The sequence below is a fragment of the Pedobacter vanadiisoli genome, from assembly GCF_042684385.1.
Taxonomy (GTDB): Bacteria; Bacteroidota; Bacteroidia; order Sphingobacteriales; family Sphingobacteriaceae; genus Pedobacter; species Pedobacter vanadiisoli.
This window is the reverse complement of record NZ_JBHULL010000002.1, coordinates 1-199,612: the sequence shown is the minus strand read 5'-3', so window position 1 is coordinate 199,612 and position 199,612 is coordinate 1. Positions and strand designations below refer to the sequence as shown.

General features: G+C 39.0%; 150 protein-coding genes and 3 tRNA genes. 93 read left to right on the top strand and 60 right to left on the bottom strand.

Annotated features, from left to right (window positions below):
- Positions 1–353: 353 nt before the first annotated feature.
- Positions 354–1,142: an SDR family NAD(P)-dependent oxidoreductase gene (locus ACFSR6_RS01165; RefSeq protein WP_379073909.1), complete on the bottom strand. Its 789-nt coding sequence runs from the start codon at positions 1,140–1,142 to the stop codon at positions 354–356.
- 162 nt (positions 1,143–1,304) lie between these two features.
- Here ACFSR6_RS01165 and ACFSR6_RS01160 point away from each other — a divergent pair, with 162 nt between their 5' ends.
- The gene (locus tag ACFSR6_RS01160) at positions 1,305–3,656 is read left to right on the top strand and encodes a TonB-dependent receptor (protein WP_379073907.1); all 2,352 of its coding nucleotides are present in this window, start codon (positions 1,305–1,307) and stop codon (positions 3,654–3,656) included.
- A 3-nt stretch (positions 3,657–3,659) separates the two neighbouring features.
- Positions 3,660–4,751, top strand: coding sequence for a PepSY-associated TM helix domain-containing protein (locus ACFSR6_RS01155; RefSeq protein WP_379073906.1), 1,092 nt, complete (start codon positions 3,660–3,662; stop codon positions 4,749–4,751).
- Between the two features lie 4 nt (positions 4,752–4,755).
- On the opposite strand, the gene ACFSR6_RS01150 is transcribed toward ACFSR6_RS01155, so the two are convergent.
- Positions 4,756–5,172: an SRPBCC domain-containing protein gene (locus ACFSR6_RS01150; RefSeq protein ID WP_379073904.1), complete on the bottom strand. Its 417-nt coding sequence runs from the start codon at positions 5,170–5,172 to the stop codon at positions 4,756–4,758.
- Between the two features lie 425 nt (positions 5,173–5,597).
- On the opposite strand from ACFSR6_RS01150, the gene ACFSR6_RS01145 reads away from it, so the two are divergent.
- From ACFSR6_RS01145 to ACFSR6_RS01015, 27 genes are all read left to right on the top strand, one after another.
- Entirely contained in the window at positions 5,598–5,879 is a 282-nt protein-coding gene (locus tag ACFSR6_RS01145; RefSeq protein WP_379073902.1) for a SelT/SelW/SelH family protein, read from the top strand.
- Positions 5,880–6,178: 299 nt separating this feature from the next.
- On the top strand, positions 6,179–6,574 hold the full coding sequence (locus ACFSR6_RS01140) for a hypothetical protein (RefSeq protein WP_379073900.1): 396 nt from the start codon (positions 6,179–6,181) through the stop codon (positions 6,572–6,574).
- A gap of 471 nt (positions 6,575–7,045) precedes the next feature.
- Positions 7,046–7,627, top strand: coding sequence for a hypothetical protein (locus ACFSR6_RS01135; protein ID WP_379073898.1), 582 nt, complete (start codon positions 7,046–7,048; stop codon positions 7,625–7,627).
- Between the two features lie 17 nt (positions 7,628–7,644).
- The gene (locus ACFSR6_RS01130; RefSeq protein ID WP_379073896.1) at positions 7,645–8,415 is read left to right on the top strand and encodes a metallophosphoesterase; all 771 of its coding nucleotides are present in this window, start codon (positions 7,645–7,647) and stop codon (positions 8,413–8,415) included.
- A gap of 24 nt (positions 8,416–8,439) precedes the next feature.
- Positions 8,440–8,685 carry a hypothetical protein gene (locus tag ACFSR6_RS01125; RefSeq protein ID WP_379073895.1) on the top strand — a complete coding sequence of 82 codons (246 nt, stop codon included), beginning with the start codon at positions 8,440–8,442 and terminating at the stop codon, positions 8,683–8,685.
- Positions 8,686–9,086: 401 nt separating this feature from the next.
- On the top strand, positions 9,087–9,617 hold the full coding sequence (locus ACFSR6_RS01120) for a transposase (protein ID WP_379073893.1): 531 nt from the start codon (positions 9,087–9,089) through the stop codon (positions 9,615–9,617).
- A gap of 277 nt (positions 9,618–9,894) precedes the next feature.
- A complete protein-coding gene (locus tag ACFSR6_RS01115) occupies positions 9,895–10,503 on the top strand; it encodes a hypothetical protein (RefSeq protein ID WP_379073891.1) in 609 nt (202 codons plus the stop codon).
- A gap of 8 nt (positions 10,504–10,511) precedes the next feature.
- A complete protein-coding gene (locus tag ACFSR6_RS01110; RefSeq protein ID WP_379073889.1) occupies positions 10,512–11,156 on the top strand; it encodes a hypothetical protein in 645 nt (214 codons plus the stop codon).
- A gap of 3 nt (positions 11,157–11,159) precedes the next feature.
- Positions 11,160–11,708 carry an exonuclease domain-containing protein gene (locus ACFSR6_RS01105; protein ID WP_379073887.1) on the top strand — a complete coding sequence of 183 codons (549 nt, stop codon included), beginning with the start codon at positions 11,160–11,162 and terminating at the stop codon, positions 11,706–11,708.
- Positions 11,709–11,839: 131 nt separating this feature from the next.
- The gene (locus ACFSR6_RS01100) at positions 11,840–12,328 is read left to right on the top strand and encodes an SMI1/KNR4 family protein (protein WP_379073885.1); all 489 of its coding nucleotides are present in this window, start codon (positions 11,840–11,842) and stop codon (positions 12,326–12,328) included.
- 268 nt (positions 12,329–12,596) lie between these two features.
- Positions 12,597–12,782: a SelT/SelW/SelH family protein gene (locus ACFSR6_RS01095; protein ID WP_379073883.1), complete on the top strand. Its 186-nt coding sequence runs from the start codon at positions 12,597–12,599 to the stop codon at positions 12,780–12,782.
- Between the two features lie 337 nt (positions 12,783–13,119).
- Positions 13,120–17,166 carry a hybrid sensor histidine kinase/response regulator transcription factor gene (locus tag ACFSR6_RS01090; protein WP_379073882.1) on the top strand — a complete coding sequence of 1,349 codons (4,047 nt, stop codon included), beginning with the start codon at positions 13,120–13,122 and terminating at the stop codon, positions 17,164–17,166.
- A gap of 139 nt (positions 17,167–17,305) precedes the next feature.
- The gene (locus ACFSR6_RS01085; protein WP_379073880.1) at positions 17,306–18,628 is read left to right on the top strand and encodes a BNR repeat-containing protein; all 1,323 of its coding nucleotides are present in this window, start codon (positions 17,306–17,308) and stop codon (positions 18,626–18,628) included.
- 19 nt (positions 18,629–18,647) lie between these two features.
- Positions 18,648–20,819, top strand: coding sequence for a family 43 glycosylhydrolase (locus ACFSR6_RS01080; protein WP_379073878.1), 2,172 nt, complete (start codon positions 18,648–18,650; stop codon positions 20,817–20,819).
- Positions 20,819–21,952: a glycoside hydrolase family 88/105 protein gene (locus tag ACFSR6_RS01075; RefSeq protein ID WP_379073876.1), complete on the top strand. Its 1,134-nt coding sequence runs from the start codon at positions 20,819–20,821 to the stop codon at positions 21,950–21,952. The genes ACFSR6_RS01080 and ACFSR6_RS01075 overlap by 1 nt, the downstream gene beginning before the upstream one ends.
- 15 nt (positions 21,953–21,967) lie before the next feature.
- Positions 21,968–23,215, top strand: coding sequence for a DUF2264 domain-containing protein (locus ACFSR6_RS01070; protein WP_379073874.1), 1,248 nt, complete (start codon positions 21,968–21,970; stop codon positions 23,213–23,215).
- Between the two features lie 74 nt (positions 23,216–23,289).
- Positions 23,290–24,411, top strand: a complete 1,122-nt coding sequence (locus ACFSR6_RS01065) for a glycoside hydrolase family 43 protein (RefSeq protein WP_379073872.1) — start codon at positions 23,290–23,292, stop codon at positions 24,409–24,411.
- A gap of 110 nt (positions 24,412–24,521) precedes the next feature.
- The gene (locus ACFSR6_RS01060; RefSeq protein ID WP_379073871.1) at positions 24,522–26,351 is read left to right on the top strand and encodes a glycoside hydrolase family 35 protein; all 1,830 of its coding nucleotides are present in this window, start codon (positions 24,522–24,524) and stop codon (positions 26,349–26,351) included.
- A 620-nt stretch (positions 26,352–26,971) separates the two neighbouring features.
- Complete coding sequence (locus ACFSR6_RS01055) at positions 26,972–29,851, top strand: SusC/RagA family TonB-linked outer membrane protein (protein WP_379073870.1); 2,880 nt, start codon at positions 26,972–26,974, stop codon at positions 29,849–29,851.
- 11 nt (positions 29,852–29,862) lie between these two features.
- Entirely contained in the window at positions 29,863–31,569 is a 1,707-nt protein-coding gene (locus tag ACFSR6_RS01050) for a RagB/SusD family nutrient uptake outer membrane protein (protein WP_379073868.1), read from the top strand.
- A gap of 32 nt (positions 31,570–31,601) precedes the next feature.
- Positions 31,602–34,682: a SusC/RagA family TonB-linked outer membrane protein gene (locus tag ACFSR6_RS01045; protein WP_379073867.1), complete on the top strand. Its 3,081-nt coding sequence runs from the start codon at positions 31,602–31,604 to the stop codon at positions 34,680–34,682.
- A 10-nt stretch (positions 34,683–34,692) separates the two neighbouring features.
- Positions 34,693–36,435, top strand: a complete 1,743-nt coding sequence (locus tag ACFSR6_RS01040) for a RagB/SusD family nutrient uptake outer membrane protein (protein WP_379073865.1) — start codon at positions 34,693–34,695, stop codon at positions 36,433–36,435.
- A 981-nt stretch (positions 36,436–37,416) separates the two neighbouring features.
- On the top strand, positions 37,417–40,638 hold the full coding sequence (locus ACFSR6_RS01035; RefSeq protein ID WP_379073863.1) for a SusC/RagA family TonB-linked outer membrane protein: 3,222 nt from the start codon (positions 37,417–37,419) through the stop codon (positions 40,636–40,638).
- A gap of 32 nt (positions 40,639–40,670) precedes the next feature.
- Positions 40,671–42,638, top strand: coding sequence for a RagB/SusD family nutrient uptake outer membrane protein (locus tag ACFSR6_RS01030; protein WP_379073862.1), 1,968 nt, complete (start codon positions 40,671–40,673; stop codon positions 42,636–42,638).
- 36 nt (positions 42,639–42,674) lie between these two features.
- The gene (locus ACFSR6_RS01025) at positions 42,675–43,862 is read left to right on the top strand and encodes a DUF5000 domain-containing lipoprotein (RefSeq protein ID WP_379073860.1); all 1,188 of its coding nucleotides are present in this window, start codon (positions 42,675–42,677) and stop codon (positions 43,860–43,862) included.
- Positions 43,863–43,887: 25 nt separating this feature from the next.
- Complete coding sequence (locus tag ACFSR6_RS01020) at positions 43,888–45,120, top strand: DUF4998 domain-containing protein (RefSeq protein ID WP_379073859.1); 1,233 nt, start codon at positions 43,888–43,890, stop codon at positions 45,118–45,120.
- A gap of 130 nt (positions 45,121–45,250) precedes the next feature.
- Positions 45,251–46,108 (top strand): glycoside hydrolase family 16 protein, encoded by an 858-nt coding sequence (locus tag ACFSR6_RS01015; RefSeq protein WP_379073857.1) that lies wholly within the window; start codon positions 45,251–45,253, stop codon positions 46,106–46,108.
- 54 nt (positions 46,109–46,162) lie between these two features.
- Here ACFSR6_RS01015 and ACFSR6_RS01010 read toward each other — a convergent pair whose 3' ends face one another.
- A complete protein-coding gene (locus ACFSR6_RS01010) occupies positions 46,163–46,693 on the bottom strand; it encodes an OmpA family protein (protein ID WP_379073855.1) in 531 nt (176 codons plus the stop codon).
- A 138-nt stretch (positions 46,694–46,831) separates the two neighbouring features.
- Positions 46,832–47,530 (bottom strand): NUDIX hydrolase, encoded by a 699-nt coding sequence (locus tag ACFSR6_RS01005; RefSeq protein ID WP_379073853.1) that lies wholly within the window; start codon positions 47,528–47,530, stop codon positions 46,832–46,834.
- Positions 47,531–47,691: 161 nt separating this feature from the next.
- On the opposite strand from ACFSR6_RS01005, the gene ACFSR6_RS01000 reads away from it, so the two are divergent.
- Positions 47,692–48,753 carry a UDP-glucose--hexose-1-phosphate uridylyltransferase gene (locus ACFSR6_RS01000; protein ID WP_379073851.1) on the top strand — a complete coding sequence of 354 codons (1,062 nt, stop codon included), beginning with the start codon at positions 47,692–47,694 and terminating at the stop codon, positions 48,751–48,753.
- Between the two features lie 14 nt (positions 48,754–48,767).
- The gene (locus tag ACFSR6_RS00995) at positions 48,768–49,919 is read left to right on the top strand and encodes a galactokinase (RefSeq protein WP_379073849.1); all 1,152 of its coding nucleotides are present in this window, start codon (positions 48,768–48,770) and stop codon (positions 49,917–49,919) included.
- A 514-nt stretch (positions 49,920–50,433) separates the two neighbouring features.
- Here the strand turns inward: ACFSR6_RS00995 and ACFSR6_RS00990 are convergent.
- The gene (locus ACFSR6_RS00990) at positions 50,434–50,748 is read right to left on the bottom strand and encodes an RNA recognition motif domain-containing protein (protein WP_379073848.1); all 315 of its coding nucleotides are present in this window, start codon (positions 50,746–50,748) and stop codon (positions 50,434–50,436) included.
- A 216-nt stretch (positions 50,749–50,964) separates the two neighbouring features.
- On the opposite strand from ACFSR6_RS00990, the gene ACFSR6_RS00985 reads away from it, so the two are divergent.
- Both ACFSR6_RS00985 and ACFSR6_RS00980 read left to right on the top strand, forming a co-directional pair.
- A complete protein-coding gene (locus tag ACFSR6_RS00985; RefSeq protein WP_379073846.1) occupies positions 50,965–52,950 on the top strand; it encodes a sialate O-acetylesterase in 1,986 nt (661 codons plus the stop codon).
- Between the two features lie 228 nt (positions 52,951–53,178).
- Positions 53,179–54,042: an OmpA family protein gene (locus ACFSR6_RS00980; RefSeq protein ID WP_379073845.1), complete on the top strand. Its 864-nt coding sequence runs from the start codon at positions 53,179–53,181 to the stop codon at positions 54,040–54,042.
- 367 nt (positions 54,043–54,409) lie between these two features.
- Here the strand turns inward: ACFSR6_RS00980 and ACFSR6_RS00975 are convergent, their stop codons facing one another.
- The gene (locus tag ACFSR6_RS00975; protein WP_379073843.1) at positions 54,410–54,610 is read right to left on the bottom strand and encodes a DUF3606 domain-containing protein; all 201 of its coding nucleotides are present in this window, start codon (positions 54,608–54,610) and stop codon (positions 54,410–54,412) included.
- A gap of 291 nt (positions 54,611–54,901) precedes the next feature.
- Here ACFSR6_RS00975 and ACFSR6_RS00970 point away from each other — a divergent pair, with 291 nt between their 5' ends.
- Positions 54,902–55,117, top strand: a complete 216-nt coding sequence (locus ACFSR6_RS00970) for a hypothetical protein (RefSeq protein WP_379073841.1) — start codon at positions 54,902–54,904, stop codon at positions 55,115–55,117.
- 29 nt (positions 55,118–55,146) lie between these two features.
- On the opposite strand, the gene ACFSR6_RS00965 is transcribed toward ACFSR6_RS00970, so the two are convergent.
- Positions 55,147–56,997 carry a PAS domain-containing sensor histidine kinase gene (locus ACFSR6_RS00965; protein ID WP_379073840.1) on the bottom strand — a complete coding sequence of 617 codons (1,851 nt, stop codon included), beginning with the start codon at positions 56,995–56,997 and terminating at the stop codon, positions 55,147–55,149.
- A 722-nt stretch (positions 56,998–57,719) separates the two neighbouring features.
- Here ACFSR6_RS00965 and ACFSR6_RS00960 point away from each other — a divergent pair.
- The 4 genes from ACFSR6_RS00960 (at position 57,720) to ACFSR6_RS00945 (ending at position 62,071) form a co-directional block, all read left to right on the top strand.
- Positions 57,720–58,289, top strand: coding sequence for a UbiX family flavin prenyltransferase (locus ACFSR6_RS00960; RefSeq protein WP_379073838.1), 570 nt, complete (start codon positions 57,720–57,722; stop codon positions 58,287–58,289).
- A gap of 156 nt (positions 58,290–58,445) precedes the next feature.
- Entirely contained in the window at positions 58,446–59,768 is a 1,323-nt protein-coding gene (gene mtaB, locus ACFSR6_RS00955) for a tRNA (N(6)-L-threonylcarbamoyladenosine(37)-C(2))-methylthiotransferase MtaB (protein WP_379073837.1), read from the top strand.
- A 303-nt stretch (positions 59,769–60,071) separates the two neighbouring features.
- Positions 60,072–61,220: a prolipoprotein diacylglyceryl transferase gene (locus ACFSR6_RS00950; protein WP_379073835.1), complete on the top strand. Its 1,149-nt coding sequence runs from the start codon at positions 60,072–60,074 to the stop codon at positions 61,218–61,220.
- Between the two features lie 59 nt (positions 61,221–61,279).
- Positions 61,280–62,071 carry an inositol monophosphatase family protein gene (locus ACFSR6_RS00945; protein ID WP_379073833.1) on the top strand — a complete coding sequence of 264 codons (792 nt, stop codon included), beginning with the start codon at positions 61,280–61,282 and terminating at the stop codon, positions 62,069–62,071.
- A gap of 191 nt (positions 62,072–62,262) precedes the next feature.
- On the opposite strand, the gene ACFSR6_RS00940 is transcribed toward ACFSR6_RS00945, so the two are convergent.
- The 6 genes from ACFSR6_RS00940 to ACFSR6_RS00915 form a co-directional block, all read right to left on the bottom strand.
- Positions 62,263–62,814 (bottom strand): NifU family protein, encoded by a 552-nt coding sequence (locus tag ACFSR6_RS00940; RefSeq protein WP_183764580.1) that lies wholly within the window; start codon positions 62,812–62,814, stop codon positions 62,263–62,265.
- An 87-nt stretch (positions 62,815–62,901) separates the two neighbouring features.
- On the bottom strand, positions 62,902–64,248 hold the full coding sequence (purB, locus tag ACFSR6_RS00935; protein WP_379073831.1) for an adenylosuccinate lyase: 1,347 nt from the start codon (positions 64,246–64,248) through the stop codon (positions 62,902–62,904).
- A gap of 116 nt (positions 64,249–64,364) precedes the next feature.
- Positions 64,365–64,571 carry a hypothetical protein gene (locus ACFSR6_RS00930; protein WP_379073829.1) on the bottom strand — a complete coding sequence of 69 codons (207 nt, stop codon included), beginning with the start codon at positions 64,569–64,571 and terminating at the stop codon, positions 64,365–64,367.
- 140 nt (positions 64,572–64,711) lie between these two features.
- Complete coding sequence (locus ACFSR6_RS00925) at positions 64,712–64,933, bottom strand: hypothetical protein (protein ID WP_379073827.1); 222 nt, start codon at positions 64,931–64,933, stop codon at positions 64,712–64,714.
- 130 nt (positions 64,934–65,063) lie between these two features.
- Positions 65,064–65,282, bottom strand: coding sequence for a hypothetical protein (locus ACFSR6_RS00920; RefSeq protein ID WP_183764592.1), 219 nt, complete (start codon positions 65,280–65,282; stop codon positions 65,064–65,066).
- A gap of 146 nt (positions 65,283–65,428) precedes the next feature.
- On the bottom strand, positions 65,429–65,650 hold the full coding sequence (locus ACFSR6_RS00915) for a hypothetical protein (protein WP_379073825.1): 222 nt from the start codon (positions 65,648–65,650) through the stop codon (positions 65,429–65,431).
- 201 nt (positions 65,651–65,851) lie between these two features.
- Between ACFSR6_RS00915 and ACFSR6_RS00910 the strand changes: the two genes are divergently transcribed.
- The 4 genes from ACFSR6_RS00910 (at position 65,852) to ACFSR6_RS00895 (ending at position 68,731) form a co-directional block, all read left to right on the top strand.
- Positions 65,852–66,418, top strand: a complete 567-nt coding sequence (locus ACFSR6_RS00910; protein ID WP_379073823.1) for an RNA polymerase sigma factor — start codon at positions 65,852–65,854, stop codon at positions 66,416–66,418.
- An 8-nt stretch (positions 66,419–66,426) separates the two neighbouring features.
- Complete coding sequence (locus ACFSR6_RS00905; RefSeq protein ID WP_379073821.1) at positions 66,427–67,530, top strand: trypsin-like peptidase domain-containing protein; 1,104 nt, start codon at positions 66,427–66,429, stop codon at positions 67,528–67,530.
- Positions 67,531–67,687: 157 nt separating this feature from the next.
- Positions 67,688–68,323 (top strand): peroxiredoxin, encoded by a 636-nt coding sequence (locus tag ACFSR6_RS00900; RefSeq protein WP_379073819.1) that lies wholly within the window; start codon positions 67,688–67,690, stop codon positions 68,321–68,323.
- A 210-nt stretch (positions 68,324–68,533) separates the two neighbouring features.
- Positions 68,534–68,731: a cold-shock protein gene (locus ACFSR6_RS00895; protein WP_379073817.1), complete on the top strand. Its 198-nt coding sequence runs from the start codon at positions 68,534–68,536 to the stop codon at positions 68,729–68,731.
- A gap of 213 nt (positions 68,732–68,944) precedes the next feature.
- Here the strand turns inward: ACFSR6_RS00895 and ACFSR6_RS00890 are convergent, their stop codons facing one another.
- From ACFSR6_RS00890 to ACFSR6_RS00875, 4 genes are all read right to left on the bottom strand, one after another.
- Positions 68,945–70,132, bottom strand: a complete 1,188-nt coding sequence (locus ACFSR6_RS00890) for a class I SAM-dependent methyltransferase (RefSeq protein ID WP_379073815.1) — start codon at positions 70,130–70,132, stop codon at positions 68,945–68,947.
- A gap of 130 nt (positions 70,133–70,262) precedes the next feature.
- Positions 70,263–71,531, bottom strand: a complete 1,269-nt coding sequence (locus ACFSR6_RS00885) for an aspartate kinase (RefSeq protein WP_379073813.1) — start codon at positions 71,529–71,531, stop codon at positions 70,263–70,265.
- A 5-nt stretch (positions 71,532–71,536) separates the two neighbouring features.
- On the bottom strand, positions 71,537–72,004 hold the full coding sequence (locus ACFSR6_RS00880) for a GNAT family N-acetyltransferase (RefSeq protein ID WP_379073811.1): 468 nt from the start codon (positions 72,002–72,004) through the stop codon (positions 71,537–71,539).
- A gap of 1 nt (position 72,005) precedes the next feature.
- Complete coding sequence (locus ACFSR6_RS00875) at positions 72,006–72,707, bottom strand: YggS family pyridoxal phosphate-dependent enzyme (RefSeq protein WP_379073809.1); 702 nt, start codon at positions 72,705–72,707, stop codon at positions 72,006–72,008.
- Positions 72,708–72,777: 70 nt separating this feature from the next.
- Between ACFSR6_RS00875 and ACFSR6_RS00870 the strand changes: the two genes are divergently transcribed.
- From ACFSR6_RS00870 to ACFSR6_RS00850, 5 genes are all read left to right on the top strand, one after another.
- Positions 72,778–73,341, top strand: a complete 564-nt coding sequence (locus ACFSR6_RS00870) for a DUF4296 domain-containing protein (protein ID WP_379073807.1) — start codon at positions 72,778–72,780, stop codon at positions 73,339–73,341.
- 6 nt (positions 73,342–73,347) lie between these two features.
- Positions 73,348–75,726: an endonuclease MutS2 gene (locus ACFSR6_RS00865; protein ID WP_379073806.1), complete on the top strand. Its 2,379-nt coding sequence runs from the start codon at positions 73,348–73,350 to the stop codon at positions 75,724–75,726.
- A gap of 235 nt (positions 75,727–75,961) precedes the next feature.
- Positions 75,962–77,050, top strand: coding sequence for a PQQ-dependent sugar dehydrogenase (locus tag ACFSR6_RS00860; RefSeq protein ID WP_379073804.1), 1,089 nt, complete (start codon positions 75,962–75,964; stop codon positions 77,048–77,050).
- Between the two features lie 298 nt (positions 77,051–77,348).
- Positions 77,349–78,053: a CoA transferase subunit A gene (locus ACFSR6_RS00855; RefSeq protein ID WP_379073802.1), complete on the top strand. Its 705-nt coding sequence runs from the start codon at positions 77,349–77,351 to the stop codon at positions 78,051–78,053.
- Positions 78,054–78,110: 57 nt separating this feature from the next.
- Positions 78,111–78,770 (top strand): CoA transferase subunit B, encoded by a 660-nt coding sequence (locus ACFSR6_RS00850; RefSeq protein WP_379073800.1) that lies wholly within the window; start codon positions 78,111–78,113, stop codon positions 78,768–78,770.
- Between the two features lie 125 nt (positions 78,771–78,895).
- On the opposite strand, the gene ACFSR6_RS00845 is transcribed toward ACFSR6_RS00850, so the two are convergent.
- Together ACFSR6_RS00845 and ACFSR6_RS00840 are read right to left on the bottom strand one after the other, a co-directional pair.
- On the bottom strand, positions 78,896–79,546 hold the full coding sequence (locus tag ACFSR6_RS00845) for a uridine kinase family protein (protein ID WP_379073798.1): 651 nt from the start codon (positions 79,544–79,546) through the stop codon (positions 78,896–78,898).
- Positions 79,543–81,063, bottom strand: a complete 1,521-nt coding sequence (locus ACFSR6_RS00840; RefSeq protein WP_379073796.1) for a muramidase family protein — start codon at positions 81,061–81,063, stop codon at positions 79,543–79,545. The genes ACFSR6_RS00845 and ACFSR6_RS00840 overlap by 4 nt, the downstream gene beginning before the upstream one ends.
- Before the next feature lie 285 nt (positions 81,064–81,348).
- Here ACFSR6_RS00840 and ACFSR6_RS00835 point away from each other — a divergent pair, with 285 nt between their 5' ends.
- Positions 81,349–81,828: a Dps family protein gene (locus ACFSR6_RS00835; protein ID WP_379073794.1), complete on the top strand. Its 480-nt coding sequence runs from the start codon at positions 81,349–81,351 to the stop codon at positions 81,826–81,828.
- Positions 81,829–81,933: 105 nt separating this feature from the next.
- Complete coding sequence (locus tag ACFSR6_RS00830; protein ID WP_379073792.1) at positions 81,934–83,769, top strand: UbiD family decarboxylase; 1,836 nt, start codon at positions 81,934–81,936, stop codon at positions 83,767–83,769.
- A gap of 95 nt (positions 83,770–83,864) precedes the next feature.
- On the opposite strand, the gene ACFSR6_RS00825 is transcribed toward ACFSR6_RS00830, so the two are convergent.
- Entirely contained in the window at positions 83,865–85,394 is a 1,530-nt protein-coding gene (locus ACFSR6_RS00825; protein WP_379073790.1) for an OmpP1/FadL family transporter, read from the bottom strand.
- 21 nt (positions 85,395–85,415) lie between these two features.
- Positions 85,416–86,414: a hypothetical protein gene (locus ACFSR6_RS00820; RefSeq protein ID WP_379073789.1), complete on the bottom strand. Its 999-nt coding sequence runs from the start codon at positions 86,412–86,414 to the stop codon at positions 85,416–85,418.
- 198 nt (positions 86,415–86,612) lie between these two features.
- Here ACFSR6_RS00820 and proS point away from each other — a divergent pair, with 198 nt between their 5' ends.
- From proS to ACFSR6_RS00795, 5 genes are all read left to right on the top strand, one after another.
- Positions 86,613–88,085: a proline--tRNA ligase gene (gene proS / locus ACFSR6_RS00815; RefSeq protein WP_379073787.1), complete on the top strand. Its 1,473-nt coding sequence runs from the start codon at positions 86,613–86,615 to the stop codon at positions 88,083–88,085.
- Positions 88,086–88,280: 195 nt separating this feature from the next.
- Positions 88,281–89,420, top strand: coding sequence for a cystathionine gamma-synthase (locus ACFSR6_RS00810; protein WP_379073785.1), 1,140 nt, complete (start codon positions 88,281–88,283; stop codon positions 89,418–89,420).
- 242 nt (positions 89,421–89,662) lie between these two features.
- Positions 89,663–90,514, top strand: a complete 852-nt coding sequence (locus ACFSR6_RS00805) for a TIGR02757 family protein (RefSeq protein WP_379073783.1) — start codon at positions 89,663–89,665, stop codon at positions 90,512–90,514.
- Between the two features lie 108 nt (positions 90,515–90,622).
- Positions 90,623–91,237, top strand: coding sequence for a Crp/Fnr family transcriptional regulator (locus tag ACFSR6_RS00800; protein ID WP_379073781.1), 615 nt, complete (start codon positions 90,623–90,625; stop codon positions 91,235–91,237).
- A gap of 285 nt (positions 91,238–91,522) precedes the next feature.
- Entirely contained in the window at positions 91,523–92,170 is a 648-nt protein-coding gene (locus tag ACFSR6_RS00795) for a response regulator (protein WP_379073780.1), read from the top strand.
- Positions 92,171–92,197: 27 nt separating this feature from the next.
- Here the strand turns inward: ACFSR6_RS00795 and ACFSR6_RS00790 are convergent, their stop codons facing one another.
- On the bottom strand, positions 92,198–92,383 hold the full coding sequence (locus ACFSR6_RS00790; RefSeq protein ID WP_379073779.1) for a hypothetical protein: 186 nt from the start codon (positions 92,381–92,383) through the stop codon (positions 92,198–92,200).
- Between the two features lie 627 nt (positions 92,384–93,010).
- Between ACFSR6_RS00790 and ACFSR6_RS00785 the strand changes: the two genes are divergently transcribed.
- The 8 genes from ACFSR6_RS00785 (at position 93,011) to ACFSR6_RS00750 (ending at position 119,414) form a co-directional block, all read left to right on the top strand.
- Positions 93,011–107,659, top strand: coding sequence for a DUF7927 domain-containing protein (locus tag ACFSR6_RS00785; RefSeq protein ID WP_379073777.1), 14,649 nt, complete (start codon positions 93,011–93,013; stop codon positions 107,657–107,659).
- Positions 107,601–110,489, top strand: a complete 2,889-nt coding sequence (locus tag ACFSR6_RS00780; protein WP_379073776.1) for a DUF7507 domain-containing protein — start codon at positions 107,601–107,603, stop codon at positions 110,487–110,489. Before ACFSR6_RS00785 ends, ACFSR6_RS00780 begins: the two co-directional genes overlap by 59 nt.
- A 53-nt stretch (positions 110,490–110,542) precedes the next feature.
- Positions 110,543–111,517 (top strand): PorP/SprF family type IX secretion system membrane protein, encoded by a 975-nt coding sequence (locus tag ACFSR6_RS00775; RefSeq protein ID WP_379073775.1) that lies wholly within the window; start codon positions 110,543–110,545, stop codon positions 111,515–111,517.
- A 44-nt stretch (positions 111,518–111,561) separates the two neighbouring features.
- Positions 111,562–113,523, top strand: coding sequence for an OmpA family protein (locus tag ACFSR6_RS00770; protein ID WP_379073773.1), 1,962 nt, complete (start codon positions 111,562–111,564; stop codon positions 113,521–113,523).
- A 301-nt stretch (positions 113,524–113,824) separates the two neighbouring features.
- Positions 113,825–115,135 (top strand): DNA polymerase IV, encoded by a 1,311-nt coding sequence (gene dinB / locus ACFSR6_RS00765; RefSeq protein WP_379073771.1) that lies wholly within the window; start codon positions 113,825–113,827, stop codon positions 115,133–115,135.
- The gene (gene dnaE, locus ACFSR6_RS00760) at positions 115,135–118,149 is read left to right on the top strand and encodes a DNA polymerase III subunit alpha (RefSeq protein ID WP_379073769.1); all 3,015 of its coding nucleotides are present in this window, start codon (positions 115,135–115,137) and stop codon (positions 118,147–118,149) included. The genes dinB and dnaE overlap by 1 nt, the downstream gene beginning before the upstream one ends.
- A 9-nt stretch (positions 118,150–118,158) precedes the next feature.
- Positions 118,159–118,737, top strand: coding sequence for a 2'-5' RNA ligase family protein (locus ACFSR6_RS00755; protein WP_379073767.1), 579 nt, complete (start codon positions 118,159–118,161; stop codon positions 118,735–118,737).
- A gap of 167 nt (positions 118,738–118,904) precedes the next feature.
- Positions 118,905–119,414, top strand: coding sequence for a YdeI/OmpD-associated family protein (locus ACFSR6_RS00750; RefSeq protein WP_379073766.1), 510 nt, complete (start codon positions 118,905–118,907; stop codon positions 119,412–119,414).
- Between the two features lie 89 nt (positions 119,415–119,503).
- Here the strand turns inward: ACFSR6_RS00750 and ACFSR6_RS00745 are convergent, their stop codons facing one another.
- The 8 genes from ACFSR6_RS00745 to ACFSR6_RS00710 all read right to left on the bottom strand — a co-directional run bounded on the left by ACFSR6_RS00745 (position 119,504) and on the right by ACFSR6_RS00710 (position 128,011).
- The gene (locus ACFSR6_RS00745) at positions 119,504–120,232 is read right to left on the bottom strand and encodes a polyprenol monophosphomannose synthase (protein ID WP_379073764.1); all 729 of its coding nucleotides are present in this window, start codon (positions 120,230–120,232) and stop codon (positions 119,504–119,506) included.
- Between the two features lie 513 nt (positions 120,233–120,745).
- On the bottom strand, positions 120,746–122,227 hold the full coding sequence (locus tag ACFSR6_RS00740; protein ID WP_379073762.1) for a peptide MFS transporter: 1,482 nt from the start codon (positions 122,225–122,227) through the stop codon (positions 120,746–120,748).
- A 67-nt stretch (positions 122,228–122,294) separates the two neighbouring features.
- Positions 122,295–123,890 (bottom strand): peptide MFS transporter, encoded by a 1,596-nt coding sequence (locus ACFSR6_RS00735; RefSeq protein WP_183761126.1) that lies wholly within the window; start codon positions 123,888–123,890, stop codon positions 122,295–122,297.
- A gap of 147 nt (positions 123,891–124,037) precedes the next feature.
- Positions 124,038–124,934: a hypothetical protein gene (locus ACFSR6_RS00730; protein WP_379073760.1), complete on the bottom strand. Its 897-nt coding sequence runs from the start codon at positions 124,932–124,934 to the stop codon at positions 124,038–124,040.
- 39 nt (positions 124,935–124,973) lie between these two features.
- Positions 124,974–126,152, bottom strand: coding sequence for an acetyl-CoA C-acyltransferase (locus tag ACFSR6_RS00725; RefSeq protein WP_379073758.1), 1,179 nt, complete (start codon positions 126,150–126,152; stop codon positions 124,974–124,976).
- A 304-nt stretch (positions 126,153–126,456) separates the two neighbouring features.
- Positions 126,457–126,624 (bottom strand): Arc family DNA binding domain-containing protein, encoded by a 168-nt coding sequence (locus ACFSR6_RS00720; protein WP_086545783.1) that lies wholly within the window; start codon positions 126,622–126,624, stop codon positions 126,457–126,459.
- A gap of 2 nt (positions 126,625–126,626) precedes the next feature.
- On the bottom strand, positions 126,627–127,148 hold the full coding sequence (locus ACFSR6_RS00715; RefSeq protein ID WP_379073756.1) for a hypothetical protein: 522 nt from the start codon (positions 127,146–127,148) through the stop codon (positions 126,627–126,629).
- Positions 127,149–127,153: 5 nt separating this feature from the next.
- Entirely contained in the window at positions 127,154–128,011 is an 858-nt protein-coding gene (locus ACFSR6_RS00710; RefSeq protein WP_379073754.1) for an SPFH domain-containing protein, read from the bottom strand.
- Positions 128,012–128,202: 191 nt separating this feature from the next.
- On the opposite strand from ACFSR6_RS00710, the gene ACFSR6_RS00705 reads away from it, so the two are divergent.
- From ACFSR6_RS00705 to ACFSR6_RS00690, 4 genes are all read left to right on the top strand, one after another.
- On the top strand, positions 128,203–130,209 hold the full coding sequence (locus ACFSR6_RS00705; RefSeq protein ID WP_379073910.1) for an HD family phosphohydrolase: 2,007 nt from the start codon (positions 128,203–128,205) through the stop codon (positions 130,207–130,209).
- Between the two features lie 81 nt (positions 130,210–130,290).
- Positions 130,291–130,377, top strand: a tRNA-Ser gene (locus tag ACFSR6_RS00700).
- Positions 130,378–130,475: 98 nt separating this feature from the next.
- Positions 130,476–130,549 (top strand) — tRNA-Pro (locus ACFSR6_RS00695).
- A 52-nt stretch (positions 130,550–130,601) separates the two neighbouring features.
- Positions 130,602–130,675: transfer RNA gene (locus ACFSR6_RS00690), tRNA-Pro, on the top strand.
- 267 nt (positions 130,676–130,942) lie between these two features.
- Here the strand turns inward: ACFSR6_RS00690 and ACFSR6_RS00685 are convergent.
- The 12 genes from ACFSR6_RS00685 to ACFSR6_RS00630 form a co-directional block, all read right to left on the bottom strand.
- Positions 130,943–132,829, bottom strand: coding sequence for a hypothetical protein (locus ACFSR6_RS00685; RefSeq protein WP_379073752.1), 1,887 nt, complete (start codon positions 132,827–132,829; stop codon positions 130,943–130,945).
- A 459-nt stretch (positions 132,830–133,288) separates the two neighbouring features.
- Positions 133,289–133,591, bottom strand: a complete 303-nt coding sequence (locus ACFSR6_RS00680; protein WP_379073750.1) for a hypothetical protein — start codon at positions 133,589–133,591, stop codon at positions 133,289–133,291.
- A 79-nt stretch (positions 133,592–133,670) separates the two neighbouring features.
- Positions 133,671–134,111, bottom strand: coding sequence for an Hsp20/alpha crystallin family protein (locus ACFSR6_RS00675; RefSeq protein ID WP_379073748.1), 441 nt, complete (start codon positions 134,109–134,111; stop codon positions 133,671–133,673).
- 360 nt (positions 134,112–134,471) lie between these two features.
- Entirely contained in the window at positions 134,472–135,023 is a 552-nt protein-coding gene (locus ACFSR6_RS00670) for a hypothetical protein (RefSeq protein ID WP_379073747.1), read from the bottom strand.
- 46 nt (positions 135,024–135,069) lie between these two features.
- On the bottom strand, positions 135,070–135,339 hold the full coding sequence (locus ACFSR6_RS00665) for a hypothetical protein (protein ID WP_379073745.1): 270 nt from the start codon (positions 135,337–135,339) through the stop codon (positions 135,070–135,072).
- 511 nt (positions 135,340–135,850) lie between these two features.
- A complete protein-coding gene (locus ACFSR6_RS00660; RefSeq protein WP_379073743.1) occupies positions 135,851–138,148 on the bottom strand; it encodes a GH92 family glycosyl hydrolase in 2,298 nt (765 codons plus the stop codon).
- A gap of 51 nt (positions 138,149–138,199) precedes the next feature.
- A complete protein-coding gene (locus ACFSR6_RS00655; RefSeq protein WP_379073741.1) occupies positions 138,200–140,407 on the bottom strand; it encodes an alpha-N-acetylglucosaminidase in 2,208 nt (735 codons plus the stop codon).
- Between the two features lies 1 nt (position 140,408).
- On the bottom strand, positions 140,409–141,641 hold the full coding sequence (locus ACFSR6_RS00650) for an acyltransferase family protein (RefSeq protein WP_379073739.1): 1,233 nt from the start codon (positions 141,639–141,641) through the stop codon (positions 140,409–140,411).
- A gap of 25 nt (positions 141,642–141,666) precedes the next feature.
- Positions 141,667–142,644, bottom strand: coding sequence for a metallophosphoesterase (locus ACFSR6_RS00645; RefSeq protein ID WP_379073738.1), 978 nt, complete (start codon positions 142,642–142,644; stop codon positions 141,667–141,669).
- Between the two features lie 185 nt (positions 142,645–142,829).
- Complete coding sequence (locus ACFSR6_RS00640; RefSeq protein ID WP_379073737.1) at positions 142,830–144,428, bottom strand: RagB/SusD family nutrient uptake outer membrane protein; 1,599 nt, start codon at positions 144,426–144,428, stop codon at positions 142,830–142,832.
- Between the two features lie 11 nt (positions 144,429–144,439).
- The gene (locus ACFSR6_RS00635) at positions 144,440–147,481 is read right to left on the bottom strand and encodes a SusC/RagA family TonB-linked outer membrane protein (protein WP_379073735.1); all 3,042 of its coding nucleotides are present in this window, start codon (positions 147,479–147,481) and stop codon (positions 144,440–144,442) included.
- 61 nt (positions 147,482–147,542) lie between these two features.
- A complete protein-coding gene (locus ACFSR6_RS00630; RefSeq protein ID WP_379073733.1) occupies positions 147,543–148,430 on the bottom strand; it encodes an inositol oxygenase family protein in 888 nt (295 codons plus the stop codon).
- A 478-nt stretch (positions 148,431–148,908) separates the two neighbouring features.
- On the opposite strand from ACFSR6_RS00630, the gene ACFSR6_RS00625 reads away from it, so the two are divergent.
- The 4 genes from ACFSR6_RS00625 (at position 148,909) to ACFSR6_RS00610 (ending at position 153,728) form a co-directional block, all read left to right on the top strand.
- The gene (locus ACFSR6_RS00625) at positions 148,909–149,916 is read left to right on the top strand and encodes a LacI family DNA-binding transcriptional regulator (protein ID WP_379073732.1); all 1,008 of its coding nucleotides are present in this window, start codon (positions 148,909–148,911) and stop codon (positions 149,914–149,916) included.
- A gap of 125 nt (positions 149,917–150,041) precedes the next feature.
- On the top strand, positions 150,042–151,670 hold the full coding sequence (locus tag ACFSR6_RS00620) for a sodium/sugar symporter (RefSeq protein ID WP_379073730.1): 1,629 nt from the start codon (positions 150,042–150,044) through the stop codon (positions 151,668–151,670).
- 51 nt (positions 151,671–151,721) lie between these two features.
- Positions 151,722–153,140 carry a glycoside hydrolase family 28 protein gene (locus tag ACFSR6_RS00615; RefSeq protein ID WP_379073728.1) on the top strand — a complete coding sequence of 473 codons (1,419 nt, stop codon included), beginning with the start codon at positions 151,722–151,724 and terminating at the stop codon, positions 153,138–153,140.
- 267 nt (positions 153,141–153,407) lie between these two features.
- The gene (locus tag ACFSR6_RS00610; RefSeq protein ID WP_379073726.1) at positions 153,408–153,728 is read left to right on the top strand and encodes a hypothetical protein; all 321 of its coding nucleotides are present in this window, start codon (positions 153,408–153,410) and stop codon (positions 153,726–153,728) included.
- 26 nt (positions 153,729–153,754) lie between these two features.
- Here ACFSR6_RS00610 and ACFSR6_RS00605 read toward each other — a convergent pair whose 3' ends face one another.
- Complete coding sequence (locus ACFSR6_RS00605) at positions 153,755–154,042, bottom strand: hypothetical protein (RefSeq protein ID WP_379073724.1); 288 nt, start codon at positions 154,040–154,042, stop codon at positions 153,755–153,757.
- A gap of 272 nt (positions 154,043–154,314) precedes the next feature.
- Here ACFSR6_RS00605 and ACFSR6_RS00600 point away from each other — a divergent pair, with 272 nt between their 5' ends.
- Positions 154,315–156,195: a gamma-glutamyltransferase family protein gene (locus tag ACFSR6_RS00600; RefSeq protein WP_379073723.1), complete on the top strand. Its 1,881-nt coding sequence runs from the start codon at positions 154,315–154,317 to the stop codon at positions 156,193–156,195.
- Between the two features lie 16 nt (positions 156,196–156,211).
- Here the strand turns inward: ACFSR6_RS00600 and ACFSR6_RS00595 are convergent, their stop codons facing one another.
- The 7 genes from ACFSR6_RS00595 to ACFSR6_RS00565 all read right to left on the bottom strand — a co-directional run bounded on the left by ACFSR6_RS00595 (position 156,212) and on the right by ACFSR6_RS00565 (position 164,657).
- Positions 156,212–157,192: a PorP/SprF family type IX secretion system membrane protein gene (locus ACFSR6_RS00595; protein ID WP_379073721.1), complete on the bottom strand. Its 981-nt coding sequence runs from the start codon at positions 157,190–157,192 to the stop codon at positions 156,212–156,214.
- Between the two features lie 18 nt (positions 157,193–157,210).
- A complete protein-coding gene (locus ACFSR6_RS00590) occupies positions 157,211–158,155 on the bottom strand; it encodes a T9SS type B sorting domain-containing protein (protein ID WP_379073719.1) in 945 nt (314 codons plus the stop codon).
- 33 nt (positions 158,156–158,188) lie between these two features.
- Positions 158,189–158,881, bottom strand: a complete 693-nt coding sequence (locus ACFSR6_RS00585) for a hypothetical protein (RefSeq protein ID WP_379073717.1) — start codon at positions 158,879–158,881, stop codon at positions 158,189–158,191.
- Positions 158,882–158,902: 21 nt separating this feature from the next.
- Positions 158,903–161,821: a hypothetical protein gene (locus ACFSR6_RS00580; protein WP_379073716.1), complete on the bottom strand. Its 2,919-nt coding sequence runs from the start codon at positions 161,819–161,821 to the stop codon at positions 158,903–158,905.
- 964 nt (positions 161,822–162,785) lie between these two features.
- Positions 162,786–162,980, bottom strand: a complete 195-nt coding sequence (locus tag ACFSR6_RS00575) for a hypothetical protein (protein ID WP_379073714.1) — start codon at positions 162,978–162,980, stop codon at positions 162,786–162,788.
- A gap of 11 nt (positions 162,981–162,991) precedes the next feature.
- A complete protein-coding gene (locus ACFSR6_RS00570; RefSeq protein WP_379073712.1) occupies positions 162,992–163,720 on the bottom strand; it encodes a hypothetical protein in 729 nt (242 codons plus the stop codon).
- The gene (locus tag ACFSR6_RS00565; protein WP_379073711.1) at positions 163,704–164,657 is read right to left on the bottom strand and encodes a hypothetical protein; all 954 of its coding nucleotides are present in this window, start codon (positions 164,655–164,657) and stop codon (positions 163,704–163,706) included. The genes ACFSR6_RS00570 and ACFSR6_RS00565 overlap by 17 nt, the downstream gene beginning before the upstream one ends.
- A 377-nt stretch (positions 164,658–165,034) precedes the next feature.
- Between ACFSR6_RS00565 and ACFSR6_RS00560 the strand changes: the two genes are divergently transcribed.
- The 9 genes from ACFSR6_RS00560 to ACFSR6_RS00520 all read left to right on the top strand — a co-directional run bounded on the left by ACFSR6_RS00560 (position 165,035) and on the right by ACFSR6_RS00520 (position 177,212).
- Entirely contained in the window at positions 165,035–166,453 is a 1,419-nt protein-coding gene (locus ACFSR6_RS00560) for a hypothetical protein (RefSeq protein WP_379073709.1), read from the top strand.
- A 34-nt stretch (positions 166,454–166,487) separates the two neighbouring features.
- A complete protein-coding gene (locus ACFSR6_RS00555) occupies positions 166,488–167,705 on the top strand; it encodes a hypothetical protein (RefSeq protein WP_379073707.1) in 1,218 nt (405 codons plus the stop codon).
- Positions 167,702–168,208 (top strand): hypothetical protein, encoded by a 507-nt coding sequence (locus ACFSR6_RS00550; RefSeq protein WP_379073705.1) that lies wholly within the window; start codon positions 167,702–167,704, stop codon positions 168,206–168,208. Before ACFSR6_RS00555 ends, ACFSR6_RS00550 begins: the two co-directional genes overlap by 4 nt.
- Positions 168,209–168,439: 231 nt before the next feature.
- Positions 168,440–169,522 (top strand): efflux RND transporter periplasmic adaptor subunit, encoded by a 1,083-nt coding sequence (locus ACFSR6_RS00545; RefSeq protein ID WP_343524808.1) that lies wholly within the window; start codon positions 168,440–168,442, stop codon positions 169,520–169,522.
- Positions 169,523–169,545: 23 nt separating this feature from the next.
- Entirely contained in the window at positions 169,546–172,716 is a 3,171-nt protein-coding gene (locus tag ACFSR6_RS00540; protein ID WP_379073703.1) for an efflux RND transporter permease subunit, read from the top strand.
- Positions 172,709–174,142, top strand: coding sequence for a TolC family protein (locus ACFSR6_RS00535; RefSeq protein ID WP_379073702.1), 1,434 nt, complete (start codon positions 172,709–172,711; stop codon positions 174,140–174,142). Before ACFSR6_RS00540 ends, ACFSR6_RS00535 begins: the two co-directional genes overlap by 8 nt.
- Positions 174,143–174,422: 280 nt before the next feature.
- Positions 174,423–175,253 carry an aldo/keto reductase gene (locus ACFSR6_RS00530; protein ID WP_379073700.1) on the top strand — a complete coding sequence of 277 codons (831 nt, stop codon included), beginning with the start codon at positions 174,423–174,425 and terminating at the stop codon, positions 175,251–175,253.
- A gap of 289 nt (positions 175,254–175,542) precedes the next feature.
- Complete coding sequence (locus ACFSR6_RS00525; protein WP_379073698.1) at positions 175,543–176,004, top strand: VOC family protein; 462 nt, start codon at positions 175,543–175,545, stop codon at positions 176,002–176,004.
- A gap of 65 nt (positions 176,005–176,069) precedes the next feature.
- Entirely contained in the window at positions 176,070–177,212 is a 1,143-nt protein-coding gene (locus ACFSR6_RS00520) for a serine hydrolase domain-containing protein (RefSeq protein WP_379073696.1), read from the top strand.
- Between the two features lie 5 nt (positions 177,213–177,217).
- On the opposite strand, the gene ACFSR6_RS00515 is transcribed toward ACFSR6_RS00520, so the two are convergent.
- Both ACFSR6_RS00515 and ACFSR6_RS00510 read right to left on the bottom strand, forming a co-directional pair.
- Positions 177,218–177,415, bottom strand: a complete 198-nt coding sequence (locus ACFSR6_RS00515; protein ID WP_379073694.1) for a hypothetical protein — start codon at positions 177,413–177,415, stop codon at positions 177,218–177,220.
- Between the two features lie 7 nt (positions 177,416–177,422).
- Positions 177,423–177,644, bottom strand: a complete 222-nt coding sequence (locus ACFSR6_RS00510; RefSeq protein WP_379073692.1) for a hypothetical protein — start codon at positions 177,642–177,644, stop codon at positions 177,423–177,425.
- 292 nt (positions 177,645–177,936) lie between these two features.
- Between ACFSR6_RS00510 and ACFSR6_RS00505 the strand changes: the two genes are divergently transcribed.
- From ACFSR6_RS00505 to ACFSR6_RS00485, 5 genes are all read left to right on the top strand, one after another.
- A complete protein-coding gene (locus tag ACFSR6_RS00505; RefSeq protein ID WP_379073690.1) occupies positions 177,937–179,148 on the top strand; it encodes a glycosyltransferase family 87 protein in 1,212 nt (403 codons plus the stop codon).
- A 106-nt stretch (positions 179,149–179,254) separates the two neighbouring features.
- Positions 179,255–179,428 (top strand): DUF3606 domain-containing protein, encoded by a 174-nt coding sequence (locus ACFSR6_RS00500; protein ID WP_379073689.1) that lies wholly within the window; start codon positions 179,255–179,257, stop codon positions 179,426–179,428.
- A gap of 10 nt (positions 179,429–179,438) precedes the next feature.
- Positions 179,439–182,129 (top strand): DNA ligase D, encoded by a 2,691-nt coding sequence (gene ligD, locus ACFSR6_RS00495; protein ID WP_379073687.1) that lies wholly within the window; start codon positions 179,439–179,441, stop codon positions 182,127–182,129.
- Positions 182,130–182,177: 48 nt separating this feature from the next.
- Positions 182,178–182,474 carry a Dabb family protein gene (locus ACFSR6_RS00490; RefSeq protein WP_379073685.1) on the top strand — a complete coding sequence of 99 codons (297 nt, stop codon included), beginning with the start codon at positions 182,178–182,180 and terminating at the stop codon, positions 182,472–182,474.
- A gap of 505 nt (positions 182,475–182,979) precedes the next feature.
- Complete coding sequence (locus ACFSR6_RS00485; RefSeq protein WP_379073683.1) at positions 182,980–183,177, top strand: hypothetical protein; 198 nt, start codon at positions 182,980–182,982, stop codon at positions 183,175–183,177.
- A 174-nt stretch (positions 183,178–183,351) separates the two neighbouring features.
- Here the strand turns inward: ACFSR6_RS00485 and ACFSR6_RS00480 are convergent, their stop codons facing one another.
- From ACFSR6_RS00480 to ACFSR6_RS00465, 4 genes are all read right to left on the bottom strand, one after another.
- Positions 183,352–185,763: a TonB-dependent siderophore receptor gene (locus tag ACFSR6_RS00480; RefSeq protein WP_379073681.1), complete on the bottom strand. Its 2,412-nt coding sequence runs from the start codon at positions 185,761–185,763 to the stop codon at positions 183,352–183,354.
- Between the two features lie 321 nt (positions 185,764–186,084).
- A complete protein-coding gene (gene mgrA / locus ACFSR6_RS00475) occupies positions 186,085–187,074 on the bottom strand; it encodes an L-glyceraldehyde 3-phosphate reductase (RefSeq protein ID WP_379073679.1) in 990 nt (329 codons plus the stop codon).
- Positions 187,075–187,138: 64 nt separating this feature from the next.
- Positions 187,139–187,804 carry an HAD family hydrolase gene (locus tag ACFSR6_RS00470; RefSeq protein WP_379073678.1) on the bottom strand — a complete coding sequence of 222 codons (666 nt, stop codon included), beginning with the start codon at positions 187,802–187,804 and terminating at the stop codon, positions 187,139–187,141.
- 100 nt (positions 187,805–187,904) lie between these two features.
- Entirely contained in the window at positions 187,905–188,549 is a 645-nt protein-coding gene (locus tag ACFSR6_RS00465) for a phosphatase PAP2 family protein (protein WP_379073676.1), read from the bottom strand.
- A gap of 316 nt (positions 188,550–188,865) precedes the next feature.
- Between ACFSR6_RS00465 and ACFSR6_RS00460 the strand changes: the two genes are divergently transcribed.
- Both ACFSR6_RS00460 and ACFSR6_RS00455 read left to right on the top strand, forming a co-directional pair.
- Positions 188,866–189,909 carry a tetratricopeptide repeat protein gene (locus ACFSR6_RS00460; RefSeq protein ID WP_379073674.1) on the top strand — a complete coding sequence of 348 codons (1,044 nt, stop codon included), beginning with the start codon at positions 188,866–188,868 and terminating at the stop codon, positions 189,907–189,909.
- Positions 189,910–189,924: 15 nt separating this feature from the next.
- A complete protein-coding gene (locus ACFSR6_RS00455) occupies positions 189,925–190,455 on the top strand; it encodes a metalloprotease family protein (RefSeq protein WP_379073672.1) in 531 nt (176 codons plus the stop codon).
- A gap of 502 nt (positions 190,456–190,957) precedes the next feature.
- On the opposite strand, the gene ACFSR6_RS00450 is transcribed toward ACFSR6_RS00455, so the two are convergent.
- Positions 190,958–191,308 (bottom strand): hypothetical protein, encoded by a 351-nt coding sequence (locus ACFSR6_RS00450; protein WP_379073670.1) that lies wholly within the window; start codon positions 191,306–191,308, stop codon positions 190,958–190,960.
- Positions 191,309–191,627: 319 nt separating this feature from the next.
- On the opposite strand from ACFSR6_RS00450, the gene ACFSR6_RS00445 reads away from it, so the two are divergent.
- From ACFSR6_RS00445 to ACFSR6_RS00430, 4 genes are all read left to right on the top strand, one after another.
- The gene (locus tag ACFSR6_RS00445; RefSeq protein WP_379073668.1) at positions 191,628–192,320 is read left to right on the top strand and encodes a lysoplasmalogenase; all 693 of its coding nucleotides are present in this window, start codon (positions 191,628–191,630) and stop codon (positions 192,318–192,320) included.
- A 256-nt stretch (positions 192,321–192,576) separates the two neighbouring features.
- Positions 192,577–194,487, top strand: coding sequence for a beta-N-acetylhexosaminidase (locus ACFSR6_RS00440; RefSeq protein ID WP_379073666.1), 1,911 nt, complete (start codon positions 192,577–192,579; stop codon positions 194,485–194,487).
- Positions 194,488–194,549: 62 nt separating this feature from the next.
- The gene (locus tag ACFSR6_RS00435; protein WP_379073665.1) at positions 194,550–195,161 is read left to right on the top strand and encodes a hypothetical protein; all 612 of its coding nucleotides are present in this window, start codon (positions 194,550–194,552) and stop codon (positions 195,159–195,161) included.
- A 104-nt stretch (positions 195,162–195,265) separates the two neighbouring features.
- Positions 195,266–195,637, top strand: coding sequence for a diacylglycerol kinase family protein (locus ACFSR6_RS00430; protein ID WP_379073663.1), 372 nt, complete (start codon positions 195,266–195,268; stop codon positions 195,635–195,637).
- Here ACFSR6_RS00430 and ACFSR6_RS00425 read toward each other — a convergent pair.
- The 3 genes from ACFSR6_RS00425 to ACFSR6_RS00415 are packed head-to-tail and all read right to left on the bottom strand — an operon-like array spanning position 195,626 to position 197,312.
- Positions 195,626–196,192 (bottom strand): DUF922 domain-containing protein, encoded by a 567-nt coding sequence (locus ACFSR6_RS00425; RefSeq protein ID WP_379073661.1) that lies wholly within the window; start codon positions 196,190–196,192, stop codon positions 195,626–195,628. The two genes, ACFSR6_RS00430 and ACFSR6_RS00425, sit on opposite strands and share 12 nt — an antisense overlap.
- A gap of 36 nt (positions 196,193–196,228) precedes the next feature.
- The gene (locus ACFSR6_RS00420) at positions 196,229–196,828 is read right to left on the bottom strand and encodes a hypothetical protein (protein WP_379073659.1); all 600 of its coding nucleotides are present in this window, start codon (positions 196,826–196,828) and stop codon (positions 196,229–196,231) included.
- The gene (locus tag ACFSR6_RS00415; protein WP_086546642.1) at positions 196,815–197,312 is read right to left on the bottom strand and encodes an RNA polymerase sigma factor; all 498 of its coding nucleotides are present in this window, start codon (positions 197,310–197,312) and stop codon (positions 196,815–196,817) included. Before ACFSR6_RS00415 ends, ACFSR6_RS00420 begins: the two co-directional genes overlap by 14 nt.
- Before the next feature lie 308 nt (positions 197,313–197,620).
- On the opposite strand from ACFSR6_RS00415, the gene ACFSR6_RS00410 reads away from it, so the two are divergent.
- Together ACFSR6_RS00410 and ACFSR6_RS00405 are read left to right on the top strand one after the other, a co-directional pair.
- Entirely contained in the window at positions 197,621–198,997 is a 1,377-nt protein-coding gene (locus ACFSR6_RS00410) for a dicarboxylate/amino acid:cation symporter (RefSeq protein WP_379073657.1), read from the top strand.
- A gap of 59 nt (positions 198,998–199,056) precedes the next feature.
- Positions 199,057–199,557 (top strand): hypothetical protein, encoded by a 501-nt coding sequence (locus ACFSR6_RS00405; RefSeq protein WP_379073655.1) that lies wholly within the window; start codon positions 199,057–199,059, stop codon positions 199,555–199,557.
- Positions 199,558–199,612 lie beyond the last annotated feature (55 nt).

The window sequence follows — 199,612 nt, the reverse complement described above, 5'->3', positions numbered from 1 at the left end:
AAACGGCAGTGCTCTGTTACGGGTTTTAGGTCTTTAACCTAGATCGCGAAGCAAAGTGCAGCACTGCCGTTAAGGTTTTAATGTAAATCTTAAATATTTTTAAGAATATTCAAACCTAAGGGATTGCAGCGAACACGAAGTGCAACGGAGTAAAGCGTAAAGCGGGACTACACACCACCAAGAACTACTGCATGCTCATTTCCTGATTCTATTTCGACCGGTAAGACACCAATGGAATAAATAAGGATGTACGGGACGAAAAGACACAAAACAAGGCAATGGTATTAAATTATAAACCTAACTATATACAGTTGATTTAATGAAAAATAACTAGCTATAGCTGAACTATAAGATTAAGTTTTGTAAATACCTGCGGCCATTTTTTCGATAAATCCTTTTGGTAAAATCCTGTTGGCATATACACTGATGATATTGGTAAAACCCGGAATAATTTCAGCTTTCCCGGCGAATAGGCCCTTAATGGCAATTTCGGCTACTTTGTCTGGCTGCATGTTAAACTTTTCAGCCATTTTGCTAAAAGCATCCAAACCTGCACGTTGTGCAAAACCCGTATCAACAGGACCAGGGCTCAGGCAGCTCACCGAAACGGGGCCATCCTTTAATTCGAACCTTAGCGCTCTTGTAAATGATAGAATAAAGGCTTTTGTAGCAGAATAGATGGCTAAGGTTGGTACCGCCTGGTAGGCCGCGGTACTGCAAACGTTAAGTATATATGCTTTTTTTTCTGTAGACAGTAGCGGAAGCAATAAATGACACAATGCCGTTACAGTAGTCATATTTAATTGACACATCTCTAGCTGAGTAGCTAAATCCAGTTCTCCAAATTTTCCCCACAAGCCATATCCCGCGTTATTAATCAGAATATGAGTGGCATAATTGTTTTCCATTACCCAGTTTAACACGGCCTTAGGGGCTTCAATTTGGCTAAGGTCTATCGCTAAGCTATGTACTTCAATCCCATATTGGTTTTTAAGAGCGGTTTGTAAAACATTCAGCTCATCAACAGAGCGTGAAATAAGCAACAGGTTGATTTTTCTTTTGGCCAGTGCAATGGCCATAGATTTGCCAATACCTTTACTGGCTCCGGTTATCAATGCATATTTCATCTTTGTTTCCAACATGTTTTTAATCAAAATGGTTTAACGCAAATATCAAATAAAATAAATCTTATGCCTTATTTATTTTAAAATGATGAATGATTAAACACCAATGGCAATCTTTTTTGAGTTATTATTTTTAACAAGTCTAAATAATGTTAGCTTTGCCGAAATTTTATAATTTTAATGAAACATCCGTACGTACAATTTTTTGCCACAGTTTTTATGATGCTATCCGCCGTTTCACTCTTCGCCCAAACAGGGAAGGGAATAATTAGTGGAAAAGTTGTAGATTCTTTAGGAAATAGTATACCTTTTGCCAATATAGAGGTTAAAAAACAGCATCTTAAAACCACTTCCGACAAAACAGGTGCATTTAAATTACATGCTGTTCCTGCCGGGAACCAACAGGTTAAAGTTTCGGTTACAGGTTACAACCAATTTGAACAGGAGGTATCTGTTGTTGCAAATGATACAACAAGGATAACATTTGTTTTAAAAGAACAGGCTGAAGGATTAAATGATGTAATTGTTTCGGCAAGCAGGAGGCCTGAGTCGTTATCGCAAACACCATCGTCGGTCACGGTGCTTACTGCTAAGGAATTGAATACTCAATCGGCCATTAGTCCGAATTTGGCGAACATACTTTCTTACAGTGTACCGGGATTAGGTTTTTCTACCAATCAAACGGGTAACTCCGGTCAGACTTTACGGGGTAGAAACGTTTTGGTATTAATTGATGGTATTCCGCAGTCTACTCCACTAAGGGCAGGAGGAAGGGATATCCGCAGTATAGATCCTTTAGTTATCGGGCGTGTTGAAGTAATTAAGGGTGCCACCGCAATTTACGGTAATGGAGCAGAAGGTGGTTTAATTAATTACATTACCAAAAAAGCCGACGATGGAAAATCATTCGGAGGGTATTCTCAGGCCGGAATTACTGGAAACTTAAAAGGCGATAGCACCATTGGCTACCGTTTTTCGCAACAGCTTTATGGTAAAACAGGTAAATTTGATTACCTGGTAAGTGGGATGTTCGAAAAAACCGGCGTTTATCGCGATGCGGAGGGGCTGGTGATCTCGCCTGAATACGGTTTGGGTGAAACCAGGTCTTATAACGGTTTTGTAAAGCTTGGGTACAACTTTAACCCAAAACAGCGTTTGCAGGTGATGTATAATTATTTCAGCTCCAGACAACATTCTAAATACATCACCAAAGAGGGTGTTTATGGTCAATCGCCAGCCATTGGTATCTATGGGACAAGATTGGGGGAAGATGAAGGGACAAGATTTAACCATAATGCCAATTTACAATATACCCATCAGCAGGTTTTCGGTAGAACCGATTTAACGGCCAATGTATATTACCAGGACTTTTATACCATTTATTCGAACTCGGCATCATTTTTCGGAGGGGGGCAATCGGCCATTACCTCTACCAAAAAGGGGGCTAGGGTAAACCTGAATACACCTCTTAGCATTACAGATCGGGTACCTCTGCAATTGAACTATGGTTTGGATTTAATGAACGATAAAACTGCTCAAAGTTTAACCGATGGTCGTTTATGGGTGCCTAATATGAATATGGTGAACTTTGCACCCTATTTGCAGGCTTCTGCGACATTAATCAATGATTTAACGATAAAAGGAGGCCTGAGGATCGAAAATATTAACATTGATGTAGATGATTTTAACACCCTGGCTACCGGTGCAAACGGTGCAGGAAGCATAGCCGTACAGGGCGGTAAATTAAATTACAATGCTTTGGTGTTTAATGCCGGAGCACGTTATTCGAAATTCAGGTTTTTTAATCCTTTTATCAGTTATGCGCAATCGTTCTCCGTATTTGAGTTAGGCAGGGTATTAAGGGCGGCAAAAAGCAATACCTTATCGCAATTAGAAACCAAACCAATTATTGTAAATAATTATGAAGCTGGTTTTAGCAGCAGTATAGGTCGGCTGAATTTCAGTGCAGCTTATTATTACAGCACTTCTAAGCTGGGAGCCAACCTGTTAGAGGTAAATGGTACTTATATTTCTCAACGTATCCCCGAGCGTGTATATGGATTTGAAATCCAGGCAGATTATCAGGTTTTACAGAAGCTGAGTATCGGAGGTAACTATGCACAAGTAGAGGGTAAAGGCGATGTAGATAACGATGGCAATTTTAACGGGGAGAAAGATGTGTACTTAAACACTACCCGTATTCCGCCATCAAAAACTACGGTTTACCTGAAGTATTCGGGCATTAAAAACTTGAGTTTAGACGTAAACTGGATGCGTGTAGGAAATCGCGACCGTTTTAAAACCAATGCTGCCGGTAAATATTTAATTGGCGAAGGTCCGGTAAAAGCCTTCAATTTATTTAATGTGGCGGCAGCATACCAGGTTACAAAACCGTTAAAACTAACGCTAGGAATAGAAAATTTATTGAATAAAGTTTATTATCCTGCTATTTCGCAGTTTTATGGTAGCAATGTAAATTATGTTAGGGGTAATGGACGCAGATTTAACCTGTCGCTGGGTTATGCTTTTTAAATAATGAAGAACAGGAAGTTTAAAAATGCCATCAGGAACATCCACCTATGGTTAGGCCTGGCAACCGGACTGGTTGTCATCATCATCAGTATTACCGGAGCACTTTATGTTTTTGAAGAAGAAATCAGGGATTTAACGCAAAAAGATTACCGCTATGTAAGTCTCCAACAGAAGCCTTTTATAGGTTTAGATAAAGTTATTTCGGGATTCGAAAAACTTTCGCCTAAAGATGAATTAAGGCTGATCAGAATTGAAGATGCACTGCCAAATGCAACAGTCGAACTTACCAGTAAAAAGGGAAAAGTTTACTATTTTAACCCCTATGATGCCACGTTAATAAAAAGAGGAGGAGAAGATTGGCTCCAGGTTGTAGAACATATCCATACCTCGCTATTGTTAGGTAAAACCGGTAAGTTTATCGTACAATGGTCGGTGGTGATTTTTGTGCTGATGCTCATCACCGGACTGATTCTCTGGTTTCCCGGACAGATGCGCTTATTAAAACAATCCTTAACCATTAAAAGAAAAGCATCATTTAAACGCCTTAATTACGATTTACACAATGTTTTAGGCTTTTATGCATCAGTTGTGTTATTGATTACTGCTTTGAGCGGTTTGTACTTTGCTTTTAAGGAAGTGAAAAATGCAGCCAGCTTTTTTACCGGAAGTAAATTGGGGCAGGGCAAAACCATTGTTTCAGCTAAGCCTGCTCATATCGATCCGTTATTTATACGCTACAATAAAATTTATACCGAAGCCAAAACGAAATATCCCGGAGCTATTTCCACCAGTTTTTCGCTGCGCGGTAAGGGTGAGCTGCGGTTAAGAATGATTTACCCGTACCGTTGGGCACGCAGGCAGAATACCTTTTTTTACGAGGAAGCTACAGGCACCATGATCAGGGCCAAACTGTATAAAGATTTTAACGGCGCCGATTTGATTGAAGCTACCAATTACGATCTGCACACAGGCAGGCTATTGGGGCTTCCGGGTAAAATTCTTTCTTTTTTAGCGGCTTTGGTGGCAGCAAGTTTGCCGGTTACCGGTTTTATCATCTGGTTGAAAAAAGGGAAAAAGCGCAAAAAGAAAGCGTAAAAATCTATAGGGCTGATTCCGCATACGCTTTAAGCTGGTTCAGCCCCGATTGGCAAAACGCCTGTTGCATAGCGAAATCAAGATCTGCAACAGGCTCAAAGATTTCGGTAAGTATAACAGGGTTATTTCCTGTAAAGGTGATCAGGCTTTGCCGGCCATCATCTAATGTATAAGCAATTCGTTCGTGCTCAATAATTTCGGTATACGTTCCGCTAAAATCAAAACTTTCGGTTCCGTCTTTTCTGGCCATAGCATATAAAAAACCACCACCTAATACCAGGTTATTTTCAATTTTTTTGTTGATCCATTCATCTGACGGAGCATTCCACTTCATGATGTGTTGGGGTTCATTCCAGATTTCCCATACCAGCTCAACCGGTTGGTTTATCTCAATTGCAGCTGTTAAAGCATTCTTGTTCATACAGGCTAAATTAATGGTTCACTTCTACTTTCAGGAGGTCATTAGCGACAAATTAAAGGGCGATTTGAGCGCAACATAAAAGGATCTTATTTTAAATAAGACCGTAATCTGCCATCTGTTTTCAGATTAAATGTGTATGATTATATAGCTAAAGCAAACAAAAAATGCTTTATTGATGTACTTATAGTTCCTTTAACACGGGAAAATTGAAAAAGGGTAAACATGGATGTGGTTACCCTTTTTTCTTTTAGATAACCTTTAATGGAATATACTTGTTTGGTTCATTTTGTTCAGGGTTGAATAACAGCATCCGAGATAATAAGAAGATAGTTGCTAACAAATGCAAATGAATCCTGATGCTTACTCAGGCGTAAGACCATTTTCTCTCCATCCAGATTTTTTTGTACCCTTGTAAAAAAGTTAAAATGGAAAAACCACTTGTTAATATCACCTACTGCCCAAAATGTGGCTGGATGTTACGCTCTGCTTACCTGGCACAAGAAATTTTAACCACTTTTGTCGAGGATATAAAGGGGGTAACATTAATCCCCAGTGAAACATCGGGCGTTTTTACTGTTCATGTAGGCGAAAAACTAATTTTCGATAGAAAGCAGATGCAACGCTTTCCAGAAATTAAAGAATTAAAACAGCTCGTTCGAGATGAGGTGAATCCAAGCATGAATCTTGGACACTCTGATATAAAATAATCAATTGATGATAATAAGCTAATAGAATTATGGAGTACAGCTGTTATTGAGCAAAAAGCAGATTATTTGCATGATAATTCAGTAATAACAGGCTTTGTTAACGAGTCTTGACATTGTAAATACAGCAGTTCAATAGATTATAGTGGGGGCAAAGGATTGATAGAATTAGAAGAGCTGGGGTAAAAATGGCATACGCGGCACGCGTGCGCCAGCGAGGGGAAATTATCATAGGTATAATCTTCAGAATGCATTTAATGATCATTACAGTTATTTCGAATTTGTGTTGTAAAGAAAAATATATGAAAAAAGCGAAACAATATCATCTAAATTTTAGAGTGATACCGAATGATGATGGAACAAAAATCCCTAATGTTTATTCTGATTTCAAATCGAATGATTCAACCATCTATGCAATTGTGGCTAATTTCATGGACTCCCTTGGTCCAAGGGGCGTTGATTGGGTTATAGATGAAATAATAAGCCTCAATGCTTTTAACTCTAACACTAATGGCTATACCATTATTGGTAGTTATGAGGAAATAGTCGAAATATATTCTCCACCAGCTAGGGCTATTTTTAATTTGGGAGGAGGTGATGACGTGGTGCTACCTTTACAGGATTTTCTAGATATTTTAGAAGAGTGGAAACTTTTTTTAAACTCACTTCCTTATAAACATTATCTATCGAATAAATAGACGCCTATGAAGTCTACACTCAATAATAATTCGTTACTATATCTTTCCTCCCCTCGCTGGTGCACTCGTGCCGCGTGTGAGAATAAAAGTTACAACATTTTAAAAGACCGCCATTGCCACGGTTTCTTTGATTTTTAAGATATTTATATTATGGATACTAAGTGGCTAAATATCATATTAAAAAACATTCTATTTCCTATATTTAATCGAAGATATTATTGAATATAGCTAAAATCTATCTTTGTATGTTGAATTGTATCTGGCAACGAGTAAATATGACATAAAGAAATAAGTTTTTATTGTTGAACCATATTCCATAGAATAAATGAGCCGTAAATATAAGTTTCATGATAAAAAAGGATTATACTTTGTAAATTTCACAACAGTTAATTGTGTCGATGCATTCTGGAAAGGTATACGCGGCACGCGCGCTAGCATGCAACAAGGATTTGATACATTACCATATTTAAAATGAGCAATAAACATATATATACTAATAATCTTGGTAATGAAATATCAATTAAACAAGCAAGTCAACTTGAAAACTATCAAGTCAAAGTTTATGAAAATGACATTTTACTTTGGATAGAAAGCTATTCAAAAGATGTTTTGCTGGGAACGTCTTATAATCTTTCTTCAAAAAATGAAATTAGTTCAATATTAAATTTAGATTCAAATGCTTCTTTTCAAATAACAACACAACTAGGTAATTATGTCTCATATGAATGTTTAGCTTACCAAAATAGTAATTTAATTGACAAGCAGATATTCTTAGAACACCATACTTCTAAAGAAATAATTTGTAGACATTTCTATAATGCTGAAACAAATACAATTATTCATTCTAATACAATTAAAAGATATTATGACCAGAATGGAATAGAGATTTATTCTTTTGATTATAATGAAGATGGTACATGCTTTTTTATAAATAAAACCCAAGAATATCAAACTGATTTCTATGCCAAAAATATCGGTGTAGATCCTGATTTGGACTTTACTTGGCAGGGTTTTAAATATTATCAATTTTCAGAGCCTTTAATTCCTGCGTAAATTTTTGTAATGTTTAAATGAATAGAATATTTGTTATAGGTGATATTCATGGATGCTATGATGAGTTATTAGAACTTATAGACAAAATTGCATTTGATGAGCATGATTTGTTAATATCAGTTGGTGACATTGTGGATAGGGGTAATAAATCTTTAGAGGTATACCATTTTTTTAGAGATTTACCCAATGCCAAAATTCTTATGGGAAATCACGAAAGAAAACATCTAAATGGAGTTCTTTCTTATGCTCAAGAAATTGTTAAGCTTCAGTTTAAAAACGAATATCCAGAATTTATAGAATGGTTAAAGAACAAAAGATATTATTTTGAATTTGACGATTTAATTGTTGTTCATGCTGCGTTGGAATATGATAAAAAATTAGAGGATCAAAATGATAGTGTTTTGTCTGGCTCAACTGCTGGCGAGAAGTATATGCAATCAAAACTCAAACCCAATACTTTTTGGAATGATTTTTATTTTGGGGAAAAGACTATTGTTTACGGGCATACCGTAATTGGCAACTATCCCAAAATATACAATAATACAATTGGAATAGATACGGGCGCATGTCATGGTGGATTATTAACTGCTGTAGAGTTTCCCGGACAAATAATTCATCAAGTCCATTCAAAGAATGATTATTGGAGAGAAGAACAACAGAAATGGCAATTACCTATTCTAAAGGAAAAAAAGTGGAGTCTGTTGGAATTTAAAAAATTCGAGAAACTAAAGAACAAATTATCATATGTTGAAGATGCTGAAGTCAAAAAATACCTAAATGAATTGTAAGATGGTTTTTTATATTTCAAAAAAATGTACCCCATAATTATTTCAGAAATAGAAAAATTAACAAAATCAATTAACGATGAAGATGTAAATTTTTTCAATGAAATTGCCAATAGATATAGTTTTTCAAGTCTTATTTTTCAAAGTAAAAGAGGAAAGTTAACTCTAATGAGGGTTGAGAGAAACTTTGATACTCCTTTAAAAATTTTATGCATAATGAAAGAATTAAATTTGAAAATAGACAAAAAATGGGAAAATCTCTTTTTTGAATAATGTTTATTATGCCCTTGGCAATGTTGCTTGCGTACCCCCTACTAGCGCAAGTCTTAGTGTCGAGGCTAGCGGGGCCGGATGACTTGTGCTTTCATTATTGATCTTAATATACTGCCAAAGCGCAGGTAAGGACAATACTTAAATCAATGGATACTAAGAGAATGAAGAGATTCTTGTACAATCTCCAATTGACTCTTCTTTCTCAATCCGAAAATAATCAACACTACTGCAGGCTCTGAACTACCAACTGCAAGTATAAAGTTGTGAACTGCAAGCATAGAACCCCTTACTAGCGCAAGTCTTAGCGGGCAAGGCGGTGCGCTGTATGACTTGTGCTTTTAAATGCTTTATTATCTCTTGTAATCATTTATCTTTAATCATGAGTATAAAATATAAGTTTCATGATTCAACAGCAATATACTTTGTTTCTTTTGCAGTTGTGGGCTGGATTGATGTTTTTACACGTACGGTTTACAGACCTCCTACTGGAAAGTTTAACTTATTGTAGAAAAGAAAAAGGCCTTAATCTGCATGCCTGGGTAATTATGAGCAACCATGTACATTTAATTGTGAGTAGCAGAGAGGGATATTTATTGGCTAATATTATGCGCGATTTAAAGAAGTATTCAGCAGTTAGGATCTTAAAGGAAATAAAAGACTGTTCGATTGAAAGCAGAAAAGAATGGATGCTTTACTTGTTTGCTAAAGCCGGGCAACAAAACAGCAATAATAAAAACTTTCAGTTTTGGCGGCAGGATGGTCATCCCATCGAATTAGATCCTTATTCGAATATGTTCGAAGAACGGATTAATTATCTGCATAATAATCCAGTTGAGGCTGGGTTGGTGGCAAATGCCTCAGACTATTTATACTGTAGTGCTATAGATTACGAAGGAGGGAAAGGATTGATTGGAATTGATCTATTGGTTTAACCACGGCACAAGTCAGGCCGCTGCTTAGGGCCGGGACGCTAAGACTTGCGCCAGAATTGGGCATTCAAAACATCATTTAGTGAAGGTAAAATTAGACCTGAATGCATGCTCAGGATAGAAAATAATAGATTGTATATTTTGAAACAGGAGTTAAAGGCAATTCCTCAAAATTTACAACCTGTAACTACAAATAGAAAATTCGATTTTAACATTTACAGTTCGGATGATTTGATTAGAAGTCTTCCTCCGGAAAAGAAAATTAATTTAAATTAAAAAGATGAATTTGAAATATCAATATTTAGGAGAAGAAATTAGCCCTCAACAAGCAATCCAACTTAATAAGTTTGAAAAAATTTATATTTTACCAAATGGAGAAAAGAAAAAAGTTGAAATTTTTAAAGACAAGGAAATAAGAAAGATAAACTATTATCGTGATGAGAATGAAACGGAAGAGGATGCTATTGGGATATTATCGTCATCTGGAGTGGGATACAATATAATTACAAGACAAAATTATAACACTTATTTAATTGAAAATACAAATGTATATTTAGGAAATATTAAGATAGGTGAGTTTAAAATTCTGATCGATCAAGATAATGAAATAATATGTTTTCAAGGAATTGATATTGTTTCAAATCAGCCAATTTTCGAAGAAACTACAAAACATCTAGGACACTACGAAGACGAAAGAAGTACACATTACTGTACATTTCATTATAATGCAGATGGAAGCTTATTTTATTGTGAATTTAATTATATGAGTGATTATGATACCGAGGAGTTTCATCAAGACAACATACATTTGATCAGGGAAAAATTTGTTTTAACAGACCAAATGTATAATTATTACCTTACCGCTCAATTTCTACCACCTTTGGTATAATATTTAAAATGCAGATTAAATACAAAAATAGTATCGGCAGTTTTATAACTGATCAGCAAGTAAAAGAACTAAATGAGTACAATAAAATAACTTACCAAGACAATGAAATAAAAACTATAGAAAGTTTTATTAGTAGTAAAACAAAGAATCAAACGGTCATCAGTTATTTTTTAGATGATGGAGAAGATAAACAAGTTATTGTTGAACAAAATACAAGTGTTATAGAAAATAAAAGCTGTTTAATATATCTTAATAAAGAAAGTAAAAATGGTTTTAATTTATGGGATATAGAAGAGTATAATAAAGAAGGGGTTTTACGATTTAAAAGTAAAGAGGTTTATGACAACAAACATCGGCTTATATTTTTAGGTGGGATTAATCCTATAACCAATTCTCTTGAAGATAGGTCTATTAAATTTTATTACTTGAATGAATTTGAGGATGAATATAAAGATAGGCTACTTAGAATAGTTTATGAACAAAACGGAGATGTCAATACGATTGTAGATATCAACAATTATTTTGATTATTATAAGGCACCTAGTTTAGCAGAGTTTTTATTGGATACCCAGGGACAGCAACTGTTCCCATGGGATGATCACCCCTATTATCATTCTGCCTATCCTTTCTTGCCAGAGTCCCCAAATATTTAAACCATGCCAAACCTGTTGGATAAAATCATCATCATTGATGTAGAAGCTACCTGTTGGAAAGGAGCACCCCGTGCGGGCATGGAAAGCGATATCATCGAAATTGGTATCTGTTTAGTGGATGTACAAACTGGAGAGATAACAGATAACGGGGGGATCTTGATCAAACCAGAACGATCTGTTATTAGTCCATTTTGTACCGGACTTACCACCATTACACCAGAAATGGTTGCTAAAGATGGAATATCATTTAGAGAGGCCTGTTCCGTATTAAGAAAAGAATATGTATCTCAAAAAAGGGTATGGGCAAGTTTTGGCGCTTACGATTTAAAACAATTTCAACGTCAATGTGCTGCTATGGGTGTTGGCTTTCCTTTTGGTCCATCGCACATTAATGTTAAAACTTTGTTTGCCTTAAAAAATAAATTGGGCCATGAGGAAGGAATGGCAGGTGCACTTAAAATGTTGGATATCCCATTAAAAGGCATCCACCACCGCGGAGTGGATGATGCATTTAACATTGCTAAAATATTAAACCAGATTTTAAGTAATTAATTTTCTTGTCTTACACCCACGTTTGTATATGTGTGATGTTTATGAAAAATAGTTTGTTATCAATATTCAGCTTTTAAAATACGATTTAACAGGTCATTGCTTTCAGCTATGGCCTGTTCTATTTTAACGATATGGAAATTCAATATTTAGGTTATTTAAGAGATAATCCGGACGCTAATCCAAATGAATCAGAATACAAGTTCACTATCGAGCCTATTGCTTTAGAAGAAATTGCGGCATTAGAACAACTATATAATAACGGTAATGCTTTTCCTAAAGTATTAAAAGAATTGTTGTTTTTAGCAGGTGCTTTTTGTTATGTTTTAGATTATGGAACATTCGATACTAAACAAGAATTGCAGGAAGACGTAAGGCGAATTATGTCGATACAAGGTAGAATTATTTCAAGACCATTTTACGCAGTTGATGTTTATAATCAAGGTGATCAATTTCTTTTTATTTATTTAGATGAAGGCGAAGATCCCCTTGTTTACGAAGGACTTTATTCTGGAGGAGGCGTTAATTTTCCGGATTGGATCCATTCTGTTTCTGTGAAATCACTTTCCGAATTAATTAATCATAGAATTGATAGGCAAAAAGAGGGTAGAAATCCATTTTAGTCATTAGGTATAAATATTGTATTATATATTTGATTCAATAGCCCCCCTCGCTGGCGCACGCGTGCCATGTGTGAAATAAAAGCTACAACATTTTAAAAGACATATTAACTATATGGAGTATAGCTGTTATTGAGCAAAAAGTAGATTATTTGTATAATAATCCGGTAGCGACAGGTTTTGTTAACGAGGCCTGGCATTGGAAATATAGCAGCGCAATAGATTATAGTGGGGGCAAAGGGTTGATAGAATTAGAAGAGTTGGGGTAAAAATGGCACACGCGACACGCGTGCGCCAGCGAGGGGAAACATCAGGCGTTTTTACTGTTTATGTTAACAATAAACTAATTTTCGATAGAAAGCAGATGCAACGCTTTCCAGAAATTAAAGAATTAAAACAGCTCGTTCGTGATGAAGTAAATCCCTCAAAACAGCTCGGACATTCTGATGTTAAGTGATTTTTGTTCTTAATATTTCATTCAACCAGCTTATTCTGCATTCTAACACTTAGATTTCGTTCTAAATCACTGCAAACCAATAAGTCGCTATGGCAGAGTCCACTCGAATGGTTTTTTCATTAATCGAAAGTATGATAATCAGATCTAAATTAGCCCCTGGTTATTACACTCATCACTTTTTGGCATACAGTAACGTATTTATTTTTTGAACAGGCACTAAGCGTATGAGAAGTTATACTGTTTTCACTATATAATCCTAAGCTATAACAGCCAATGGAGTTTTAATAAAATATGTATATTCGTTTCTTACCAAGTATAGTCCGGTACGGTTTTTTCTATGCTCAATTTTCAGAAAATTTCTGCTTGCTTCGTACTCTTTTTGTGTATAGGCACAGGTATTTGTTTAGCTCAGCCCACAGCTGTTCCCATCAAATATTTAGGGGTAGAAAGCGGTTTATCCAATAATGTGGTAAATTCCTTGTATTTAGATCATTATGGCTTTATGTGGATGGGTACCTATGATGGGTTGAACCGTTACGATGGCTATCACTTTAAAGTTTTCAGAAATGGGTGGGGAGATGAACACTCATTGATAAATAATCATATTACAGTCCTGAACGGGGATGAAAATAACAGGGTTTGGGTAGGCACACAAAAGGGAATTTCCTACTATGATTATGCCGATTCCAAGTTTCATCAATTGATTTATCTGGATAAAGGTGTAAAAAATAAAGTAAGTTATGCCATTAATTCGATAGCCATAAGTCAGGCTTTGGCCGTTTATGTGGCTACTGAAGAAAAAGGCCTGTTCGTGCTCAAAAAGAATAGTGATGTTGCAGAACGGATACCGTTTGGTAAAAATTTCGATTTTACCGTAAAAGCTTTATATATCGACGAAGACCAAAACCTTTGGCTTTTTATTAAGGATGTAGGACTTTGCAGGTATGATCGCGACAGAAAGACCCTCCGTTTAGTAACCACTGCCGTACGTTCGGCAACCTGCATTACCAAAGGTGCCGGACAGATACTTTGGATAGGGACAGAAAGGGGGCTTTTTCAGTTTGATAAAGCCAAAAACAGCCTTACCAGGTTTAACCAGCATTTGAGTAATGAGAACATTATGGGGTTATTGTTTGACCGGCAACAAAAACTCTGGATTTCTACTGATGGCGGCGGAATTGCGGTATACAATACGAAAAAACAACAAACGGATTACCTGTCTTCAGGAAAAGAAAAGGGTTTACTGAGCAGTAACTCTGTGGCCCAGGTTTATGAAGACCGGGAATCGAGAAAATGGATTGCCACCTTACGTGGTGGGGTTAACATTATTGATCCTGAAAACGAGCAGTTTACCACTATTAAGCATGATCCGTTAAAAAGTAATTCCTTAATTAACAATTTTGTACTCTCCTTTAGTGAAGATGAAAACAAAAACATTTGGATCGGGACTGATGGTGGAGGCTTAAGTGTCTGGAACCGAAAACAGAATACTTTTACCAATTATGCCAAAACCGGCGATCCGAACTCTTTAACCAGTAATTTTGTGACCAGTATTTTAAGCGATGCAGATCACAATGTGTGGGTAGCCAGTTTTAACGGGGGAATAGATCGTTTTAATAAAACAACCGGTAAATTTGTTCATTATAACTGTTATAATACTTTTAAAGGTGTTTACGACATCAATATTTGGAAGCTTTATCAAGACAAACAGCAAAATATTTGGGTAGGTACCACTAAAGGCGGTGCATTGTACCGTTATAATAAAAATGCCGATAAATTTGAACTTTTTGACCACAATTTAAAAGATATCCATAGCCTGTTTCAGGATTCGAAAGGCAGGCTCTGGGCAGGGAACTATACCGAACTGATCCAGATCGATCCAATAAATAAAAAACACCGGTATACGAAGATCAACTTTGCCATTAGGGCTATTCAGGAGGGGGTTAACCATCAAATATGGATTGGTACCGAAGGGGGAGGTCTATTACTTTTTAATCCGCAAACCCAAAAAATAAAGCGATATATCCAAAGTGATGGCTTGCCCAGTAATTCTGTGTTGAATATCCTGCAGGATTTGCAAGGTAATTTATGGTGCAGTACCTACAATGGCCTGTCAAAATTCGATGTTACACACCAGAGCTTTAAAAATTATTATGCCACAGATGGTTTACAGAGCAATCAGTTTAATTACAATGCTGCATTAAAACTATCGAACGGTAACTTTTTATTCGGTGGTATTGGCGGCTTCAGCATGTTTTCGCCTGATAGCATTAAGAAAAATAAACGCGTACCAAAAATCGTGTTAACCGATTTTAGGATCAATAATGTTCCACTCGATCAGGATTCAAGTTACCACAATATTTCAGTTGTAGATTTAGCAAAAATAGACATCCCATTTAGCGTTGCAGTGATTTCTATCGATTATGCAGCAATAGAATTCTCTTTTCAGGATCAGATTTCTTATGCCTACTATCTCGAAGGTTGGGATAGAGACTGGAATTATGTAAATAAACTAAGTACGGCCTACTATTCCAGACTGAATGAGGGCCAATATAAATTGCACATTAAAAGTACAGATACTGAAGGTGCCTGGAGTAATAACGAAAAGATTGTAATCATTACTGTTTTGCCACCCTGGTACCGTACCTGGTGGGCTTATACCATTTACCTGATTTTAGGCTCATCTTTATTTTATCTTTTTCAAACTTACCGCAACCGGCAAAGAAGACTCAAGCACGAGGTCGAACTTACCAACCTTAAAATGGAACGTGAAAAAGACCTGAATGAGAAGAAACTAAATTTCTTTACCAACATTTCGCATGAGCTTAGAACCCCTTTAACCTTAATCGTTAATCCGATTAAAGATATCATCAACAAAAAAGAAGCCGGAACAGAGAAAAATGATTTAAATGTAGTGTACCGCAACTCGAGAAGGTTATTAAGCCTGGTAGATCAATTATTGCTGTTCAGAAAGACAGAAAGCGAAAACGACGCGCTAAAAATTGTTAGGATCAACCTGTATAAATTTACAAAAGAGATTTTTCTTTGTTTTAATTACCTGGCGAAACAGAATCATATCGAATACACTTTTGAATGTGAAGAAGAAGAGCTGGATATTTATGCAGATAAAGACAAACTCGAAATCGTTTTTTTTAACCTGCTGTCGAATGCACTTAAGTTTACCCCTAAAGGCGGTTTTGTGAAATTTAGTGTTAAAACACTTGGCAGGCGCGTGCAGATTGAAGTGAGTGATAGCGGTCCCGGCATTCCGGCACATGTGGGCGAAAAATTATTCGATAAATTTTATAAGGTGATGTCGAACGAATCGCTAAAAATGGGCTTCGGTATCGGACTTTATTTAGCTAAAAACTTTGTGGAATTGCATAAGGGTAAAATTTCGTTCCGTTCCAATCAGGGGAAGGGAACCATATTTTTGATCGATATTCCGGTAGGGGAACCAAACTTGCAGCATAATGGCGTTTTCCAGAACGAACTAACCTATGTAAATGAACTGATTGCGCAGGAAGAAGAAGCTGAAGAAAATAATGATGCCGAGCAAATGGGTAATCTCGAATTGCTCATCTCAGATTTACACTCGATTTTGGTTATTGATGATAACCTGGATATTATTGATTACATAAAACACATTTTTCAGGATAATTTCAAAATTTACAAGGCCGAGAATGGGGTAGAGGGATTGAAACTTTGTAAGGAATACCTGCCTGATATTGTCATATCGGATGTAAACATGGATGGCCTAAACGGCATCGAACTCTGTAAGGCGATTAAAGAAGATTCTGCCCTGAGCCATATTCCGGTAATCCTGCTTACCGGCGATCCTAGTCCGGAGGTAAAACTTAAAGGAATTGAAGTTGGTGCTTATGATTTTATCAGCAAACCTTTCGATAAAGAGCTTTTTACGGCCAAAATTAATGGTATCATTAAAAACAGGACCAATCTCCAGTCTTATTTCTACAACGAAATAACTTTGAAGAGTGATGCACACAAAGTATCGCAGGAGGATAAAGGCTTTCTTCAAAAATGCATTACCATTATCGAAGAAAATCTGATGGAAGACAGCTTTAATGTAAAAACACTGGCATCTGATCTTGGAATGAGCCACTCTAACCTCTATAAAAAGATTAAAGCTACCTCAGGGCAGTCTATAAATGGTTTTATCCGTTTTATCAGGTTAAGAAAGGCAGCTGAGCTGTTAATTAATACCAATTTAAATATTAATGAAGCCGCCTTCAGGGTGGGGATAAATGACAGCAAATACTTTAGAGAGCAGTTTCAAAAGCTGTTTAAGTTAACCCCGTCTGAGTTTATAAAAAAACACCGGAGAAGCTTCCATAAATACTATAATATTAATGCCACCACATAAAAGTTACGCTATTTTGGCCTTTAAAGGGTGTTTATCTTAAAACGCCCCCTGCAAAGTATGATTTAGCCCCCCGTGTAAAGCTTAAAAATTTCGGTACTTCGGCTTTACCAAATGAAAAAAGAGTAGCCTGAACTATTTAATGTATCAATCTTTAATTAAAAGTATATTTTTAATCTGTACACTTATCGGTATCAACCTGGTGGGTGTTGCTCAAGAAGCAAAATTGAGTACCATTGCCCCTAACGGTTGGGCAGACAACTCTGTAAACACGGTTGTTTTTCGTAAAAATTCTTTGGTTAGCTTTAACAATAGCCAATATGCTGCTTATTACGATCAAGAACAAAATGTGGTATTGGCCAAACGCAAAATCGGCGCTACCCACTGGACATTGGTTACCACACCCTATAAAGGCGATGCAACCGACGCCCATAAGTCAATCAGTATTATGGTAGATGGAGATGGTTTCCTGCATATTGCCTGGGGCCAGCATAATAACCACTTAAACTATGCAAAATCGATTTCAGCTGGTTCATTAACTTTAGGCAACAAAGAGGTTATGCTCTCTGTAAAAGAAAATAAAGTCAGTTATCCCGAATTTTATAAACTGGCCAATGGCGACCTTTTGTTTTTTTATCGTGATGGCGGTTCTGGCAACGGAAACCTGATGATAAACCGTTATAGCCTGAAAACCAAAAAATGGACAAGGGTACAGGATGGGATGATTGATGGCGAAGGCCAGCGGAATGCCTATTGGCAGGTAGCAGTAGACCAGGCTGGAATCATTCATTTATCTTGGGTGTGGCGCGAAAGTCCTGATGTAGCCAGTAACCATGATTTATGTTATGCCAAATCGACTGACGGAGGTATAAGCTGGTTAAAATCTACCAACGAAAAGTATAAGCTTCCTATTACGGCGGCCAATGCTGAGTACGCAATTAGAATTCCGCAGAAAAGTGAACTCATCAACCAAACCTCTATGTTTGCCGATGCCAGTGGCAAGGTATTTATTGCCGGTTATTGGCGCGGAGTAAACGAAAGCGGACCTCAGTACCACCTTGTTTTTAAAACCGATAGCAACTGGAAAGTAAGTAACTTGAATTTTAGAAAAACAACCTTTAGTTTAAGTGGTACCGGTACCAAGCGAATTCCAATTTCACGACCGCAGATTATCGTTTGGCCAAATGGAACACATTATGCAGCCGGATTATTGTTTAGGGATGCTGAGCGTGGAAACAGGGCATCTATTGCTTTAAACGATCATCTCGGAACAGATAACTGGGTGATTAAAGACCTTACCAAAATCAGCCTGGGCGATTGGGAGCCTACTTATGATACCGAACTTTGGAAAACTAAAAAAATGCTGAGCCTATTTATACAAAATGTTACTCAAATAGATGGCGAAGGAAAAGCCAACCAGGTACCTACCCCGGTGCAGGTATTGGATTGGAAGCCTGAAAAATAAAACATTAACTACCCGACAAATGAAATATCCATTAACAAAATACATCCTTCTTTTCGTGCTGATTTTTTTATCAGGCACAATTGTGGCGCAACCTAAAAAATCTATTGGTCGCAAAGCCGAATCAAAGGAAAATGTAGCTTACCTGTTTACCTATTTCACCGGAAATTCGAAAGCAGAAGAAGCCATTCGTTTTGCAGTAAGTACCGATGGTTATCATTACAAAGCTTTAAACCACAATAATCCGGTTGTTTCATCCGAAAAGATCAGCAGTACCGGCGGCGTTCGCGATCCTCATATTTTGCGTGGTGAAGATGGCAAAACCTTTTACATGGTGGCTACCGATATGGTTTCTGATAAGGGTTGGAATTCTAACAGGGCAATGGTATTCCTTAAATCTAATGATCTGATCCATTGGACATCGGCAGTTGTTAATATTCAGCAGCGTTTTCCAAATAACGAAAATCTGCTTCGTGTTTGGGCACCGCAGACCATTTACGATAAAACAGCTAAAAAATATATGGTTTATTGGTCTATGAAACATGGCGATGACCCTGATAAAATTTATTATGCTTATGCAAATGCTGATTTTACAGACCTGGAAACCGCTCCGAAGCAATTATTTTTTAGTCCAACCAATAGCGCTTGCATTGATGGCGACATTATTTACGATAAAGGGAAATATAACTTATTCTTTAAAACAGAAGGTAATGGCAATGGTATTAAAAAAGCAGTTTCCGATAAATTAACCGGAGGTTATGTATTACAGGACAAATACCTGCAGCAAACCAAAGAAGCGGTAGAAGGAGCCGGTGTTTTTAAGCTAAACCAGGGTGATGAGTATATCCTGATGTATGATGTATATATGAAAGGCCGTTACCAGTTTACCAAAAGTAAGGATTTGGCAAACTTTAGTGTAGTTGATCAGGATATTACAATGGATTTTCACCCGAGGCATGGAACTATTTTGCCGATTAACCAGCAAGAGTTAAACCGGTTGCTCCATCAGTGGTATACCGTTGAGTCGGTTTTACTGACCGCTCAAAACAAGTCGATCAATCAGAATAACATCGTTTTGGATAGCGTAAATCAGAAACTTTATTTACCAGTAAACTATGGGACTGATTTAAAGGCTTTTGATCCGCAGTTTAATACATTCAAACAAATCAGCATCACGCCTAAAGGAAAAGTAGATTTTTCTAAAGGCCCCGTAAAAATCAAGGTAAGCATTCCTGGTCAGCAAGTAAAAACCTACGAGGTAAGCGTTGCAGTAGCCAATAACCCTGTGCTGAAAGGCTATTATGCCGATCCTGAGATTTTATATTCCAATAAAACTTCCAGATATTATATCTATCCAACCAGCGATGGCTTTGATAACTGGAGTGGTACTTATTTTAAAAGTTTTTCATCAACTGACCTGGTTAACTGGAAAGATGAGGGCAAGATATTAGACCTCGAAAAAGACGTCTCATGGGCAAAAAGGAATGCCTGGGCACCTACCATTATCGAAAAGAAAGTTGATGGTGCGTATAAATATTACTATTATTTCACCGCAGCACAGAAAATTGGCGTTGCAATTGCCGATGATCCGGCCGGGCCGTTTAAGGATAGTGGAAAGGCTTTGATTGGCAGTAAACCAAAGGGAATAAAAGGTGGCCAGGAGATTGATCCAGATGTATTTAACGATCCTAAAACCAACAGAAGTTATTTGTACTGGGGAAATGGCTACATGGCCGTTGCACCGCTAAATGACGATATGGTTTCGATTGATACCAGCGCAATTAAGATTATTACCCCGGATAAGAGCTTTAGAGAAGGCACTGAAGTGTTTTACCGGAATGGGAAATATTACTTCTTGTGGTCGGAAGATGATACACGAAGCGAGAATTATAGGGTAAGATATGGTTTCTCTGATTCGCCTACAGGAAAAATGACTATTCCGGAAAACAACCTGATTTTGGCAAAAGTTGCTGCTCAGGGGATTTATGGTACAGGACATAACAGCGTGATTAAAGTTAACGGAAAAGACGAGTGGTATATGGTTTACCATCGTTTTACCCGGCCAAAAGGAATTTCAATGGGAAGGGCTGCGGGCTATAACCGAGAAGTTTGTATTGATAAAATGGAATTTAATCCCGACGGAACCATTAAACCTGTTATACCAACTGTTAATGGCATTAAACCGATAAACTAATGAATTTAAAACTATATAAAGCGTTTTTCTTACTTTTTTTCTCAGCAACTGTGGCTGTAAATGCCCAAAAGCTGCAATCAAAAGAGGAAGTGCTTGAAATGATCAACCGGGCAAATATTTTTTGGCAAAGCAATAACAAACCCGAAGTACGTGCTTTTTGGGACCATGCAGCTTACCATACCGGAAATATGGAAGCTTATGAAATTACCAAAAATGAAGCCTACCGTAAATATTCAGAAGATTGGGCCGAACACAACAAATGGATGGGCGCAAAATCGACCGATAAATCAAATTGGAAATATAAATACGGCGAAACAGATGAACATGTATTATTTGGCGATTGGCAGATCTGCTTTCAAACCTATATCGATCTATATCACTTAAAGCCAGAGGAATATAAAATTGCAAGGGCAAAAGAGGTCATGCAATACGAAATGAGTACTCCTAATAATGATTACTGGTGGTGGGCCGATGGTTTGTACATGGTAATGCCTGTAATGACCAAGCTTTATAAAGTAACAGGCGACCAGAAATATCTGGATAAGCTGTACGAATATTTTATGTATGCCAACAGCATTATGTACGATAAAGGGGAAAAACTCTATTACCGCGATGCCAAATATGTTTATCCAAAACATAAAAGTGCCAATGGTAAAAAAGATTTTTGGGCAAGGGGAGATGGTTGGGTGTTTGCAGGTCTGGCGAAAGTGCTTAAAGATCTGCCAATTACAGATCCGCACCGGAACGAATACCTGACCAAATATCGCAATATGGCTAAAGCAATCGTTAAAAGCCAACAGGAAGAAGGTTATTGGACAAGAAGCATCCTCGATCCGCAACACGCTCCGGGACCTGAAACCAGTGGAACTGCTTTCTTTGCTTATGGTTTGTTATGGGGCATAAACAATGGTTATTTAAAAGAAAAAACCTATTGGCCGGCAGCACAAAAAGCCTGGGCATATTTAACTAAAACCGCCTTACAGCCAAATGGTAAACTGGGCTACGTACAGCCCATTGGAGAAAAAGCCATTCCGGGCCAGGTAGTTGACGTAAACTCTACTGCGAATTTCGGTGTAGGTGCATTTTTATTGGCAGGAAGTGAAATGTACCGCTATTTATCGAGCAAAAACTAAATTTTTATGGAGAAAATGAGACTTAAACATATTTTAATTACAACTTTATTGATCATCTTAACTGGCGGATCTCTTTATGCACAAAAGAAAGCCAAAAACACCAAAGGAGCCGTTCTAACTGACAGGCAGTTTTGGTTGCAGCAAATGGATAAGATGGTGAAACCTGTTTTATACAATTTAGCTAATGATAGTTTAAGAATAGCTATGCCTAAAGTTACCTCTATCCATATCGATAATAGGGAACATCGTATTAAAGTACAGTATGTTGAGGTTTTGGGCAGGGTTTTAAGTGGCATTGCACCATGGCTGCAGTTAGAAGGAGGTTCGGCAGAAGAGGTGGCTTTAAGGAAACAATACCGCGAGTGGGCCATTAAGGGGATAAAAAATGCATTGGATTCTAATGCCAAAGATTTTATGACTTTCGATATTGGTGGCCAACAGCTGGTAGATGCTTCCTATATAGCCCTTGCTTTGATCCGTGCACCATGGCTTTGGGAAAACCTGGATAAGAAAAACCAGGAACTGATGATGCAATCTATTGTGACAACCAGAAGATTTAAACCTGTTTTTTCTAACTGGTTACTCTTCTCGGCAATGAACGAGGCTTTTTTAGCCAGGTTTGGCTATAACTGGGATCCCATGCGTGTCGATTATGCCCTCCAGCAAATGGAACAATGGTATACAGGTGATGGAATGTACACCGATGGAACATCATACGCCTTCGATTATTACAATAGTTATGTTATCCATCCTTACCTCGCTACTTTGGCGAATATCATGGGGCCTAAAACAAACAGCTATAAGGAGATGTTCGAGAAGATTAAAAAACGTAATGAACGGTACGCCGTCATCCAGGAAAGATTGATCAATGCCGATGGTACTTATCCTGCAACCGGCCGTTCGATTATTTACCGTGGTGCAGCATTTCATCATTTGGCCGATATGGCCTGGAGGAAAGCTTTGCCCAAACAGTTAAGTGCAGCACAGGTACGTTGCGCTTTAACAGCAGTCATCAGAAAAACTTTAGAAAGCCCTTCAACTTATAAAAATGGCTGGTTAACAATAGGTTTATACGGAGATCAACCCAATCTTGGCGATTTCTATAACAACCAGGGCAGCCCATACATTGCATCAAATATCTTTTTGCCCCTGGGTTTACCAGAATCAGACCCTTTTTGGGCTAACCCGGCCGAAAAATGGAGTGCACAAAAAATCTGGAGCGGCGAGAATTTTGAGAACGACCATAGTGCCAGTTTAAAATAAATAAGCGGTTAATATACAATCGGAAAGGTATAGGTAAATTACCTTCTTTATAACATTAAAATTATTTGATTAAAATGATGAATAAGAGAATCAGTTTTATTTTAGGATTTATAGCCCTTGGTTTGGGCTTAAGCAGTTACGTTTCTGCGCAGCAAACCTATACTTCTTTTACCCCCGGTAAAATTTGGAAAGATGATAAAGGAGTTCATATCAATGCCCATGGCGGAGGTATTGTGGAACATAAAGGCGTTTATTATTGGTTTGGAGAACATAAAATTGAAGGAGAAAAAGGAAATTCGGCACAGGTAGGCGTACATTGCTATTCATCTAAAGATTTATACAATTGGAAAGATGAAGGCATTGCTCTACCGGTTTCTGACGATTTGACCAGCGATATTGCCAAAGGCTGTATCCTCGAAAGGCCAAAAGTGGTGTACAACAAGAAAACCAAAAAGTTTGTAATGTGGTTTCATTTAGAACTTTTGGGCAAAGGTTATGCAGCGGCCAGATCGGGTGTCGCTGTTGCCGATCGCCCGACAGGGCCATACACTTTTATCAAGAGTTATCGCCCAAATCCAGGTAAAATGCCTTTTTATGCAACAGGTACAGCAGAAAACGATAAGGTAAACTGCCAGCAGCCAGCCAATAAAAGTGACGGTTTTTTCTGTCGTGATTTTCCTGGCGGACAAATGGCCAGGGATATGACCGTTTTCGTAGATGATGACGGGAAGGCCTATCATGTATTTTCTTCAGAAGAGAATTTTACCCTGCATTTAGCTGAACTAACTCCTGATTATTTAGGACATACCGGGAAATTTATCAGGATTTATGTAGGGCAGCAAACCGAAGCGCCTGCTTTGTTTAAGAAAAATGGAGTTTATTATATGATAGGCTCGGGCTGTACAGGTTGGGCACCAAATCCGGCCAGGTGGTTTAAAGCAAATACGATCTGGGGCCCCTGGACTTATATGGGAAATCCTTGCCAGGGTGAAGGAGCTAAGCTAACCTATGGTGGGCAGAGCACCCATGTGTTGCCGGTACCGGGCAAAAAGGGCGAATTTATTTTTATGGCTGATAAATGGACACCAAAAAATGCAATTGATGGTCGTTATTTATGGTTGCCCATCAAATTTGAACAAGATAAAATTTCAATAAACTGGGCAGACGAATGGGATCTGAGCGTGTTTAAAAAGTAGGGAAAAAAGCATAATTTTTATATAAACCTGGATGATGGATTGCGTAAAAATACGCAAAATGGGATTTTTTTGCCCAAAATTCCGATCGTCTTCAAAACAACTTTTAAAAGATGAAAGTAAAATTACTATGGTTAGTGGCAATATGTTTCTCCTTATCGGCTTTTGGCCAGCAAGCTAAACATACGTTTAAACTAGGAGAAACAAACTTTTTATTGGATGATAAACCTTTTCAGATTATCTCTGGTGAGTTGCATTATCCACGTGTACCAAAAGAGGCCTGGCGGGCGCGTATGAAGATGGCTAAAGCAATGGGCTTAAACACCATTGGTACCTACGTATTCTGGAACCTGCACGAACCGCAAAAAGGAAAGTTCGATTTTTCGGGAAATAATAACATTGCCGAGTTTGTAAAAATTGCCCAACAAGAAGGCCTGTGGGTTATTTTAAGACCAAGTCCGTACGTTTGTGCCGAATGGGAATTTGGTGGTTACCCTTATTGGCTGCAGAACGAAAAAGGCCTGGTGGTAAGAAGTACAGAAAAACAATACTTAGATGAATATAAAAAGTATATCATTGAAGTAGGCAAACAATTGGCACCCTTGCAGATCAATCATGGTGGTAACATCATCATGGTGCAGGTAGAAAACGAATACGGTTCTTATGCTGCTGATAAAAACTATTTAGATATCAACCGGAAGATGTTTATAGAAGCTGGTTTTGATGGCTTGCTTTATACCTGCGACCCGGCAGCAGATGTAAAGGATGGACATTTAGATGGATTATTACCAGCACTAAACGGAATTGATAATCCGGCAAAAATTAAGGCTTTGGTAAACGAGAACCATAAGGGTAAAGGTCCGTATTTTATAGCAGAATGGTACCCTGCATGGTTCGATTGGTGGGGAACAGCACACCACACTGTTCCGGCAGAACAATATACGAACAGGTTGGATTCGGTTTTGGCGGCAGGTATTTCAATTAATATGTACATGTTTCATGGAGGTACCACCCGCGGTTTTATGAATGGAGCCAACTACAAGGATATTTCGCCTTACGAGCCGCAAACCAGTAGCTATGATTATGATGCACCTTTAAATGAAGCCGGAAACGTAACGGAAAAATTCAGGGCTTTCAGAAGTGTGATAGAAAAACACCTGCCGGCGGGGCAAAGTTTGCCACCAATTCCGGCTGTTAAATCAAGTATTGCCATAGCGCCGTTTAAATTGAGCAGTAAAGTAGCCCTGTTTAATACCCTGCCAAAGGCAGTAAAAAGTACCACCCCATTAACTTTCGAAGCGCTGGGGCAGGATTATGGTTATGTTCTTTATCGTACAACCATTAAGGGAGGAAAAAAGGGAGAACTGCAAATTAAGCAACTCCGCGATTATGCACTTGTTTTTGTCAATCAAAAAAGGGTGGGGGTTTTAGACCGTCGGTTAAACCAGAACACGCTGCCGTTAAACCTCCCTGAGGGCGATGTGCAGCTCGACATTTTTGTAGAAAATATGGGCCGGATAAACTTTGGAAAATACCTGTTGGAAAACAAGAAAGGAATTACTGAAGCGGTAACTTTTGCAGGTGCCGAAGTTAAAAACTGGTCAATGTATAGCTTCCCATTTAGCAATATTGGTAATTATAATACCAAGTCTGCATCACTTAAAGATGCAGGAAACGGGCCTGCTCTTCAAAAAGGATCTTTCTATATTTCAACTGTTGCGGATACCTATTTAGATATGACCGATTGGGGAAAAGGGGTGGTTTGGGTTAATGGCCACAACTTAGGGAAGTACTGGGCAATTGGTCCGCAACAAACGCTTTATATTCCACAGGAATGGTTAAAAAAAGGCAAAAACGATATTGCCGTTTTAGAGCTGATTAAGCCTGATCAAACTATTTTAAGAGCAATTGACCAGCCCATTTTAAATATACTTAAGAAATAAACGTTTGTTGAACGCTTAAAAAATCGAAATTAGGGGTTAATGGCTTAATTTTTAACAAAAAGTAACAATTTAACCCCTAATTATTACTGAATTGCCCCTCACTCAACCGGCATAATAAATGGTTACTTTGTTTAAACCAAACGTTATCCCATGAATAGTTTTTATAGCAGATCAGACTAATGGCCCAGGGCACATTTTTTTAATCGAATCTAAAATACCCTTCTCTATTCAATATTTAAACTACTAACAACAAACAAACTAACTAACATATGAAAAAATATTTACTGCTCACCTAGTTCGATTGTATCTTATTGAACCTCCAAGCCTAAATAATCTAAGGCAATACAAAAGCGTAGTTTAACGAAAACGTGTATGCCCATGGCTTTGCCGTATCCTTAATTTATAAACCAACATCATATTGTCTGATGGCCACACGCTAAAAAATAGTGTGTGCATTGTGCAATACAACTAACTAACATAAAATCATGAGTGGAAAAAAAACACTTAAAAATCTAGGCTTCATATTGATATCATGGGCCTTCCTGAGTTTCGGTAATCAGAGTTACGCAAACCCGGTAAATTTGATAAACCGGCAGGATACCACCCAACTTAAGAGCGTTATGTTTACTATCCTCGATGGGAATGATTTTCCATTGCCAGGTGCTGATGTTTCGAACATCAGCCTGAAAAACAACGCTAAAACAGATAGTTCTGGAACAGCAAAACTAAATTCGAGGAAGAATGACATTATACGCGTTGAGTACAACGGTAAATTACTGAAAGAGTATGTTGCCAATGGAAATCTAAATCAGATTATCCGTATTGATGGTAATAATATCATGGTAATGCAGCAAAAAAAAGTGGTACTAACCAATGATATTAAAATATCGCCAAACTTAACAACAGGATCTACGCAGGCAGTATACAATAACGATCTTGTTAAATCAACCGTAACAAGTGTTAAAAATGCCTTAACCGGTAGGTTGGCAGGTTTATATACAAATCAAACCAGTGGTCGTCCGGGGCTCGAAGAGGTAACGGTGTCTTTAAGGGGCCAAAATCCAATTGTTCTGGTAGACGGGATACCAAGAGACCTTACCATGATCGACCTTGAAGAAATAGAATCTGTTACTGTACTTAAAGATGCGGTTTCTACGGCTATGCTTGGGCTGAGATCATCAGGTGGTGCAATTGCAATAACTACAAAAAGAGGTTTTATTGGTGCACAACAAATTTCATTAACCGCTCAAACTGGTTTTCAGAGCCCTCTAAAAATGCCAAAAACCTTAAATGCCTTTGATTATGCAACTTTATACAATGAGGCAAGGGTAAATAGTGGCGATTTGCCTGTTTACACACAATCCGATCTTGATGCATTTAGAACAGGATCAGATCCTATTGGTCATCCGGATGTGAACTGGCAAGACCAGGTATTGAAAAACAGGTCAGCATTCAGTCGTTATGATCTTAATTTCCGTGGAGGAGGAAATACGGCAAGATATTATGTTGGTTTAGAATATCAGAATCAAAAAGGCCAGTTTAAAGAGAGCGATCTGAATGAGTATTCTACCAACGCCAGCTTTAGTAATTATACGGTACGTTCTAATGTAGACATTAACCTTACCTCAAAAATGACTTTGGGTCTGCATCTTTTTGGCCGGATTGGGAATTATACTCAACCTGGAAGTTCTGCAGCCAATATTTTTAGTGCTATACTCAATACACCAAACAATGCTTATCCTGTATTCAATAGCGATGGCAGCTATGGAGGCAATACACAGTTCCAGAATAATATTTATGCCCAAACTGTTAGCTCCGGTTACCGCTTAAATTACAGAAGGGATATTATTACGGATTTAACTTTAAGAAGAAGTTTGGATGATGTGATACCTGGCTTATGGGCACAGGCATTGGTTTCATTTTATTCGGGTATATCAGAAAATACAGACAGAAGTAAATCTTTTGCAGTTTCGAAGCAAACGGGAACAGGTTCGACAGCAACTTACCAGATTTTCGGTACAAATGGTACACAGAATAATGGTACCTCAATAGATTATCAAAACAGACAGTCATATCTGGAAGCGGCAATAGGTTACAAGAGGAATTTTGGTTTGCACCAAATTGATGCACAGATTAGAGCAACCAGCGATAATGTAAACAGTGGTCCAGATCTTGGCTTGAATTATTACGGAGGTTCTGGTCGGGCAGCCTACAGTTTCGATGAGCGTTATACAGCAGAAGTAGCATTTGGTCTTAACCGTACCAATAGATATCCGAAAGGTTCGCCAATGGGATTTTTTCCGGCTGCAGGTTTGAGTTGGAACATTACCAAAGAAAAATTCATGCCTAAGTTATCCTGGCTAAACGACCTTAAGTTATTTACCAGCTACGGTCGTACAGGTAACGATGCCGCAGGTTATTTTGTTTTCCAACAATTTTACGTAGGTAGCCCGAGTTCGTATTACTTTGGTACAAGTGCTTCAAGTAGTTCTGCTTTGCGCCAGGATGTATTGGCTAATCCAAATGTAACCTGGGAAAAAGGAGATAAATTAAATTTAGGGCTAAAAAGTACTTTATTTAACAACCATTTGTTTTTACAGGCCGAATATTTCAATAACAAATATTCAGACCTGCTTACTTCACCTAATCTGTCAACCATTGTTGGTACAGCCGTTAGGAACTTAAATATTGGTATAAACCGGTATAGTGGTTTTGAACTTCAGTTAAACTGGCAGCAATCTTTAGGCAAATTCAGTTATTTCGTTTCTGGTAATGCCAGTACTTTAAAATCAAAAGTAATTTATCAGAACGAAGTATTTAGGGAATACAGTTATCAAAGCCGTACCGGTCAGCCTGTTGGACAGCCGTTTGGCTACATTGCCGATGGGCTTTTTCAATCACAGGCAGAAATTAACGCTTCAGCCAAAATTGCAGGTTATAACCCGGTTCCGGGAGATATTAAATATAAGGATTTAAATAACGATGGGGTAATCGATCAGTTCGACCAGGCAAAAATCGGTACAGATAAGCCGCTAATTTATTATGGGGCAAATATAGGTTTCTCTTACTCGGGTTTCGATTTAAGTGTATTGCTGCAAGGTGTTGCCAACAGAAACCTATTGCTAACAGGTAATAGTGAATGGGAATTTCAGAATGGCGGCTTTGGTCAGGCGTATGAGCATAATTTGGATCGCTGGACCCCGGCCACTGCAGCAACAGCAACTTATCCAAGGGTTACGGTTGGTAACAACTTTAACAACAACATCGTGTCTTCTTTCTGGATGCATAGCGGTAATTACCTGCGATTAAAAAATATTGAACTGGGTTATACCATTTCATCCCGCTTTGCCAATAAAGTAAAAGTTTCGGGCATCAGGTTATTTGTAAATGGTACAAACCTGTTTACAAGCGCTTCATTTGATCGGGTAGATCCGGAAACTAATGGGGGCGTATACCCAATCCAAAGGGTTATTAATGGTGGCTTAAGTGTTAAATTTTAATCTTTAAATAGATGAATACTAAAATAATGGTTTTGATGGTGATCCTGATAGGGATGGCATCATGCAAAAAATATGAAGAAACTCCTTTGCAGGGAATTAAAAGGGATAATGTTTACGATCCGCTTGATAAAAATGGCGATTTTGCCAGACAAGTGCTTTCAGATTTATATACTTCATTACCTGATGGTTTTAATAGGGTAAGGGCAGATGGAGACAATACGGTAGGCGATTTCCTTGATGCCGGAAGTGACGATGCGGTTCCATCGGCACAAAATAAGGTGGTAGAAAATTACAAAAACGGAAGATTAAATTCGACCAATAACCCGGATGATAACTGGGCAGCCGCATACCGGGCAATTCGTGCTGCCAATGATTTCCTGGCCAATGTAGGTGTGGTTCCTGTTGATGCCACTGCGCCTAATACAATTCAGTACTGGAAAGCTGAAGCACGGTTTATCAGGGCGATGAATTATTTTGAGATGATCAAAAGGTATGGAGGCGTGCCATTAATAGGCGATAAGGTATTAACACCTGATGATAATTTGCAAATTCCAAGGAATACTTTCGAGCAATGTATCAACTACCTGGTAAGCGAATGCGATGCCATTAAAGGTTTATTGCGTGTTGAACCTGTTGTCGATTCAGACCTGGGCAGAATTACAAGAGGTGCAGCGTATGCCCTAAAAGCAAGAGTATTGCTGTATGCTGCCAGCCCACTTTTTAATGGCGGCGGAACCGCTGGCGATCCGGTAAAGAAAGCTTTAGCAGGATACCCAACATTTGATGCCGGAAGATGGACATTGGCATTGAATGCGGTACAAGATCTCATCAATTTAAATGCATACCAGCTTACCACAACATTTAATGCTGCTTTTATTGGCAGAAAAAATACAGAGGTAATATTGGCAAAACAAAGGGCAAAAACTTTCGATATAGAAACAAACAATGCTCCGATGGGCTTTACCACACCTTTAAGCAATGGTTTAACCAGCCCTACACAGGAACTGGTAGATGCTTTTCCGATGTTGAATGGATTAAGTATCACAGATCCTGCTTCTGGTTATGTGGCAAGCAACCCTTATGCAGGTAGAGATAAAAGATTAGACAATACCGTTTTCTATAATGGCATAAAATGGCTGAGCCGCAATGTAGAAACATTTGAGGGGGGCAAAGATAAGCCAGGTGGTGTAGCGGTACAAACCAGAACCGGGTACTACTTAAAAAAATACATGGCCGATTTTTCTAATGCAACAGCCTATGGCACTCAAGATCATAACTATATTATTTTCCGCTATGGAGGAGTATTGCTTGATTATGCAGAATGTTTAAATGAAGTGGGAAGAACTGCCGATGCTTATGCTCCTTTAAGGGCCCTCCGTTTAAGGGCAGGTATTACTGCTGGCACCGGTGCAAATGCCTATGGTGTTAAAGATGGGATGTCTCAGGCTGATATGCGCGCTTTCATTCAAAATGAAAGAAGGATTGAAATGGCTTTTGAAGAACAACGTTTCTGGGATATCAGGCGCTGGAAAATAGCAGGCCAGGTTTTAAACGGGTCGCTTCATGGTACTATAATTACCAAGTCAACCACAGGTGCCTTAACCTATTCAACATCAACAGTAAGCAATACAACATTTAATCAGCGGTTTTACCTTATGCCTATTCCTTATTCAGAAGTGATCAGGAATAGAAGCCTGATACAGAATGAAGGTTGGTAACGATTAAAAATAAGTTAGAAATGAAAGTATTTATGAGAAAATATATATTCCTTTTAGCCTTCACCGTTTTGTCGAAATTACTCTTTGCACAAAATGTTAATGTACAGGGCCAGGTTAATGACAAAGATGGGGGCATTCCGGGGGCAACTATTATTGAGAAAGATGTTCCTGGTAATGGGGCATCTACCGGTATTGATGGTAAATTTCGGATTACCTTGAGAGGTAAAAGTCACGTTTTGGTGATTAAAGCCATTGGTTACTTATCCAAAGAAGTTACAGTTGGCCAGTCGACCACCATCAATGTAAGCTTAGAAGCTGATGTTAAGGGCTTGGAAGAAGTGGTGGTTGTAGGTTATGGTACCACTAAAAAAGCTACCTTAACTGGTGCATTAAGCTCAGTATCAGGTCAGGAAATCAGAAGAAACCCTTCGGCCAGTTTACAGAACACTTTGGCTGGTAGATTGCCTGGTTTTAGCTCGCAGCAAACCAGTGGCCAGCCCGGATCTGATGGTGCAACATTTTTTATCCGCGGAATAGGTTCCTATACCGGATCTAACCAACCCCTTATTATCGTAGATGATATTGAGTTTACCTATGCACAATTTGCCCGTTTAGATGCGAATGAGATTGAAAGCTTAAGTATCCTTAAAGATGCATCTACAACTGCCGTATATGGTATAAAAGGTGCTAACGGGGTAGTTTTGGTTACCACCAGACGAGGTGCTGTGGGTCCTCCGAGTATTACTTTCCGTAGCGAATATGCCCTCTCGCAACCGACAAGATTACCCAAATTTCTTGATGCTTACGAATCGGCCAAGCTCGTAAACCAGGCTAGAATAAATGATGGGTTACCTATTCTATACACTGATGCCGATCTGGAACATTGGAGAACTGGCGATGACCCTTACGGGCACCCAAATGTAAATTGGAAAGATGTTTTATTCCGTAAGTTTAGCTACCAATGGCGTAACAACTTTGACATTAGTGGTGGTAACGATATTGTGAAATATTTTGCTTCAGTGGGCATGATTAATCAGAATGGTCTCTTAAATGATTTTAGTTCGGGTGAAGATGTAAACAATAACTTTTACTACAAAAGATACAATTACCGTTCTAATATTGATATCAAAGCCACAAAAACCTTAAATGTTAAACTTGATTTATTTGGAAACATTGGAGAGAGAAATAGTCCGGTAATTCCAAACATTAACGGAATCCAGAATATATTTTATTTCTATAACAGTTACCTAACACTGGCACCTTTTGCTTATCCTATTTACAATCCTGATGGAAGTTATGGTTACAGTTATGCGCAACCGGGTCGTTACTCTTCACCAAATATTGTACAGGCATTAACGCTTGGCGGGTACAGCAGAGATTTCGAAAACAATATGAATATTAATGCGGCTGCCACGCAAAAGCTCGATTTTATTACTAAGGGACTTTCTCTGAGGGGAGCAATTGCTTATGGCAGTACTTACTCTTACTCTAGAGGGTTATCAAGAGGAACTTATCCTGCTTTTATTTACAATCCAGCCGATGGAAGTTATACCCCTAAAGATCCAAATGTATTTAGGGTAGGTTTTTATTCATTAAACTATAGCCCAGGTTCTACTACACGTACCATTAATCCGCAGGCTTCGTTAAACTACGATCGTACTTTTGGTTCGCATCACCTGTCAGGTTTGGTATTATATAACAACAGAACTTATTTTGGATATAATGATGCTAATAACTCAAGCCGGGTACTAAATTTTATACCGGTTCCAACCAGTGGTTTTTCTGGTCGGGCAGGGTACGACTATAAAGGGAAATACCTGGCCGAATTTAACGTAGGTTACAATAAAACAGAAGTTTTTGCCTCTGGTAAAAAATATGGCTTTTTCCCTGCCGGATCAATTGGATATAACATTTCAGAAGAAGAATTCTTTAAAGAAAACATTAAGTTTATTGACCGTTTAAAATTCAGGGCATCTTATGGCCTTGTTGGGACAGACGATATCGGTAACTATGCCTACGCTTATTTACAAACTTATAACAATAGTGGCAGCGTATCATTCGGAACATCTCATAATGCTTATACTGCCATATTTGAAGGCCGCCTGGCCAATGCTGATGTAACCTGGGAAAAGGTGAAGAAACTCAATATTGGTATGGATTTAAGTATGTTTAAAGGTCATATTACATCCACACTTGATGTATTTAATGATGATCGGTACGATATCTTAACCAACAGGGGAACTGTTTCTTATGTATTCGGTCAGGCATTACCACCAGTTAACCTTGGGAAAACGAATAATAGGGGCTTTGAGCTGGAGCTTGCCTATAACGATAAAATCGGTAAAGATTTTAATTATCGTGTTGGCGGTAACATATCTGTAGCTAAAAATAAAATTGTTTTCCAGGATGAAGCTTTGCCGCTTTTCCCTTACCAACGGTATACCGGTAATCCGATTAATACGCCAAAACAGTTTAAATTTTTAGGTTTTTACCAGGATGCTGCCGATGTGGCAAATAGTGCCAAGCCACTTACAGGTGCAAAACCCGGCGACCTTAAATATGCCGATTTAAATGGCGATGGTGTGATTACTGATGCAGATCAATCTTATTTTGGTTACTCCAATACACCTAATACCATTGTGGGTTTTAATTTAAGTGCAAATTATAAAACGTTAAGCTTAAATGTGTTGTTCCAGGGTGCATTGAATTTTAATGTGGCAGGCGTTAGGGAGTCTATCCAGGCTTTTGGATCAAACTTTCAGGCTATACACCAACAAAGCTGGACTCCGGAACTTGGTCAGAATGCTAAATATCCTATATTATCAACCTCGCCAAATTCGATTTCCATTCCTACCGCACCATCCGATTTTTGGAATGTTAGGGGAGATTATTTGCGGTTAAAATCCATAGAACTTAGCTATGGACTTCCACAGAACTGGGTAAATAAAGTGCATTTAAAAGGAGCAAGAGTATACGTAAACGGTACCAATTTAATTACGTGGACCAAACTTGGCTCGTTGTACGAATACGATCCTGAAATATCAAGTTACAATACAAACACCAACTATCCGCCACAAAGGCTTTATAATATGGGTTTATCGGTAACATTTTAAGTTTAAAGTTATGAAAAGATATATTTTAATTGTTTTAATTCTAGTGGGGTTAATGTCCTGCAAAAAAGCAACCAGTTACCTCGATCAGCAAAATGTCGGACAGGACGCAACGGTAGTGTTTAGCGATAGTGTAAGAACATTGGGCTTTTTAAATGGGATTTATCAGGGGCGTGGTTTTTCATTTAATAAAGGCCGTTGGGATAGTCATGGAAACCTGGAAGAAGCTACTGATGATGCAGAGTATCGCTATAGCGGATCTGGGCAGTATGCCGTAATTCTATATTCAGGTAATGTAAACCCATTAAATGTGGTAAAAGGTACAACCACCGATTTTTATGTTCAGCCCTATTTACAGATCCGGGCGGTAAACCTGTTTTTGTCGAAATTGCCAACAACACCACTGGCGCCAGTAACACAAAAGCGCGTTGCTGCCGAAGCCAGGTTTTTACGTGCCTGGTATTACCATTATTTAGTAAAGTCTTTTGGGGGTATAGCACTTCTTGGCGATAAGTTATTTGATAAAGATGATATCATCGATATCCCAAGGAATAATTTTGAAGACTGTATCAATTATATCGTAAGCGAGTGCGATGCCGCTGCGGCAAACCTTCCTTTAGATCAGCTTGATCAGGACTACGGAAGAATTACCAAAGGGATGTGCCTTGCATTAAAATCGAGGGTATTGCTTACTGCTGCAAGTCCGCTGTTTAATGGAGGTGGTATTGTAAAAACGGGTGCAATTGCGAGTATAATTGCTTATCCTACTTATGATGCTAACCGTTGGGCAAAAGCTGCGCAAGCCGCTAAAGATGTAATTGATATGAATAAATATGACCTCGTACTAGACAATACCACCGCTCCGGGTTATGGCTTTTATAAAGCCTTCATTAGCAGGGCAAACAGCGAGTTGATATTTACTTATACACAAGCACCAAACAAAGATTTTGAAGGTCATTTTCTTCCGCCTTCCAGGAACGGGGGGTATTATTCAACACCAACTCAAAACCTGGTCGATCAGTTCGATATGCGTAACGGCAAGCAGATTACAGATCCAACTTCAGGGTATAATGCGGCTAATCCATATGTTAACCGCGATCCAAGGTTTGGTTACACCGTAATCTACAATGGTTCTTCATATGCAAATAATAGCGGGGCTCAGACACCGGTTTTTACCTACGTAAATGCACCTAGCGATGGTACAGGCATTGGAACAACCTCTGGTTACTATGGCCGTAAAATGTGCGATGTAAACGTATCATGGGGTGGAAGTGCAACTGCTGATAGGGGATATCCCTTAATTAGGTACGCAGAAATATTGTTAAATTATGCTGAAGCATTGAACGAATTGGGACAAGTGAATGATGCACTTACCTATATTTTCAAGATCAGGGAACGTGCAGGTATACTGCCTGGTACCGATGCCAGGTTTGGTATAAAAGCAGGAATTAGTCAGGCTGAACTTAGAGACGTAATTATTAAAGAACGCCGTACCGAAATGGCTTTTGAAGATATGCGTTTTTACGATGAAAGAAGATGGAAAATTGCTGAAGTAACAGAAAATGCCTTCAATAAAGTAATGATGATTACACCTAAAACTGGTACAACGTCTACTTCTACTGATGGTAACTCGTATAATTATCAGATTACGAATTCCATTAGGAGACATAATTTTCGTCCGGCAAATTACCTGTTGCCAATTCCACAGAGTGAAATTTTAAAACTCCCATCGTTTTTGCAAAACCCTGGTTATTAATCCAGGTTATCGTTTTAATTTATTCTTACAGCTCCTCTTTTGCCACATGGCAAGGGAGGAGCTTTTTTATTATTTATAACAATAGGAAATGCCAGGCTCGTAAATTCCCTATTGCTCAAAGTAAATCGCGTTTATATTTTAACTGTAGTATCAAAAAGAATATGGAGGCCTTATCGTATATGTCGGGCCTGCTCACCATTGGTAACTGCTGTTATGGCTATCGTTAAATTATAAGTTTGGCTATTAAGAAATGGTGCAATTTTTCACTTTGTTTAACTCCAAAATGTATCGTTTTAATCTTGATTTATAAATGTGTAATTAACGGTTATAAAATTGAATTTTAAACCTAAAAATCCCAAAACAGTCGAAAAACAGCGAAAAATAACAATTTGACCCCTTTTAATTACAGGATTACCCCTCACTAGCAGCGTGTTTTTTATGGTTAATTTGCTAAAACCGTGATAAGGGAAAGCCGATTTAAAATTATTGGAAGATTAACTACCTGCGATAATTGTAACGATTAAAAAAAGCTGCACCCGGTTTTTTCGGAAGCCGAAACCAAACCAAAACTAATTAATCATGAAAACAAAAAAACAAAGCAAACCAATATTCCCCGATTATTGATTTTTCCGTGCAACAGCGCTGTTATTTCTGAATCTCCCTTACTTATAGCTAACCATTAATCTCACCAACTAAAATGTATGAAGAAAGTTAAATCTACTCCAAAATCCATTTTACAGCTCAGTTAAAATAATAATGTACTGATGCGCTTGTAAAAGCAATCCATTGAATTACGAATTGACGTGGAACTTGTGGGCTTAAGCTCAGGTTTCAAATCATAACTGACGAAAAATATTTTCGATCGGACGAATCGCTTTTTGCCTTTGCAATTTCAGGGTGATGGCAATCCGGTTAAAAATAACTAACCAATTAAACCATTTTATGAAGAAAAAAATACGAAATAAAATACCTATATATCTTATGGAGAAAGAGAATGCCTTCAGATCAATTCTGAAATTTTTAATCTGTCTGGTAACTACTGTTTCTTGCTTAACAGCGGCGGCGCAAACCGAAGTAACTGTAACAGGTATAGTTAAAGATGAATCTGGTGGCATACCAGGAGTAAACGTTAAGGTATCTGGAACACTAAAAGGAATTTCTACAGACGGCGAAGGTAAGTATAGCATTAAAATGGCCAGGTCGGGCAAATTGCTTTTTACAGGAGTTAGCTATAAGCCTAAAACAATTATAGTAGCAGATTATTTGCCGAACAAAGATGGAGTTTACATCATTAATGTAACCTTGGTGAGCGACATTGGCGCTTTGGATGAAGTAGCAGTAGTTGGCTTTGGTACCCAGAAGAAAGCCAGTATGGTTAGTTCTATTACAACAATTAGCCCAAAAGAATTAAAGGGCCCTACCAGCAACTTAACTACTATGATGCAAGGTCGTGTGGCAGGTATGATCGCATATCAACGTAGCGGAGAACCTGGCGCCGATAATGCACAGTTTTTCATCCGTGGCTTAGGTACTTTTGGGGCAGGTAAACAAGATCCATTAATTTTAATTGATGGAATTGAATCTACGCAAAACGATATGGCCCGTTTGCAGGCAGATGATATTGCATCATTCAGTGTGTTAAAAGATGCCACAGCATCAGCAGTATATGGTGCGCGTGGTGCAAATGGGGTAGTATTAATTACAACAAAGTCTGGAGAAGCCGGAAATACCAATTTTACTGTAAGGTCAGAGACGGCAGTTTCATCTAATACCAAAAACTTTCAGTTTGCTGATAATATTACTTACATGAAATTAGCAAATGAGGCGGCACTTACTAGAAACCCTCAGGCCGCTCTACCGTATCTCCAAACTAAAATAGACGGAACCGCCAGAGGCGATAACCCACTATTGTATCCAAGCAATAATTGGATCAATCAGTTAATTAAGGATTACACGATAAATACGCGCAATAACATTAGTTTACAAGGTGGGGGTGAAAAGGCCAAATTTTATGTTGCGGGCACATATAATATCGATAACGGGGTACTAAAAGTGGAAGGGTTGAATAATTTTAACAATAACGTGAAGTTAAAAAACTATTCGGTTCGTTCTAATGTAGATCTTGATTTAACCAAAACTACCAAAGCAGCAATCAGGGTTTATGGGCAATTTGATGATTATTCAGGACCACTGTTAGGAGCTAACGGCCAAAATGGAGGAGAAAGAATTTTCAATCAAACCATTTGGTCCAATCCTGTCCTCTTTCCGGCAGTTTACCCGGCAAGTCTATCTCCATTTGCTACACATGCACTGTTTGGTAACGCCATTACTCCAAACAACGGACTATACGTAAATCCTTATGCCGAAATGGTAAAGGGGTACTCTGAATACAATGCATCAACATTACAGACCCAGATTGAATTAAAACAAGATTTAAAGGCATTTACCCAAGGTTTAAACGCCCGCTTAATGACTTATGCAAGAAGGTATTCTTATTTCGATGTATCCCGAAGCTACAATCCCTTTTATTATTCCGCCAGTGAACAACCAAACGGAACAGTTGGTTTACAGGTTTTAAACCCTGGAGGACAGGGTTCTATAGGAGCAACAGGTACGGAGTATTTGGGCTATTCGGAAGGGAGAAAAGTTTTAAACTCAACTTTTTATGCAGAACTGGCTTTAAATTATGCCAGAACATTTGGGGGTAAACACGCAGTGAGCGGAATGCTCATCACCACCATGCGTAACTATTTGTCGGGTAATGCCGGAAGTTTACAGTTATCGCTGCCTGCCCGTAACCAGGGCCTATCTGGTAGGGCAACGTATGGTTACGACGATAAATATCTGGCTGAGTTCAATTTCGGATATAATGGGTCAGAACGTTTTGCAGATAATAACCGTTTCGGTTTCTTTCCATCATTTGGTTTAGGGTATGTAATCTCTAATGAAAGTTTTTTCAAGCCACTAACTAAGGTAATCAACAATATGAAATTAAGGGCTACTTATGGTTTTGTTGGAAATGATCAGATTGGAAATAATGATGACCGATTTTTCTACATGTCTGAAGTTAACATGAACAATGGTACTTTTGGCGCTACTTTTGGCGAACAATATGGCTATTATAAAGATGGTATATTGGTTAGCAGATATGCTAATCCTTTAATTACCTGGGAAAGATCTGAACAGCTCAATCTTGGAGTAGATTTCAGGTTTTTCAATGCGTTGGATATTAATATTGATGTTTACAGAAATACACGTTCTAATATTTTAACCGCACGTACTTATATTCCTACCACAATGGGTTTACAGGCTGCTGTTAGAGCAAATACCAATAAAGCCCAGAATGAAGGAGTAGATTTTGCAGCAGCTTTTAATAAATCTTTTGGTAACGGATGGTCAGTTCAGATGAGAGGTAATTTTACATATGCCAAAAGCAGAATATTGATTAATGATGAACCATCATATCCAGCTAATGAATATTATAGAACAAGCGTAGGCCTTCCTACAACTCAAAGATTCGGGTATATAGCAGAACGTTTATTTATTGATGATAATGAAGCCAAAAACTCTCCTTTGCAATTTGATGGAACTCCTGGCTTAAACTACGGAGGTGGCGATATCAAATACCGCGATGTAAATGGTGATGGATTAATTAATGACCAGGACCAAGTGCCGATAGGCCTTCCAACCTCACCCGAGATCATTTACGGTTTTGGCGGTACAATAGGCTATAAAAGCTTCGATTTCAGTTTCTTCTTCCAGGGGTCTGCGCGTTCCTCATTCTTTATCAATTCAGAAAATATTGCCCCATTTGTGTTAAACGGAGGCAGTCAGAATGGATTATTATCTGCTATTTCTGATAGCTATTGGTCAGAAGAAAATAGAAATATTTACGCCATGTGGCCGCGTTTGAGCCCCAACTTTGTAAGAAATAACAGCCGGGAAGGCAACAATCTTAACCAAACCTCAACCTGGTGGATGAGAAGTGGTGACTTTTTAAGGTTAAGAAGTGTTGAGATCGCATACAATGCCAATAAAAGGTTAACGCAAAGGATTGGTTTAACAGCACTCCGGTTATACGTAAGTGCAACCAATTTAGGATATATCAGCAGCTTTAAAACCTGGGATCCGGAAATGGGAGGCAGAGGATTGGGATATCCAATTCAGGGTACTTATAATTTAGGAGTTAGAGCCTCATTTTAATTAGAAACACGTGGTTTTAAATGTTAATAAAAATGAAAAATATAATAACAATAAACAAAATAAAAGATTGTGCTAAAAATATAGTGATAACCTTATGTTTTGCAAGTGCGGTATGTACAATGTCTGCGTGTAAAAAATATTTGGATATAGTGCCTGATAATGTAGCAACTATCGACAACGCTTTCACAATGAGGACTGAAGCAGAGAAATACCTGTTTACCTGTTACTCTTTTTTGCCGAAAGATGGCGATCCATTTTATAATGTAGGCTTACTTTCTGGCGACGAACTTTGGGTTCCAACCCAGGAGTGGGATTTCGTATCCTATGCCTGGCGCGGTGCAAGGGGTGGACAAAATGTTGCCAATCCCTATATGAACGCATGGAATGGTAATTATCAAGGCGGAGGGCCAGGCGATAATTATGGCTTATGGAAAGGAATAAGGAATTGTAATATCTTTTTAGAAAATGTAAAAGATGAAAGCAAAGTAAGAGATCTACGCCCTGACGAACGTGCCCGTTGGATTGCTGAGGTTACTTTCTTAAAAGCATACTATCATTATTACCTGTTGCGCATGTATGGGCCAATTCCACTGGTTGATCAGAATATTGATATCAGTGCACCAGAAGAAGAGGTGCGGATTAAACGTAAACCATTTGATGAATGTGTGGCTTATATTTCTGGGTTATTGGATGAATCAGCAATAAACCTCCCATCAATTATTACAGATAGAACTACAGAACTGGGAAGAATTACCCGGCCTATAGCCTTGGCAGTAAAGGCTAAATTATTATTGCTTGCGGCTAGCCCGTTATTTAATGGTAATCAGGATTATACAAGCTTTAAAGACCGTGACGGTGTAAACCTGATTTCAACGGCCTACAGCGCAACGAAATGGAAAAACGCAGCTGATGCGGCCAAAGTAGCTATTGATGCCGCAGAACAGGCTGGTGCTGCCTTATACAAATTCCCAGGATCAACTTTTAAGCTTTCCGATTCAACAAACCTGCAATTAACATTAAGAAGTTCAATTACAGAAAGATGGAACATTGAGCACATTTGGGCAAACCCTAACAGCAGAGCAGATATGTTACAACGGGTAGCTATGCCTAAACTAGCCTCCGGAGGAGCAAGTGGAGACGCAAGAATGCAGCTGGCCGCACCGCTTAAAATTGCAGAAATGTTTTATTCGAGCAATGGAGTTCCTATTAATGAAGATAAAATTTTAAATTTTTCAAATAAATATAGCTTGAGAACGGCTGTTGATAAAGAACGCTTTTATATAAAAGTTGGTTATGAAACAGCACGTGTGAATTTTGATCGCGAACCCCGTTTTTATGCAGCCCTTGGTTTCGATGGCGGTGTTTGGTATAAATACGATAGCCCTTCTAATTCTGATGAAAATACCTGGGTGGTAGAAGGAAAATATACTCAATTGGCAGGTGCTACGCATGTTGGCTTTTACAATGAAACTGGTTATTATATTAAAAAACTGGTAGACTGGAATATGACGAATAGTAGTAACGGGGTTTCTTATCGCGATTACCCTTGGCCGCAGATACGATTGGCAGATTTATATCTCATGTACGCCGAGGCATTGAACGAAAGTCAGGGCCCTGTTAATGATGTTTTTGAATATTTAGACAGAATTCGGAAACGGGCTGGCTTGGCAGGCGTAGTACAATCATGGAATAGCTTTTCCAATAATCCCAGTAAGCCAACAACAAAAGATGGGTTAAGAGAGATTATTCACCAGGAAAGAGGGATCGAACTCGCTTTCGAAGGTAGCCGCTATTGGGATATGAAGAGGTGGAAGAAAGCAGGCGAAGCATTCAATCAGGCTATAACGGGTTGGAGTGTATTCCAGGCCAATACATTAGATTATTACCGGGTAAGAACAATCTACACTCAAAATTTTGTTGCTCCGCGAGATTATTTGGCACCGATTAGAAACTATGATATTACTGTAAATCCCAAACTGGTTCAAAATCCAGGATGGTAATTTGTAAACCAAATAGCATTTTCAAATATGAACAGAATGAAATTAAATTTTGCACTACTGCTATCAACACTGATAATTTTAGTTGCAGGTTGTAAGGTTGATGAACTTGAACCTCTTGAAAAAAACACAGATGTACCAGGTCCCGTTTCTAATGTGAAATGGGTTGCAGGACCAGGAAACGCAACTCTAACTTATGCCGTACCGAACAACAGTAATTTGTTATACGTTAAAGCTGTTTATACGCTTGCTTCAGGGCGTGTTATGGAAGTAAAGGCTTCTTATTATGGAAATACCTTAAAAGTTGAGGGTTTTGGCGATACCGATGAGCACGAGGTAAAACTTTATGCGGTTACCAGAAGTGAAATAGAGTCTGCACCGGTAATTATAAAGGTTAAGCCTCTTGAAAATCCAATTTGGGGAGTATTTAGGAGTATTAAGGCACAGGCAGATTTCGGAGGGTTAAGATTTACGGCAAAAAATGTTGCTAAAGCAGACCTTGCGATAGAAATCTTAACAGAAGATAGTAAAGGTAAACTCGTACCCACTTCAAAAAATATCTATACCTCACTTGTTGACATTGATCAGGCTATTAGAGGGTATGATCCTGTTGAACGCAAATTCGCCATTACCATTAGGGATAGATGGCTAAATTACAGCGATACCTTATATACTAAATTAACACCGCTTTACGAAGCTGTGATTCCGAAATCGGGTTACAAGGCCGTTACACTGCCTGGCGATGTAGCACTTAATACCTCAACTTCAATAGCTGGTATGTGGGATGGGGATACCAATGGCTGGCCTCGGGTTTTAATGACCAGTTCTTCTGTTTTAACTCCCCAGTGGATAACATTTGACATAGGAAAGCTCTCTTCATTAAGCAGGATTGTAATATGGGATTATCCTGAGTATTTAAATGGCCGTACCTATTATTATGGTGGTAATCTATTAGATTTCGAAATTTGGGGAACAGATAATCCGCCATCAGACGGTAGTTTTACCAACTGGACCAAACTAGGCACGTTTAAGTCTGTAAAGCCATCTGGCAGTGCTTACGGGGTAAATACCGCAGAAGATAATTCTATAGGTGCCGCCGGATTAAACTATACTTTTAGTCCGGGCATACCTAAAGTAAGGTACATCCGTATTAAGAGCTTAAAAAATTGGCAGGGAACAACATTTATGGCTATAGGAGAAATTCAGCTTTATGGCGATCCTAGGTAATATGATAATGCTAAATAAAATTAAGATGAAAAAGATTTCTAAAAAAAATAACACCCCGTTATGTCAATTGGTATTAGCACTTTTATTAATGGTAAATATACTGGGCTGTACTAAAAAAGACGATTACAAAAAGTTTATAAAGGGAGGCGAGATATCTTACACAGGAAAATTAGATTCTGTTAAAATCAATTCTGGTAAATATCGTGTACTGGTAAATGGTTTATTTATTGCCGATCCTAAAGTAAAAAAGTGTGTAGTGTATTGGAATAATAAAGCCGATTCGGTAGTTATTCCGGTAACAAGAACACCAAATGTAGATACGCTTAAGTTTTTTATCAACAACATGAAAGAAGGGGTTCAGAACTTCACCATATACACTTACGATGGTGCAGGTAATAAATCCATACCGGTGTATAAAACAGGAAGGGTATACGGCGACCGGTATCAGGTAACCTTATCCAATAGAGCAATAAATTCGGCATTTACAAATGAAAATGGTGTAACAGCACTTGAATTTGGAGGAATGGATAGGGTGAGCGGAGTATTTGCAACAGAAGTGATTTATACAGACAATGCTAATGTCGATAAAACGGTAAGGGTACCTATTAATACGAATAATTTGATCTTGGCAAATTTTAAAGAAAAAGGAACAATTAAATACCGTACCTTATTCTTACCAGACTCTTTAAGCGTAGATACATTTTATACCGAGTATGCCAATTTATACGTTCCTAAGTTTATTAAAGCAGATGTAACTTCAACTTATTTGAAAAATGTCGGACCCAATGTAAGTTATTCATCTATCAATAGCAGTAACAGGTGGGGTATTTTAAGTGATTGGGTTACAAGTGCCTCTGTAAAAAATGCAAGTGGTTTTGGTGGTTACGAAAAGAAAAGTAATGTAGGTTACATATCCCTTGAAGCAGGGTGGGGGCTTGCCAATGTTACTGATGGTAAAATATATCAAACCATTAACCTCCCTGCAGGCAATTATCGGTTCGAAATTGTAATGACTGATTTTAATGCCGGCGGATCGAGATACCTTTCTGTTGCCGAAGGAACTACCTTACCCAATATAGCGAATATTACCAGTTCTAGTATTGCTTTTTCTAATCTGGAGAGTAAGGTGCTTAATTTTGAACTTACTCAGGCCAAACAGGTGTCTTTAGGTTTTGCCGCATCATTAACAGGTACAGGTAGTACAGGCCAGTATGCGAAAATAACTTCCGTTAAATTATATAAGATCAATTATCTATAATATAGTACCACATTAGCAATCTTAAAAAATAAGTTTTTAAGATTGCTAATGTAAATTTTTGAAGTAACCCACAGTTACTTTGTTTATATTGTCGCAATCAAGCATTTTTTCAGCATACCCCTTATAATTTATGCAAAAGCAAATTCAAGCCTGCTTCATTTTATTATTAGCGATAACCATACAGTCTTGTGCGGTAAAGAAAATGTACAACATTGCCAATCAATATGCATCCGAAGGTTATAAACTGGTTTGGCATGATGAATTTGAAAAGGATGGAATACCCAATCCGGCAAACTGGACCTACGAAAAAGGTTTTGTGCGGAATGAAGAGCTACAGTGGTACCAGGCCGAAAATGCTTTTTGTAAAGATGGGAAACTGATCATCGAAGCGCGCAAAGAACAGAAACCTAATCCATTATATGTTGCAGGTAGTAATGATTGGCGTAAAAAGCCTCAAAACATAGCATATACTTCGGCCTGTATCATCACTAAAGATCTGCAAAGCTGGCAATACGGCCGTTTCGAAATGAGTGCCAGGATCGATATTTCAGCTGGTTTGTGGCCGGCATTCTGGACTTTAGGCCTTAATGGCCGCTGGCCTGCCAATGGCGAAATTGATATTATGGAATACTATCGGGGCAAATTACTGGCTAATATTGCCAGTATGGGCAAAAATGGTAAACCCAAATGGTTTAGCAATACCAAATCAACTGACTCCCTTGGGGGTAAAAAATGGGCCTCCCAATTTCATACCTGGCGAATGGACTGGGACGAAGAAGCCATCAGTCTTTTTGTTGATGATGTTCTGTTGAATAAAACTTTACTGAGTCAGCTGGAGAATGAAGACGGAACAACATTCCATCCCTTTAAACAAAAGCATTATATCTTGTTCGATTTAGCTTTAGGTGGCATGAATGGTGGTGACCTGAAAGATACCCGCTTCCCGAACCGGATGGAAGTAGAATATGTGCGGGTTTATCAGAAATAAATATAAAAGATAAGACCTCACAGTTTTTTAACACCTGCGAGGCCTAAATAAGCTTTAATTCTGAACCTTAATCTCGGTTCTTCTGTTTAATATTCTGCCTTCTTCGCTGTTATTGCTGCTAATAGGGTTTTTCTCTCCATGGCCAACAACAGTAAAATTGCTGCCATTTAAACCGGCATTTACGAAATAAGATTTTACCGCATTGGCACGGTCAACAGATAGTTGCATGTTGTGCTCTGGCGTTCCCTCTGCCGATGAATAACCATTAAGCACAAACTTGGTCTCAGGCGATTTTTTCATTTCGTTAACAGCTTTATCCAAAATCGGGAACGATGCGGTTTTCAATACAAACGAGTTAAACTCAAACTGGATATTGTCGAGGTTAAAATCGGGTTTTTCAACAGGTGCTGGTTTTTCTGGTTCTTTTTCAGGAGCCGGTGCTGGTTTTTTCTCTTCAACCGGAGCCGGTTTTTCAACAGGTGCCGGGGCAGGTTTAGCTACCAGTTTTTTTGTTTTACAAGAGTAGAGGCTTAGGGTAAATGATGCAATGAGCGCTGAAAACAAAAGTTTCTTGGTAATGTTCATGTTCTTGGATTAATTTAAGTTTATTATGTGTTTTGTCTCAAACATACTAATAAAATGATTATAGCTATAACGACGATTTTTAAAAGAAGTTATATTACAGGGCATAAATGCATAAAACCAGCTAATTTCTAGCTGGTTTTATATCTTTAAATTGGGGATTAAATTTAAGAAAGCCTGCGAGTTTGCCGTGTATTTCTTTTTGTCGAGTTTAAAATAAAATGCTCCTTTTTTCGAGCCCGTCTTATCTTTTTCAGCGAGCTTAATCAGTAAACCGGTTGAGCTAATTTTGCGACTGAAATTGCGCGTATCAATTTTAGTATCGTTCACTTCTTCAAAAAGGATATGTAGCTGCGGTATAGTGAATTTTTTTGGCAGCATTTCGAACAAGATAGGATGGAGGGCTGCCTTGTATCTTAATTTTTTCCGGGCATCGGCCACCATTTGGTTATGATCGAAAATCAATTTTGGCCGATCGTTGATCAAAAACCATTCAGCTTCATAATCATCATTTAACTGCGTCTGGTATTTATGGATATCGATAAGGGCAAAATAGCCAACAGAAAATGTTCGCTCAATCGGGTCGCGGCCAGGATCTCCATAAATCTGCATCTGCTCCAGATAAACGCCTTCCAAACCCGTCATTTTTTTGAGTACCCGGTTTGCGGCATCATCCGGACTTTCATCTGCACCCACAAAGCCGCCTATTAAACTCCATTTGTTTATTTCAGGTTCTAAACCCCGTTTAACCAACAAAATTTTAAGGTGCTCACCGTCAAACCCAAATACGATACAATCAACAGCAACAAGGTAATGTGGCTGCCTGGAATATTCAATCATTTTTTATCCGATATTTTAATGGGCTTAATATGTTTAAATTTTCACGGAAATAAAAATTATTATTAATTGTCGTTTTGACAATTAATAATAATTTTATAATTTGCCGACCTAGATAGATAAAGCCAAATGCTTTCTTTTCTAACCAATTTGAAAAATATAAAATGAACCAAACATTCGAACTCGATAGCAATCCACATACCAGGTTAAATGTATTAACTGGCGAATGGGTTTTAGTTTCTCCACACCGTACCAAAAGGCCTTGGCAGGGTAAGGTTGAAGATGTAACGCCAGATAACCGTCCGGAATATGATGCAAAATGTTATTTATGCCCTGGTAATGGCAGGGCAGATGGCGATAGTAATCCTAATTATACCGAAAGCTTTGTCTTTAACAACGATTTTGCTGCGCTGCTGGAAGATACACCAGCTGGCAAAATGAATGAAGATGACTTATTGGTAGCCAATAATCAGAGAGGGCTCTGCAGGGTAATCAGTTTTAGTCCTAAACACAACCTCACACTTCCCGAAATGAGTGTCGAGGCCATCACCGCAGTGGTAAATGTCTGGCAGGATGAATTTAATAACCTCGCTGAAAACAATTGGATCAAATACATCCAGATTTTCGAGAACAAAGGCGAAATAATGGGCTGTAGCAATCCGCATCCCCACGGACAGATCTGGTCGCAGAGCGATATTCCTTTAGAAATTGTCAAGGAAACAGAGCGTCAGAAAACTTACTATGCCATCCACAGAAGAAGTCTGCTCGGCGATTACTTAAAACTGGAGCAAAAGAAAAACGAACGCATTATATTTGAAAATGATCATTTTGCAGTATTGGTGCCTTTTTGGGCAGTTTGGCCATACGAAACCATGATTATCAGTAAGCGACATGTAAATAGCATAAAATTGTTTACAGAAGCGGAAAAGAAATCGTTGGCAGAAGCCATTAAGATACTCACAACCAAATACGATAACCTTTTCGAAACCTCTTTCCCTTACTCAGCAGGTATGCACCAGGCACCTGTAAACAATGGTTATTATCCTGAATGGCATTGGCACATGCATTTTTATCCGCCATTGCTACGCTCGGCATCTGTTAAAAAATTTATGGTAGGTTACGAGATGCTGGCCAACCCTCAGCGCGATATTACTCCTGAATTTGCAGCGAACCGCCTGAAAGAAATGTCTACTATACACTATAAAACCAGCAAGGCTGAAGACTAGATTATTAATTTATAATGAACGCACAACACTTAAAAAGTACCTTTAAAAGACTGTTCAATACCGAACCCATTTTGGTCCGTTCGCCGGGAAGAATCAATATTATTGGCGAACATACCGATTATAATGGTGGTTTTGTAATGCCTGCTGCTATCGATAAAGCCATTTATGTAGCCATATCAAAGAGAGAAGACGATGAAATTCATTTATTTTCGGAGAGTTATCAGCAGTTTGATATTTCGTCGGTAAAAAACTTAAAGAAATCAGAAAATGGCTGGGCAAACTACATTTTAGGTGTGGCCGATCAGTTAAAAGAAAGGGGTTTTCAATTAGGAGGCTTTAATTTTTATATAGACGGTGATGTGCCTTTAGGTGCTGGCCTGTCTTCATCTGCTGCTGTTGAATGTGCTACCGGATTTGCACTCGATCAACTTTTTTCCCTTTCCATTTCTAAAACAGATCTGGCATTAATTGCACAAAAAGCAGAACAGACTTTTGCTGGTGTTAACTGCGGAATCATGGACCAGTTTGCATCTGTATTTGGTAAAAAAGATCAGGCCATTATGCTCGATTGCAGATCGATGAAACATATTTACATTCCTTTAAAGCTCGATGGTTATAAACTTTTGCTTTTAAATACGAATGTAAAACATGCACTTACCGATTCGGCTTACAACAAAAGAAGAGCACAATGTGAGCAGGGGGTGGCTTGGGTAAAAGAACATTATCCCAACGTAAGTACATTACGAGATGTAGACCTAAGTATGTTAGAAGCTTATGTTAAGCCAAAAGATGAAGAAGTATTCGTAAAGTGCAGTTATGTGGTGAAAGAAATCGGACGTTTATTAACCGCTGCAGAACAACTTCAAAATGGTAATCTGCAGGGTTTGGGAAATCTGATGTTCGAAACACACGAAGGTTTAAGCAAAGATTATGAGGTGAGCTGTAAGGAGTTGGATTTTTTGGTCGAAGCTGTTAAACCTTTAGATTACGTATTGGGTGCCAGGATGATGGGCGGGGGATTTGGTGGTTGTACCATTAACATTGTTAAAGAAGAAAAAATTGCCGATTTAATTGAAGAGCTGTCTTCTAAATATTTATTGCAATTTGGCCTTAAGCTTGATTCTTATGTCGTCCAAACCGATAATGGAAGCAGTTTGTTCAATTAAATTTAGGCAACTCAAGCTACAGTAGCCAGGATAAGTCAATGAAAATCAGTTTTTTAGATTCAAAGAATTACATTGTTTTTGCAATTTATTTAACGCGATTTTGGAGGGGTTGTAATTGATTATGAGGTTATTATAATGTATTTCGTCATTGCGAGGCAGGATATGAGCGAGCCGAAGCAATCTATTCTGTAATTTATTTCAAAAAAGATTGCTTCACTCCTAAGCATTCAGTTCGCAATGACGAAATTAAGACCCAAAATACACTATTTATAGTGTAAAAAGCACGATCGTCAAGCTGAATTTATTTTACAGGTAGAAATAGTGTTTTCAGTAGCCATGTAGCTACTTCGTGGTCAGCATCTTTTCCGGCCTTCTGAAGGGGGTAGGAATAACACTTTATTTGTCATACAACCTCTTTTTGTATAAAAAACGCTCCAGGAAGGATTCTGAGCGGATTCAGTAAGATGATACCGGTAGTAATCAATTAGATATAAAAGCTTTTGATTAAGCAGAATTAGCGCTGTAATCGTGGCCTTTTACTTTTAAAAACTTGATTGCTTTTTGGTTTTGCTGTTTTAACAGTATTTTGCTCTTCAGAAACTTTAACCGTAATCACATTGCCTTTAAAGCTCTCCCCATTTAAGGTAGATACTATATTCTTAGCATCTGGCAAACTATATATTTCTAAAAAAGCATAGCCTTTACACCTGCCAGTAGCCCTGTCTCGAACAATTTTAATTGTTTCTACCCTGCCATGAAGGCTAACCAATATTGCCAAATCCATTTCTTGGATATTGTCAGGAAGGCCGCCAATAAAAATCTTAACCATTAATTTAGTAGTTTGAGAGAACACCCGGTTAATTAACTTGGTGCCAGGGTTCTTCTTATTAGACCTGCAAAATAAGCAAAATGATATTCTTACCCAAACTAATTAAATGAAATTTTGCTCCATTTTTATTATAAATTTGTGAGAGCAGATATATATTGATGCTAACAGGCAGAAAATGTACATTCGCTTTTTAATAACTAAATAACAGATCAAAATATGAGCATTCCTAAGTTAATTTCTGTACCCTTTATTGTATTGTTTCTCTTCAGTTCGCAACTTGTACAGTCAAAAATTTTATTGCCGTCGGTATTTAGTGATAATATGGTTTTACAGCAAAAAACCAATGCTGCCATTTGGGGTAAAGCTACAGCAGGTAAAGCGGTTAAGATAACGGTTTCGTGGAATAAAATTAATTACGGGGCCATTGCCGATGCCAGTGGAAACTGGAAAATTAAGGTAGCAACACCAGCTTATGGCGGGCCATATTCCATTACCATTTCAGACGGCGAATTACTGGTGCTGAATAATGTATTAATTGGCGATGTTTGGATTTGCTCGGGTCAGTCTAATATGGAAATGCCTTTAGCAGGGTGGGGGAAAATCCTCAATAGTGAAAAAGAAATCGCAAATGCGAAGTTTCCGGAAATCCGTTTGTTGCAGGCAGAACATGTGACCAGTAATTCCCCGCTTAATGATGCTAAAGTAGCCAATGGCGGATGGCAGGAATGTAACCCTAAATATATTGCTGAATTTTCCTCCACGGCCTATTTTTTTGCACGAGAAGTATATGAAAAAACGAAAATTCCAATCGGCCTGATCCATACCTCCTGGGGAGGAACAATTGCCGAAGCCTGGACAAGTGCCGAAACATTAAAAAAAATGGCCGATTTTTCGGCTGCTGTTGATAAAGTTCAAAAATCAGTCACCAACCCTTCAACAGTTTCTTATGAGGAGAAATTGCAGAATTGGATTAAAATAACAACTGAGAAAGATTCGGGATATCAATCTGGTGAAGCGAAATGGGCTTTGACAGAAACTGCAGGTTGGAAAAGCATGACTTTGCCAACATTGTGGGAAAATGCCGGACTTGCGAATTTTGATGGTATAGTATGGTTTACGAAAAAATTCAATATCCCCGAAAACTGGAAAACAAGCGGTGTTAAACTTAATTTAGGTACGGTTGATGATAATGATATCACCTTTGTAAATGGAGTGAAAGTAGGAGAAACCATCGGGTATAACGTTGGCAGAACATACCAGGTACCTGCAAACCTGCTCAAAGCAGGTGAGAATACCATTACCGTAAGGGTTTTTGACAGTGGCGGGGGCGGTGGTCTATATGGCGACGCCAAAGAGATGAGCTTAATCAATAACACCACCGATAAAATTTCGTTAGCAGGCGATTGGAAATATAAAATAGGTCTGGATTTTAAAAATATTGAGGCTATGCCTTACGAAGAAAATGGCCCTAACAGGCCTACTGTTTTATACAATGCTATGATTCACCCATACCAGCAGTTTTCAATTAAAGGAGCTATATGGTATCAGGGAGAAGCTAATGCCGATAGGGCTTACCAATACCGCGAGTTATTTCCGGCGATGATTAAAGATTGGCGTCAGAAATGGGCACAGGGCGATTTTCCTTTCTATTTTGTGCAATTGGCTAATTTTATGCAGATCGATAATGAGCCAGCAGAATCTGCATGGGCAGAACTTAGGGAGGCACAGCAAAAAACGCTTGCTTTGCCAAATACAGGCATGGCTACCATTATTGATGTTGGCGATGCAAAAGATATCCATCCCAAAAATAAACAGGAGGTAGGTAGAAGATTGGCATTAATTGCACTTGCTAAAACTTATGGTCTGAAAATAAACTATTCTGGCCCTGTTTATCAATCAAGTAAAATTGAAGGAAAACAGATTTTATTAACCTTTGGCAATAGCCAAAATGGATTAAAAGCGGCAGATGGCGGAGCGCTGACGGGTTTTGCCATTGCCGGAGCAGATAAGAAATTTTACTGGGCCAAAGCAAGCATCAAGGGTAATCAGGTTATCGTAAGCAGCGATCAGGTGCCAAATCCTGTTGCCGTTCGTTATGCATGGGGAAATAACCCGGTTTGTAATCTTGTTGGTAACGATGGCCTGCCGGCATCACCGTTCCGGACAGATACCTGGCAAGGGCTTACTTTTGCAAAGAAATAGTTAATCAAAAATTGCACTTTTTGCACCTAAATTGGTGTAATAGAGGTAATATTATTAGCAATATCTTTCTGCGTCATATAATCAATCCTGCATATGGGGGAAGGATGTATAGGAGCCCGGCATGTTTCGTGTGATAAAGATTAACGCTTTTTAACATTGGTTAAAGCTGGTATTAAACTTTACGGCAAGGAATTTGTTGAGGTATTATCAACAAATAAAAGTAAGATTATGAAATTATACAAATCAATTCCCATAATGCTCTTTTCCTTAACCCTTGTTGCTGGTTGTGTAAGCAATAAGAAATATGCAGAACTTCAGGATACTTATGCAAAGTTGAGAGAAAGGAATCAGGAGCTAAGTAATAAATACCAGGATAGTCAACGCGAGCTTAGCGGCAGCATGAGCAGGGTAAAAAGTTTAGAAGAACAGATTGCTTCAGAAAGAGCCAATGTTACCGCATTGCAAGATGCATTAAACAAATGTTTAAACTCCAGCAGCCAGGGAAATGTTAATATTTCAAAACTGGTTGATGAGATTAACAGTTCAAATAAATACATCAAACAACTGGTTAATGCGAAGAACAAAAGCGATTCGCTTAATATGGTGCTAACCAATAACCTAACCCGGTCATTAAGTAGAGAAGAGCTTGGCGATGTTGATGTACAGGTACTTAAAGGCGTGGTGTATATCTCTTTGGCCGATAACATGTTATATAAATCTGGTAGCTACGAAGTTTCGGATAAAGCAGGAGCAACATTAAGTAAAATTGCTAAAATCATTAAAGATTACGATACTTATGATGTACTGATTGAAGGTAATACCGATAATGTGCCCATTAACCAAACTAATATCCGGAACAACTGGGATTTAAGTGCCTTGCGGGCTTCATCGGTAGTTCAGGTGTTGCAGAACAAGTACGCTGTTGATCCTAAGCGGTTAACAGCAGGTGGCCGAGGGGAGTATAATCCAATTGCTGATAATACAACTGTAGCCGGAAAAGCTAAAAACAGGCGTACACAAATTATAATTACTCCTAAGTTAGATCAGTTTATGGATCTTATCGGAAAAGCTCCTGAACAATCCCAAAAGTAAAAACGTAATTACTGCATAAAAAGAGGGTGGAATTAATTTTTCACCCTTTTTTATTGAAGCGTGCTGCTTTCTAAACACATATTCTAATCTTCGAACGTGCCATCGAACACCAAAATAGATGACCTGCAAAGAATTTTATTTGCTTTCAAAAAGATGTTTGAATATTTATTGAAGTGGTGTTTAGATACCGGAATGATTAAGTTGTTATGCGCTAAATTCTTTACAATCAATAATATATGGTTTGTTATTGGTTTGTTTAAGCCTCATTGGTTCTCATCTGATGGGCTTTTTAATAAACTGCATGCACACTTGAGCATTTAGCTGGTTGGCATATGCAGATTATGGTTCAATTCAAATCCCTGATTAATTAGGAAATGCCAATTGGTTTTTTTCGTTGACTTAGATAAGCTGTTATCTGATTCAAGGTAATACATCTTGTAGCCCTTACTGCAGACTTCAAAACTTCAGAACTTACACCTAGTCGGTTAGCCCAGTAATTCCGGTCTGTTTCCTCAGACAATAGGATAATTTCTTCTTTAATGCTCGGGGTTTGATTGAGATTTTCCATAATTGGGATGATTATTTCAGTAATAACACGCACAAGCTCGATTAGCCTTATAAAAATAGATTTTTTTATCTGTAATAACAAGTTGTAAAACAGTTGTTTAAAAATAAAATATAATATTATTCACGATAAAGTAATGTTAAAATGGCTTGTTTTCATGTGTTAATTCGTTTTAGTAATAATAAAAGATAGATATAGCGTTTTATAGTTATTCAAAAAAAATGTTATATGTATTTTTAATTATACATTAATTAACTATAATTGCTTATTATTTATAAAAAACAATACTCTGTAATGGGCGATAAGAGGAAGGGAGAAGTTACTCAGATTGACTTTGAATCTGGACATGGAATCATTATTGACGAAAATGACCAAGATATTCACTTTCAATTAGATAATGTATCTAAATTAATTGGTATAAATTCGAAAGTAATTTTTGAAATAGAATTACACAAAGACGGTTTAGTTGCGGTTAATGTTCAACTGGAAATGGAAGAAATAAAAGTTTAATGCCGCAAACGCAGGGCAAATGAATATTATTAATCTTTTGATGTGGGTAAGCTGAAATAAAAAGTAGATCCCTCGCCGAATTTGCTTTCTGCCCATATTTTTCCTTGATGTCTTTCAATGATCTCGGCACAAATGTACAGACCAACTCCAAATCCTGCAATTGTTTTAGTATCAGGGCTTTCTACGCGGTAAAAACGTTCAAAAAGCTTGGGTATGTCATTCTCCTTGATGCCAATACCTTCATCTTCTACGCTTACAACTACGTAACCTTCCTTTATTTCACACTTTATTGCAATTAAGGAGTGTTTTTTTGAGTATTTTGCCGCATTTCCGATCAGGTTATTGATTACGTTTCCGATTTTATCAATATCGGCATTTACAATCATTTCTTTTGAACTGATTACCTGGATAAAATGGCTGGTCAAAACAATCCTGTTTTCTTCGGCTACAGTATTAATTAAATCAACAAGGTTAAAATTTGTTTTGTTCAACGAAATTTTACCGGATTCAAATAACGATACATTTAAAAAGCCATCGATCATTAACGACATTCTTTTTAATTGAACATTGATCTTATCAAGTATCTGAATCGTAAAATCGTTATCAGTTTCTTTAAATTTACGTTGTAAGAGTTGCACATAAGCACTTAATGATGTTAATGGGGTTTTAAGCTCATGACTCACCATGCCGATAAAATCGTTTTTTCTGATCTCGTCCTGTTTATGTTCTGTAATGTCCAGAACAGCTCCGGCAATGTAAATGGCTTTTCCTTGTTCGTTATAATATGCTTTGCCGGCTGTTCTTAACCATTTGCTTTTAGCGCCTATGCCATTCAGATTAATTTGGTATTCGATATTGAAAGCATTCCGGTGGTGTAATGCGCGTCTGATACCACTGGTAAGGTGTTTGATATCTTCCTCACTTACCAGCGATTTGGCTTCTTCTATGCCCAATCTGTTACTTTCCAATTCGTAAATCTGTTGTGATCTTTCCGATAAAAGTACCTGTTTGCTTTCCAGGTCAATATTCCATGAGCCCATCTCTGATGCATCCATGGCTATTTTTAGAATATCTTTAGCTTTAAGAAGCTCTTTTTTAAAATTTACCTGTTCTGTAATGTCTTTAATAATCACTAAAATCCTGGTAACTTCATTTTTATCGTTTTTTAACGGCTCATAAAAAGCTATAAAATAACCATCCGCAACCGGTGTTGTGATTTTTAATTCATTAACTGTCAATGGTTGTCCATTCTTGAAAATATCTTTTACACGGTCTACAAGCGCCTGTTGTTTTTTGAGTTCTGGTCGTGCCTCTTCTTGTGGGATCCCGATTACTTCTTTTCTGGTTTTTGCCCAAAGTTTCAAGATGTTGTCGTTTGCATATTCTGTAATAAGCTCCGGACCTTTTAATACACACATACCCAAAGGGGCCTGCTCAAAAAAACCTCTAAACCGTGTTTCACTTTCTGAAAGTTCAAATAAAATATGCTCAAGGTCATTTTCATCCAAAGGGATTTCTTTGAGCGAACAGATAATGTATCCAACCGGTTTATCACTTTGCAGTACGGGTGAAAATTCCAATTCCCACTTTACATTTGGCGAGTTAGAATAGACTGGGTGAATTGCCAGCACGCCTTTTGTTTTAAGTTCACTTACTTGCTGAACTGTTTTAACCAGAAGTGCCTTTTCGGCATCAGTTAAAAGATTTGGGATAATGTTAATATCATAGAATTTTAATCCTCCTCCAACACGCTCTATTAAAGCTTGATATGCATCATTATATTCTACAACCACCAATACCGGTTTTAATTTAAAAATAATTACGGGGCTTTTAGAATGTTTTAACAGTGCTTTTAAGAATGGAGAGGCTAAATCTATCATAAATGTAAGTTGACACTTTCTCAAATATAATCGTTAAGTAGTTAATCACCAACCAAATTGTGCTGATATTATAATATTTATCATACAAAATGGTATAAATTATAAGGGTGCCGTATTTTTAAGCTTTGTTTTTTAATCTCGTTTGGTATTTAAAAGCCCTTCTTGTTAAAATATTCAGTTAAATGGAAGCCATAAAAACTTTCAGCTAATGTTCCGTTTATCTTTTACGGAAAGCTTAATAAGGTAACAAGATAGGGTTACATTTAAAAATTATTGCCTGCAGTCTCGAGAATATCAAGGACTTCAAAATCGAAAGTATTTTAATATCCGAATGTTATGTCACCATTAAAAAACTGTAAATTTTAAAGTGAGAAATGGGTAAATTAAGTTTGAAGTAAGTTTTTGTTTAATTATTTTGACTTATTTATAATACTTTATTGAGTTTTTGTATACTTAAAATTCTGTATTTTTTAGTATAAAAAAAGTTTTTGTGAATTTTTTTTGAAAATTATTTGATTGATAATCAGTTGTTTGTGATCAATTTGTGAGTTAGATGTTTGATTTGTACGATTTAACATTTCTCACTTATATTTTTTTAAAAATTTATATATATTTGTTCTTACCCTTTCGAGGGTATGTTTTTCATAGGTAGATGTAGGGTCAGAACAATGTTCTGGCCCTTTTTTATTTTTAATCACTTACAGAAAGCCTACTTTTGTTTTATGATAAAAAAGAAAGTGATAATTGCGGTTACAGGTGCCAGTGGGGCCATATATGCCAAGGTTTTATTCGATCGGTTATTGGCATTGAAAGATCAGATTGAAGCCGTTGGTGTGGTAATGAGCGATAATGCAAAAGAGGTTTGGCAGTTCGAGCTGGGCAATCAGAATTATAATAATTTCAACGATTTTACATTTTATAATAAAAACGATTTTAATGCACCATTTGCCTCAGGTTCGGCAAAATACGATACCATGATTATTGTTCCATGCTCTATGGGTACACTGGGACGTATTGCACATGGAATATCAAACGATCTGATTTCCAGGGCAGCAGATGTCGTATTAAAAGAGCGGAGAAAACTGATTGCTGTAGTACGTGATACGCCTTTTAGTCTGATTCATATCAACAACATGAAAACCGTTACCGAAGCAGGAGGCGTTATCTGTCCGGCCAACCCATCATTTTATAGTTTACCTAAAAGCATTGAAGAAGTGGCCGGAACAGTAATCAGCAGGGTGTTGGACTTAGCAGGCTTTGAGCAGGAAAGTTATAGATGGCAGGAAGAATAGTTTGCAATTTTCAGTCCGCAGTTTTCAGCTGATCGTTTATAAATAGACTGAAAATCGTAAAACTATAATTTGTATTGTTAATTAACTGTAATTTACCTTTAATCTCTTATCACATATCTCAATACTCAAATCTATTTTTCTATCTTTGCAGGCTCAATGAAAAAGGTCGCATTTTATACATTAGGTTGTAAACTGAATTTCTCTGAAACATCAACCATCGGTCGTTTATTTACCGATGCAGGTTATGCCGTGGTAGAATTTCAGGATCAAGCCGATGTATATGTTATCAATACCTGCTCAGTTACCGATCATGCGGATAAAAAATGCCGCAAAGTTGTTAAGGAAGCTTTAAAATATTCTCCAAATGCATTTGTAACCATTGTAGGTTGCTACGCGCAATTAAAACCACAGGAAATTGCCGAAATTGAAGGTGTTGATATGGTTTTAGGCGCGGCAGAAAAATTCAGGATTGTAGAATATATTACCGATTTAACAAAACAGCCAAAAACTGTTGTTCACCAGCAGAATATTGAAAAAGTAAACCATAATTTTATTGCCTCTTATTCCATTGGCGATAGAACAAGAACTTTTTTAAAAGTGCAGGATGGTTGCGATTATCCATGCACCTATTGTACCATTCCTTTGGCCCGTGGCGCAAGCCGTAGCGATACCATCGAGAATGTGGTTAACCGTGCAAAAATGATTGCTGAAAGCGGTGTGAAAGAAATTGTGTTAACTGGGGTAAACTTAGGCGATTTCGGTATCCGTAACGGGCAAAGAGAAGATAAATTTTTCGATCTGGTTAAAGCGCTGGATGAAGTTGAAGGCATCGAAAGAATCCGTATATCATCAATTGAGCCTAATCTTTTGAGTAACGAAATAATCGAATTTGTGGCTACATCAAAAAGGTTTGTACCACATTTTCATATTCCTTTGCAATCTGGCTCTGATAAAATATTGGGTTTGATGCGCCGTCGTTACCGCAGTGATCTTTATGTAGAGCGCGTAGCCAAAATAAAAGAGGTAATGCCGCACTGTTGTATCGGCGTTGACGTAATTGTTGGTTTTCCGGGCGAAACTAAAGAAGATTTCCTGGATACTTACCAGTTCTTAAACCAGCTTGATATTTCTTACCTGCACGTATTTACCTACTCAGAACGCGAATTAACAGTTGCTGCCGAAATGAAAGGTGTTGTGGCTGGAAGTGAGCGTAATGAACGGAGTAAAATGCTTCACATTTTATCTGATAAGAAACGCAGGGCTTTTTACGAATCGCAGATTGGAAGCGAAGGTGAAGTGCTTTTCGAAGCAGATCAAAAATCAGGTTATATGCACGGTTTTACCAAAAACTACGTAAAAGTACGTGCAAAGTATGATCCGTTAATGGTTAACGAACTAAAAGCGGTTAAATTGATTGAAATTACAGCTGATGGTGAAGTAGAAGTTGCTGAACTGGAAACAACCTACGCACATCATTAGTTTAGCCCACAGTCATTAGTCTTCAGTCAGAAGTCCTGATCCCATATATCGTGCTGTCATTCTGAACTTAGCGAAGAATCTTTTATATTATGAAAGGTTAAGCAGCTGAGTACCGCTGTAATAAGTTAATTAAACTTGATAGGAGTGCGTCACGAATCTCAGTTTTTTCAATCAGGAGAGTAAAACGTAGCGCAGGAGCGAAATAACCGATGAACTATCGGACTGCATTTTTCCAACTTTCAATATCTGCTTTGGTCTTTCACCTTTAGTCTTTCTTTACTATCTTCGCTTCAAATTATTTGTATGTTTCCTACCGTTTCACATTTTTTAGAATACCTTTTCGGCATTAATTTACCGCTTCCGTTTAATACTTTTGGTGTTTTTGTAGCGCTGGCTTTCGTGGCCGGTTACTGGGCTTTTACTAAAGAACTTAAGCGTAAAGAAGCACTGGGTATACTCCATCCAATAAAAAAAACGGTAGTAATTGGTAAACCTGCTACTGCATCAGAACTGATTATGAATGGCCTTTTTGGCTTTGTAATCGGTTATAAATTGGTTTATGCCCTGTTAAATTACAGGCTTTTTGTAAACGATGCACAAGGCATACTGATGTCTGCTAAAGGAAATATAATTGGTGGTCTGCTTTTCGCAGGTTTATTCGCTTATTGGGATTATACCGAAAAAAATAAACATAAACTCGATAAACCAAAAGAAACACTGGTTACCGTTCATCCATATCAAATGATGAGCAACCTGGTTGTTTGGGCTGCAATTTGGGGGTTCTTAGGCGCTAAATTTTTTGATAATTTAGAATATTGGGATGATTTTGTTCAACACCCTATAGAAAGGTTATTATCTTTTAGTGGCTTAACTTTTTATGGTGGCCTAATCTGTGGTGGGGCAGCGGTATTAATCATTGCCAAAAGAAATGGCATTAAACCCCTGCATATGCTTGATGTGGGTGGCCCGGGAATGATGCTGGCTTATGCCGTTGGCCGTATTGGCTGTCACCTGGCTGGCGATGGCGACTGGGGGATCCCGAATTTAAACCCCAAACCCTTTTCGTGGCTGCCTGATTGGTTATGGTCATACAAATATCCAAATAATGTGGTAGGAGAAGGAATTCCCATCCCGGGCTGTAACGGTAAATTCTGTAATGAACTGGCTCAGGGTGTTTATCCAACGCCAATTTACGAAGTTGTGATCTGTCTGATCCTTTTTGCCTTCCTGTGGAAAATCAGGGATAAAATAAAAGCACCTGGCTTAATGTTCGGTATTTACATGATTTTAAATGGAATAGAACGTTTCTGTATCGAGTTAATTCGTGTAAATTCAAAATACCATGTTTTTGGCCTTTCATTTACCCAGGCCGAAATGATTTCTACATTTCTGGTGATTGGTGGCATTGCCTTAAGTGCTTATGCCTTAAGGAATAAGAATCAACTCGCTTAATTACATTTTATAAATCCATTTAAAATCCAACAAGCTCCTGCTTTGGTTGTTAAATAACTATGAATTACGAATTACTATGCAATAAAGTGATCTCAGTTGTAAAGCTTACCGGAAATTTTATCCGTAAAGAAGCCTTGCAGTTTGATGCACAAAAAATCGAATACAAAGGATTGAACGATATGGTTTCTTATGTTGATAAAACAGCAGAACAAAAACTTGTTCAAAACCTTGAAAAGTTGATTCCTGATGCCGGTTTCATTACTGAAGAGAAAACCATCAACAGGGAAGGTAAAACCTATACCTGGATCATCGATCCCCTGGATGGAACAACCAACTTTATCCATGGCATACCCGCTTATGGCATCAGTGTAGCCCTATATGAAGAAGGTTTACCTGTTATAGGTGTCGTTTATGAGCTAAATAGAGGAGAAATGTTTTATTCTTACAAAGGCGGTCTGGCTTTTATGAATAAGAAAGAAATTAAGGTTTCTGTTAATCCCGATTTGAAATCGAGCTTATTGGCTACGGGATTCCCATATTACCAGTTTGATAAACAGCCTCAGTATCTGAAATTATTGGCCGAAATGATGCAAAAAAGTCATGGTGTACGAAGAATTGGTGCTGCTGCTGTAGACCTGGTTTATACCGCCTGCGGACGTTTTGATGCTTTTTTCGAATTTAACCTTCAACAGTGGGATTTTGCAGCCGGATGTTTTATTGTGCAGCAGGCAGGAGGAGAGGTGTACGATTTTGCTGGAGGTAATGATTATTTTGAGAAAAGGGAAATATTGGCCACCAATGCGAAACTTACTGCCGAGATGTTGGAAGCGATTAAAAAGTATTTTTATTAGAAGTATCGTAACCCTGAATTTATTTCAGCATCCTTTCTGCAATTAAGACCCTGACCACAAAGTAGCTACAGGGCAAATGAAAATATAATTTCTGCTTGTAAAATAAATTCAGGGTGAAGACTCTTTGCAATAAAAAAAGTCCCGATTTACACCGGGACCTTTCACTATATATGTACTATGAAAAATGCAATTTAAAGCGCTTCAGAAACCACTTCTGTAACTTCTGGTACCATTCGTTGTAATAAGTTCTGGATACCTGATTTAAGCGTAATCGTAGATGAAGGGCAGCCACTGCAAGATCCCCTTAATTCTACCGTTACCACACCTTCATCAAAAGATTTATAGGTAATGGCACCGCCATCCTGTTCTACAGCCGGACGAACGTAATCGTGCAGAATCTGCTGGATTTTAATTTCGGTTTCCGAACCTTCGAAAGTAGGGGCTTCTTCAGCTGTTGCTTCCTTAATTTTTAATTCAGATTCTACCGCTCCCTTAACAAATTCCTTTAAAATGGCTTCAATATCAGCCCATTCAGCATCATCCGTTTTAGTGATGGTAACAAAGTTACTGGCGAAAAACACGCCGGAAACAAAGTTGAACTTAAATAACTCTTTAGCAAATGGAGAATGTTCTGCACTTTCTTTAGTAGCAAAATCTTCGCTGCCATTAATTAACAGCTTGTTAACCATGAATTTCATGGTAGCTGGGTTTGGAGTCTGTTCTGTATATACGTTAATCGTCATGTCTTAATCAATTTGAATAAACAAAATTAACAATAACTCATTAATAAAACCTTTAACTGCTGTCTGCTTAACGTCAATTTAATTTGCTTAAAAAACGCCGGTATAATTGAAAGGGGTAATTGTTCTTAATTGTGCTTTTATTTCTTCTGCAACAGCCAGTCCTTCAATAAATTCTGCAATACTTGCTGCATTTATTTTTGAATTTGTACGGGTCAGCTCTTTTAAAGCTTCATAAGGATTTGGATAGTTTTCCCTTCTTAATACCGTTTGAATCGCCTCGGCAACTACAGCCCAGTTTTCATCTAAATCGGCATGTAAAGCGGCTTCATTCAATAAAATTTTATTTAATCCACGTAAGGTTGAGTTAATGGCAATTAGTGTGTGGCCGAAAGGAACACCAATGTTTCTTAAAACGGTAGAATCGGTTAAATCCCTTTGTAAACGCGAAATAGGTAATTTAGCAGCGAAAAATTCGAATAAGGCATTTGCAATGCCCGCATTTCCTTCAGCATTTTCGAAATCAATCGGGTTAACTTTATGTGGCATCGCTGAAGAACCGATTTCTCCGGCCTTGATTTTCTGTTTAAAATAGTTTTTAGAAATATAGGTCCAGATATCCCTGTCTAAATCGATAATAATGTTGTTGATGCGTTTTAGGGCATCGCATTGTGCGGCAAACTGATCGTAGTGCTCAATCTGAGTGGTGTGTTGTGCGCGGCTTAAACCCAAAGTCTGGTTTACAAACCGGTTAGAGAAATCAACCCAGTTTACCTGGGGATAAGCAATATGGTGTGCATTGAAGTTTCCGGTTGCGCCGCCAAATTTTGCGCTGTTGGGGATCGCTTTTAAACTTTCTATCTGAATGCTTAAACGCTCGGCAAAAACCAAAAATTCTTTTCCCAGTTTAGTAGGAGAGGCCGGCTGACCATGGGTATGGGCCAGCATCGGAACATCCTTCCATTCGGTTGCCAGTGCATTTATTTTTTCGGTCAAAGCATCCATTGCCGGATAATAACTTTCATTTAAAGCCAGCTTAATCGAATAAGGAATAGCTGTATTGTTAATGTCCTGAGAAGTTAAACCAAAATGGATAAACTCTTTATAGTTTTGGAGTGAAAGGGCATCGAATTTACTTTTGATGAAATATTCAACCGCTTTAACATCATGATTGGTTACTTTTTCCGTTTCTTTAATTTCCAGTGCATCAGCTTCTGAAAAATTTTCATGGATTTTACGTAATTCCGCGTACAGGTTTTTGTCAAAACTTTCCAAGCCAGGCAAGTTGATCTCACAAAGTGCAATAAAATATTCGACTTCTACAAAAACACGGTATTTAATTAATGCTTCTTCGGAAAAGTAAGCAGCTAAACTTTCGGTTGTTTTTCTGTAACGGCCATCAACAGGTGAAATAGCTTGTAGTGATGTTAAATTCATTATGCGGATTATATTTTGCCGCAAATTTACTATAATTGATGGATTTTAAGGTCTAGATGCCTAAAATAAAAAAAGCCTTAGTTAAACTAAGGCTTTTTAAAATGGCTTTGATAAAACTATTTTTTAACTTTAGTAGTATCAGTTTTAACTGTAGTATCTTTAACTGTAGTGTCTTTAACTGTAGTATCTTTCACTGTAGTATCAACTACTGTCGAGTCAACTTTAGATGAATCAGCTCCACCTTCTTTTTTCTCTGATTTACAAGCAACAACTGATAAAGATAAAGCTAGAGCCAAGAAGCCCATTTTGAATGCATTTTTCATTTTTTTTTAATTTGTTTGGTTTTAAAAATTAATTACTTGCTAATTTATACAAAAAACTTAAAAAAGTAACCCAATATTTAAAATAAAAAAGGTCTAAATATAAAAATACCGACCTTTTTTATGATTTTCTGTTAAAATAATTAGTGTTTAACTTCAGTTTTTTCTGTAGTAGCCTTAACTGTAGTGTCTTTTACAGTAGAATCTTTAACTGTAGTGTCAACTGAAGTTGTATCGGTCACAATTGTAGAAGAATCTGTAATTGTTGTATCAGTTCCATCAGCTTTTTTACCCGATCCGCCACAAGCAGCAATTGTTAAAGATAAAGCGAAGGCTAAAAAGCCTAATTTGAATGCATTTTTCATGTTAATATTGTTTTAAGGTTACCGTTTTATTATTAATACCCTATGTGGTAAAAGGTAACCCGTTTTCGGCTGACAATAAAAAAGCCTCCTGATTTTTACATCGGGAGGCTTTTCTTATAATAAAGTTAGACTAGTGTTTAACTTCAGTTTTTTCTGTAGTAGTTTTTACAGTAGTATCTTTTACTGTAGAATCTTTAACGATTGTGTCTTTTTTAGTAGTATCAGTAACTACAGTTGAAGAATCAGTAGCTGTAGTATCAGCACCTTCTGCTTTTTTCTCTGAGTTACAAGCAACAACTGATAAAGATAAAGCTAAAGCTAAGAAGCCTAATTTGAATGCATTTTTCATTTTAAATATTTTTAAGTAATTAATTAATTTACCTCTTAATACTGGTTATTTAAAAAGGTAACCCAAAAAAATAAAAAAAAGTGAAAATATATAAAAAAGGCTTCTGACGTATAATCAGAAGCCTTTTTTATATGGGTAAAGTTAGACTAGTGTTTAACTTCAGTTTTTTCTGTAGTAGTTTTTACAGTAGTATCTTTTACTGTAGAATCTTTAACTGTAGTATCTTTTGCAGTAGTATCAGTAACTACAGTAGAAGAATCAGTTAAAGTAGTATCGGCACCACCTTCTGCTTTTTTCTCTGAGTTACAAGCAACAACTGATAAAGATAAAGCTAAAGCTAAGAAGCCTAATTTGAATGCATTTTTCATTTTGAATTTTTTTAGTAATTAATTTCTTGTTAATGCCGCAAAGGTAGAAAGGTAACCCGATAATCAGAAAAAAAGTTAAAATATTTTTTATCCTGCTTATGGGTTACCGATGGCGATAAGTTTGTATTAAGCAATTATAGCAGCTATAAATATTTTTTTGTCTAATATTGGGTTACTATTTACCGAAAAATGTATTAACTAGTGAATAACAGTTTAAAGAGTTCAGTTCCAACAGATAGGGAGGTTATTTTAGGTGTTCTAAATAACTCCAAAGATGCACTTAACAAGTTATACAAGGCTTATTATGCAATGGTTTTGCAGTTTATCCTGAACAATAATGGTGATGAGGATGATGCAAAAGATGTTTACCAGGAGGCTATTATTGTTCTATATAACAAAATTAAGGAAGGTAATTTTGAGCTGAGCAGCAAGCTTAAAACCTACATTTATTCGGTTTGCCGGAGAATATGGTTGAAAAAACTCAACCTGAACAGCAAAAAGACAGGTAATATTACCGATTACGAAGATGTACTGATTGTAGAAGAGGATGTTGTGGAACATGAGGAAAAAGATGCTGCTTTTGTGAAAATGCAATCGGCACTCGATCACCTCGGCGAACCCTGTAAAACCATTATTCAGGATTTTTATATCCATGATTTATCCATGCAGGATATCTGCGAAAAGTTTGGCTATACCAATACCGATAATGCCAAAACGCAGAAATATAAATGCCTGCAAAGGTTAAAGAAAATATTTTTTCAACCATAATAATTGAAATGAGAAACGATTTGGAGTTAGATGCAATTATTGAAGATTATCTTTTAGGTAAACTTAATGCACAGGAAACAGAAGCTTTTGAGCAGTTACGCCGTAGTGATGCTACGGTAGATCATAAGGTAGTTTCGCATAAATTCTTTTTAGAATCTATGGGTGCATTTGCTGCGCATTTACATTTGAAAGAACAATTAAACCAGATCCATGCCGAAATTGATGTAGAAAGCCTGGCTGATGCGCTTAGGCCACATCCATCGCGGGTGGTACAATTATGGCGCAAACACCGGTCTGCAATTGCTATTGCTGCATCATTTATTTTACTTTCTCTTGTTTCTATATATTCTATTCAGCATAACACCAAGCAGGATATCCGGTATAACCAAATGAGTAGGGAGTTATCAAGAGTTAAAACTTCTACAAAAGATTTAATCAGGACTATTCAATCTACAACATCGGGTGATGCACAGAACAAAAACGCAAATCCGGGAAATTTTGGCGGTACTGGTTTTGCCATTTCTGCAAATGGTTACATTTTAACCAATTTTCACGTAATTAAGGGGGCAGATTCTTTATTCGTTCAAAACAGTAAAGGCGAGTCGTTTAAAGTTAAGGCAACTTACACTGACCCACAAAATGATATTGCGATTTTAAAAATAAGTGATAAAAGCTTTAGCAGCCTTTCTGCTATTCCGTATACCATTAAGAGGAATACCAGCAGTATAGGTGAGGTTGTATATACATTGGGATATCCTAAAGATGATGCAGTATTGGGAGAAGGTTATGTGAGTTCTAAAAACGGCTTTATAGGCGATACCACCCAGTACCAGGTATCTATTCCGGTAAATCCTGGAAATAGCGGCGGACCACTGCTTGATAATAATGGAAATTTAGTTGGTATTATTAGCGGTAAACCCGATCAGACAGAAGGCGCAGCTTTTGCGATTAAATCAAAATACATATTAGAGGCAATGAGGGCCATCCCGCAGGATTCTTTGGGTAAAAATAAGCTTTCAGCCAATAAGAAAAGTGCTTTATCAGGTCTGAAACGTACCAAGCAGATAGAAAAACTACAGGATTATGTGTTCATGATCAAAGCTTACAACTAAAAACCCCAAACAAATTAATATTCTTAAACCCTGAAGATTTTTGATCTTCAGGGTTTTTTATTTAATTGTAATTTAGACGTCTTAAATTATATTATGTCTATGTATTTACTATAGTATTGTTTAAATTTGCTTTAATCAACTTAAAATTAACAATATTATGAGCATAAGACTAGGCGATACCGCACCGAATTTTCAAGCCAATACATCCATTGGAGAAATAGATTTTTATGAATATTTAGGTGATAGCTGGGGAGTACTGTTTTCTCACCCTGCAGATTATACACCCGTTTGCACTACAGAATTGGGAAGAACGGCAGCATTAAAAGGGGAGTTTGAAAAGAGAAATGTTAAAGTTTTGGCGTTAAGCGTTGATTCTGCCGAATCGCACAAAGGCTGGATTAACGACATCAATGAAACGCAAAATACTTCAGTCGAATTTCCGATTATTGCCGATCCGGATAAAACTGTAGCCAACCTTTATGATATGATCCACCCAAATGCTTCAGAAACACTAACGGTTCGGTCATTGTTTATCATTAGTCCCGATAAAAAGGTAAAATTAATTATCACTTATCCTGCTTCGACCGGCCGGAACTTTAATGAGGTATTGCGTGTAATCGATTCATTACAGCTTACAGCCAATTATAGTGTAGCTACTCCTGCCGATTGGAAGGATGGGGAAGATGTAATTGTAGTAAACAGTATTAAAACGGAAGATATTCCAGCTAAATTTCCAAAAGGACATCGGGTAATCAAGCCATATTTACGTACTACGCCGCAACCGAATAAATAATTAGGACCAATCTAATTTTTTATCGCAACATTCTTGTTGAATGGTTAAAAAGGGGTTGCATTATAGGTGTAAATTGTTATATTTGATAGTTTTGTTTCAATATTAATGCTCTAACTGATTGTTTAATCCATTTTTATAGTCAATTGGTTGAATGAAATGCTGATCAAGGCGTAAAAGGTTTATTTATTTTATACAATTTTTTATTTTTTTATGGCAACCGGAAAAGTTAAGTGGTTTAACACTCAAAAAGGCTTTGGATTTATTGTGCAAGAAGACAATAAAGACTTATTTGTACATTTTAAAGATGTTTTAGGTGGAATCGAAAGCTTGAAAGAAAACGACAGAGTAGAATTTGAAGTAGCTGAAGGCAGAAAAGGTTTACAAGCTGTAAACGTTAAGAAAGTTTAAGCAACCATATAAAGATTATTTTCATCCCTGCAAAAGGCCTTTCGAAAGAAGGGCTTTTTGTATTTAGTACTGCCTTGTTTGGCGATTCTTCATTACATTCGGCATTACAACTTGGTAAAATAACCTGAGTTCGATAATTGATATTTTTTGATTTAGTTTTTTAGAAAGATTTTTCACTGCGATCAGAATGGCGGTATTAATTCTGAATGACAATTAGTAATACTGTATAATCGAAGCCTTCAAAATTATATTTTCTCCATTTGCAATCCTGGTAAAAATCAAAAACTGTTCCTGATCAGCTTTGATTTTATACTTTTTTACTAAATCTACAGGCTTTGCGGGGTAATTGCGGACAATTACGTTGCCTTTTAAATTTGGTTCCTTTTTCAACTCGCCTGTGCTTAATATGGCTTCAATTTTAAATATACGTCCTGGGAAATCTGTTTTTATAAAATCAGCAGTAAATAGCTGCGTTTGTGCATGCAACTTGATAAGGTTATATGTTAGGCCTATTAAGTTAAAAGCGCCTGATTTTAATAAGGCTGCATCAGGTTCGTATAAATACTCGCCTGCGCCCAGGCTTTTAGCAAACTGTATGCTTCCATTAGCCTCCGATCTGTAAAATGAAAACTCTTTTTCAATCCCATTATTTAGCGTAACGGCTGTTATTTTAGTGTCTTTATCGAATTCTTTATCAATTATCCATAAAAGTTCTTTACACTCATTTTTAACGCTTATGATCTGTATTTCACTCACCTGGGTCAATTCTGTCAATCCTGCCGAAATATCCAGTAATGGAGCTGTTTTAATAATAATCCTCGATGTTTTTTTTAATAAGGCATTTAAATTAGTCACTACATCAGGGCTGCAGTCTTTCAGCATAAAAACCTTGCCTTTTTCTGATCTGCGGGCTGGATCTACATAAACGGTATCGAAAAGGGAACCGTGATTTTGAATGTAAGCGATTCCGTCTCCCACTTTAAATTTGATGTTTTTTGCTTCCAATACCTGAGCATTATTTTGTGTTATTGCTGATAGTTCGGGATTGATTTCGCAATGGATAACTTCTTTTACCTTTTTGGCAAAGTAATAGGTATCTATACCAAAACCACCAGTAATATCGATTAAGGCATTTCCTTTGGCCAGTTTTGATTTATACCTGGCAGTAACTTCTGAAGAAGTTTGTTCGATGGATAAAACAGGGGGGTAATAGATGTTTTCTGTATGAAACCAGGTGGGTAGTTTCTTTTCTGCTTTCTTTTTTGCACTAATCTGCGTGGCCAATTCTGCCGGAGTAATGCCATCAAAAGGACTTTTGGCTAAAGCAATTTGATTAACATCGGTATTTAAGTTAGCGTTGATGTAATCTTGTACGGCTTTGGCCAAAAGTTTATCGTTCATTTTTTTGCTATTTCATTTCAAAAGAGTTCGCCTTTTCTACTGGGGTGCAACGAAATGGAGAAACTGTTCAGATAGGTTTATCCACTGCGGCCGAAATGGCGAACCTGGTTAATCTTCGGAATAACCAGGTTTATGCGGTTCTATTCTTCATCACCATCTGGCAGGTATGACGGCTTTTCACTTCAAGTAAAATATCTTTTTCAACCGTTACACGATCAATAGTTTGCTGGTTATAATAACGGATGGTTACCAGTTCCAGTCCTTTATTATATTTTACCGTAAACTCCTGAGACAGGTCTTTAATCAATTTTTCAATCTGAACGGGATGATCATCAACACTTACCGAAAAGCTGATGGCAGAGTTAAGCATGGTATTGATTTTGATTTTATGCCTATGAAAAAGATCAAAAATATTGCTCAGGTTCTCTTCAATAATAAAGGAATAATCTTTAGGGAAGATCGAAATCAACGCTTGGTTTACCTTGAAAATAAAAGAAGGAATAGGCAAGGGGTTATTCTCTTTGGTAATGGCAGTTCCTGACCCCTCTGGCTGTATAAATGAACGTACAAAAAGCGGAATACCTTTGTTTTGAAGTGGTTTTATGGTTTTGGGATGAATTACCGTTGCGCCATAATAAGTAAGCTCGATGGCATCATGGTAGGAAAGCTGAGCAATTTTTTCAGTTTCATCAAACCATTTGGGATCTGCATTTAATACACCAGGAACGTCTTTCCAGATGGTTAGGGCTGCTGCATCCAAACAAGAGGCAAATATGGCAGCCGAATAGTCAGAACCTTCCCGACCCAGGGTTGTTGTGTAGTTTTCGCTTGTTCCACCAATAAAACCTTGTGTTACAATGATATTGTCGGTTAGGAGCGGTGCTAAATCTTTCTGTATAATCTGATTGGTCTTCACCCAGTCTACTTTACCTTCACGGTAAGTATTATCGGTCTGGATATAATTACGTGCATCTACCCAAAGTGATTTATTCTCCGTTTCATTCAGCCAGGCGGCTACAATTTTAGTAGAAACTACCTCACCGATGGATACAATCTGATCATAGATATAGTCGGGATTATTATCGGGCTCATCCTCAATCAACCAATCGATTTCGACAAAGGTATTGGCTACATCATCATAAACGGGATGGTGTTTACCCTGAAAAAGTTCATCTATAATGCTGAAATGAAAATGTTTGATTTCTTCAAAAATTGTATGTGCTTCGTCGTTTTGAGTGAGAAATGCCTGAGTAAGATCTTCCAATCTGTTGGTGATTTTGCCCATGGCAGAAACGACGATCAACAGTTTCCCCTTTTTGTAATCGCGTACAATATTGGCCAGATTTTTTACACCTGCGGCATCTTTTACTGAGGCACCTCCAAACTTAAATATATCCATATTAATTAAAATGCCTTGATCTGTTCTTTAGAAAGAGCAGCGTTAAGCCACCCGCTTTCTAAATGTGCGTTATATTTATTATAGAAGTTAATTGCTGGTTCGTTCCAGTCTAATACCTGCCAAACCATGCCACTATAGTTACCGTTTTTAGCCTCTTCTATTACTTTTTCGAATAATATTTTACCCAAACCTTTTCCCCTGAATTCTTCTGTTACAATAAAATCTTCGAGGTATAACCTGCAGCCTTTCCAGGTGGAATAGCGGGTGTAATATAGGGCAAAACCAACAATTTTACCTTCTACTTCGGCAACAAAGGCTTTCCAAACGGGTTGCTGGCCAAAACCGGCTTCTATAAAGTGTTCTAAAGTAACGGTTACTTCTTCGGGAGCACGTTCGTAAACGGCAAGTTCATTGATCAGTTCTAATATTCTTGGGCAATCCTCAGCGGTTGCAAACCTGATGTTAAAGTTCATATTAATTGGCAGAAATGTTGTTTTTGAAATGCTTGATTATTCTTTTTCCGAAAATACTGCTGCCAATACGCACCATGGTACTGCCTTCTTTGATTGCAATTTTATAATCGGCACTCATTCCGGTTGATATTTCTTTAAAAGAATCTTCTTTACGGAAGAAGCTTACTTTTATGCCTTCAAAAAACACTTTTAGTTCATTAAATTCAAAAGTAATCTGTTTTTCGTTCTTGGTATTAGTAGCAATGCCCATTAAACCTACGATGCGGATATTTTTTAAAGCTGCGTATTCATCGGCGCGTAATAATTCGACCACTTCATCAAATCCGAGTCCAAATTTAGTGTCTTCGTCAGCAATGTAAACCTGTAATAGACAATCAATTACTCTTTTGTTTTTTGCAGCCTGTTTATCAATTTCCTGCAAAAGTTTTAAACTGTCTACTCCATGTATCAGTTTCACAAAAGGTGCAATGTATTTTACTTTATTGGTTTGCAGGTGGCCAATCAGGTGCCATTCGATATCTTTAGGAAGCTGCGCTTCTTTATCAACCATTTCCTGTACATGGTTTTCCCCAAAAATGCGCTGCCCGGCATGGTACGCTTCTAAAATAGATTCTATCGGCTGGGTTTTTGAAACCGCAATCAGTTTTACCCCATCAGATTCAACTTCGCTTTTATATTGTTTAAGATTATCAGCTATGCTCATTTATGACTATTTTTGGTAAAATTAACAACCTTACCACAATTTGGGGCAAAAAATAATATTTTAATTAAGGATGAAGCGATTACTATGGGGTTTAATGACAGTCATATTATGGTGTGGTTGTAAACCAAGCATACCTGATGACATTATCAAACCTGATAAGATGGAAAAGATTTTATATGACATACACATTGTTGATGGCTATGTTGCAAATATCTACATGGTAGATTCTGCAAAGAAAGTTGCAGCAGCTTATTACAAAGGTATTTATAAAAAATTTGGGATAGATTCTGCACAATACAATAAAAGTCTTTTATGGTATAATACCAATCCAAAAGAACTTGAGACAATTTATAAAAACATACAGAAATCTTTAACCAAACAGAAAAAAGCTGTAGAGATTGCCGATAAAATGATTCAAAAAAAGAAATTTAAAGCGGATTCATTGGCGATTGCGAAGAAGTTTAAGGCCGATTCTCTTGCCATCAGGAAGAAAATGAAACCAGATTCTTTATCGAAAGTTAAAGCTACAGCAGAAATTGCAAAAAAGAAAAAACTGGCCGATTCGCTCATTAATATCAAGAAAAGCCAGTCATTACAAGTGGTTTCGGCTACTACGCCGGTACCAGTACAATAAAATAATATGTTATATCCCGATAATTGTTTAGAACGTTTAGGTTTTGTAGAGATCAGGCAGCTGATCAGCAAACATTGTTTGAGCCCTATGGGACAAGCGATGGTGGGCAAGATGCAGGTGATGAACCGTTTTGATCAGATAGATAAATTTTTACGGCAAACGAACGAATTTAAGAATATCCTGCAAAATCAGGAGCCGTTACAGATCAATACTTTTTTTGATATTAAATCGCTGGTTGAAAAAATCAGGGTAGAAGGTACTTACCTTTTAGAAGAGGAATGGTTCCAGGTATATACGTCCTTACAGACCGTTTTTTCAGTACTGCGCTTTTTTGAAGAAAGGGCAGAAGTTTATCCTACACTCGAAGCATTATTTGAGCATTTGCCAATCGAAAAAGCAATTCTCCGTAAAATAGAGACGGTAATTGATGCAAAAGGCAAGATTAAGCCTAATGCATCGAAAGAATTGCAGGAGATTACCACGGCGATCTCAAAAGCAGAGCAGGATGTACGTAAGCGCATGGATGCTATATACAAACAGGCCATTGCCAATAATTGGGTTGCCGATGGCAGTTTAACCATCCGTGATGGCAGGATGTGTATCCCGGTTTTGGCCGAAAATAAGCGAAAAGTAAAAGGCTTTGTGCACGATGAGTCTGCTACAGGACAGACCGTCTATATCGAGCCGGAAGAGGTTTTTGCCTTAAATAATAAGCTGCGCGATTTAGAATTTGATAAACGCCGTGAGATCATCAAGATTTTAATTGCGTTAACAGACGATCTCCGTCCGTATTCACCTTTGCTGCTTTCTTATCATGGTTTCCTTACTAAATTGGATTTTGTACGGGCCAAAGCCCTGTTTGCTTTAGATATCGAAGCCGAAATGCCCGGCTTATTAAAGGAGCCGAAAACGAAACTGATCAATGCAAGGCATCCTTTGTTATCGATCTCTTTCGCAGCCGAAAAGAAAACCGTAACGCCTTTAAATATTCATATTGATTCAGAAACACGTGTGGTTTTGGTATCAGGACCTAATGCGGGTGGTAAATCTGTTTGTATGAAAACCGTTGGTTTACTGCAGATTATGTTGCAGAGCGGTTTGTTGATTCCTGCTGATGCGAACAGCGAAGTGGGTATATTTGAGAATATTTTTGCCGATATCGGCGACGATCAATCAATAGAAAGCGATTTGAGTACCTACAGTGCGCACCTGAAAAAGATGCGTTATTTTGTAGAGCACGCCTCGCCAAAAACAATGGTATTGATTGATGAGTTTGGTACAGGCACCGATCCGCAGTTTGGTGGGCCTATGGCAGAGGCTGTTTTAGAAGTGTTGAACAATAAAAAAGTTAGAGGGGTAATTACTACCCATTATTCTAATTTAAAACTTTTTGCAGGAAATACGCCTGGGTTGGAAAATGCATCGATGCTCTTTGATAATGCAAAGATGAAGCCTCTTTACATTTTAGAAATGGGCAAACCCGGTAGTTCTTATGCTTTCGAAATCGCACAGAATATCGGCTTGCCAAAAGAGGTGATCCAATTGGCCAAAGAAAAAACGGGCTCCAATCAAAACCGGGTAGATACGATGCTTGTGGACCTTGAACGCGAAAAGAAAAATGTTTACGATGCGAAAGTAAGCTTGGCCAATCAGCAGAATAAGGCAAAAAACCTGGTTGCTGAAAATGAAAAGTTAAAAACATTTTTAGAAGAGAATAAAAAGATCCTGATTAGGGAGGCGAAGCAGGAGGCACAGAATATTATTAAAAATGCCAATAAGTTAGTAGAGAATACTATTGCCGAAATTAAGGAAAAACAGGCCGATAAGGAAGTAACTAAAGCACTGCGCCAGAATCTGCAACGGGAGTTGGTTAAGAATTCTGTACCTAAAGAGAGACCAAAGCCGGCGCCGGTGGTTGTGGCAGGCGAAATAGAAGTAGGCGATCTCGTTAAATTTATAGACAGTGAAACCATTGGTCAGGTTTTGGAAATTAACCGGAATGAACTGGTTTTGGCCATTGGCGATCTGCGGTCGACGGTTAAAAAGAACCGTGTACAAAAGGTAAGTAACCGGGAAGCTAAAAAAGTGATCCAGAGCAGTGCAAATTCCTTCGCCGGACGTATGAACGACGCGGTATCAGACTTTAGGGCTGAACTGGACCTGCGTGGAAAACGCACGGAAGATGCTTTGTTCGAGGTTGAAAAATACCTGGATAAAGCAATTATGCTTGGTTTTCCGTCGATTAAACTGATACATGGAAAAGGAGATGGGATATTGCGCAAAATGATCAGGGAGTACTTACGGAAATATAGCCAGGTAAACAGGATGGAAGATGAACATGCTGATAGGGGTGGAGATGGGATTACCTATGTTTATTTGAACTAGATGGAGTTTTAGATGCAAGATATGAGACATGAGATGTGAGATGCAAGATTGATACATGGGGTTATAGTAGAGATCCTTTGACTCTGCTCAGGATGACAAAGTAGTGGGGTTAGCTGTTACCTTCTGATAATCAATCAAATTTTTAGGAAAACTACCGGATGGTAACATCTAACAGCAGCCAAGAAAATTAAAACTTTTATAGCTGTAACTGTGTTATTTTTAAAACGTTACGGTGATGAAAAAAATCTTACTCTGTATTTTTGTGGTATTATTTATCACAACGTGTAAAAAGAGCGGTGATGGTGGCCAAGACCCAGGTAATCTGCCTGATGTGGAATTAAAAGCAAAAGTAATTGCTTCCGGATTAAGTCTTCCATGGGAAATAATATATGGACCTGATCATTTTATCTGGTTTACAGAAAAGGCAGGCAAAATCAGTCGTTTGAATCCTTCAACAGGTCAGGTTACACCATTACTTACCATCTCTGAAGTACGTATCAATGGCGAGGGAGGTTTGTTAGGTATGGCCTTACATCCTGATTTCGCCGTTAATCCTTTTGTTTACCTAATTTATGGATATGGGAACACTTACAAAGCCAAAGTTGTCCGTTATACCTATGCAGGAGGAAATTTAACCAGTCCATTGGTTTTACTCGATCAGATTCCTGCTGCCTCGATACACAATGGTTCACGTTTGTTGATCAGCGATGGTAAATTGTTTATCAGTACCGGTGATGCATCTGATACCGCTAATCCCCAGAATGTAAATTCATTGGCAGGCAAGATTTTAAGGATCAATTTGGATGGGACTATTCCTGCAGATAATCCTTATCCGAATAATCCGGTTTGGAGTTTGGGGCATCGCAATGCACAGGGATTGATACAGGTGGGTAACAAGATATTTTCTTCAGAGCATGGCCCCGATTCGGATGATGAAATCAACATCATCGAAAAAGGGCGCAATTACGGGTGGCCAAACATTAAAGGTTTTTGTAATGAAAGTGGCGAACAATCGTTTTGCAGCGCTAATAATGTGGCAGAACCCTTAATTAACTGGACTCCTACCATTGCACCAAGTGGCCTGGCTTATTACAACAATGACTATATTCCCCAGTTTAAAAACTCTTTGTTATTGGCGGTATTGAAAGGAACTAAACTGATGCAGTTGAAATTAGATGATACGCAGACCAAGATTACAGCAACAAAAGATTTCTATGTGAATACTTATGGGAGGATCAGGGCTGTTTGCCAATCGCCTGAAGGTAAAATTTACATCTGTACCAGTAATGGAAGTGACGATAAGATTGTAGAAATTGCTAAATAGTGTAACTATTTTTTGCGCCCAGGGCACTTTTTACAACGTTTACCCTTCTTAAATTTCTCGCAACACTTTTTGTGCTCAGCAGTACAGCTGAAAATAAAACCCATGCCTTTCTGAAATTCAGGATCGGTGGGTAATATGAATAGACTTTCTTCTCTCTCGTAAATCATTGCAGCACAAAGGTAGTAGTTATTTAGATTAATTCCAATTAATTAATATTCCGCAAAGATTTAAAAAATTATAAATGCTGCATTTTTGATGGCAATTTGTAATTTAGCGAACTAACCAAAAAATTCATAAGATGATAAATAAAGTGGTATCTGGTGCCGAAGAGGCCATCAAAGATATATCAGATGGTGCTACCCTAATGCTGGGTGGTTTCGGGCTTTGTGGCATTCCTGAAAATTGTATAAATGCTTTGGTAAACAAACAGGTTAAAAATTTAACCTGCATTTCCAATAATGCCGGTGTTGATGATTTTGGTATAGGTTTAATGCTAAAACAACGCCAGGTAAAAAAAATGATTTCTTCTTACGTGGGCGAAAATGCTGAGTTTGAAAGGCAGTTGTTAAGTGGTGAACTGGAAGTAGACCTTATACCCCAGGGTACTTTAGCTACCCGTTGTCTTGCTGCAGGATATGGCATGCCAGCAATTTTTACCCCTGCAGGTGTTGGAACTGAAATAGCAGAAGGTAAAGAAGTGCGTAATTTTGATGGGAAGGATTATTTGATGGAGTATGCATTTGATGCCGATTACGCTATTGTTAAAGCATGGAAGGGTGATACTGCAGGGAATTTAATCTTTAGGTCTACAAGCCGCAATTTTAATCCGATAATGGCTATGGCAGGTAAAATTACCATTGCTGAAGTTGAAGAACTGGTAGAAGCAGGAGAGCTGGAACCTGATTATATCCATACTCCGGGTATTTATGTGCACCGGATTTTTCAGGGCAAAGATTACGAGAAAAGAATAGAACATCGAACGGTGAGGAAGTCAGAAGTCTGATGGCAGATTGGAACATTCACTCATTTAATCATTCAAAACTCATTCATTTACAATTTTATGTTTTCAAAAGAAGAGATCGCACAGCGCATCGCTAAAGAAATAAAAGACGGATACTATGTTAACCTGGGTATTGGCATACCTACGCTGGTGGCCAACTATATTCCAAAGGGAATTAATGTAGTATTGCAATCAGAAAACGGCTTACTGGGCATGGGGCCATTTCCTTTTGAAGGAGAAGAGGATGCAGATTTAATTAATGCAGGTAAACAGACCATTACCACCTTACCAGGATCGTCAATTTTTGATTCGGCGATGAGTTTTGGGATGATCCGTGCACAAAAAGTAGATTTAACTATTCTTGGCGCCATGGAAGTTTCAGAAAATGGCGATATCGCCAATTGGAAAATTCCGGGCAAAATGGTTAAAGGGATGGGAGGGGCGATGGATCTGGTTGCCTCAGCAAAAAACATCATTGTAGCCATGCAACATATCAACAAGGCTGGTGAAAGTAAATTATTGCCTAAATGTACCTTGCCTTTAACGGGTGTAAAATGCATTAAAAAAATTGTCACCGAACTGGCGGTTTTAGATGTTTTACCTGAAGGTGGTTTTAAACTTTTGGAGCGTGCACCGGGCGTTAGTATCGAATTTATACAGCAATCTACAGCCGGTAAATTGATTGTGGAGGGCGAAATTCCGGAGATGAGGTTGGATTAGATTTGTGTTTTGTGGGGACACAAACCACGGCGATTAAGGCTTCGACTACGCTCAGTCTGACAAAGTGTATGATCAAAAAGAAGTCAAGCTTTTTAAAAGCTTGACTTCTTCAACTTCTTTGAAGTTTACTGCAGATCAACCAAGACACTATTCCTCAAATCATTCGAAATTTCTTCTGTGATGGCGATAATTTCGTCGGGTTCGTTAGTATTATTTATCACCACCTTATTGCATTGTTCACGGTAAGGTAGCAGGTATTCTTTATAAGCCGGTACTACATGGTTATGCCATTTGTACAATACGTCATCTTCAGGATAACCGCGTTCTAAACCATCACGTTTAATCCGGCGATCTAAAGCAACCTGTTCATCTGCATCAACAAAAATGGTATGATCCAATAAAGCCGCAATTTCTTTAAAATGGAGGATAAAAAGACCCTCTACAATAATAATAGGTGCCGATTTGATCTCCAGTATTTTAACTACAGCCAGCGGATTATTAAAGTTGTATTCTTTTTTATAAACCACTTCGCCACTTATTAATTGCTTAATGTCTTTTAAAAACTGTTCACTATCAATCGTTGAAGGGAGGTCGAAGTTGTATAACTTGTTTTCTTCCTGTGTCATGTCACCTGCAGGGATGTAATAATCATCCTGCGATACGAGGGTTACCTCATCCTGTTTAAAATGATGGAGAAAGCAGTTTAGGAAAAATGTTTTGCCAGATCCGCTACCACCGGCAATACCAATTATAAAAGGCTTTTTGTTTGAACTCATTGAGCACTGTATGTTAAATTGCAGAAAAAACGTTTGTCTAAAGCGCCTAATGAATCGGCAACAGCTTTAGTCATTACAATAATAACATCTTTTGTAGATTCGTTCTCTGTAAATTTACCAACAACTTTGGCAAAAGTAGTACGGTTGGTCATTGGGTTGGTAATCTTAATTACCCTGCCTACAGGTGCCGTACGGTGTAAAACCAACATTTTTGTACCATCAAGGTCTTGATCAGCAATCCAAACTGCCGTACCTTTTTCTTCGATCTGGCTTAAACCATATACACTCGGATCACGGCGCAGTTTAGGATCTTTAACCATGGTACTGTCAGGCTCATTTTCCTGCTCTTCTTTCGAAGCATCATTTACCGATTTAGGTTGTGGTGGTTTAGGGATGATCAGTTTTTGCTCAACTTTAATGTTATTATCATCAAGTTTATTTGCTGTTCTGATCTGATATGCTGTTAAATTATATTTTTTAGCGATAGAAAAAATATTTTCGCCAGCAGCTACGGTATGGATAAAACTTTCTTCTTTAGGGGCTGCCGGTACTTCTTTTGTTTTGGTTTCGGCCTGTTTTTCTTTTGGTACCTGAACATCTGTAATAATGCCACCTGGAACTTTTAAAACCTGTCCGATGGTAATCGCATTATCAGGAAGATCGTTCATTTTTCGGATCTGATAAGCGGTAACGCCATATTGTTTGGCAATGGTGAAAATGGTTTCGTTTCTTAAAACGGTATGTGTACCTGCCTTGTCGCTAGATGTATTCTCTTGTGCTGGTTTTTCTTCAACAGCCGAAACTACTTTGTTATCGTCGATATTTTTGGTTGCTGGAATTTTAAGCTTCTGTCCAATCCGGAGGTTATTGCCAGAAAGGTTGTTGGCTTTTTTTACTTCTTCAATTGTGGTGCCGTATTTTTCGGCAATTTTTCCTAAAAACTCTTTTGGCTGTACCGTATGTTCGATCATGGTCTGATCAGACGGTGGAGTATCGTTTACCGGTGATTTCGCATTATTTTTTACAGTTGGTGTGATCGGCTCAATCGTTTCGGTTTGCGATTGATTTTTTGCGGGTATTTTTAAAACCTGTCCGATGCTTAAATTACTTCCTGTTAAATTATTTAAGGCTTTAATTTCATTTATCGTTGTGCCATATTTTTCGGCCAGCATGTTTAGATTCTCTTTTGGCTTAACGGTATGCTCAATCACATTGGCTGCTGACGAAGTTGTTTCTGTTCTTGATGGTCCGCTAGCTGTAAAAGGAATATTGGTTGGGACTTTAATGATTACCCCAACCTGCAGATACTTATTATCGTTAAAAGCCATAATCTCTTTTGGAGGTACATTGTATCTTCTCCCGATCGAATAGTAAGTGTCTTTTGCAACAGTTTGGTGAATGATGAGTTTTTTGCCTTTATTATTTTCTACACCGATAGAGTCTCTTGCTGTGTTGGCTTTGGCTGTTGCCATATTCAGTGCCAATAACATTACAGCAGATAAATATATTTTATGCATTTATTTTTTATGTGATTTTTTAAGTCAGAGGGAGCAATAATACGAATAATATTGTTAACCATCTTATGTTATTCTTGCCGTTATTGAAGTAAGAATAAGAAGAATTTAACCTTATTGTCCGATATGCTATTCATTAACAAATATTTAAAAGAATGTAATTTATAATGGTCATAAATATTAAACGGTTTAATAAATAACGTATTGTTCAGGAGACAAATTTGAACAAAACTTTTCAGAATCTGAATTGTTAAAAACACATTAAAACATATTATAAATTATAACAGAATGGACGCTAAAGAAATAAACTTAAACGAAAAAGAAGTTAAACCGGTTGTTGATTTGCTGAACGATTATTTAGCCAACTATCATATCCATTATCAAAAGCTAAGGGGCTGCCATTGGAATATTAAGGGGCAGAACTTTTTTACACTTCATGTGAAGTTCGAAGAGTTATATACCAACGCACAGTTAACGATCGATGAAATTGCTGAACGTGTTTTAACTTTGGGCAAAGCTCCGCATAGCCGCTTTGCCGATTATATAAAACAATCGAAAATCAAAGAGATTGACACCATTGGTTTAAAAGATCTCGATATGGTTGATGCCATTTTAGATGATATGGCTATTTTGATCGAGTTGGAAAGGGAGCTTTTGGAGGCTACTGGTGGTGCTGGCGATGATGGAACTAACGATATGGTGAACCGTTTTATGCAGTTTAAAGAAAAAAATACCTGGATGTTACGCTCTTTTGCCGGGAAAAAGTAACCCGATTTTGGTAGGTTAACGGCCTCATATAAGTAGCTTTATTGTAAAATCTGCTTATATGAGGCTTTTTTGTTTCATTGGAAATCTAAATATTTATCTTTGGGCATGGCGTATAAAAGTTTGGCAGAATGTGTATCAGACCTGGAAAAACATGGTCATTTAATCAGAATAAAAGAAGAAGTAGATCCCTATTTAGAAATGGCTGCCATCCATTTAAGGGTATACGAAAAGCAGGGACCGGCACTGTTGTTCGAAAAAGTTAAAGGAAGCCCTTTTCCTGCGGTTTCTAATCTTTTTGGGACATTGGAAAGATCAAAATTTATTTTTAGGGATACTTTGCCTAAGGTACAGCAATTGGTTTCGTTAAGAAACGACCCTATAAAAGCTTTAAAAAATCCTTTTAAATATGCGGGTTCTGCCCTGTCAGCATTATCTGCACTGCCGCTTAGAACACCATCTGCTAAGCGTAAATTTTTAAAAACAAGTATTAGTCAACTACCCCAGATTGTAAACTGGCCTATGGATGGTGGTCCATTTGTTACCATGCCACAGGTATATACCGAAGATGTCGATAAACCAGGAGTGTTGAATGCCAATTTAGGAATGTACCGCATTCAGTTGGCCGGGAACGATTATATACAGGATAAAGAAATTGGTTTGCACTACCAGATCCATAGGGGGATAGGGGTGCACCAATCTAAAGCGAACGCTATTGGACAACCTTTAAAAGTGAGCATTTTTGTTGGAGGTCCACCTTCGCATCCTTTAGCTGCAGTAATGCCATTACCTGAAGGCTTGTCCGAAATGACTTTTGCCGGTGCTCTTGGCAACAGGCGCTTCCGTTATTTTTATGATGATGAGGGTTTCTGTATTTCTGCAGATGCCGATTTCGTGATCACAGGTACTGTTTATCCGAACGAAAATAAGCCTGAAGGACCTTTTGGCGATCATTTAGGCTATTACAGTTTAACACATCCTTTTCCATTAATGAAAGTGCATAATGTCTATCATAAAAAAGATGCCATTTGGTCCTTCACAGTAGTTGGCCGCCCGCCGCAGGAAGATACTAGTTTTGGAGCTTTAATTCACGAGATAACCGGCTCTGCCATTCCCCAGGAAATACATGGTTTGAAGGAAGTTCATGCCGTAGATGCAGCGGGTGTCCATCCCTTGCTTTTTGCCATTGGCAGCGAACGTTATACGCCATACCTGAAAGAAAGAAGGCCACAGGAAATTTTAACTATTGCCAACCACATTCTGGGTAAAAACCAGTTGAGTTTGGCCAAATACCTTTTTATAGCCGCTAAAGAAGATAATGAAAAGCTAGATACACATCATATCGAAGATTTTATCAGGCACATATTAGAACGGATTGATTTAACAAGAGATATTCATTTTTATACCAACACCACCATAGATACACTGGATTATAGTGGCGACGGTTTGAACAGCGGTTCTAAAGTCGTTATTGCTGCTGCCGGTAACCAGAAACGCGAACTGTGGAACTACGTTCCCGATGGCCTGCAATTGGCCAATGGATTTTCCAAAGCATTCATAGCCACGCCAGGTATATTGGTGTTGCAAGCAGAAGCTTATTTAAGTGCTGAGAAAACTGCAGCCGAAATAGCCCTGCTCAATATGGCCTTAATGGATCAGGACTTAAGCGGGCTGCCGTTAATTGTACTGGCTGATGATGCCGGGTTTACCGCTGCAACGATTGATAACTTTGTTTGGGTAGCTTTTACAAGGAGTAACCCGGCTGCCGATATTTATGGCATAAACGATTTTACCATCAATAAACACTGGGGATGTAAAGGCTCTTTGATTATCGATGCGAGAAAAAAGCCCCACCACGCACCTGAGTTAGTTAAAGATGAGGAAATTGAAAACAAAGTAAATTTATTGGCTCAAAAGGGTGGAAGCCTATATGGAATAATTTAACTGAATAAACAGATTTTCGGGTTTAAAGCTTTATAATAACAGAAAAGGCTTCAGTAAACAACTGAAGCCTTTTTGATATCATTAAATGTTAATCTTTAAAATCTAACTCCAAACGTCAAAAATACATTGTTTCTTTTGCTTTTAATATCGGCAACTGGCTCACTATAATCATTTAATAAGTATGGACTTGAGTTAAAGTTGGTTTGATAGTTTTGATAAGCTACATCGAAATAATAGTTGTCTATGCGGTACCCAATTCCTCCAGTATAATACTCTCCCTGGTAAAATTTATTATCACCGCCTTTGATGCCGTTTCCATTTACACCATAACCTGCACGCAAGCTAAGTTCGTTGGTTACTTTAACCTCTGCACCAACCCTGTAGTTAACAGTTTCTTTGTAATTGTTTTTGATAAAAGCATTATTGTCGTTAATGATTGAACGATCAGATCCGTTAGAATCAGAAAAACGCATCGAAGAATAATCTACATAGTCTACGTCAGCTGATATTAATGCGGTACCTGCAATTACATAACTGATCCCCGCCGAAGCTTTTAAAGGTGTACGCAGATTATAAGTAAATGAGTAATACTGGGTAGGATTATTTGATTTGGTTGGGCTCGTTGTTGCATTTCCGGAAGTAGTAGCCTGTAAGGTTTCATTGGTATTATCTTCAATATTCATCCAGGTTGGCGTTTGGAAATTCAAACCGATCCTTAATTCACTTACTGGTCTGAAAATCGCACCTAACTTTAAATTGAAACCACCGCCTTTAGTTTCCTGATTTCTAAAGTGCGTAAGGTTATAATTTTCATTTCCATTATATTTTGGTATGGCAGCACCATCGTCGTACGAGTTAACAATACCTGATTCGGTGAAAGTAGCATCGCTGGTATATTTTACATTAACGAAACTTGCTGTTGCACCTATATATACTTTATTGCCAAAATTCAATGCGCCTGCTACGTTAAATTCTGAAGTGGAACCTAAGCGCGACTCATCCCAATTTTGTTTAAAATTGGCATTGTTATAAGGCTCGGCAGAAAACTGATTCGGATAAGTAGGTGTATTTTTATTGATCAGATAGCTATTGTAAGCGTCGCCTGCTATGCTGTTACTGGTGCCATAATTGTTGGCCTGATCTACATAAGAATCTCTGATGGAACTGTTTGTATTGGTTCCGCTATAACTGAAATTATTTAAAAAATCATTATTACGGGTATAACTTAAACCAAATACGCTACTTACCAATCCTTTATCTACATTAGTGCCTTTAATTTTGGTAGCAGGGCTATAAAATACCACACCAACATTATTCAGGTTCAATTGATTTTTATTTGTTGAGGTATTGTTACCTAAGTAAGCACTACCATTTGATACTGAATTAAATTCTGGCGTAATGCTAAATTCCGATTTGGTAAACAAACCTAAGCCGGCAGGGTTGGCATTAATTGAACCGATATCGCCACCTACACCAATTTGGGCACCGCCCATTCCTCTGAACCTTGCAGAGCTTCCATAATTGGTTTGGGAGAACCGGAATGCGTCAGGCGCATAACTTTGGGCGTATGTTGTTCCCATAGCAGCTACTGTAGCTACTAGAGAAGCTAAAATGATTTTTTTCATTTGTGTGTTTAAATTTTAAAATTAACCTCTTCCTGCTCTTGATGGTCTTGAACCGCCACCACCGCCGCCGCCCATAGAGCCGCCACCGCCGCCATTTGATGGTGGAGGAGAATAACTTGGCCTGCTTTCAGTCCTGGTGGGCTGTTGAGGGGTATAGTTTTCGTTTCTGGTAGGTCTGCTGCCTTGTGTACCTTGAGGTGCATAACCGTCATTTCTGGTAGGTCTTCCGCTTTGGTTACCTTGGTTTTGAGTATATCCACCTTGGTTTCTTACCGGTCTGCCTGCATTATTATTTGGTACATAAGATACACCGTTTGGATTATTTACGCCAGATCTGCTTGGTCTGCCCCCATTTCCTGGTGCACTGCCATATCTAGGTATGCCTCTGTCATCACTACCTGGTCTTGGTCTATAATTTCTATTGGTATAAACACCGCCACCATAGTAGCCACCGCCAATACCCCAGCCACCGCCGTAGTATCCGCCTCCCCAGCCGTAACGGTCGTAATAAGAGTAAGGCCCCCAGGCATTCCATCCCCATGGGTTATTCCAACCATAACCAAAGTTGCCGTAATAGAATGGGTTGTTCCAGATACTGCCGTAACCCCAGCCAAATCCGCTGCCCCAGCCTAAACCATAACCATTGTTCCAGCCCAATCCGATACCCAAATAGTTGGATGGTCCGTAGCTGCTACCATAGTAATAATTATCGAAATAAGGATCATAGTAACCCTGGAAGCTGTAACCATTGTAAAAACGGTTTATTCTTGAGGCATAATCCATATCGTAGTAAGGATTACTGGTACCATAATATTCATCATATTCATCCTGGCCCTGGGCCTGGTATTGCTGACCTTGCCGGTTTTGAGGTTGAGGTGCGATTTCCACCTCCCTGGCTTTCGCCACAGAATTATAAACATCATCAGCCTGTTTGGTTTGAGCCAATTTTGATGTTGTGCATGAAGCCACCAACCCAGCAGCAGCAATCATAACAATGGGTAAAAATTTAATTGGTTTCATTGTGTTTATATTAGTTGTGTGTGTTCACGGATATTGATAAACAGCTTTCAAAAGTAATTAATTCTTAACTATTTAGTTGGCCTAAAAATGTTAAATTATAATTGATGTCAATTCTTAACCTTTTGTAGGCATAAATTTATAAATTTGCCATCTAATTTTACATTTTTTAACGTACAAATTACGTTCCAAATACATAATATGAGCAAAGAAATTACAAGCAGAGAAGCAGATTATTCCCAGTGGTATAATGATATCGTGATCAAAGCAGACTTAGCAGAGCATTCTGCGGTACGTGGTTGTATGGTTATTAAGCCCAATGGTTATGCTATTTGGGAAAAAATGCAGGCCGTTTTAGATAAAATGTTTAAGGATACAGGCCATCAAAATGCCTATTTTCCTTTATTCATCCCAAAGTCATTTTTCTCTAAGGAAGCTTCTCACGTTGAGGGTTTTGCAACAGAATGTGCTGTGGTTACACACTATCGCTTAAAAAATGACGGTAACGGGAATATTGTAGTGGATGAAAATGCCAAACTCGAGGAAGAGTTGATTGTACGCCCGACTTCTGAAACCATCATCTGGAATACTTATAAGGGTTGGATTCAGTCGTACCGTGATCTTCCCATATTGGTGAATCAATGGGCTAATGTAGTGAGATGGGAAATGCGTACGAGGCTATTTTTACGTACCGCCGAATTCTTGTGGCAAGAAGGGCATACCGCCCATGCCACTGCCGAAGAAGCTATCGAAGAAACTGAACGCATGCTGCATGTTTATGCCGATTTTGCAGAAAACTGGTTGGCAGTGCCTGTGGTAAGGGGGCGTAAATCTCCTAATGAAAGATTTGCAGGTGCCCTTGATACGTATTGCATTGAAGCATTGATGCAGGATGGTAAGGCTTTGCAGGCCGGTACTTCGCACTTTTTAGGACAGAATTTTGCAAAAGCTTTTGATGTTAAATTTACTGGTAAAGATGGTAAGCTAGATCACGTTTGGGCTACTTCGTGGGGTGTTTCTACCCGGTTAATGGGCGCTTTGATCATGGCACACAGTGATGACTCGGGATTGATTATCCCACCAAAACTTGCACCGGTACAAGTAGTAATTGTTCCGATTTATAAAGGTGAGGAAGATTTGTCGAGAATTTCTTCATACGTTAATGAATTAACCATGCGTTTAAAAGGTTTAGGCGTTTCTGTGAAATATGACGACAGGGATACGCAACGCCCGGGATTTAAATTTGCTGACTATGAGTTAAAAGGTGTGCCGGTTCGTATTGCTATTGGTGGCCGCGACCTTGAAAATAAGACGGTAGAAGTTGCCCGCAGGGATACCAAAGTAAAGCAGACCGTGCCCCAGGAAGGATTAGACATTTATATTGTTAAACTACTGGAAGACATTCAGCAGAGCATGTTTAACAAAGCATTGGCTTACCGCGATGAACACATTACAAAAGCAGATTCTTACGAGGAATTTAAGGAACTGTTGGATACAAAGGCTGGTTTTATATCTGCACATTGGGATGGAACTCCAGAAACAGAGCAAAAAATTAAGGAAGAAACAAAAGCAACAATCCGTTGTATTCCTTTGGATAATCAACTGGAAGATGGTGTTTGTATTTATTCAGGTAAACCATCTATTCAAAGAGTACTGTTTGCAAGAGCGTATTAGTTCAGCCCTGAGTTCAGAGTTCTGAATCGTGAGTCTTCGTACAGGCGTTTTAAAAATAAGTTTAGAATCGTAAAAGTTTGAAGTTTTGAATCTTCTAATAAACGGTTTTCATATATTAATCAGATGTGAGATCTGAGACATGGGATTTAGATCTCATCTAATGCCTCAGGTCTCACATTGCAAATCTCAAAAACAATGAAATTCGCAACTAAAGCCATACATGCTGGTCAAGAGCCAGATCCAACCACTGGTGCTGTAATGACACCGATATATCAAACCTCAACCTATTGGCAAAAATCACCTGGAGACAATAAGGGGTACGAATATTCGAGGGGGACAAATCCAACGCGTAAAGCTCTGGAAGATTGTTTGGCTGCATTGGAAAATGCCAAGTACGGCCTAGCTTTTTCGAGTGGCATGGGTGCTACAGATGCTGTATTAAAATTATTGCAACCTGGAGACGAAGTCATTACCGGGAATGATCTTTATGGTGGTTCTTACCGTATTTTTACTAAAATCTACACCAAATACGGAATCAAATTTCATTTTTTGGATCTTTCCAAGCCAGAGAATATCCTGCCCTATATTAACGACAAGACAAAGCTGGTATGGATAGAAACGCCTACTAACCCAACCATGCAGATCATCGATATTGAGGGGGTAGCAAAAATCACAAAAGAGAAAAATTTAATCCTGACTGTTGATAATACGTTTGCTTCGCCTTACCTGCAAAACCCGATTGATCTTGGTGCCGATATTGTGATGCACTCCGTAACCAAATATATTGGCGGACACTCTGATGTGGTGATGGGGGCTTTGGTAACCAATAATGAACAGTTGTACAAAGACCTTTGGTTTATTTACAATGCCTGTGGTGCGACGCCGGGCCCGCAAGATGCTTTCCTGGTGCTGAGGGGGATTAAAACCCTTCATTTAAGGATGAAAGCGCATTGCGAAAATGGGGAGCGTATTGCCCATTACTTAAAAAAACATCCAAAAGTTGATAAAATTTACTGGCCTGGTTTTGAAGACCATCCGAATCATGATGTGGCCAAAAAACAGATGCGTGGCTTTGGCGGTATGATTTCGATTACCTTAAAAGGCGCAGATTTACAGGAAACGTTCAGGATTTCGTCGAGCTTTAAAGTATTTACCCTTGCCGAATCTTTAGGTGGGGTAGAATCATTGATTAATCACCCGGCTACAATGACACATGGCTCAATACCTAAGGAAGAACGTGAAAAGGTAGGGGTAACCGATAACCTGTTGCGTTTAAGCGTTGGTGTAGAGGATATCGATGATCTTTTGGAAGATCTAGAAAGGGCTTTGGCTTAAGCTGGTTAGAAATAAAGTGCCGTCATTTCGAGTGAAGTGTAACGAAGCCGAGAACCACGGAGTGCTCAGCGAAGCTAAATCTGTCATGAGGCAGATCTCTCCGCTCAATGCGTTTCGCTCGAGATGACGAGGCTTTTTATTAAACCCTGTAAATGATAATGAATTACAGCATATTATGGAGATCTGCATTTAGTTCCAGATAACTATCATTTTTACTTCTTTCGTTTTAACCAAAATACCTCATGCAATTCCTGGAGCTAAAGAATTTTCTTGATTATAAAGTTGAACAATACAACCAGCCTAATTTTATAGCAAACGACCCTGTCTGTATTCCGCATCTTTTTGAGAAAAAACAGGACATTGAAATTTCGGGTTTCTTTGCGGCGGTGTTGGCTTGGGGGCAGCGTAAAACCATTATTAACAAATGCCGGGAGTTACTTAACCGGATGGATAATGCGCCGTACGATTTTGTGCTCAACCATAACGATAACGACTTAAAACGTTTACTGAATTTTAAGCACCGTACTTTTAACGATACCGACCTGCTTTATTTTATTGCTTTTTTTAAAATGCATTACAGTCGTTTTGATAGTTTAGAGCAAGCTTTTATCCCCAAACAGGAGGTTTTTCTTGATGCATACCTGGAAATATCTGATATAAAAGGAGAGACATTTAATGCTTCTGGTGTTTGCCTGGCCGATCAGTTACAGGTTTCTATTGAACAATGCCTCAATTATTTCAGGCGGTATTTTTTTTCGCTGGATGATTTTCCACACCGTACCAGAAAACACATCTCTTCACCACAACAAAAATCAACCTGCAAGCGCCTGAACATGTTTTTAAGGTGGATGGTTAGGGCCGATGACAAGGGCGTTGATTTTGGGATCTGGAATACACTAAGGCCTAAGGATCTGATTTGCCCTTGCGATGTACATGTAGATAGGGTAGGGCGTTTGCTTGGACTCATTAACCGGAAGCAAACAGATTGGTTAACAGCTGTAGAATTAACTACTAATTTAAAGGAGTTTGACCCCTCAGACCCGGTTAAATATGACTTTGCTTTGTTTGGACTGGGTGTTGAGAAAGAGTTTTAGCTTAAATTATGTGTAAATAAAACTTCTTTTTTAAGATCAATGTTCTTATTATTACATGGTAATTCTCTCATTTAGGCGAGAATATTGTCTGTCTAAACAGTAATTTCTATGATCGCGGTTAATTTATCTGATGGTAACAAGTGGAAGCAATACAATAATTTTTCTCCCTTGGTCTCAATTTTTAAGAAATTTCACCCACTTAATGATGAAATAGAAAAGCGGATTAATCTGCATACCTTTCCGGTCAGCTTTAAAAAAAATAAATACCTCATTTCACCTGTAGATCGCAACAAATACCTTTTTTTAATTGTTAAGGGAATAGTAAGGGGCTTTACGAAGGATGGGGATAATGAAATTACCACATGGATTGCCAAAGAGGATGAAGTTGTTGGTACTATACGTAATTTATATATGGAGAGTAATTCGGATGAGTATTTACAGGCATTGGAGGATGTAGACTTGGTTGCGATACCTCATGTATTATTAGAATACCTGTATGAAAACTTTACTGAAGCCAATGTTGTTGGCAGAAAAATAATCGAAATATATTACCGTTCTGCGGAGGAACGTGCCTATCTCTGCAGGATCTCTTCTGCCGAAAAAAGATATAAGCGGTTCCTGCTTTCTTTTCCCGATCTGGTAAACCGTGTTTCTTTAAAATATATTGCCTCATTTTTAGCCATCAGAATGGAAACACTTAGCCGTATAAGGTCTAAAATCTAAGTTGCTTAGCTGGTCTGTAATAATAGAAAAGAAAGGGAATAACTGGCTGTAATTCATAGCCGTTCTGTATTTTATGTTTAAAATTTGGGGCCAAGCAGCGGTGTAGGTGAGATTTTTATCACTTACGCCTTTGCATAATCAGGCACCTGGCTGGCACTCTCAAGGTGTTGTTAACATTTTTTTTTAATTGTGTATAATAATATTTACATTTTTAGACGAAAAATTTACTACTATTACGTACAAAAAAATAACTTTTTATTAACTTGCAGCATATTCTTTAAAATAATGAAAACAAAAAATACCGTAAGTACTTTTACAGTGCTCATCGCTGATGATCATGAAATCATTCGTAGAGGTTTAAAAGGTTTAATATCAGACTTTTGGCCTGGTGTTGAAATCATTCATGCATCCACATTAGAGCAAGCACTTGTGGAAGTAGAAAAATCACCGAGTTTAATTATCATTGATGTAAACCTGCCTGGGGGTAACAACCTTAAGGTAATCGATCAAATTAAATTGGTTCAGCCTAATGCTAAAATCCTGGTGTTTTCTTCTTTAAATGAGAATATTTATGCTGTACCTTATTTAAAATCGGGAGCTTCAGGTTACCTGACCAAAAATGCGGAAGAATCGGAAATTGTAACTGCTATTACTACAATTTTAGCTGGCAGCCGGTATTCGAGCAGAAATGTTAAGGAAAACATGTTTAATAGCATATTGGGTAACGATGCCGATAATCCATTTACCAAACTATCAGGCAGAGAGCTTGAAGTAGCAGAACTTTTAACCAAGGGCATAGGGGTATTAGAAATCTCTAACCAGTTAAAACTTCAGATGGGTACCGTAAGTACATACAAATTAAGGCTTTTCCAGAAACTGAAAATAAAGAGCATTATAGAACTGGCTGAAAAGATGAGTATCTACGAAAGATAAAAAGAGTATTTTACTCTTTTTATCTTTTTAAGCTTTTTTGTTTTTATCTGCAGTGCCAAGTCCACTTGCTCCTGATTCGTTAGGAGTTGAGCCCGCCTGACCAAATTTATCTGAAGAACCCTTTCCGTTCTGGTCGAAAGAGGCCTTTCCTTTTGAGCTTCCTTTACTTTTATGCTCTTTCTCTTTTGTATTTTTATTGTCTTTAGCTTTCATAAGATAAATGTTTATTGCTTACTCAACATTTTAAAATAGCTAAAGTTTTTATTTAATACTCTTGGCTGAATACTACTTTCTAAGTAAAGTGATATTTCTTTGAGCCTGTTAAATCTGATTTGAGTGTTATTCTTCATTTTGATACTTTTTCTGTCGCGCTGAACTTACAGGGATGCTTTTCAATAACTGTGGTTGCCATAGGCTATGCCAACTTTGTGACTGATTTTTACTCGATTTAAAACAGGTGATTAATATATAACTATTTGATATAGCTATAAGTTGTATTTATTTATTTGATCAAGATCAACATATTCAAATCCTGGCTTTATGTAAAACATGGAAATACATGCTTTAAACAGTTATTTCATTTAACCGTATGTTAAATGGATGTTCGTAAGTATTATTATTTATACATATTTAAAATTATTGTAAAAATATTGAGATTAAATACTATACCTTTGTGTTGATAAATGAATAAAATGAATAAAATTAATGAGTCACATCATTAGTTTTTTCACCTTAAAAACCAAAGGTTTTAAGATTACGTATATCCCTAATCCGATAATAGCTATTTATAATACAGTGGTATCATTTCTTTAATGATACTCAATACATCATCATCTGCGTATGAATAAAAATTTACCCTCTCCATCTAGTTTTTCGTGCAATTTTTTTGGTAACAAAGTTGAATCAGCTAAACAATCCGCCTGTTGTTTAGGAAGGCTGATGCTTTTTTCCTTGTTATTTATTCTTGCCAATTTCGGAACTGCACTTGCACAAACTTACCGCACACATTATATCGCGCCTGCCCCTTGGCAGTATTGGAGTAATGCCAATGAACTTATTATATATACGAGTACAACAGGTACCTCGGTTAAGGTAAAAAAGAGTGACGGTACACTGATTACTACCTTAACACCTACTCCAACTACGCCCGCTGTGTATAGGTTTACAGGAAGTCCTACTTCTCTTGCACGTAATCCATTGAACACTGTGGTTAATGATCGAGGGATAATTCTGGAAGGCAATAACCCAATTTCAGTCAATGTACGTAACGTCGCTTCTGACGCAATTGGGGGGGCAGGAGATGCTAATATCAAGGGTAATGCGGCCTTATTTAGTTTTGGTGATGCCGCCATAGGTACATCTTTCAGAGTGGGGTATTACAGGGATGGGGATTTGGGTGGCCCTACTGCAAACAGTACTTCTACACCGGTTTATAGCATCATGGCTATAGAAAATAATACCACTGTTAAAATTAACGGTGTTGCAACCACCACGTTAAATGCCGGACAAAGCTATCTTTTTCAGGCAACATTGGGAAGTCTGGTAGAATCATCGGGACCGGCCGTAATGAACTCTGGGGTGAATGTGGATGCGCCAGCCGGTTGTGGAGATGGTGTATATAATCCTGTGCCTCCGGTTTCCTCGCTAAGTAATGAGTATGTGGTTGTTAGGGGTGCCGGAAATAATACCGCTGAGCAAACCACCGTTGTAGCATCTGAAGCAAATACAACTGTTACTGTTTCGAATTTTAATGTTAACGGAACTTTGGCCAGCACCAATACGTATAATTTAATTGCAGCCGGAAGTTTTATTACATTTCCTAATGGTGTATCGCCTAATCAGTATTCCGGTTCCCGTATTGTGTCAAATAAAAATATTGTGGCTTATTCTGGAACAGCAAATAACTGTGAAGTTGATATGGCTACTTTGGCTCCAACAAGTGCTTGCGGTGGAGGGTTACGGGCGCAGACCTACAAATTTAAAGGATACACAGGTAATGATCTGCCTTATTTTGGTTATATCATTACAAAAAGCGCTACAGATAAGGTTTACATTACAACAACGGGTAGTGCTACCACTAATTATACGAGCACAGATATAGAAACTATCCCAGGTGTTTCAGTAAGAAAACAGCTTGGTAGTTCCGGAAGTTATTTAATTACATTCAGTGATACAAATGTAAGTTCTCCTGAATTTATTACCCTAAACAGTGCCTCGAGAGTAACCATTGCCATCGTCCAAACAGGTGGTGGTTTTTCGATGTCTAATTTTATATCGCCTTTTCCTGAAAAAGCATTAAAGCCTCTCTTCTCACAGGTAGATTGTGCATCGGCCACATTAACTGCTGATCCGCTTGGTAAAGCACCTTTTCAGTGGTACCTGGGAGGCAATCCGATAGCAGGGGCAACAAATAGTACATACACCGCTGTTCAATCCGGAACTTATACAATGACATCTACTTTAGATTGCGGTGTTAGCGCACAGTCACTTCCTGTGTCTATTGCAATCTGCAATATTGATAGATCTATTGTTAAAACAGTGGACAATGCCTCTCCGGCTGTTGGTTCTACCGTAAAATTTACACTTACAGCATCTAATTTGGGTGTTGGTGATGCGGTTGGTGTTTCAGTAACTGATCAGTTGCCTTCGGGTTATACTTATTTGAGCAATACAGCATCATCCGGTACTCTTTATAACAGCAGTACAGGATTATGGTCGGTTGGAACTTTGGGACCAAATGCTACAGCAACGCTTGTCATTTCGGCAAGGGTAAATGCTACGGGTAGCTACACCAATACTGCTACTATTACCGGTACACAGAGTGATGCCAACACGGCCAACGATGTGAGTTCGGTAACACCTACACCAATTTCTACTATTAGTTTAACCTCTGCACCTTCAACTGATGCGCAGGTAAAGTGCTTAAATCCAAGCTCTGCAATTACACCGATAACTTATTCTATTGGTGGGTCAGCCACCGGAGCAGTTGTTACAGCTTTGCCAGCGGGCTTATCTGGTACATATGATGGAACAAACAAGGTATTTACCATTTCAGGCACGCCTACTGCGGCCACAAACGGACCTTTAGAATATACGGTTACTACAACCGGAGGATCTCCCAATGTTTCTGCAAAAGGAACCATTCAAATACTTGGGGTAGTTGCTACTCCTGTGTTTTCGGCTTCAAACGTTAATTTGCGTTGCCAGGGAGCCGGTACAAATACTTATGTTGCTACGGCTACTAACGCCACAACAATTACGTATTCGTTATCGCCTTCAACGGCCGGGGTAATTAATTCTAATACAGGAGAAGTAACTTGGTCTTCTTTATTTAATGGTACAGCTACAGTTACTGCTTCAGCAACAAATGGATGTAATACTACAACTGCAAATTATGCAGTTACAGTTACTTCGACCGGAACAATAACCGGAACCTCTACCGTATGTTCTGGCTCAAATGGTACGTTAACCTTAACTAATGGACCGGGTACCGTAGTGCGTTGGGAGTTTTCGCTAGATAATAATACGTGGACACCGATTAACAATCAAACCAACAGCCTAAACTATACCAATATTTCTCAAACAACCATTTACCGTGCAATTGTAAGTGGAGGAGCTTGTTCGAATGCTATTTCTGCACCATTTACCGTTAATGTTACGCCTAGGCCCGTTGTTGCAGATCAAAATTATAATTTCTGTGCAAGCGGCAGTTTTGTTTTTGCGCCGGTTGATCAGGCATCTGGTACAACCTACACCTGGCCTGCTCCGGTTCTTACAGGTGGTACGATTACTGGTCAGTCGGCAAGTGCTGGCAGTCAAAGTTCGGTTACCCAAAATAATTTAACCAATACAGGTACAACAACAGCCACATTGGTATATACAGTTACACCTACTTACTCGGGATGTTCTGGCAATACCTTTAAAATTACTGTTGTAATTACGCCAACAATAACAGTTTCAGCCGCAAATCCAGCCCCAATATGTGGATCGGGAACATTTAGTGTAACGCCAACCAGCAATGTAAGCGGAACGCAGTATACCTGGACGGCCGCCTTGATATCAGGAACAAATACTACCGGATTTAGCAATCAGAATGTGCCGGTATCTGCGCCAATCAGTCAAACTTTAATTAATAATTCTGCGACAGGTGCAACAGTTCGTTATACGGTAACTCCAACTTTAAATGGTTGTTCAGGTAATACGTTTACCTTTGATGTATTTGTTCAAAGCGCAACTACAGCTGGATCAATAGGTACTAACCAAACCATTTGTACCGGCACTGTACCTGCGCAATTAACTTCGGTATCTGCTGGTACAGGTGGGGGCACAATAACTTATCGTTGGGAAAGCTCAGCTAACGGATCAACATGGACAACCATAAGCGGACAGACAGGACCTAGCTACCAGCCACCTGCTTTAACTGCAACAACTTCTTACAGGAGAATTACGATTTCTACGGTTGCTAGCCCATCTTCTACTTGCGAATCAGCACCTACAACACCTGTCACCATAACAGTGAATGCGGTACCTACAACATCAAACGCTGGTAGCAATCAGGTGCAATATAATTCAGGTGTATTCACTTTGCAAGGTAATGCGCCGACATCTGGAACTGGCATTTGGACGGTAGTGTCCGGTACAGCAACCTTTGCCGATGCTTCAAACAGAAATACAACGGTAACCATACCAAAAAACTCAACTGCTACTTTAGCCTGGACGATAAGTAATGCGCCTTGTGCATCATCTTCATCCCAGGTGACTGTAACCTACACGGAAAGCACCGATTTACAGATTGCTAAAACCGTAAATAAAACAAATCCAACAGTTGGAGAAAATGTAACCTTTACTATTACTGCAACCAATAACGGGCCTAGTAATGCAACAGGTGTACAGGTAAACGACCTATTAAAAGCAGGCTATACCTTTGTAAGTGCCACTCCTGGAACAGGAACTTACAGTGCAGCTACAGGTGTTTGGACCATTGGGGCACTAAATAGTGGCTCTTCACAAACATTAAGTATTGTGGCTACGGTTAATGCTAATGCTACGGCGGCCAACTATGGTAACGATGCAAATATTACTGGCGCAGAAACAGATCCTACACCTGCAAATAATTCGACTTCTATTACCAATATCGTTCCGGTTCCTTCAATTGATTTATCATTAACTAAAACAGCGTCGCCAAAACCAGCTGTTGCAGGCAATGCTTTAACCTATACCATCACATTAACGAATAACGGTCCAAGCACCTTAAAGTCAACAGATGTTGTAAAGATTACCGATAATCTTCCAGCCGGCTTTACTGCAAATACTTTTACAGCATCAACAGGTACTTTTACCAGTGCAAATGGCAATTGGACAGGTTTAACTCTAGCAACCGGACAATCGGCAACTTTAACTATTGCAGGTACGCTTGCAGCAACTGCATCGGGTACCATAAGTAATACGGCGAGCGTGGCCGCACCAACGGGTACAGTTGATCCGAATTTGACCAACAACAGCCAAACAGATAATACAACCATTAACAGGCAGGTTGATTTAGCCCTAGCAAAAACAGCATCACCAAAACCGGTTGTAGCAGGGGGGACATTAACCTATACCATTACTTTAACCAATAACGGAAGCAGTGCGCTACTCTCAACTGATGTTGTAAATGTGGTGGATAACCTTCCGGCAGGATTTACTGCAACAACTTTTACTGCCGCTGCGGGTACTTATAACCAAACTAACGGAAATTGGACAGGCTTAACCTTAAGCAACGGGCAATCTACTACATTAACCATTGCCGGAACTGTTGCTGCCAATGCAAGCGGAACCTTAAATAACTCGGCAACAGTTACTGCACCATCGGGAACAACGGATACCAACACTGGTAATAACACAGCTACAGATGCAACAACAGTAAACCGTTCGATAGACTTTGCTATCGCAAAAACCTCAACACCAAATCCGGTAATTGCAGGCGAAGCATTAACTTATACCATTACGCTTACCAACAATGGCACAAGCCAGCTATTAAACACCGATATTGTTAAAGTTGTAGATGTTTTACCTGCTGGTTTTACCGCAACTGGTTACAACACTTCATCAGGTAGCTATAACAGCACAAATGGGAACTGGACCGGCCTAACTTTAAGCAACGGGCAATCGGCAACTTTAACTATAACCGGAACAGTAGCTGCTGCTGCAACAGGAAGTTTAAGCAATACGGTAACTTTAACTCCTCCGGCCGGAATAACCGACCCAAATACCACAAATAATACAGCTACCAATAGTACCACTATAAACGCCAAGCCAGTACTGGCCATTACCAAAACAGGATCTTCGGGCTTAACTGCTGGTTCGGCAGTAACATATACTTTAAGGATTGTAAATAATGGAAGCAGTAATGCTATAAATGCTGATATTACCGATGTGGTACCAACAGCCATACAAGGGGTAACCTGGACCAGTACCGCTGAAGGTACGGCTGCTGTTACCACAGGAGCATCTGGTAGCGGAAATAATGTTAATTTAAAAGTTAATATTCCGGCAGGAAGTGCAAATGCCATAAATGTGACCATTCAGGGAACAGTAAATCCGGGTGCAACCGGAAGCATTACCAATACGGCAACAACAACTCCTTCAGAACCACAGGGAACGGGAAGTACATCAAGTGTAAATTCCAATATTACGAGTACCTCTGGTGTTACCATTTCAAAAACTGCCGCATCATCAGAAACTGCAGGGAATACACTTAGTTATCAGATTCAGATTGCTAATAATGGTCCAAGTAATGCAACAGGTGTACAATTAGCTGATGTTGTACCGGCTTCTTTAACAAATGTAAGCTATACAAGCCAGGTATTGGGAGCAGCTACTGTAACAGCAGGTGCAACCGGCACAGGAAATAATATCAATCTTACCGGTAATATTCCGGCAGGAGCATCTAATAAAATCATTATCAATGTTACCGGTACTATTAAACCAGATTTTGAAGGTACCATTACCAATACTGCTACCGCCACACCGCAGGAAAGCGGTAGTACACCTGTAAATGCACAGGCCATAACCTCGGTAAGCAGAAAACCTGTATTTACCATTACTAAGAGTGGACCAAGTACCGCAATTGCAGGAAACAACATTGTTTATTCGATAATCGTAAAAAACACTGGGCCATCGAATAGCTTAAATACGGTAATTACTGATGTCATACCGTCATCAATAACGAATACGAGTTGGACCAGTGCTGTAACAGCAGGAACAGCAACAATTTCTGCCGGGGCAACAGGTACAGGTAATAACCTGAGTTTAACCGGAAGTTTCCAGGCCAACAGTACGGTTCAGATTACTGTATCCGGAAAAATAGCGAGCAATGCATCGGGTAGTATTACCAATACCGCAACGGTTACTCCGGCAGAAAGCGGTGTACCGCCAACTACCTCGAGCCCTGTTAACACTTCGTTAACCACTCAATCGGGTTTAACGGTATTAAAAAGTGCGCCTTCTACTCTGATCTCCGGAGCAAATATCAGCTATACAATAGAGATAGGAAATAACGGGCCAAGCGATGCCATCAACGCAACTCTAAGTGATGCCATTTCTGCCCAGGTTTTAAATCCAACCTGGACATCAACTGTTCAGGGGGCGGCAGTAATTAATGCTGGCGCAACAGGTAGCGGCAATAACCTGCAAACAGGGGTAACCATTCCGGCAGGTGCAGCAAATAAAGTAATTGTGACGGTTACCGGAAAGGTAAATCCGGCATTTAACGGTACCTTGAGCAATACCGCAACTGTAACCGCGACAGAGACAGGAAGTCCTTCTCCATCATCAACAACTAGTACAACGGTTAATAGAACACCAACTGTAGCGATTACTAAAAATGGTCCTACGGCATTAACAGCGGGAGAGAATATTACTTACACCCTGGATGTATTTAATACCGGTACCGCTGATGCTCAAAATCTAAGCATAGCCGATGCCGTTTCCAACCAGGTGAGCAATGTAACGTGGACAGCTACTGCCACAGGTAATGCACAAGTATTAACAGGCGCAAGCGGAACCGGAAATACCGTAGCAATTACGGGTAACCTACCTGCCGGAAATGCAAACCACATTACCGTGACCATTACAGGTAAGGTAAGTGCGGCATTAAATGGTAGTTTAGCGAATACGGCAACTGCAACGCCATCAGAAAGTGGAACAACGCCTGCAACATCAACCGTTAACACTAATGTTAGTAAAATACCAGTTTTAGCTATACAGAAAACAGGACCGTCATCTATCAATGCCGGAGAACAGATCAGTTATACCATTACGGTTACCAACCAAGGTACGGCCAATGCAAATGCATCGGTAATTACTGATGCCATTCCGGCAAGTATTTTAAACCCATCATGGACAACTTCCGTAACCGGAACTGCTGTTGTTACAGCAGGTCCCACTGGAAGTACAAATGCGGTTAGTGTAACAGGTGATATCCCTGCAGGAGCAGCAAATAAAATTGTAATCACCGTAACCGGAACTGTAGATGCGGGTACTGCGGCAACCAGTATTGCAAATAGCGCTACAGTTACACCTGCAGAGAGTGGTGCTACAGCTAAAACGTCTAATACGGTAACCACTTCGGTAGGTAAATTACCATCAATCAGCTTAACTAAAACCGGACCGGCAACGGCTAAAGCTGGCGAAACGGTTACTTATATTATTGAAGCGGTTAATAACGGACCTTCAAATGCCAGCAACTTAAGTATTACTGATGCCATACCAACACAATTAACAGGTGTAACCTGGACAGCGGTGGCTGCGGGAACATCTACCGTGAGTGCAGCGTCGGGTACCGGAAATGTAAGTTTAACCAGCAACTTAAAGGTAGGTACTGCAAATAAAGTAACGATAACGGCAACAGGAACTATTTCTGCTGCTCAAAGTAACGTAACGATTACGAATCAGGCGGTGGCCACACCAACTGAAGCAGGTATATCTCCTGTTAATTCAAATGCGGTAAACACTGCTATTTCTAATAAAAGTGGACTTTCTATAGTTAAAACGGGTCCTTCGTCAATAAATGCAGGGGAGAACGTAGCCTATACTTTAACCATTAAAAATGCGGGGCCTAGTAATGCGGTAGGAGCGGTAATTGCAGATAATATTCCAGCTGGTATTACCAATGTAAGCTGGTCGGCTACAAGTGCGGGTTCAGCAACTATAACATCTGGGGCTACTGGTACGGGTAACAATTTAAGCGTTACCGCAAATATACCATCAGGGGCTTCAAATATTATTAACATCAATATCACGGGTAAATTAAGTGCTGGCTTTACAGGTACTTCTATCAGTAATACAGCAATTGTTACACCTTCTGAAGCTGGTAATCCACCAGTTAGTTCAAATACGCTTACCAGTACAGTTGGTAAACAGGCAGACTTAAGGATAACAAAAGCTGGTCCGGCTACTGCCATTGCAGGTGAGCAAATTACTTACACACTTACGGTTACCAATGCAGGGCCAAGTGACGTAACTGCGGCACAGATTGTAGATAACTTTAGCGCAGATTTACTGAATCCAACCTGGACTGTTGCCACGCAGGGAACAGCTACTGCAAGTGTGGCAAATGGAACCGGAAATGTTAATATTACCGGAAACTTAAAGGCTTCCAATACAGATCAGATTGTTATAACCGTAACAGGAAGAGTTAATCCATCATTTCTTGGAACACTTTCTAATACGGCTACAGCGACTCCGCCAGCCGGTACAACAGATCCAAGTTTGGCCACAAGTACAGTAAACACTTCAGTTACTAAAAAGGCCAATGTAAGGATTATAAAATCAGGTCCGGCGAATGTTGGGGCAGGCGAAACAATTCAGTATACTTTAAGGATTTATAACAGTGGGCCGAGCGCGGCTGTAAATACAGTTATTAAAGATAATATCCCTACAGAAATAATAAGCAATATAACGTGGACTGTTGCGACAACCGGAGCTGCCAGCGCATCGGTAAGCAGTGGTACCGATCGAAATATCAATTTTGTAGCAACCATTCCACCAACACTTACAGATTATGTTGAAGTAACGATAAGGGGTAAAGTAGATCCTGCAATCTTCAATGGGTCTAGTTTGATCAATACTGCAACAGCAACGGTTGCTAATGACACTACTGATCCTGATTTATCTGATAATACCTCTACCAAGGTTACTACGGTAGATAATGACCCGGTATTCAGGGTTTCGAAATCAGGACCAGCAAATGCCAACATTGGCGATCCTATTTTTTACACCATTGTAGTAAATAATACCGGTCCAGGAAACATTACAAATGCGTTTATTGTGGATAATGTGCCTAGTGATATACAGGTGACAAAATGGACGGCCACAACTACAACCGGAGCGACCATTACCGGATCGAATTCAGGTACTACAAACTCTATTTCAACTACCGGTGATATCAACAGCGGACCAGGAACAATAACAATTAATGTTGAAGGTGTTATTCTTCAAACTGCCAGATCTTCTTTTACTAATACCGTAAACGTAACTTCAGGAAATGTTAAAGAGAGCTCAGTAACAACTACTATCAATAAATCAACCGATATTGCGATCAGTAAAACAGGTCCTCAGACCGTTTCGGCAGGAGAAAATGTTTCCTATTCGATTAAAGTAGTTAATAATGGGCCGGTTAACGTAGCTGGCTTAACCATTACCGATTTAGTGCCAACTACACTTACCAATGTAAGCTGGACAGCAACGACTAGTGGAACAGCAACAATTTCAGGTAACACCAACGGAACAGGCAATTCTATTTCAATACTTGGAAATATCGATGCTGGCTCAGCAAATTTTATTACTGTTGTAGTTAATGGAAAAATTCCTTCAAATAGTACGGCAACTTCACTATCTAATGTGGCCTCTGTTTCTCTACCTGACGGTATTACAGATTTTAACACTGCAAATAATAGTGCTACTGCAAATACAACAGTATTAAATACGCCAAGCTTGGTCGTACAGAAAAGCGGACCAAGCACCGCTGCTTCTGGTACTCAAATAAATTATACCATTACCGTAAGCAACAATGGACCAAGTGATGCAACGGCAGTAAATATTGCAGATGCGATCCCAACAGATATTACCAATGTAAGCTGGACAGCTTTAGCAAATGGTACAGCTTCAATTACTTCAGGTGCAAGCGGTAGCGGAAACAATGTAGCGGTTGTTGGAAATATTCCTTTTGCATCAGGCAATACCATTACCGTCAATGTTGTTGGGACCATAAATCCTGCTTTTGCCGGAAATATATCAAATACGGCATCGGCAAAAATTGGTGCTGGCGGAACGCCGGTAAATTCACCTACTGTTACAACGGTAGTGGCTAAACAAACCAATTTAAGCGTAATTAAATCAGGACCTGCAACATTAAGTGCTGGTTTACCGATCAGTTACACTATAGAAGTAACCAATGCTGGCCCAAGCAATGCCAATGGGACGGTAATTACCGATGCGATTCCGGCAGCGATACAAAATGTAACGTGGAGTACTACTGTTACTAATGGGGCATCAGTAAGTGCGGGAGCTACCGGAAGCGGAAATACACTATCTGTAACCGGAAATATTCTGGCAGGTGGTAATTCAAAAATATTGATTACCATAAATGGTGTTGTGGCCTCTAATGCAACTGCAAACCTTGTAAATAGTGCTACAGCTACTCCTGCAGAACCCGGCAACCCGGCTGTGGTTTCTACACCTGTAACAACAGTGCTGCAGAGAACTCCAGGTTTAGCGCTTTCTAAATCGGCACCTGGTACGGCATCTAGCGGACAACAGATTACGTACACTTTAAAATTAACCAATACAGGACCATCTGATGCTGTTAACACTACCATTGCCGATGTGGTTCCATCTGATATCAGTAATGTACAATGGACAGCAACGGCCAGCAATGGAGCTGTAATTAATGGAACGGCTTCGGGTACAACCAATAATGTTTCAGCTTCAGTAAATGTTCCGGTAAATGGCGTAATCAATATCGTTATAACCGGTACAATTAATCCAACTTATGTTGGCACCCTTGTAAATAATGCTTCAGCAACTCCGTCAGAACCTGGTGTTGCTGCCAAAACAGCCAGTGCTACAACAACGGTCTCGGCTATGGTTAGCCCGGTAATAACTAAAAGCGGTCCAACAACAGCTTTAGCCGGTGAGGAAATCAATTACCAGATCCGTGTTCGGAATAACGGACCAAGTACAGCTTTGAATGCTGTGATTACAGATGCGGTTTCGAATAATTTAACCAATGTTCAATGGACCGCCACGGCTTCGGGTAATGCGGTTATCAATGCCGGGAATTCGGGAAGTACCAATTCGATCAGCGTAAATGCCAACCTCCCTGCCGGTACAAATGATGTGATCATCATCAATATTAAGGGAATAATAAGCAGTTCGTTCTCCGGTACAATTTCGAACTCTGCTACAATTACTCCATCAGAAGCTGGAAGCACACCAGTTACTTCGGCAGCTGTGGTCACTACGGTGAGCCGAAAACCGATACTAAAAATCAGTAAAGTAGGTCCTGCAACTTTAACAGCAGGTAATACCATTAATTACCTGATTAATGTAAGCAACGATGGAACGGGTAATGCAGTGAACTTAAGTGTGGCAGATATTGTACCTGCTGCAATTACTAATGTTGCTATTACAGCAAGCAGCACCGGAAATGCTACCATTACCAGCAGCAACGTTACAGGAAATAATATTTCGGTAACAGGAGATATCAGTGCCGGAAACGGTAATGGTTTTACCATTTTGGTGAGTGGAAAAGTTCCATCAAATTATAGCGGTACATTGACGAATACAGCAACGGCTACACCTTCTGAGGCTGGAGCTGCGGCTTCATCTGCAACTGCCAGTACAGTAGTAAGCAGGGTACCGGTGCTCGAAATTATTAAAACCGGACCAGCTACTGCAAATGCTGGTGCTGTAATAGAGTACATTGTTACTGTAAGGAATACCAGCACAAGCGATGCCCTTGCATCGGTAATTACAGATGCTGTACCGTCAGGACTCCAAAATGTAAGCTGGACTACAAGTGTTGCCGGAACTGCAACGGTTACTTCAGGAAGTACAGGAACAGGCAATTCGGTTTCATTAACAGCTAATATTCCTGCCGGCTCAACCAATGTGGTAAGCATCTCTATAAAAGGACTTATTCCTTCGGGTGCGACTGGAAGTTTGTCCAATACGGCGGTAGCGACTCCTGCTGAAGCGGGAACAAACGCTGCTACATCGGCTACTGTAACAACAACAATCCAAACCAGTACCGACCTGTATGTAACCAATACGGTTGCCAATGCCTTCTTAAAAGTTGGCCAAAATGCAGTATTTACCGTAACAGCTGGTAATAATGGTCCTAGTGATGCAACAGGAGTAAGTGTTTCGGATTTATTACCTGCAGGATATCAGTTCGTATCCGCTTCAGCCACACAAGGTACCTATAATCAATCTACAGGGGTATGGACAGTTGGTAACTTAAACAGTGGTGCAAGTCGTGTGTTAACCATTACTGCAACATTAAAATTAGGAACCGATTATAATACGACTGCCACCATTTCCGGTGCACAAAATGACCCTGTTACCAGTAACAATAAAGCATCTGCCGGAATAACTGCTGTAAACAGTGATCCGGTTTTAACTGCTGATGCCAAATCGACTAACGAAGATGTAACATTAACCGTTAATGCTGCAAATGGTGTATTGAGCAATGATAGCGATATAGACAATAATACTTTAACCATAACGAAATACAGCGTTGCAGGGGTAGATTATGCTCCGGGTTCTTCAAACCTGATTACTGGTGTTGGTACCATTACACTTAACGCCGACGGCAGTTATGTTTTTGTACCTGTAGCCAATTATAATGGTACAGTTCCGGCCATTACCTATACCGTAAGTGATGGTAATGGCGGTACGGCGAGCAGCACGCTGAGTATAACCGTTAATCCGGTAAATGATGCACCTTCTTTTGCAAAAGGTGCCGATCAACTTGTAAATGCAAATGCTGGTGCGCAAACAGTAAACAATTGGGCTACAGCTATTTTAGCTGGCCCACCTGATGAAGTTGCAAACCAGACCGTTAATTTTGTAGTAAGCAATAACAGTAACACATCATTTACGGTACAACCTGCTATTGATGCTTCAGGAAACTTAACTTACACTCCTTCAGGGAATTTTGCAGGCAAGGTTACAGTAACTGTGGTGTTAAATGATAATGGAGGTACGGCAAATGGTGGTGTAGACCAAAGTGCAGCACAAACTTTTATCATTTCCATTAAGCCTGTAGGGGTAACTGATAACATCAATACTTTGGTGAATACCCCGGTAACGACCGATGTTAGGGCCAATGATGGAGTAACAGCCAGCAATACAACTGTTTTAGCGGGTAATGGTGCACATGGTACTACCACCGTTGATGCGAGCGGAAAAGTTACCTATACACCAAATGCAGGTTATACCGGAACGGATAGTTATACTTATACCTTAACAACAGCCGATGGGGTAGTAAGCGATCCGATTACGGTTAATGTGAACATCTATCCAACTGTTGTATTGTCTGGACCAACATCAGTTAATGAAAATGTGGGTACAGTTAATTATACCGTTACCCTTACAGGAACAGCTGGAACAACTTTGGCATCGCCAGTAACTGTGGTGACCGGAATAACACCGAATACCGCAAGTGCTGCAGATTACAACTTTAACAGTTCAACTATTACCTTCCCGGCAGGATCGGTTGTTGGAACGGCAAGTGGTACCATCACTTTCTCTGTAACCATAGTTGATGATAATATTCTTGAGAATACAGAAGATTACACAGTTTCTATTGGATCGATTACTGGCCCGGCATCTCTAGGTAATGCCACTGTAACCACTTCTATTGTGGATAACGATACCTCGGTAGCTACGATTACTGCTGGTACTTCAGGCAGCGAAAACGGTCCTGTAAACGGAACCTTTACGGTAACGCTGAGCAACCTTTCGTCAACTGATACCCAGATTACCTATACTTTGGGTGGAACGGCCACAGAGGGCAGTGATTACTCGGCCATTGTGACCAAGACCATTACCATCCCGGCAGGGCAGACTACGGGAACAATTACCATCCCGGTATTGACCGACAATATTGTTGAAGGCACTGAGACGGTTGTGGCTACTTTAACGGCATCAAGCAACCCGAATGTGACGGTAAGCAATAGCCCTGCAACGATCAACATTACTGACAATACCACCGCCACGGTAACCGTTGCAGCCACTAAAGATGGTGCAGAACCAGGCACAGCTGGTGAGTTCACCTTTACCTTAAGTAATGCATCGACCACCGATACGCAGATTACCTACAGTGTTGGTGGCACGGCTACCAGCGGATCGGATTATACTTCGNACAGAAACAGTGATCTTAACGATGGCAGCTGCTACCAGCAACCCATCGATTACGGCAAGTACGGTACCGGCTACGGTTAATATTACTGATAACGATACCTCGGTAGCTACGATTACTGCTGGTAGTTCAGGCAGCGAAAACGGTCCTGTAAACGGAACCTTTACGGTAACGCTGAGCAACCCTTCGTCAACTGATACCCAGATTACCTATACTTTGGGTGGAACGGCAACAGAGGGCAGCGATTACTCGGCCATTGTGACCAAGACCATTACCATTCCAGCAGGGCAGACTACGGGAACAATCACCATCCCGGTATTGACCGATAACATTGTTGAAGGCACTGAAACCGTTGTAGCTACCTTAAGCATATCAAGTAACCCGAATGTGACGGTAAGCAATAGCCCTGCAACGATCAACATTACTGACAATACCACCGCCACGGTAACCGTTGCAGCCACTAAAGATGGTGCAGAACCAGGCACAGCTGGCGAGTTCACCTTTACCTTAAGTAATGCATCGACCACCGATACGCAGATTACCTACAGTGTTGGTGGTACAGCTACCAGCGGACTGGATTATACCTCTATCGGTACAACGGTAACCATCCCTGCCGGACAGACTTCTGTAAGGGTAAGTGTGCCTGTACTGGATGATAACATTGCTGAAGGAACAGAAACAGTGATCTTAACGATGGCAGCTGCTACCAGCAACCCATCGATTACGGCAAGTACGGTACCGGCTACGGTTAATATTACTGATAATCGTGCCCCTGTTGCAACAGCACCAGCTATTACCACTAACGAAGATACCCCGGTTAATGGAATCATTACCGCTAGTGATCCTGATGGCAACCCACTTACCTACACGATAACCACGCCACCTGTTCATGGAACGGTAACTGTAAACCCTGATGGTACTTATACCTATACACCTGCTCCAAATTACAATGGTACTGATACCTTTACGGTAACCGTAAGTGATGGTAAAGGTGGTACGGTAACTGTAACCGTTCCGGTAACCATTAACCCTGTGAATGATGCGCCTGTTGCAACTGCACCAGCCATTACCACACCGCAAAATACAACGGCCAGCGGAACAATAACCGCAAGCGATGTAGATGGCGATCCACTTACCTTTACCCTAACTACACCTCCTGCTCATGGTACAGTAGTGGTAAATGCCGATGGCACTTATACCTATACTCCAACTCCGGGTTATGTGGGTAATGATACTTTCACTGTAACTGTAAGCGATGGTAAGGGTGGTACCACAACCGTAACTATTCCGGTAACGGTAACTTTGGTACCGGCACCAGCAATGAGTTTAACCAAAGTAGCAACCAACACAGTAAGCAAAGCCGGTGATGTAATTAATTACAACATCGTAGTAACCAATACGGGTAATGTAGCTTTAACAAATGTTGTAATTACTGATGCAGGCGCCGATCCGGGATCGATCTTACCAGCCGGTATTGCAAGTTTATTACCAGGTGCAAGCGTAACAGTTACAGCGAAACATACCGTAACTTTAACTGAAGTAAATACAGGTTCGTTTGCCAACCAGGCTTCGGCAACTGCCCAAACACCAAATGGCGGTACTTTAAATAAACCAAAATCTGATGATCCGAATACACCGGCCGTTGATGATGCTACAGTAACGGTAATTGCTCCGGCATCAACCATTACTTTGGTTAAAACCGGTACTTTGAGTAGCGACGGTAATAGTATTACTTATAACTTCAGTGTAAAAAACACCGGAAATGTAACTTTACATATCATTACCTTAACAGATGCCAAATTAGGCTTAAACAGAGTGATTCCTGGAACACTCGCGCCTGGAGCAACTGTAACTGATAGCTATGTGTATCAACTAACTCAAGCTGATAAGGATGCGGGCAATGTTACCAATACAGCTAGCGTTGCAGCTCAAACACCAGCTAATGTTACGGTAAAAGATGTATCCGGAACGGCCGAGAATAACGATACGCCAACTGTTACAGTAATTCCGAATACCGCTGCAATAGCACTGGTTAAAACTGCCACATTTAGCGGTAACAAGGTTACTTATACCTTTACCATTAAAAATACAGGTTCGGTTACCTTGAATAACATTACTTTAACAGATGCTAAACTGGGCTTAAACAATAAGGTGATTACTGTAGCCGGCGGACTTGCCCCTGGAGCAACTACCACTGATGTTGAAGTATACACCTTAACACAGGCCGATAAAGATTTGGGTACGGTAACCAATACGGCAAGCGTAAATGCCAGAACAGCCGATGGTGCTAATGTTTCTGATATTTCCGGAACATCTGAAAGCAATAATTCCGCTACGGTTATTACGGTCCCTAAATCGCCAAGAGCAATTGATGATGAGGGTGGTACCGTAACCAATAAACCGGTTACCATTAATGTACTGGCTAATGACGATCCTGGAAATTCTACTCTTGATCAGTTAACGGTCGAAATTATGATTCAGCCTAAACATGGTAAAGTGACGGTAAATGCTGATGGTACCATCACCTACACACCTGATCCGGGTTATACCGGCAATGATACCTTTAGCTACCGCGTAAGAGATGCTTTTGGTTATTATACAAACGTAGCTGCAGTAAACTTAAATACTACTTTTACCGGTCTTACCATACCAAACCTGTTTACACCAAACGGCGACGGTATAAATGATACCTTCGAGATTTTGGGTATTAATCAGTACCAAACCAACGAACTCACCATTGTTAACAGATGGGGTAACGAGGTGTTCCGTGCTAAAGGTTATCAAAATAACTGGACAGGTGAAGGTTTGAATGAAGGTACTTACTACTACTTACTGCGTGTTAAAAAAGCAGGAAGTGACCAGTACGAAGTGTTTAAAGGTTACATTACATTAATCAGAGCGTTTAAAAAATAAGATATGAGGCTTGTACAGCCTGGTTAAACCAGGCTGTACTTTAAGATATTAAGATGATGAATAAATTAATATGGTTAATAGCAGGCTGGTTCATGTTGCTTTCTCAGGGGGTATCTGCCCAGCAGGATGCCCAATATAGCCAGTACATGTTTAATGGCATTTATATCAATCCGGCTTATGCAGGCTATAAAGAAGTGTTAAATGTACACAGCTTTTACCGTAGCCAGTGGACAGGCATTACGGGTGCACCAAGGAGCATGTCACTTGCGGTTGATGCCATTGCCAATAGTGGTAATGTAGGTTTGGCGCTCCAGGTGGCCAGCGATAAGCTTGGCGCTCAAAACAACCTGAGTATTTATGGTAATTATGCTTACCGCATCAGGATGAATGATGATGGCAGCTCGCGTCTTGCTTTAGGCCTTGGCGTTGGTATGGTACAGCTGGGCATTGATGGTTCGTTGTTAAACCCCAACAATCCCGAACCCAATCAGCCTGTGGGTATGCAGAGCACCATCGTACCCGATGCCAGGGCAGGGGTATACTTTGCCAACGATAAATATTATGCGGGTTTTTCGGCCGATAACCTGATTGCTACTTACATCAATATCGACCGCTATGCTTTTATCCCTCAGCCCAAACCCCATTATTATTTAACTGCCGGTGCACTTTTTCCGCTTTCGGAAGATTTTCAGCTTAAGCCTTCTTTTTTATTAAAAGATGACCGTGGAGGCCCCACAAGTTTGGATTTAAATGCCTTTTTAATGATCAAGGATTTTATCTGGATTGGTGGTTCATACCGTACAGGAGTAAAACTGTATGATAAAAGTTATTTGCAACGCGATCTTACCCCTCGAAACTCTGCGGTAGCCGCGATACAGATTTTCCCTTCCGAAAAAATCAGAATCGGTTATGGTTACGATTTCTCAATCGGTCCGTTGCAGGGTTATAGCAGTGGTACACATGAGATTTCTATCGCTTATTCTTTTATCAGACAGAACATCAGGTTGGCAACCCCAAGGGTGTTTTAAACAAACTATATTCAGTATTTTTGACTAACTATCTAAACAGCATAATGAAGAAGATTCTAATAGGCACCTCCCTTTCTGCATATTGTTTATTCGTGTTCAGTTTTTCGGCAAGCGCTCAGTATGTATTAAAAGATGCCGATAAACAATACGAGCTGTTTAATTACAGCAAAGCAATAGATTTATACGAACAAGCCTATAAAAAGAAAGAAACCCTGCATACTGCCGAACGTTTGGCCAGTGCCTATGCCTTGGTTTACAACTATAAACAGGCCGAAAGCTGGTATGCTATTGCGGCTAAAATGCCAGGTAGTAGTCCTGAAAATGTTTTGGCTTATGCCCAGGCCTTACAACGCAATTCGAAATATAGCGAAGCAAAAGTGCAGTACCTCGATTATATTGATAAAAATAAAAACGTATCAGAAAAGCAGCGGGCAGTTTGGCTTGCCTCCTGCGATTCGGCTTTGAAATGGATCAGGAATCCGAAAAAAATCGAACTGATCAACCAAAAAACGCTAAATAGCACACAGTCTGATTGGGGAGCCGTTAACTATCAGGGAGGTGTTGTATTTACTTCCGATAGATCAAATACCGGACTAAATACCCAGGAGAGTAAACCGTTTTTAAGATTCGACGGCACAAAAGAACCCGATAAAAAAGTATACGGCTGGACAGGTAACGGATACCTGAAACTATATATCAAACCCTCGCCAAACGATAGCCTTCAGCTGTTCCCTATAAAAACAGGTACCAGGTATCATGTGGGGTCGGCAAGTTTTACCGCCGATGGAAAAACCATGTATTTTACACTTACCCGTATCACTGATGAACTCGAACGCTTGAAAAAACAACCAACAACCGTTAATGTAGAAATCTTTAGCAGTACAAAAGATGCCAATGGTGTTTGGAGTGAGCCAGTTTCATTTGCTTATAACAATGTGAACAAATATTCTGTAGGAGATCCTTTTATCAGTGCCGATGGAAGTAGCCTTTATTTTGCTTCGAATATGCCGGGGGGGCAAGGCGGTACCGATATTTATGTTTGCCTTAAAACGGATGGCGGTGCATGGGGCAAGCCCATTAACCTGGAAGAAGTAAATACCGAAGGTAATGAACGCAGTCCGGTTTTTGATGAAAAGGATAATTTTTACTTCTCCAGTGATGGTAGAGTTGGAATGGGTGGGTTAGATGTTTACCGGGCTTTAAAAGAAAAAGGCAAAATAGGTTATATCGAAAACATGGGTTATCCCTTTAACTCTCCACACGATGATTTTGGCTTTAGTTTAAATGAAAAAGGTGGTATTGTATACCTTTCTTCTAATCGCGAAGGGGGCTTAGGCAGCGATGATATTTATACCATTGATCAGAAAATGATTCTTGCTTTCAGATTAGAAGGCAGGGTGTCTGATAAAGACAGCAACCAACCCGTTGCAGGTGCGTTAGTAACGTTAGAAAGAGTAAACGGTACTGTCTTAAAAACCGAAACCGATGAGAATGGTCATTATAACTTTAATTTAGCTAAAGAATCTGAATACCATGTTTCGGCAGAGAAAACAAACTACAGATCGGATGTGAAAAGCCTTACAACTATTGGTTTAACCACTTCAAGTGTACTTACCCAAAACCTGCAATTGGAAGCTATTGTAATCAATAAAGCAATTAAACTCGAAAACATCTATTACGATTTCGATAAATGGAACATCCGTCCTGATGCAGCAATAGAGCTGGATAAATTGGTTAAAATCATGATCGATAACCCAACCATCTGGATCGAGTTAGGTTCGCATACCGATAGCAGGGGCAAGGATAGCTATAACCTGAAACTATCGCAAAAAAGAGCCGAATCTGCTGTAGAATATATTATTTCGAGAGGTGTTGATAAAAACCGTATCGCCGCAAAAGGGTATGGCGAAACACAGCTGTTAAATAAATGTGCCAGCGGGGTAAACTGTACCGAAGAAGAACACCAGCTCAACAGAAGAACCGAGTTCAAAATTGTAAAGCAATAAATAGAACTAAAAGTTAACTGTATTTTATTAATGCTCCTGCTGTACAGCAGGAGCATTTTTTATGTTATGCCGTAGCGCTTATCGCCATGGTTTGTTCCGTTGTGGCCTGTGTCTCCACAGGGCCATCCTTTCCAATTAGCCCCGCCCAGGTTTAGCAGACTTTCGTAATCTTGGTTTAAAGTGTAGGATTTTTTTAAAAAAAAACTAAAAATGTTAGTATTTTGTGTAAAATAAATGTCTAATGATTTTTATTTAAACTAAAAATATTAGTATTTTTGATCTGTTCATACCATTAAATAGCATGGAAAAAGAAAGGCAGATTATTCATATGGATCAAGATGCATTTTTTGTGTCGGTTGAAATCAGAAAAAATCCAAAACTATTGGGTAAACCCGTCATTATTGGTGGTGGTGGCGATAGGGGTGTAGTGGCCTCGTGCAGTTATGAAGCCCGGAAATACGGTATCCATTCGGCAATGCCCGGCCGAACGGCAAAACTGCTTTGTCCGCAGGCCATTTTTTTAAGGGGCGATATGGAAGAATATTCGCAGGCCTCGCACGAGGTTACTGAAATTATTGCCGATAAAGTACCTCTTTTCGAAAAAGCAAGTATCGATGAGCATTATATCGATATGACGGGGATGGATCGTTTTTTTGGCTGCATGAAATTTGCTTCCGAACTCAGGAAAACCATTATTAAGGAAATGCGCCTGCCCATTTCTTTCGGTTTATCCGTCAATAAAACGGTGGCCAAAATTGCTACCAATGAATCAAAGCCAGCTGGTGAGCGGCAGGTTACTTATCCCGAATTACGCCCTTTTCTCGATCCCTTGGCTATCCATAAAATTCCGGGTATTGGTCATGCCACCTATAAAAAACTGAGCGAGATGGGCGTAAGGCAAATCCTAACCCTTACACAAATCCCACAACAGCTAATGTTTAAGATACTGGGGCAACATGGACTGAGTTTATGGCAAAAGGCAAACGGCATCGATCTGGCTCCTGTAGTACCTTACCGCGAAAGAAAATCAATCGGTACACAGGCCACTTTTGAAAGTGATACCATGGATATGGCCAAATTAAAAGCCATCATCACAGGTATGGTAACCGGTTTAACCTTTCAGTTGCGCAACCAGAAAAAACTAACGGCCTGCATTACTGTGACCGTGCGCTATACCAATTTCGAAACCGTTACCCAGCAGGAGCGGATTCCTTACACCTCGCTCGATTCCTTTCTGATCAGCAAAGCCCATAGCCTTTTCGAAAAAGTTTATGCCAAAAGGATGCTGCTGCGTTTGGTAGGCGTAAAGCTGTCGCATTTGGTGAGCGGCTATGAACAAATGGGCCTGTATAATATTGCCGAAGAAGAATATAGCCTCTACCAGGCCATGGATAAAGTGCGTAACAGTTATGGAGCTGAGGCGGTAGTAAAGGCCTGCATTGTAACCCAGCCACCCCGCGATGAAAAAGGGAAAATAATTAAATACGATCCGCGCAAAAAGAAAATGCTGATCGAAAATGCTGCTGAAGAAGAACCGGAAATAAGAAAACGTTCAAAAATCAGAAGTTTTATGAGTGAAAAGGGAACCATTGGAATTAAATCTTACGACTGATGTTTTTGAATGTGCATTCTTCTTACAGCTTAAAATACGGCACGCAGAGCATTAATCAGCTGATTGCTACTGCACGGCATCTGGGTGTCCATCAAATGGTACTTACCGATATCAACAATTCAACGGGGGCAGTAGAATTTATCCGAGAGTGTTACAAACAGGGAATTGCCAAAGAAGCCGATGAGATACACAAAGGCAATATTCCGTATCAGATTAAACCGGTTGCAGGTATCGAATTCAGGATCGATAACAGGCTATTGTATGTAGGCATTGCTAAAAACAGGGAAGGTATGCGCGAGCTCAATGAGTTTTTAAGTTACCATAACATTTACAACATTCCACTGCCCGAGCTTCCACCCGAAATGAAAAATGTGTATATTGTTTACCCCTTTCAAAAAACTTTCAGCCAAGAATTAAAAGCAAACGAATATGTAGGCATCCGTGCCAAGCAGCTTAACTTTTTGTATAAACATTCGCTTTTAAAGCAGAAAGAAAAACTGTTGGTCTGGCATCCCGTTACTGTAAGCAATAAAATTACGTACCGCCTGCACGAATATTTTAGAGCCATTGAGCTGAATACATTGCTCAGTAAAGTACCTGATGAGCAGAAATGCGATCTCGATGAATTCCTGATCTCCGAAAGCGAACTCATCCGGCAGTTTGATCAGTATCCCTTTATTGTTCAAAATACACAGCAATTATTAGATAGTTGTGATCTGAGCATATATTTCGAAAATAGCCCGGTGCCTTCATCTAAAAATAAATTTTATTATACGGGCACTTTAGATGGCGACAAACAAATGTTGCGCGAGCTGGCCGCAAGCGGACTGAAATACCGTTATGGCGAAAATAATCCCGAAGCCGTTGCCCGCCTGGAAAAAGAACTGCGTATTATTGAGCTCAAAAATTTCTGTGCCTATTTTCTCATTACTTATGATATTGTAGATTATGCTATAAACAACTGTGGTTTTTATCATGTGGGGCGTGGTTCGGGAGCAAACAGTATGGTGGCGTACTGCCTGCGCATTACCGATGTAGATCCTATCGATCTCGATTTATATTTTGAAAGATTTTTGCACGAGAAACGAACCAGTCCGCCTGATTTTGATATCGATTTTTCATGGGATGAGCGCGAAACCATCCAGCGCTATATTTTTGGGCGTTACCCCGAATGGCATGTGGCTTTTCTGGGTACTATGAGCACTTTTAAAGACCGTGCCATTATCCGCGAAATTGGTAAGGTAATGGGCTTGCCTAAAGAGGAAATCGACAGTTTTACCGACCCGACCAAAGAAAAAGAAAACCTGGGGAATAAAACTTACCAAAAGTTGCTGGCCGTGCACCATTACATGAAAAACATGCCTAATCAGCGTTCTATCCATGCCGGGGGGATTTTAATTTCAGAAGAGCCCATCACTTATTATACTGCATTGGATATGCCGCCAAAAGGTTTTCCTACGGTACAGTGGGATATGTACGAAGCCGAAGCCATTGGGTATGAAAAATTCGATATTTTGAGTCAGCGGGGCATTGGCCACATTCGGGAAGCCGTACAGCTGATTCAAAAAAACAAAGGGAAGTCAATCGATATACATGACTTTCCAACTTTTAAGAATGATGCCAAATTGAACAGGATCTTAAAAGAGGGTCAACCCATAGGTTGTTTTTATATCGAATCGCCTGCCATGCGGCAACTGCTTAAAAAATTGAAATGTGATAATTACCTCACCCTGGTGGCCGCCAGTTCCATCATCCGCCCAGGAGTAGCCAGTTCGGGGATGATGAAATCGTACATCGAGCGTTATCACGCACCCGATAAGGTAGTGTATCTCTGCGATGTAATGAAGCAGCAATTGGCTGAAACCTATGGTGTAATGGTTTATCAGGAAGATGTGATCAAAGTATGCCATTATTTTGCAGGGCTCGATCTGGCTGATGCCGATATTTTGCGCAAAGCCATGAGTGGCAAATACCGGTCTAAACTCGCTTTTGACGAACTGGTGAATAAATTTTTCGCTTCAGCACGAATGGAAGGGCATTCTGAAGAGCTGATTACTGAAGTATGGCGACAAATTTCATCTTTTGCAGGTTACAGTTTCTCGAAAGCACACTCCGCTTCATTTGCTGTAGAAAGCTACCAGAGTCTGTACCTTAAAACCTATTATCCCATGGAGTTTATGGTTGCTGTACTTAACAATTACGGTGGTTTTTACAGCAGGTGGGTGTATGTTAATGAATTACAGAAAACCGGGGCAAAGGTGCATTTACCATGTGTTAACCATAGTGATGAAGTGGTGAATATACAGGGCAAAGAGGTTTACCTGGGCTTTATTGGTATTCAGGGTCTGGAAGAAAAAAATATTAAGATCATTCCCACCGAGCGGAGGAGCAACGGGCCTTACCTCGACCTGGAAGATTTTGTAAAACGGACCGGTATTTCATTAGAACAGGCTATTATTTTAATTCGCCTGGGTTGCCTGCGCTTTACCGGTAAAGACCGCAAAACCCTGCTTTGGGATGTGCACAATTACCTGGGCTTTAAACAAAAAAAGATAAATGGAGCCGAACTTTTTAAACTCAGTTATAAAACTTACCAGTTGCCCGAGCTGGTAGATTCGGCGTTGGAAAACGCCTATACCGAATTAGAATTGCTGGGTTATCCGCTGAATCATAAAATGTTCGATTTTCTGAAAACCCGTTACCGTGGTGATGTAATGGCTGCCGATCTGCATAAGCATTTAGGTAAAACCATCAGGATGGTAGGAAATTACGTATGCGAAAAAACAGTACATACCATTAAAAATACCAAAATGTGGTTCGGTACATTTTTAGATGCCAATGGCGATTTTTTTGATACCACACATTTTCCCAATGCAACGCCCATTTACCCTTTTAAAGGTAAGGGCTGTTACCTGATTTTAGGTAAGGTGGTCGAAGATTTTGGTTTTCAGAGCATCGAGGTGCTGAAATTTGCCAAACTTGATATTCAGTTGAACCCCGTAGCGATTAATTGAGAAAATGATATGAATTTAAAACTTAACAGAGACTGGTATTCAGTAGTTGTTTACCCTCATCCTGAAGTTATTAATGAAGTAGCTGTAATAAAAGATAAGTTTGCTGCTAAAATTGGATGGTATGCAAGCAGAAATTCAAAAGCGCATATTACGGTTATTGCATTTATAGCAGATCAATATGAGCTTGCTTTTTATATCAGACAAATTGAGAAATTTTGTTACTCGCAAAAACAGCAAGAAGTAGTTTTTGACCAACTGAGTTTATCGAAATTTAGTCGTGCAGCAGTTATGCTCCCAAATGATTCATCCAAACCTTATTTAAATGATCTTTTAAAGAGGCTTAGAAAACAGCTTAAAACAAGCCAAACCATAAACGGTAGCAATGCACATATTTCTATTGGCCGTAAGTTAAGTTCAAGCCAGATTGATCTGGCCGAAAGTTTATATAGCCATGTTAGCTTAAAGTTTAATTGTGATACGGTTGCCATACGAAAGTTTATTGAAACAAAAGGGCAGTTTGAAGTAATTAGAACTTTTAGATTTTTGGAAAAACCTTTCAATGATGCCCAACATTTACTGTTTAATTAATACCATTTAAAATCATGAGCCGAATAACTTTGCTAATCGGCTCATGATTTGGCTTTTTTTTGAGCCGAATAATATTTTGTATAAGCTTGTGTGTTTCCGTACATAATCAGCCTGACGATTCTATCGTTTATCAGCCTTTTCAGCAACATAATTTCTATATTTAAACCATGATTCATTTCAAAGCAGAAATAGAACGTTTCGACACCATGGGCGAAAAAACCGGCTGGAGCTACGTATTTATTCCCGAAGCTTTAGCTAACGAAATTAAAGCCGGGTGTAAAAAAAGCTTCAGGGTTAAAGGTAAGATAGATGAGCTCGAAGTTTCTGGACTGGCAACCATACCGATGGGTGCAGGTGATTTTATTATTGCTTTAAACGGCACTTTACGCAAAAAACTCAGAAAAGAAGCCGGTGCAGTAATCGAGTTGTTTTTAACAGAAGATAAAGATTTTAAAATTGAAATGCCCGAGGATCTCGAAATCTGCTTATCAGAAGAAGAACACCTGATGCAAAATTTCTTAAAACAGCCCAAATCGCACCAAAACTATTACATTAACTGGATCAATCAGGCCAAAACAGAAGCCACCCGAACCAAAAGACTTGTTATGACCGTTAAAGCGATGGATAAAGGACAGGACTTTGGTGCGATGATCCGTGAATCACAGGGTAAAACCTGAGTGAGGAAAAGTTTTGGTTAATAGTTGATGGTTTGATAACCCAGATATAGCCTTCTAAGAATTATTGCCCCTAAACCATTAACTTTAAACTATCGGCTATAATTCCTGAACCAGCTGTTCACCTTCATTTGGATAACCCCTAAAAAAGCTTCCCTGAAAATACGGGTACTCATTTTTGAAGTGCCTTCAGTACGGTCGGTAAAGATAATAGGTACCTCAACCACTTTAAAACCGAATTTTATTGCGGTAAATTTCATTTCAATCTGAAAAGCATAGCCCACAAATTTAATTTTGTTTAGCGGAATGGTTTCCAGCACGATTTTACGATAGCACTTAAAACCTGCAGTGGCATCCTGGATATTAATCCGGGTAACGAAGCGAACATACATCGAAGCAAAGTACGACATTAAAACCCTGCCCATGGGCCAGTTTACCACATTTACGCCTTTAACATACCTGGAGCCTATTGCTACATCAGCACCGTTTACACAAGCCTCGCGCAGGCGGGCCAAATCATCCGGATTGTGCGAAAAATCGGCATCCATTTCAAAAATGTAATCGTAATTTTTTTGCAGTGCCCAGTTAAAACCATAAATATATGCGGTGCCCAGACCTTGTTTGCCTGATCGTTCCTCGATAAACAAATGTCCTTCATATTCGGCTTGTAACGATTTTACAATTTCAGCAGTTCCATCAGGAGAACCGTCATCAATAATTAAAACGTGAAAAGGCTGTGCTAAAGAAAAAACCTTTCTAATGATTTTTTCGATATTTTCTTTCTCGTTGTAAGTGGGAATGATGACTAGACTATCTGACACGTTTGTTGTGGTTTAAGTAATTATAAGCTTTTGCGGCCTGTATGCGTATGTTATGCACTTTGCTTTTACTTTGCGAAAGTAAATATTTAATATGAAACCTTTATGAATTTTCATTAATTCAACTCGTTTTATTGCCTCATTCTGTTTTGTTCAAGGGGGTTGGTCTGGATTTATAATCCGGATCATTGTTCTACAGATTTGTAATCTGTTTATGCTGTTTAAAAGCATTACAAATCCTAAATACTGTTTCTAAACCCGATCGACGTGTAAAGCCCACAGACCGAAAGCATGAGGGGAAGGACTTGGAACAAAGAGCGGGAGAGCAGACCGCCAGGAACTTCAGTACTTTCTTCTCCAACACTTAGTGATTATCTCTCTCTTTAAAACACATGATATATACCTAAAGCATTGCCAGTCTGAACCTGCTGAAGCCTTACATTTTTACGTCTTTACAGAGGATTAGCTTCGCAGAGCCTGCGGATGCTGCATTGGCATTCAGAACGATAAAGAAATTTATCTTACCTCCTGCATTAATCTTTTAATCAGCTGCGAAAAAATAATCAATGCCAAACCTGCAATTAAAGAGTATAAGGCCAATGCTTTATAACCTTCGGTATAAGCTAGTAATTTGGCGGTGAGCGAAACATTTTCGATGCTCGACATTTCTGCACCAAGTTTGCCGGCAGCCAATTGACCAAAGGCACTCGATAAAAACCAGAGTCCCATCATCATCCCAAACATTTTTTTGGGCGAAAGCTTGGTAATAATAGACATTCCAATCGGGCCTAAGCAAAGTTCGCCCAGTGTAAACAGCAAATAAGCGAAAGTAAATACATTTAAAGAGCTAATGCCTTGCGCGTTGGCGAAGAAACGGGTAGCATAAAATACATAAAAACTGAAGGCCAGTAAAAGAAAACCAATACCAAACTTAACCACGGTATTAGGCTCAATTTTCCGTTTGTAAAGACCTAACCACAAGACACCCACTATCGGACTAAAAACAATAACAAAGAAAGAGTTTACACTATTGTTTACTACATTGGGGTCGATATTGAAAAAAAGGATTTTATTATCGAGGTTATCTTTGGCGAACAACGATAGCGAACCACCGCTCTGCTCAGAAATTGCCATAAAAATAAAATAACAGAAGATAAATACAAATGCCGCAAGCAGTTTATACTGCGCCTTTTTATCTTTTATCTTAAAGGTTTCGTACAAAAAATAAATCATGGCGATTACCCCAATGGTATACATAAAATAGTCGGTAAAATCGGTGTTTTTTACCATAATGTAAATTAGGGGTATGCATAAGATAGAGCCAGCGTAAACCGAAATTTCGGCCACTTTTTGCCGGTTTTTTTTAAGGTGCAGTAAAGGTGAAATGCCAATCGGTCCTAAATGTTTTTTGGTAAAAATAAATGTACTCAAACCGAACATCATAACCAGGGCAGCTGATAAAAAGCACAGGTGCCAGTTGTAATATTTTCCCAAATAGATGCACATGGCACCGCCCAGTAAACCACCTACGTTGATACTTGCATAAAATAGACCATAACCGGCATCTCGCCTGTTATCTTTCTCATGGTAGAGTTCGCCAACCATCGATGAGATATTGGGTTTAAAGAAACCGGTGCCTATAATGGAAAGCGTAATGCCAATATAAAATAAATCGTGTGGCGAGAAAGCCAGGATCAGGTTACCGATAATCATTAAAGAACCGCCCCAGAAAAGTGATTTACGGAAGCCCAAAATCCTGTCGGCAAAAATGCCACCAATAAAGGTAAATGCGTACACAAAGGCTTGAATAGCACCATATTGTAAGTTTGACCGCTGATCGCTAAGACCAAGCTGGTCGACCATAAAAAATGCCAGTACACCCCGCATGCCGTAAAAACAAAAACGTTCCCACATTTCTACCAGCGAGAGGTGCCAGAGCTGCTTAGGATATTTGCCTTCAAAGTTCTGGATATCTTCTATTGAAACTGTTTTTTCCATGAAATTGGATTAAAAAATTAAAAGCCCGATCAGGAACCGGGCTTTATTTAAATTTATTTTTTTGCTATTAGTGAACACCATGCATCCATTTGCGTAATAACGGGCTTAATGCAAACATAATTAAACCTGCCACAATTGGGATAATGGTAAATATTAAGAAAAATGTTGAGATAGAATAAGCGGAACTGATTTTATCGATCAGCGATCCGGTAGCACCTGCAAGGTAATTTCCGATGGCAGTACAGGTGAAAAACACACCAAACATTAAACCTACCAAATTAGCTGGTGCAAGCTTACTTACATAAGATAAACCTACCGGAGAAATACATAACTCACCAACGGTATGGAAGAAGTAAGCAAAAACAAGCCAGAACAGGCTTACTTCTGCCGAAGTTGCACCTTGTGGAATCGCCGAACCACCATAGGCCAAACCAGCGAAGCCAATGCCTACGAATATCAGACCAAATCCGAATTTTACTGGGCCGCTGGGATTAAACCTGGTTTCCCAGATTTTTGAAACGATAGGCGCTAAAGATACAATAAAGAAAGAGTTAAGTACACTGAACCACGATGCAGGTACTTCAGTGCTTACAGAAGCCAGCTCACGGTCTACTTTCCAGATAGCCAGCACCCAAATAATGGCAAAGCTCAATAAAGTAAATAAAATAGTTGCTGGGTACTTTTTAAAGATTTTTTTCGCTAAAGAGAAGAGTACGAAGGTTACTGCTACCAAGGGGAATATGGTAAGGATACTATCTACCCATTTAAAAGTTGTAGCTGCTCCGCCGGTTAAATTCCTTAAGGTATAATCTTTGGCAAAAATAGTCATCGAACCACCTGCCTGTTCAAATACCATCCAAAAGAAAATGGTGAAAATAGATAAGATGGCAATAACCCATAAACGCTGGCTTCTTACTTTTGCCGGAATTTCTTCTACCGTTGGATCAGCTTTTTCAACCGCTTTGGTTTTATCTACAGATGCACCAATTACCCCAAATATTTTTTGGCCGAAATAGAATTGTAGCATACCGAAGAGCATAAAAACACCTGCAAGACCGAAACCGTAGTGCCAGCCTACTTTTTCGCCAATGTAACCGCACATTAACATACCAATAAAGGCACCCGAGTTAATACCCATGTAGAAAATGGCGTATGCACTGTCTTTTTTATCGCTGATAGGAGGGTAAAGTTTACCTACAATTGAAGAGATATTTGGCTTAAAAAATCCGTTACCCACAATCAGTAGCAGTAAACCCAGATAGAAAAAATTATTACTAAAGCCTTCAAGTGCCATAGCTGCATGGCCAAGGGTCATAATAAAAGCGCCGATGATAACAGCTTTTCTATAACCTGTAAATCTATCGGCAATTAAACCACCTAATATTGGTGTAAAATATACTAAACCTGTGTAAATAGCATAAAGCTGTAAGGCCTCAGGCCGTGGCCATCCCCAGCCATTTTTACTTAAATCGCTAACCAGGAACAGTACCAATATGGCACGCATTCCGTAATAGCTAAATCTTTCCCACATTTCGGTAAAAAAGAGCACAAAAAGGCCCACCGGGTGGCTAAATAATTTTTCTTTGGATACACCTTGACTTTCTAAATGGAGGTCTAGCTCTTTATCATGGTCAATACTAATGGTCTCATTAGATTTTTGCATAAAATAATTGTTGGTTTTAGTTTATGAATTCAGAATTTGTGTGTTGTTTAAGTTAGTTTAGCAGAGCGCAATATAGTCAGCGGATGGCAAACTCACAAATTTTTAAATGATGTATCAGGTAATGAAGTTGTTAAGTTTTGTTAAATCCTAAAACTTCCTGACCGGTTTAACGTTTTTCTTTGGATCTGCATAAAGCTCATCGTTCGAATTAGGATCGTTGTTAAGTGTAAGTTCTTCCTGTAATTTTAATCTGCCACCAATAATTTTGAAACCATCAAAAGTACCGTCCGATCCATAAAATTCAAATTTGCCTTTTACTTCAGGATCAAAAGAGGCCAGGTGATCGAACACAATCATACCGGCTTTAACATCGGTTTTAAGCATCATGGCATTCGATTTGGCATATTCAAATATAACCCTGTTTTTTCCTTTCAGTTCTTTTCCGTCAAAAACAGGTGCACCAAGAGTTACATTATCCTTATCAAATGAAAGGATTTCGATTACTTTTTTGGTGGTGGCCTGCGTATTTCCTTTCCAGCCTAACAATACATAATAAGGCAGACGGTTTCCACTGGTTACGGGTATGATTTCGTAATAGCGGGCACCAAACCATTTCTGATTGCCGGTAATGGCATTTGGGTCGTTCATATTATCTGTTTGATCGATCAGCGGATAGAGCTTTAACGGGCCATTTTTAGTATTCATCTGTATGGTGCCATAGTAGCGATAACTGCCATTTTCGAGCTGTATGTACCAGGTTAAAGTTCTGAAAGCCTGATCAGGTGATTTGATTACAGAAACATTTTTTAACGAATCGAAAGGGTAGGCAAAAGAATTGGATGTTTTTAAGGCCTCAACTAATAGTTTAACGAATTTACCGTTAATTTCGAGTTTCTCGTTATCGCTTAATGCATTTGCTGTAGCTGTAGAAATTTTAATCAGCGAATCCTGAAAAACATCGAGTTTACCAGAGGTTTGTTGTGCTTTTACACTAAAGCCCAGCAGAACAATAAATAGCAGGAAAAGCAATTTGAGGTTCTTCATTATCATGCTCGATCGGTTATTTTACAGCTATCAGTTTATTTATGCTATTTTTTCTATAACCAGTGCGCTGGCACCACCACCGCCGTTACAAATGCCGGCAACGCCGATTTTGCCATTGTTTTGTGCCAGTACCGAAAGCAGGGTAACTACAATGCGGGCACCGGAGGCTCCAAGCGGGTGACCTAATGAAACTGCACCACCATTAACATTAACCTTTTCTTCGCTGAGCTCAAGCAATTGATTATTGGCAATAGAAACTACAGAAAAAGCCTCGTTAATTTCGAAGAAATCTACGGCTTTAATGTCAATATTGGCTTTATGTAGAGCTAACGGAATCGCTTTTGAAGGGGCCGTAGTAAACCATTCCGGGGCCTGCTGCGCATCGGCATAACCTAATATTTTGGCCAGGGGTTTTAGTCCCAGTTCTTTTGCTTTATCGGCACTCATTAAAACCAGCGCTGCTGCACCATCATTCAGGGTAGAGGCATTTGCAGCGGTAACCGTTCCGTCTTTTTTAAAGACAGGTTTCAGCGTTGGTATTTTATCAAATTTAACAGTTGCAGGCTCCTCATCGGTATCAATTAATGTAACATCGCCTTTTCGGTCTTTTACCTCTACAGCCACAATTTCACCTGTAAATTTTCCGGCGGTTTGTGCAGCCTGTGCTCTTTTGTACGAGTTAATGGCAAAATTGTCCTGCTCTTCGCGGCTAATCTTACATTCGGTAGCACAAAGTTCTGCAGCCGATCCCATGTGGTAATCATTGTAAACATCCCATAAGCCATCTTTCACCAATCCGTCAGTCACTTGTCCATGACCTAAGCGATAGCCATTCCTGGCTTTATCAAGGTAGTAGGGTACATTGCTCATGCTCTCCATGCCGCCAGCCACAATAATATGGTTATCGCCATTGGCAATACTTTGTGCTGCGAGCATAATGGCTTTGGTACCCGATGCGCATACTTTATTGATAGTAGTAGCCGGTAAATCGGGTAAACCGGCAAATTTTGCCGCTTGTGTAGCCGGAGCCTGGCCTAAATTGGCCGATAAAACGTTACCCATATACACTTCCTGAACCTGTTCGGGCTTTATGCCTGCTTTTTCTATCGCTGCTTTAATGGCAAAACCACCAAGCTGGGTAGCAGAAAACTGGGCTAAAGCACCACCAAAACTGCCAATAGGCGTTCTAACAGCCGATACGATTACAACTTCTTTCATGTAAACTAAATTTTTTATGATTTTTTGGTTAGGCCGCTAAGTTAGTTAAACCTTGCAAGGTTTAAAAATAACGTATAAAAAATGATTTTAGCACGCTGATAATAATAAGTTCTGGAAAGCAAAACCTGTGGTGCTTAGGGTTGTTCCGTCCTGCTGTTCGCTGTAGACCTCATGCTTCGGGGCTGCCGCTGCCATCAGGTTTAATTAACTTGGGCCGGAGGGGCTTAGGCTGGGTTGCTGGGTGCAGAAAATTTATTGTACAAACCTATCAGGTTTTAAAACCTGATAGGTTTAAATTGATATTTTATTCCTCTTTTGCTTTGCCTTTCTTTCGCGATTTTATAGCCTGTGTAAGTAAAAATTCGATCTGCCCGTTCGTACTCCTAAATTCATCGGCAGCCCAGGTTTCTACTTCTTTTAATAAAGCAGGACTAATCCTTAATACAAAAGCTTTTTTATCTTTCTCCGCCATCTTTATTGTATTGCCTGTATAGTGTATCTGGTCTTCAGATTGATAAGGAACATCTCCATTTCATCTATTCTGTTAGAACTGAACAACAGTTTTTTGCCGTTTTTTAATTCCAGCTGTAAACCCTTGTTTTTATCGTTTAAAATATATGCCTTATCATTAAATTTAAACCAAAGCCTGCTTTTAACACCGTAACCACCATAATCGCCAAAAGCATCATATTTGGTAATATAGGTTTTCTCTATTTCATCCCATTTAAGGTGTTTTAATTTAGCTTTGAAAGGAAAGTAACGGTAAAAGATACCTTCCTCGTTGATGCGTAGTGTTAAAACATTTTGCTGGATGAGGTAAATAATAGCAAAAGGTAGGAGTACAGCCCAAAAGGGTGCGAAATAAACGGCTTTTAAAGCTGTAAAGTTCATGCCTCCTTTGTCAAAAAGTACAACGCTAAGCACGATTACGGCATCCATACCAATAATAAGGTATAGCCACCATAATTTTAAATGCTGTTTCTCCTCAAATTCCATTTGTGCTAATTATATAAAGTACCGGTATTTACCACAGGTTGTACATGTTTATCGCCGCAAAGTACAACCAGTAAATTGCTTACCATGGCTGCCTTACGTTCTTCATCCAGCTCAACAATTCCTTTTTGCGATAGTTTTTCCAAGGCCATCTCTACCATACCTACGGCGCCTTCAACAATTAATTTGCGGGCCGCAATAACTGCCGTAGCCTGTTGGCGCTGTAACATGGCGCTGGCAATTTCCGGTGCATAAGCCAGATGCGAAATCCTGGCTTCTAAAACTTCGATGCCCGCACGTGATAAGCGCTCATTCAGCTCATTTTCCAAAAGCTCGCTTACTTTTTCTGCGCCATCTTTTAAAGTAATGGTGGTTTCTTCGCCCTCGGCATGGTCATAAGGAAAAATGTTGGCCAGGTGCCTTACTGCTGCTTCACTCTGTATGTTTACATATTGCATGTAATTTTCAACAGAAAATATAGCTTTGGCTGTTTCGTTTACTTTCCAAACTACCACAGCAGCAATTTCAATTGGATTGCCCAGTTTGTCGTTAACTTTTAGCTGCTGTCCGTTTAAATTGTTTGCTTTTAATGATACCCTTCTTTTTCCTGTTAATGGGTTTACCCAGAAAAATCCATCGGCCTTTACGGTGCCGGTATATTTTCCGAAAAGGGTGAGTACCATCGATTGGTTGGGGTTGATAATTAAAAAGCCGGGGAATATTAAAAATATATCTATTGCCAGCAAAATCCCTCCCCAAAGAAAAATTTCTGAAACGAAACAGAAAATAGAAGCACCCAGCAATGCCAGGCTTAGCACAAATGTTAAATAACCCGATGGTGGGTTGATGATTTTTTCTTGATACATAATTGATATTAATTTGATATCATAAAGTAAAATATAAAATCTGGTAATTACAAACAAAACCCGCAAAATTTATATTGGATAAAAATGTTATTTTTGACAATACAATAATTTTTATCGTTTTGGCCAAAATCAAGAGAAATTCACACAAGATCCTTTACCGTAAGTATTCATCAAACCTAAAATATGTGATGATGATATTTACCGTTTTCATTATAACGTTATTCCTGCCCAAACAACCCAGGTTCAGATATGAGTTTGAAAAAAATACGGTATGGAAGAACAAGGATCTGATTTCTCCCTTCAGTTTTGCTATTTTAAAAACCAACCCCCAGGTTAGTGCCGATAAGAAGAATGCATTAAAAGATATCTTGCCTGTTTACCAATTTGACAGGAGTATTATGGCAAATGCCCTGGAGGAATTTGCCAACGAATTTGATGTAAAATGGAAATCTAAGCAGCTTAACCAAAAAGATAAAGATATATATAAGAGTGCTTCCTATAAATTGTTGCAAAGTATTTACCAGAGAGGGATTATCAGTTTAAATGTGAAACACCAGGCAGGAGGTAAAAATTATGATTTTTCTTTGCTTGAGAATAATGTAGCCCAGGAAAAAAATACACAGGATGTTTTTACTGCAGAATCGGCGCTGATTTTTTTTAAAGATAATTTTAAAGCCCCTAACCAGGTAATGGGCGATCTAGTTGCCAATCTGGCTATTGATCATATTACGCCAAACATTGTATTTGATGAACGGTTAACCCAAACCATACAGGATAATACCTTGAGCAATATTTCTACCACCAAGGGGATGGTGCAAAAGGGAGAACTTATTGTTGCCAAGAATGATGTTATTGATGAGGAGATTTATCAGAAATTAGAATCTTACAAAGCAACTTACGACGCCCAGACCAAAACCATTGGCAGCAGGGCATTGGTTTATCTGGGGCAAGTGGTACTGGTTGGGTTTATAATCACCATTCTAATGTCATTCCTTTTTCTCTTCCGGAAAGATATTTTTGCCGATAACCGCCAGCTTTCTTTAATTCTTATCGTAACCACAGGGATGTTACTGGCGTTAACCTGGGCCATAAAGATGGAAATCCCGAGTTTGTACTACATTCCGTTTTGTGTGGTACCCATTATCATCAGGATTCTGTTTGATACGCGTTTGGCACTTTATCTCCATATGTTGGTCATTTTAATTGCCGGTTTCTTTGTAGCCAATAGTTTCGAATTTGTTTTTTATCAGGTTACTGCAGGTATGGTTGCCATATTTAGTATAAAAAACTTTGTTAAGCGAGAGCGGTTCCTGGTTTCAGCATTGCTTATTCTTTTGGCATATTTTGTTTCATTTGTTGGTATTGCCCTGTTACGTGAAGGATCTTTCCGCGAAATAGAGTGGATGAGTTTTATTCCTTTTGTTTTTAGTGTACTCTTATCTCTTTTAGCTTACCCCTTAATTTACCTGTTCGAGCGTATTTTTGGCATTACGTCAGATGTAGCGCTAATTGAACTGACCAATACCAACAATAAGCTGTTAAGGGAGCTTGCCTTTAAAGCCCCCGGAACCTTTCAGCACTCCTTACAGGTGGCTAACCTTGCCGAGGCTGCCATATTTAAAATAGGCGGGAATTCGGTACTGGTAAGGGCAGGGGCTTTGTATCACGACATTGGTAAAGTAGACAATCCGCAGTATTTTATCGAAAACCAAAATACAGCAGTTAGTCCGCACGATAAATTACCTTATGAACAGAGTGCGCAGATCATTATTCAGCATGTGCACAAAGGAATTGAGATTTTAAGAAAGAATCAGATTCCGGAAGCGATTATCGATTTTATCAGAACACACCATGGAAACACCAGGGTTGATTATTTTTATCAGTCGTTTTTGAAAAATTCGCCTGAAAAATTCGTCGATGAAAACATTTTCCGCTACCCCGGACCGATCCCTTTCAGTAAAGAAACTGGCGTGTTAATGTTGGCAGATTCGGTCGAAGCAGCCTCAAGAAGCCTGAAAAATCCCGATGCACAGAACATAAATGACCTGGTTGAACGCATAATTAACTACAAATTGGAGCAAAATCAGCTTGATGACTGCGATTTAACCTTAAAAGATATTGAAACTATCAAATTGATATTCAAGACGATGCTAATGAGTATCTATCATGTGCGCATAGATTATCAACAAAATTTGTAATTTTTTTTTGTTGGATAACTTGTTTTACTATATTTGCAGACCTCAAAACAACGCTGGTAGGGCGAAAAAAAGAGGATAAAAGGTGAGGTGCCTGAGAGGCCGAAAGGAACAGTTTGCTAAACTGTCGTACTGGTAACGGTACCGCGGGTTCGAATCCCGCCCTCACCGCTGAAATAAAAAAAAGTTGGTAAATAGATGGAAAAACCCAATAAAATCCATATCTTTGCCATCCCTTAGAAATAAGGTTAAAAGGTGATACCAAAGTTCGGGATGTAGCGTAGCCCGGTATCGCGCCACATTTGGGATGTGGAGGTCGTAGGTTCGAATCCTGCCATCCCGACTAAAAGTTCAATCCACTTTATAACAGGATTAAAAAAGACCGATACCAAGTTCGGGGTGTAGCGTAGCCCGGTATCGCGCCACATTTGGGATGTGGAGGTCGTAGGTTCGAATCCTGCCACCCCGACTAAAAATGTTAAAAACAAAAAAAGAGGCAAAAGCCTCTTTTTTTGTTTTTACTGTTCTACAATATCATTTTTCAATTCAGTATTTTTAAAGTGACTTTAAGCATGTTAATTGATGTATCAATCTATTTTTGTGGATAGATTTAATAGTGCTCGAACCCTTTTTAATCTATTCATTAATGTAATGACTTTTGATTTTTATCTGACTAAATTTTAACAAATTACTCCTTAAATCTGAGACAATATTGACTCCAATCGATTGGAGTGTTCTAAAATTTTAGTTCTGTCATCTCTTTTAGTTTGGTATAACTAATATAACGATCTATATGACCAATCATTTTTGGGGAAAGAACTGTTAACGCTTCGCGACGTGTCAAAAAATGGCCATGTATCTGACATTGTTCTTTATAGGCTTCCACCACCTCAGTTAGAGTATAATAATTCCATGGCAAGTAAGGAGTAATAAAACTGAGTCCTGATTTTTTACGTGCCAATCTAAGACTTAGCCCATGTCGATTCAGGTAACCGGCAAGGCTTGAGAACCCATAATCTGTAAGTTCGCGCCTAGTTAAAAAACGACGATATTGTTTGCACAAGTTTTTGTATTCAAGAATTATATCCTCATATGAAAATACTGGCTGTCGGACTTGTCTTATGGAAAAGCCTAACTTGCATTCTTGACGAATCCCTTGGAAACCACAATGTTTATTAATTGCATGTGCTAGGCTTCGTAGATTTAAAGAGTAGAGCTGCTTTATTGTCAGATACTTGTTATGTGCTATGCAAAGTTGTTTATAATCATGAATAGTTTTATTTCTTGTATAATATTGTTGCGAAACTTGTTTTGATTTCACCTTGAGCAGTTGTGCAACATCATAAGTTGTCCCATGGTATCTATAAATAGCATGCACAACCATCGCCTTACCTGCATTATACAATTCTTTAATGGTAGGCATTCTATCGTATTTTAAAATGAAGGGTTTCAGCTCATTTTCTATGTTTTTAAAATCAGCCCAAAAAGTGGGCGGTTTAAGGCAGCTGTCTCTTTGAGGTACAAGTGGTTTTGCAGGTTGGAGATCTATCTTGTTGATAATGCAGAGAACTTTTTTCTCAATGTATTCAATCCGTTGACAAAATACCTTTTGTGGTATTATTATATACTCTTTTTTGAGCTCTTTATAGATTTGAATCTTTCTTGCCATCTTAACCTCGTATGAGTTACTATTTGATCGTCTGTAACCAGCAATTTCTATATAGGTATTACCAATTAAAAAGTCGCATTTGTACAGGTGTTCTTCTGAAATTCTTACATGGACCAAATGCGGAATATCGTACTTAAATAAAATGTTGTCAAATATGCATTCATATGAGCTTTGCAAATAATGTCCATCTTTTGCTGGGAAAAATGTTCTTGAAGGTGCATTAAGCAATTTTGTAAACTTGGAAAATCCTCCATTGTTTGATATGGCACGTAATAAATCATAACGTCCTAACATCTTTAATACTGATGTGTTAGGAAAGAATCCGTGTTTCACTATTAGCTGTTTGAGATTTTTGATTATTGAACTATCATCCCACCGCTGAAGCTTTTTAGCTTGGATACCGATTGCCCTTTTGAAAGTTGTTAGGTTTCCAAACTTAGAAATGGCCCAAAGCAAACCGTTTTTACCCAGGCTCGAAAGATTTTTTCGGTTGATGACCTGGCCTGACTGATGAAATTCTTTTAGGTCGTGGATGACTTTGGATTTGGTCCACTTTTTCGACTTAAATGTGATACCCAGTTTAAATCTTCTATTTAGTGCTTTTAATCCTCCATGTTTTTGTGCCGCATTCATCAAACCGAAATTTTTTATACGATAAATAGCCTTTGTAATTGAGGTGTCCTCAATAAGTTTTCGATTGGCTTGACAAAATTCTCTAAGCTCAATTACCGTATTTTTTAAGTTCCAATATTCAGGAGATTTTCTTGAATTAGGTAACAGTAGTGCTTCGTGAAGATTTCTAAAATTTTTAAAGTATTTAGGAATAGCATATCTGGCCAGTTTTTGATAGCCTCTCTTTATCATCAGGGTTTTCGTTGGTATAATTTTCCATTCTTCGTACAGTTTTTGACACACTTCTAATATGCGTTCTTTGCCCCATTTTTCTCTTGACATCCACTATAGTTCTCTTATGTTGTGAAAGGAATCATTAGAATCTAATTTAAATTTAGGTATTACTGATACGTCATTCAAAAAGTATTCGGAATTTGCTCTAAATTTTATCAAAAATCCCAAGTTTATACTCTGTATAAATCCAGTTTTTAATGATAATTTGATAAACCACAGTTGACTATTTTGCAACATTATAAAATGTATTGCTTCATAATTTTGATTTTGGAAGCACCCATAACCGCAAGCCATGCAGGAAAAGGTTCGAAATATGTACAGGCGGGGAGACAAACGAAAGCCCTTTCTGCAAAACAGAAGGACTTTTTGTTTTTATGCCGTACCAAGCTTGCTTAAGGCGGCGAATCTTTTTCGTTTATTCAACGCGCTGACAATAATTTTGGATCAAGCGAAAATCAGGTGTGAAACAATTCTTTTTTTGATTTAATAACAAGTACGCAACCTATATTAACCGTCGGTATTTGCGTTCTCCAGATGGGCAATACGGAATATTTCCCTTGAAATAATGGCAATATTTTCTTTTAGCTCATCCAGGCAACAGTTTATTGTGCCAATAGGGATAGGCAATCCCATCATTTCTTCCATAAATTCCATTTTTAATGAACATCCGGGAACATTTTCTGCACTACCCTTTAAAAGTGAAAAAATTTCGATGGCTTCCTTTTTATCCTTGCCAAGAGAAAATTGGCCATAGGTGATTTTTCCACCTGGCCCTTCGAGGCTCAGGTTGATGGTAAAATGGCTTTCCATAGCTAAACAGTTATATTTTTCTAAATGGATTTCAGTATCGTATCAATAAAAAGTGCCGCATTTAGCGGCACTTGGGAAATTATTGTATTTCGATCTGTCTGGAAACCGCTTTGGCTTCTTCCTTTTTTGGAATGTTAAGATGCAGGATGCCATCCGTATAAGCGGCCTGGATGTGTTCAATATCGGCACTCTCCGGAAGCGTGAAGGCCCTGGTAAATGCCGAGTAACTGTATTCCCTTCTGTTATAGGTTTTACCGTCGCTATTGTTTTCAGTCTGCTGCGCAGTAGAAATGGTTAGCATATCCCGCTCAACAGATACCTTAAAATCGTCTTTCTTTAATCCGGGTGCAGCCAGTTCGATGTGGTACTCTTCATTCGATTCAGAAATGTTAACTGCAGGTACGCTGCTTAAACGACGGTCGGTAAAAAAGGTATCGCCTAATACGGATTCGAAGATATCATTAAAGCCTGGCAATAATGAATTGTTCTTCTTTTCAGGATTGAATTTAACCAATGTCATAGTTTTTTCTCCTTTTAATGTTTTAATAATAAATGGACTATAAAATCAATTAATTTAACGCTTTAACCTTTTTAAGGTTATGTTTTAATTGGATCAAGCACTATGCCAGGGCCTTAAGGGTGTGTTTGTGGCCGGTTTTCTCTGAAAAAATTACATGAAAAATGAATTTTTTTCAGTTCCGTTGCTGAAATTTTTTCAGTTTCAGCAATGTGAATTATAGTGATTCAGACACAAGGAAGGAGCTTCATATGATGATTGCCTATGGCTGTTTTTTGGGTGTTTCAGCGGCTCCTGACACATATATTTCCGGGCAAAAAGGAGCAGAAAGGGAATAACAGAGAACGGCTGACTGGCTTAAAATCATTGTGTTCGTTCAAAATAGATGATATTATTATCGAAATTGCCCTGATAAGGATTCCCTTTTGCCCTGAAACCATTGGCCATAAGAAAACGCTGACTGCTGGGGGTTGCTGTGGTAGAAAAAATAATACCATGGTGATAGCCTATTTTTTCGAGCAACATGCGCTTTAATGTGCTACTGATTCCTTTTTTACGAACGGACTCACGGGTGAATGAATAACCGATCTCTAAGAAAGGCTTATCTATATTGGTGATAATACCGGCCTTTTTATATACATCTTGTAAGTATGAAGCACTGGGCCTTTTAATAGCCGAAATGCCAACCAGTTTTTTTCCATTATAGCAGAAGGCGAGAAATGCTGCATTGAAAATCTTTAGGGGCAGATCAACCGGCGAAACCTTATTACCCTTTCTCAATAATAAATAAAAGCGGTGGAGCTGGATCATAGAACAATCGCAAGGTCTTTTGATTTCAAAATGGCAATTGACGAGAAAATTCGGTTGATCATAGCCCTGATAAAATACCAGGCCGGTAGATATATTGTGGTTCATCAGAATAAATTTAGGAAAGGGTTCAATCTGCCGGCTTCTGTTGCAGCTATTTGTTTTTAGCACTTAACGATGTGCGTAAAGGGCCCGATAGGGCCAGCATTTCGCATACTTTGTCGTTCCAGTCTATTAAGGCATCTTCTGGTGAGGTACCAAGGCCTGAAACATCGTGCTCCTCTTCAAAGGATAATACTGCATAAAAGCAATCACCATCCTGGTATACGGAAGGTTTAAACTGCATAACAAAAGTGGGTAACTTAAACCTGTTGTAATCAAAATCAACCAGTTTTCCTGGTATCGTTCGGGCCTGCTGTTTCATATAGCTTAATGTTTTATTGAAACATTGTTTTTTAACTGTTTATGCTTTCAATAAGCAAACTTAAGTACAAGTTAACCAGACAATATTTCCTTAAGGTTAGCTCCCTGTTGTTTGTATGTTAAATGTTGCAGGGCGGTTTTTTGAAGAAATGGGAATACAGCATAATTTTTATGAGAACGACGCTGTAAATGGTGTTATAATGGCAAGAAGATGAGGCAGATAAAAAAAATGAATTTTTGCCCTTAATCCTTTTGGCTCAGGCATAGTCAAACATCATATCTACTGTTCCGATAATGAGGGTTGAAAAGAAAATTTTAAAAGCATCAGATAAAGCCGGGAGGGGTGAAACTGAAACTGTTTTTCCAAAAGGAATGATCCTTTTTATCCTTTTGCTAAGTGCAATACTTATGTTTTTGATTTTGCTTAAAAACTAATTGCGTTTATACATCTTCCTGTTTTGATAGGTTTGTTAATTCTGGCCATATTTATATTGAGGTTCATTTTTCAGGATTTAAAGCCCGGGTGGATGATCCTGGAGATAAAAAATTAATTCCCCACCTTGTACCAGCAGTTGATGTGTAATCTGGTTTTTGGTGAAAGGCTTTCCATTTAAAATGATTTTTGAGCTATAAATAGATTTGTTACTCTTTTTAATGGCTGTTATGGTTAACTTTTTACCATTGTTAAAAGATATTACAGTTTGCTTAAATAAAGGACTTGATAGCTGGTAGTCTCCTGAAACAGGGTCTGCCGGGTAAAAGCCCAATGCGGCAAATATATACCAAGCCGACATCTGTCCGGCATCGTCGTTACCACTTAATCCACCGGCGCCTTCACCGTACTCTTCTGCCATAATGCGTGATACCTGCAGCTGTGTTTTCCATGGAGAGGAAGTATAATTGTACAAAAATGGAATTTGGTGGCCAGGTTCATTCCCATGCCAGTACTCTTTTTTATAAAAGAGCGAATCCAGTTCGTTTTCGAGGTTTTTACGTCCACCCATCAATCCGATCAGTCCGGGCATATCGTGCGGAACATAAAAAGTATACTGCCTTGGTGTTCCTTCTGTAATATAAGGTTCGCGATGATCGGGATAAAAAGGCTCATACCAGTTGCCATTAGCAAAGCGCCCCCTAACCATTCCGACATTTGGGTCAAAAATATGCCGGTAATTAAGCGCTCTGTTTGATAATTCCTTGAAATCTTTTTCTTTGCCCAGATTTTTGGCAATTGTTGCCAGGGCATAATCATCGTAAGCATATTCGAGTGTTCGGCTCACCTGTTCCCGTTTGTGGTAAGCTTCCGGAATACTATCATCCATGGGGATATAGCCATATTTCAGGTAACTGTTAATTCCTCGTCGGCCTTTTCCGTTCAGGTAATCTATAGAATCGGGCATTTGAAAGGCATTTTTCCTCATTAGCCGGTAAGCTTCCTTAATATCATAATTCCGGATCCCTTTATGATATGCAGAAGCGATGAAAGCCGTTGTATGATCACCTATCATGGCGGCGGTATAACTGTTCCAGCATGGAAAAATAGGCATCCAGCCACCTTGCTCACCTTTCAATATCATCGAATTAACAAGGCTGTTAGTTAAATCGGGCTGTAATAGCTCAATTAGAGGCAATTGTGCACGATAAATATCCCACATTGAAAAATCATCGTAATACTGGCCTTTATTTATTGTTTTGTTTTGATATTTTCCATCAAACTGTGGGTATTTTCCATCTACATCATTATACAACCTTGGGTGCTGCATGGCATGGTAGAGGGCCGTATAAAAGATTTTTTTCCCTTTTTCATTTGTATCTGAAATACGGATCTGTGATAGAGATTTTTCCCATACCTGATTGGTGCGCGCTAAAACAGTATTAAAATCATCTTTCTTAATTTCACTTTCCAGGTTAGCCTTTGCTGCGCTGATACTGGTAAACGAAGTACCTGAATACACCACCAACTGTTCTCCCTTTTTCAGTTTAAAGCCTGCAAAAGCACCAATATCCTTTTTATTGCTAATGTTTTGCTGATTGAAAATATGTCCTTCGCTATAAACCCCTGCCGATGTAAAGGATTTTTTGAACCGGATGAAAAAATAACCACTAAAGCCTGCAGGCTCTCCCCATCCCTGGTAAATGCGGTGAACAGGATTGTAGCCGGAAATTTCACCTTTTACCGGATCAATTTGAATAAACCCTTTGTGCTGATCGCTGTTAGGGGTAACTAAAATATAAACACTATCTGTTTTTAGCGCAGTGATTCGCATGATGCCACACCTAAGGCTGGCGGTAATTTCTGTTAAGAGCTGATGTTGAGGTAATTTTAATTTGTAGTAGGATGGAGTAGAAACTTCATTTTGATGAGCGTAATTTTCTGCATATTGGGCTGCTTTGGTTCTAAGGATGCCCGAAATTGGCATAATGGTAAAGCTTCCGTAATCTTGCGTACACGAACCGCTGATCCAGTGGCTGGCCCTGAAACCATAAAATTTTTTATTGTTGTAGTAATAAGGGGCAAGGCATTTTTTTTCAGAAAGCTGGGTTTGGGGTGTCCATTGGGTCATGCTAAAAGGTGGTGCCACGGCTGGTATGGTATTGGCCAGCCTTTCTGTTTTATCTTCTACATGCTGGCTGGCCAGTGTGGTACTTGCAGAAGTGCCCGAAAATGGCTGCACATAGCTGATAACAGATTGTTGTGCAAAAGCCATGCTGCAGGTAAGCGTGAATTGCAATAATAAAGTGGATATGAAAAATGTTAGCCGGATAACAGCATTCTGACTTCGCATGGCAAGTAGGATAACAATTTTCATATCGGTACAGCTATCATATAAGCCTTTTAATAATCTTTTAGGTTGGGGAAATTACTGTTGTATTATCCCCATGGTTTTGCGGTATTTCTGATACATTTCCAGTGCTAAATTTACCGGATTCCCCACAGTTTTGGTTGGATAGTCTTTTCGCTGGTTTACCCATTTCCATTCCCAGTTGCTTACTTCTTCATTAAATTGGCTGGTGTTAAAATCCTTTTGCTGTTTTAATGATTGTTCGGCACGGGTAAAGAAGAGCTGCCACCTTGGTTTATAAAAATCAGTTAACAATCCGCTCCATTGTCTGCAGGCATACTCGTTTAAAGGGCTTTTAGCATCGCCCCAAAGGGTAATCAGGTCTTTGGCATTCATTTCGTAAAGTGCTTTTTCGGCAGGGGTTTCTCCCCATCGCCTGGCATCGCTTACCCATGGCCCAAGCATAAAATCTTTTCTGCTGGCCAACAGCCTGTCCATATCATCAATTAGCTGTATAAATTTGCTGCTTTCTTTTTTAAATGTAGCCAGGTCTTTTTTGCGGTAGGCTGCAACAATGTTTCTTTGTATTGGCAGGGCATAATTGGCCATTACCTGCCGGGTAATATCAACCAGATCGTATTGAAAGCCATCGCTGGTTTTGCAAAGTGGTGCGGCTTTTACAAATTCGTCCCAGCCCAGGAGTAAGTCCTTTTCCCGGTAATTTAAGGTAGTTTTGGCCCAGCGGGTTAACGAATCGAAAGTAGGGCGTGCCTGAATAATCGATTCGGCACCATCTCTGATGTATTTATCAGCCGGCACATTATAAACGGTTTTCCGTAATATTTCCCAGCCTTTTAAAGCATTTACATTACTTTTTCCGTAGCGGTTACGTACAAATTTAGGTAACCAGGTTTTCAGATCTATAGGTTTAGTCTGCCAGTTATTGTCCATCATCAGCTCATAAAGTACCGGATTTTGTTCAATGCCCTCCATACTGAGGCCTATACCTTTCATTTTGCCACTTTGTGGATTGTTAAGGGCTTCGGCTGGTGCAGTTGCCACCACATCCATCCGGCCAAACAGGTTGGTATTGCCGCCAAAGTTATGCAGCATATTCCAGATCCACGGCTTGCCGTAAAAACCTTGTGTGCGTTTCCAAACCGGTTCAATTTCAGTTGCAAGGTCCAGTAAAATCATCTTATCGTTTGGCACAGCCTTTAATAAGGCCTCTGTTTGCGGCTCTTTCCAAAATTTCCTGTCACTGTAAAACAGCCATCCCTGCATCACCCAGATGGCCTTAGGGTCGGCCTGTGCCATGCCATCGTAAACCCTTGCACTCAGTTTACCTAAAAACTCTGGATCGGAAGAGGGCGGCTCATTCTCGTTAAAAGTATCGGCCGAGTAAAAATGATCGGTACCCAATAGTTCGGTTTGTTTCTGCAGAAATTTCTTCCCGATCTGGGCAAACATGGGGTCTTCCGAATCAAGGATGTAAGTATCGGCAAAGCCATTGGTCCAGTTGGTGGCTTTTAATTTTGCCTGTGGAAATTTATTCTTAAATGCTGCGGGTACATGTCCGGTAAAGGCAGGCAGTACCGGTTTCATCCCAAGCGACCTTTGCCGGGCTAAAATTTTCTTTTGCAGTTCGAAGTGGCTTTTCATCCAGCTTACCGGAAGCGGACCACCCCAGCCATCAATGTTACCCATCCAAAACCACGAGAAATAAGCAGGCCCGGTAAAAAAGCCTTTAAGTTCTTCATCCGAAAATCCCATTTCTTTGTATAAAAGATACCAGGTATATTCTTCGCCTGTAATGGCAAGGGGCATGTTAATACCATGAAGTGCCATCCAGTCTATCTCTTTTTCCCAGCGCGGCCAATCCCACCAGCTCATGCTGTAATTAAAAGTACAATAGTTTAAATAGTAGCGGTAATCGTAAGGTGTTTCTTTCCTTATTTTTGTTTTTACCTGAGGTAAGGTAGCTGGTAAATTTAAATTGGTGCCATTCCAGGTAATCTGGCAGTGGGCGTATTCGGTTAAATAATAATAAAAAGCCGAAGCCAGGGCAACACCACTGCTGCCACTAAGTACGATCTTATTGTTTTTGCTTTCAATTTCAAATACATCCTTACCGTTTACTGCGGAAATACTTTTGGTAACAAATGCCTGGCGTTGTTTAGGTAAAATCCGTGCAATAAGTTGATTAGAAGAGGATAGGTATGCCTGCGACCACAGGTTATTGAACGATAGTACAAACAGTACTACAAATGGTATTTTTATTTTCATATTAAATTTTTAGGAACCACTTTTTATCAAAGAGGAACTTTAAGCCAAACAATTGTATTAGGAGTACACCAGTCCACACGCCAGCCTGTTGCCAAGCGGTAGGGATGGTATTAATGATTCCGCCAAAGAGAAAGTTGGAAGTAGATTCGAAATTAAACAGGCCGTGAGCGAAAATGTAAATTAAGATCGAATTGGTACCTATCCAAACCATGGGCATGCACCATTTTTGATAACTGCGCACATCAATAAAATAATAGAAAAGCGAAAAAAGTATAATGCTCCAGCCACCTGCAAAGAGTACAAAAGTGCTGGTCCACATGATTTTGTTGATGGGGAAAAGGAAGCTACCAGCCAGTGCAGTTAATATTAGTGCAATGCCCGAAATCATTAAATACAATACTTTCTTATTTGGATCGGGGCACATTGTTTTATTCTTTATAAATGCACCGGTAAATATACCCAGCATGGCCGAGCAAATGGCCGGTATAGTGCTCAGTAAACCTTCCGGATCGTAAACTGTACGATGAAGTTTGCCGGGAAGTAACAACCGGTCTATATAGGCAGAAAGGTTGCCTTCGGGAGTGAAAACGCCACTGCCAAAACCCGGAACGGGTACAAAACGCATCAGCAGGTAATAGCCGATAAGGATAGATACAAACCAGATTACCTGTTTTTTAAGTGGGGTATTGAGGTAAATTAAAGCAGCAAAAAAGGTTGCCAGGCCAATACGGCCCAGTACACTGGCAAAACGGATATGCTCATAACCTTTCCATTGCAGCAAGCCGTTAACCACCGTGCCCAGTAAAATTAAAATGAGGGTTCTTTTAATCAGCGCATAATAAATCTTACCCGTTGGGGCGTTGCCGGCCTCTTTATCTGTAAAATACTTCTGATAAGAGAAGGGCATAGATACCCCCGAAATGAATATAAAAAGCGGGAAAATAAGATCATAAAAGGTAAAACCATTCCATGGCGAATGGTGCAATTGGTTACTGATGCCCACCAATATCCTTTCAAATAAGGAGAGACTAGGATTGGTTGCAATGGTCCAATCGTACGTGTTTTGTACCAATGCATGGTCTTCTTTAATGCCATGTGCCAAGCCGTGAAAAATACCTTCGCCGCTCACAATCCAAAACATATCAAAGCCACGTAAGGCATCGAGCGAAAGCAGCCGTTTAGGTTTAGCTGCTGGTGGGGCTGTTGAAGTAACTGTGCTGCTTGGTTGATCCATGGTGCTGACGGCGCTTATTTTTGGATTATTTTTTAATTAGGGTGTTATAAATAATCTCACCCTGATCATTAATGGCTTGTACGCGTAATTGGTTGTTGTTAACAGAGAATAACATAAAACCATATTCAGATGCTACCATTTCGGCATCGGCGATGAGTTTTACAGGTGTTTTTTCAGAAGCTGAACCAGAAATAAAATAATGTGTTTTTCCGGCAGGTTTAATGTACTGCATACTATGTTCGTGCCCGGTAAGATACACATCTACGCCGTATTTTTCAAAAGTTGATTTTAATGAATTGCGTACTGCTTTGGTATCATAAGCCTCAGTCCGGCTGCCGCCAGTATAAATAGGGTGGTGGCCTACCACAATTTTCCATTTAATAGCAGGGTCGGTATCTGCCAGTGTTTTAATCAGCCAGCGTTTCTGCGCCGTGGTATCCTGTCCTTTAACATTTGGACCATATTCAGCATTGCTGTAAAATTCGGGTATAAGCGGGTTTGTGTCAATAAAAGCAATTAACACCTGGTTATTGAGATCGCCATTAATGGGGAATTTTTTTGCATAGTAACGTGCAGGCATTTTCCATCTTCTGCTGATTTTGGAATATTCGACCTGTGCATCGGGATTAGATTTGTAATCGTGGTTACCAAGAACCACATACCAGTCCCATTGCAGGGAAAAATCGGTATAAATGTCTTCGAAAGAGTATTTAAAAGAGGGGTCTTGTGCGCTGATTACGCCACTGGGATAAAAGTTGTCGCCGGTAGAAATGATAAAATTAGCCTTAACATCGGATGCAGTAATACCCATCTGCTTGGCTACTTGCCTTTGATGATCGGCACCATTACGGCCCCAATCGCCCATGGCGATGAAATTTAAAGCATTACTTTCTTTAATCAGGTTTTTTGTTGCTGAAAAAGTTTGGGGTGAATTTTTTATTAAAGTTTGTGCATGTAAAACGGAAGGAAGCAGCAGGATAGATAAAAGTAACTGTTTAATCATAGAGAAAGATTTAAATGATTTAAGCATCAATGCGAAGAAGAGGAGGTATCATAAACTTTTGTTTTTCTAGAAGTTTGTCACGTTGAGCCTGTCGAAACGCCTTGTAGTGTTTGAGCAGATCCTTCGACAAGTTCAGGATGACAATTCTATGTTTATGATACAACCTCTTCTAAGAAAAATATATATTAATTGTATCCGGGATTTTGTTTCAATTTAGGATTTAAAATTATGGCTGATGACGGTATTGGCATTAACCTGTGGAAAGTCTGTGCATCTGTTTTAAAGCCCCATGTTCCTTCGTACTTGCCAAAACGGATCATATCATTGCGGTGCCAGCATTCCCACGCCATTTCCCTGCAACGTTCTTTATATAGATCTTCTAAAGTAACTGACGTCCATGCAGGTGAGGTGGTACGAACGGCACGCAACTGATTCACCAATGATAAAGCCGTTTGGCCTTGTGTAGGTGTTGCGCCTCTTAATATCGCTTCTGCCTTCATTAATAAAATATCAGAATACCTGAAAACCGGTACGTCGTTATTTTGATTTCTGCTTGAAGAGGTACTATCGCAGTAAAACTTATTGTTTCTGTATCCCATATTCCAGGCTATTTCATCGTTTCCTGCATCGAAAGGTCTTGATGCATCTCTAAGGGTAACATTCGGTGTAATATCTACCTGGTAGGTGAGTGCAGCTGAACCATCAGAACCTGCATAAAATTGGTCATATCCTTTTTTAGTGGTAGCTACGGTTACAGGCGAACCATCATAATAAGTCTGCAATCCTTTTATCCATTGTGCATTTCTTTTATCATTAGGATCATTAAAATTAGCATAATACTCAGGCAAAGTACTCATTGGTGCACTTGGCGTAAATTTTAAGCTATACTTTTTCTGTAAAGAGCGCGGTAATGAGTAACGCGAATAAATCATGTTACCATTACTAAAGCCAGGATCGAAAGGGATGGCAAAAATAAATTCTTTGATCTGAGGACCATTGTCAATGAAGAACATTTTTCGGTAATCGCTTTCCAAACTGTATGGAGAACCCGTGGCACCAATAATGGCATCGCACATGGCCACAGCATCATTATAACGTTGAGTACCGGTATATACTTCGGCATTTAGGTACATTTTGGCCAAAATGGCGTAGGCGGTATATTTATTTGGACGGCCATATGTAGCTGTTCCTACGGCGCTGCTTAAATTTGGCAATACTTCTTTAAGCTCTGCCTCAATAAAATTGAAAACTTCAAGGCGCGATTTGGTATCAGGTGGCGTGGTTTGACCAAAAGTGGTCACAATCGGAATATTGCCCCATAAATCCATCATCATGAAAAATGCTAAAGCCCTGGTAGCCCTAACTTCGGCTACTGCTACCGTTTTTCCAGGAGATTCAGGAGCATCTTTCAGTAAAAACAAGCTTTGGTTTGCCTTACTGATGGTTGCTGAAAGCCATCCCCAACCGCTATTAACATGCCCATTATCTTTAGTCCATGAGTGTTTGTGGTGCATTTCGAATACCCCTCCATCGTACCAGTTACCACCACGGGCCGGCATAATGGATTCGTCGGTACTTAAAGACTGCATAAAGAAATAGTCGGTACTCCAGTTTTGACGAAGCTGTACATATACCTGACCGGTTAGCTGTATATAGTGTTGGTCTGTTTGCGGAAATGTTTCAGGAGTTAGCTGTGTTTCCACTTTTAAATCCAGTTTATGGCAGGAAGTTAATACGCCTAGCGATAACGCAGTTCCTGCAATGTATTTGATAAGATTTTTCATCTTCTTAAGTTTTAGTTAAATGATACGTTTAACCCGAATAAAAATGTTCTGGTTTTAGGATAAAAGTTATTGGTATCTACCCCTGGAGCGGTACCACCCTGATTAATCTCAGGGTCTATTCCTTTATAACCGGTAATTACAAACAGGTTATTCGCTGTGGTGTACAACCGAATAGAATTTACACCAGGAATAAGGCCTTTTTTGAAAGTATACCCAAGTGTAGCATTATCTAAACGCAGGTAACTGCCATTCTCTAAGAATCTGCTCGAATATTTATAAGAGTTGAAATCAGATACTGATTCATTTTCAACCTCAACAGGGATATTGGTGAATTGGGCAGTGCTCGGGCGGAATAAATCAGCGCGTGTAACGTTCATGATTTTAACGCCTAATGCCGCTCTCATAAATATGCTTAAATCAAAATTCTTGTATCTTAAATTGTTTGACCAGCCTAATAGCGCTTTCGGTTGTGCATTTCCTAGGATATAATAATCAGTTTTGGTGAGCGGGGTCTTTGTAAGGTTCCCGTTAGCATCATAATACTGTGAAACACCATTTGCATCTTTACCTGCATATTTAAATGTGAAAAATGTTCCGATTGGTTGCCCTGGTTTAAGAATCTGCAGTGTTAAACCACTTTGTCCGGCGCCATCAGGAGAAACAGTCAATCGGTCTTCAATGTTAAATCTTGGATCATCCGATAGGGTAATGATTTTATTTTGGTTATGTGCCAAGTTAAATCCGGTAGTCCAGCTAAAGTTATTGGTAGTTATAGGTGTACCATTTAAAACCACCTCAATACCTTTGTTGCTCAAACTACCAACATTTGCTGTATAAGAACCTGCCGGGAATAAGTTATTGTCAACGCCAAATGTCAAAATCAAATCAGTTGTTTTTTTATCATATACGTCTACTGATCCACTTAATCTGCCATTAAATAATCCGAAATCCAAACCAATATTGGTCGTAGCCGTTTTCTCCCATCTCAAATCAGGGTTTTCATTTTGGATGGCACCATAAGCACCTTCTCTTGGCGAACCGTTATAATAAAATTGTCCTACCTGCCCATAAATAAGTTTAGTGGTAAGCGGGGCAAAACCAAGCGAGTTACCTGCAATACCGTAACTACCTCTTAATTTAAGTGTTTTAAGAACACCTGTGTTTTTAAAGAAACTCTCCTGATCAATGTTCCACGCTGCACCTACAGATGGGAAATAGCCCCATTTTTCGTTGGCTCCAAATACATTCGACCCATCTTTTCTGATCGATCCCTGAATCAGGTATTTGTTTTTATAATTGTAATTAACCCTGGCAAAATCAGAGATCATTAAAATTTCCTGGTAAGTTACGCCCGGATTAAAATCAACCCTGAAATCAGGAACTGCATACGGATTTCCTAAACTTAAATTGTTATAACTAACCTGGTTAATCGGGAAATTTGTAGAAGTAGCCTGAAAACCATCGTTATTTAGCGATTGCTGATAAGAGTAACCCACCACGGCATTAATATCATGGTCGCCAAATTTTTTATTCCAGGTTAAGTACGTTTCTATAATTTTATTGGTGTTTTGATAGGCATTTCTTACCGCTACACCATCTTTACCTACCAGGTTTACAAAGGTTGGCGTTGCAGGTGGCTCAGGCGTATTCCGAACATTGTTATACCTTGAAGTATAAATGCTGTTATAAAATGCACCGTAAACGTTTTGGCTATTCTGGTAAGATGCTGAAACATCGTAAGAGAAGCCGAACGGTAATTTTAAATTAACCGTTAAATTTCCTAAGATGTTTTTATTCTTCAGGTTCTCTGTACCGTTTTCGAGCATAGAAACCGGGTTATAATAACTGGTTTGGATTAAGTTATCAAAATAAGAACCGTCCGGATTCTTTACCGGAGATGTTGGCAGGTAAGTAAGCATCTGTGCCAGTACTGTATTACGGTAAGGAACGAGGTTAGCATTAGTTACCGAGTTGCTGATGTTCAATCCAATTTTCAACTTGTCATTTAAAGCCTTTTGTTCAATGCCTATGCGGCCAATAAACCTGTTTAAATCGCTGGTTTTAATAATACCATTTTGCTTAAAATAATTTAAGCTGGCATTGTAAGTGGTTTTCTCGGTACCACCGCTCAAAGATACGTTGTGGTTGTACGATAAAGCATTACTACGCTGAACCTCATCCTGCCAGTTGGTATTTGCACCTTTATCATTGGCTGGTGTGAGGGCAGAATTGTTTTTAGCTAAAAATGCCTTCAATTGATCTGCATCCATCATGTCGTACCGGTTAGATACGTTTTCTATACCAAAGTAACCGGTGTAAGCAATTTGTGCTGCACCTGCTACACCTCTTTTGGTGGTAACCATAATTACACCATTTGCTGCCCTGTTACCATAAATGGCGGCGGCGGCAGCATCTTTTAATACGTCAATGGTGGCAATATCATCCGGTGCCAGAATCGATATGTCGGCTCCAACCACACCATCAATTACAAATAGAGGCGATTGAGCACCATCACGAAGGGTAGATGCACCACGCATAATGATTGCTGCATTTTGGTTTGGATCGCCATTTCTGGTAATGTTTAATCCCGGTACCTTTCCCTGTAGCATCTGGCCTACATCGCTAATGGCACCTCTATTCAAATCATCGCCTTTAACTGTTGATATAGAGCTCGTAAGTGTTTTTCTGCTGCTCTTTCCATAACCTACAACCACTACATCAGTAAGGGATGAACTGGCCTCGCTAATAATTACCTGGTAGGTAGATGCATTGGTTACGGTAAGTTCTTTTGTCTGGTAGCCTAAAAAACTAAAGAGGATTTTATCTCCTGTTTTTGCTGTAATGCTAAAGGAACCGCCGGCACCGGTTGAGGTAACTTTAGTAGTACCTTTAACGGTAACTGAAGCACCTACGATAGGCAGTTTGGCATCATCGACTAAATTTCCGGTAATTTTTCGTTCAGTTTGCGCATTGGCAACATTGAACACTTGGCCGAGGAGTAATAACAGCATGAATATGCCACTATACTTTAAGCGTGTACATTTAAATCTCATGATTTTTGTAAAATTAGATTCATAAATTGTTTATTTGGTTATAAATGTTTGGAGATAGAATTTAAAACTTAATGTTTGGTGGTAAATATTTAGCAACCAGTGCTTTGTAGTAAGGTTCGAGTTCTGCCCAGCTTTTCTGATTGGGATTTTTAGAATACAGGTCGTAAGGGTTAAAAAGGTTAACCCATTTAAACATTTCGTGGTCTTTGTCGTTCATCAGGTGATCGTAGGCATTTTCCCTGTGCTGCGAATAAAAAGAGTGGTAGCGGAGCATATATAAGCCTGGTTCCGGCAGGTAGGGCTTCATCATGTGGTACACATATTCATCGTGGCCCCAAGACATATCTACATTATCCAATCCACAGTTTTGGGTATAAATGCCCAACTTTGTTTGATAAAGTTCATTTTTATAATCGGGATTGTTGCTGAAAAATTCTGGGTAAACAATTTTATCTGAATAGGCACAGCCAACAGGAAAAGTATCGCCAACTACAGCCCATTGCGGCTCACCAAACAAACAGAGTACCTTGCCCATATCATGGATTAAGCCCACCAAGACCATCCAATCGGGGTGACCATCATTTCTGATGGCTTCTGATGTTTGCAGCAGGTGTTGCATTTGGTCGAGATCGGTATCAGGATCAGAATCATCCACCAACTTATTTAAAAAATCAAAAGCACTCCAAATTGGCATTTCCTTTTTGTCGAACTTTAAATACTCAGCTTTTTTTTGTTTTACAAAATCATACGTCTGGTGAGTATGGTTAAGCCTATAAAATTCTTTTACACTATCTTTTTCCGTTTCATCATAATTTCTGAACTGCTCTTCTTTTTTGTCAGCATTAATGTTTTTCGGATCAGGGTATCGGATCAGAATATCCTCTTCCCATTGATCGAGATTTTGCAACGGATTTTGGTTATCTTTTGTAGATGTGCTTTGGTTTCTCATAAGGCTGGAAATTGATTTGTTTAAAATTTCTGTTGGTTATTAGTTTAAAGTTGAGTTTTTGAACGCTTAAAATTTTATTTTTTGCCAATTTTATTTACTTAAACGATTACGTAAATCTCGTTTCGAACAGTGAAATATGGAGTGAAATGTTTAATTTTAAGCAGTTGAGGCAGGTTTTTTGGTTTGATGGAAGACTTTCTGCCTGGGCGCCTGCAAGAGAATCAGCAAAAGAAAAAAATAATAGTAACATCAACGTTTATTTTCTATTTTCGTTTGTTGCCCGGTACCTCTTCATCATCGAAAAAGGTACCTGGTGGCCTAATCAGTGAACTCGTTTTTGAATATCAATTTCGCTTGGTTATATTAGTATAGCCAGTGAACTGCTGTTCTTGATTGGGGTACTGGTGAGAAAAGGAAGATCTGGCCGGTGAATTCAAGCCAGGTAAACCTCAATAAACTAACAAACAAATTTAAAAACATGGCGGAAGCAGTTAATATTAAACGGTTAGCTCAAGAATTGAATATTTCTATAGCTACCGTTTCTAAGGCTCTCAACGACAGCTATGAAATCAGTTTAAAAACCAAAAACAGAGTATGGAATTTGGCCAAAGAACTGAATTATACCCCAAATCCTGCGGCGAGTAACCTCCGGAGCAACAAAACCAAGACCGTTGCTGTAGTGATACCCTGTGTAGCTAATAATTTCTTTTCATTATCCATAAAGGGAATTGAAGAAATTGCACGTCAGTATGGTTACCATGTACTCATTTATCAGACCCATGAGAACATAGAAGCAGAAATAGCTTTCACCAACAGCTTATTAAATGGCAGGGTAGATGGTATTCTTACTTCAGTATCGAGCAGCGAATATAACAGTGAATATTATACTAAGCTGGTTAAGAAAATCCCGTTGGTGTTTTTCGATCGTGTATATGAAAACCTGGATGCGGTTAGGGTAACTACTGATGATTATGAAATTGCTTTTCAGGCCACTGAACATTTAATTGAGTGTGGCTGTACTAAAATTGCCTATTTATTCGGACTCGAAAATCTTCCGGCAGGTAAGGCAAGGTTTGCAGGTTATCTGGATGCATTGAAGACACATGGAATTGCATTTATGGAGCAACTTGTTGTTAAATATCATGACGGTGAAGAATTTAACCTGCAGCAAATAAAGGAATTGCTCGAGAAGTATAAACCAGATGCGCTTTTTTCTTCTATTGAAGAATTTATTATTCCTGCTTACCGCGCCTGCAGGGAATTGAGTTTACAGATTCCAAATGATGTTAAAGTGCTCAGTTTTTCTAACCTGAGTACGGCAGAGCTTTTAAACCCTTCACTTACTACAATTTCACAACCTGCTTTCGAAATTGGACGTGAGGCGGCAAAATGCCTCTTCAAAATACTAAACAACAAACAACTGGATGATGAGCAGAACATGATATTGAAATCAGTACTCACCAAGCGCGAATCTACAGGCTTTTAAGAGGATAAATCTATGTTATTGTTGCCCGATAGGCGAAAACGTTTACGTAATTAAATAATCGAATTAAACCATCAACATTGGGATTTTTTCTGATTTTTAGAAAAAACCAAATGTAAAAAAACCTTATGAACCATTTGTCTGCATTCGATTATGTTGTTTTTTTGATGTATTTCATTGCTGTTTCGGCATATGGCTATTGGGTTTACCAAAGCAAGAAAAAAAAACGTACCGATACCAAAGATTATTTTTTGGCTGAAGGCTCACTCACCTGGTGGGCAATCGGTGCATCAATCATTGCTTCTAATATTTCTGCCGAACACTTTATCGGTATGTCAGGTTCGGGCTTTGCCATGGGCCTTGCCATAGCCAGTTACGAATGGATGGCTGCTGCCACGCTGATTATTGTAGCCGTATTCTTTTTGCCAATATATATCAAAAACAAAATTTATACCATGCCACAGTTCCTGTCTAACCGTTATAATAATATGGTAAGTACATTAATGGCTGTTTTTTGGTTACTGGTTTATGTGTTTGTAAACTTAACTTCTATTTTCTTCCTTGGTGCCATTGCCATTGAAACGATTACAGGTATTCCGTTTAATATATGTATTATTTTTCTGGCCATTTTTTCTGCCATCATTACCCTTGGCGGAATGAAGGTAATTGGTTATACTGATGTGATACAGGTTTTTGTTTTAGTGGCAGGCGGACTGATTACCTGCTATATGGCACTTAAGCTGGTATCTGAAAAATTAGATGCACCCAGTGTTTTAGCCTCGTTACCTTTATTGCGTAGTGAAGCATCTGATCACTTTCACATGATATTTTCGAAAGGAGATAAGTTTTACAATGAACTGCCTGGTATTGCGGTACTGGTAGGTGGTTTGTGGATTAATAACTTAAATTATTGGGGATGTAACCAATATATTGTTCAAAGGGCATTGGGAGCCGATATAAAAACCGGACGTAGCGGATTAATATTTGCCGCATTTTTGAAGTTACTTATTCCGGTAATAGTGGTTATCCCGGGCATTGCGGCTTATGTGCTTTATCAACGTGGTTATTTCCAGTCCGAAATGCTCGATGCAGCCGGAACAGTTAAACCGGACCATGCTTACCCGGTACTCATGAACTTATTGCCTGCAGGGATAAAGGGACTGGCTTTTGCGGCGCTCACTGCCGCCATTGTAGCCTCCCTAGCCGGGAAATGTAATAGCATTGCCACCATTTTTACGCTGGATATTTACAAAAAATTTATCAAACCCGAAGCTTCAGAAACCCGTCTGGTCTCAGTTGGCCGATGGTCTGTGGTTGTCGGATCTTTGATCGCTATTGTTATTGCCCCGGCGTTGCGCAGTTTCGACCAGGTTTACCAGTTTATTCAGGAATATGTTGGGTTTATTTCCCCAGGTGTTTTTGCCATATTTTTACTCGGCTTTTTTTGGAAGAAAACGACCTCACGTGCAGCACTAACGGCAGCGTTGTTAACCATACCACTGTCTACTTTATTTAAGTTTCTGCCTACTTTGACCAATGGTGCCATTACAGCAATTCCCTTCTTAAACCGGATGTCGTGGGTATTTATGATTATTCTGGTGGTAATGATTATGGTTACGTTAACCGATCCAAAAAGTAAAGATAATCCGCAGGGACTTGAGATTGACCGTAGCATGTTTAAAGTTACTCCCGCATTTACCATTGCCTCAGTTATTATTTGTGGTATTCTTGCAGCACTTTATACCGTTTTTTGGTAGACATAGCTCGCTTAAAAATATTTAATGTATTTATTTATAACGAATTAAAAAATGAAGTTTAAAGTTTTACTGTTTTTAATCTGGCTGATTTCTTTTGGTGCACAGGCCCAAAATAAAATATATAATATTAAAAGCTATGGTGCTGTTGGCGACGGCAAAACCGACGATGCAGGTGCTATTCAGAAAACAATAGATGCCTGTTCTGCAGCTGGAGGTGGACAAGTAATTATACCGGCTGGTTATGTATTTTTAACTGGTCCGTTTAATTTGAAATCGTTCATTGATTTAAGAGTGGAAGGCGGTGCTAAGCTACTGGCAAGCCCCGACGAAAAATTGTATACACAAAGTGCTTTTAGAGAAAATAAGGGAGAGGGAACCATTTGGATAGGTGGCGAAAAATTAGAGCAGGTAAGTATTAGCGGAAGTGGTGTAATTGATGGAAATGGGATTTCGTTTATGGGGGAGGAGCTTAGCGACTCTTATGTATTAAAACCCTTTAATATTGTAGATCCGCGGCCCCACCTGCTTACTTTGATCGGTTGTAATAAATTGAATATAGATGGGGTAACTTTTCAGAACTCAGCTTATTGGACCGTCCACTTAGTGGGCTGTAATGATGTATCGATATCGAATATAACGTTATTGAACAGTATAAAGATCCGTAACAGTGATGGCATTGATCTGGATCACAGTAAAAACGTTCGGATTACCAATTGTTTTATCGAATCGGGCGATGACTGTATCTGCTTAAAGAACAGGCGTGAGTATGAAGAATATGGAGCCTGTGAAAATATTGTGATCAGTAATTGTACCATGACCTCCAGCTCATGTGCGATCAAAATTGGCTCTGAAAATATGGACCGGATTAGTAATGTGCTGATTAATAATTGTAATATCAGGAAGAGCAACCGCGGCATCGGTATTCAGAACCGTGATGAGGGTACTGTGGATAATGTAATTTTCTCTAACCTGTTTATCGAATCGAAGCTCTTTTCGGATGTATGGTGGGGTAAGGCAGAACCGATTTATATTACGGCCTACCCAAGAGCCACGAGTAACAATAAAGATGCCGGCTGGCGTTTGCCGAAGGGACAAACCAAAGGCAAGGTTGGGGCAGTTAAAAATATTTATTTCAGCAATATCCGGTGTACGGGAGAAAGCGGTGTGTACATTAGTGGTGAAAGTCCAGATAAAATTTCTGATATCTACTTTGACCAGGTTACTGTATACCTCAATAAAACAACAAAAGAAGCAGGAGGGGTATACGACCGTAGGCCAAGCAATGTTGAAGGGCTTGTTAAAAGTGCCATAGCGGGATTTTATTTTGAAAATACCGGATACATCAGCTTACTTAACAGCAATGTAGTATGGGGTACAAATAAGCCAGACTATGCAGGAAAAGCCCTGGAACAAAAGAACGTTGGAAAACTTAGAACGGTTAACTTTAGCGAAACTACGGCGGGTAAATAAAAAATACCCATGCTATTAACCTGGCACTTAATTTATTACATAAAAGTCAGTATATGTAGCATAGTCAGAAGGGTGTTTGTAGTAATATAACGGGGAAATTTACCACTTTAAGTTGTAATCTCCGCAGGGTCCGATATGCCTTATCGTATTCTGTTTTTACTTAAACGTTTACGCAAATAAATGCATCTAAATTTAATTAAAGGCCTGATTTTTTTAACAACTTCGCTATACCATAACGAATAATAGCCGTTGTGGGATTAGAAATATATGTTAAAAAGGATAAACGTATTGGTTGATCTGCCCGATTTTGGCACTATAGAGTTGCCGTTAGTTTATACAATGAGCATAGAAGGAAATGAAAAAGGTACCTGTTTGGTCAACTGTAAGATAATGCTCAGTGCAGAAAATCTGCCCGAATGGTTATTAAGCACGGCTTTTAGTATTGTTTATACCCAGGCCGAGGCTGAAAATGCAAACATTGTTTCAGTAAGTGCCGATAGCGGAAGCACAAACCGCCATCATGAAATAATGTTGAGCATTGTATCGTCTTATATTAAGCTCAAAGAAGATCACATTGGCTTAAATTAGTTTCTGGTTGTAGTTAAAAGCCTAATTTATTGAAATTCAGTTTGTTGTTTGGTGTTTTTGATCGAAATTTCTGTCAGTGCAAAATTGATTTCGTTAACGGTTTTGATACTGAAAACATGTCTGCCTGTTAACCACCGTTTAATTTCATCAGGATTAATATCCAGTATTGAAGCAAGATCGTCTTCTGTTGCGGCCTTTTCTGCAAGCAAGATAGTCGCTTTTTCAGCAACTTCGAGGTTTAGCTGGCCTAGTTTCTCAATTGCCGGATTTCCGGTTTCTTCCAGCCAGATAGAAACAAAATCATTTTCTTCCATTTATTCTTGTTTGTCTTTATAGAACAGGATGGTGTTTTAATAAGCAAGCACCTGTTGGGCGGCAAATTTAACGATTAAGCCTAGTATTGCAAACCAAAATGGAAAGAAAGATAATAACGTGGTTACACCGGTAAATATACATTGATCAAGAGGTACAGATACATGCATCACTGCCTTATTTGGTTAAATTTTAAGTTTAAAATAGCTGACTTTGCTTATTGGTAGCCTTCACACGTAATTGCTATAACACATATTTTCGCTATATTGTAACGATGAAAAATTTATGCCTGTTTTTATTATTATCACTCGCTCTTAATCCCTTATTTGCACAACAAACGCAAAAGCCAATGCTTTACGGAAACAGTTGGATGGCCATCACAGGAAAACCGATGGCAGCAACAGCAGGGGCAATGATCTTTCAGCAAGGTGGAAATGCGGTTGATGCGGCATGTGCCATGTTGGCTGCCACTTGTACCATGTGGGATACCCTGAGCTGGGGGGGAGAAACGCAAGCGCTCATCTATAATCCGAATACGAAAAAGGTGATTGCCATTAATGCAATGGGCATTGCCCCAACCGGAGCTACTGTAGCCTTTTTTAAAGCTAAAGGTTATAATTTTCCGCCAGAATATGGGCCTTTGGCTGCTACCACACCCGGTACACCTGGCGGACTGATTTATATGCTGAGTAAATACGGCAGCATGAGCCTGAAACAGGTTCTTGCGCCTGCCATGCACATGGCTGCGGGTTATGCCATTGAAGCGCAGGCAGCAAACAGTATGGAACGCGATAAAGAATTGATTAAAACCTGGCCATACAGTAAAAAAGTGTTGTTGCCTCATTTGGGCGAAAAACGTGAAGCGCCGGAAGCAGGGGAGGTTTTTATTCAAAAAGATCTGTTAACTACCCTAAGCAAAATGGTTGAAGCCGAGCAAGCGGCATTAAAGAAAGGCCGCACCAGGGAAGTGGCATTAATGGCTGCTTACGATCGTTTCTATAAAGGTGATATCGGACAAGAATTTGTCCGCGGAAGCAAAGAACAAGGTGGTTTAATTACCATGGATGACCTTGCTAAATGGAAACCAGTTGAAGAAGAAGCATTAAGTACCGATTATAAAGGCATTAAAGTATACAAATTAAAACAGTGGACCCAAGGCCCAGTTTTACTGCAGGCGTTGAATATACTGGAGAATTTTGACCTGAAAGCAATGGGCTATAACAGCTCAAAATATATTCATACCGTTTATCAGGCCATGAACCTGTCTTTTGCCGATCGTGATTTCTATTATGGAGATCCGAACCAAAATCCGGCTGAGCCGATAAAGGGCCTGTTAAGTAAAGATTATGCCAAACAAAGGGCATCGCTTATCCGGTTTGATAAAAATAATGCTAACATCGGCCCTGGCGATCCTTATCCTTATGAGGGAAAGAAAAACCCTTATTTAAATCTGTTAAAAAGCAGGGGTTTCACCCCCGATACCGCCAGCCGTAATTTTGCCCCGAAACACGATCTTGGTAACAATACACCAAAAGAAATTTATGAAGACCGTTTATGGCGTGGAACAACATCTATCGAAGCTGCAGACAAAGCAGGATGGGTAGTTTCAGTTACCCCAAGCGGAGGTTGGCTCCCGGCTTGCATTGCCGGTAACACCGGTATTGGAATGAGTCAGCGTATGCAAAGTTTTGTGCTAGATTCGGCCCTAAATCCCTTTAATGTTGTTGCACCCGGCAAGAGACCAAGGGTAACTTTGTCGCCCTCATTGTTCCTTAAAGAGGGTAAACCTTTTATATCTGCTGCAGTTCAGGGTGGAGACACCCAGGACCAGAACTTATTGCAGTTTTTTTTAAATATGGCTGAGTTTGATATGAATGTTCAAAAGGCAACCGAAGCTGCCAACTTTAACACGAATCAGCTCTGGCTTTCTCTTGGTGGCACTAAAACAAGCGACAGGGAACCAAAGCCAGGCCAGATTTTATTAAATGCGAATACGAAAGAAGAGGTGCGCAACGAACTGAAAAAAATGGGTTATGTACTCAGTTTTTCAGAAAGGACTAGTGGGCCAATCAATGCTATTTACTTTGATTGGAAGCACAATAGCCTGCAAGGTGGCTCGAGCAACCATGGCGAAGATTATGGTATTGCCTGGTAAGGCATTTATTTAATACCTAAAAATAGCACTTAGGTCTCCGGCTTTTTTTGGTTTGGAGGTAATAGCCTACTGAAATCTCGTGTGAACCATAATCGTAATTGCTCAGTTTATTGAGGCTGTAATCGTAGCCATAACCAATGCGTAGATTTGATCTTATAAATAATTCGCTGATGAAACCCAATGCGGCTCTACTGGTTAAGCTACTTTGCAGGTTATCTTTTGGATAAATTTTTACCGAAGTCCGATAAACTGCACCAAGCCAAAAACGTTCTTTTACGAGCAAAAAGGCATTTAAATCTAATGAAGTTGGTCCATGTAAATCATCTTTGATTAAAAAGGTTGGTTTAAAAACAAAATCATCATTTACAGGCAAGGCAACTCCTGCACTCAGGTAAAAATGAGGCTGAATTTTAAGGTTTAATGAATTATAATCGTCAAATACTGATAATGTTTTGGAAAAGAGATTATTTGCAGAAAAACCAATAAAAAACTTCTCATTAGAATAATGAATACCAGCCCGTATATCGGGCAAGGTCTGACTTGTTGATCCGGTAGGAATGCGGTTATCTCCCTGTTCGATGGGATCTAACATATTACCGTTTAAAGAGGCTTGTATTATCCCAACGCCCATACCGAAAGCGAGGATATTGGTTTCAGTACGATCGAGTTTTATCCTGTAAGCAAAGTTTGCCGAGGCATTTAAGGTATTCTGTGCACCTATTTTATCTTTGGTTACGATCAGTCCCAGGCCAAGACTTTCGTCATTTACAGCTTCATCTGCAGATATAGAAAGGGTTTGTGGTGCTCCCCGAACACCAGTCCATTGTGCCCTGGCAAAAGCCTGCAGGTAAAGTTCTTCCTTATAACCTGTATAAGCAGGATTAATGTACATGCCATTAAAAACATATTGCCCAAACTGGGCATCTTGCTGCGCAAAAGCCTTAACAGATAATACTGCAATGATCAAAACAAAAAAAAGTCTTTTTAAAATGTTCATGTCTGTATTTTGTTTTATTTACCGGATTACCGTTACATAACCTTTGTAATCTTGCCAGTTTGCTGTTCCATTTCGAACCCTAACCACATAAAAATAGGTGCCGTCTGTGAGTCCTGGAGCCGTCCAGTCGTTCTTGTAGTGATTAGATTGATAAACCGTGCTACCCCAGCGGTTTATAATAGTAACTTCGTTCGATTCAAAGGATTCCAGGTGTTCAATATAAAATGTTTCGTTTTTGCCATCCCCATTAGGCGTAAAAACATTTGGTATTCTTAACCCTGAAATCTCTTTTTTATCGGTTGATGTATTATTCGCCAGGTTAGGATCAAACTCTGCGGCACTTACAGTAGCTGTATTACTCACTATGCCCGATTGTTTAGATCTTACCTTAATTACCAGCTCGGCAAACTTACCATTGGCCAGTAAAGGAATGCTCCAGTTAATTGTTCGGTTTAGTTGATCGTAACTGGCTATCCCATCTGTGGGTTGATTCAGGTTTTCTAAAGAGAGGTTATCAGGAAGTGCATCTTTGATTGTCAATTGGGTGGCATCATCATTACCATTATTTCTGACGTTTAGATAATAATCAAAAACCTGATCGCTCACTACAATTTTTGATTCTGACCGCTTTGTTATGGCAACATCTGCGCTAAGCTGTGGCAATACAATAACCTCTATCTCATCCGAAATCTCAGATGTACAACCGAATTTATTAATACTGGCTACTTTATAGATGCCAGCTGTTGCAGTAATAAGTACCGATTTATTTTGTGTCGGTATCAAAATACCATCCTTATACCATATATATGAAGCTGCCCCAGCCGAATTTGCACGCAAAACCGCCGACGATCCTTGCCTGATCGTAACGGTTTGCCGCCCATCGGAAGCAATATGGCACATTGCTGTTTGTATTAAAAACAAAAGCAAAGCCAATGACAGAAAGGAAGATATCCTTAGCTTCATCTATAAAACAGTCATCTGGAAAACGAAATCAGCCTAGAAAGTAACCGCTGAAGCTGTACCAGTAATGGTTCCAGGAGTAATTACCGGTTTAGCAGGTTTAGCTGTTACCGTAACATCATGATCTGCCCATTGTGCGCAATATTTATTGCCATTAATTACATAACCCACTTTTAACCGATGAGTTTTTGTTCCAACGGTTGCCGGAGCTGATGGCGTATAATCCTTTGCTGTAGCACCTGTTATAGCCGTTTCTACGCCTCCAGTTACTGTGTACCACTGATAGGCCAATGTAGTAATCGTTGGATCTTCAGGATTAGTAACAGTACCAACTTGGGCCAATGGACTTTCAAGACAGAAATCGGCTGGTGTAAAATTAACCACCAGTGGCTTAAGTACATATACCGGAATTTCCTGTAGTTCAGATTCGCAGGAGCCTGGTGTGGTTGATTTGGAACTTAAATAATAATAACCCGTATTTAAATCACTAGCAGCAATTTTATTTCCCGAAACCAAAGTAACGCCTGTTCCTGGTGTAGTGGTTTGTGTTGTACTGTATTTAACAATCCAGTTTGCTCCAGCTGGAGGAGCAGGCAAAGTAAGGTCAGATCCCTGGCAAAATAAATTAACGCCGCTTGTGGTAGGTAATACCTGGGCCCATACTGTTGAAAATGTACAGATTAACAGAAATGTAATGGTTAAAATTGTTTTTGTAATTGAATTGTTCATGGGGATGATTTTTTTTGTTTATTAATATTGTGAATTAGTTGGTACCAGCACATGTGGTGCTGATGGTTTTGGATTTATTTTAATGTTGAAATTAATTTGAGTACTGCAACCCGCTGCATTTTTAATGGTCAATACACCAGGATGCAAACCTAATGCAGCATTTTCGGGAACATTAAAAGGAATGTTCCCTGCTGGTAGGGGCTGGTTGTTAACCGGGGCAAAATCAGGTGTATCCCAGGTAATGCTATATGTAGTAGGGTTGTTTAAAGCGTTAGTATAAGGTAGAAACGAAGTGGTAAAACCCTGGCATATTTCCGGATCAGCACCTAATGTTAAATTTGGAAGCGCATTCACGGTTACTGTAAAATCTGTTGATTTCTCCTGGCAACCTTTTGCTGTAGCCGTTATAGTGGCTGTACCGGTAAATGTATTGTTCCAGGTTACTTTACCACTGGCTGCATCAATAACCCCAGCTGACAGGGGTAACATTGAGTATACAATTTGAGTGGCATTTGCTGCGGTTGCAACATAAGTATCAGTACCGGTACCGGCACACCGTGCATTGGTTAATCCGCCATTAAATACCGGACTGCTTACATTGCCATTAACGGTTATATTGCCGGTTATGGTTAGTGGAGCGCCCGAAGTACCTGTTACGGTATATGTTTTTAATGGTCCTGGTGTGGTTGGTGTACCGCTAATGGTTAATTTTTTTGTTGCATTATTGTACACTGCATTAATTCCGGTAGGTAATCCGCTCACCGTAACATTATTTGTTCCGGATGGAATATCGAAAACAATGTCGTTCATGGCTGTGCCTACACACATTTCTCTGTCACCCGATCCGGTAGTGGTTTTAGCTGAACTCTGATCGTTATTGCTTACCTGATCCGGTTGCGAACCGGTAATGGTGGCATTGTTTATATTTACTCCCGTTTTTACTACTTTTGCGGTAATTTTTAAGCTGATACTGGCATTACTGGCCAAATCTCCAATGGTCCATATACCCGAAACAGGGTCATAACTTGTACCTGATGGCGCTACACTCGAAACATAAGTAAAACCGTCAGGGAGCAAATCCGTAACCGATACCCCAACCGCATTGCCATCGCCTAAATTTTCGGCTTTAAGGGTAAATACCACATTGGTGTTCAACTCCGGATAAACAACGTCAACCGTTTTGGTAATAGAACGATCGATATTACAGAGCGAGATATTTACAGGCAGTGAAGGTGCACTAATGCCGCAATCCAGGCTGTAACTGACGGTGTAATTGCCTGAGGTACTGGCCACATAGGTATTGGTGTTTGCCCCGCTTATCGCATTCCCGTTAAGATACCATTGATAAGAAGAAGCATTTGGGTTTACTGTAAGCGTTGCCGACGCACAATTGGTTTGCGATACCGTTGGCTGATCGCCCTTTTCGGGGAAACGTGAAATAAAGTTAGACATGGAGAACCCACCACCTTGTTGAACCATTGAAACGGTAAGCTGGTCTGCGCTGTTAAGGATGATTGTTTTTGGTGAGCCAATATCTGTTTTTGTAAAACTTATTAAATATAAACCAGAAGTTCCCAGTGCTTTACGTGTACCAATGCTTGGTATTGCTTCAATATCACTGTTGGTATAATTGGTTGTACCTTGTTGGGTTGTGAGGTAAATTTTTGCTGTACTTTTTGTAATGATATAGCCAAAATAGGATAAATCAGTATTATTATAAGCTGTGAATTTGCTGGTTTCTACTTTTCTGGATCCCGAACAACTGGATATGGGTACCAAAGTAGCAACATCAGCCTCGCAACCACCTCCGCCAGAAATACCTGCTGTACCTGAAAATACTTCTACATTTTTACTTGCCACAATTCTTGATGAGGAATACCGACCTGTATTTATACCCGGTGGGTTTGCCGCGCTATAGGTTCCGGAAACAAAACCATGTTCGAAAGTTTTAAAATCTCCGGCTTGAGCCAGCGTATAAGTAGTTACTTTTTTCTGGGGCCCGTTCAGGTCAAAATCGGTAACTGTAACTACGGTGTTGGCCTCTGTTGCAATCACCGTGGTTTGCTCAGCGGTTGAATTACCTTCGCCTCTAACCACTACGTACTCTTGCCCCAGTGAGGCAATAGGGGGGATTGGATTGTAAGCACTGTCTCCACAACCTCCAGGCGCATCAAGGTCTGCTGAAGTATTCATTACAGCTGGGCCGGATGATTCTACCAGGGCTCCCATAGGGGCATGGAACAAATAACTTTGTCCGGCATTTAATGTTGCAGTGGCTACACCAGCTATTTTAACAATCGTGTTATTTTCGGTGGCCATAATGCTGTAGATTGGAGTATGGGCGCTACCAGCAAGATCGCCATTCCGATAGTAGCCTACGCGAAATGAGGTTCCGATTGCCGCATCACCAAAGCTAAAAAGAGAGGCATTACCCTTAATGTTTGCATCCGAACCGTCAGTTCCTAAATTATCTGAAGCAATATTTCTTAAATTAACTGAAATAGATCCGGTGGCTTCTATAATTAATCCCGCTCCCGATATTACCGTATTTAGAGGATAGGCAGGTACATCTTTAGGTAATCCGCTAAAGCGTTGTACGTAGGGAGTGCCTTGCACACAGGTAAAATTAAACAATAATGTACCGTCACTTTTTTTTATTGTTCCGGTAACCGTTCCAACATCTGATGCAATAACAATTTCATTGGCTTTACTCCAATATTGCCATGGAGCAGGGGCAATATAATGTTTAGAATAATGGCTTGCGTAAAAGGGGGGGCTGGTATTTTTGTTGGCTTTTGAGGAAAAAGGAAAAGATAAATTGTTAAAGCTAATCTTCGCTGTGGCGCTAATTTCATCGTGTGCAATTGCAATATTTGCTGAACAAAGCAATATCGAAGCCAATAATCCGTTAAGTAAATACAGCAGAAAAGCCTTAACCATAAACAACTTTTTGAACCCATATACGGCTTAACATGGAACATAGATCTAATCTTTATTAAAAGCAGGGAGCAATTAATAAATTTAGCACAATAAATCAGCCACCTTTATAGGATCAGGCCTGATTTATGCTTTAGTTCAAATGTGTCAGTTTGTAGGGATCTTTGGGCCGAAAGTAATTAAAAAATTGAATTAAAAAATATCTTTAATGTTAATTTTCTAATTCGGTTTAAAGTAGTTTAAAGGCTGTTTTGCATAAATTATATCGTGTGTAATTCTACTTCTACGTGTTTAATAAAAAATCTATTTCCTTGTTTTTAACTGTTTGAGTATGGTTTGTTAATAAGTGTCTTGTAGTGAGGTTGTTAGTTTGATTTTTGGCGATAAAAATACAACCAAAGGCATTTAGGTAATAAAAAATGTTTTTTTTGTAAAAATGTTGTGTTAAAATAAGAAGATTGCTATTTTTTTAGCCCATCTAAATATAAAAGAAGGCGTATTTCGGTATCCGGGAGTAATCCGAGTTAATAAGGCTTAACGAATTTCATGCTTCGCCAGCTCCGGTTAACGTATTTTATGTTATTTAAGGGCCGTAATCTAATTTAAAATCTGCTAATCAGAGCGATTAATTAATTGTTGCGCGCTAATGGTTAATTTGGCTTGGAACCTGATGCACTGCGAAATTTAATGAATTTGTATTTTCTGGCTCGGCTGCGCCCCGTGTTTCGCCCAGGGGTTCTACTCCACAAGCCGCCCGGATAAATTTAAAGATATTTAGGAACTCACATCGGATATCCCTGTCAGATTGTATTTTGTCCTCCATATTGTGTCGCTTTAATCTGTTTATAAAAACATAGAAAGGCTGGTTTTATGTGAGCAAATTAATCTTTTAATGTAAGCATACTGTTTCGTAAATGTTAAGGAAATATTTTAATTGTTTAAGGTGTTCGGGTTTAAAGAATAAGAATTATAACGAATAACAGCGATTGGTTCCTGTTTTCTCCTTACATTCTTTACAGGTAGTGTAGGTTATACCTGTTTCGCTCCATCCACCGTCTTTTCTTTCGAACACACAAAATTCCCCATCAATCTCTACACATCTTAATGTAGCTAAGAAAAATAATTTATCTCTTTTAGCCTTTTTCTTTCTTAATTTTCTCATAATTAATGTTGTTAAGGTTTCAAAATAATGGTGTCTTCATACCTCATAATAAGCGATACCTTATCGCCCAATACCTCATCTACCGATATCACCAATGCTTTGTTATCGCTTAGCTGATTATCCTGTGCAAGTACTATCTTTTCAATCCGGAGACTGTCTGATTTAAAACCGGATCCATATTGTTTATCCAGTAAAAAATATAGTTTGTTCCGTTTTCTTTTTGTTGGCGTATAAGCTGGCGCGTTACATTTAGCAGCTATCTTAAAAGTTTCGTCAGCAAGGAGATAGGGTCCAGATGCACGGCTATCTAGCACTCCATAATAAAAAGGACTAAAACCTGTGGCAGTGTCGGTGTCTAACCATGGTCTTTGAACCGTAAAAAGCAAAAAGTTATTTTTGTTTCCGCTTTTTGCATCAAATAGAATGAGGTAAACATCGTACTCACTTTTGCCTCCGCGGTTATAGGGTGTAAACTCATTTTTACGCTGTTTACTCAGAACTGCCCAGTCTACAAAATGATTTTGCTCCATCCAGCCTTGAAGAAAGCCTGCTTTATATACTCTTGCACTGGTAACATTCTTTTCGGTGGCCAGTATAGATTTGCTTCCCCTGATCACACTTTGCAAAAATGCTTTATCAATATTTTGATTAAAGTTAAACGGATGTTTCCTGATGGTGCACGAAAAGTTCAGCGCCACCAGCATAAAAATAATGAACCTGCTGCTATTTAACCTTAACATAGTTGATACTATTAAATGATCCCCCAATAAAAACCCTGTTCACATCGTTATTTGGATGCAAAGGCATCTTGCCAATTATATGTATAAGATCCTGAAAAGAAAATATGGTACCGTTTTCACCTACCCTTAACGAACCCAAAACACCTGCATCAACACTGAAATGTTCATTTAATCCAATCCGGAGATGATATTGGGAACTGTTGTAATTCGAATCTTTTTTTCTCTTTGACTGAGCATCGTCAGATTGGGCATACGGAGGCACATCGATACCGATAATTTCGGAAAGCTCAAATAAAAATGGCTGGTAGCCGGTAAACTGGTCGAAACTTAACTCGCCATAATTAAAGCCACGGCGCGAGTGCACAAAAAACGAACCGCCCCCTGTCCACCAGCGGTCAAATCCATCGCCAATGCCAATCCATTTTACAGGTGCAGCACCGTCATTGTAATAATTAAAGCTTAATCCAGGTCCTGAAAGGGTAATTGAACCCACTACCTGGTTACGCCGGTGGTTGTTCAGTACAATATTGGTAGAGATTAAGCCAAAGTAATTATTATTTAAGTTAATGTTATAAAAAGCCGAATTCTGCATCGTTCTGATCAATTTCTTATAACTTAAAGGATTTCCGCCATATCCCACTGATATGGAATTGGTAAAGTCTACCTCAATATTATCGATCAAAGGGTTAAGATTGGTGCCAACAGTTTTTCGGTACAGCGATATACTCCCCCCATAGTTGGTAATAAAGCTGCTTTTGTATACGGCACTCACGGCAAAACCACCATATAGGTTTACTCCCGGGAAAGTTTGCTTTTTTCCATAATTAAGGTTCACATTAAGTCCGAAACTGAAATATGGTGAGTAAACCCAATCTTTTTGAGCATAGGTATAACCATTAAAAAGGAATAAAAATGCGAGCGCAATCAGGTATTTCATGGTAGAGCGGCTTTAATAATCAAGTTGCCGATACAGTAAATTATCCCTATATTCTTGCAGCAGACTTTAGGGCCTAACAGTAGTTTGTATTGGTCATGCAATTTAACCAATATGATGCAGAATGCAAATACCTAGTAGTAGGTAATTTACGACATTTACAGTAGCTATAATTGAATAGTATACCCATAATTGGGTATTGTAATCTATCAATCGATCCGTTATATTTACGTATTCGATAATATGGAGCTCTATAGTGAAAAAGGCAATTATCTTCGGTTGTGTTCTATAGTTTTCGATTGATTTAATGTTTCCAGTATATCCTTAAGCGGATGTTGTGCGGTGCCTTAGGGAGTATTCCATCTAAAACCTTTCAGCTTATGAATATCTCTGTTGCAGATCTACATTGCCATCCTTCAATGAAACCCTATGGGCGCAGCTTTCCAGACAGGATACCCGGAACAGACCCGTTGGTTAAAGACTGCATTTATTTCTATGGTAATCCACCTTTGGTTAAAAAGATTCTGAATAAAATTTTAGGCATCACTACCTTTCCTCAGGCTGGCATCCAGGCGCTTGAAAAAGGTGGTGTTGGGCTTATTTTCTGTTCATTATATCCTTTTGAAAAAGGATTTGTAAGGAAAAATGCTTTGCCCGGCGATTTGGTTACAGATAGTGTAAACCTGGTTACGGGTATCGGAAAAGAGCGTATACATTATATTCAGGATCAAAACAATGGATATTTTACCGACCTGGAAAATGAATATGCTTTTTTAAAAGCGTTAGATGGAAGAGTATTCACCATTGGGTCGAAGAAAATCAGGTATGTATTGTTAATGGATTTTAACCATATTGATCAAAGTGCAGATGATGAGGTATACACCGTATACATTGGATTGTCTTTTGAGGGGATGCACGCACTTTATAATCGATTTGAGGAGGTAGGAAGTGATGATCCTTTGGTAAAACAAAGTTTAATGGATAACCTGGCAAAAGTAAAGGCCTGGCCACACTGTCCGTTGTTTGTTACTTTTGCGCACCATTTTTATAATGGATTATGCGGTCATGCGGCCAGTTTGACTGACTTTTCAGTAAAATTGATCACTAATCAGAGTATAATGCTCGGAAAAGGCCTCAACTCGCTGGGCAGGGATATGATCAGGGCTTTATTAGCTAAAACAAACGGAAAGCGAATCCTTATCGACATCAAACATATGAGCATTGCCGCCCGGAATGAATATTTTGAACTCTTGGATCAGGAATACGATAAAGAACATATCCCTGTAATTGTGAGCCATGGAGCAATATGTGGCGACGAATATGCCTACAATTGGTTTCTAAGTGCAGATATCAACTTTTCTGACCGCGAAATTGTACGTATTGGGCAAAGCAAAGGATTGTTTGGGATACAACTGGATGAAAGGCGCATTGCCAGCAGTCATGAAATTGCGCTATTTAGAAAGCACCTTGGCAGCGAGGCAATCTTGTTGCATGCAGCACTTTTTGTGTGGAGGCAGATCCGCTATATTGCGGTATTACTCGATATCAATAGACTTCCGGCCTGGGATATCCAATGTCTGGGAAGCGACAATGATGGCATCGTTAATCCTATTGACGGGATATGGACCTCTGCCGACTTTGGGTTACTTAAAGACAAACTTCTTATCCATGCCAATGCTTTTGTAGCGAACCCGGATTATAAAATGTCGATGCCCGAGAACCTCATCTCCGGAGAAGAAATTGTAGAAAAGTTTATGAGCAGGAATATGCTCAGCTTTATGGAGAAAAATTTCAGGTAATTTCTAGACACAACACTACTAAAGAAAAATGGATATGAACAACAACTGTGAACCGATGGACCCTTCGATAAAGAAATATCTTATAGATAGATTGCTCTGTAATAAAATCACTGTTAGCGAACTTGTTCAACTGCGACCTGAAATTAATGAGTTTGATCTGTCGGAAATTATTCAGCACATCTACGATCTTAATCTGGAGCAGGTACGTAAAATTGCAGCCCTGCAACCTATCATGGCTAAAGTAGATGCATTGAAAAACAGCCAGCGCAATACCCGTTTTATAAAAAAAGTGAAAAATAATTTCCGTAAGCATAACGCTAAGCACAACGGACTTAAAAACAGGGTGGTAGTAGTAGAGGGCGATTCCTGGTTCAATTATCCCATCCTTTTAAGCGATGTAATCGATTGGGTCTCTATGGAAGAGAACATGGCTGTTTACAGCCTGGCCTCGGGTGGCGATTGGCTGATGAATATGGTTAGTGCCAAAAAGTATGTAGAACAGCTTTCTACGCTTCAGCCCGATGTATTTATCATTAGCGGAGGGGGAAACGACCTGGTGGGGAACAGGAGGATAGCTGCCATGGTTACACATAAAGGAGATTCCAATGAATTTGAAAACAGTGCCTTTGCAAAATACCTCTATGAAAATGCAGCACAACCGCCCGATAAACCGGAAGATTTTAAGCGGGGTATCCAGTTTATATCCAAAGACTTTTATGCCTTGCTGGCTTTTTTTCAGCTGCAATATTATTTTATTATAAACGGTATTCTTACAGGAGGCAAAGGTAAAGGAGAAAAGGGTAAATTCTCTGGTATACAGATTATTACTCAGGGTTACGATTATGCGATTCCGAGTGATCAAAAGATAGCGGGCTATAATCCGCTCAAATGGTACCGGCTGTTTGCACGTACTTTTCTCGGACATGGCGGATGGCTGAAAACGCCCCTGCAACTCAGAGGTATTTACGATCCCGAAGATCAGCGTAAAATTGTGTATGCCATGATTTACCTCTTCAACGAAATGATGATTGATATCGGTCGCATTTTTAGTGAAATGTTAGGTGAGAATAGGGTATTTCACATCGATTCAAGGGGATCAGTTGGTAAAAACGGTTGGACAGATGAATTGCATCCATTGCCCCAACATTTCAAAAAAACAGCCCAGGCTTTTATTCAATGCATTAACCACCCCAATAAAAATGGAAGTGCAGTTGTAGAAGTTCTAAAACACCATGGAGGAGCTAAGCAATGAAAAAGATATTGGTTTTAGTATTTATTATGATTTGCGCCGTAATGTCGTATCAGGGAAATATACTTCAGCGATTCAGCGGTAAGGGAATCATCAACCTGGAGCTTGCCGATAAAAGTACAGGCGCAGAAATTATTTCACTTTGGAACAATACCCCTTATGGCGATCAGACACTTTTAAATGTTGCTGAGCAGAATACACATCTTGATTTTCTGTTTATTGTGGTTTATGTACTGCTCATCATGACCTTATCCAACGCACAAATGCAGCTGGAAAAAACAAGCTGGTTAAATGAATTAATACGGTTTAATTTATTTCTTGCGGTTTTAATAGGTTTATTGGATGTAGTTGAGAATATCAGGCTGCTCCACAGTTTTCATCATCCGCGAGATCTGACCGAATTTTGGCGGACAGATTTTATAGCATGGCCAAAATTTTTAATAGCGGGATGGGCGATTTTAATCTACCTTTTCTCGGTAATCAAGGGCTTCCTTGTTAAGGATTAATTGTAACCATTAAAACATAATTACTTAGATAAAACCTGAATTCAACTTCATTATAACTTCATAAATGTGTATTTATTTCGCTTTCGAATTAAATCATTGTGTAACCATAATTTATTGAAATCAATTAAGTGCCTGCATCACACGATTAGGCTGCTTACCTCATAAATTGGTTGCCTAGGAAAACTAATTATAGAAAAAATAAATCAGATTAAACCATTCAACAAAAAAAACATGAAAAGAGTTGTCATATGCTTAGGCTTGTGTACTTTACTTTACGTAACGGGTTGCACCTCGAAAAAAGAAGAAAAAGAAGAAGTAGTTACTTATTCAGTAACCACACCGCTAAGAATGGATACTTCGTTTACCAAGGAATATGTTTCACAGATCAAATCTGTTCGCAACATCGAAGTTAGGGCCCAGGAAAAAGGATACCTTCAAAATATCTATGTAGATGAAGGCCAGCGGGTAAAAGCAGGTCAGTTATTATTTAAGATTATGCCTAAAGCAGCACAATCTGAGCTATTGAAAGCCCAGGCTGAAACTAAATCGGCAGAAATTGAACTGGAAAACACCAAATTACTGTCTGATAAAAACATCGTTTCGAAAAATGAACTGGCTATGGCTAAGGCCAAACTGCAATCGGCAAATGCCGAAACCGCATTGGCTAAATTTCATTTGTCCAATACCGAAATCAGGGCACCTTTTGATGGTACTATCGACCGTATTCCTTTAAAACTGGGTAGTTTGGTTGATGAGGGCGCTTTACTGACCAGCCTTTCAGATAACAGTCAGGTGTTTGCATACTTCAACGTATCAGAACCCGAATATTTAAACTATCAGAGTGCGGCAAAAGCAAAAAACCAACAGGAAGTAAGCCTATTATTGGCCAATGGCGAGTTTCTCAAATCGAAAGGTAAAGTAGAAATTATTGAAAGCGAATTTGATAATGAAACAGGTAACATTGCTTTCCGCGCAAGGTTTAACAATAGCGATAACCTGCTTCGCAATGGTGAAACCGGTAAAATCCACATGGTTGTTCCGCTAAAAAATGCCATTATTATCCCACAGAAGGCTACTTACGATATCCAGGACAAAACCTATGTTTTCGTGGTTGATAAAAATAATAAGGTGCACTCCAGGATGATTACCATTGCCGGAGATTTGCCTGATTTATACATCGTAGGCGATGGACTTACCGTTGATGATAAGATTTTGCTTGAAGGGGTACAGAAAGTTAAGGATGATGATAAAATTGCCTTTAAATTCCAGCAACCTCAAGAAGTGTTGAAACAATTGAGATTGAAAACAGAATAATCTAAATCCTCTATACTTAATTTATGTTTAGTAAATTCATACAAAGGCCCGTCCTTTCTATCGTAATATCGCTAGTTATTGTGTTTTTGGGTGTGCTGGCCATTAGCTACCTGCCTGTTACACAGTTTCCTACTATATCTCCACCCAAAGTAAATATTACTGCGGAATATCCCGGAGCAAATAACGAATTATTGATTAAATCCGTAATCATCCCGCTGGAGCGTGCACTTAACGGTGTACCGGGTATGAAATACATTGCCTCTGATGCCGGTAACGATGGTGAAGCCTCTATACAAGTGGTGTTTAAGCTGGGTACCGATCCCAATCAGGCTTCGCTTAACGTGCAGAATCGTGTAGCTGCCGTTACCAATAAACTTCCTCCTTTGGTAATCCGTGAGGGTGTGAAAATCTCACGCGAAGAGCCAAACATGTTGATGTATATCAATCTGTATAGCAAGGACCCTAAAATGAACCAGAATTTCCTGTATAACTATGCCGATATCAACCTGCTTTCGGAGCTTAAAAGGGTTGATGGTGTAGGTTTTGCCGATATTTTGGGTGATAGGGATTATGCTATGCGTATCTGGTTAAAACCCGATCGCATGCAGGCTTATAAAATCTCAGTGGATGAAGTAATGAATGCCCTTGAAGGACAAAGTTTAGAGGCCTCGCCCGGTAAAACAGGGGAGAGCTCCGGTAAACGTTCACAGGCATTCGAATATGTATTAAAATATTCAGGACGTTTCAGTACCAAAGAAGGTTACGAAAATATTGTGGTTAGGGCTACTCCTGATGGCCAGTTGCTCCATTTAAAAGATGTAGCTGATGTAGATTTTAGTGCTTCGGCTTACAATTTATATTCTACTTTAAATGGAAAAGCATCGGCCGCTATTGTTTTAAAACAGTCTTATGGTAGTAACGCCAGTCAGGTAATTAAAGATGTTAAAGCCAAAATGGCCGAAATTAAAGCGGCTTCATTTCCAAAAGGTTTAGATTACGAGATCAGTTACGACGTTTCCAAATTCCTTGATGCATCTATCGAAAAGGTGATCCACACCCTGGTAGAGGCCTTCATTTTGGTGGGTTTAGTGGTATTCCTGTTCCTTGGCGATTGGCGTTCAACGCTTATCCCTGCTATTGCGGTACCGGTATCGTTAATCGGAACGTTTGTATTTATGCAATTCTTTGGCATTACACTTAACTTAATTACCTTGTTTGCATTGGTACTCGCCATTGGGGTTGTAGTAGATGATGCGATCGTAGTAATTGAGGCAGTACACGCCAAGATGGAGCATGATAGCCACCTCTCTGTATTAAAAGCTACGCAACAGGCCATGAAAGAGATTGGCGGTGCCATTATCGCCATTACCTTCTTAATGGCCTCGGTATTTATTCCAGTAGCATTTATGTCCGGGCCTGTAGGTATTTTCTACCGTCAGTTCTCCATTACTATGGCAACTGCAATTATCCTTTCGGGTATTGTGGCTTTAACACTCACACCTGCACTGTGTGCCATAATGTTAAAAAATAACCATGGGGCCGTTAAGAAGAAAACAGCGATCGATCGTTTTCTAGATGGTTTTAACCGTGGTTTTGCTAAATTATCGGGTAAATACCAACTGGTATTAAGCAAGGTAGTAAGCCGCAGGTTGTTAACCTTTGGCGTACTGGTAGCCTTTTGTCTGGGTGTTTGGGTATTGAGTGGAAGTGTGCCTTCTGGTTTTATCCCTAACGAAGATCAAGGGATGGTTTATGCCATTATTCAAACCCCTCCGGGATCTACTTTAGAGCGTACCGACCAAATAGCCGAAAAACTGCAGAAAATGTGCGAAGGCATTGATGGTGTTAAATCGGTTTCATCTTTGGCAGGATACGAAGTTCTTACCGAAGGTACAGGCTCTAACTCGGGTACCTGTTTAATTAACCTTAAAGACTGGAGCGAACGTAAACACTCTGCCCGCGAAATCATTGAGGAGCTGGAGCAGAAATCAAAGTCTATACCTGGCGCAACCATTGAATTTTTCCAACCACCGGCGGTTCCGGGTTATGGTGCTGCAGGCGGTTTCGAACTCCGTTTACTGGATAAAGCAGGAAGTGGCGATTATAAAAAAATGGAGACGGTTGCCAATGATTTTGTACGAGAGCTGAACAAACGCAAAGAGCTATCCTCTGTATTTACGTTCTACAGTGCCAGTTTCCCGCAATACATGCTGGATGTTGATAACGACATTGCCCAGCAAAAAGGGGTGAGCATTGATAATGCAATGAATACCATGTCTACTTTTGTAGGTAGTGATTATGAAACCAGTTTTATTAAGTACGACCGTCAGTACAAGGTAATTGTTCAGGCGCTGCCCCAATACAGGGCCTTGCCTGAAGATATCTTAAAACTGTCGGTTAAAAATAACCGCGATGAAATGGTGCCATTCTCGGCCTTTATCAAAATGCGAAGGGTTTATGGTTTGTCGGAGATTACCCGCCACAATATGTACAACGCTTCTGAGATCAGCGGACAGGCAGCGCCAGGGTATAGTTCTGGTGAAGCCATTAAAGCCATTACTGAGGTGGCACAGAAAACACTGCCAAGAGGATTTGGTATCGATTGGGCCGGTATCTCTAAAGATGAGGTATCAAGAGGTAACGAAGCCATTTACATCTTCCTGATCTGTTTAGGTTTCGTTTACCTGGTTTTGGCTGCACAATACGAAAGTTTCATTTTACCACTTTCGGTAATCCTTTCACTACCCGCTGGTATTTTTGGAGCATTCCTTTTCCTTAAGATATTAGGATTGGAGAATAACATTTATGCTCAGGTAGCCATGGTGATGCTGATCGGTTTGCTGGGTAAAAATGCCGTGTTGATTGTAGAGTTTGCCACACAGCGCCACAGCCAGGGAGCAACAGTGCTTAAAGCCGCAATGGAAGGAGCAAGCGTACGTTTCCGTCCGATTTTAATGACCTCTTTTGCCTTTATTGCAGGTTTGATCCCATTGATGATTGCAACCGGACCAGGTAAGATCGGTAACCGTACCATTGGTTCGGCCGCTGCAGGTGGTATGCTTTTCGGTACCATTTTCGGGGTAATCGTGATCCCTGGCTTATATTATATATTCGGGTCAATTGCAGCAAAACACAAGCTGATCAAAATTGAAGAAGAACATCCGTTAACTGAAGAAATTGAGAATAATGTTTAAGAATAATATTTTTAAAGGCCTTGGATTGGTGTTGATATGCGCTGCATATACCGCCTGTAAGCTCCCAGAAGTTGCCCAACGAGCCGAAAATAAAAGTGTACCGGTGAGCTTTAACGGCTCGCAGGACACAGTAAGCACCGCCGGTATACAATGGCGTAACTTTTTTACCGATCCTTATCTGATCAACCTGATCGATACGGCACTGAAAAATAACCAGGAACTGAATATTACTCTTCAGGACATCGAAATTGCCAAAAACGAAATTAAGGCAAAAAAGGGAGAGCTTTTGCCGAGCGTAACCTATGGTGTGGGAGCCGGTTTGGATAAAGTTGGCCGTTATACCAGTTCAGGAGCGGGCGACGCCTCTACCGAAATTACACCAGGTAAAGGTGTGCCAGAAGTACTACCCGATTATCATTTCGGCTTACAGGCCAATTGGGAAGCCGACATTTGGCATAAACTGCGTAATTCTAAAAAAGCGGCCATTAACCACTACCTGTCTACAGTAGAAGGTAAGAATTTCGTAATCACCAATTTGATCGCCGAAATAGCAAATTCATATTACGAATTGTTAGCCTCTGATAATCAGTTGGAGACGGTTAAAAAAACGATCGAACTTCAAAGCAATGCACTGGAATTAATGAAAATCCAGAAACAGGCTACCAGGGTGAATGAGCTTGCCGTACGTAAATTTGAAGCTGAGGTATTAAGTTCGAAAAGTTTGGAATTTGATATCCAGCAGGATATTACCGAGACTGAGAATAAAATTAACTTTCTGTTAGGTCGTTTTCCTCAGCCTATTATTAGGGATAAATCCAGCTTTACAGATCTGGTACCGGCAACTGTACACTCGGGTTTACCTTCCCAGTTGCTGGCCAACCGTCCTGATATTAAACAGGCCGAATACGAATTGGCGGCCGCTAAATTGGATGTAAAAGTAGCCAAGGCACAGTTTTATCCATCATTAGGGATCTCTGCAGCTATTGGCTATCAGGCATTTAATCCGTCTTATTTATTGAGAACACCAGAGTCGTTGATTTATTCTTTAGCTGGCGATTTAGCCGGGCCGCTGATTAATAGAAATGCCATAAAAGCTGAATATTCTTCGGCAAATGCAAAACAATTGCAGGCTGTTTTTGAATACGAAAAAGCCATTTTAAATGGTTATATCGAAGTGGCCAATCAGCTATCTAAAATCAGTAACCTGCAAAAAAGTTACGATCTGAAATCAAAACAGGTTACTGCGCTTAACCAATCAATTGATATTTCTAACGATTTGTTTAAAGCTGCCAGGGCAGATTATTTTGAGGTTTTGATGACCCAGCGTGATGCTTTACAATCAAAATTGGAACTCATCGAAACCAAAAAGCAACAATTGAACGCTGTAGTAGATATTTACCATGCCCTTGGTGGTGGGTGGAAATAGGCAATACGAAATACGTAGATAACAGCAAACCCTATTAATTATCATTTTACATTAATTATAGGCTGTTCCTAACCGGAGCAGCCTTTTGTTTTTGTCATTCTGAGTGTAGCGAAGAATCTTTTACGATCATCAGCCATGCCAGATATTACCATCAGGTACATAAATTTTCTAACTCAATAAATTACTTCCTCATTTATTTATCATAAAATTCGTTTGGCAAACAATGCGGTTCACCGCTGGTTATCTAATTCATAGAATTTATCATCATATCTGAAATAAAATGGGAAAAACAACATTTAAATTTGGCGAATTAGAGGTTAACCGTTTAGGTTATGGCGCCATGCAGTTAACCGGGAACGGTGTTTTTGGCGAAGTGGAAGACCGTGAAAATGCGATAACCGTTTTGCGCGAAGCAGTGGCAAATGGCGTTAATTTTATTGATACTGCAGAGGCTTATGGGCCAAAGTTTAATGAATCGCTTATTGCTGATGCTTTATCACCTTTTCAAAAAGATCTCTTTATTGCTACTAAAGGTGGATTTGAGCGTCCAGGTCCAAACCAATGGGTACCTAATGGAACGCCTGAAAAGATCAGATTAGATATTGAAGGCAGTTTGCAGCGTTTAAAAGTAGATTCAATAGATTTATGGCAGCTGCATCGCATTGATCCTAATGTTGATGTCGCCAAAACCTTGGCGCCTGTGGCAGAAGCTGTTAAAGAAGGTAAAATAAAAAATGTGGGTTTATCAGAAGTAACTATCGATCAGATCAAACAAGTTCAAGACATTCTTCCGGTCGTTTCCGTTCAAAATTTATATAATCTTGGCAATAGGCAATGGGAGAGTGTTTTAGATTATACAGCAGAAGAGGGCCTGGCCTTTATTCCATGGTTTCCGCTAGCCTCCGGTCCGCATAAATTAGCGGATAAGATCAAAGCGATTGCGGATAAACATAATGCAACAACTGCTCAGATTGCTCTGGCTTGGTTATTAAAAAGATCATCAAATATTCTTTTAATCCCTGGGACGAAATCTGTAGATCATTTAAAAGAAAACTTAGAGGCCGTAGAAATTGAATTGACTGAAGATGAATTTGAAAGCTTAGCTCATTAATATTGTCATTCTGAGAGCAGCATCTTTTTTGTTTGAAGTACTTTGCATTACCTGGCCTTAGCGTCTCGTTAAGGCCTTTTTCTAAAAAGCAGGCTTGCCAGTATGAAAGATTGCTTCGTCGTTCCTCCTCGCAATGACGACCATTCTACTAACTTTACTCTTACTGGTCTTAGTGTCTCCCCAAGGCCTTTTTTATTACTATACACCTATAAAACCTTTTTATTTGTAAATAAGCCATTACGGGATCATATTATTTACCAATATTCGCATTTAAGTATGATATTTAAACATGAAACAAATCGTTTTAACCACTGCTATTCTATTAGCTATTATTTTTCAGCAAGCCATGGCGCAAAATAATCCAAAAAACACACCTGCTATTTTAAATCATATTGCCGTTTATGTATCCGATTTAAACAAAGCCACAACCTTTTACGAAAGTGTTTTTAAGCTTAAAATTATTCCCGAACCTTTCAAGGATAACCGCCATACCTGGTTTACCTTGGGGCCTGCTGGACAGTTGCACCTCATCCAGGGCGCGAAGGGCAACGAAACTTTTGATAAAAACTCACATTTGTGTTTCAGTGTCCCGTCGGTTGATGATTTTATAAAGGAACTGAATGCCAAAAACATCAGTTTTGAAGATTGGCCTGGAAAAGAACATGGCATTACCTTTCGTGTTGACGGAGTAAAACAGATTTATTTTAAAGACCCTGATGGGCACTGGCTGGAAGTAAACGACGCGAAGTAAATTTTTTACTACGTGACAATTTAATGCTGGCTCATATCCTATATTTAAGCTTGATCCATTGTATTATGAAATTCCGCCTTCAAAAGTATTTTCTTGCCTTCTTTTTAATCATCGGTTTAACCGGTCAATCTAATGCCCAGAACGAAAAAGCAGAGGCAGATTTGAAAGCCGTTATGGAAAAATATAATGCTGTCGGGGCTGCGGTAGCTGTGGTAAAAAACGGCCGTATTATTTATACCCATTCGTTTGGTTTAAAAGATTTAGAAAATAAACTGCCATTAACTGATCAGGATATTTTTAGGATCGCTTCCATATCAAAATCCTTTTCAGCAACTGCTATTATGCAACTGGTAGAAGCAGGTAAAATTTCGCTCGATGATGATTTTGGCGATCTGGTGGGTTTTAAGATCAGGAACCCGAAATTTCCGGATCAGAAAATTACCTTAAAAATGGCATTGTCGCATACCTCCAGTTTAAACGATTCGCAGGGATATTTGAATCTCGATCTCATCAATCCGGATAAAAATCCCGATTGGGCCAAATGTTATAGCAATTATCCTCCTGGAAGTAAATTTGATTACTGTAACCTTAATTTTAACCTCATAGGTGCCATAATTGAGCGAAAATCTGGCGAACGTTTCGATAACTATGTAAAAAAACATATTCTTAAACCATTGGGACTCTATGCCGGCTATTGTATCGATTCTTTAGACAGTACACGTTTCGTGCATTTGTACGAATATCATACCGATACCAAAACATACACCCCCTCACCAAGTGCCTATGCACCAAGGCGGACAGAAATTGCCAATTATGTAATGGGATACTCCACGCCGGTTTTTTCACCAACCGGAGGGATGAAAATTTCGGCTACTGATTTAGCTAAATACATGATTATGCACATGAACTATGGCACATCAAATGGTGTTAAAATCATCACTAAAAAAAGCGCAAAAAAAATGCAGATGGCCTTAACCGATGATGAAGGTTATGGTCTGGCCATCAGAACGGCAGATCATCTTATACCCGGGCTTCAGCTTAAAGGGCATACTGGATCTGCTTATGGCCTGTATAGCACCATGTTTTTTGATCCAAAAAGGAAATTTGGATTTGTGATCATTACAAATGGAATAAATGCAACTTATACCGATGGTTTTCCTGATTTTAGTCGCGCGGCCATCAACAGTTTGTACCAGTCTTTTTTTTGAACAACTTAGAGCAGGTTTGATAAACCATTTTTGTGATAGAAAACAGTTAAAGTTCTGATACCTGCTTTTGGGTGGTTTACACTGTTGCCTTTCACTTTTTGGTCGAAAATACTTTTAACAGGAGGTAAATCAATTAAATGTTTACAATCGGTAATGGGTACATCAACTGTTAACGGATCTTTGCTTTCGTTTTCAAGGTTCATACAGCCATTATTGATTCACAAATCTTTGGTAAGCACTTCCGGATTTAACTTTTTCCATCATTAAATGTTCCTTCAGTTTTGAGAATTCCATGCTATGGAGTGCTTTCACAACTGATTTAAGTTTTTCAGTGCTGATGCCCAGCCTGGCTGCCCAATAATCACGGTCCTGTTCATCTGCAATGTCGACAAATTCTTTTCTGGCATTCATCGAGTTAAGTTGATATTCCATTTTTACAAATTTTGGTTAGTAATATTCATAGAAACAGGAGGATATCTCTTTTTGTTTTAGACTTTTGTCAGTAAATTCTCAAAAAAATGTATAAAATTATAGTAAAAACAAGTTTCCAGTAAAACCACTGGAGACCCTCATAATTGAGGCTTAAAAAAATTAATTCAAAAGCCGATTTTTACCATTTTGGTAGTTTGGTAAATATCCCTTAAAAGAGTAATATTTTTTATACAAAATATTAGGTTTTGTCGGTTCGCATTTTTATTATTGTATTGTAATATGTTTTTTACAAATGCCAAACCTTTTTCAAACTAACCACCAAAGTCTATCTCCGCGTTTAAAATTTTATCAGGATAATCGCTTTGTATTATCCCTGTGGGTATTTATAACACTGGTTTTTGTGATAGATTCATGGGCCACACACCGTTATAATAACTACCTGATTTTCGAAAATACATTTAGAAATTTATTGAACGGACGTTCATTATATGCATATTATCCGGCTTATCACGACGATGCGAATCACTATGGCCCAATCTTTAGCGTATTAATAGCTCCATTTGCCATTTTTCACAACTGGATCGGCTTATTGTTATGGAACCTTTTTAACTGTTTCCTGCTTTTTAAGGCCATACAAACCCTGCCATTAACTGAAGATCAAAAAGTAATTATCGGTTATATAGCCATTCCTTGCGTGATAGAGTCGATGCTTAACCAGCAGTTTAATGCCGGTGCAGGTGCATTAATGATATTGAGTTATACCTTGCTGAATAAAGATAAAGGAATATGGGCTGCACTTTGCATCGTACTCGGTACCTTTATTAAACTTTACGGTATTGTAGGCCTGGTATTCTTCTTTTTTGCTAAAAAAAAGCCTGCCTTTATCCTGTGGCTCATTCTTTGGTCAGTAATCATATTCTTATTGCCAATGCTATTCGCTTCACCTGAGTATGTGGTACATTGTTATGTAGATTGGAAGAATTCTCTTGTCGGAAAGAACATGGTTAATGTTTTGGGTGATGGGATCGATATTTCTATTATGGGTTTCTTTAGAGAGCTTTTTGATGAGAAGAAAATACCGAATTTTCTATTTATAAGCCTGGGAGCGATATTGTTTATGTTGCCTTTTATAAATATATCGCGGTTTAAAAAACGCAGATTCCAATTGATGATCCTCTCATCAGTAATGATTTTTCCGGTTTTATTTAGCACAGGGGCGGAAGATTGCACATTCATTATTCCAATTGTAGGGGTAGGCGTGTGGTATGTACAGGAAAGTAACGAGGCTATGAAAAAGGTATTATTGCCTATTTTACTTTTAATTACCTGTAATTTCCCGCTGCTGTTATTTCCGGTGTTGGCCAAATCGCATCCTTTATCGCTGGCCATCATTAGCTTGCCTTATTTTCTGGCATGGTTAAGGGTCATTTATAATGCTACAAATAATAGGTTCGCGTATGCCGAAGAAACAGAGCCAGAAATGGTTACTGCGCTAATAGATTAAGTTTAAAATTTTATTTTTTGTAAGGTTTTAATGTCCGTTTATAAAAACGGATGTTAAAACCTTTTTTGTTATCAGTCTGTTTTATAACTGTCTAATCAAAAGTTTTATGGATGATAAACAAAAAAGGGGGAGTGCTGATCGCAATAGGATCAACATTAACGAAGGTTATGAGCTCGATTATTGGTCTAATAAATTCGGCGTAAGCAAAGATAAGCTAAAGGCAGCAGTGCAAACGGTCGGTAATGCTGCTCAGGCTGTAGAAGATTTTTTAAGGAAATAAAAATTTGATTATGAGTCTGGAAAAATATGTGGCAAAACGCGATTTCTCAAAAACGGCAGAACCTAAATCAGGTAAAAGCAACGACCGTAACAAATTGCATTTTGTGATCCAAAAGCACGATGCTTCACGTCTGCACTACGATTTCAGGCTCGAAATGGAAGGTGTTTTAAAAAGCTGGGCTATACCTAAAGGACCCTCAACCGATCCAAAAACTAAACGTTTGGCCATGATGGTAGAAGATCATCCTTTTAATTATAAAGATTTTGAGGGTATTATCCCACAGGGAGAATATGGCGGCGGAACCGTTATTGTATGGGATGAAGGTACTTATGAACCAATTGAAAACATTAAAGGTAAAAAAGCACAGGAGAAACACCTTTTAAACCAGCTAAAAGAAGGTTCTTTAAAGATTAAATTAAATGGTGAAAAACTCCATGGCGAATTTGCCCTTGTTAAAACACATGGGATGGCTGAAAATAGCTGGTTACTAATCAAACACAAAGACGATTACGCTTCAACCAAAGATATTACCAAACAGGATAAGTCGGTACTTTCCGGAAAAACGATAGAAAAAATGGAAAAAACATCCGCGAAGGTTTGGAAAGATGGAAAAGAACAACCTGTAAAAGCCGGAATAAATGATCCTGAACCGGAAGTGAAAAAAGAAACTGCAGTTAATGATGATCAGCCTGATGTAAAAGATATTCTAAAAAAAGCGCCAAAATCCGTTATTCCTAAAAACATTAAACCCATGCTGGCCACACTTGTAGATGAAGCTTTTGATGACCCCGACTGGCAGTATGAGGTAAAATGGGATGGTTACCGTACACTCGCATTTATCAGTAAAAGCAAAGTAGAGCTCTTTTCGAGAAACAATAAATCATTTAACGAAAAATTTTATCCTATTTATGATCTGCTGAAGGATTGGAAAAGCAACGCCGTACTGGATGGCGAAATTTTAGTCCTGAATGCTAAAGGTATATCCAATTTTGGTTCATTACAGAACTGGCGGAGTGAGGCAGATGGCGAACTGGTTTTTTATGTGTTTGATATTTTATGGTACGAAGGCAAAAACCTGATGGGACTTCCGCTTTATGAACGTCAGGCAGTGTTAAGTAATGTTTTGCCAACTGATGATGACAGACTGCGTTTAGGTAAGGTATTTAAGGCAAGTGGTATCGATTTTTTTGACGCTGCACAAAGAATGGGCCTGGAGGGGATAATCGCTAAGAAGACCAATAGTACCTATACTCCTGACCGAAGATCGAAAGAATGGCTTAAGATTAAGGTACATAAACGCCAGGAAGTGGTAATTGCCGGTTTTACTAAAAATGCCGACACCTCAAAAGCATTCAGTTCGCTTTTGTTGGGACTGTATGACGAAGGGAAATTGCAATACGTAGGCAAAGTGGGTACTGGATTTTCAGATAAACAGCAGAAAACAATGATGGAACAGTTTAAACCGCTTATTGTTGATAAAAGCCCGTTCGAAAATATACCTGATGTAAATAAGCCTTCGCGATTCAGGCCAAATCCGCCAAAGGCAAAAGCTACCTGGTTAAAGCCTCAACTGGTCTGTGAAGTAGCTTTTACAGAAGTAACAGACGATGGGGTGTTCCGCCATCCTTCTTTCCAGGGCATGCGCGACGATAAAAAAGCAAAAGAAGTAATCAGGGAGGAAGAAAGCACGACCAAAAAAATCGTGAAAGACTCTATAGAAAAAAACGTACACCATGAAGCGGTAAAACCGCCGAAAGAAAAAGAACGTAAAACCTTATTAAATCCAAAAGACGAAACCCAGGTAAGGAAAATAAAAGGCCATGAGCTTAAATTTACCAACTTAAGTAAAGTATACTGGCCAGAAGATATGGTAACCAAAAGAGATATGTTCAACTATTACTATCAGGTTGCAGAGTATATTTTACCTTACCTAAAGGATCGACCGCAATCGCTTAACCGTTTCCCGGGTGGCATCCACGGACCAAGTTTTTACCAGAAGGATGTTAAGGGTAAAGCACCTGAATGGGCTGAAACTTTTCCCTATGAAAATGGTGAGGGCGAAAAAAAAGAATATTTGGTAGGAACAGACGAAGCTTCTTTGTTATGGATGGCCAATCTCGGTTGTATCGAAATGAACCCTTGGTTTAGCCGTATACAGTCTCCAGATCATCCCGATTATTGTGTGATCGATTTGGATCCCGACAAACATACTTTTGATCAGGTCGTTAACGCCGCTCTCGAAACCAAAAAAGTGCTTGACGCCATCGGGGTACCCAGCTATTGCAAAACATCAGGTTCAACAGGGATGCATATTTACATTCCGCTGAATGCCAGATATGATTACGATCAAAGCCAGCTTTTTGCAAAGCTTGTGGTTAATCTGGTGAATCAGCAGATTCCGGATTATACTTCTTTGGAGCGGATGGTATCGGCCAGGAAAGGGAAGATGTACCTTGATTTTTTACAGAACAGGCCAGGGGCTACCATTGCCTGCCCGTACTCTTTGCGGCCAAAAATAGGGGCGAGCATTTCTATGCCCTTGCATTGGGATGAGGTAAAACCGGGACTAAAAATGAAAGATTTTAATATTGTTAATGCCATTGACCGGTTAAAAGCAGAAGGCGATTTATTTAAAGGTGTGCTGGGGAAGGGAATTGATCTTAAAAAGGCAATAAATAAAGCAAAAAGTGTTTTTGGATAGCGCAACAATCTCTTACTGCTTTCATTATATTTGGCAAAAAATTAGAAAATGATAGCACACCACGTTTTATTCTGGCTTAAAGCCGATACCACTGATGACCAAAAAGCTGCTTTCCGCAAAGGCTTACAAACATTAGAGAACATTGAAGTTGTAAAAACCTTTCACATAGGCGTACCTGCACCAATTGAGCGTGCTGTCGTTGATACCACTTACACTTTCAGCCTGGTCTTGTTTTTTGAAGATCTTGCTGCCCATGATGTTTATCAGGTTCACCCTGTGCATAAAGCTTTCTTAGATGAATTCAGGATTTACTTTGAAAATGTTGTAATTTACGACGCAGAATAGTGCTGTTAAGGGCTGTACCCATAAATTATAATTCTATTCTATTTCGTCGGGCCGAACCTTTACTGAGCCTGACGAAATATCTAAAAGCCTGCTTCCATCTTGACCAGGCTTTCAAAACCTTCCAAAAACACCGAAGTTAATTTTTTACTTCTTCTTAAACTATCGCCGGCTTTGCTCGTCTATTCATTTAATAGAAAAAACTTAACATGAGCAAATTTGAAATACATATCATTTATTGATTTAATGCAATATCTTAATTTTAAGATCAAAAAAAACACCTTGATCAACTATTTTTTTTGCTATATTAACTTATTGTTTATTAGTTGATTAAGTATTATTTTTTATATAAATGTATATGAAGTAAGTTGTGTTATTCTTATTTATAAGATTATATATTGATGATTAAACATACAATTTTGTATTTTTGATAGTAATTTATGAGTAATTTTTAGCACTACAGAACCAGAGTGTTTTCGGTTACGTAAATAATTTAAACTGCAATCTTATGGAAAAAACAGCTACATTAATTAAAAGAGCATCCCTTAGCGTAAATCAGTTGGATAATATTAAAATCGGGGATTTATTGTCCGACGAATTTGGTAAGTCGGGTAAAGTTTGCGAAATCGAAAAAATAAATCGCCATGGCGAATTTCACTATTACTTTAAATTATTTAAATCAGGCACCATCTTAATTATTCTTTAATCTCTCTCTTGCCTTAACTAATGGGCTTGTAACCATTGATTTTTATGGCCCATCAGTTAATAGCTTTGGCGTAAAATACCCAGCTATAGACGATGATAAACATTGCATATCTGTAAAAAAAGAAAGCTCCAGATCTAATTGACCTGGAGCTTTCTTTTTAACTTATTCCTGTAATTAGAATTTGTAAGATAAGGTCGTTACAAACTGGCGCGGAGCAATAGGATTTACACTATAGTTTTCGTGAACAAAATAATTCAGTTCATTGGTAAGGTTAGAAACTTTAGCAAGAAGTGAGAATTTTTTCCAGCTGTATCCAGCAGAGAAATCTATTGTAGTAAATGCGCTTAAAGGAATTAGTCTTAAAGTTGTTGCATTTTTGGCATCGTTCCAACCACCGTTACGTTTGCCGGTATAGAATGTGGAGGCACCCAATTTTAAACCTTTTATTGCGCCTTGCTGGAAGGTATAAAACAAAGTGGCATTTGCTGTATTTTTGGTTGTACCTACCAAGCGTACATCTTCAATCATTCCTGTAATCTCAGGAGTATTGGTGTAGCGCATAAAGTTGTAGCTATAACCGGCACTAAAATTTAATCCTGGTAAAACATAGCCTGTTAAATCAATTTCAACGCCATCACTTGATGTAGTTCCATTTAATTGTTTTAAGTTGGTATTTGAGTTAAGATTACCATTTTGGTCAAACGTTGCAGTTTGTGCCGTGTTGCTGTTCTTAATTTTATAATAAGTTAAGTTCGCCGATAATCTGCCTCCAAAGAAATCATTTTTTATGCCGGCTTCATATTGATCTACTAACGATGGTGGGAGTGCGTCAAAATAAATGTCGGTACCTGTATTGGTTATAAAGTTGCCAGCATAACTAATATACATGGAAGTAGTTTTAAGAGGCTGGTATATCAATCCCACTTTAGGGGAAAAAGCATCATCAAACTTTGTGGCTCCCCTCGTTATTGCCCCATTTTCTAAGTTCAGCGCCCTCGAACTTGCATTTTTCTGGTCTGTATAACGTAAGCCTGCCAATACTTTAAATTTTTCAGTTATTTCGATCAAATCCTGAACAAAAGCACCGTATCTATAGATCGGGGCAAGTGTGCTGGTTATACCAAATGCTTCAGGCATTATTCCTGAACCATAATAGGTAGCCGGATCGAATACATTAACATTACCATAATTTAAGGTAGTGATATTAGCCCCCTTGGCATCTTTTCCGAAAGCAAAAGCATTGCTGGTTACTCTCGATTGATCTGCATCTACACCAAATAAAACAGTGTGTTTAATGCTTCCGGTACTAAAACTTCCGTTAATGTTGATCTGCTGGTTGTAAGTATATTCTTTACTTAGCGCTCTCGAAAGATTTCTGGCAGAAATACCTGCTGCATTCGCCTGTATACGCTCTGATCCATAATAATTTCGGTTATATGCCTGGAAAGATCCAATTGCACTTAATTTCCAGTTTTCGTTAAATTTATGTGTTAAATTGGCCTGAGCAGTCGTCGTATTCGTTTTATTGTAAGCCCAAGGCGTGTTAATGAATTTATCACGACCAAAATCTACAATCTGATTATTCACTGATCCTACACCAAAATCCGGAGTGAAATCACTTTTCAAATAATCACCCTGAACCAGAACCTCTGTTTGTTCGCTTATCTTATATAATAACGATGGATTAATATAAAAACGTTTTGATTTTACAAAATCCCTAAAACTCCCGGCACTTTCGTAAGTAGTAATGGCTCTAAAAGCAAGTTTTTTTGAAATCGGACCATAAAGATCAACTGTGGGTTTGTATTGATCATAACTGCCAGTTCTCATGCTTACTTCACCACCATTTTCGAATTTAGGTTTCTTGGTAACCATGTTCACAACAGCTCCGCCGGTTACACCACCATAAAGCAATGCCGCACTTCCTTTTAAAACTTCTACCGATTCTAATGTACTCGCCTCCGGGCTACCACCTATAGTTGTTCTTGCACCATTTTTGAAAACGTTATTACTACCCAGGCTATAACCCCTTGCGAAGAAGTTTTCGCCAACGCTGCCCCGATTGGCACCCAAAGCTACTCCGTTCACGTTTTTCATTACATCGCCCAGGCTATTTACTTGTTGGTCAACAATTAACTGTCTTCCAATAACCTGTACTGCCTGTGGAAGATCCATTGGTGCAATGGCAATTTTGCCTAGGTTAACGGGTTTTCTGTTTGGCGTCTTATAACCGCTAATGGCTACCTCGTCTAACTGCGACGAAGATTCCGCAATGGTGAAATCAGCATTTGTAGTTTCGCCAGCAACAATAGTAATTGATTTTTCCTGGGCAGAAATGCCAATAGCAGATGTTTTGATGGTATAATTCCCGGGGATTACATTTTTAATGATAAAATTACCTTTCTCATCAGTTTGCGTAGTTTTACCCGTGTTTTTTAAACCAACACTTACATAACTGGCTGGATTACCATCGCTGGTTTTAATCGAGCCTGATACCGATCCATTTTTACCCTGCGCCATGGTATTTCCTGCTAAAAACAGGAGAAGGGCAATTACATTTAAAAGAAAAGTAAATTTTTTGTTCATTTATTTAGATTAATTCTTATTTGCCGCAAAGGAACTGCTTTTGCAGCGGAATAACAAAATTATTTTTATTTATTCTAAATAAGGTTAGTCTGTGAGTGAAAAGAAGGATGTTTAAACTTGGTAATACGCTATTCCGGAAGCCTGAACTTGGCTGTTCCATGCTGTAGTTTTCAAGGCAAGTTTAACATGATGCCGAAAACTATCCCAGAAAAAAGATGCGTCTATCGGAGAGGAAATTAAGTAGGAAGAGAAATCTTTGAACCATGTTTATTAGATGTCTTCAAAGATTTCCCTGTTGCCGACGAGATAAGGACTGAGTTTTTAGCTTAAAATCTCATCAATCAATTTTATTTCAACAGCACTAAATTCAATATTATCTAAAGCTTTAATTGAATCTGTTATTTGCTCTGGTTTACTGGCACCTATAAGAACCGTGGTAATTCTGTTATCTTTCAATATCCAGGATAAAGCCATATGTGCTAGTTTTTGTCCACGTGATTTGGCCACCTCATTTAACTTGGCAATTACAGCTAATTTCTCTGGGGTAATATTACTTTCTTTGAGAAAAATACCACTGGTAGCTACCCTCGAATCGGAAGGGATACCATGTAAATATTTGTCGGTAAGTAAACCCTGTGCCAATGGCGAAAATGGAATACAGCCAACACCATTTTTTTTCAAAACATCAAGTAAGCCACCTTCAACCCAGCGTTCGAACATCGAATATTTAGGTTGATGAATTAAACATGGTGTACCGTTATCTTTTAAAATGTTGATGGCCTTTGCAGCATCTTCTGCCTGATAGTTTGATATGCCTACGTATAAAGCCTTTCCTTGCTGAACCATTAAGCTTAAAGCGCCCATGGTTTCTTCCAATGGGGTTTCCGGATCAGGGCGGTGGTGGTAAAAAATATCAACATAATCCAGTTTCATACGTTTTAAGCTCTGGTCTAAACTAGAAACCAGGTATTTTTTCGAACCCCAGTCGCCATAAGGGCCATCCCACATGGTATATCCCGCTTTGCTTGAAATAATCATTTCATCACGGTAGCCCTTAAAATCTTCGTGAAGGATTTTTCCAAAAACTTCTTCAGCCGAACCAGGAGGCGGACCATAATTATTTGCTAAATCGAAATGGGTAATTCCATTGTTAAAAGCAGTATAAATTAAGTTTTTGCTGTTTTCAAAAACGTTTACATGTCCGAAATTATGCCACAAACCCAACGATATTGCGGGCAATTTTAAGCCGCTGTTTCCACAACGGCGGTATAACATTTTATCGTAACGGTCTGTTGAAATGTTTTGATTCATATTTAGGATTTGATTGCCACAATAATAGTCAGTTTTAAGGGATAATAAGATTTTGCAATAAAATTTAGAAAAGATCCTGTAAAACCGGATCTGTATAATCTTCTATAAAAGCAATAATATTGTGATATGTTGAAAATTCCTCTTTGCTATGCATAGTTATTAAGGCTACACATTTCATTCCGGCATTTTGTGCCGCTTCAACGCCCTTTGGGGCATCTTCAAAAACAATACATTCGCTTGCAGAAACACCTAAAATTTCTGCCCCTTTGGTAAAAGTTTCAGGATCAGGTTTACTATTTGCCACATCTTCAGCACTAACTATGGCTTTAAAATAAGAGCGGATATTTAAATTATCAAGTACAAAATTGATATTGAAGGGAATTGCAGCAGAGCCAATTGCCATTTGGATACCCGATTGTTTCGCCCTTTCGAGAAAATTATCTAAGCCAGTTATTAATGTCAAATGCTTTTTGTAAGCAGCCTGGTACCTTCGCTCTTTTTCGATAGAAATTTGATCTATCTGTTCCTGGGAGAAATAACCTACACCAAAAACACGTTCTAAAAGATCCTGATTTTTACCGTACATCTGTTTTTTAACGGCATCGAAACTAATATTTGCACCTAAATCCTTTGTTAGGATGTTGTGCCACGCCTCGTTATGAAAAGCCATGTCGTTAATCATGGTGCCATTTAAATCGAAAAGAAAAGCTTTGGGTTTAGGGATTATCATGGCAACAAAATTATCAGATTTTTTTATGATTGAGTTAAAACCGGCTCATCAATGCAAAATTTAACATTTAACGAAGAAAAAGTAAAGCCCGGTGTAATTTTTAAGGATTAACCTGCTTTTTCCTGAAATAGAAATAACATAAAGGAAAAAGGCAAATAAGCCCTAGTAAAAAGCCTCCAACGGTATCGGTAAACCAATGTGCACCTAAATAAATCCTTGAGGGCGCAATAGTCACGATCAAAAATATTGATAAGTATGTAACAATATTTTTTGTGTGTTTAGGGATGGTTTTCGAAGTGTTCATCAGGATGATCAGAAAGCCAAAAAATAGGGTATAAGATAATACGTGTCCACTGGGATAACTCTGAAAGCGGTTAACCTCCACCAAACGGACATAAAATGCTGTTGGTCTTGGGCGGTTAATTACATTTTTTATCCCCAAAATAATCAGGCCCGATAATAAAACGGTTGAAATAAATAAGGCCTCGCGTTTATATTTCTGCCAATAAAAAATGGCAGCCACCAATACTACCGAGAGCAGGGAAAAGGGGAGCTCGCCAAAAAAGCTGATGGCCAGCATCAGTTTATCCAGCCAATCTGCATGGTATTGCTGAATAAACAGTGAAAATTTAATATCAAAAGGGAGAATAGGATGTTGCGCAATAAAAAAACTCAGAGCGGCAAAGCATACAATCAGTACGGCAAGTATAAAAATTAAGGCATTTCGGTTCAAAAAAGTATTCATAGACAGGGTAAAATTCAAAACTATAGATTTTATGCCAATCGAAACAAAAAAAAGGGCTTTTTATTATATGTAGGTCCTCATAGCCGAAATTGCTAAAAAAGTAAAATTCAAAACTATAGATTTTATGCCAATCGAAACAAAAAAAAGGGCTTTTTATTATATGTAGGTCCTCATAGCCGAAATTGCTAAAAAAGTAAAATTCAAAACTATAGATTTTATGCCAATCGAAACAAAAAAAAGGGCTTTTTATTATATGTAGGTCCTCATAGCCGAAATTGCTAAAAAATATTATCTTTATTGGCTTAACGAATCTCATATGCAGGAAAATCATCCCACCCAAGGTGTAACAGAAAACCATTTTAACGAAAACCTTTGCGTAAACTGTCAGGTAAACTCGTACGAGCCCGGTTACAACATTAATTTATGTTCTGATTGCCGGAAAAGTTTAATTAAATATCCCATACCTAAATGGATCAGGTTTTTCGGGATTGGTATCCTGGTAGTTGTAATAATCAGTTTGGTGCGCACGCAGAAATACATTTCTGCTGCAGTGCATTTAGGCAAAGCGGAAAATGCCATCGATCAAAAACATTTTGTAACGGCTCAACGTGAGTTAAGTTTGGTATTGAACCAGTTTCCGGAACACTTTAATGCCAATGCCTATATGATGGTTGCAAGTGCCTATAATTTTGATTTTGAAACCTACCAAATCGCTTTTGGCAAAGTTGCGGATGTTAAAACAGAGGATGAAGACTTATTAAACACGGTAAATGCAGCCTCTGAATATATTGTCCAGTTTTTTCCTAAGGATACGCTGATGTACAAACGTATTGTAGCTGTTGCTCAGGATAAGGGTAAACTATTGGCCATACTGGACAGTACCGATGAAATTGCATTAAAAACGCATATTGCCAACTTTTTATTTGAGAAAAAAGATTATGCCCGTGTTGATAGTATTATTAACAAGGTATTGGAGGTTGATCCTAATTTTTACCAGGCTTTAAGCTTGAAAACTGCTGTTAGAAGAAATACGGCAAGGTATGATGAAGCTTTGGCATTATGTGACCGATTATTGGCATTTAATGCCGAAAATATTTATGCGATATCGCAAAAGGCCAGGATTGAACTTAAACGAAAACATGATAAAGAGGCTGCTGTTTTTGCTTCAAAAGCCCTTGCCCTTGATCCTAATGATGATAGCGCTATTGAAGCTATGGCAATGGTCGACTATTTTGCCGGCAGGAAAAAAGAAAGCCTGGCAAGTTTGGCCAAGATCAGGGCCCACGAAACCGAGTCGGGCGACAGCACAATATCGAAACGTTTATCGCCCATTATTTTGGGTTCAGAAGTTTACAGGTAATTAAAAAATAAAATCATGTTTATTCCAGGTATATTTATCAGTATTGCAACTTTTCCAGGCGTAATTGTACATGAACTAGCACACCAGCTGTTCTGCAGGCTATTTAAAGTTCCGGTATTCGAAGTTTGTTATTTCAGGCCCGAAAACCCAGTAGGCTACGTTATACATGAGCCTGCGCAAAAGGTTTATCAAACAGTATTTATTTCTGTAGGGCCTTTTATTGTTAACTCCCTGCTGTGTTTTGTTATCGGTTTTTCTGCTGCACTGCAGTTTAAATTCGATTCGGCCAATGTTTTAGATTATTTGCTCATGTATCTGGCCATTTCAATCGGAGCACATGCCTTTCCAAGCACTGGCGATGCAAACAGTTTATGGAATGCCGTGGTAAAATCAAAAACAACTTCATGGCTGTCTAAAATTGTAGTAACTCCAATAGTCGGTTTTATATATGCCGGCGCATTGGGATCTTTCTTTTGGCTTGATATTATTTACGGTAGTGCTGTTGCTTTGGGCTTACCTTACCTGATCATTAAGTTTTTGGTATGATAAAAACTACAGTGATGGAAAAAATTCATCAAGGAAACAAAACGATTCATCAAGGAAATATGCCTGTATGTATAATCCGTTATGAAATATTAAAAGGATTTTGAATCTTCGAGGCAGATAATAAGGATATCTATGCTTACGAGGTTGGCAGGATAATTTCCTGCCGACTGAAGAGGCACTTGCCATCAGATTTTTCCGTAAATAATAACTTAGTGTTAACGCTCAAGCCGAAGCTTACCTCCTTTAACTAGGAGGTGCTTAGGTTGTTTTGCTGCGCATAGTTAAAACCACCGGTACGTTTTAGACTTCATTCAAAAAATCAGCAGGCCAGACCTCATGATAATAAATGCCGATTGGCCGTATTTAAACTATTAAGGGTGAAAGATTATGCCGTAATGAGGTTCTGAATATTGGATAAAAAAAAATAACGCACTGTATAAATTAATTATTACTTTATGTAGAGCTTGTAAAAATCTGTATAGTAATAGATTGTGATATGTGGTTATTTCACAACAATCTGTTTTGGATCGGTAACTACGATTTGCTGCTTACCTTTAAACTCGCTTACTATTCCCGTCACACAGATTTTGTTCCCCATAAACATGCTGTAAGGCTCAGATGGAAATTTGCTTTCATCCTGTTTATTAATGACCACCGTAACCAGTTCTTTCGGATAAGCCCCCCCTAAATTAATCAAAGTTAATTTTTCAAGTCCTTTGGTACTGTAAACCGAATCGCAGATGGTTACATTTTTACCAACGTATTTGGCTGCATCTTTAGCCAATACTAAAGTTTGGCTTTTTGCATAAAATGAGCTAACCAATGCAAACAAAAAGAGAACTGATTTTTTCATATCGATGGGGATGAATAAAACAGAAAAGGCAGTAATGCCAGGTCCATTTTTTTTTGTAAGTCAAAGTTAAGCCGAATTTGATAAAAATCAACAGAAAATATAAAACACGCATAAATTTTACATGAAAAGGATTGGGATTTAAACAGTGTGGATATTAAGGATCAGATGGAATTACTGGCTAAATATTTTAACCTGGTATCATTAGTATTTTCCGTGATGTTGTTTTGGAGTTAGTACAACTTTATTGGGAATTTTTCTGGCTATCCAGTTAATATCCGTAATTTGGTTCCTTAATTTGCAAAAGCAAATCCCGATCCCGATGAAGACTAGGTTATATTCATTTATATTTTTACTCGTTTTTGTGGTTCAGCTATATGCAGAATATGCTAAAAATATCGAATTGAGTAATTTATCGAGGCCATTAATTACAGTGGTACTTTTGGTGTGGCTTTATCTAAGTACAAATTTGAAAGGACGTTTTCATAAAAGAATTTTTGCAGGTTTAATTTTTGCATGGGCAGGAGATATGCTATTGATGCTACAGAACGGAAGAACAGGTTTCTTTATATTTGCTCTGGTTGCTTTTTTGGTTTGTCATATTTTTTATATCAGGGCTTTTATGCTCGATCATAAATCCAACCCAAGCCATAAAACACCATACTTTTTATGGATCGTTGGTGCATTTGCTATTTTTTGCTCAGGTTTGTTCTTCTATTTGCAGCCTCATCTTGGACCAATGCAGTTTCCCGTTTTAATGTATGCAATCGTGATAACGGTTATGGCGATTATGGCTGTTAATCGATACGGGAAAGTGAATATATTTAGTTTTAAACTTATTCTTTATGGAGCCTTATCTTTTTTGCTGTCTGACAGTGTTTTAGCTATTGACAAGTTTGTTCAGCCCATTTCGTATAGTGGCGTACTGTTGATGGCTGCTTACATGACCGCACAGTATTTAATTGTTTATGGCACCATTGAACGAAAATTGGTGGTAACGAGAACGGAAGTATAGTTATTGTTCTGCGTTTTATCAGTCTAAGGCCAGCATGGCTGTTTCTTCAGGCAGGGTGCTTTGTAGCTTTGAAAACATATTTAAACTGCTGCTTTTATAAATTCGGCTTTCCGATACTATTATATTTATCTGCGTTATACGATACAGTCAAACGGTTGATCTTGATTGTAACAGAAATGTGGGATTTGGAATAAAACCATAATCTCTATCTTGGTTAAAATAATTAACTAAATAGTACAAAAACCTAAACACACACATGAACAAGGTATTTTCGATTTTTACCGCAGTATTAATCAGCGCGGGAGCATTTGCACAGAGCGATCCCAACCTGGGGATTATTCCTGCACCCGTGTCCATTACCAAGGCAAACGGAACTTTCATTCTGGATAAAACAACGGTTTTGGTAAATCAGAGCATAGACGGTTCAAAAATGACCGATTTATTAAATGCTTTTATTGTTAGTAAAGCAGGTTTTGCTTTAAGAGAAACCAAAACTCCCCAACCTAACCAAAAAGCAATTGTACTAACATCTGTTGGCGCAGATCAATTACCTGCTGAAGGTTATACCATTAAAGTTACGCCCAAACAGGTTGTTTTAACCGGAAAAGGAGCAGGGCTTTTTTATGCTGTACAATCGGCCATGCAGATGATGCCCGATAAAGTAGCCGATAAAATTATGATACCCGCAGTTAACATTAATGATTATCCGCGTTTTAACTACCGTGGAACAATGTTGGATGTTGGCCGCCATTTCTTCCCGGTTTCTTTTATCAAAAAATACATCGATCAGCTGGCTTATTACAAAATCAACACTTTCCACTGGCATTTAACCGAAGATCAGGGCTGGAGATTGGAAATAAAAAAATATCCTAAACTTACCCAGATCGGTTCTGTCCGCAATGGTACCATTATCGGTAATTATCCGGGCAATGGTAATTACCTTACCCCGGTAAAAGGTTTTTATACCCAGGATGAAGCCAAAGAAGTTGTAAGGTATGCTGCAGAGAAATACATTACCGTAATTCCGGAGATTGAATTACCCGGTCACGCTTCTGCTGCGATTGCTGCATACCCCGAGTTAAGTTGTTTCCCTGATCGTGATACTTTTATCAGCGATAAGACCCCATGGGCAGGTAGTAGAAAAGGTAAACAGGTACAACAAACCTGGGGTGTTTTTGATGACATCTTCGTACCATCAACCAATACTTTTACTTTTTTAGAAAATGTTTTGGATGAGGTGATGGCGATCTTTCCTTCTAAATATATCCATATTGGGGGTGATGAAGCCCCAAAAACCTATTGGAAAGAATCAACTTTCTGTCAGAATTTGATGAAAGAGAAAGGCCTGAAAGATGAACACGAATTACAGAGTTATTTTATTCAGACCATCGAAAAGTATATGAACAGTAAAGGACGTTCAATTATCGGTTGGGATGAGATTCTAGAGGGTGGTCTGGCACCGAATGCCACAGTAATGAGCTGGAGGGGCGAAGATGGTGGAATTGCTGCTGCACAACAAAAACACGATGTTATTATGACCCCAGGTTCGATGGGTTTGTATATCGACCATAAACAATCAAACTCTCCAGACGAACCGGTAACCATTGGTGGATTTGCGCCTTATCAAAAGATCTACGCCTATGATCCGATTCCGAAAGTATTAACGGCTGACGAAAGGAAATATATTAAAGGTGTGCAGGCTAATTTGTGGACAGAATATATTAAAACCACGGCTAAAGCCGAAAACCATGCATTTCCCCGTTTATTGGCTTTGTCTGAAATTGCATGGTCGCCGATGGAGCGTAAAGATTTAAAGAACTTCTCAGAGCAGCGCTTACCGGTACATTTGGCACGTTTAGATAAAATGGGAATTAATTTCTGGGTGCCTACACCTATTGGACAAAGTGATAAACCTTTAACCGGCGGCGAATTTACCATTGATTTAAAAGTACCGGTAACAGGAGCAAAAATTTATTATACTATTGATTTGGCACGTCCTTCAGAAAATGCATTTTTATACACGGCCCCATTTAAGATTACTGTTCCACAGGGAGAAAAAAGGGTATTAAAAACCATTGTAATTGCTCCTAGTGGCAGGAGAAGTGTAGTTAGCGAAACGGTTTTAAACAACGGAGCGCCTGAAGTTAAAGCCGAAGCAAAGAAATAAAATCTGTTGCTTAGATAGGCTAAAATTCTTAATTTGGGACAACCAAAATGAACCCAAATAGAATGAAACTACAGAAATATACATTACAGCGCCTTTTGTTAATTACAGGGGTGCTGTTTTGTTTTGCATGCACCGAAGAAAAGCCTAAAGAAGTTAAAACTGAAACGGTCAAAGTAGAAAAGAATCCTTTCCGTTTTTATAAAGATATAGAAATAAAACCGGGGTTAAATTTTGAAGTTGTAAGCTGGGGAAAAGGAGTAGACTCTGTTGGCGGGTACCAGATCCTAATGTCTGATTCTATCCGCAACAATTATAAATCGGTTGCGGTAGATCGCAAAGGCATTATAACCGATGCCTGGAATATGGATCTTGACAATGATGGTAACCCTGAACTGTATATTCAATTGTTAAGTAAAAAAAATGTTTTAGACCTGAATGTGTTCGAATATGCGGGTGGCGACTTCAATAAAATCGGTTTTCCGTCTTTAAGCACAAGCCAGAAAAAAGGTTACAGGGGTAATGATAAATTTTTTATTAAAAACGGCGATCTTTTCCGCTCTTTTCCGGTAAAAGATGCTGCAGATAGTACAAAAACGATTACCAAAACCTATCAGTATAAACTGAGCGGGAATAGTTTTTCTACGAGTGAAGTGAAGCCTGAAGAGAAAAGGTGAATTAAGGTATAGGCTAAAAGGTTTAGGATGAAAAGAGTAGGGCCTGCAGCATATGAAGCAGCGTCATTCCTGAAATAAATTCAGGATGACGAATTTTAAAAACAATGAACAACCAGCAATTTTCAATTATCGACCGTATAAAGAGCTTTAAATATGCATTTAATGGTTTAAAACTCTTTTTTCTTAACGATCATAACGGGAGAGTTCATTTATTTGCTGCTATAATGGCTGTTGGTTTGTCTTTCTATCTCAAAATATCCGCTTTAGAATGGATTGCGATTTTATCTGTTATTTCAGCTGTTTTTGTAGCCGAAATTATCAATTCTTCTATTGAGAAACTGGCCGATGTGGTTTCACCGGATTATCATCCAAAAATCAAAGTGGTAAAAGACCTGGCGGCAGCGGCAGTTTTAGTTGCTGCAATTTTAGCTGTGGCGGTTGGTGCCATCGTATTTATCCCAAAATTAGTTCTGTAACTCAGCCAGTGCAGCTCTCGATTCTTCCATTTTATCCTGGATAATTTCGTCCCAGCGTGCCTGCATTTTATGATTGCTGCCATGTTCGGTTTCATCATCATAATTACGCTGCATGGTATCAAAAAAACTGCTGATCTGGTTGGCCAGGTCCGAAATCTGTGCCTTGTAATTATTAATCGAATAATTCCGGTTTTTCAGTACCCTTTCGGCCTCTAAAAGTAAAATGTACTGAATATTGGCGTGGCCCTGTTCGTGGTGTAAAAGGCTCGCCCTGATTTCCGGATTTTTAATCTTATCCCATTTCACCCACGACCTGTTTTTATCAATGCTGACATCGTTTTTAAGCTTAATCACCACGCGGTTACGGTAAACGGTGCTTTCATAGCTGTATTTCCATGTCATAGCGGTTAAAGCTAAAAATGGCGATCGCATATCGGCTTTACCTTTATAATGGGTTTCCCAATCCAATTGTACCGGTTGGCTGAGGTCTTGCTTAAAAGCAAAAGTGCAGGGTAAAGCCAGCAAAAATAATAAGGGTATAATCAGTTTCTTCATGTATAGATTTTTACAACGAAAAAACCGTGCCTAAAATTACTCCGGTGTAGAAATCTGTTCGCTGATGCGCTCAAATTTCTCGATCAATAAAGAAATACGTTCTTTTTCCCTGCTTATTACTGCTTTTCTTAAAATAGTGGAGCAGAACAACATCCATAAGGCTGTTAAACCGATAGCCAAAACTTTCTGAACCGTGCTAAAGTGACCAAGAATTTCTACAAAATAGAAAATGATGCCCAATGAAAGCGCAATTACATAGAACCAATACAGTGAGTTGTATAGTTTATAGCGGTTTAATTGATAGGTCTTTAAATTATTGAGGTATTCGTGCGGATGTGCGGTAAAATCGGTTTTCGAAATCAGCCTGTAGTCGCGGTAAAGAATTAAGGTGTATACGCCAATGGCAATAATGGTAATGCTGATACCAACATGGGTAGTCCACGATTCGAAATGAAAAAATATCCATAAGGCTGCGATGGCAATAAAAGAGGCCAACATACCCAAAATGTTTAAAGCCGATTTAAGCCTTAATCCATTTACTTCTTTCTTCGCTTGCTGCAGCATCTCATCGGCAGAAACCTTAACTTCTACCTCATGCTTTTGCCACAACTCCTGTATTTGATCAAACGCTTGCATACTGGCTATATAATTCTGTTAATTTTTGTTTAATTCGGTGAATTTTTACCCTTAAATTGCCTTCACTTATTCCTGATATGTCTGCAATTTCGTGGTATGGCAACTCATCAAGCACCATGGTAATAATCAAACGGTCGTTTTCTTCAAGCTTTGAGATACATTTATAAAGGAGGGCCACCTGTTCGTTCTTTTCCGAAAACTCTTCTACCTTATTTTCAATAATATTATCTGTTAATTCGTCTTTTGCCTGTCTTTTTTCCGACCTTAAATACGTTAAACAGGTGTTTACTGCAATTCTGTAGATCCATGTAGAAATTAAAGATTTGTTCCTGAATTTGTCCAGGTTTTGCCAAACCTTTAAAAACGTTTCCTGTAAAAGATCATTTGCAGCGTCGGTATCGCCAGTATAACCATAACATAAATGGAATATCTTTTTGGAATTTGAATCGAAGATCTCTTTAAATAACTTGTCTTTTTGTTCCATTTAGGGAATGATAGTTGCGTTTTAGATGAGGATGTGCACTTTTTGTTACACCCCGGGCCAAAAATAATATATTTTTTGATGTCATTTAGTTAAAAATTTTTAACTAAAGCAGTGCACAGATGGATAATGATTTTTACATCTGTGTACCCTCTTTCTTCTATATTTTGTTTACATTATTTTTGCTTTTCCGGATGGCGTAGCTTAATCACGTAGGGATATTTTTTAGTACCACCTGTTATCAAAATTTGTTACACGAAGTAAATGTTGTAGTTTTACCAAATTAAGAGTACTACAAACTTTTTATATTCATGAAGAAAAACAAACTCACGCTTTTTATTTTCATTGCGCTGATTGCGGGTATAGCACTTGGCTATATTTTAAATGTAAACTCCATCGGTTTTTATAACCAAAACATAATCAACGCCGATGCAAAGATTAAAAGTATAGAGGTAAGCATTGCCAAATCAACCGATACCACAAGCATTGCTTACACACAGTTAAAGGCTGAAAAAAAGGCCAATTCTAAAATCAAAAAAGAGAATGAAGAAATCAGGGAGAAGAAGTTAGAATATTTTACGCTCCTGAGTGATATTTTTCTCCGACTGATTAAAATGATTGTTGCCCCGTTAGTATTTACCACCCTGGTGGTAGGGGTAGCCAAAGTTGGCGATATTAAGGCCGTAGGACGTATAGGAGGTAAGACATTGGGCTGGTTCCTGGCCATGTCGTTAATGTCGCTGGTACTGGGAATGATCCTGGTGAACCTTTTCGAGCCCGGAAGACACATGAAATTATCTTTACCTGATCATTTGGTGAATACGGGCATCCAGAAAGCTGCCATGAGTGTTAAAGATTTTATTGCCCATGTTTTCCCGAAAAGTATTGCCGAAGCGATGGCAAATAATGAAATTTTACAGATTGTAGTATTTTCGTTGTTTTTTGGCGTGGCAACGGCCGCAATTGGCGATTTAGGACAGATTGTAATAAAAGCTTTTGATGCGATAGCCCACGTTATCTTAAAAATGACCGGTTATGTAATGAATTTTGCACCATTGGCCGTTTTTGGGGCCATGACGGCTATTATAGCCAAGCAAGGACTTAACGTTTTGAATACTTATGCCATATTTATAGGAGAATTTTACTTCGGATTGGGTATTTTATGGTGTGTATTGATCTTTTTAGGTTTTTTAGTGTTGAAAAAACGCATTTTTCGCCTGGTAAACGACATGAAAGAACCAGCTATTCTGGCTTTTAGTACGGCAAGCAGTGAAGCCGCTTACCCCAAAACCATGATGTTATTGGAACGTTTTGGCTGTAAGGATAAGATTGTAAGTTTCGTTTTGCCATTGGGTTATTCATTTAACCTTGATGGTTCGATGATGTATATGACTTTTGCTTCCCTCTTTATCGCACAGGCTTACGGTATTCATTTAGGCTTTGAACAGCAGATTTCTATGCTGTTAATCTTAATGCTTACTAGTAAGGGGATTGCTGGTGTGCCAAGGGCATCGTTGGTCGTAATTGCGGGAACAATAGCCAGTTTTAATATCCCTGAGGCAGGTTTAGCCTTATTAATCGGTATAGATCCTTTATTGGATATGGGGCGTTCTGCGACCAATGTGGTTGGAAACAGTATTGCCACGGCTGTAGTAAGTAAGTGGGAAGGGGAGCTTAAGGAGGCTTAAGTTTAGGGTTTATGCTCTCATTCAATAATTAAATATTCATTCAATAATTCAATATAAAAGTGTCAAGTAGAGGAAAAAAGATATTCTTAGCCATTACCATCATCGTTCCGATGATTATTTATTGCTATATCTATTACAAACCAATTATCCAGAATGCACCGTTCAGAAAAGCTGATTTTGTATCAATGGAATATAAATGGGGTGTAAAAGATACTTTAGAAAACAGCTATAATTCGGCTACTGGCGAATACCAGTATGTTACCAAATCAGATTCAACCATCCGTAAAAAGATTTTCTTAAAAAGCGATGATATCCTTTATATGCACGCTAAAGCAAATGAAATAGGCCTTTGGAATTTTCCGGATACCATCGGAAAGAAAAGTCCGAAATCAATGGCCGTTCCCCGTTACGATCTGCTGTTTAAATACAAGGAAAAATCAAAACATGTAGTTATTTACGGCGATTTTGATGGTAACCCTAAGCTGCTGGATGCCGCTGTACAAATGAGAAAGGTAATTGAAGATACTTTAAATCAGGCAGAAAGAAGAAGCGGTAAATAGTTGGGAGCCCGGAGTTTGAAGTCGATTAACGGTTTAAATAATTAAACCGTTAATC

Bases quoted from the DNA above. Each gene is read 5' to 3' on its own strand.
- ACFSR6_RS00810 (WP_379073785.1), top strand. From the start codon at position 88,281: ATGAAATTCGCAACTAAAGCCATACATGCTGGTCAAGAGCCAGATCCA.
- ACFSR6_RS00505 (WP_379073690.1), top strand. From the start codon at position 177,937: ATGCCAAACCTTTTTCAAACTAACCACCAAAGTCTATCTCCGCGTTTA.
- ACFSR6_RS01160 (WP_379073907.1), top strand. From the start codon at position 1,305: ATGAAACATCCGTACGTACAATTTTTTGCCACAGTTTTTATGATGCTA.
- proS (WP_379073787.1), top strand. From the start codon at position 86,613: ATGAGCAAAGAAATTACAAGCAGAGAAGCAGATTATTCCCAGTGGTAT.
- ACFSR6_RS00830 (WP_379073792.1), top strand. From the start codon at position 81,934: ATGGCGTATAAAAGTTTGGCAGAATGTGTATCAGACCTGGAAAAACAT.
- ACFSR6_RS00445 (WP_379073668.1), top strand. From the start codon at position 191,628: ATGAAGACTAGGTTATATTCATTTATATTTTTACTCGTTTTTGTGGTT.
- ACFSR6_RS00925 (WP_379073827.1), bottom strand. From the start codon at position 64,933: ATGAAAAATGCATTCAAATTAGGCTTTTTAGCCTTCGCTTTATCTTTA.
- ACFSR6_RS01095 (WP_379073883.1), top strand. From the start codon at position 12,597: ATGGCACACGCGACACGCGTGCGCCAGCGAGGGGAAACATCAGGCGTT.
- ACFSR6_RS00580 (WP_379073716.1), bottom strand. From the start codon at position 161,821: ATGGTTAAGGCTTTTCTGCTGTATTTACTTAACGGATTATTGGCTTCG.
- ACFSR6_RS01030 (WP_379073862.1), top strand. From the start codon at position 40,671: ATGAAAAATATAATAACAATAAACAAAATAAAAGATTGTGCTAAAAAT.
- ACFSR6_RS00800 (WP_379073781.1), top strand. From the start codon at position 90,623: ATGATCGCGGTTAATTTATCTGATGGTAACAAGTGGAAGCAATACAAT.
- ACFSR6_RS00950 (WP_379073835.1), top strand. From the start codon at position 60,072: ATGTTTCCTACCGTTTCACATTTTTTAGAATACCTTTTCGGCATTAAT.
- ACFSR6_RS00490 (WP_379073685.1), top strand. From the start codon at position 182,178: ATGATAGCACACCACGTTTTATTCTGGCTTAAAGCCGATACCACTGAT.
- ACFSR6_RS00975 (WP_379073843.1), bottom strand. From the start codon at position 54,610: ATGGAAAATCTCAATCAAACCCCGAGCATTAAAGAAGAAATTATCCTA.
- ACFSR6_RS00730 (WP_379073760.1), bottom strand. From the start codon at position 124,934: ATGAAGAACCTCAAATTGCTTTTCCTGCTATTTATTGTTCTGCTGGGC.
- ACFSR6_RS00840 (WP_379073796.1), bottom strand. From the start codon at position 81,063: ATGCATAAAATATATTTATCTGCTGTAATGTTATTGGCACTGAATATG.
- ACFSR6_RS01110 (WP_379073889.1), top strand. From the start codon at position 10,512: ATGCAGATTAAATACAAAAATAGTATCGGCAGTTTTATAACTGATCAG.
- ACFSR6_RS00415 (WP_086546642.1), bottom strand. From the start codon at position 197,312: ATGGAACAAAAAGACAAGTTATTTAAAGAGATCTTCGATTCAAATTCC.
- ACFSR6_RS01130 (WP_379073896.1), top strand. From the start codon at position 7,645: ATGAATAGAATATTTGTTATAGGTGATATTCATGGATGCTATGATGAG.
- ACFSR6_RS00900 (WP_379073819.1), top strand. From the start codon at position 67,688: ATGAGCATAAGACTAGGCGATACCGCACCGAATTTTCAAGCCAATACA.
- ACFSR6_RS00590 (WP_379073719.1), bottom strand. From the start codon at position 158,155: ATGAAGCTAAGGATATCTTCCTTTCTGTCATTGGCTTTGCTTTTGTTT.
- ACFSR6_RS00965 (WP_379073840.1), bottom strand. From the start codon at position 56,997: ATGATAGATTTAGCCTCTCCATTCTTAAAAGCACTGTTAAAACATTCT.
- ACFSR6_RS00805 (WP_379073783.1), top strand. From the start codon at position 89,663: ATGCAATTCCTGGAGCTAAAGAATTTTCTTGATTATAAAGTTGAACAA.
- mgrA (WP_379073679.1), bottom strand. From the start codon at position 187,074: ATGAATCAAAACATTTCAACAGACCGTTACGATAAAATGTTATACCGC.
- ACFSR6_RS00670 (WP_379073747.1), bottom strand. From the start codon at position 135,023: ATGAACCACAATATATCTACCGGCCTGGTATTTTATCAGGGCTATGAT.
- ACFSR6_RS00660 (WP_379073743.1), bottom strand. From the start codon at position 138,148: ATGAAAATTGTTATCCTACTTGCCATGCGAAGTCAGAATGCTGTTATC.
- ACFSR6_RS00635 (WP_379073735.1), bottom strand. From the start codon at position 147,481: ATGAGATTTAAATGTACACGCTTAAAGTATAGTGGCATATTCATGCTG.
- ACFSR6_RS00530 (WP_379073700.1), top strand. From the start codon at position 174,423: ATGGGAAAAACAACATTTAAATTTGGCGAATTAGAGGTTAACCGTTTA.
- ACFSR6_RS00985 (WP_379073846.1), top strand. From the start codon at position 50,965: ATGAGCATTCCTAAGTTAATTTCTGTACCCTTTATTGTATTGTTTCTC.
- ACFSR6_RS00915 (WP_379073825.1), bottom strand. From the start codon at position 65,650: ATGAAAAATGCATTCAAATTAGGCTTCTTAGCTTTAGCTTTATCTTTA.
- ACFSR6_RS00680 (WP_379073750.1), bottom strand. From the start codon at position 133,591: ATGGAAAGCCATTTTACCATCAACCTGAGCCTCGAAGGGCCAGGTGGA.
- ACFSR6_RS00825 (WP_379073790.1), bottom strand. From the start codon at position 85,394: ATGAAAAAAATCATTTTAGCTTCTCTAGTAGCTACAGTAGCTGCTATG.
- ACFSR6_RS00835 (WP_379073794.1), top strand. From the start codon at position 81,349: ATGGACGCTAAAGAAATAAACTTAAACGAAAAAGAAGTTAAACCGGTT.
- ACFSR6_RS00880 (WP_379073811.1), bottom strand. From the start codon at position 72,004: ATGAACTTTAACATCAGGTTTGCAACCGCTGAGGATTGCCCAAGAATA.
- ACFSR6_RS00705 (WP_379073910.1), top strand. From the start codon at position 128,203: ATGATATTTACCGTTTTCATTATAACGTTATTCCTGCCCAAACAACCC.
- ACFSR6_RS00890 (WP_379073815.1), bottom strand. From the start codon at position 70,132: ATGAACGATAAACTTTTGGCCAAAGCCGTACAAGATTACATCAACGCT.
- ACFSR6_RS00905 (WP_379073821.1), top strand. From the start codon at position 66,427: ATGAGAAACGATTTGGAGTTAGATGCAATTATTGAAGATTATCTTTTA.
- ACFSR6_RS00640 (WP_379073737.1), bottom strand. From the start codon at position 144,428: ATGAAAAATCTTATCAAATACATTGCAGGAACTGCGTTATCGCTAGGC.
- ACFSR6_RS00525 (WP_379073698.1), top strand. From the start codon at position 175,543: ATGAAACAAATCGTTTTAACCACTGCTATTCTATTAGCTATTATTTTT.
- ACFSR6_RS00710 (WP_379073754.1), bottom strand. From the start codon at position 128,011: ATGTATCAAGAAAAAATCATCAACCCACCATCGGGTTATTTAACATTT.
- purB (WP_379073831.1), bottom strand. From the start codon at position 64,248: ATGAATTTAACATCACTACAAGCTATTTCACCTGTTGATGGCCGTTAC.
- ACFSR6_RS00435 (WP_379073665.1), top strand. From the start codon at position 194,550: ATGAAACTACAGAAATATACATTACAGCGCCTTTTGTTAATTACAGGG.
- ACFSR6_RS01040 (WP_379073865.1), top strand. From the start codon at position 34,693: ATGAAAAGATATATTTTAATTGTTTTAATTCTAGTGGGGTTAATGTCC.
- ACFSR6_RS00575 (WP_379073714.1), bottom strand. From the start codon at position 162,980: ATGAGAAAATTAAGAAAGAAAAAGGCTAAAAGAGATAAATTATTTTTC.
- ACFSR6_RS01015 (WP_379073857.1), top strand. From the start codon at position 45,251: ATGCAAAAGCAAATTCAAGCCTGCTTCATTTTATTATTAGCGATAACC.
- ACFSR6_RS00685 (WP_379073752.1), bottom strand. From the start codon at position 132,829: ATGTCAAGAGAAAAATGGGGCAAAGAACGCATATTAGAAGTGTGTCAA.
- ACFSR6_RS01080 (WP_379073878.1), top strand. From the start codon at position 18,648: ATGAAATATCCATTAACAAAATACATCCTTCTTTTCGTGCTGATTTTT.
- ACFSR6_RS00565 (WP_379073711.1), bottom strand. From the start codon at position 164,657: ATGAAATACCTGATTGCGCTCGCATTTTTATTCCTTTTTAATGGTTAT.
- ACFSR6_RS01075 (WP_379073876.1), top strand. From the start codon at position 20,819: ATGAATTTAAAACTATATAAAGCGTTTTTCTTACTTTTTTTCTCAGCA.
- ACFSR6_RS00520 (WP_379073696.1), top strand. From the start codon at position 176,070: ATGAAATTCCGCCTTCAAAAGTATTTTCTTGCCTTCTTTTTAATCATC.
- ACFSR6_RS00820 (WP_379073789.1), bottom strand. From the start codon at position 86,414: ATGAAACCAATTAAATTTTTACCCATTGTTATGATTGCTGCTGCTGGG.
- ACFSR6_RS00615 (WP_379073728.1), top strand. From the start codon at position 151,722: ATGAAGTTTAAAGTTTTACTGTTTTTAATCTGGCTGATTTCTTTTGGT.
- ACFSR6_RS00885 (WP_379073813.1), bottom strand. From the start codon at position 71,531: ATGGATATATTTAAGTTTGGAGGTGCCTCAGTAAAAGATGCCGCAGGT.
- ACFSR6_RS00500 (WP_379073689.1), top strand. From the start codon at position 179,255: ATGGATGATAAACAAAAAAGGGGGAGTGCTGATCGCAATAGGATCAAC.
- ACFSR6_RS00755 (WP_379073767.1), top strand. From the start codon at position 118,159: ATGAATTTAAAACTTAACAGAGACTGGTATTCAGTAGTTGTTTACCCT.
- ACFSR6_RS00865 (WP_379073806.1), top strand. From the start codon at position 73,348: ATGTTATATCCCGATAATTGTTTAGAACGTTTAGGTTTTGTAGAGATC.
- ACFSR6_RS01115 (WP_379073891.1), top strand. From the start codon at position 9,895: ATGAATTTGAAATATCAATATTTAGGAGAAGAAATTAGCCCTCAACAA.
- ACFSR6_RS00875 (WP_379073809.1), bottom strand. From the start codon at position 72,707: ATGAGCATAGCTGATAATCTTAAACAATATAAAAGCGAAGTTGAATCT.
- ACFSR6_RS00610 (WP_379073726.1), top strand. From the start codon at position 153,408: ATGTTAAAAAGGATAAACGTATTGGTTGATCTGCCCGATTTTGGCACT.
- ACFSR6_RS00770 (WP_379073773.1), top strand. From the start codon at position 111,562: ATGAAGAAGATTCTAATAGGCACCTCCCTTTCTGCATATTGTTTATTC.
- ACFSR6_RS00675 (WP_379073748.1), bottom strand. From the start codon at position 134,111: ATGACATTGGTTAAATTCAATCCTGAAAAGAAGAACAATTCATTATTG.
- ACFSR6_RS01045 (WP_379073867.1), top strand. From the start codon at position 31,602: ATGAGAAAATATATATTCCTTTTAGCCTTCACCGTTTTGTCGAAATTA.
- ACFSR6_RS00850 (WP_379073800.1), top strand. From the start codon at position 78,111: ATGTTTTCAAAAGAAGAGATCGCACAGCGCATCGCTAAAGAAATAAAA.
- ACFSR6_RS01065 (WP_379073872.1), top strand. From the start codon at position 23,290: ATGATGAATAAGAGAATCAGTTTTATTTTAGGATTTATAGCCCTTGGT.
- ACFSR6_RS00535 (WP_379073702.1), top strand. From the start codon at position 172,709: ATGTTTAAGAATAATATTTTTAAAGGCCTTGGATTGGTGTTGATATGC.
- ACFSR6_RS00845 (WP_379073798.1), bottom strand. From the start codon at position 79,546: ATGAGTTCAAACAAAAAGCCTTTTATAATTGGTATTGCCGGTGGTAGC.
- ACFSR6_RS00945 (WP_379073833.1), top strand. From the start codon at position 61,280: ATGAATTACGAATTACTATGCAATAAAGTGATCTCAGTTGTAAAGCTT.
- ACFSR6_RS01025 (WP_379073860.1), top strand. From the start codon at position 42,675: ATGAAATTAAATTTTGCACTACTGCTATCAACACTGATAATTTTAGTT.
- ACFSR6_RS00860 (WP_379073804.1), top strand. From the start codon at position 75,962: ATGAAAAAAATCTTACTCTGTATTTTTGTGGTATTATTTATCACAACG.
- ACFSR6_RS00555 (WP_379073707.1), top strand. From the start codon at position 166,488: ATGAACAACAACTGTGAACCGATGGACCCTTCGATAAAGAAATATCTT.
- ACFSR6_RS00425 (WP_379073661.1), bottom strand. From the start codon at position 196,192: ATGAAGAAACTGATTATACCCTTATTATTTTTGCTGGCTTTACCCTGC.
- ACFSR6_RS00560 (WP_379073709.1), top strand. From the start codon at position 165,035: ATGAATATCTCTGTTGCAGATCTACATTGCCATCCTTCAATGAAACCC.
- ACFSR6_RS00940 (WP_183764580.1), bottom strand. From the start codon at position 62,814: ATGACGATTAACGTATATACAGAACAGACTCCAAACCCAGCTACCATG.
- ACFSR6_RS00410 (WP_379073657.1), top strand. From the start codon at position 197,621: ATGAAGAAAAACAAACTCACGCTTTTTATTTTCATTGCGCTGATTGCG.
- ACFSR6_RS01055 (WP_379073870.1), top strand. From the start codon at position 26,972: ATGTTTACTATCCTCGATGGGAATGATTTTCCATTGCCAGGTGCTGAT.
- dnaE (WP_379073769.1), top strand. From the start codon at position 115,135: ATGTTTTTGAATGTGCATTCTTCTTACAGCTTAAAATACGGCACGCAG.
- ACFSR6_RS00515 (WP_379073694.1), bottom strand. From the start codon at position 177,415: ATGAACCTTGAAAACGAAAGCAAAGATCCGTTAACAGTTGATGTACCC.
- ACFSR6_RS00650 (WP_379073739.1), bottom strand. From the start codon at position 141,641: ATGGATCAACCAAGCAGCACAGTTACTTCAACAGCCCCACCAGCAGCT.
- ACFSR6_RS01165 (WP_379073909.1), bottom strand. From the start codon at position 1,142: ATGTTGGAAACAAAGATGAAATATGCATTGATAACCGGAGCCAGTAAA.
- ACFSR6_RS00715 (WP_379073756.1), bottom strand. From the start codon at position 127,148: ATGGAATTTGAGGAGAAACAGCATTTAAAATTATGGTGGCTATACCTT.
- ACFSR6_RS01155 (WP_379073906.1), top strand. From the start codon at position 3,660: ATGAAGAACAGGAAGTTTAAAAATGCCATCAGGAACATCCACCTATGG.
- ACFSR6_RS00720 (WP_086545783.1), bottom strand. From the start codon at position 126,624: ATGGCGGAGAAAGATAAAAAAGCTTTTGTATTAAGGATTAGTCCTGCT.
- ACFSR6_RS01000 (WP_379073851.1), top strand. From the start codon at position 47,692: ATGAACCAAACATTCGAACTCGATAGCAATCCACATACCAGGTTAAAT.
- ACFSR6_RS00980 (WP_379073845.1), top strand. From the start codon at position 53,179: ATGAAATTATACAAATCAATTCCCATAATGCTCTTTTCCTTAACCCTT.
- ACFSR6_RS00855 (WP_379073802.1), top strand. From the start codon at position 77,349: ATGATAAATAAAGTGGTATCTGGTGCCGAAGAGGCCATCAAAGATATA.
- ACFSR6_RS00995 (WP_379073849.1), top strand. From the start codon at position 48,768: ATGAACGCACAACACTTAAAAAGTACCTTTAAAAGACTGTTCAATACC.
- ACFSR6_RS00545 (WP_343524808.1), top strand. From the start codon at position 168,440: ATGAAAAGAGTTGTCATATGCTTAGGCTTGTGTACTTTACTTTACGTA.
- ACFSR6_RS01035 (WP_379073863.1), top strand. From the start codon at position 37,417: ATGGAGAAAGAGAATGCCTTCAGATCAATTCTGAAATTTTTAATCTGT.
- ACFSR6_RS00465 (WP_379073676.1), bottom strand. From the start codon at position 188,549: ATGAATACTTTTTTGAACCGAAATGCCTTAATTTTTATACTTGCCGTA.
- ACFSR6_RS00970 (WP_379073841.1), top strand. From the start codon at position 54,902: ATGGGCGATAAGAGGAAGGGAGAAGTTACTCAGATTGACTTTGAATCT.
- ACFSR6_RS01005 (WP_379073853.1), bottom strand. From the start codon at position 47,530: ATGATTGAATATTCCAGGCAGCCACATTACCTTGTTGCTGTTGATTGT.
- ACFSR6_RS01050 (WP_379073868.1), top strand. From the start codon at position 29,863: ATGAATACTAAAATAATGGTTTTGATGGTGATCCTGATAGGGATGGCA.
- ACFSR6_RS00930 (WP_379073829.1), bottom strand. From the start codon at position 64,571: ATGAAAAATGCATTCAAAATGGGCTTCTTGGCTCTAGCTTTATCTTTA.
- ACFSR6_RS00735 (WP_183761126.1), bottom strand. From the start codon at position 123,890: ATGCAAAAATCTAATGAGACCATTAGTATTGACCATGATAAAGAGCTA.
- ACFSR6_RS00430 (WP_379073663.1), top strand. From the start codon at position 195,266: ATGAACAACCAGCAATTTTCAATTATCGACCGTATAAAGAGCTTTAAA.
- ACFSR6_RS01060 (WP_379073871.1), top strand. From the start codon at position 24,522: ATGAAAGTAAAATTACTATGGTTAGTGGCAATATGTTTCTCCTTATCG.
- ACFSR6_RS01135 (WP_379073898.1), top strand. From the start codon at position 7,046: ATGAGCAATAAACATATATATACTAATAATCTTGGTAATGAAATATCA.
- ACFSR6_RS00510 (WP_379073692.1), bottom strand. From the start codon at position 177,644: ATGGAATATCAACTTAACTCGATGAATGCCAGAAAAGAATTTGTCGAC.
- ACFSR6_RS01085 (WP_379073880.1), top strand. From the start codon at position 17,306: ATGTATCAATCTTTAATTAAAAGTATATTTTTAATCTGTACACTTATC.
- ACFSR6_RS00620 (WP_379073730.1), top strand. From the start codon at position 150,042: ATGAACCATTTGTCTGCATTCGATTATGTTGTTTTTTTGATGTATTTC.
- ACFSR6_RS00470 (WP_379073678.1), bottom strand. From the start codon at position 187,804: ATGATAATCCCTAAACCCAAAGCTTTTCTTTTCGATTTAAATGGCACC.
- ACFSR6_RS01100 (WP_379073885.1), top strand. From the start codon at position 11,840: ATGGAAATTCAATATTTAGGTTATTTAAGAGATAATCCGGACGCTAAT.
- ACFSR6_RS01140 (WP_379073900.1), top strand. From the start codon at position 6,179: ATGAAAAAAGCGAAACAATATCATCTAAATTTTAGAGTGATACCGAAT.
- ACFSR6_RS01145 (WP_379073902.1), top strand. From the start codon at position 5,598: ATGGAAAAACCACTTGTTAATATCACCTACTGCCCAAAATGTGGCTGG.
- ACFSR6_RS00655 (WP_379073741.1), bottom strand. From the start codon at position 140,407: ATGAAAATAAAAATACCATTTGTAGTACTGTTTGTACTATCGTTCAAT.
- ACFSR6_RS01020 (WP_379073859.1), top strand. From the start codon at position 43,888: ATGAAAAAGATTTCTAAAAAAAATAACACCCCGTTATGTCAATTGGTA.
- ACFSR6_RS00775 (WP_379073775.1), top strand. From the start codon at position 110,543: ATGATGAATAAATTAATATGGTTAATAGCAGGCTGGTTCATGTTGCTT.
- ACFSR6_RS00585 (WP_379073717.1), bottom strand. From the start codon at position 158,881: ATGAACAATTCAATTACAAAAACAATTTTAACCATTACATTTCTGTTA.
- ACFSR6_RS00665 (WP_379073745.1), bottom strand. From the start codon at position 135,339: ATGAAACAGCAGGCCCGAACGATACCAGGAAAACTGGTTGATTTTGAT.
- ACFSR6_RS00645 (WP_379073738.1), bottom strand. From the start codon at position 142,644: ATGATTAAACAGTTACTTTTATCTATCCTGCTGCTTCCTTCCGTTTTA.
- ACFSR6_RS00920 (WP_183764592.1), bottom strand. From the start codon at position 65,282: ATGAAAAATGCATTCAAATTAGGCTTCTTAGCTTTAGCTTTATCTTTA.
- ACFSR6_RS00605 (WP_379073724.1), bottom strand. From the start codon at position 154,042: ATGGAAGAAAATGATTTTGTTTCTATCTGGCTGGAAGAAACCGGAAAT.
- ACFSR6_RS00795 (WP_379073780.1), top strand. From the start codon at position 91,523: ATGAAAACAAAAAATACCGTAAGTACTTTTACAGTGCTCATCGCTGAT.
- mtaB (WP_379073837.1), top strand. From the start codon at position 58,446: ATGAAAAAGGTCGCATTTTATACATTAGGTTGTAAACTGAATTTCTCT.
- dinB (WP_379073771.1), top strand. From the start codon at position 113,825: ATGGAAAAAGAAAGGCAGATTATTCATATGGATCAAGATGCATTTTTT.
- ACFSR6_RS01120 (WP_379073893.1), top strand. From the start codon at position 9,087: ATGATTCAACAGCAATATACTTTGTTTCTTTTGCAGTTGTGGGCTGGA.
- ACFSR6_RS00895 (WP_379073817.1), top strand. From the start codon at position 68,534: ATGGCAACCGGAAAAGTTAAGTGGTTTAACACTCAAAAAGGCTTTGGA.
- ACFSR6_RS00870 (WP_379073807.1), top strand. From the start codon at position 72,778: ATGAAGCGATTACTATGGGGTTTAATGACAGTCATATTATGGTGTGGT.
- ACFSR6_RS00440 (WP_379073666.1), top strand. From the start codon at position 192,577: ATGAACAAGGTATTTTCGATTTTTACCGCAGTATTAATCAGCGCGGGA.
- ACFSR6_RS00570 (WP_379073712.1), bottom strand. From the start codon at position 163,720: ATGTTAAGGTTAAATAGCAGCAGGTTCATTATTTTTATGCTGGTGGCG.
- ACFSR6_RS00780 (WP_379073776.1), top strand. From the start codon at position 107,601: ATGGCAGCTGCTACCAGCAACCCATCGATTACGGCAAGTACGGTACCG.
- ACFSR6_RS00420 (WP_379073659.1), bottom strand. From the start codon at position 196,828: ATGCAAGCGTTTGATCAAATACAGGAGTTGTGGCAAAAGCATGAGGTA.
- ACFSR6_RS00725 (WP_379073758.1), bottom strand. From the start codon at position 126,152: ATGAAAGAAGTTGTAATCGTATCGGCTGTTAGAACGCCTATTGGCAGT.
- ACFSR6_RS01070 (WP_379073874.1), top strand. From the start codon at position 21,968: ATGAGACTTAAACATATTTTAATTACAACTTTATTGATCATCTTAACT.
- ACFSR6_RS00460 (WP_379073674.1), top strand. From the start codon at position 188,866: ATGCAGGAAAATCATCCCACCCAAGGTGTAACAGAAAACCATTTTAAC.
- ACFSR6_RS00480 (WP_379073681.1), bottom strand. From the start codon at position 185,763: ATGAACAAAAAATTTACTTTTCTTTTAAATGTAATTGCCCTTCTCCTG.
- ACFSR6_RS00450 (WP_379073670.1), bottom strand. From the start codon at position 191,308: ATGAAAAAATCAGTTCTCTTTTTGTTTGCATTGGTTAGCTCATTTTAT.
- ACFSR6_RS00960 (WP_379073838.1), top strand. From the start codon at position 57,720: ATGATAAAAAAGAAAGTGATAATTGCGGTTACAGGTGCCAGTGGGGCC.
- ACFSR6_RS00740 (WP_379073762.1), bottom strand. From the start codon at position 122,227: ATGGAAAAAACAGTTTCAATAGAAGATATCCAGAACTTTGAAGGCAAA.
- ACFSR6_RS01105 (WP_379073887.1), top strand. From the start codon at position 11,160: ATGCCAAACCTGTTGGATAAAATCATCATCATTGATGTAGAAGCTACC.
- ACFSR6_RS00540 (WP_379073703.1), top strand. From the start codon at position 169,546: ATGTTTAGTAAATTCATACAAAGGCCCGTCCTTTCTATCGTAATATCG.
- ACFSR6_RS00790 (WP_379073779.1), bottom strand. From the start codon at position 92,383: ATGAAAGCTAAAGACAATAAAAATACAAAAGAGAAAGAGCATAAAAGT.
- ACFSR6_RS00595 (WP_379073721.1), bottom strand. From the start codon at position 157,192: ATGAACATTTTAAAAAGACTTTTTTTTGTTTTGATCATTGCAGTATTA.
- ACFSR6_RS00600 (WP_379073723.1), top strand. From the start codon at position 154,315: ATGAAAAATTTATGCCTGTTTTTATTATTATCACTCGCTCTTAATCCC.
- ACFSR6_RS00625 (WP_379073732.1), top strand. From the start codon at position 148,909: ATGGCGGAAGCAGTTAATATTAAACGGTTAGCTCAAGAATTGAATATT.
- ACFSR6_RS01010 (WP_379073855.1), bottom strand. From the start codon at position 46,693: ATGAACATTACCAAGAAACTTTTGTTTTCAGCGCTCATTGCATCATTT.
- ACFSR6_RS01150 (WP_379073904.1), bottom strand. From the start codon at position 5,172: ATGAACAAGAATGCTTTAACAGCTGCAATTGAGATAAACCAACCGGTT.
- ACFSR6_RS01090 (WP_379073882.1), top strand. From the start codon at position 13,120: ATGCTCAATTTTCAGAAAATTTCTGCTTGCTTCGTACTCTTTTTGTGT.
- ACFSR6_RS00990 (WP_379073848.1), bottom strand. From the start codon at position 50,748: ATGGTTAAGATTTTTATTGGCGGCCTTCCTGACAATATCCAAGAAATG.
- ligD (WP_379073687.1), top strand. From the start codon at position 179,439: ATGAGTCTGGAAAAATATGTGGCAAAACGCGATTTCTCAAAAACGGCA.
- ACFSR6_RS01125 (WP_379073895.1), top strand. From the start codon at position 8,440: ATGTACCCCATAATTATTTCAGAAATAGAAAAATTAACAAAATCAATT.
- ACFSR6_RS00750 (WP_379073766.1), top strand. From the start codon at position 118,905: ATGATTCATTTCAAAGCAGAAATAGAACGTTTCGACACCATGGGCGAA.
- ACFSR6_RS00485 (WP_379073683.1), top strand. From the start codon at position 182,980: ATGGAAAAAACAGCTACATTAATTAAAAGAGCATCCCTTAGCGTAAAT.
- ACFSR6_RS00455 (WP_379073672.1), top strand. From the start codon at position 189,925: ATGTTTATTCCAGGTATATTTATCAGTATTGCAACTTTTCCAGGCGTA.
- ACFSR6_RS00550 (WP_379073705.1), top strand. From the start codon at position 167,702: ATGAAAAAGATATTGGTTTTAGTATTTATTATGATTTGCGCCGTAATG.
- ACFSR6_RS00630 (WP_379073733.1), bottom strand. From the start codon at position 148,430: ATGAGAAACCAAAGCACATCTACAAAAGATAACCAAAATCCGTTGCAA.